Source organism: Aurantibacter sp. UH7, from assembly GCF_056839165.1.
The window spans coordinates 346,029-576,714 of the sequence record NZ_CM166388.1 but is presented as its reverse complement, the minus strand read 5'-3'; the positions used below and the strand labels follow the sequence as shown (position 1 = coordinate 576,714).

General features: G+C 34.2%; 199 protein-coding genes, 2 tRNA genes, 1 other RNA gene and 1 pseudogene (2 of these 203 only partly in view). 114 read left to right on the top strand and 89 right to left on the bottom strand.

Annotated features, from left to right (window positions below):
- Together rpoC and UH7x_RS02430 are read left to right on the top strand one after the other, a co-directional pair.
- Positions 1 to 4,031, top strand: the 3' portion of a protein-coding gene (rpoC, locus tag UH7x_RS02435; RefSeq protein ID WP_482362135.1) for a DNA-directed RNA polymerase subunit beta'. The gene continues 268 nt to the left of window position 1, outside the view; the window shows 4,031 of its 4,299 coding nt (coding positions 269-4,299); the start codon falls outside the window, past its left edge; the stop codon is at positions 4,029 to 4,031.
- 76 nt (positions 4,032 to 4,107) lie between these two features.
- Positions 4,108 to 4,422 carry a DUF3467 domain-containing protein gene (locus tag UH7x_RS02430; protein WP_348152625.1) on the top strand — a complete coding sequence of 105 codons (315 nt, stop codon included), beginning with the start codon at positions 4,108 to 4,110 and terminating at the stop codon, positions 4,420 to 4,422.
- A 140-nt stretch (positions 4,423 to 4,562) separates the two neighbouring features.
- Here UH7x_RS02430 and UH7x_RS02425 read toward each other — a convergent pair whose 3' ends face one another.
- The gene (locus UH7x_RS02425) at positions 4,563 to 6,152 is read right to left on the bottom strand and encodes a peptide chain release factor 3 (RefSeq protein ID WP_482362134.1); all 1,590 of its coding nucleotides are present in this window, start codon (positions 6,150 to 6,152) and stop codon (positions 4,563 to 4,565) included.
- A gap of 405 nt (positions 6,153 to 6,557) precedes the next feature.
- Here UH7x_RS02425 and UH7x_RS02420 point away from each other — a divergent pair, with 405 nt between their 5' ends.
- The 7 genes from UH7x_RS02420 (at position 6,558) to UH7x_RS02390 (ending at position 14,990) form a co-directional block, all read left to right on the top strand.
- Entirely contained in the window at positions 6,558 to 9,554 is a 2,997-nt protein-coding gene (locus UH7x_RS02420) for a T9SS type B sorting domain-containing protein (RefSeq protein WP_482362133.1), read from the top strand.
- 17 nt (positions 9,555 to 9,571) lie between these two features.
- On the top strand, positions 9,572 to 10,534 hold the full coding sequence (locus UH7x_RS02415) for a PorP/SprF family type IX secretion system membrane protein (RefSeq protein WP_482363569.1): 963 nt from the start codon (positions 9,572 to 9,574) through the stop codon (positions 10,532 to 10,534).
- 11 nt (positions 10,535 to 10,545) lie between these two features.
- Entirely contained in the window at positions 10,546 to 12,486 is a 1,941-nt protein-coding gene (locus tag UH7x_RS02410) for an OmpA family protein (protein ID WP_482362132.1), read from the top strand.
- 217 nt (positions 12,487 to 12,703) lie between these two features.
- A complete protein-coding gene (idi, locus tag UH7x_RS02405) occupies positions 12,704 to 13,219 on the top strand; it encodes an isopentenyl-diphosphate Delta-isomerase (protein ID WP_482362131.1) in 516 nt (171 codons plus the stop codon).
- Positions 13,220 to 13,230: 11 nt separating this feature from the next.
- Complete coding sequence (locus tag UH7x_RS02400) at positions 13,231 to 13,641, top strand: 6-pyruvoyl trahydropterin synthase family protein (protein WP_482362130.1); 411 nt, start codon at positions 13,231 to 13,233, stop codon at positions 13,639 to 13,641.
- A 66-nt stretch (positions 13,642 to 13,707) separates the two neighbouring features.
- The gene (locus UH7x_RS02395; protein WP_482362129.1) at positions 13,708 to 14,676 is read left to right on the top strand and encodes a type I phosphomannose isomerase catalytic subunit; all 969 of its coding nucleotides are present in this window, start codon (positions 13,708 to 13,710) and stop codon (positions 14,674 to 14,676) included.
- Between the two features lie 44 nt (positions 14,677 to 14,720).
- A complete protein-coding gene (locus UH7x_RS02390; RefSeq protein ID WP_482362128.1) occupies positions 14,721 to 14,990 on the top strand; it encodes a hypothetical protein in 270 nt (89 codons plus the stop codon).
- 41 nt (positions 14,991 to 15,031) lie between these two features.
- Here the strand turns inward: UH7x_RS02390 and UH7x_RS02385 are convergent, their stop codons facing one another.
- The 7 genes from UH7x_RS02385 to UH7x_RS02355 all read right to left on the bottom strand — a co-directional run bounded on the left by UH7x_RS02385 (position 15,032) and on the right by UH7x_RS02355 (position 21,788).
- Entirely contained in the window at positions 15,032 to 15,739 is a 708-nt protein-coding gene (locus UH7x_RS02385) for a DUF4369 domain-containing protein (protein WP_482362127.1), read from the bottom strand.
- Between the two features lie 66 nt (positions 15,740 to 15,805).
- Positions 15,806 to 17,083, bottom strand: a complete 1,278-nt coding sequence (locus tag UH7x_RS02380; protein WP_482362126.1) for a DUF819 family protein — start codon at positions 17,081 to 17,083, stop codon at positions 15,806 to 15,808.
- Positions 17,084 to 17,116: 33 nt separating this feature from the next.
- A complete protein-coding gene (locus tag UH7x_RS02375; RefSeq protein ID WP_482362125.1) occupies positions 17,117 to 17,917 on the bottom strand; it encodes a Cof-type HAD-IIB family hydrolase in 801 nt (266 codons plus the stop codon).
- A gap of 18 nt (positions 17,918 to 17,935) precedes the next feature.
- On the bottom strand, positions 17,936 to 18,097 hold the full coding sequence (locus UH7x_RS02370) for a type II toxin-antitoxin system antitoxin (protein WP_482362124.1): 162 nt from the start codon (positions 18,095 to 18,097) through the stop codon (positions 17,936 to 17,938).
- Positions 18,090 to 18,584, bottom strand: coding sequence for a hypothetical protein (locus UH7x_RS02365; protein WP_482362123.1), 495 nt, complete (start codon positions 18,582 to 18,584; stop codon positions 18,090 to 18,092). Before UH7x_RS02365 ends, UH7x_RS02370 begins: the two co-directional genes overlap by 8 nt.
- A gap of 3 nt (positions 18,585 to 18,587) precedes the next feature.
- The gene (locus UH7x_RS02360) at positions 18,588 to 19,442 is read right to left on the bottom strand and encodes an SPFH domain-containing protein (protein WP_482362122.1); all 855 of its coding nucleotides are present in this window, start codon (positions 19,440 to 19,442) and stop codon (positions 18,588 to 18,590) included.
- 96 nt (positions 19,443 to 19,538) lie between these two features.
- Positions 19,539 to 21,788: a penicillin-binding protein 1A gene (locus UH7x_RS02355; RefSeq protein ID WP_482362121.1), complete on the bottom strand. Its 2,250-nt coding sequence runs from the start codon at positions 21,786 to 21,788 to the stop codon at positions 19,539 to 19,541.
- A 205-nt stretch (positions 21,789 to 21,993) separates the two neighbouring features.
- Between UH7x_RS02355 and UH7x_RS02350 the strand changes: the two genes are divergently transcribed.
- Entirely contained in the window at positions 21,994 to 22,764 is a 771-nt protein-coding gene (locus UH7x_RS02350) for a S1/P1 nuclease (RefSeq protein WP_482362120.1), read from the top strand.
- Positions 22,765 to 22,929: 165 nt separating this feature from the next.
- Here UH7x_RS02350 and UH7x_RS02345 read toward each other — a convergent pair whose 3' ends face one another.
- Both UH7x_RS02345 and UH7x_RS02340 read right to left on the bottom strand, forming a co-directional pair.
- Complete coding sequence (locus UH7x_RS02345; protein ID WP_482362119.1) at positions 22,930 to 23,523, bottom strand: alpha-ketoglutarate-dependent dioxygenase AlkB family protein; 594 nt, start codon at positions 23,521 to 23,523, stop codon at positions 22,930 to 22,932.
- A gap of 3 nt (positions 23,524 to 23,526) precedes the next feature.
- Positions 23,527 to 24,399: an AraC family transcriptional regulator gene (locus UH7x_RS02340; RefSeq protein WP_482362118.1), complete on the bottom strand. Its 873-nt coding sequence runs from the start codon at positions 24,397 to 24,399 to the stop codon at positions 23,527 to 23,529.
- 233 nt (positions 24,400 to 24,632) lie between these two features.
- Between UH7x_RS02340 and UH7x_RS02335 the strand changes: the two genes are divergently transcribed.
- On the top strand, positions 24,633 to 25,214 hold the full coding sequence (locus tag UH7x_RS02335) for a hypothetical protein (RefSeq protein WP_482362117.1): 582 nt from the start codon (positions 24,633 to 24,635) through the stop codon (positions 25,212 to 25,214).
- Positions 25,215 to 25,330: 116 nt separating this feature from the next.
- Here UH7x_RS02335 and UH7x_RS02330 read toward each other — a convergent pair whose 3' ends face one another.
- The 3 genes from UH7x_RS02330 to UH7x_RS02320 all read right to left on the bottom strand — a co-directional run bounded on the left by UH7x_RS02330 (position 25,331) and on the right by UH7x_RS02320 (position 26,794).
- Entirely contained in the window at positions 25,331 to 25,690 is a 360-nt protein-coding gene (locus tag UH7x_RS02330; RefSeq protein ID WP_482362116.1) for a DoxX family protein, read from the bottom strand.
- Positions 25,691 to 25,747: 57 nt separating this feature from the next.
- Positions 25,748 to 26,380 (bottom strand): MOSC domain-containing protein, encoded by a 633-nt coding sequence (locus UH7x_RS02325; protein ID WP_482362115.1) that lies wholly within the window; start codon positions 26,378 to 26,380, stop codon positions 25,748 to 25,750.
- 63 nt (positions 26,381 to 26,443) lie between these two features.
- Entirely contained in the window at positions 26,444 to 26,794 is a 351-nt protein-coding gene (locus tag UH7x_RS02320) for a DUF6249 domain-containing protein (protein WP_482362114.1), read from the bottom strand.
- A 59-nt stretch (positions 26,795 to 26,853) separates the two neighbouring features.
- Here UH7x_RS02320 and UH7x_RS02315 point away from each other — a divergent pair, with 59 nt between their 5' ends.
- Both UH7x_RS02315 and UH7x_RS02310 read left to right on the top strand, forming a co-directional pair.
- Positions 26,854 to 27,522, top strand: coding sequence for an RNA polymerase sigma factor (locus tag UH7x_RS02315; RefSeq protein WP_482362113.1), 669 nt, complete (start codon positions 26,854 to 26,856; stop codon positions 27,520 to 27,522).
- Positions 27,503 to 27,910, top strand: coding sequence for a hypothetical protein (locus UH7x_RS02310; protein WP_482362112.1), 408 nt, complete (start codon positions 27,503 to 27,505; stop codon positions 27,908 to 27,910). Before UH7x_RS02315 ends, UH7x_RS02310 begins: the two co-directional genes overlap by 20 nt.
- Positions 27,911 to 27,912: 2 nt before the next feature.
- On the opposite strand, the gene UH7x_RS02305 is transcribed toward UH7x_RS02310, so the two are convergent.
- Together UH7x_RS02305 and UH7x_RS02300 are read right to left on the bottom strand one after the other, a co-directional pair.
- Positions 27,913 to 28,734 (bottom strand): hypothetical protein, encoded by an 822-nt coding sequence (locus UH7x_RS02305; RefSeq protein WP_482362111.1) that lies wholly within the window; start codon positions 28,732 to 28,734, stop codon positions 27,913 to 27,915.
- Positions 28,735 to 28,809: 75 nt separating this feature from the next.
- Positions 28,810 to 29,532, bottom strand: coding sequence for a hypothetical protein (locus UH7x_RS02300; RefSeq protein WP_482362110.1), 723 nt, complete (start codon positions 29,530 to 29,532; stop codon positions 28,810 to 28,812).
- 141 nt (positions 29,533 to 29,673) lie between these two features.
- On the opposite strand from UH7x_RS02300, the gene UH7x_RS02295 reads away from it, so the two are divergent.
- Positions 29,674 to 31,272 carry a solute:sodium symporter family transporter gene (locus UH7x_RS02295; RefSeq protein WP_482362109.1) on the top strand — a complete coding sequence of 533 codons (1,599 nt, stop codon included), beginning with the start codon at positions 29,674 to 29,676 and terminating at the stop codon, positions 31,270 to 31,272.
- A 24-nt stretch (positions 31,273 to 31,296) separates the two neighbouring features.
- Complete coding sequence (locus UH7x_RS02290) at positions 31,297 to 32,112, top strand: inositol oxygenase family protein (RefSeq protein ID WP_482362108.1); 816 nt, start codon at positions 31,297 to 31,299, stop codon at positions 32,110 to 32,112.
- Between the two features lie 346 nt (positions 32,113 to 32,458).
- On the opposite strand, the gene htpG is transcribed toward UH7x_RS02290, so the two are convergent.
- Positions 32,459 to 34,348: a molecular chaperone HtpG gene (htpG, locus tag UH7x_RS02285; protein ID WP_482362107.1), complete on the bottom strand. Its 1,890-nt coding sequence runs from the start codon at positions 34,346 to 34,348 to the stop codon at positions 32,459 to 32,461.
- Between the two features lie 408 nt (positions 34,349 to 34,756).
- On the opposite strand from htpG, the gene UH7x_RS02280 reads away from it, so the two are divergent.
- The 4 genes from UH7x_RS02280 (at position 34,757) to UH7x_RS02265 (ending at position 39,000) form a co-directional block, all read left to right on the top strand.
- The gene (locus tag UH7x_RS02280; RefSeq protein ID WP_482362106.1) at positions 34,757 to 35,416 is read left to right on the top strand and encodes a TetR family transcriptional regulator C-terminal domain-containing protein; all 660 of its coding nucleotides are present in this window, start codon (positions 34,757 to 34,759) and stop codon (positions 35,414 to 35,416) included.
- 18 nt (positions 35,417 to 35,434) lie between these two features.
- Positions 35,435 to 36,745: an ABC1 kinase family protein gene (locus UH7x_RS02275; protein ID WP_482362105.1), complete on the top strand. Its 1,311-nt coding sequence runs from the start codon at positions 35,435 to 35,437 to the stop codon at positions 36,743 to 36,745.
- A gap of 131 nt (positions 36,746 to 36,876) precedes the next feature.
- Positions 36,877 to 37,884 (top strand): 3-oxoacyl-ACP synthase III family protein, encoded by a 1,008-nt coding sequence (locus tag UH7x_RS02270; RefSeq protein WP_482362104.1) that lies wholly within the window; start codon positions 36,877 to 36,879, stop codon positions 37,882 to 37,884.
- A gap of 78 nt (positions 37,885 to 37,962) precedes the next feature.
- Positions 37,963 to 39,000 (top strand): sugar phosphate isomerase/epimerase family protein, encoded by a 1,038-nt coding sequence (locus UH7x_RS02265; protein WP_482362103.1) that lies wholly within the window; start codon positions 37,963 to 37,965, stop codon positions 38,998 to 39,000.
- Between the two features lie 11 nt (positions 39,001 to 39,011).
- Here the strand turns inward: UH7x_RS02265 and UH7x_RS02260 are convergent, their stop codons facing one another.
- Positions 39,012 to 41,468: a M14 family metallopeptidase gene (locus tag UH7x_RS02260; RefSeq protein WP_482362102.1), complete on the bottom strand. Its 2,457-nt coding sequence runs from the start codon at positions 41,466 to 41,468 to the stop codon at positions 39,012 to 39,014.
- A 180-nt stretch (positions 41,469 to 41,648) separates the two neighbouring features.
- On the opposite strand from UH7x_RS02260, the gene bshC reads away from it, so the two are divergent.
- Together bshC and UH7x_RS02250 are read left to right on the top strand one after the other, a co-directional pair.
- A complete protein-coding gene (gene bshC / locus UH7x_RS02255) occupies positions 41,649 to 43,253 on the top strand; it encodes a bacillithiol biosynthesis cysteine-adding enzyme BshC (RefSeq protein WP_482362101.1) in 1,605 nt (534 codons plus the stop codon).
- Between the two features lie 442 nt (positions 43,254 to 43,695).
- Positions 43,696 to 45,066 (top strand): pyridoxal phosphate-dependent decarboxylase family protein, encoded by a 1,371-nt coding sequence (locus UH7x_RS02250; protein ID WP_482363568.1) that lies wholly within the window; start codon positions 43,696 to 43,698, stop codon positions 45,064 to 45,066.
- A gap of 2 nt (positions 45,067 to 45,068) precedes the next feature.
- Here UH7x_RS02250 and UH7x_RS02245 read toward each other — a convergent pair whose 3' ends face one another.
- Complete coding sequence (locus UH7x_RS02245) at positions 45,069 to 45,614, bottom strand: pyridoxamine 5'-phosphate oxidase family protein (protein ID WP_482362100.1); 546 nt, start codon at positions 45,612 to 45,614, stop codon at positions 45,069 to 45,071.
- A 248-nt stretch (positions 45,615 to 45,862) separates the two neighbouring features.
- Here UH7x_RS02245 and guaA point away from each other — a divergent pair, with 248 nt between their 5' ends.
- The 4 genes from guaA to UH7x_RS02225 are packed head-to-tail and all read left to right on the top strand — an operon-like array spanning position 45,863 to position 50,519.
- Positions 45,863 to 47,395 carry a glutamine-hydrolyzing GMP synthase gene (gene guaA / locus UH7x_RS02240; RefSeq protein ID WP_482362099.1) on the top strand — a complete coding sequence of 511 codons (1,533 nt, stop codon included), beginning with the start codon at positions 45,863 to 45,865 and terminating at the stop codon, positions 47,393 to 47,395.
- 12 nt (positions 47,396 to 47,407) lie between these two features.
- Positions 47,408 to 49,597 carry an amino acid ABC transporter substrate-binding protein gene (locus UH7x_RS02235; protein ID WP_482362098.1) on the top strand — a complete coding sequence of 730 codons (2,190 nt, stop codon included), beginning with the start codon at positions 47,408 to 47,410 and terminating at the stop codon, positions 49,595 to 49,597.
- A complete protein-coding gene (locus UH7x_RS02230) occupies positions 49,597 to 50,001 on the top strand; it encodes an OsmC family protein (RefSeq protein ID WP_482362097.1) in 405 nt (134 codons plus the stop codon). Before UH7x_RS02235 ends, UH7x_RS02230 begins: the two co-directional genes overlap by 1 nt.
- A complete protein-coding gene (locus UH7x_RS02225) occupies positions 49,989 to 50,519 on the top strand; it encodes a DUF922 domain-containing protein (protein WP_482362096.1) in 531 nt (176 codons plus the stop codon). Before UH7x_RS02230 ends, UH7x_RS02225 begins: the two co-directional genes overlap by 13 nt.
- 33 nt (positions 50,520 to 50,552) lie before the next feature.
- On the opposite strand, the gene UH7x_RS02220 is transcribed toward UH7x_RS02225, so the two are convergent.
- The gene (locus tag UH7x_RS02220) at positions 50,553 to 50,792 is read right to left on the bottom strand and encodes a hypothetical protein (protein WP_482362095.1); all 240 of its coding nucleotides are present in this window, start codon (positions 50,790 to 50,792) and stop codon (positions 50,553 to 50,555) included.
- 167 nt (positions 50,793 to 50,959) lie between these two features.
- Entirely contained in the window at positions 50,960 to 51,829 is an 870-nt protein-coding gene (locus tag UH7x_RS02215) for a hydroxypyruvate isomerase family protein (protein ID WP_482362094.1), read from the bottom strand.
- Between the two features lie 78 nt (positions 51,830 to 51,907).
- Here UH7x_RS02215 and UH7x_RS02210 point away from each other — a divergent pair, with 78 nt between their 5' ends.
- The 3 genes from UH7x_RS02210 to yidC all read left to right on the top strand — a co-directional run bounded on the left by UH7x_RS02210 (position 51,908) and on the right by yidC (position 55,779).
- Entirely contained in the window at positions 51,908 to 52,144 is a 237-nt protein-coding gene (locus tag UH7x_RS02210; RefSeq protein WP_482362093.1) for a DUF3820 family protein, read from the top strand.
- A 54-nt stretch (positions 52,145 to 52,198) separates the two neighbouring features.
- A complete protein-coding gene (locus UH7x_RS02205; protein WP_482362092.1) occupies positions 52,199 to 53,836 on the top strand; it encodes a CTP synthase in 1,638 nt (545 codons plus the stop codon).
- Positions 53,837 to 53,913: 77 nt separating this feature from the next.
- On the top strand, positions 53,914 to 55,779 hold the full coding sequence (gene yidC / locus UH7x_RS02200) for a membrane protein insertase YidC (protein ID WP_482362091.1): 1,866 nt from the start codon (positions 53,914 to 53,916) through the stop codon (positions 55,777 to 55,779).
- Positions 55,780 to 56,067: 288 nt separating this feature from the next.
- On the opposite strand, the gene UH7x_RS02195 is transcribed toward yidC, so the two are convergent.
- Positions 56,068 to 57,597, bottom strand: coding sequence for a fasciclin domain-containing protein (locus tag UH7x_RS02195; protein WP_482362090.1), 1,530 nt, complete (start codon positions 57,595 to 57,597; stop codon positions 56,068 to 56,070).
- Positions 57,598 to 57,992: 395 nt separating this feature from the next.
- Here UH7x_RS02195 and mnmA point away from each other — a divergent pair, with 395 nt between their 5' ends.
- Together mnmA and UH7x_RS02185 are read left to right on the top strand one after the other, a co-directional pair.
- Positions 57,993 to 59,186, top strand: a complete 1,194-nt coding sequence (gene mnmA / locus UH7x_RS02190; RefSeq protein ID WP_482363567.1) for a tRNA 2-thiouridine(34) synthase MnmA — start codon at positions 57,993 to 57,995, stop codon at positions 59,184 to 59,186.
- A 61-nt stretch (positions 59,187 to 59,247) separates the two neighbouring features.
- Entirely contained in the window at positions 59,248 to 60,189 is a 942-nt protein-coding gene (locus tag UH7x_RS02185) for an NAD(P)H-dependent flavin oxidoreductase (RefSeq protein ID WP_482362089.1), read from the top strand.
- Here UH7x_RS02185 and UH7x_RS02180 read toward each other — a convergent pair.
- From UH7x_RS02180 to UH7x_RS02110, 15 genes are all read right to left on the bottom strand, one after another.
- Complete coding sequence (locus tag UH7x_RS02180; RefSeq protein ID WP_482362088.1) at positions 60,184 to 61,914, bottom strand: tetratricopeptide repeat protein; 1,731 nt, start codon at positions 61,912 to 61,914, stop codon at positions 60,184 to 60,186. The genes UH7x_RS02185 and UH7x_RS02180 overlap by 6 nt on opposite strands.
- Before the next feature lie 97 nt (positions 61,915 to 62,011).
- Positions 62,012 to 62,230, bottom strand: coding sequence for a putative signal transducing protein (locus UH7x_RS02175; RefSeq protein WP_482362087.1), 219 nt, complete (start codon positions 62,228 to 62,230; stop codon positions 62,012 to 62,014).
- Between the two features lie 125 nt (positions 62,231 to 62,355).
- Positions 62,356 to 63,006, bottom strand: coding sequence for a hypothetical protein (locus UH7x_RS02170; protein WP_482362086.1), 651 nt, complete (start codon positions 63,004 to 63,006; stop codon positions 62,356 to 62,358).
- A gap of 81 nt (positions 63,007 to 63,087) precedes the next feature.
- Positions 63,088 to 63,804, bottom strand: a complete 717-nt coding sequence (locus UH7x_RS02165; protein WP_482362085.1) for a helix-turn-helix transcriptional regulator — start codon at positions 63,802 to 63,804, stop codon at positions 63,088 to 63,090.
- A gap of 52 nt (positions 63,805 to 63,856) precedes the next feature.
- A complete protein-coding gene (locus UH7x_RS02160) occupies positions 63,857 to 64,228 on the bottom strand; it encodes a VOC family protein (protein WP_482362084.1) in 372 nt (123 codons plus the stop codon).
- A 74-nt stretch (positions 64,229 to 64,302) separates the two neighbouring features.
- Positions 64,303 to 64,599, bottom strand: coding sequence for a putative quinol monooxygenase (locus tag UH7x_RS02155; RefSeq protein ID WP_482362083.1), 297 nt, complete (start codon positions 64,597 to 64,599; stop codon positions 64,303 to 64,305).
- A complete protein-coding gene (locus UH7x_RS02150; RefSeq protein ID WP_482362082.1) occupies positions 64,600 to 65,610 on the bottom strand; it encodes a 3-keto-disaccharide hydrolase in 1,011 nt (336 codons plus the stop codon).
- Positions 65,611 to 65,858: 248 nt separating this feature from the next.
- Positions 65,859 to 66,290 carry a response regulator gene (locus tag UH7x_RS02145; RefSeq protein WP_482362081.1) on the bottom strand — a complete coding sequence of 144 codons (432 nt, stop codon included), beginning with the start codon at positions 66,288 to 66,290 and terminating at the stop codon, positions 65,859 to 65,861.
- A gap of 1 nt (position 66,291) precedes the next feature.
- A complete protein-coding gene (locus UH7x_RS02140) occupies positions 66,292 to 67,992 on the bottom strand; it encodes a sensor histidine kinase (protein ID WP_482362080.1) in 1,701 nt (566 codons plus the stop codon).
- Between the two features lie 246 nt (positions 67,993 to 68,238).
- Complete coding sequence (locus UH7x_RS02135) at positions 68,239 to 69,573, bottom strand: DUF58 domain-containing protein (protein WP_482362079.1); 1,335 nt, start codon at positions 69,571 to 69,573, stop codon at positions 68,239 to 68,241.
- Between the two features lie 53 nt (positions 69,574 to 69,626).
- On the bottom strand, positions 69,627 to 70,676 hold the full coding sequence (locus tag UH7x_RS02130) for an AAA family ATPase (protein ID WP_482362078.1): 1,050 nt from the start codon (positions 70,674 to 70,676) through the stop codon (positions 69,627 to 69,629).
- A gap of 2 nt (positions 70,677 to 70,678) precedes the next feature.
- The gene (locus tag UH7x_RS02125) at positions 70,679 to 71,890 is read right to left on the bottom strand and encodes a DUF4350 domain-containing protein (protein WP_482362077.1); all 1,212 of its coding nucleotides are present in this window, start codon (positions 71,888 to 71,890) and stop codon (positions 70,679 to 70,681) included.
- The gene (locus tag UH7x_RS02120) at positions 71,891 to 72,625 is read right to left on the bottom strand and encodes a hypothetical protein (protein ID WP_482362076.1); all 735 of its coding nucleotides are present in this window, start codon (positions 72,623 to 72,625) and stop codon (positions 71,891 to 71,893) included.
- Positions 72,622 to 73,578 (bottom strand): hypothetical protein, encoded by a 957-nt coding sequence (locus UH7x_RS02115; protein ID WP_482362075.1) that lies wholly within the window; start codon positions 73,576 to 73,578, stop codon positions 72,622 to 72,624. The genes UH7x_RS02120 and UH7x_RS02115 overlap by 4 nt, the downstream gene beginning before the upstream one ends.
- Entirely contained in the window at positions 73,559 to 74,527 is a 969-nt protein-coding gene (locus tag UH7x_RS02110) for a stage II sporulation protein M (protein ID WP_482362074.1), read from the bottom strand. The genes UH7x_RS02115 and UH7x_RS02110 overlap by 20 nt, the downstream gene beginning before the upstream one ends.
- Before the next feature lie 78 nt (positions 74,528 to 74,605).
- Between UH7x_RS02110 and UH7x_RS02105 the strand changes: the two genes are divergently transcribed.
- Together UH7x_RS02105 and UH7x_RS02100 are read left to right on the top strand one after the other, a co-directional pair.
- Entirely contained in the window at positions 74,606 to 75,331 is a 726-nt protein-coding gene (locus UH7x_RS02105; RefSeq protein WP_482362073.1) for an RDD family protein, read from the top strand.
- 88 nt (positions 75,332 to 75,419) lie between these two features.
- Positions 75,420 to 76,031: a trimeric intracellular cation channel family protein gene (locus UH7x_RS02100; protein WP_482362072.1), complete on the top strand. Its 612-nt coding sequence runs from the start codon at positions 75,420 to 75,422 to the stop codon at positions 76,029 to 76,031.
- A 34-nt stretch (positions 76,032 to 76,065) separates the two neighbouring features.
- On the opposite strand, the gene UH7x_RS02095 is transcribed toward UH7x_RS02100, so the two are convergent.
- Positions 76,066 to 76,776 (bottom strand): peptidylprolyl isomerase, encoded by a 711-nt coding sequence (locus UH7x_RS02095; RefSeq protein ID WP_482362071.1) that lies wholly within the window; start codon positions 76,774 to 76,776, stop codon positions 76,066 to 76,068.
- Between UH7x_RS02095 and UH7x_RS02090 the strand changes: the two genes are divergently transcribed.
- A complete protein-coding gene (locus tag UH7x_RS02090; RefSeq protein WP_482362070.1) occupies positions 76,775 to 77,416 on the top strand; it encodes an NUDIX hydrolase in 642 nt (213 codons plus the stop codon). The genes UH7x_RS02095 and UH7x_RS02090 overlap by 2 nt on opposite strands.
- A gap of 43 nt (positions 77,417 to 77,459) precedes the next feature.
- Positions 77,460 to 78,266 carry a lysophospholipid acyltransferase family protein gene (locus tag UH7x_RS02085; protein ID WP_482362069.1) on the top strand — a complete coding sequence of 269 codons (807 nt, stop codon included), beginning with the start codon at positions 77,460 to 77,462 and terminating at the stop codon, positions 78,264 to 78,266.
- On the opposite strand, the gene UH7x_RS02080 is transcribed toward UH7x_RS02085, so the two are convergent.
- Positions 78,263 to 78,916: a hypothetical protein gene (locus UH7x_RS02080; protein WP_482362068.1), complete on the bottom strand. Its 654-nt coding sequence runs from the start codon at positions 78,914 to 78,916 to the stop codon at positions 78,263 to 78,265. The genes UH7x_RS02085 and UH7x_RS02080 overlap by 4 nt on opposite strands.
- 4 nt (positions 78,917 to 78,920) lie before the next feature.
- Entirely contained in the window at positions 78,921 to 79,415 is a 495-nt protein-coding gene (locus tag UH7x_RS02075; RefSeq protein WP_482362067.1) for an RNA polymerase sigma factor, read from the bottom strand.
- Positions 79,416 to 79,637: 222 nt separating this feature from the next.
- On the opposite strand from UH7x_RS02075, the gene UH7x_RS02070 reads away from it, so the two are divergent.
- Positions 79,638 to 80,939, top strand: coding sequence for an NAD(P)/FAD-dependent oxidoreductase (locus UH7x_RS02070; RefSeq protein WP_482362066.1), 1,302 nt, complete (start codon positions 79,638 to 79,640; stop codon positions 80,937 to 80,939).
- Here UH7x_RS02070 and UH7x_RS02065 read toward each other — a convergent pair.
- The 3 genes from UH7x_RS02065 to xerD all read right to left on the bottom strand — a co-directional run bounded on the left by UH7x_RS02065 (position 80,917) and on the right by xerD (position 83,405).
- Positions 80,917 to 81,597 carry a lysoplasmalogenase gene (locus UH7x_RS02065; RefSeq protein ID WP_482362065.1) on the bottom strand — a complete coding sequence of 227 codons (681 nt, stop codon included), beginning with the start codon at positions 81,595 to 81,597 and terminating at the stop codon, positions 80,917 to 80,919. The two genes, UH7x_RS02070 and UH7x_RS02065, sit on opposite strands and share 23 nt — an antisense overlap.
- 170 nt (positions 81,598 to 81,767) lie before the next feature.
- Positions 81,768 to 82,466, bottom strand: a complete 699-nt coding sequence (locus UH7x_RS02060; RefSeq protein ID WP_482362064.1) for a lysoplasmalogenase — start codon at positions 82,464 to 82,466, stop codon at positions 81,768 to 81,770.
- Positions 82,467 to 82,502: 36 nt separating this feature from the next.
- Complete coding sequence (xerD, locus tag UH7x_RS02055; protein ID WP_482362063.1) at positions 82,503 to 83,405, bottom strand: site-specific tyrosine recombinase XerD; 903 nt, start codon at positions 83,403 to 83,405, stop codon at positions 82,503 to 82,505.
- Positions 83,406 to 83,547: 142 nt separating this feature from the next.
- On the opposite strand from xerD, the gene UH7x_RS02050 reads away from it, so the two are divergent.
- The 4 genes from UH7x_RS02050 to aroQ all read left to right on the top strand — a co-directional run bounded on the left by UH7x_RS02050 (position 83,548) and on the right by aroQ (position 85,988).
- Positions 83,548 to 84,135 (top strand): porin family protein, encoded by a 588-nt coding sequence (locus UH7x_RS02050; RefSeq protein WP_482362062.1) that lies wholly within the window; start codon positions 83,548 to 83,550, stop codon positions 84,133 to 84,135.
- 75 nt (positions 84,136 to 84,210) lie between these two features.
- Positions 84,211 to 84,828, top strand: a complete 618-nt coding sequence (locus tag UH7x_RS02045) for a porin family protein (protein WP_482362061.1) — start codon at positions 84,211 to 84,213, stop codon at positions 84,826 to 84,828.
- Between the two features lie 161 nt (positions 84,829 to 84,989).
- Positions 84,990 to 85,502, top strand: a complete 513-nt coding sequence (locus UH7x_RS02040) for a hypothetical protein (RefSeq protein WP_482362060.1) — start codon at positions 84,990 to 84,992, stop codon at positions 85,500 to 85,502.
- 69 nt (positions 85,503 to 85,571) lie between these two features.
- On the top strand, positions 85,572 to 85,988 hold the full coding sequence (aroQ, locus tag UH7x_RS02035; RefSeq protein WP_482362059.1) for a type II 3-dehydroquinate dehydratase: 417 nt from the start codon (positions 85,572 to 85,574) through the stop codon (positions 85,986 to 85,988).
- Here the strand turns inward: aroQ and UH7x_RS02030 are convergent.
- The 4 genes from UH7x_RS02030 to UH7x_RS02015 form a co-directional block, all read right to left on the bottom strand.
- Complete coding sequence (locus tag UH7x_RS02030; RefSeq protein ID WP_482362058.1) at positions 85,980 to 86,261, bottom strand: DUF3817 domain-containing protein; 282 nt, start codon at positions 86,259 to 86,261, stop codon at positions 85,980 to 85,982. The genes aroQ and UH7x_RS02030 overlap by 9 nt on opposite strands.
- A gap of 75 nt (positions 86,262 to 86,336) precedes the next feature.
- Positions 86,337 to 87,728: a dihydrolipoyl dehydrogenase gene (gene lpdA / locus UH7x_RS02025; protein ID WP_482362057.1), complete on the bottom strand. Its 1,392-nt coding sequence runs from the start codon at positions 87,726 to 87,728 to the stop codon at positions 86,337 to 86,339.
- A 154-nt stretch (positions 87,729 to 87,882) separates the two neighbouring features.
- Positions 87,883 to 88,383: a peptide-methionine (R)-S-oxide reductase MsrB gene (gene msrB, locus UH7x_RS02020; protein ID WP_482362056.1), complete on the bottom strand. Its 501-nt coding sequence runs from the start codon at positions 88,381 to 88,383 to the stop codon at positions 87,883 to 87,885.
- Positions 88,384 to 88,513: 130 nt separating this feature from the next.
- Entirely contained in the window at positions 88,514 to 89,092 is a 579-nt protein-coding gene (locus UH7x_RS02015) for a collagen-like protein (RefSeq protein WP_482362055.1), read from the bottom strand.
- 251 nt (positions 89,093 to 89,343) lie between these two features.
- Here UH7x_RS02015 and UH7x_RS02010 point away from each other — a divergent pair, with 251 nt between their 5' ends.
- Together UH7x_RS02010 and UH7x_RS02005 are read left to right on the top strand one after the other, a co-directional pair.
- The gene (locus UH7x_RS02010; RefSeq protein WP_482362054.1) at positions 89,344 to 90,153 is read left to right on the top strand and encodes a M48 family metallopeptidase; all 810 of its coding nucleotides are present in this window, start codon (positions 89,344 to 89,346) and stop codon (positions 90,151 to 90,153) included.
- Positions 90,154 to 90,219: 66 nt separating this feature from the next.
- Positions 90,220 to 91,560: an MFS transporter gene (locus UH7x_RS02005; RefSeq protein ID WP_482362053.1), complete on the top strand. Its 1,341-nt coding sequence runs from the start codon at positions 90,220 to 90,222 to the stop codon at positions 91,558 to 91,560.
- A 36-nt stretch (positions 91,561 to 91,596) separates the two neighbouring features.
- Here UH7x_RS02005 and UH7x_RS02000 read toward each other — a convergent pair whose 3' ends face one another.
- From UH7x_RS02000 to UH7x_RS01985, 4 genes are read right to left on the bottom strand one after another with little or no spacing between them, the layout of a single operon-like run.
- A complete protein-coding gene (locus UH7x_RS02000) occupies positions 91,597 to 92,322 on the bottom strand; it encodes a head GIN domain-containing protein (RefSeq protein WP_482362052.1) in 726 nt (241 codons plus the stop codon).
- 29 nt (positions 92,323 to 92,351) lie between these two features.
- Positions 92,352 to 93,440, bottom strand: coding sequence for a hypothetical protein (locus UH7x_RS01995; RefSeq protein ID WP_482362051.1), 1,089 nt, complete (start codon positions 93,438 to 93,440; stop codon positions 92,352 to 92,354).
- Between the two features lie 50 nt (positions 93,441 to 93,490).
- A complete protein-coding gene (locus UH7x_RS01990; RefSeq protein ID WP_482362050.1) occupies positions 93,491 to 94,057 on the bottom strand; it encodes a hypothetical protein in 567 nt (188 codons plus the stop codon).
- A gap of 2 nt (positions 94,058 to 94,059) precedes the next feature.
- On the bottom strand, positions 94,060 to 94,611 hold the full coding sequence (locus UH7x_RS01985; RefSeq protein WP_482362049.1) for an RNA polymerase sigma factor: 552 nt from the start codon (positions 94,609 to 94,611) through the stop codon (positions 94,060 to 94,062).
- A gap of 297 nt (positions 94,612 to 94,908) precedes the next feature.
- Between UH7x_RS01985 and lon the strand changes: the two genes are divergently transcribed.
- Together lon and cmk are read left to right on the top strand one after the other, a co-directional pair.
- The gene (lon, locus tag UH7x_RS01980; protein WP_482362048.1) at positions 94,909 to 97,359 is read left to right on the top strand and encodes an endopeptidase La; all 2,451 of its coding nucleotides are present in this window, start codon (positions 94,909 to 94,911) and stop codon (positions 97,357 to 97,359) included.
- Between the two features lie 63 nt (positions 97,360 to 97,422).
- A complete protein-coding gene (gene cmk, locus UH7x_RS01975; RefSeq protein WP_482362047.1) occupies positions 97,423 to 98,124 on the top strand; it encodes a (d)CMP kinase in 702 nt (233 codons plus the stop codon).
- 79 nt (positions 98,125 to 98,203) lie between these two features.
- Here the strand turns inward: cmk and UH7x_RS01970 are convergent, their stop codons facing one another.
- A complete protein-coding gene (locus UH7x_RS01970) occupies positions 98,204 to 98,584 on the bottom strand; it encodes a LysM peptidoglycan-binding domain-containing protein (RefSeq protein ID WP_348151816.1) in 381 nt (126 codons plus the stop codon).
- 264 nt (positions 98,585 to 98,848) lie between these two features.
- On the opposite strand from UH7x_RS01970, the gene rpsA reads away from it, so the two are divergent.
- From rpsA to ppk1, 9 genes are all read left to right on the top strand, one after another.
- Positions 98,849 to 100,681, top strand: a complete 1,833-nt coding sequence (gene rpsA / locus UH7x_RS01965; protein ID WP_482362046.1) for a 30S ribosomal protein S1 — start codon at positions 98,849 to 98,851, stop codon at positions 100,679 to 100,681.
- Between the two features lie 128 nt (positions 100,682 to 100,809).
- The gene (gene pyrR / locus UH7x_RS01960; protein WP_482362045.1) at positions 100,810 to 101,349 is read left to right on the top strand and encodes a bifunctional pyr operon transcriptional regulator/uracil phosphoribosyltransferase PyrR; all 540 of its coding nucleotides are present in this window, start codon (positions 100,810 to 100,812) and stop codon (positions 101,347 to 101,349) included.
- Positions 101,350 to 101,351: 2 nt separating this feature from the next.
- Positions 101,352 to 102,278 (top strand): aspartate carbamoyltransferase catalytic subunit, encoded by a 927-nt coding sequence (locus UH7x_RS01955; protein ID WP_482362044.1) that lies wholly within the window; start codon positions 101,352 to 101,354, stop codon positions 102,276 to 102,278.
- 6 nt (positions 102,279 to 102,284) lie between these two features.
- The gene (locus UH7x_RS01950; RefSeq protein WP_482362043.1) at positions 102,285 to 102,617 is read left to right on the top strand and encodes a ribonuclease Z; all 333 of its coding nucleotides are present in this window, start codon (positions 102,285 to 102,287) and stop codon (positions 102,615 to 102,617) included.
- Positions 102,614 to 103,519 (top strand): ribonuclease Z, encoded by a 906-nt coding sequence (locus tag UH7x_RS01945; protein ID WP_482362042.1) that lies wholly within the window; start codon positions 102,614 to 102,616, stop codon positions 103,517 to 103,519. The genes UH7x_RS01950 and UH7x_RS01945 overlap by 4 nt, the downstream gene beginning before the upstream one ends.
- Before the next feature lie 53 nt (positions 103,520 to 103,572).
- Positions 103,573 to 104,079 carry a hypothetical protein gene (locus UH7x_RS01940; protein ID WP_482362041.1) on the top strand — a complete coding sequence of 169 codons (507 nt, stop codon included), beginning with the start codon at positions 103,573 to 103,575 and terminating at the stop codon, positions 104,077 to 104,079.
- 117 nt (positions 104,080 to 104,196) lie between these two features.
- Positions 104,197 to 104,844 (top strand): pyridoxamine 5'-phosphate oxidase, encoded by a 648-nt coding sequence (pdxH, locus tag UH7x_RS01935; RefSeq protein WP_482362040.1) that lies wholly within the window; start codon positions 104,197 to 104,199, stop codon positions 104,842 to 104,844.
- 15 nt (positions 104,845 to 104,859) lie between these two features.
- The gene (locus UH7x_RS01930; protein WP_482362039.1) at positions 104,860 to 105,348 is read left to right on the top strand and encodes a SixA phosphatase family protein; all 489 of its coding nucleotides are present in this window, start codon (positions 104,860 to 104,862) and stop codon (positions 105,346 to 105,348) included.
- Positions 105,345 to 107,426: a polyphosphate kinase 1 gene (gene ppk1, locus UH7x_RS01925; protein WP_482362038.1), complete on the top strand. Its 2,082-nt coding sequence runs from the start codon at positions 105,345 to 105,347 to the stop codon at positions 107,424 to 107,426. Before UH7x_RS01930 ends, ppk1 begins: the two co-directional genes overlap by 4 nt.
- A gap of 4 nt (positions 107,427 to 107,430) precedes the next feature.
- On the opposite strand, the gene UH7x_RS01920 is transcribed toward ppk1, so the two are convergent.
- A complete protein-coding gene (locus UH7x_RS01920) occupies positions 107,431 to 108,012 on the bottom strand; it encodes a MiaE family protein (RefSeq protein WP_482362037.1) in 582 nt (193 codons plus the stop codon).
- 63 nt (positions 108,013 to 108,075) lie between these two features.
- On the opposite strand from UH7x_RS01920, the gene UH7x_RS01915 reads away from it, so the two are divergent.
- Positions 108,076 to 108,423 (top strand): transmembrane 220 family protein, encoded by a 348-nt coding sequence (locus tag UH7x_RS01915; RefSeq protein ID WP_482362036.1) that lies wholly within the window; start codon positions 108,076 to 108,078, stop codon positions 108,421 to 108,423.
- On the opposite strand, the pseudogene UH7x_RS01910 reads toward UH7x_RS01915, so the two are convergent.
- Positions 108,418 to 110,228: pseudogene (locus UH7x_RS01910) on the bottom strand (DNA polymerase III subunit gamma/tau). The gene UH7x_RS01915 and the pseudogene UH7x_RS01910 overlap by 6 nt on opposite strands.
- 109 nt (positions 110,229 to 110,337) lie before the next feature.
- Here UH7x_RS01910 and rnpB point away from each other — a divergent pair.
- Positions 110,338 to 110,654: RNase P RNA component class A (rnpB, locus tag UH7x_RS01905), an RNA gene on the top strand.
- Positions 110,655 to 110,676: 22 nt separating this feature from the next.
- On the opposite strand, the gene UH7x_RS01900 is transcribed toward rnpB, so the two are convergent.
- Genes UH7x_RS01900 through UH7x_RS01885 form a run of 4 tightly spaced genes read right to left on the bottom strand, consistent with a single transcriptional unit; the run spans position 110,677 to position 113,562 of the window.
- A complete protein-coding gene (locus UH7x_RS01900) occupies positions 110,677 to 111,552 on the bottom strand; it encodes an RluA family pseudouridine synthase (protein ID WP_482362035.1) in 876 nt (291 codons plus the stop codon).
- A gap of 6 nt (positions 111,553 to 111,558) precedes the next feature.
- On the bottom strand, positions 111,559 to 112,107 hold the full coding sequence (locus UH7x_RS01895) for an RsmD family RNA methyltransferase (RefSeq protein ID WP_482362034.1): 549 nt from the start codon (positions 112,105 to 112,107) through the stop codon (positions 111,559 to 111,561).
- Positions 112,107 to 112,934: a DUF3822 family protein gene (locus tag UH7x_RS01890; RefSeq protein ID WP_482362033.1), complete on the bottom strand. Its 828-nt coding sequence runs from the start codon at positions 112,932 to 112,934 to the stop codon at positions 112,107 to 112,109. Before UH7x_RS01890 ends, UH7x_RS01895 begins: the two co-directional genes overlap by 1 nt.
- Positions 112,912 to 113,562: a hypothetical protein gene (locus UH7x_RS01885; protein WP_482362032.1), complete on the bottom strand. Its 651-nt coding sequence runs from the start codon at positions 113,560 to 113,562 to the stop codon at positions 112,912 to 112,914. The genes UH7x_RS01890 and UH7x_RS01885 overlap by 23 nt, the downstream gene beginning before the upstream one ends.
- Positions 113,563 to 113,755: 193 nt before the next feature.
- Here UH7x_RS01885 and UH7x_RS01880 point away from each other — a divergent pair, with 193 nt between their 5' ends.
- The 7 genes from UH7x_RS01880 (at position 113,756) to UH7x_RS01850 (ending at position 123,731) form a co-directional block, all read left to right on the top strand.
- Entirely contained in the window at positions 113,756 to 115,195 is a 1,440-nt protein-coding gene (locus tag UH7x_RS01880; RefSeq protein WP_482363566.1) for an ATP-dependent DNA helicase, read from the top strand.
- Between the two features lie 85 nt (positions 115,196 to 115,280).
- Entirely contained in the window at positions 115,281 to 115,847 is a 567-nt protein-coding gene (locus UH7x_RS01875; RefSeq protein WP_482362031.1) for a DUF4126 domain-containing protein, read from the top strand.
- Between the two features lie 40 nt (positions 115,848 to 115,887).
- A complete protein-coding gene (gene kdsB, locus UH7x_RS01870) occupies positions 115,888 to 116,601 on the top strand; it encodes a 3-deoxy-manno-octulosonate cytidylyltransferase (RefSeq protein WP_482363565.1) in 714 nt (237 codons plus the stop codon).
- Positions 116,592 to 117,293 (top strand): HAD family hydrolase, encoded by a 702-nt coding sequence (locus UH7x_RS01865; RefSeq protein ID WP_482362030.1) that lies wholly within the window; start codon positions 116,592 to 116,594, stop codon positions 117,291 to 117,293. The genes kdsB and UH7x_RS01865 overlap by 10 nt, the downstream gene beginning before the upstream one ends.
- A 4-nt stretch (positions 117,294 to 117,297) precedes the next feature.
- Positions 117,298 to 118,425, top strand: a complete 1,128-nt coding sequence (locus tag UH7x_RS01860; protein WP_482362029.1) for an iron-containing alcohol dehydrogenase family protein — start codon at positions 117,298 to 117,300, stop codon at positions 118,423 to 118,425.
- Between the two features lie 56 nt (positions 118,426 to 118,481).
- Positions 118,482 to 119,033, top strand: a complete 552-nt coding sequence (locus UH7x_RS01855) for a 1-acyl-sn-glycerol-3-phosphate acyltransferase (RefSeq protein ID WP_482362028.1) — start codon at positions 118,482 to 118,484, stop codon at positions 119,031 to 119,033.
- 342 nt (positions 119,034 to 119,375) lie between these two features.
- Positions 119,376 to 123,731 carry an HYR domain-containing protein gene (locus tag UH7x_RS01850; RefSeq protein ID WP_482362027.1) on the top strand — a complete coding sequence of 1,452 codons (4,356 nt, stop codon included), beginning with the start codon at positions 119,376 to 119,378 and terminating at the stop codon, positions 123,729 to 123,731.
- A gap of 73 nt (positions 123,732 to 123,804) precedes the next feature.
- Here UH7x_RS01850 and UH7x_RS01845 read toward each other — a convergent pair whose 3' ends face one another.
- From UH7x_RS01845 to gcvT, 5 genes are read right to left on the bottom strand one after another with little or no spacing between them, the layout of a single operon-like run.
- Positions 123,805 to 124,515 (bottom strand): YebC/PmpR family DNA-binding transcriptional regulator, encoded by a 711-nt coding sequence (locus UH7x_RS01845; protein WP_482362026.1) that lies wholly within the window; start codon positions 124,513 to 124,515, stop codon positions 123,805 to 123,807.
- Between the two features lie 36 nt (positions 124,516 to 124,551).
- The gene (locus tag UH7x_RS01840; RefSeq protein ID WP_482362025.1) at positions 124,552 to 124,842 is read right to left on the bottom strand and encodes a 4a-hydroxytetrahydrobiopterin dehydratase; all 291 of its coding nucleotides are present in this window, start codon (positions 124,840 to 124,842) and stop codon (positions 124,552 to 124,554) included.
- Between the two features lie 24 nt (positions 124,843 to 124,866).
- Positions 124,867 to 125,691 (bottom strand): sugar nucleotide-binding protein, encoded by an 825-nt coding sequence (locus tag UH7x_RS01835; RefSeq protein ID WP_482362024.1) that lies wholly within the window; start codon positions 125,689 to 125,691, stop codon positions 124,867 to 124,869.
- The gene (locus UH7x_RS01830; RefSeq protein WP_482362023.1) at positions 125,692 to 126,606 is read right to left on the bottom strand and encodes a glutaminase; all 915 of its coding nucleotides are present in this window, start codon (positions 126,604 to 126,606) and stop codon (positions 125,692 to 125,694) included.
- Positions 126,603 to 127,691 (bottom strand): glycine cleavage system aminomethyltransferase GcvT, encoded by a 1,089-nt coding sequence (gcvT, locus tag UH7x_RS01825; RefSeq protein ID WP_482362022.1) that lies wholly within the window; start codon positions 127,689 to 127,691, stop codon positions 126,603 to 126,605. Before gcvT ends, UH7x_RS01830 begins: the two co-directional genes overlap by 4 nt.
- A 92-nt stretch (positions 127,692 to 127,783) precedes the next feature.
- On the opposite strand from gcvT, the gene UH7x_RS01820 reads away from it, so the two are divergent.
- The gene (locus tag UH7x_RS01820) at positions 127,784 to 129,448 is read left to right on the top strand and encodes an aminopeptidase P N-terminal domain-containing protein (RefSeq protein WP_482362021.1); all 1,665 of its coding nucleotides are present in this window, start codon (positions 127,784 to 127,786) and stop codon (positions 129,446 to 129,448) included.
- 88 nt (positions 129,449 to 129,536) lie between these two features.
- Here UH7x_RS01820 and thrC read toward each other — a convergent pair whose 3' ends face one another.
- The 4 genes from thrC to thrA form a co-directional block, all read right to left on the bottom strand.
- Complete coding sequence (gene thrC, locus UH7x_RS01815; RefSeq protein ID WP_482362020.1) at positions 129,537 to 130,832, bottom strand: threonine synthase; 1,296 nt, start codon at positions 130,830 to 130,832, stop codon at positions 129,537 to 129,539.
- A gap of 85 nt (positions 130,833 to 130,917) precedes the next feature.
- Positions 130,918 to 131,274 carry a four helix bundle protein gene (locus tag UH7x_RS01810; protein ID WP_482362019.1) on the bottom strand — a complete coding sequence of 119 codons (357 nt, stop codon included), beginning with the start codon at positions 131,272 to 131,274 and terminating at the stop codon, positions 130,918 to 130,920.
- A gap of 58 nt (positions 131,275 to 131,332) precedes the next feature.
- Complete coding sequence (locus UH7x_RS01805) at positions 131,333 to 132,256, bottom strand: homoserine kinase (RefSeq protein WP_482362018.1); 924 nt, start codon at positions 132,254 to 132,256, stop codon at positions 131,333 to 131,335.
- Between the two features lies 1 nt (position 132,257).
- Positions 132,258 to 134,702, bottom strand: coding sequence for a bifunctional aspartate kinase/homoserine dehydrogenase I (gene thrA / locus UH7x_RS01800; RefSeq protein ID WP_482362017.1), 2,445 nt, complete (start codon positions 134,700 to 134,702; stop codon positions 132,258 to 132,260).
- 254 nt (positions 134,703 to 134,956) lie between these two features.
- Between thrA and UH7x_RS01795 the strand changes: the two genes are divergently transcribed.
- Positions 134,957 to 136,516 carry an NAD(P)H-hydrate dehydratase gene (locus UH7x_RS01795; protein ID WP_482362016.1) on the top strand — a complete coding sequence of 520 codons (1,560 nt, stop codon included), beginning with the start codon at positions 134,957 to 134,959 and terminating at the stop codon, positions 136,514 to 136,516.
- A gap of 85 nt (positions 136,517 to 136,601) precedes the next feature.
- On the opposite strand, the gene UH7x_RS01790 is transcribed toward UH7x_RS01795, so the two are convergent.
- Together UH7x_RS01790 and UH7x_RS01785 are read right to left on the bottom strand one after the other, a co-directional pair.
- Positions 136,602 to 137,003: an STAS/SEC14 domain-containing protein gene (locus UH7x_RS01790; RefSeq protein ID WP_482362015.1), complete on the bottom strand. Its 402-nt coding sequence runs from the start codon at positions 137,001 to 137,003 to the stop codon at positions 136,602 to 136,604.
- Positions 137,004 to 137,208: 205 nt separating this feature from the next.
- Positions 137,209 to 139,764, bottom strand: a complete 2,556-nt coding sequence (locus UH7x_RS01785) for an ATP-dependent Clp protease ATP-binding subunit (protein ID WP_482362014.1) — start codon at positions 139,762 to 139,764, stop codon at positions 137,209 to 137,211.
- A gap of 261 nt (positions 139,765 to 140,025) precedes the next feature.
- Here UH7x_RS01785 and gyrA point away from each other — a divergent pair, with 261 nt between their 5' ends.
- Together gyrA and UH7x_RS01775 are read left to right on the top strand one after the other, a co-directional pair.
- Positions 140,026 to 142,563 (top strand): DNA gyrase subunit A, encoded by a 2,538-nt coding sequence (gene gyrA, locus UH7x_RS01780; protein WP_482362013.1) that lies wholly within the window; start codon positions 140,026 to 140,028, stop codon positions 142,561 to 142,563.
- Positions 142,564 to 142,597: 34 nt separating this feature from the next.
- Positions 142,598 to 143,851, top strand: a complete 1,254-nt coding sequence (locus UH7x_RS01775) for a tetratricopeptide repeat protein (protein ID WP_482362012.1) — start codon at positions 142,598 to 142,600, stop codon at positions 143,849 to 143,851.
- Between the two features lie 66 nt (positions 143,852 to 143,917).
- On the opposite strand, the gene UH7x_RS01770 is transcribed toward UH7x_RS01775, so the two are convergent.
- On the bottom strand, positions 143,918 to 144,676 hold the full coding sequence (locus UH7x_RS01770) for a C40 family peptidase (protein ID WP_482362011.1): 759 nt from the start codon (positions 144,674 to 144,676) through the stop codon (positions 143,918 to 143,920).
- A 17-nt stretch (positions 144,677 to 144,693) separates the two neighbouring features.
- Positions 144,694 to 145,869, bottom strand: a complete 1,176-nt coding sequence (locus UH7x_RS01765; protein ID WP_482362010.1) for an acetyl-CoA C-acyltransferase — start codon at positions 145,867 to 145,869, stop codon at positions 144,694 to 144,696.
- Between the two features lie 144 nt (positions 145,870 to 146,013).
- Between UH7x_RS01765 and UH7x_RS01760 the strand changes: the two genes are divergently transcribed.
- The 20 genes from UH7x_RS01760 (at position 146,014) to UH7x_RS01665 (ending at position 168,697) form a co-directional block, all read left to right on the top strand.
- On the top strand, positions 146,014 to 148,062 hold the full coding sequence (locus UH7x_RS01760) for an HD family phosphohydrolase (RefSeq protein WP_482362009.1): 2,049 nt from the start codon (positions 146,014 to 146,016) through the stop codon (positions 148,060 to 148,062).
- Between the two features lie 175 nt (positions 148,063 to 148,237).
- Positions 148,238 to 148,325 (top strand) — tRNA-Ser (locus UH7x_RS01755).
- A 96-nt stretch (positions 148,326 to 148,421) separates the two neighbouring features.
- Positions 148,422 to 148,496: transfer RNA gene (locus UH7x_RS01750), tRNA-Pro, on the top strand.
- Between the two features lie 389 nt (positions 148,497 to 148,885).
- Positions 148,886 to 149,746, top strand: coding sequence for an acyl-CoA thioesterase (locus tag UH7x_RS01745; RefSeq protein WP_482362008.1), 861 nt, complete (start codon positions 148,886 to 148,888; stop codon positions 149,744 to 149,746).
- 398 nt (positions 149,747 to 150,144) lie between these two features.
- Complete coding sequence (locus UH7x_RS01740; RefSeq protein WP_482362007.1) at positions 150,145 to 150,726, top strand: Crp/Fnr family transcriptional regulator; 582 nt, start codon at positions 150,145 to 150,147, stop codon at positions 150,724 to 150,726.
- 137 nt (positions 150,727 to 150,863) lie between these two features.
- Positions 150,864 to 152,678, top strand: a complete 1,815-nt coding sequence (locus tag UH7x_RS01735) for an acyl-CoA dehydrogenase family protein (RefSeq protein WP_482362006.1) — start codon at positions 150,864 to 150,866, stop codon at positions 152,676 to 152,678.
- Positions 152,679 to 152,816: 138 nt separating this feature from the next.
- Entirely contained in the window at positions 152,817 to 153,590 is a 774-nt protein-coding gene (locus tag UH7x_RS01730; protein ID WP_482362005.1) for a glucose 1-dehydrogenase, read from the top strand.
- A gap of 12 nt (positions 153,591 to 153,602) precedes the next feature.
- Positions 153,603 to 154,832 (top strand): acyl-CoA dehydrogenase family protein, encoded by a 1,230-nt coding sequence (locus UH7x_RS01725; protein ID WP_482362004.1) that lies wholly within the window; start codon positions 153,603 to 153,605, stop codon positions 154,830 to 154,832.
- 18 nt (positions 154,833 to 154,850) lie between these two features.
- Positions 154,851 to 155,918 carry a phosphotransferase family protein gene (locus UH7x_RS01720; protein WP_482362003.1) on the top strand — a complete coding sequence of 356 codons (1,068 nt, stop codon included), beginning with the start codon at positions 154,851 to 154,853 and terminating at the stop codon, positions 155,916 to 155,918.
- Between the two features lie 4 nt (positions 155,919 to 155,922).
- A complete protein-coding gene (locus UH7x_RS01715) occupies positions 155,923 to 156,306 on the top strand; it encodes a hypothetical protein (RefSeq protein WP_482362002.1) in 384 nt (127 codons plus the stop codon).
- 147 nt (positions 156,307 to 156,453) lie between these two features.
- Positions 156,454 to 157,209 (top strand): SDR family NAD(P)-dependent oxidoreductase, encoded by a 756-nt coding sequence (locus UH7x_RS01710; RefSeq protein ID WP_482362001.1) that lies wholly within the window; start codon positions 156,454 to 156,456, stop codon positions 157,207 to 157,209.
- A 6-nt stretch (positions 157,210 to 157,215) separates the two neighbouring features.
- A complete protein-coding gene (locus UH7x_RS01705) occupies positions 157,216 to 157,986 on the top strand; it encodes an enoyl-CoA hydratase/isomerase family protein (protein ID WP_482362000.1) in 771 nt (256 codons plus the stop codon).
- Between the two features lie 42 nt (positions 157,987 to 158,028).
- Complete coding sequence (locus tag UH7x_RS01700; protein ID WP_482361999.1) at positions 158,029 to 159,030, top strand: NADP-dependent oxidoreductase; 1,002 nt, start codon at positions 158,029 to 158,031, stop codon at positions 159,028 to 159,030.
- Between the two features lie 68 nt (positions 159,031 to 159,098).
- Positions 159,099 to 160,076 carry an NADPH:quinone oxidoreductase family protein gene (locus UH7x_RS01695; protein ID WP_482361998.1) on the top strand — a complete coding sequence of 326 codons (978 nt, stop codon included), beginning with the start codon at positions 159,099 to 159,101 and terminating at the stop codon, positions 160,074 to 160,076.
- A gap of 80 nt (positions 160,077 to 160,156) precedes the next feature.
- The gene (fabG, locus tag UH7x_RS01690) at positions 160,157 to 160,894 is read left to right on the top strand and encodes a 3-oxoacyl-ACP reductase FabG (protein WP_482361997.1); all 738 of its coding nucleotides are present in this window, start codon (positions 160,157 to 160,159) and stop codon (positions 160,892 to 160,894) included.
- A gap of 5 nt (positions 160,895 to 160,899) precedes the next feature.
- Positions 160,900 to 161,364, top strand: coding sequence for a MaoC family dehydratase (locus tag UH7x_RS01685; protein WP_482361996.1), 465 nt, complete (start codon positions 160,900 to 160,902; stop codon positions 161,362 to 161,364).
- A 76-nt stretch (positions 161,365 to 161,440) separates the two neighbouring features.
- Positions 161,441 to 163,261, top strand: coding sequence for an AMP-dependent synthetase/ligase (locus UH7x_RS01680; protein WP_482361995.1), 1,821 nt, complete (start codon positions 161,441 to 161,443; stop codon positions 163,259 to 163,261).
- 376 nt (positions 163,262 to 163,637) lie between these two features.
- Complete coding sequence (locus tag UH7x_RS01675; protein WP_482361994.1) at positions 163,638 to 165,953, top strand: chondroitinase-B domain-containing protein; 2,316 nt, start codon at positions 163,638 to 163,640, stop codon at positions 165,951 to 165,953.
- 5 nt (positions 165,954 to 165,958) lie between these two features.
- Positions 165,959 to 167,623, top strand: coding sequence for a PQQ-dependent sugar dehydrogenase (locus tag UH7x_RS01670; protein ID WP_482361993.1), 1,665 nt, complete (start codon positions 165,959 to 165,961; stop codon positions 167,621 to 167,623).
- Positions 167,624 to 167,695: 72 nt separating this feature from the next.
- Positions 167,696 to 168,697: a sugar kinase gene (locus UH7x_RS01665; protein WP_482361992.1), complete on the top strand. Its 1,002-nt coding sequence runs from the start codon at positions 167,696 to 167,698 to the stop codon at positions 168,695 to 168,697.
- A 27-nt stretch (positions 168,698 to 168,724) separates the two neighbouring features.
- Here the strand turns inward: UH7x_RS01665 and UH7x_RS01660 are convergent, their stop codons facing one another.
- The 6 genes from UH7x_RS01660 to UH7x_RS01635 all read right to left on the bottom strand — a co-directional run bounded on the left by UH7x_RS01660 (position 168,725) and on the right by UH7x_RS01635 (position 183,544).
- The gene (locus UH7x_RS01660) at positions 168,725 to 169,396 is read right to left on the bottom strand and encodes a hypothetical protein (protein WP_482361991.1); all 672 of its coding nucleotides are present in this window, start codon (positions 169,394 to 169,396) and stop codon (positions 168,725 to 168,727) included.
- Between the two features lie 3 nt (positions 169,397 to 169,399).
- Positions 169,400 to 177,793, bottom strand: a complete 8,394-nt coding sequence (locus tag UH7x_RS01655; protein ID WP_482361990.1) for a Calx-beta domain-containing protein — start codon at positions 177,791 to 177,793, stop codon at positions 169,400 to 169,402.
- A 57-nt stretch (positions 177,794 to 177,850) separates the two neighbouring features.
- Entirely contained in the window at positions 177,851 to 178,900 is a 1,050-nt protein-coding gene (locus tag UH7x_RS01650) for a hypothetical protein (RefSeq protein WP_482361989.1), read from the bottom strand.
- Positions 178,863 to 180,218 (bottom strand): DUF5723 family protein, encoded by a 1,356-nt coding sequence (locus UH7x_RS01645; protein ID WP_482361988.1) that lies wholly within the window; start codon positions 180,216 to 180,218, stop codon positions 178,863 to 178,865. Before UH7x_RS01645 ends, UH7x_RS01650 begins: the two co-directional genes overlap by 38 nt.
- Positions 180,219 to 180,612: 394 nt before the next feature.
- Positions 180,613 to 180,870 carry a hypothetical protein gene (locus UH7x_RS01640; protein WP_482361987.1) on the bottom strand — a complete coding sequence of 86 codons (258 nt, stop codon included), beginning with the start codon at positions 180,868 to 180,870 and terminating at the stop codon, positions 180,613 to 180,615.
- Positions 180,871 to 181,180: 310 nt separating this feature from the next.
- On the bottom strand, positions 181,181 to 183,544 hold the full coding sequence (locus UH7x_RS01635; protein ID WP_482361986.1) for a choice-of-anchor D domain-containing protein: 2,364 nt from the start codon (positions 183,542 to 183,544) through the stop codon (positions 181,181 to 181,183).
- Between the two features lie 381 nt (positions 183,545 to 183,925).
- Here UH7x_RS01635 and UH7x_RS01630 point away from each other — a divergent pair, with 381 nt between their 5' ends.
- The 23 genes from UH7x_RS01630 to UH7x_RS01520 all read left to right on the top strand — a co-directional run bounded on the left by UH7x_RS01630 (position 183,926) and on the right by UH7x_RS01520 (position 207,405).
- Positions 183,926 to 185,221 (top strand): hypothetical protein, encoded by a 1,296-nt coding sequence (locus tag UH7x_RS01630; RefSeq protein ID WP_482361985.1) that lies wholly within the window; start codon positions 183,926 to 183,928, stop codon positions 185,219 to 185,221.
- Between the two features lie 26 nt (positions 185,222 to 185,247).
- On the top strand, positions 185,248 to 186,357 hold the full coding sequence (locus UH7x_RS01625; RefSeq protein WP_482361984.1) for a nucleoside hydrolase: 1,110 nt from the start codon (positions 185,248 to 185,250) through the stop codon (positions 186,355 to 186,357).
- A gap of 1 nt (position 186,358) precedes the next feature.
- Positions 186,359 to 187,258 carry a ribokinase gene (rbsK, locus tag UH7x_RS01620; protein WP_482361983.1) on the top strand — a complete coding sequence of 300 codons (900 nt, stop codon included), beginning with the start codon at positions 186,359 to 186,361 and terminating at the stop codon, positions 187,256 to 187,258.
- 10 nt (positions 187,259 to 187,268) lie between these two features.
- Entirely contained in the window at positions 187,269 to 188,264 is a 996-nt protein-coding gene (locus tag UH7x_RS01615) for a GRP family sugar transporter (RefSeq protein WP_482361982.1), read from the top strand.
- A 48-nt stretch (positions 188,265 to 188,312) separates the two neighbouring features.
- Positions 188,313 to 189,452 (top strand): M20 family metallopeptidase, encoded by a 1,140-nt coding sequence (locus tag UH7x_RS01610; RefSeq protein ID WP_482361981.1) that lies wholly within the window; start codon positions 188,313 to 188,315, stop codon positions 189,450 to 189,452.
- A 2-nt stretch (positions 189,453 to 189,454) separates the two neighbouring features.
- The gene (locus UH7x_RS01605; RefSeq protein WP_482361980.1) at positions 189,455 to 190,492 is read left to right on the top strand and encodes an NAD-dependent epimerase/dehydratase family protein; all 1,038 of its coding nucleotides are present in this window, start codon (positions 189,455 to 189,457) and stop codon (positions 190,490 to 190,492) included.
- Between the two features lie 21 nt (positions 190,493 to 190,513).
- Positions 190,514 to 191,569 carry a dihydrodipicolinate synthase family protein gene (locus UH7x_RS01600; protein WP_482361979.1) on the top strand — a complete coding sequence of 352 codons (1,056 nt, stop codon included), beginning with the start codon at positions 190,514 to 190,516 and terminating at the stop codon, positions 191,567 to 191,569.
- A 38-nt stretch (positions 191,570 to 191,607) separates the two neighbouring features.
- Positions 191,608 to 192,846 (top strand): Nramp family divalent metal transporter, encoded by a 1,239-nt coding sequence (locus UH7x_RS01595; protein WP_482361978.1) that lies wholly within the window; start codon positions 191,608 to 191,610, stop codon positions 192,844 to 192,846.
- Between the two features lie 44 nt (positions 192,847 to 192,890).
- On the top strand, positions 192,891 to 193,910 hold the full coding sequence (locus UH7x_RS01590) for a Gfo/Idh/MocA family protein (protein WP_482361977.1): 1,020 nt from the start codon (positions 192,891 to 192,893) through the stop codon (positions 193,908 to 193,910).
- Positions 193,911 to 193,921: 11 nt separating this feature from the next.
- Positions 193,922 to 197,032: a DUF7133 domain-containing protein gene (locus UH7x_RS01585; RefSeq protein WP_482361976.1), complete on the top strand. Its 3,111-nt coding sequence runs from the start codon at positions 193,922 to 193,924 to the stop codon at positions 197,030 to 197,032.
- Between the two features lie 81 nt (positions 197,033 to 197,113).
- A complete protein-coding gene (locus UH7x_RS01580) occupies positions 197,114 to 197,695 on the top strand; it encodes an RNA polymerase sigma factor (protein ID WP_482361975.1) in 582 nt (193 codons plus the stop codon).
- A 53-nt stretch (positions 197,696 to 197,748) separates the two neighbouring features.
- A complete protein-coding gene (locus tag UH7x_RS01575) occupies positions 197,749 to 198,075 on the top strand; it encodes a hypothetical protein (protein WP_482361974.1) in 327 nt (108 codons plus the stop codon).
- 9 nt (positions 198,076 to 198,084) lie between these two features.
- A complete protein-coding gene (locus UH7x_RS01570) occupies positions 198,085 to 198,591 on the top strand; it encodes a Spy/CpxP family protein refolding chaperone (protein WP_482361973.1) in 507 nt (168 codons plus the stop codon).
- Between the two features lie 167 nt (positions 198,592 to 198,758).
- A complete protein-coding gene (locus tag UH7x_RS01565; protein ID WP_482361972.1) occupies positions 198,759 to 199,046 on the top strand; it encodes an EF-hand domain-containing protein in 288 nt (95 codons plus the stop codon).
- Positions 199,047 to 199,078: 32 nt separating this feature from the next.
- Complete coding sequence (locus UH7x_RS01560) at positions 199,079 to 200,557, top strand: CotH kinase family protein (RefSeq protein ID WP_482361971.1); 1,479 nt, start codon at positions 199,079 to 199,081, stop codon at positions 200,555 to 200,557.
- An 84-nt stretch (positions 200,558 to 200,641) separates the two neighbouring features.
- Complete coding sequence (locus UH7x_RS01555; protein ID WP_482361970.1) at positions 200,642 to 201,394, top strand: hypothetical protein; 753 nt, start codon at positions 200,642 to 200,644, stop codon at positions 201,392 to 201,394.
- Positions 201,395 to 201,486: 92 nt separating this feature from the next.
- Entirely contained in the window at positions 201,487 to 202,260 is a 774-nt protein-coding gene (locus UH7x_RS01550; RefSeq protein WP_482361969.1) for a YHYH protein, read from the top strand.
- Entirely contained in the window at positions 202,261 to 202,869 is a 609-nt protein-coding gene (locus tag UH7x_RS01545) for a toxin-antitoxin system YwqK family antitoxin (RefSeq protein ID WP_482361968.1), read from the top strand. It abuts the gene before it with no gap.
- Positions 202,844 to 203,539: an SCO family protein gene (locus UH7x_RS01540; RefSeq protein WP_482361967.1), complete on the top strand. Its 696-nt coding sequence runs from the start codon at positions 202,844 to 202,846 to the stop codon at positions 203,537 to 203,539. The genes UH7x_RS01545 and UH7x_RS01540 overlap by 26 nt, the downstream gene beginning before the upstream one ends.
- A gap of 171 nt (positions 203,540 to 203,710) precedes the next feature.
- Positions 203,711 to 204,718 carry a YHYH protein gene (locus tag UH7x_RS01535; protein WP_482361966.1) on the top strand — a complete coding sequence of 336 codons (1,008 nt, stop codon included), beginning with the start codon at positions 203,711 to 203,713 and terminating at the stop codon, positions 204,716 to 204,718.
- Between the two features lie 37 nt (positions 204,719 to 204,755).
- Positions 204,756 to 205,397 carry a hypothetical protein gene (locus UH7x_RS01530; RefSeq protein WP_482361965.1) on the top strand — a complete coding sequence of 214 codons (642 nt, stop codon included), beginning with the start codon at positions 204,756 to 204,758 and terminating at the stop codon, positions 205,395 to 205,397.
- 4 nt (positions 205,398 to 205,401) lie between these two features.
- Positions 205,402 to 206,577 carry a YHYH protein gene (locus tag UH7x_RS01525; protein ID WP_482361964.1) on the top strand — a complete coding sequence of 392 codons (1,176 nt, stop codon included), beginning with the start codon at positions 205,402 to 205,404 and terminating at the stop codon, positions 206,575 to 206,577.
- Positions 206,578 to 206,607: 30 nt separating this feature from the next.
- A complete protein-coding gene (locus UH7x_RS01520) occupies positions 206,608 to 207,405 on the top strand; it encodes a hypothetical protein (protein WP_482361963.1) in 798 nt (265 codons plus the stop codon).
- 51 nt (positions 207,406 to 207,456) lie between these two features.
- Here the strand turns inward: UH7x_RS01520 and UH7x_RS01515 are convergent, their stop codons facing one another.
- The 12 genes from UH7x_RS01515 to cobA form a co-directional block, all read right to left on the bottom strand.
- Entirely contained in the window at positions 207,457 to 208,896 is a 1,440-nt protein-coding gene (locus tag UH7x_RS01515; RefSeq protein WP_482361962.1) for a rubredoxin, read from the bottom strand.
- Between the two features lie 22 nt (positions 208,897 to 208,918).
- Positions 208,919 to 212,446 (bottom strand): molybdopterin-dependent oxidoreductase, encoded by a 3,528-nt coding sequence (locus tag UH7x_RS01510; protein ID WP_482361961.1) that lies wholly within the window; start codon positions 212,444 to 212,446, stop codon positions 208,919 to 208,921.
- 220 nt (positions 212,447 to 212,666) lie between these two features.
- Complete coding sequence (locus UH7x_RS01505) at positions 212,667 to 213,338, bottom strand: response regulator (RefSeq protein ID WP_482361960.1); 672 nt, start codon at positions 213,336 to 213,338, stop codon at positions 212,667 to 212,669.
- A 165-nt stretch (positions 213,339 to 213,503) separates the two neighbouring features.
- Positions 213,504 to 214,805: an alginate export family protein gene (locus tag UH7x_RS01500; RefSeq protein WP_482361959.1), complete on the bottom strand. Its 1,302-nt coding sequence runs from the start codon at positions 214,803 to 214,805 to the stop codon at positions 213,504 to 213,506.
- Positions 214,806 to 214,835: 30 nt separating this feature from the next.
- Positions 214,836 to 215,660, bottom strand: a complete 825-nt coding sequence (locus UH7x_RS01495; RefSeq protein ID WP_482361958.1) for an ABC transporter ATP-binding protein — start codon at positions 215,658 to 215,660, stop codon at positions 214,836 to 214,838.
- 17 nt (positions 215,661 to 215,677) lie between these two features.
- Positions 215,678 to 216,517 carry an ABC transporter ATP-binding protein gene (locus UH7x_RS01490; RefSeq protein ID WP_482361957.1) on the bottom strand — a complete coding sequence of 280 codons (840 nt, stop codon included), beginning with the start codon at positions 216,515 to 216,517 and terminating at the stop codon, positions 215,678 to 215,680.
- A 49-nt stretch (positions 216,518 to 216,566) separates the two neighbouring features.
- A complete protein-coding gene (locus UH7x_RS01485) occupies positions 216,567 to 217,661 on the bottom strand; it encodes an ABC transporter permease (protein ID WP_482361956.1) in 1,095 nt (364 codons plus the stop codon).
- A gap of 40 nt (positions 217,662 to 217,701) precedes the next feature.
- The gene (locus UH7x_RS01480) at positions 217,702 to 219,084 is read right to left on the bottom strand and encodes a CmpA/NrtA family ABC transporter substrate-binding protein (RefSeq protein WP_482361955.1); all 1,383 of its coding nucleotides are present in this window, start codon (positions 219,082 to 219,084) and stop codon (positions 217,702 to 217,704) included.
- A 279-nt stretch (positions 219,085 to 219,363) separates the two neighbouring features.
- Positions 219,364 to 220,119, bottom strand: a complete 756-nt coding sequence (locus UH7x_RS01475) for a Crp/Fnr family transcriptional regulator (RefSeq protein WP_482361954.1) — start codon at positions 220,117 to 220,119, stop codon at positions 219,364 to 219,366.
- An 11-nt stretch (positions 220,120 to 220,130) separates the two neighbouring features.
- Positions 220,131 to 221,549: an MFS transporter gene (locus tag UH7x_RS01470; RefSeq protein WP_482361953.1), complete on the bottom strand. Its 1,419-nt coding sequence runs from the start codon at positions 221,547 to 221,549 to the stop codon at positions 220,131 to 220,133.
- A gap of 279 nt (positions 221,550 to 221,828) precedes the next feature.
- Complete coding sequence (locus UH7x_RS01465; RefSeq protein WP_482361952.1) at positions 221,829 to 222,194, bottom strand: group I truncated hemoglobin; 366 nt, start codon at positions 222,192 to 222,194, stop codon at positions 221,829 to 221,831.
- A gap of 268 nt (positions 222,195 to 222,462) precedes the next feature.
- Positions 222,463 to 223,236 carry a uroporphyrinogen-III C-methyltransferase gene (cobA, locus tag UH7x_RS01460; RefSeq protein ID WP_482361951.1) on the bottom strand — a complete coding sequence of 258 codons (774 nt, stop codon included), beginning with the start codon at positions 223,234 to 223,236 and terminating at the stop codon, positions 222,463 to 222,465.
- A 124-nt stretch (positions 223,237 to 223,360) separates the two neighbouring features.
- On the opposite strand from cobA, the gene nirB reads away from it, so the two are divergent.
- From nirB to UH7x_RS01430, 6 genes are all read left to right on the top strand, one after another.
- The gene (gene nirB, locus UH7x_RS01455) at positions 223,361 to 225,865 is read left to right on the top strand and encodes a nitrite reductase large subunit NirB (protein WP_482361950.1); all 2,505 of its coding nucleotides are present in this window, start codon (positions 223,361 to 223,363) and stop codon (positions 225,863 to 225,865) included.
- Positions 225,866 to 225,949: 84 nt separating this feature from the next.
- Entirely contained in the window at positions 225,950 to 226,327 is a 378-nt protein-coding gene (gene nirD, locus UH7x_RS01450; protein WP_482361949.1) for a nitrite reductase small subunit NirD, read from the top strand.
- Positions 226,328 to 226,348: 21 nt separating this feature from the next.
- Positions 226,349 to 226,939 (top strand): DUF4202 domain-containing protein, encoded by a 591-nt coding sequence (locus UH7x_RS01445; RefSeq protein WP_482361948.1) that lies wholly within the window; start codon positions 226,349 to 226,351, stop codon positions 226,937 to 226,939.
- A 28-nt stretch (positions 226,940 to 226,967) separates the two neighbouring features.
- Positions 226,968 to 228,794, top strand: coding sequence for an ATP-binding protein (locus UH7x_RS01440; RefSeq protein ID WP_482361947.1), 1,827 nt, complete (start codon positions 226,968 to 226,970; stop codon positions 228,792 to 228,794).
- A gap of 1 nt (position 228,795) precedes the next feature.
- Positions 228,796 to 229,389 carry a precorrin-2 dehydrogenase/sirohydrochlorin ferrochelatase family protein gene (locus UH7x_RS01435; protein ID WP_482361946.1) on the top strand — a complete coding sequence of 198 codons (594 nt, stop codon included), beginning with the start codon at positions 228,796 to 228,798 and terminating at the stop codon, positions 229,387 to 229,389.
- Positions 229,379 to 229,744: a DUF7009 family protein gene (locus UH7x_RS01430; RefSeq protein WP_482361945.1), complete on the top strand. Its 366-nt coding sequence runs from the start codon at positions 229,379 to 229,381 to the stop codon at positions 229,742 to 229,744. The genes UH7x_RS01435 and UH7x_RS01430 overlap by 11 nt, the downstream gene beginning before the upstream one ends.
- Before the next feature lie 18 nt (positions 229,745 to 229,762).
- Here the strand turns inward: UH7x_RS01430 and UH7x_RS01425 are convergent, their stop codons facing one another.
- Positions 229,763 to 230,686, bottom strand: partial view of an OmpA family protein gene (locus tag UH7x_RS01425; RefSeq protein WP_482361944.1) — the 3' portion only. It continues 699 nt past the right edge of the window; 924 of the gene's 1,623 nt are visible here — the last part of the coding sequence; its start codon lies off the right edge, out of view; it ends in the stop codon at positions 229,763 to 229,765.

Genomic DNA, 230,686 nt, shown 5'->3' with positions numbered 1-230,686 from the left:
AAAAGAAAGTAAGAAGAGATAGAGTAGGGCATATCAATTTGGTAGTGCCTGTAGCTCATATTTGGTACTTCCGCTCGTTACCAAATAAAATTGGATATCTACTTGGATTGCCTTCCAAGAAATTAGATATGATTATCTATTATGAAAGATATGTAGTTATTCAACCAGGTATTGCAAAAGGACCTGAAGGTGAAGAAGTTCAAAAAATGGATTTCCTTACTGAAGAAGAATACCTAAATATTTTGGAAACTATTCCACCTGAAAATCAATACCTTGAAGATTCAGATCCAAATAAATTCATCGCTAAGATGGGTGCAGAATGTTTGATTGATCTTTTAGCTAGAATTGATTTAAAGGATTTATCTTATCAATTGCGTCACAAAGCAAATACTGAAACGTCTAAACAACGTAAAACAGAAGCTTTAAAAAGACTTCAGGTAGTAGAAGCTTTGCGTGAATCTCAAGATAATAGAGATAATAGACCAGAGTGGATGATAATGAAAGTGGTACCTGTTATTCCACCAGAATTACGCCCGTTAGTACCTTTAGATGGTGGTCGTTTTGCAACTTCCGATTTAAATGATTTATACAGAAGAGTAATTATCCGTAATAATCGTTTAAAAAGATTAGTTGAAATTAAAGCTCCAGAGGTAATCCTTAGAAATGAAAAAAGGATGCTTCAAGAAGCGGTTGATTCACTTTTTGATAATACTAGAAAAGCCTCTGCAGTAAAAACTGAATCTAACAGACCTTTAAAGTCACTTTCCGATTCATTGAAAGGTAAGCAAGGTCGTTTCCGTCAGAATTTATTAGGTAAGCGTGTTGATTATTCTGCACGTTCTGTAATTGTTGTTGGACCAGAATTGAAGTTGTTTGAATGTGGTCTTCCAAAAGATATGGCTGCTGAACTATACAAGCCTTTCGTTATTCGTAAGTTAATTGAAAGAGGTATTGTTAAGACTGTTAAATCTGCAAAGAAAATAATAGATAAGAAAGAGCCTGTAGTTTGGGATATTCTTGAAAATGTATTGAAAGGTCACCCAGTTCTTTTAAACAGGGCCCCTACATTACACCGTTTAGGTATTCAAGCATTCCAACCTAAATTAATTGAAGGTAAAGCAATTCGCTTGCACCCATTAGTATGTACTGCATTTAATGCCGATTTTGATGGAGATCAAATGGCAGTACACTTACCATTAGGTCCTGAGGCTATTTTAGAAGCACAATTACTAATGTTAGCTTCACATAATATTTTGAACCCTGCAAATGGTTCACCTATTACTGTACCTTCACAGGATATGGTATTGGGTCTGTATTATATGACCAAAGAACGTAAGTCTACGCCTGAAGTGCCTATTAAAGGTGAAGGCTTAACTTTCTATTCTTATGAAGAAGTTGAGATAGCTTTTAATGAAGGTATGGTAAATCTTAATGCAGGTATCAAGGTGCGTGCAAAAGATTTCAATGAAGAAGGAGCACTTGTTAATAAAATTATTCCAACTACTGTTGGTCGTGTACTTTTTAATATGGAAGTGCCAGAACAAGCAGGTTATGTAAATGATGTTTTGAACAAAAAATCTTTACGTGACATTATCGGTCAGATTTTGGCCGTTACTGATGTTCCTACTACTGCAGCTTTCCTTGATAAAATTAAGACAATGGGTTATGAGTTTGCCTTTAAAGGTGGACTTTCATTTAGTCTTGGTGATATTATTATCCCGCAAGAGAAGCATGAAATGATTGCTGAAGCTAACGGACAAGTTGATGGTATTATGGCCAATTATAACATGGGTCTTATTACGAACAACGAACGTTACAATCAGGTTATTGATGTTTGGACTTCTACTAACGCAATGCTTACCGAGTTAGCTATGAAGCGTATTCGTGAAGATCAGCAAGGGTTCAACTCGGTATATATGATGCTTGATTCTGGTGCAAGGGGTTCTAAAGAACAAATTCGTCAGTTAACTGGTATGCGTGGTTTAATGGCTAAGCCTAAAAAATCTACTGCTGGTGGTGGTGAGATTATTGAAAACCCAATTTTATCTAACTTTAAAGAGGGTCTCTCAATTCTTGAATACTTTATTTCAACGCACGGTGCCCGTAAAGGTCTTGCAGATACAGCCTTAAAAACTGCAGATGCTGGATACTTAACTAGACGATTGGTAGATGTATCACAAGATGTAATTGTAAACATTGAAGATTGTGGTACGTTAAGAGGTATTGAAGTATCAGCATTAAAGAAAAACGAAGAAGTTGTAGAGACTTTAGGAGCTCGTATATTAGGTAGAATTGCTTTACATGATGTATATAATCCATTAACTGAAGAATTGCTATTGAAAGCAGGGGAGCAGATTTTGGAAGCAGATGCGAAACGTGTTGAAGCTTCTCCAGTAGATAGTGTTGAAGTTCGTTCTGCACTTACTTGTGAAGCGCCAAAAGGTATTTGTGCTAAATGTTACGGTCGTAACCTTTCAACTAATAAGATGGTACAAAGAGGTGAGGCAGTTGGTGTTGTGGCAGCACAGTCAATTGGTGAGCCTGGTACTCAGTTAACTTTACGTACGTTCCACGTTGGTGGTATTGCAGGTAACATTTCTGAGGAAAACAAGTTAATTGCTAAATTCGAAGGTGTAGCTGAAATTGAAGATCTAAGACTTGTAAAAAGTGAAGATGCTGAAGGTAAAGCTGCTGACATTGTAATTTCAAGAACATCTGAAATTAAAATTGTTGATACAAAAACTGGTATTACATTAAGTACAAATAACATTCCTTACGGTTCTCAGATATTTGTTAAGAATGGTGCCAAGATTAAGGCTGATGATGTAATTTGTCAGTGGGATCCATATAACGGTGTTATCGTTTCTGAATTCCCTGGAAAAATTGCTTATGAGAACATTGATCAAGGTGTAACTTATCAGGTTGAGATAGATGAGCAAACAGGTTTCCAAGAAAAAGTAATTTCTGAATCTAGAAACAAAAAGTTGATTCCAACTTTATTAATTCAAGATAGTAAAGGAGAAACTTTAAGGTCTTATAACCTTCCAGTTGGTTCACACATCATGGTAGATGATGGTGAGAAAATTAAAGAAGGTAAGATTTTGGTTAAGATTCCACGTAAATCTGCTAAGGCGGGTGATATTACTGGTGGTCTTCCAAGAGTTACTGAGCTATTTGAGGCACGTAACCCTTCTAACCCTGCTGTGGTTTCAGAAATTGATGGTGTAGTTTCTTTTGGTAAAATCAAAAGAGGTAACCGTGAAATTATTATCGAATCTAAATTAGGTGAGGTTAAGAAATACTTAGTTAAACTTTCGAATCAAATATTGGTACAAGAGAACGATTATGTTCGTGCAGGAATGCCTTTATCAGATGGTTCGATTACTCCTGAAGATATCTTGGCTATAAAAGGTCCATCTGCTGTTCAACAGTATTTGGTAAATGAAGTTCAAGAGGTTTATCGTCTACAAGGTGTGAAGATTAATGACAAACACTTTGAGGTTGTTGTAAGACAAATGATGCGTAAAGTTCGAATTCAAGATTCTGGTGATACTGTATTCTTAGAAAACCAACTTGTACATAAATCTGATTTCATTACAGAGAATGATGAGATTTTTGGTAAGAAGGTTGTTGAAGAAGCTGGAGAGTCAGAAAACCTTAAAGCTGGTCAGATAATTACGGCTAGAGAACTTCGTGATGAAAATTCTATACTTAAGAGAGCTGATAAGGCACTAGTATCCGCAAGAGATGCTGTAGCTGCAACTGCTACGCCAATCTTACAAGGTATTACTAGAGCGTCGCTACAAACGAAATCGTTTATTTCGGCTGCATCGTTCCAGGAAACTACTAAAGTATTGAACGAAGCTGCTGTAAGCGGTAAGATAGATACTTTAGAAGGCTTGAAAGAAAACGTAATTGTTGGACATAAGATTCCGGCAGGTACAGGTATGCGTAATTATGATAATATCATAGTAGGTTCTAAAGAAGAATACGATGAAATTATGGCACGCAAAGAAGCTTTAAAATTCTAAATTAATTTAACCCTCGATGTAATGATCGAGGGTTATTTTTTTATAAACATTATGTTCATTTTAATAAATATCCAGAATGAGTGATAACGAGAAGAAAGGTCAAAAACAGATTAATATTGAACTCGATGAAAAAATAGCGGAAGGTACTTATTCAAACCTTGCTATAATTAATCATTCGGTTTCAGAATTTGTGGTTGATTTTATTAGTATGATGCCTGGTGCTCCTAAAGCTAAAGTGAAGAGTAGGATTGTTTTAACTCCTCAGCATGCTAAGAAATTTTTGAAAGCTCTCAATGATAATGTTAATCGTTTTGAAAAGGCTCATGGTACAATTAAAGATTATGAACAGCCTGCAATTCCACTAAACTTTGGTCCAACAGGAGAGGCTTAGATAAAAAATTATCCCTAAATATTTCTTTTATTAGGTTCAAAAAAGATTCGTACAACAAAGTGGGATTTATAATATCTTTTGTTATTCTCTCTTTAGTTACATTTTAGAAAAAGCAGAAATATACTTTTTCCAAATTTATACTATTCAAACTCAGAAGTAGAATGTAGTTTTACCGTTGGATATTTTTGTTGCGTCATTTGTAAAGAGAATTGGGAGTCTGCTAAGAATACCAATTGCCCTCTTTTATCCTTCGCTAAGAATTTTTGCTTTACACGTTTAAACTCTTTAAATTCTTCATTTTTTTTGTCAACAGGGTCAACCCAACAAGCTTTATGTACGGGGAAGTTTTCATAGGTACATTTAGCACCATATTCGTGTTCTAAACGATATTGAATTACCTCAAATTGTAACGCCCCTACGGTACCAACTACTTTACGGCCATTCATTTCTAAAGTAAAAAGTTGAGCAACACCCTCATCCATCAATTGGTCAATACCTTTGTAAAGTTGTTTGGACTTCATTGGGTCTGCATTATTGATATATCTAAAATGTTCTGGTGAGAAACTAGGTATTCCTTTATAATTAAGTTGTTCACCCTCTGTTAAAGTATCACCTATTTTAAAATTTCCAGTATCATGCAGGCCAACAATATCACCTGGGTATGAAATATCTACAATTTCTTTTTTCTCTGCAAAAAAGGCATTGGGACTAGAAAACTTTAATTTTTTATCCAGTCGAACATGTAAATATGGTTTGTTTCGTTCAAAAGTACCTGAAACCACTTTTACAAAGGCAAGTCTATCTCGGTGTTTAGGATCCATGTTGGCATGTATTTTAAAAACAAATCCGGTCATTTCTTTTTCGTTCGCCATAACCAGTCTTTCTTCGGCCTTTTTAGCGAGTGGGGCGGGTGCAATATCAACGAAACAGTCTAAAAGTTCACGTACTCCAAAATTATTTAATGCTGATCCAAAGAAAACAGGTTGTTGCTTGGCATTTAAATAATTTTCTTTGTTGAAAGGAGGGTAAACTCCATTTACTAATTCTAGGTTGTCGCGTAATTCTTCAGCTGCTTTAGTACCGATAATCTCTTCTAACTCCTCACTTTCTAAATTGTCAAAAGCAATTGTCTCTTCAATGTTCTTTTTATTGTCTCCACTAAATAGGTTAATATTTTTTTCATAAAGGTTGTATATGCCTTTAAAATCGTAGCCCATTCCAATAGGGAAACTTAATGGAGTTACACTTAGTCCAAGCTTTTGTTCAACTTCATCTAGTAAGTCGAAAGCATCCTTACCTTCTCTATCCAATTTGTTTATAAAAACAATCATCGGAATATTACGCATTCTACAAACTTCAACCAATTTTTCCGTCTGATCTTCAACACCTTTTGCGACATCAATTACTACTATAACACTGTCGACTGCAGTTAAGGTTCTAAAGGTGTCTTCTGCGAAATCTTTATGCCCAGGCGTATCAAGAATGTTTATTTTTTTGTCTCTGTATATAAAAGCTAATACTGATGTTGCTACAGATATTCCACGTTGTCTTTCAATTTCCATGAAATCACTAGTGGCTGTCTTTTTTATTTTATTGTTTTTAACAGCTCCAGCTTCTTGTATTGCACCACCAAACAACAATAGTTTCTCAGTTAATGTAGTTTTACCTGCATCTGGGTGAGATATAATGCCGAATGTTCTCCTTCTTGCTATTTCTGCTTTAAAATCCATTATAAAAATTTCCCCAAAAATAGTTTAAATAAAGCTTTTTACTTGTTTTAGAGTGGTATAACATTTTCTTTTTTTTTCTTTGTCTTTCACGCAATAAGGCGCTAATACAATCGTTTTTATCCCCAATAGATAAAAGTTCGATGAACTGCATATTATATCGATTTCAAAAATTTATATAATCTAAATGAGCAGGTTTATCGTATTTATTTTGTCTTAAATAACTGAAATGTTGTTATTTATCGAGAAAAAAGGTTTTTGGTAGATAAATAAGAATATCAAGATTGAAAAGAATTTGATGATCAATTTTTTCGCTATATCTTGCATGTTATTACAAGTCGTCCCAAACGTCTTACTTAATTATTTACCTGCATTGCCATGGGATAAGTTTAATAGAAAACTATCTTTATGGACAAGATTACTACCCCTCGTTTTAACAAAAAAGGAACTACTTTTTTCACTTTGTTGATGGCTTTTGTACTATTCGGAATAACTTCTTCAGAAGCATATACTGTAAGAGATAAGGCTTTGATGATTCAATCACCAACGGATACAGATGGAGACGGTGTGCCTGATAGCACTGATTTAGATGATGATAATGATGGAATATTAGATACAGATGAGTGTTCTACTTTGGAATTGAAAGAAGTTTTTATAACCGATTTTGGATTTCCAGAAGGAATACGTGATGGTAGTCTTTCTGCTTCAGACGTAGACTTGAGTTCTAAATGGGGACTTCCAGCAGGTAGTGTTATTATTACTGTTACAGGTGTAAGTACAAGTTCTACAGGACCTTTCTTTTCAGTTGAGGATAATCTTCCTGTTACTTTTTATATTTCTGGAACAACTCCTGTAAATGTTGTTGCAAGACACTCGCCGAATTTAGCTGCATTAAGTAAAGATGGTATCGTTGCTTTAGATGGTACTGTATATGACCAAACTACAACTTTACCAACTGGTATTATTGAAGGTAGTATGGGTAATGATTATTATGTTGAAAATGTAACAAATAGGGGTATTGATGAGCCTGAAAGAGCTACATGGGTTTCACAATCTACAGTTACTGAGATTCAATTTTATACAACTTCGGATCATATTCAAAACGGTATTCGTTTGTCATTACAGCCTAACGCATGTCCTGATACCGATGGTGATGGAACTCCTGATAATTTAGATATTGATGCCGATAACGATGGAATTCCTGATAATGTAGAGGCTCAATCTACAGACGGTTATATTCCGCCTTCAGGAATTGATGTTGATAACGATGGACTGGATGATGCTTACGAAGGTTCAGGTAATGAAGGTCTTACGCCAGTTAATACTGATGGGTCAGATACACCAGATTATATAGATTTGGATAGTGATAATGATTTGGTTCCAGATAATAATGAAGGGAATGATTTCAATTTTGATGGTATTCCGGATCAAACATATACAGGAATAGATACTGATGGAGACGGTCTTGATGATGGTTACGAAGGTAGCGATGTGAATGATGGTTACGATGTAAACGATGAAATTGATGATCCTGCAAATGATTTGCCAGATACAGATGGTACAGAAGATGTAAATTACAGAGACCTTGACGATGATGGCGACGGTATTGATACACCTGATGAGGATGCAAATAATGATGGTGACCCAACCAATGACGATACAGACGGAGATGGTACACCAGACTATTTAGACCCAGTTAATGATAATGGGCCAGATACAGATGGTGACGGAGTACCAGATGCGACAGATTTAGATGATGATAATGATGGTATCTTAGATACCGTTGAAGATTCAAATATCGATAGTGATAATGATCCTTTGACAAACCCAGATGATACAGACGGTGATGGTATTCCAAATCATTTAGACATTGATGCCGATAATGACGGAATTCCAGATAATGTGGAAGCCCAAACTACAGAAGGCTACATCGCACCTAATGAAGATGACGCTGCTACTTATGAAACTAATGATGGTTTAAATAGTGCTTATCTTCCTGATGGCTTAACACCAGTAAATCATGATAAAATTGATACACCTGATTATATCGATTTAGATAGTGATAATGATTTAGTTCCGGATAATAATGAAGGAAATGACTTTAATTTTGATGGTGTACCTGATCAAGTTTATACAGGAGTGGATACTGATGGTGACGGTCTTGATGATGGTTACGAAGGCAGTGACGTTAATGATGGTTTTGATGTTAATGATGAGATTAACGATCCAGCTAACGATTTACCGGATACGGACGGTACAGAAGATGTGAACTACAGAGATTTTGATGATGATGGTGATGGCATCGATACTCCAGATGAGGATATTGATGGAGATGGCGACCCTACTAATGACGATACAGATGGTGATGGTACTCCAGATTATTTAGATCCTACAAATGATAGTGGCCCAGATACAGATGGTGATGGTGTGCCAGATAGTACAGATTTAGATGATGATAATGATGGTATATTAGACACTGTAGAAGATTCTAATACGGATGGTGATAATGATCCAATGACAAATCCTTTAGACACCGATGGTGATGGAATTCCAAATCATTTGGATATTGATGCGGATGATGATGGTATACCTGATAATGTTGAAGGACAAACTACAGATGGTTACATAGCGCCTAATAATGATGATGCTACTACTTATGAATTAAACCAAGGTTTAAATAGCGCATATATTCCAAATGGAATTGTACCAAATAACCATGATGGTAGTGATACACCTGATTATATCGATTTTGATAGTGATAACGATTTAGTGCCTGATAATAACGAAGGAAATGATTTTGATTTTGATGGAATTCCGGATCAAACATATTTAGGAACAGATGCTGATGGTGATGGTCTTGATGATGGTTATGAAGGAAGTGACATAAATGATGGATTCGATGTAAATGATGAAATCGATAATCCTGCAAATGATTTGCCTGATACTGATGGTACTGAAGATGTAAATTATAGAGATATAGATGATGATGGTGACGGAATAGATACGCCAGATGAAGACGCTGATGGTGATGGTAACCCAACCAATGACGATTCAAATGGTGATGGAATTCCAGATTATTTAGATCCTAAGCCTGCTAATACTGATATTATAGTAATGCAAATGGTTACACCAAATGGTGATGGTAAAAATGAGTTTCTATGGATAGAGAATGTAGATCTTGCATTAGATAATCAACTTAGAATATTTAATAGATGGGGTATTGCAGTTTATGAAGGTGAGAACTACAATAATCAAAACAATGTTTTTGATGGTAGATCAAAAGGTAGGTCTACTGTGAGCTCGGGTGAATATTTACCAGCAGGGGTATATTTTTATATCTTTGAGTACAATACAGCAAATGAGAATGATATAACCAATAGTGGATATATTTATATAAGCGAATAATTTATTACTGACTTATGATAGTAAAAAAGAGTTTCCTCGCATCCTTATTTTTATTGTTGATTTTTTGGGAGACAGCTAATGCGCAACAAGATGCGCAGTACACCCAATACATGTACAATACAATGAGTGTAAACCCTGCATATGCTGGGTCTAGAGGGCAATTTAGCGCAGCAGCATTACATAGATCACAATGGGTAGGTTTAGAAGGTGGCCCAGTAACACAAACACTAAATTTACATTCGCCAATTAGAAATAGTAATTTAGGTTATGGTGTTTCTATTGTAAACGATAAAATTGGTGAAGGTGTAGTGCAAGAAACATATCTTGATGCCGTTTTGTCCTATACTATAGATGTCTCGTTAGATGGTAAACTTTCATTTGGACTAAAAGCTGGTGGAAATTTATTAAACTTAGACTTTGAAGGTCTTAGACAAAGAGACGATGAAAATTTTCGTGAAACTGTAAGTACTGATGATATTCAGAATAAGTTTTCACCGAATTTCGGTTTAGGTGTATACTATCATACCAATAAATTTTATGCAGGTCTTTCTGCACCAAATTTGTTAGAAACAGAACATTTTGATCGTTCAGGAACAGATGATAATGCCGTAGACTTTCTATCTAAAGAGCGCATGAATTTTTATCTAATTACTGGTTATGTATTTGACCTGAATAATAATTTTAAATTTAAACCGGCGCTATTAACTAAAGTAGTTAGTGGTGCACCGCTTCAGGTTGATTTATCTGCGAATTTCTTATTCAATGATAAATTTAATTTTGGTGCAGCTTATCGATGGGATGCCGCGGTAAGTGCTTTGGCTGGTTTTCAAATAACAGATCAATTTATGCTTGGTTTAGCATATGACCGAGAAACCACAGAATTAGGTGGAACACAGTTTAACGATGGGTCTTTTGAAGTGTTTCTGAGATTTGAGTTGGTCAAATCATTCCAGAAACTAGTATCACCACGATTCTTCTAAAATCGGGAACAATGAATAGAAAAATTATACTATTAGTTACGTTTTTAGTCCTTGTCACAAACTTTGCAGGGTATGGTCAAGAACGCTTAATAAATAAGGCGGATGTTGATTACGATTCATACTCTTTTAAGCCGGCGATAGATATCTATAAAAGAGTAATGGATAAAGGATATGTTTCCGCAGATCTACTTAAGAAATTAGGTAATTCATACTACTTTAATGCAGATTATGTTGATGCAGCTGAAACTTATAAGAAGTTAATTGATACATATTCAAATGATGTAGGACCAGAGCATTATTTTAGATATGCTCAGTGTTTGAAATCAATCGGTAGTTATGATGATTCAAATGCAATCATGGCCAAATTTGCAGAAGTAACTTCTGATGATAATAGGGCGGTAATGTATCAGAATGAAAAGGATTATATGGCCGAAATAAAGAGAAACTCTGGCAGATATAACGTTGGTCCTTTTGAGTATAATTCACCATACTCAGAATTTGCACCTGCCTTTTACAAAGAAGGATTAATATTCTCTTCAGATAGAGATACCGGTAATTTAGCGCGATATAGACATACATGGAATTCAAAGGATTTTTTGGATTTATATAAAGTAAATGCTGACAGTGTATCTGATAATAAGGTAACAAAACTTAGTAAAGAAGTAAATACAAGATTGCACGAATCTACATCTGTAACCACAAAGGATGGTAATACAATGTATTTCACTAGAAACAACTTTAAGGGTGGAAAATATATTAAAGATGAAAATGGTGTAATTAGGCTGAAAATATTTAAAGCAACCTTACAAGAAGGTGTTTGGCAAGATATTCAAGAACTGTCTTTTAATAGCGATTCATATTCTGTGGCACATCCTGTGTTAAGTCCTGATGAAAAGACAATGTTTTTTGCATCTGATATGTCTGGTAGTTTAGGCGAGTCAGATATTTTTAAAGTGTCGATCAATGAAGACGGTAGTTTTGGTGAGCCTATAAATCTAGGGAATAATATAAATACAGAAGCTAGAGAAACTTTTCCTTTTGTTACGAGCGAAGAGATTCTGTACTTTTCTTCAGATGGACATCCTGGTTTAGGAGGTTTGGATGTTTTTGGAACTAAAATAGCCGGCGCTAATTACGATGGTGCGATTTTAAATGTAGGTGAACCCATAAATAGTAAAATGGATGACTTCACTTTTATTATTGATGAAACATCTAAAAAAGGATATTTTGCTTCAAATAGATTAGAAGGTCGTGGTGCTGATGATATTTATAGTTTCACAGAAACTAAGCCACTAATTTTTGATTGTCAACAGGAGATAACTGGTACAGTAAGAGATAAAATTTCAAACGAAGTTCTGGTTGGTGCAACTGTTAAAGTTATTGATGAAAATAACGAAGAGATTCTTTCTACTATTACAGATTCGGAAGGTAAATATTCGTTATCATTAGATTGCAATCAAGGAAACTTTGTTAGAGCCCAAATTCAAGGTTATGTACCTTCAGAAGAGTATATTGGAAAATCTGATGGTAAACCAAAAATTATTGATTTCTATCTTGAGCGAGATACCGTTACAGCGGGCTTTGGAGACGACTTAGCTAAATTGTTACAACTAAGTACCATATATTTCGATTTCGATAAATATAACATTCGAAAAGACTCTGAAATTGAAGTTGAAAAGGTAATTGCGGCAATGGAAAAGTATCCTAGCTTAAAAATTAAAGTAAATTCACATACAGATAGTAGAGGTAAAGATTCCTATAACTTGTGGTTGTCACAAAAGAGAGCCGAAGCGACTGTTAAATATATGGTTACTCATGGTATAGATGAAGATAGACTGCAAGGTGAAGGGTTTGGCGAAACCAAATTAGTAAATGAATGTGCTAATGGTGTTAAATGTTCTGCCAAGAATCATGAGCTAAATAGAAGATCAGAGTTTATTATTATAGAATGATGTTGATATAAACTTGTAAATAAAAAAACGGCTTTATAGTCGTTTTTTTTGTTTTGTATAGTTCATTTATTAAAGATGTGAATTCGATAGTAAAAAGCAATAGTAGCGCTCTGAGGTGATAATTAATAAATATGACAACATAGTATTATAGAAGCAATCTAATTTCTAGAAAATTGGGTTGCTTTTTTTAATGGCATAAACACGCTATTTTTGCTATATGGATGAAGAAAAAGTTATTCTCGTTAATGAAAACAACGAAGAGTTGGGTACTATGCCTAAGATGGAAGCTCATGAAAAGGCTGTATTACACAGAGCTTTTTCAGTTTTTATAATGAATAAAAATGGTGAAACCATGTTGCAGCAGCGAGCAGCCGATAAATACCATTCTCCACTTTTATGGACAAATACATGTTGTAGTCATCAAAGATTGGGCGAGACTAATATTGAAGCAGGTAGACGAAGACTTCAGGAGGAAATGGGTTTTGATACAGACCTTAAAGAACTTTTCTCTTTCGTATATAAGGCACCATTTGATAATGGTTTAACCGAACATGAACTTGATCATGTTATGCTAGGTTACTATGAAGACGAACCCAAAATTAATGTTGAAGAAGTTGCTGATTGGTTATGGATGAAACCAGCTAAAATTAAAGAAGATATCGAAAAATCACCTGAAAAATATACAGCCTGGTTTAAGATAATCTTTGAACGCTTTTACGAACATATAAATTAAATTTTCGAATTATGTCTAAAGTCAAAGTTAGTAGAAAAGCTCATTTTAATGCTGCGCATAGGCTCTATCGTAAAGATTGGAGCTATGAAAAAAACACCTCTATATTTGGCAAATGTAGTAACCCGAATTATCATGGTCATAATTATGAATTAATTGTGAGCGTTACTGGCGAGATAGACGCAGTTACAGGTTTTGTAATGGATATGAAAATTCTAAAGGATTTAATAAAACTTGAAGTTGAAGAATCTTTGGACCATAAGAATTTAAATATAGAAGTTGAAGAATTCAGCAAACTGAATCCCACGGCAGAGAATATAGCTGTCTTCATATTTAATAAGTTGAGACCACATATAGCTTCGGATAAGGAGTTAGAAATAACACTTTATGAAACGCCGAGAAATTTTGTTACCTATTCCGGTTAAAAATAAATTGTAAGAAAATACGTTAGTATTTTATCTTTTCATATTCTTTCAAATCAAACTAGTATCATGAACACATATCCTTTAAAGTTTTTTCCTATTTTAAAAGAACGTCTTTGGGGCGGTAATAAATTACAAACTGTTTTAGAAAAAGACATTAATTCGGATATAACAGGTGAGAGCTGGGAAGTATCAACAGTAGAGGGTGATATATCTACAGTATCAAATGGAAGTCTTTCAGGCACTAATTTACAGGAGTTAATAGATGAGTACCCTGCAGATTTATTGGGCAAAAGCGTTTATGAGAGATTTGGAAAAGAATTTCCTATTCTTATTAAATTTATTGATGCAAAACTGGACTTGTCGATACAATTGCACCCTAATGACGAATTGGCCAAGGAACGGCATAACTCCTTCGGAAAAACCGAAATGTGGTATATAATGAATGCTGATGACGATGCTAGTCTTATTGTAGGATTTAATAAAGATGTTACAAAAGAAGAATATGCTAAAAGTTTAAAAGAGGATAAACTTTTAGATTTATTAAACTATGAAAAAGTTAAAGAAGGCGATACATTTTTTATTAATACTGGTAAGATACATGCAATAGGAGCGGGGGTAATGCTAGCAGAAATTCAACAAACCTCAGACATCACTTATCGAGTATTTGATTTTAATAGACGCGATAAAGAAGGAAACTTGAGAGAATTACATACAGAACAGGCATTAGATGCAATAGACTACCAAAAGAAAGATGATTTTAAGGTTAATTATACTTCAGAACTTAACCGCGTAAATGAAATGGTAGATTGTCCTTATTTTAATACAAAGTATCTAAACCTTACTCAAGATCTAAGGCAAGATGTTGCTCAGCGTGATTCATTTACAATATATATGTGTGTTGATGGTGTAGCAACCATAGAAAATGAAGGTGGTTCAGAATCTATTAAGAAAGGCGAAACACTTTTAATTCCAGCTAAGAGTTCTTTAATTAACATTCTTACTTCTGGAGCTAAACTTTTGGAGATAACCATCTGAGCAGTCCATTTTTTAGCTGTATTTTTGTAAAAATTTAAGTAATTATGGCAAGTGTAAGAGGTTTAAAGAAAGATATCAATAATGTATTAGGTGATATCATAGAAGCAGTTTATATAGTAGAAGCTAGTAATGGTACTACTATATCAAAAGAAGGCGAAGGTATTATCGATAATGTTTTCAGTACATTCGAGGATTTAATTACTAAAGTAAATCAAAGAAAAGTAGAAAACAAAAAAGCGCATTTAAACACAGTTAAAAATGAGCTAGAAACTAAAGCTCGTGATTTAGTTGAGCAAGTAAATAAGTTAGGATAATTTTCTTAATCGTATTAAGAGACTGTTTTTAAATCAGTCTCTTATTTTTCTTTTAAACTTCCTAAGTGCTTAGACAAAGCTCTGCCGTATTTAGATTCGGCTACTTCAGGAGTCATTGTATTTGCTATAGAATCTAAATATATTTTATTGGCATCAGCTACTTCATTTAAAGCAATATAAGGTGCTATATACGAATCAGAATTATTTAAAGCAAAATTTAGCGCGTAGAGGTAACTTCTTAATACGTTCTTTTCATTTAGTTTAATTAATGAGTCTATTTGCGTGGTATTAAGTTTCAATTCCGGATTATTAGCGTATTGAAGAATCTCTAAATCTTTTTTATTGAATTGAGACATATTCCCTTGATATTCTTCCCATTTCTTTTGAGTAGCAGAACCTTCAATCTTTGCATTAGTATCAAAAGTATTCCAATTAGAATTTATTGTTATTGCACCTGGCTCCGCAAAAAATGTAATTCTATCGTTAATGTCATTGTTATCCTTTTTGTTTAAGTATAAATAATAGAACTCTGGACTATCTAATTCGGCATTTAAAGAATAATTACCATCACCAGAAATTTCTAATGAATCTACCGTTACTAAGATTGTATCTTTTAAATGCTGTAGATATAATGTGCCTTTTTTAAGGCCTTTAATATTACCCGAAACCGTCATCGTTTCTTTTTTACTTTCTTCCTGACAAGAAATAATAACAATTGCAATACTTAATAAAACTAGAAACTTTCTCATTTGACTTTTTTAATAGGCAGCAAATATCATGAAATATTTTAGATATATAAGGCTTCTTGTTAAATTCTAGACCTGCGACGCAACTTCCATGAGCAATGCACATATGTAGGCACCTGCAGTGCCTACAACATACCCAAAAACAGCTAAAAGAATACCTACAGAAGTTAAAGATGGGTGAAATTCGGCAGCAACTACTGGAGCCGAAGCAGCTCCGCCAACATTTGCTTGACTACCAACTGCCAAAAAGAAATAAGGAGCTTTAATTAGTTTTGCAACTACAATTAGTAACCCGGCATGGATAGATATCCAAATTAACCCGATAACAATTAAACCTGGGTTTTCTAGTACTTTTCCTAAATCCATTTGCATTCCAATAGTAGCTACCAAAATATAAATAAACATTCCACCAATTTTACTAGCACCAGCACCTTCATAATTTTTAGCTTTAGTAAATGAAAGTGCTATGCCAACCGCGGTAGCAAAAACAACCATCCAAAGAAATTTAGAACTTAATGAGGAGAAAAAATTGTCTTTATCTCGAATGACTTCAAAAGTGTTTTCTAGGAAACTTGAGAAATTATTTCCTAAGAAATGAGCTAATCCCACGGCTGTAAAAGATAAGCAAAGCATAATTATATAATCGGGGAGGGTAGTTATTCGTGTAATTTTTGCTGTATGTTCAGATACCTTTATTTTTAATTTTTCAATAGATGAGGTATCCGCTTTTAACCATTTGTCTATTCTTTCAGTTTTACCAACACCTAATAAAATAATGGCCATCCATAGATTTGCGACAACAATATCAACTAATACCATCCCGCCAAATTTATCGGGATTGTACTTAAATATCTCATACATCGCTGCTTGATTTGCACCTCCGCCAATCCAACTTCCAGCTATAGTAGAAAGTCCACGCCAAATGGCATCCGGCCCACTACCACCTACAGTTTCTGGTGAAAATATGGAGACAATTAGTATTGCTATGGGGCCACCAATCATAATACCAATTGAACCTGTAAAAAACATAATTAATGCTTTGGGGCCAAGATTTATAATGCCTTTTAAGTCAATGCTTAGGGTCATTAAAACAAGAGCTGCGGGTAATAAATAGCGGCTTGCTACAAAATATAAATTCGAAGTTTCGTCAGAAATTATGCCGATGCTTGTTAGTATTCCAGGGAGTAAATAGCACATTAAAACCGTAGGGACAATGCTATAGAACTTTTTCCAAAAACCTGCTTTTATTGATGAGGTGTAAAACACAAACCCGAGACAAAGGGCCAAAAGGCCAAATACAATGGTGTCGTCAGATATTAGTGGTTGTGGTAATATTTTATCGGTCATTTAAAATTGTAATTACTTCAATCTCAAATATACTCAAATTAGGTGTTGCTTTATAAAGTGAGCGACTCCGTCTTCCGTGTTTTTTAAGGCAACATAATCCGCAATTGCTTTTACTTCTTCCCTAGCATTTGCAACTGCTACACCGAGCCCAGAATGTTGAAGCATTTCAGAATCATTATAATTATCACCAAAAGAAATTACATCTGATAATGATTCATCTTTTTTTAATAACAATTCAATAGCTGATAATTTTGAAACCGATTTTGGTGCTAGTTCTATGAGTGTATCGTTAGAACGATATATGTTCATATGTTCGCTAAATTTTTCGTTAAGAATTGGAAATATTTTATCTGCTGAGGTTTTAGTACCCATCATCATAATTTTATGGGCACTAATATTCCTAGATTTCCATTCGGCTAATGTTTCAGAAGTATTCCTGAAAATGGGTTTTGTACACGTATATTTTATTTCTTTTTCAACGCGTACAGAAGTTTCCTCTACATACCACTCTGTATTGTAATAAAGACCAAGTTTAGTGTTCTCATTCTCTGCAAGATTATATACCTTTTCAACTGTTTCAAAATTAATTGTATTCGAGAAAATTTCAGTTGTGCCATCAATAACTAATGCGCCATTGTAGCATATAATAGGTTGATTGTTAATTGATAGTCTCTTTTGAAGGTAGGTCATGGATTGCGGCATTCGCGCTGAAACTAGAATGATTTTCATCTGTTCTTTTATTCGACCTATTTCCGAAATAGTAAAATCTGAAACATCACTTTTTGTAGTAAGCAGTGTTCCATCTAAATCAGAACAAAGAATTTTATAGGTCATAAAAAATAGATTGGTTAATTAGTTTTTATCCTTAGGATTTCGTTTTGCCTCTTTTAAAGTTTTCATTAGCATCCATTCAATTTGTCCATTAGTACTGCGGAATTCATCTGCAGCCCATTTTTCAATTGCTTTGAGCATTTCTTCATTTAAACGTAGTGCGAAAGCCTTTTTTTTACTCATTCCCTTTATTAAAATATCGGTGAATTACCTGTTCTACTTTCTTTTCTTTTTGAGTGCCAATTAGTATTTTCTCTTTTGTTTTTAACACAATTTGTATGCCTTTATTGCCACGAATATTAAAGGCTTTGTTTTTGCCAGAAGTACCTCGAAATCCCCATCCGCCATATTCGCTTATAGGTTTGTACTTTCGAAGGTAACATTCTTCCATCTCCGACCACCTGATAATTTTTGCCGAATAATGAAATGGTTTGAATTGATAATGAATTCCTATTTCATCAATTGTGGTTTGTAAACGTATTAAAAGTAACAATGTAATGACAAGGATTATAGTGAAAATACCAATAATTAATCCAATACTATTTTCTTTGCTTTCTACAAATGAAGAAAAATGTTCAACACTTTTGTATAAAACTAATCCTAATATTGCAAGAATTGTTAGCCATAACCACCATTGGTTAAACCGTTGTGATTCATTAAATACTCGCATATATTAATGATTTAGAGTTCCTGCATTTACTACAGGCGCAGCATCTTTGTCTGAGCATAAAACAACCATTAAATTGCTTACCATGGCCGCTTTTCTTTCTTCATCTAAATCTACTACTCCTTTATTATTTAGCTCTTCTAAAGCCATTTCCACCATACTTACGGCACCCTCAACAATTTTATGTCTTGCAGCTACAATTGCTGTTGCCTGTTGTCTTTTCAACATTGCATTTGCAATTTCCTGCGCATATGCTAAATAACCAATTCGTGCTTCTAATACTTCTATGCCGGCCATAGATAAACGTTCTTGCAATTCTTTCTCTAAGGCTACACTAACCTCATTTAAACTTGAACGCAACGTAATATCTTCATCTAGGCCTTCGTCTGCAAAATTATCATAAGGGTACATACTAGCAAGTTTGCGTACTGCGGCATCAGTTTGTATGCGAACAAAGTTTTGGTAATCATCAACATCAAATGCTGCTTTATAGGTATCTGTAACACGCCACACAAGAATTGTACTAATCATTATGGGGTTGCCTAATTTGTCATTTACCTTTAAACGTTCGCTATCAAAATTACTCGCTCTTAAAGAAATTTTCTTTTTTGAATATAATGGATTAATCCAAAACAAACCGTTTTTCTTAATTGTGCCTACATATTTACCAAAAAGCAGTAATACTATAGAACTATTGGGATTCACCAACACAAAGCCTGGCAGCATTAGAATCGCGATCACAAATAAGGGTATGAGCGGTGGAAACCGCTGAATTCCAATAATTCCTCCAGCTAAGAGCGCAATAAAAAGGAACGCCATCGTATAACCATTTATTGGACTAATTTCTTTTTCGTTTGTCATGTTGTTTGATTTAAGTGATATTAAAATGATATCATAAATATATCAAAATAAATGACATGAAAGCAATTTTTTTTTGGTTCTCCGTAAATTGCTTAATTATGAACTTGATTTTTTGGACCTAAATTTCTTTACTTTCTTTTTATTCGGATTTTTAAAAAGTCGCTTAAAAAATCCATCGCGCTTAATAGGTTCGCAATCAAGAATACTTAAAACGGCATTTGATGATTGTGGAAATCGCGCTCGCGTTATATAATTAAATTCTTGGGCATTGTTCATTTTTTGCATCCATAGGGCAAATAGGGGAAGAGCAGCATTTGCTCCTTGACCTAAACTTGTGCTTTTAAAACCGATTTCATGATTGTCTAATCCTACCCATGTTACATGAACTATTTTTGGCGTTAACGCAACAAACCAAGCATCTTTATTATTTTGAGTAGTACCCGTTTTTCCTGCAATATCATTTTTTAATTTATAACTATTTCTAAGTCGAGTTGCTGTACCATGATTTATAGTAGATTTCATCATTTCTAGCATAATTTGACCAGTTTCTTTCGAAAATGCACTTTTTACAGCTCTTTTTGGTTCAAAATTGGTTAATACTGAATCTTCTTGATTTGTTATCTTTTCGATTAAATAGGGTAAAACAGCCTTACCATTATTTACATAACTAGCATAGGCACCAGCCATCTCATTCGCATAAATTTCACCTGTACCTAATGCCAAAGAAGGTTGTCTTGGTAACTCTGAAAACACTCCCATATTTTTAGCCTGTACCAAAACATTATCAATTCCCGTTCTTTCTAAAACCTTTACCGCGACTGTATTTACCGAATTACTCAAAGCCATTTCCATAGAATAGTTGAGGTATTTTTCGTCTTTATTACCAGAATTACTAGGTGACCATCCTTTTAGGTTATCATATTCTACTTCATCAGCAGAAAAATATGTGCATGGCGAAATGCCCATCTCTAAAGCAGCAGTGTAAACAATAGGTTTAAAAGTAGATCCAACTTGTCGTTTACTTTGAGCTACATGATCATATTTAAAATGTTTAAAATCTATACCACCAATCCACGTTTTAACTGCACCTGTTTTTGAGTCAATTGCTAAAGAACCTGTATTTAAAAATTTCATGTAATGTTGAACACTATCAATGACACTAGCACTAACAGTTTTGTCTCCACTCCAATCGGTTAATGTTGTCGGTTTTTTAATACGAAGAGAATCCATTATTTCGTCGTCTTCTAAACCAGATTTTTTTAAATTTTTATAGGTGTTTGTTCGCTTAACGAGTTTGTTAATTAGTTTTTTATCTTTTAGCCAAGGTGCATTTTTACCATAGCTTTTTTCGAATTTCTTTTGTAATGAAGACATATGTTTTACCATAGCTTCTTCAGCAAAACGTTGCATTTTGGAATCTAGCGTAGTATAAATTTTTAAACCCGATGTATAGATGTTATAATCGTTGCCTTCTTCTTTTTGTTTGCTCGTCCATTGTAATAATTTCTTTCGTACTTCCTCACGGAAATAAGGTGCTAAACCGTCTGAATAATCAAAATCTCGATAATCTAATTCTAAAGGTTTTTCAATAATACTTTCCTTTTCATCTTCTGAGATAAAATTATTATTGGCCATTGATTGTATTACCAAATTGCGCCTTACTAAACTTTTTTCGGGAAACACACGTGGATTATAGCCATAGGTAGCTTTTAACATGCCTACTAAAACCGCCGCTTGTTCTATTGAAAGTTCTTCCGCCTTTTTATTAAAGAATTTTAAAGATGCACTTTCAATACCAAATGTATTATCACCAAAAGAAACAGTATTGAGGTAATGGGTAATAATTTCATCTTTAGAAAAGAGTTCTTCGAGACGGTTAGCAATAAACATCTCCTTAATTTTGTCGACAGCTATATTTGTTTTTTTACGTTCGCGTCTCGGATATAAATTCTTTGCTAATTGTTGTGTTAGTGTACTACCACCCCCAGATGATTGGTCTTGTAGTAAAATTGTTTTTACTGCAACTCGCAATAAACTGGGGTAGTCTATACCAGTATGTTCGTAAAAGCGTTCGTCTTCAATAGCAATTAATGCTTGAATTAAATGTTTTGGTATTTTTTCAAAAGTAATGGGTTGTCTATCAAATAAATAATACTTGCCTATTAATACACTATCTGCAGTATAAACTTCAGATGCTCTTTGATATTGAAAATCCGAAAGCTCATTTTTGTCTGGTAATGCACCCCAAATTCCAATTCGTATACTCAGTACAAATACGATTGCAACGATGATTCCGGTTAAACAAATTGTAGTTAAATATTTAATTATTTTTCTTTTCTTCAACACTTATAAATGTATTAAGCCTGCAAGATCAAATTAAATTTTTAAAAGAGGTGCATTCTTAACAATTGATTTTAATTCATTAATTGGACTTTTATATATTCGATTTAAAATAATTGTAACATATGTATGTTAAATAAAACAGCTCGTTAGTAAAAGAATTAATTTAGCAAAAAGGAACAAGCATAGTAAGTGAAATTATATTTACAAAATGAGAAAGACTTTTATACTTATATTATTATCAATTCAATTTGCATTTGCAGAGGCACCCGTTTGGTCTAAAACAGGACACAGAACTATTGGAGAAGTTGCACAACAACATTTAAAAGGAAAAACTAAAAAAGCTTTACGCGATTTATTAAATGGCCAAAGTTTAGCAGCTGTTTCTAATTTTGCCGATGAAATAAAAGCAGATTCTATTTATAGAAAATTTAATGCATGGCATTATGCGAATATTGCTCAAGGAAAAGATTATGGTGATGATAAGCCCAATAAATACGGTGATTTAGTTACCGCAATAAATGATTGTAGGCGAATTATAAAAGACGAAAATAGTTCTAAAACCGACAAGGTTTTTTATTTGAAAATGCTGATTCATTTTATAGGAGATTTGCACCAGCCCATGCATATTGGTAGGTTTGAAGATAAAGGTGGTAATGATATTCAATTACAATGGTTTAATAAAGGAACCAATTTACACAAGGTTTGGGATAGCAATATGATTAATGATTATGGTATGAGTTATACTGAATTAGCAGCTAAATTGCCATTATTAAACAAGCAACAAATAAAAGAAATACAAAAGGGAGATGTTCTCGATTGGGTTGAAGAATCTCAAGAAGTTGCAGATCGTATTTATGATTCAGTTGAAATTGGTGATAAGCTATATTACAGATATAGTTATGTTTGGTGGGATACTGTTGAAACTCAATTACAAAAAGGAGGCCTTAGATTAGCACAAGTTTTAAACGATTTATTTTAATAAAAACAAATGCTCTTTTAATTCTGGCACGCCATTTGCATTGTTTAGATTGGAGTTGGGTGTGAGGAAATTAAGGTGACTTACCAGCAAATTAAAGATAGTACGCGGCTTCTTATCATAGGTTATAAAAAGACGTCCGATTGCTTTTAGCAAGCGGACGTCTTTTTATTTAATAACTCTAAATGTGAGGTTTATTCGTTCAGAAATTGATTTAGTTGTTTTAGCAATTTGATGCTGCCAATGGTGTTGGGATTCCCCTCTCATTAATAATAAACTACCATGCTGCAGTAGAATTTTACGTTTTATTTTTTTGTCTTTAATGTGTCTTAAATGAAAAAAACGTTCTTCTCCCAAAGTCACCGAAGCTATTACCGGATTTATACCTAGCTCTTTTTCATTATCGGAATGCCAGCCATTACTGTCTTTACCATCTCGATAAAGATTAAGTAGGCATGTAGTAAATTCTGTATTAGCAATTTGTTCAACTTTCCGCTTCAAAGCCAATAACTCGCTTGTAAATGCGTGTGGTTGCATAGTAATATTCGAATAAGTGTAAGGCTTGTTATTATCAGCGTATAAAGCTGTTAGTCTAGGTTGCGCATATACTTTGCCAAAAACTTTTATATCATCTTGTTGCCAAGGTACATGCGCCCTAAATTTTTCAAAATAGTGATTCGACTCATTTTGATTTAAGAAATTTTCAAAATAAATGATATCGCTATTTGGTAATTGTAACCGATAAGGTTCTGAGTTAAACAAATATTAGTTAATTACTTGTCTCAATTGTTTTCTGTACTGAGATGGATTCTGACCTGTAAATGATTTAAACGACTTGTTAAAGTGCGAGAAGTTATTAAATCCGCATTCAAAACAAACCTCTGTAATACTTAAAGGTTGTTCCGCTAATAATTTTGATGCGTGCACCAATCGATATTCGTTTACAAATTGAGTAAATGTCTTATTCGTAATTTTTTTAAAGTATCTGCAAAAAGAAGGTATTGTCATACTCACTAAATTAGAAATCTCATCTAAAGTAATTTCTTCTTTAAAATTTGACTTCACATGGTTAAAGACAATATTTATTCGGTCATTATCTTTTACATCGGCCGCCATTGAGAAACCAGTAGCATTTAGTATTCGATGTTCTTCGGTTGTGCTTAAGCAGTTTAAAACCTTTAAAATGGATAGTAGACGGTCGAAATTTGATTTTTCTTCTAATTCTTCCATCATAGCCCCAAGTCTAGTTTTAGTTTCTCCGAAGAAAACAACTCCAGACTGTGCTATTTCAAAAAGGTTTTGAATTTTTTCCATTTCAGGAATACTAAAGAATTCATTTCCTAAGAAATCCTTCTTCATTTGTATAACTGTCTCGTTTCTATTACCAGTTAATTCATCAGTAAAACCACAATGCGGTAAATTACTACCTATTAGTATAAGAGTACCATTAGTATAATAAGAAAGATTACTACCGATTTGTCGTTTACCAGCACCACCATTTACATAAACAAGTTCTATTTCTGGATGATAATGCCAAACATTGTTTTTGTTTAGTCTGTTCTTGTCAAAACGTTGATAAGTGAAAGAATTACCAAAGTTTGGTTCTATGGCCTCGTAGGTTGGCTTAAGATTTATCATAAATAACAATTTTTGTACAAAATTAAATACACCTGTTGAACTACATCTCTATAGAATTACCTCAAAGATATGCTAAATTACCTTTTTACAATTAATTAACCTATCATTATGTTAATATAACACACAAATCGGTAAAATCTGTGGTAGTGAGGGTTATAAAACGGGGGTATGTTTGCAGTGTAAATAATTCATTAACCCGCCTACGATAAAAAGTAGGTCTAAATGCAAAAATTATGAAAAAGGTAATCAGAACAGCAGCAGCAGTAGCTTTATTATTTGTTAGCACTTCAGTTTTGGCAAAGGAGCCTAAATTAGTAACTGATGAAACTTCAAAGAGCGTTGTATTCGAATGGGAAGATAACATGGCTAATACTTCTTTAAGCTTTATTGATGGCGAAGGAAATACTATATATAGTGATTATGTAACTTCAGTAGAAGATTACGCTAAAAAGTTCAATTTAGAAACTTTGGCAACAGGAGACTATTTCTTAATTGTAGATAATACAATCAGAGAAATTACATATGCTATTAAAATCACTAAAAACGATATTCTTATCGTAGGTGAAAAAGAAAAAGTAAAGCCTGTTTTTAGAAAAGAAGAAGGTGTAGTTTATATGAACTACCTAAACGTGTCTAAAGCACCAGTTGAAGTTTTTGTTTATGACACTACAGGTCGTAAGCTTTTTACAGAAACTTTTGAAAATGAAATGGCTGTTGCTAAAGTATTTAATTTCAAAAACGCTTTTGAAGGTGAGTATTCTATTGTTGTAAAGAGCGATGCAAATACTTTCTACGAAGGAGTTTCAGTAAAATAGTTGATTAAGTTAAGTTGAGTTGAAAGTGAAAACCGAAGGTATGAGCACCTTCGGTTTTATTGTGCTTAAAAGTTATATAACGTTGATGTAATGTTTTAAAAATAAATTTTACTAATCTAATATTCTATGTAACTAAAAGCCCATAGCATTAATGCGAATTGTAATGGTATTCGCCAAAATAGCACCCATTTTGGGAGGCCCATCCCAGCTTTTTTATTATATAACATGTGAAAATGTACAGGTAAAAAGAAAACCAGCATGGCTATTATTAAGTATAATGCTAATTCTTTGGTTGCGGTAAAAAATATTGCTAGGCCTAGAACTACTTCAATTATACCAGAAAGAAGCACTAAAAATTTGTGCCCAGGTAAATAACTAGGTAAAATTCGGCGATATATTTTTGGTCTTAGAAAATGCATTATCCCGGCAATAATATAGGCGGTGGCCATAAAGTATAAATGCCAGGGAAATTCCATCGTTTAGTTTATTGGTTGATTTGTAATCTCTATAAGATATGGAATTATATATAGCATTCACAAAAACTTCCTCAATCGCTCACGCTTGTATGCTGGTAATGCGAGATTATCAATAGCCAATTGCAGAATTGAAGAGTCTTTCTTCCGTGATAAAATAATCTCGAAACATTGTTTTACAGTTAAACTGTTTTTAGATTGTTCAATTAATTTCAACTCATCATTAGCTTTAACATAACCTTCTTCTATGATACGAACATAAGTGCCTGAATATCCGTGATCAACAAATTGTTTAATGATTTGTTGATTTTTAAATCGAATTCCTAATTTATAGCACGGTTCTCTAGGTTGAGATACCTGAACCAATGCTTCGCCAATTTTGTAAATATCACCAATTCTAATTTCCGATTCGTTCATATCAGAAATTGTTAAGTTTTCACCGAACATACCCCAATCCCAATTTAAATTTGGATATTTAACTTTCCAGTATTGATACTGCCCTTTAGAAAATAAATAGCATGCCTTGTGCTCGCCTGCATGGTGCTTACGGTCAATAACCGAATCTTTTTTTACATCTAATTTCCCCAAAAATAGAGCATCCGATATTGGATATTTAAAAATACCAGTTTGTTCTTCTTTTCCGTTCCACTCAAAAGTGGTTGGCTTTCCTAAATTGGTCGAAACTACCTTCATAATTGTAAAAATAGAAAAACCACTGACTTCTCAGTAGTTTTTATTTAAATTGAATGAGCGGGTTTATTCTTCTTTATCTATCTTTTTGGTTAAAAAGTAACCTACTAAAAGACCTGTTCCCGCCATTAAGAAGATTGACCCTGGCATTGCTATTTCATCTCGAACACCAATATGATTTAAAAGGCCGCCAATTATTATACCCAAACCTATACCCATTAATAAAAGTGCTAAATTTAATATTAGAACTTTCCATACAGGAGCTGTTTTGCCCTTTTTTTGCATGCCAAATATACTGGCATCGGCACCTTTTTCTATGAGTGCTAGACGTTCTTTGTTTCGTGTTGAAAAAAATAAATAAGAAATTCCGAATACCGCTAATGCGATACTACCTAACATAAATACTGCTCCTCCCATGATGATGAATTTAATTGATTAATTTTATATTGTTTATTGCTTATGACGACATATAATAAATGATGGTTACAACTTTTTCAAAATATTTTTTCAACTTACCTGTAACCAAGGTGCTTTTGCAATCGTCAAAAGCGTATATGTCAATTGAAACCGACCAATTCTATATTGATAAAATACTCAAGGGCGATACCAAAGCTTTTGCAGTAATGGTTAATCGATATCGAAATATGGTTTTTTCACTCTGCATTCAAATGCTTGAGAATAGGGAAGAGGCAGAAGAAATAGCACAAGATACTTTTGTGAAAATCTATAAAAATCTTAATAAGTTTAAAGGTGATTCGAAATTTTCTACTTGGGTATATCGCATAACATATAACGGCTGCTTAGATAAAATAAAATCGAATAAAAAATATGCGACTACGGTTAGCATAAATGAATTTAGCGAAGGTCAAGTTCATAACTTAGAAACTGCATTTGTTTTATTGGATCGAGCTGATCGAGAAAAAGCTATAAAATTTTGTTTGCAAAAATTACCTAAAGAGGATAGTGTTTTAATTACCTTATTTTATTTTGAAGAGTTGTCGTTAACTGAAATTTCTAAGGTAATTGGTATTAGTACTAATAATGTTAAAGTAAAAATGTATAGAGCTAGAAAACGATTAGCTACAATTTTAGAGATGACATTAGAACCCGAAATTCTTGAAAATTATGGACCAAAAAGTAGATAAAAAATTAGACGAGTTTACAGAAAAATTAATGCAAGAATTTTCACTTGATACTCCTGCATATGATTTTACTACACGAGTTATGTGTAAAGTTGAGAACTTATCTGATTCTCGTCTAACAACCTACGAGCCATTAATTTCTAATAAATTTTGGTCGCTTTTAAGCCTTGGAATTTTAGGCATTTGCACATATCTTGTTTTCGGGCAAACACAAATAGAAAATTCATGGTTTTCATCAATAGATATAAAGCCATTAATAAATCAATTCTCTTTTGACCTACCTAATTTTGAAGTTTCTATGGTTGGGATTTATGCAATTACTGGTTTTACGTTTTTCTTGAGTATTCAGATTTTATTGTTGAAAAATCACTTTAATAAAAGATTGACTTAGTTTTATTTTTGATAGTATGGTGTACGTTTCATTAAATAATTTAATGCGGTAACATAATTATCTCGAGTGGTAGCCAAGAAAGGAACACGTTGTACATCAACAATTTTACCGCCATTCTTATCATATATTCTAAAAAGTACTTTAGTGTCAAATTCATCTATTGTGGTACTATAATCACTCGAATACGATTTTACTTTTTTCTTTCTGGTATCAACCTTAGTTGTTGTAGAACCCGATGATGATGAATTCGTACTTCTGTAGTCTACTGTAATTTTTCCTGTTACTATTATGCCGGCACCAACGATTTTTGCAATTTCAGACATTTCAAAATCACGCATGTCGTTTGCTTCTGTAATTCCAGCAGCTCGTAATCTTTTACGAGTAAGTTCAACATCTTGATACGAAATAGTGTTTCGCTCTGGTCTGCGCATTACATTATGGTAGTAATATTCTTGAGCCTCAATTCCTTCTTCTGGTGCAGCCGAGCCATCAAAAACAAATTCAAAAGGTAAAATAGCGCCTTCATTAGATTTCATTGGTGGATATTCAAAATTGGAGTTTACTATTCCGTTTGATGTATTATCTGCAACGAAAACTTGCTCTCGACCACTTTTGAAAACAATTTTATTTATTTCAGTTTTTTCTACAATGTTCTCTAAATTCTCGCCCAAATAACTATAAGTAATGGTATTCGGTTCTACTTTTTTAACAGTTGCTGCTATTATTTCACCATTGCTAAGAAAAATTTGATCAGAAGCATTTTGTGCCTGTATGTTGAAGAGTACTCCAAAAAAAAGTACAAAGGTTATTAAAGAAAGTCTCATACCATAATTGTTTTAGTTATCTCACGAAAATATAATTTGTAAGGAAGCTATGAAATACCAGAATTCCAGTATTTTTTAGTCTTGATGAAAATATGGTGATTGCTTCATTAAGTGCGCTAAGTTTAAGTGAAAACTATCTTTTGTTGTTGCTGAAATGGGGGCTACTATTCTATTGAAAATAGCACGTCCATTTTTATCATAAATGTTAAAAACAATTTCGATATTATATGCTACATTGTTAGTATTGTTTGAAGATGCTTCATCATTTTTAACACTAACCGTTATTTTGCCTGTAATTAAAATTCCAGCGCCCACAATTTTTGCAATAAGCGGCATGTCAAAATAGTTTATGTCTTTTGCATCAAAAATTCCTGCATTGTTTAACCGTTCTCTAGTTGTCTCAATATCTTGGTAAATGATTTTATTTAGTTCTGGTTTATTCATTAAGGTATTGAAATAAAATTCCTGAATAGCAATACCTTCTTTAGAACTTGCTGAGCCATTAAATACAAATTCAAATGGTAAAACAGCTCCATGTTGTGCTTTCATTTTAGGGTATACATAATTGTCTGTATCATTAGTTGAAAATGAATTAGAATTGTTATTTGCTTGTTCATTTTTAGTTTTCACTGGTGTTTTAGTATAACTATATACTACTGTGTCGGGGCCTATTTTTTTGGCAATTACCTCGGGTTGGATAGCTCCAGCTAGCAGTTTATTATTGATATTATTTTTTTGGGCATTTGAAATAAAAAACATCCCGATAAAAAGGCTTGTAAAAATTTTAAAATGGTTCATATTGTCGATTATTAGTTTTCAATGACCAAAGTACAATTAGAGGTTTGTCAAACAAATACCTGATTTCCAGTATTTTTTAATACATAATAGCAGGTATTTTTCAAATTGCCATATCAATCAATTATCCCTATTTTTAATGCCATGGCTTTACTTACATTTTTATTATTTACAGGGTTTGTGGCTTTTTATGCTACTTATAAATTACGAAAGGATAGATTAGATACCCGCGATGGTTATTTTTTAGGTGGACGCTCCTTAACAGGAATTGTTATAGCAGGTTCGCTTTTACTGACGAACATTTCTACCGAACATTTGGTGGGTATGAATGGATCATCTTATCGCAATGGCGCTATAATAGTCGCTTGGGAAGTTACCTCTGCATTGGCTTTAGTGATTGGCGCATTATATTTTGCACCGAAATATCTAAAAATGGGATTAACAACAATTCCTGAGTTTTTAGAAAAACGATTTGACGGACTGACGAGAACATTCGTGGCGTTGCTTTTGATTATTTCTTTTGTAGCAACACTATTACCTATTGTTTTATATACTGGCGCATTAAATATAGAAGCCATTTTTGAAATATCAAATTTGCTTAATGTAACTCAAAAAGAAGGTATTCTTATTACCATTCTAATCGTTGGTACTATTGGTGCTATATATGCTATTTTCGGAGGATTGAAAATGGTAGCTTATACAGATACTATTAATGGTTTTGGATTACTTGTAGCCGGATTATTAGTGCCAATTCTTGCATTATTAAGTATTGGTGATGGTAATCTGTTTACTGGTATGGGAATGGTTTTCGATAATAGCCCGGAAAAATTTAATGTCGTAAGTCATGAATCTGGAGTAGGGGAAGGCGCACGTTCGGCCATTCTACCTTTTGAAGTTTTATTTACAGGTTTAATGGTTAATCAATTGTATTTCTGGACGATGCACCAATCTATTATTCAACGGGTTTTGGGGGCGGTAAATTTAAAAGAAGCCCAAAAAGGATTGCTTTTTACTGGCTTACTTAAAATTTTAGTGCCCTTAATAATTGTTTTACCAGGGTTAATAGGTTTCTATTATTTTGGTGAGAGCCTTTATGATAATCCGGATAGTGTTTATCCGTTATTAGTTAAAAAAGTGTTGCCGCTATGGTTAACAGGATTTTTTGTTGCAGTTATGATGGGGGCAATTTTAAGTACATTTAATAGTGCTTTAAATAGTGCCGCTACGGTTTTTAGCTTAGGCATTTTTAAACGATACATCTCAAAAGATGCTAGCGAAAATAAATTGGTTAAAATAGGTAAATGGACTTCAGCATTATTAGCAATCTTTGCCATTAGTATAGCTCCCTTTGTTGCAAATGCACCAGACGGACTTTATCAGTTGCTTCAACAATTAAATGGTATTTTTTTCATACCCATTGCTAGTGTTGTTATCGCTGGTTTTCTTTTTCCTAAAGTTAATGCGGTTGGAGCAAAAGCAGGCTTGGTATTTGGACTGTTTTTTTATGTAGTAATGTACTACATACTAGAAGTTAACCTACACTTTGTACATATTTGGGGAATTGAATTTGTACTGAATATTGCAATTATGCATCTGGTATCGATTTTAAAGCCCTCGGACGAAAAATTTGTGATGAAAGATGCTGGCGTGTTAGATTTGAAACCATGGAAATATACTAAGCCCTTTAGCCTGTTTTTGGTTCTGTTTACAGTTATTTTGTACCTTGTCTTAGGAAATGTTTAGATTATTACAATTACTTTATTAATTATGGAAGAAGAAAAGACTTTTAGAAATTATGAAGCTCCAGATGTATCTGTTGCTGTAAAAGAGCATTATCGTAAAATGCGGACAAATCAAACTTTAGAATATGTGCAAAACATGCATAAAAAGTATTTGAAGTTTGATAAGCCAATGGACTTATGGGAGGCAATGAGGCATCTAAACAAATTAATTGATGTTAGTGATCCTGATTTAGATTTACCTAACATTCAACATTTAATACAAAGTGCAGAAGGACTAAGAGCTGATAATAGACCAGATTGGATGCAATTAACAGGCCTTATACACGATCTAGGTAAAATTATGTACATGTGGGGTAAAGATGAAGATGGTACAAGTCAGGCAGAACAATGGGGCTTGGTAGGTGATGTTTTTATTGTTGGTTGTAAGTTACCAGACACTTGCGTGTATCCAGAATTTAATGCACTTAACGATGATATGTCTAACCCAGAATACAATACCACATTGGGTATATATGAAAAAGGTTGTGGTATAGATAATGTAGATTTAGCTTGGGGCCATGATGAGTACTTATATCAGGTATTAAATAACCATAAAGGCAACAAATTACCTGAAGAGGCTATGGTAATGATTCGTTATCATTCTTTTTACCCTTGGCATACCGGTGGTAGTTATACCGAATTGTTGAATGATAAAGATGCTAAATATCTAGAAATTATTAGAGACTTTAATAAGTACGATTTATATACCAAAAGTCCGAAATTGTATGATTTAGAAGATGTGCTCGATTATTATCAGCCAATTGCAGAAAAGTATTTGGGTTCTGAACCAATTTATTGGTAGTTTATTAGATTCATAATTAAATATAAGTGAGGTTTTTAATTAAAAATCTCACTTTTTTAATGCTCCTATTTTAATAATTGAAATCTTTAAAATCAATGTTTAAAGTTGTACTATAATCACAAAACCGCCCAAAGAAATACTTTGGGCGGCTACTATAGCTATAGTTAATGGAGTGTCTCCTTAAAAGGAGAAACACAAATTTAATGACAGATTAAACCCTAAACAATACCAGAAAACCAGTAGTTTTTTGAATATTTTGCGCAAAAAAACGCTCTGCATTGTAAATGCAAAGCGTTTTTTAATTTTGTAAGAATAGCTTCCCGATTTTTCGAGATACTTTTATCACTTATTTCACCATTTCATAACTGCGTTTGATGAATTCAGTTAATTCTTCTCCTTTAAGCAAACCTTTTGAAAGTCTAGCCAAATCAAGAGATTGATTGATTAAACGTTCTTTCTTTTTAGCTGTTTTAGTACTAAGAATTTCACCAACTAATTCACTATTCGTATTTACAATTAGATTGTACATTTCTGGCATATTTCCCATGCCAAACATACCGCCACCGCCGGTTTGTTGCATTTCTTTCATACGACGCATAAATTCTGGCTCTGTTATAATAAACGGCGATGCATCGCTATCCATTGCCTCTAATTGTACTGTATAACTTTTATTAGCAATTGTTTCTTCTAGAGTTGTCTTAAGGGTTTCCTTTTCCTCATCAGATAATTTAGAAATCTGAGTTTCTTCCTTTTTTATCAGATTGTCTAAATGATCAGCGTCTACACGAGCAAAAGAAATCTTATCATTCGATGTTTCTAACTTTTGCATTAAGTGACTAATAATCGGAGAATCTAAAAGAAGCACTTCGTAGCCTTTAGCTTTTGCAGCTTCAATATAACTGTGTTGCGCTACTTTATCAGATGTATAAAGAACAACTAGTTTATCATCCTTATCCGTTTGAGTAGGTGCTATTTTTTCTTTTAATTCTTCAAAAGTGAAGAACTTACCATCCACGGTTGGATAAAGTGCAAATTTCTCTGCTTTCTCAAAGAATTTGTCTTCAGAAAGCATACCATATTCGATAACAATTTTAATGTCATTCCATTTTGCCTCAAACTCTTCTCTATTGTTTTTGAAAAGTGAATTCAATTTATCTCCAACTTTTCGAGTGATATAAGAAGAAATCTTTTTTACAGCGCCATCTGCCTGTAAATAAGAACGAGATACATTTAATGGAATGTCTGGCGAATCGATTACACCACGTAACATGGTTAAAAACTCTGGCACAATACCTTCCACATTATCAGTTACGAATACCTGATTTTGATAGAGTTGAATTCTATCTTTTTGAGGATTCATATCGTTGGTCATTTTTGGGAAGTATAAAATTCCAGTCAAATTAAATGGATAATCAACATTTAAATGAATATGGAATAAAGGCTCCTCAAATTGCATCGGATACAATTCTCTATAAAAAGATTTATAATCAGCTTCCTCTAAATCTTTAGGTTGCTTTGTCCATGCAGGGTTAGGGTTGTTAATAATGTTATCAACTTCCTCAGTTGGTGCAGGATCTTCTTCTTTTGCATCTTCTGGCTTCGGAAGTGTTTCTGTACGCATTCCAAATTTAATAGGAATTGGCATAAACTTATTATACTTCTGTAATAAACCAGTAATTTTCGAGTCGTCTAAAAACTCTTTAGAATCATCTGCTATAGAAAGAATAATCTCAGTACCGCGATCTTCTTTTTTAGATTTCTTTATGGTAAAGTTTGGTGAACCATCACAAGACCAATGTACTGCTGGTTCATCTTTAAAACTTTTTGTAATAATCTCTACTTTATCTGCAACCATAAAAGCAGAATAAAAACCTAAACCAAAATGACCAATAATTCCGGCATCTTTAGCAGTATCGTCATATTTGTTTAAGAATTCTTCAGCACCAGAAAAAGCAAGTTCATTAATATACTTTTTCACTTCTTCTTCTGTCATCCCAATTCCTTGGTCAATAACATGAATTTTATTATTCTCTTTATCAACCTTAATTTCTATTAGCGGGTTTCCGTACTCAACGCCTTTAGCTTCACCAATCGCAGCAAGATGCTTAAGTTTAAGCGTCGCATCTGTTGCATTTGAAATCAACTCACGAAGAAATATCTCGTGATCACTGTATAAAAACTTTTTAATAAGAGGAAAAATGTTTTCTACTGAAACATTGATTTTACCTTTTGCCATAATATGTAATTTTTACCTTCATTTCTTCAAAGGAAGAATTCTTGTTTAACTTTTGTTCTATTGAAGCTGTAAGACTGCCTCATATTCAATTTCCATTGATGCAGATTACAAGTCAAAAAAAATACCAAATTTGAAATAGTGACAAACTGACACCTCATATAACTCCATTTTTTGGATTATAGAGGTGTGTAATTAATTTTTTGTCTAATTTATTTTGATAATTGTTAGACAAATTGTATATTTGAATAGAATTAGATATTAAAATTGTATTGAAAAAGAATTTTATTCAAACTTTTGGTTGGTTGTAATAAAAACGTGTTCTCGCTAGGGAACGCGTTTTTATAATTTAGACAAGCGTGTCAATATTATTTTGTAATCAATCTAATTTATAACCCGAAATAAATTAAAATGGCGGCAAAGGTAAAAGCAAAAAAAATATCAAAAGACCATATGATTTCTTTGTATATGGAATATGTGTTGGAACAAGAAGTTGTGCCGAAATCTGTCTACAAATTTTGTAAAGCACATGATATTGAGGAAAACATATTTTATCAATATTTTTCATCTATAGAAGGTGTTCAGAAGTCTATATGGAATTTGTTTTACACAAATACAATTCATGTTATGAAAAAGAGCAAAGACTTCAATTCTTTTTCAAATAAAGACAAAATGCTCACATTCTATTTTTCCTTTTTCGAACTGCTCACCCTTAATAGAAGTTATGTATTGTTTTCTTTGAAAAACGAAAATAACCTCATGAAAAATATGGAACAATTAAAGGGGTTAAGAAAGCACTTAAAGGAATTTGCTACAGAACTAATAGTGAATGGTAATGAGGGTAAATCCACAAAAATTACACAACATAACCCAAAGTTATTTTCGGAAGGTGCTTGGATACAATTATTGTTTCTTCTAAAATTTTGGATGGATGATGATTCACCAGGTTTTGAAAAAACTGATGTGGCTATAGAAAAGTCAGTAAATACTGTTTTTGATGTCTTTGATAATACACCGTTAGATAATATTATAGATTTTGGAAAATTTATTTTCAAAGAAAAATTAACATAGAAATACTCGAAAAGAGCTATGAAAACATTAGATAAAATCCCGACAGGGAAAATAGAACGAGCTAGTAAGCTTGTTAAAACTGGGGTTAAAATAGGAGGTAATTATGTTAAATATTATGGAAAAAAATTAGTCAATCCAGAGATTACGAAAGATGAGCTAAATGAAGATAATGCAGAGGATATATATAATGGTTTAAAAACTTTAAAAGGAAGTGCTTTAAAAGTCGCTCAAATGTTGAGTATGGAAAAGAACATGCTACCGAGTGCCTATGTAGATAAATTTTCCCTTTCACAATTTTCAGTACCACCATTGTCAGCTCCATTGGTTCGTAAAACCTTTAAAAAGTACCTTGGCAAGTATCCTGAGGAAATTTATGATACTTTCGAAAAAGATTCTGTTAATGCAGCGAGTATTGGACAAGTTCACAAGGCGACTAAAGCAGGAAAAGAATTGGCTGTTAAAATTCAGTATCCTGGTGTAGCTGAAAGTATTAGCAGTGATTTAGCTTTAGTTAAGCCCATAGCCTTAAAAATGTTTAATATAAAAGGTAAAGATTCTGATAAATATTTTAAAGAGGTTGAAAGTAAGTTATTTGAAGAAACTGACTATTTATTAGAAATAAAACAGAGTAAAGAAATTACTACGTCTTGTTCAGTGATTGAGGGTTTAGCCTTTCCGGAATATTATGAAAACTTTTCTAGTGAACGTATCATTACAATGGATTGGATGGATGGCTTGCATCTAAGTGAATTTACGAAAACGGATTTTTCACAAGATTTAGGTGATAAATTAGGCCAAACGCTATGGGATTTTTATATGTATCAAATACATTTTTTACGAAAAGTACATGCAGACCCTCATCCTGGAAATTTTTTAGTGAGTAGCCAAAATAATCTTATCGCTATTGACTTTGGTTGTATGAAATTGGTTCCTGATGAATTTTATGAGCCTTATTTTGAATTGGCCAAAAGCGAAGTGCTTGAAGATGATAGCAGTTTTACTAAGAAATTGTATGAACTGGAAATATTAACGCCAACAGACACGCATAAAGAAATTATTTTTTTTAAATCTATTTTTAAAGAAATGCTGACCATTTTTACTGCACCCTTAAATGAAGAAGAGTTTGATTTTGGAGCAAACGATTTTTGGAATAAAATTGCCTCTCTTAGTGAACGTTTTACTGAAGATACAGAATTGAGAAAAATGAATGGTAATAGAGGTTCAAAACACTTTCTTTATATGAATAGAACATTCTTTGGGCTTTTTAATTTACTTCATGATTTAAAAGCTAACGTTAAAGTTAATGCATATACCAAGTACTTGAACTAAAGACTTTTTAAACTATTTCTAAACTTTAATTTTGTTTCTTTATCTTAGAATAATAGATTTGATGGTACCACTCATAGATTATGTTCATAGTCTCATGTAGGGAATCAACCAAAAACGCAAAATTAAAAATCATGTACAATTCTAAAATAATCGGCTTGGGGCATTATGTCCCAGATAATGTGGTGACTAATGATGACCTTTCAAAAATTATGGATACCAATGACGAATGGATCCAAGAACGTACAGGTATAAAAGAACGCCGCTATGTGTCAGACCCAAAAGACACAACAACGAGTATGGGCGTAAAGGCGGCAAAAATTGCTATAGAAAGAGCAGGTATTGATAAAGATGATATCGATTTTATCGTTTTTGCAACATTAAGTCCAGATTATTATTTTCCAGGCCCGGGAGTATTGGTTCAACGCGATTTAGGAATTAAAACAGTTGGAGCACTCGATGTGCGTAACCAATGTTCTGGTTTTGTTTATGGAATATCGGTTGCCGACCAATATATAAAAACTGGTATGTACAAAAATGTACTGGTAATAGGATCTGAAATCCATTCTAAAGGTTTAGATATGACAACCCGTGGAAGGGGCGTATCAGTTATTTTCGGTGATGGTGCTGGTGCTGCCATTTTAAGTAGAGAAGAAGATACTTCTAAAGGTATACTCTCTACGCATTTACATTCAGAAGGACAGCATGCAGAAGAACTCGCTTTATTAGCACCTGGTATGGGAGGGCGATGGGTTACCGATATTGTTGCCGATGCAGATCCAAATGATGAATCGTATTTACCAGTAATGAATGGACAGTTTGTATTTAAAAATGCAGTTGTTCGTTTTAGTGAAGTTATTATGGAAGGCCTACAAGCTAATAATTTACCTCCAACAGCAATCGATATGTTAATTCCGCATCAGGCGAACTTGCGTATATCACAATTCATTCAGAAAAAGTTTGGACTTTCTAATGACCAAGTTTTTAATAATATTATGAATTATGGAAATACCACTGCTGCTTCAATTCCAATTGCTTTAACCGAAGCATGGGAACAGGGTAAAGTAAAAGAAGGCGACTTAGTGGTTCTTGCTGCATTTGGTAGTGGCTTTACTTGGGGTAGTGCTATAATAAGGTGGTAATACAATTGTTGAAACCATTATATAAACCATTCGAGAATAGCAATAAATTTTTAACATCCAACTGAAAAATACCTTATCATGACAAACTCAAAAAACTTTCAATCTAGACGTAAGTTTATTACTAAAACCGCAACTTTGGCTACTGGTGTTGTTTTGGGTGGCCCTAAACTTTTTGGAGCTCCTTCAATTATTACATCTTACAACAAACCTATTTCTAGAATTAATGGAGTTCAAATAGGTTGTATTACATATTCATTTCGCGATTTGGAAGATCAAAGTGCTGAGGCTACATTAAAGTATGTTTTAGATTCAGGTATTAGTGCAATTGAATTAATGGGAGGTCCGGCAGAATCTTTTGCTGGGATGCCTGAAAATCCTGTAGATTGGCGAAAGATGAGAAGTTTAGCTCGATTAGAAAATCCATCAAAAGACCAAAAAAAAGAGCTAACAGATTTAGAAGCTCAAACAAAATCATATACAAAACAATTGACAGCATGGAGAGCAAATGCGCCTTTTGAAAAATTCAGTGAATTCAAAAAAATGTATGCTGATAAAGGGGTTAGTATTTATGCTTTTAAACCAAATGCTTTTCGAAAGGAAAGTAGTGACATTGATATTAATTATGGTTTTAAAGCTGCTAAGGCTTTAGGAGCTAGTCATGTAACCGTAGAATTACCTGGTGATGACGCGCATACCTTAAAGCTAGGGCAAATAGCTACCAAAAATAATATGCAAATAGCCTACCACGGACATACGCAGCAAACTCCAACTTGGTGGGATACAGCATTAAAGCAATCACCGGCAAATATGATGAATATTGATATCGGACATTATGTGGCTGCAGGTAATACCGATACTTTGGATATACTTAAAAGGAAAAATGACCGCATTAGTAGTATGCATCTTAAAGACCGAAAAAATAAAATTAACGGACAAGAGAATCAAGTTTTTGGAGAAGGTGATACGCCGGTAGTTGAAATTCTGCAATTAATGCGAGACAATAAATTTACATTTCCAGCAACTGTTGAATTAGAGTATAATATTCCAGAAGGATCTACCTCAGTAAAAGAAGTAGCTAGATGTGTTGAATATTGTAAAAAAGCTTTGGAAGGATAAAACTAATTTTACTATTTCACCATAAATAAAGCGTTCGCAAAAAACAATTTTCCGTTTTCCCAGAAACCTCTAAATAGTGGGTTGTCAACCATGTAAATAACTTGACCTTCTCCATGACTTTCTACGCCGAAAACAAGACTTTTATCTATTTTATCTTTGGCCTCATGTCCAGCGAATCCTGCTACAGGTATGTTCTGTCCATTATCAAGATAAACAACGGAACCACCATCTAAATATTCATAAGATGAACTACCTAGTTTTAAGGTAAAGTAAGTGTCTTCATAGCCGTAAGCTAAAGGGTGTGTTTTGTCAACTTTTGTTTTAAAAATAGCCCCAGTAATTTCATCAGATATTCGCTCTCGCTGGGTACTTCCAAAAGCACTCATATTTGCTGTACTATCTTTTTCTGTTTCTCTATGCTTAATGTCAAAACCTTCCTTTCCAACTAGAGTATTTATTGAGCCTCCCATTGCGATTAAATTTCCACCATTTTCGACCCAGATTCTCAGTTCTGCATATTTACTATCGGTTAATAGATTTTTGTATTCTTGTCCATCAGGTAAAATCAAAACATCATAATCCGAAAGATTTATGCGTTTAAAATATTGGGCATCTAGTACCGTAATTGGGTAGTTCAATTGTTGTTCAAAGAAATGCCATATTTCACCAAATCGTAAGGTTTCTGCAGGTCCGCCAGATAATACAGCAACCTTTATATCATCAAGCATTTCTACATATCTCGAACCAAAATCCTTGCCATCATCCACAAATCCAGTTTTAGTAGCTGTTAAAGCTATATTGTGCTCCGTTGCTAATCTTTTAAGCTGGATAATAAATTCTTTGTTATGCTTATTGTCTGCTCTAGTTATTACTAAACTACCACGTTCATGTTTTGTGCCATCAGAGATATAGGGTTTATGAGCTACTCTTACACGAATATTGGCTTGATGTAGCGCAGCTAGAAAACGTGCGTCATTCATACTATTCCAATCGGTTAGATATGCATAAGCGTTTTCATTTAAACTTGTATTATTTACTTTCGTCACTTTAGGAAAAGGCGTAGAAGAGATGTTTGATGTCGTTGCAATAGCTTCTAAGCCATAAGCGTATGGTAAAGACCAGGCTGTAATATCGTAAGTAAGTGAGTCTGTTAGTTTAGCATTTGGTTCAAAAAGAACCTTAACCAAAGTTCCTTTAGCTTGATTTGTAGATACAACGAGATTATTTTCAGTAATTCGTAAATTTCCAACTTTACCGGTGCCATATTTGTACCCTTTTAAAGAACCACTATTTGTTTTGCCATAGCTGATATTGTGTTGATCCAAAAGTTTGGTGAGTGCATTTATTCTATCAGTATCTCCGTTCATTACATAACTTTTGTACTTAAAATTGCGTTTACTGTAGAATTCTTGAAATTCATTATTCAACTTTTCGGCATTCTTACTAGCAATTTCTACTGTAGAAATACCTGTGGTATAATGGTGTTCTAATCTGTCTTTTAATGTTAACGTGTCACCAATATTAGTTTTTATGGCTAAACCGGCACGGCCACTACCACCTTGCTCATAGGTCATTCCAATACTACCATTGTACATGGGGTAGGTATCTCCATAGCTCGGGTATAGCAAGTCATAGACTTCTTTTGTAAAATAATACCAACCATTTTCATCAAAGTATTTGGCATTGTTTTTACCAATAGTATTCTGAAATTCTCTTTGAAAATCTGTTATTACCTCATGATATGGCTCTGCGGCGGGAGCAAAATAATACGGACTATCCACACCTTGTTCATGAAAATCAGCATGAACATGTGGCAACCATTGATTATACATTTTTAAGCGTTGCTGGCTTTCTTTTTGTGTTAGCCAGGCCCAGTCACGATTTAAATCGAACATATAATGATTGGTTCTTCCATTTAACCATCCCTCGTGGTGTTCTTTACTATTTGGATCAGTAGTTAACAGCGAGTTTTTGTTTTTGTTGTACCAATTCACATATCGATCTCGACCATCTGGATTCAAACAAGGGTCCATTATGATTACTGTATTCTTTAAATAATCAGATTTTTTTGTTAGTAAATCGTATATCGTTTCCATTGCAGCTTCGGTGCTAACACTTTCATTACCATGTACATTGTAGCTTAACCATACAATTGCAATTTCCGATTTACCGGCGCCTAAAGTATTTTTTAAATGATCTTTTCGAATGGCTTCCAGATTTTCCATATTTTCTTTGGAAGAAAAATATGCTAATAGAAGCGGTCGTCCCTCATTTGTTTGCCCGTATTCTACAAGTTGCATTTGTTCAGGCAATTCTTGAGCTAGATATTGATAATAATCTACGACTTGATGGTGCCGTGTAAATTGAGAACCTAACTTGTATTTTAGGAATTCTGAAGGCGATTTTAAGTCTTGAGAATGGCTGATAAAACTCGTAATCAAAGCTATCGAGAGTAAAATTCTTATCATTTTCGTATTACATTTAGTGTAAAAAAGGGCAGGGTACAATCTAAGGAATTTGTCGCTTATTTCTTTTTAAAGACTTTAATTCGTAAGTTTTTTTCGATAAATGGACTATTGAGGCATTTAACGTATTTTTAGCAGCTGTTTTTAACGATAAGTATAACTTTATAGCGAATTTTACCTTCTATGGATGTTGACTGTATAAACTATGAGCAAACTGGTTTTTTTTCGAAACTGATTTGCGACTATCTCGAAGAAAAAGAAACCTTAAAAGGGTTTTATAATAATTATCCAGCAATTAAGAATTTTGAGGCACAAATAGAAGAAAAGCAGCGTAGTTTTTCCGATGCAAATAGGTCTGTTTTGTATGATAGTTTAATGTCTCAATATACTAGTACATCAATTAGTAAAAAGACACGAGAACATATAATTCAATTAAAAGAACCTATAACGTTTACTGTAGTTACAGGACATCAGTTGAACTTATTTACAGGACCGCTTTATTTTCTCTACAAGATAATTTCCACAATAAATTTAACTGTAGATCTTAAAAAAGAATATCCGCAATACAACTTTGTACCTGTATATTGGATGGCTACTGAAGACCACGATTTTGAAGAAATAAATTATTTCAATTTTAATGGAAAAAAGTTGCTATGGAACCCTAATGGAAATGGTGGTGGAGCTGTCGGTGAAATTCAAACCGAAGGTTTACAAGAATTATTCGAAGCTTATTCAAATCAGTTAGGTGGTGGAAAAAATGCAGATTTTCTTAAAAACCTATTCAAAAACGCTTATTTAGAACATGATAACTTAACAGATGCTACCCGATACCTTGCTAATGAGCTTTTTGGAGCATACGGATTGGTAATAGTTGATGGCCATGATGTGGCTTTAAAGAAATTATTGATGCCTTATGCTAAAAAAGATATTTTTGAGAATCTAGCATATAAACAGGTTTCAGAGAGTGTTAATCAATTGCAAGAAGTATCAACGGACTATAAAGTACAAGTTAACCCGAGAGAGATAAATTATTTTTATCTTAAAGAAGGTTTACGCGAACGAATAATTGCTAAGGACAACGGTTATGGTGTTGTTGATACCGAAATATCATGGACTAAAGAAGAATTATTAGGAGAATTAGACAAATTTCCGGAGCGTTTTTCACCAAATGTAATCGCAAGACCGCTATACCAAGAAGTGATTCTACCAAACCTATGTTATATTGGTGGAGGCGGAGAGCTAGCATATTGGTTAGAGTTAAAAGCTATGTTTAAGGCTATGAATGTGCCTTTTCCAGTACTATTACTGCGTAATTCTGCATTAGTAGTTTCTGAGAAATTAAAGACAAAAACTGACAATTTAGACATTGAAATTAAAGACTTATTCTTAGAACAGAATAGTTTGATAAATAAAAAAATTAGAGCAATCTCTAATATAGATATCGATTTTTCACCACAAAAAGAATTGCTTGAGAAACAATTTGTCGATTTGTACACCTTGGCTGAAGAAACAGATAAATCTTTCTTAGGTGCGGTAAAAGCTCAAGAAATTAAGCAGAAGAAAGGACTTGATAATCTTGAAAAACGATTAATGCAGGCACAAAAACGAAAATTAAAAGATCACGTGCTTCGCATTACGGAATTGCAGAATCAGTTATTTCCAAATCATTCACTTCAAGAGCGAACTTTAAACTTTTCTGAACTTTATCTAGAATGGGGTGAAGAACTAATTCCGCAATTAATTAATGCATTAAAACCTTTAGACCTGAAATTTACTATTATAAGCTAAAAAGAGTTTTAAGAATAATTGATTAGTGGGGGTTGTAAATAATTAATCAATTTACTTGAGTGGCGTATTTTTTGTGACATTAATTCCTCAATATGCCCTCGTATATTTTTTTTTGATAGTTCTTGAGCCCAATGAATTCCGATTTTTGCAATAAAAATTAAAATTATTTAGAAAAGTAGGTAGGGTAAAACACGAGTTAGTTGTTTTATAATAAATTGCTATGAAAAAGAATTTTTTTTGAACTTAATTTAGTTCATGTGTTTAGGTTGGTTTTTTGATTTTGATTAAAAACCCTGTTTACTTATCGTAAACAGGGTTTTTCAATTTTATTGGTTTTTGATAAATTAATATGGAGTACCATCAGAGATTAAATTAGTCTACAAATTAGACTGATGAAATAGTTAAATAGCAAAAGACTTACCTTTGTTTTATGAAATCTACAATGCATAATATCGATATAGATTTGGTTGAAATGACCTTAGATGTAATGAAGTACGCCATTCATAGAATTACAGCAACTTCTTTAGAATTAGGGCAGCCAAAAAAGGAAGAAGAACTTCGAGAATTAGTGGGTGAAACTATTACGTCAGAAGGGATTGGTGGTGAAAAGGCTTTCCAATTATTTAAAGATGTTTTAGTGAAAGCAACTGTACCAATTGACCATCCACGTCATTTAGCATTTGTTTCAGCGGCCCCAACTAGGGCCTCTATTATGTTCGATTTAGTTACATCTGCATCAAGTATTCATGGTGCCTATTGGATGGAAGGAGCCGGGGGAATTTTTTGTGAAAATGAAGCTATGAAATGGTTAGTTTCGCTTACAAAATTGCCTAAAGGTGCATTTGGTGTTTTTACGAGCGGAGGTACCGCTGCTAATTTGTCAGCTATGGTAGCGGCCAGAGAAAATTGGCGTAAAAACGAGCGAAATATTGGTGTTCGTGGTTTAATTATTACTTCTGTAGGAGCACATTCGTCTATTAAAGCTATGGCCAAGGTTATTGATGCCGATATTCTGCTTGTTGAGTCTGAAAATAGAATGATGCAAAGTGATTTAGAAAGTACAATAGATTCGCTGTCAAGTGAAACTCGAAAACGCCTATTTGCTGTTGTAGGAACTGGTGGTACTACTAATGCAGGAATTATTGATGATTTAGATGGAATAGCTACGGTTTGTGAAAAGGAAAAATTGTGGTTTCATGTAGATGCTGCCTATGGTGGCGGTGCACTTGCTGCTGATTCAGTCCGTCACCTCTTTAAGGGTATAGAAAAAGCTGATAGTATTACAATCGACCCTCATAAATGGCTTTTTTCACCGTACGATTGTGGTGCTGTTATTTATAAACACCCAGAAAAAGCCAAAGAAGCTCATGCTCAAGAAGGTTCGTATCTAGATATTTTTAAAGATGAAGGTGCGGTAGGTTTCAATCCATCGGATTATCAAATTCAATTAACGCGTAGAGTTAGAGGATTGCCTTTATGGTTTTCACTTGCCATGCATGGTACCGATAAATATAAAAGAGCTGTCGAGCAAGGCATCGAATTGGCTCAAATTGCCGGTAATCTCATAAAGGAAGAGCCTTATATAGAATTAGTCCGAGAACCTAGTCTCTCTTGTGTACTGTACAGAAGAATAGGGTGGGAGCCTAAAGATTATAATAATTGGACTTACAAAAACCATAGGGCTGGTTTCGCTTTAGTAACACCAACAAAATGGAATAATGGTAAAGAAAAAGAAACTGTTGCCCGCTTTTGTTTTATAAACCCAGATACTACTAAAGAAGATATTAGCGCTATTCTTAAGTCAATGAAATAAGGTTAAGGCACTAAAAACTGACTTACCCATCCATTAATACCTTGGTGAAACTCGACTTTAAAATGGCTGGTTTCTCTAAGTTTTAAGTATTCAATAGTTTTTGTCTCAACCTTAATTATACAGAAATAGTTTTTTTCCTTTAAGTAGGTAATTTCTTGGTTGTTCTTTAGAATTGTTCCGGGCGCATCTGTAGTTGTATAATCTTTAATGCCATTCGGTCTAATTTGCTGCCATGTTTTTTTAATGTATTGCTCGTCGTTTAATATGGAAGCTATTCCCTTAATTTTTATTTGAATTTTTTTCTCAGGATGATAAAAAAGTAAACTTACCTGTGGATTCTTTTCTATTTGAGAGACCTTATTAGAACGTTCATCTGTGAAAAGTGTAAATGCATAATCATCGGAAACTTCTCTAAGTCCAATAAGTCGGGCTTCGGGAGAATTATCTAAACCTATAGTTCCTAGAACGCAAAACTTTAATGGATGATTCCTTTCAGTAAGCGCAGCTGTTAATAGAGACTTAATCTCAGACATGTACTTATTAGTCATAACTTTAATAGCTTGTTGTGATTAATATTCATAAGTGTAAAGTAAAATACTTTGGTAAGTAGTTGTAGAAATATTATCTTATACTATGCTCATAAAGTGTAACTTATGTTGGTAAATAGACATTTTATTACCAACGTGAATTAAAATATTATGTTGTATTTTCCTACAAATTTTACAAGTTTTATATTTATGTTACAAATATATTTTATATAGGCTTTCTTAAATTTTTCAAATTACTATTTTTGCCCATGCAAAACAAAGTCCTAATTCTAGATTTTGGTTCTCAATACACTCAACTTATTGGTAGACGCGTTCGAGAACTGAATATTTTCTCCGAAATAAAACCTTATAACAATCCTCCGAAAGATTTAACTGAATATGATGCAGTAATTCTATCTGGATCTCCATTTTCAGTGCGAGCAGAAGATGCACCACACCCAGATTTGTCTGAAATACGAGGTAAAAAGCCTTTGTTGGGTGTTTGTTATGGAGCACAATATCTTGCTCATTTTAATGGGGGAAATGTTGAAAAGTCGAATACTAGAGAATACGGTAGAGCAAATCTTTCTCATGTAGATTCTGAAAGCCCATTCTTAGAAAATGTCAATACAGGTAGTCAAGTTTGGATGAGTCATGCAGATACGATTAAAAAATTACCAAATAATGCGAAGCTCATCGCTAGTACTACCGATGTTGAAAATGCAGCTTTTAAATTTGACGGTGAAGAAACTTATGGTATTCAATTTCATCCGGAGGTTTATCATTCAAAAGATGGTAAACAAGTCTTAGAGAATTTTTTGGTGAAAATTGCAGGAATTGCACAAACTTGGACTCCAGATGCTTTCGTTGAAACAGCGGTGGCAGAACTCAAAGAAAAGATTGGTGATGATCAAGTTATATTAGGCCTTTCTGGTGGAGTAGATTCTTCTGTGGCTGCAGTATTATTACATAAGGCAATTGGTAAAAATCTTCATTGCATTTTCGTAAATAATGGCTTGCTCCGTAAGAATGAGTTTGAAGCTGTTCTTAAGCAATATGAAGGCATGGGCCTTAATGTTAAAGGTGTTAATGCTTCGGCACGCTTTTTGGATGGATTGGCTGGAGAGAGTGATCCAGAAACAAAAAGAAAAATTATAGGTCGTGTTTTTGTTGAGGTTTTTGATGATGAATCGCATTTAGTTGAAAATGCAAAATGGTTGGCACAAGGAACAATTTATCCAGATGTAATTGAATCAGTTTCTGCTACAGGTGGTCCTTCTGCAACAATAAAAAGTCACCATAATGTTGGTGGTTTGCCAGACTATATGAAATTAAAAGTGGTAGAGCCTTTAAAAATGTTGTTTAAAGATGAAGTGCGTAGAGTAGGAGCTAGTATGGGCTTAGATAAAGAACTATTAGGGCGACATCCGTTTCCAGGACCTGGATTGGGCATTAGAATATTAGGAGATATTACACCTGAAAAAGTAACTATTTTACAAGAAGTTGATCATATTTTTATCAATGGATTGCAAGAATGGGGGCTTTATGATAAAGTTTGGCAGGCTGGAGCTATGCTTTTGCCCGTAAATAGTGTAGGGGTAATGGGTGATGAGCGTACTTATGAAAAATGTGTAGCTTTGAGAGCCGTTGAAAGTACAGATGGTATGACGGCAGACTGGGTTAATTTACCTTATGAATTCTTGCAAAAGACTTCAAATGAAATTATAAATAAAGTGCCCGGAGTAAATAGAGTTGTTTACGATATTAGTTCAAAACCCCCTGCAACAATTGAATGGGAATAACCAGAAAAGTTTATGAATCAAGTTTTAAAAAACGTACTTGTAATTTTTTTAATTGCCTTTGTAGCTTGTAAAGCTACCGCACAAAAATTTACAACACATGCAGTTAAAAAGGGCGAATCTTTAGAAGGTATTGCAAAACAATATCAAGTTTCCACACAGACTATTCTTACTTATAATAAGGAGATTAAAAAGGGACAAACTCTAAAGGTTAATACAATACTTGTTATACCTGCGATAGCAAATAGTTCTATTTCTAAACCTGTTGTAGTAGGTGATAATAATTCAAAAATAAGTGCGGAAAAGCATGAAGAACCAATCGGTTTTACTTCTCATAAAGTACGTAGAAAAGAAACGCTATTTGGCATTGCCAAACGCTATAAAGTTTCCGAGGAAGAAATAAAGCGTTACAATAAAGATTTGTATTCTTCTGCTTTGAAAAAAAATATGGTTTTAAGGATACCTAAGTTTAAAAGGTTGAAAAAACCGGATAATGAAATTAATCCTGATAATTATATTACCTATACAGTTGCTCCTAAAGAAACTAGGTGGAGTCTTGCACATAAACACAGTATTACTATTGATAGTATGATGGTGCTAAATCCAGACTTGTCTAAAACAACAGATTATTTAAGAGAAGGACAAGAATTATTACTTCCAAGAATACCAGGAAGTACTGTGGAAAATCAAGATACACAAATCTATACTTCATATACAGTACCTCCTAAAATGAATTTTTATCGACTTGAGCAAGAATTCGGTGTAAAGTCTGAAGAAGTAGTTCGATTAAACCCTGAAATAACAGAAAGAGGTGGATTAAAAGAGGGTATGGTTATTAGATTACCACAGCAGAAGTTAGATGCAGGTGAAGTAAATACTGATAACTTTAATTTCTACGAAGTAAAGCCGAAACAAACGGAATTTTCGTTAACTCGTAAATTAGGTATTACCTATAAAGAGTTATTGGCTTTAAACCCAGATTTATCTGAAGGGCTAAAAGCAGGTATGATTTTAAAACTTCCAAAAGATCAAATTGGAGATTTTGAAGTTCGCAATGCTCTAGTGTTAGATAAATTGAATCTTGTTGATAGTATAAATATTGCGAATCGTCCTAAGATAATATTTATGTTACCCTTTCGATTAAACCGAATTGATCTAAATGAGGTTGACGATATTCAAAAACAACTGGAGAAACCTAGTTTATTAAAGTACAGTTTAGGATTTTATTCTGGTGCTCTAATAGCATTAGATTCTGTAGCCAAATTGGGTGTTTCCGTAGATGTTAAAACCATAGATAATCAATATAATTTAGCAAAAACTAAAGAATTATTGTTACGCGAAAATATTGGAGATTATAATGCCATCGTAGGCCCGTTTGATCTTGCTTCTGTTCGTGAGGTTGCGGTTAGAGCGGCTGACAAAAATGTTCCGGTAATTACACCAATTAAACCAAATAAAGATGTAAGTCTAAAAAATGTTTTCTTCTCATATACAGAAGATCAACTGTTACGCGAGAAAATGATTGCTTATGTTAAAGAAATTCATACAGACCAGAATATAGTGGTTATCGCAGATTCTACCCACATTAGTGCTAGTAATGCTTTGGTTAAGAATTTTGAAGATGCAAAGGTTGCTAAAGTGGTTGAGGAGGAAAAAAATATTGGGGTTAGTATTGATTTGTTGAAATCGTTACTATCTAAAGAAAAAGAGAACTGGATTTTTGTTGAAAGTGATAATTTTAAATTGGTAACAAGTGTTACTTCAATACTGAATTCCTTGAATAATTCACTTTTAGATCCAGAAAATGATAAAGAAAAAGTGAAATTGAGAATGTTCACAACGCATAAAGATAATGCCTTTGATAGCGATGTAATTTCAAGTACTCATTTGTCTAATTTAAATTTCACCTATCCTTCGGTTTTTCGAGAGCCAGCAAGTAATAGTTTTGAAAAAGCTTATCGTAAACGTTTTGGTGGAGAGCCAGACCGCTATGCAATTAGAGGTTTTGATACAACCTTCGACTTGTTATTAAAATTGGCTTATAAAAACGATTTATTCGAAATTTCTAAGTTGGTTGGTGAAACGGAATACACAGGAAATAAGTTTTCTTATGAAAAAGATTTTGCCTCAGGTTATTTTAATCAGGCTTCTTATATAATGAGTTATAAAGATTTACGTTTAGAAGAAATAAAAACTACTAATTAATGACATCTAAAGTAACTTATAAGGGTAATTTGAGAACGACTTGTGTGCATTTGCAGTCCGGAAATTCGTTTACGACAGATGCGCCTATTGATAATAATGGTTTGGGAGAAGCTTTCTCGCCAACTGATACTGTTGCGACTGGTTTAGCAAGTTGTATACTAACTATGATGGGTATTAAGGCAAAATCTTTAGATGTAGATTTAACAAATACTACTGCTGAAGTTACTAAACATATGTCTGCCGATCCCCGTCGAATTTCAAAAATAGAGATTGATTTAAAATTACCAGCTTCTGTTGGTGATAAAGAACGAAAAATATTAATTCATACTGCCAATACATGCCCAGTGCATTATAGTTTGCATCCAGATATTGATAAGCAAATTCAATTCAATTGGATAAACTAAAAGTAATATTATTACTGTTTTTTTTTGCTATTATTCACATTAATGCGCAAGATGAAGACCGTGTTTTATTATGGTCTAAAGAACGTAAATTAACTTGGGCAGATTACCAGGGAAGTCCGTTGAAAACGGAATGGGCAGCAGCTACTACGGCCAGTGGTATAACCTATTCTTTAAGCAGTATTATTGGCAATGGCGAATCTAGTCTTGAAGTTATTGTGAGTTCACTTTTTTATCCGGATAAATCTTGGCACAAACCCGAATTGTGTAATGATGTGATTTTAAGTCATGAACAATTACATTTCGATATTACTGAACTTTTTGCTAAGAAATTTAGAGAAAGGTTGCGAACAGTAAGAAACGATACAAACATAAAGAAAAAGGTACGCGCTATTTTCGTGGAAATCAATAAAGATTTACATGCTTTTCAAAATAAGTATGATCGCGAAACCAATTTCTCTCGTGATCTAGATCAACAGAAAATTTGGAACGAAAAGATTAGTAAATCGATGAATGAATAGATTAATTAAAATAGCGTTTGAATGTTCTTTTACTTAATTATTATTGCAATTTTCACGTAAAACTGCAAATTGTTCCTTCGTTGTATCAGCCAAAAAGGAGTTGCAAGTTTTTTCAATATCGTTAATATCCGCTATTATTTCATCACAACTGCGGTTTGGATTGGCCTCATTTCTTTCGTCAAATTCTTGAACAAGTTTTACACATTGTAGCGATAAAGTAGTTTCGTCTAGTGCGTCTTTAACTTCCTTAACACAGCCATTAATAACGCTCATAGTAAGTGCTATTAAAAAAATAGATAATGATTTTTTCATAGTTTGAAAATAGATTAATTGGTATGTCTTTGGGGGAAGATTTTTATTGAAATTATTCAATAATACTTTTAAAAAAAAGCCGCTACAAATAGTAGAGGCTCTGTTAAAACGTTAATAAATTGAATTTGTTATACATCACAAATTGTGACGCCTTCCTTAAGCGCCGCAATTTTATCATCCCAAGTAGGTATGAACTCTTGAGCTACATAACCTTTATAACCCGTTTCAAGTATTGCTTTCATAATTGCAGGGTAAAAAAGTTCTTGCGTATCATTAATTTCATTTCTACCTGGATTTCCACCGGTGTGGTAATGTCCAAAGTATTGATGAAAATCTTGTATGTTTCTAATAATATCACCTTCCATTATTTGCATGTGATAAATATCGTAAAGCAGCTTAAAATTGTCCGAACCAATAGCTTTACATAATTCTACGCCCCATTCAGAATGGTCACACATATAATCAGCATGGTCTACTTTCGAATTTAAGAGCTCCATTTGAATAACAACACCATGTTTTTCAGCAACTGGCATTATTTTTTTTAAACCTTCGGCACAATTATTTAAACCTATTTGGTCATCCATGCCATTTCTATTTCCGCTAAAGCAAATTAGATTTGTATAACCAGCTTCTGCTACTAATGGAATTACTCGTAAATAATCGGCAATCAATTCTTCGTGTAGTTTTGGGTCGTTCCATCCTTCTAAAATACCTTTACCGGCCCCCCAACACATAGAAGCGTGAATATTATATTTTTTCATTAACGGCCAATCTTCTGGTCCAGTTAAATCCATTGCTTTAATTCCTAAATCATTTAGATTTTTAAGAAACTCTTCCATAGGAATTTTGCTATAACACCAGCGGCAGACACTGTGGTTTATATTGCCTTTTAATTCTGATGTTGTCATTTTTTTAGATGGCATAGCGTTTGCTGTTTTGCATGCCATTACCCCTACAGAGGCGGCAGCAGAGGTTCCTATAAAAGTTCTTCGTTTCATAATATTGTAATGTTTAAGGTTTTTAAAGATAAATTATTTAGATTTAAAAGCCAGTTTAAATTTATATAAGCGTTTCGAATGGAAGTAAATTTTGATAATAGAAAGCTAATAGAATTGGCACATTACCGTATGCCTTTTGGTAAATATAAAGGACGATTGTTGGTCGATTTACCTGAACCTTATTATGTGTGGTTTAAACAAAAAGGATTTCCGAATGGTAAACTGGGTACCTTATTAGAAAGTATGTATGAAATTAAGGTCAATGGTCTAGAACCGATAATTCGGAAGATTCAAAAAGATTTTCCTAAAGAATAACTGGGTAGTTACGGCTCATGTTGTATCTTTGAGCCCCGTAATCAATACGCTAGAATGCCAGCAACAAAATACATTTTCGTTACGGGGGGAGTAACCTCTTCATTAGGTAAAGGCATAATTGCCGCTTCACTTGCTAAATTACTACAAGCAAGGGGTTATAAGACCACAATTCAAAAACTAGATCCATATATCAACGTTGATCCAGGTACTTTAAATCCTTATGAGCATGGCGAATGTTATGTGACTGATGATGGGGCTGAGACGGATTTAGATTTGGGTCATTACGAACGTTTTTTGAATGTGAGAACCTCACAGGCAAATAATGTTACTACAGGTAGAATTTACCAAAGTGTTATCGAAAAGGAACGTAGAGGTGAGTTTTTAGGTAAGACAGTACAAGTTGTGCCACATATTACCAATGAAATTAAACAACGCGTTCAACTTTTAGGTGATAGTGGGGAGTATGATATTGTTATTACCGAAATTGGAGGTACGGTTGGTGATATAGAATCATTACCATATATAGAGGCAGTACGTCAATTACTTTGGGATTTAGGTGATAATAATGGTATTGTTATTCATCTAACATTAGTGCCTTTTTTATCGGCTGCTGGTGAGTTAAAAACTAAACCAACGCAACACTCCGTTAAAACTTTAATGGAAAGTGGTATTAAGGCTGATATTCTTGTTTGTCGTACCGAACATCATATTTCAGAGGAGATTAAAGATAAACTTGCACTTTTTTGTAATGTAAAACGCGAAGCGGTAATACAATCTATTGATGCTTCAACAATTTATGATGTTCCAAATTTAATGTTGGCCGAAGGATTAGATAAAGTAACTCTTAAAAAATTAGATTTACCGGACTCTAAAAAACCCGATTTAACTAACTGGAATCAGTTTGTACACCGTCATAAGAATCCAAAACATGAGGTGACCATTGGTCTTGTTGGTAAATATGTTGAATTACAAGATTCTTACAAGTCAATTTTGGAGTCTTTTATACATGCAGGTGCTGTAAATGAAGTAAAGGTTAATGTCAGGTCAGTACATTCAGAATATTTAACCGAAAATAATTTAAAGGATAAGTTAAGGGGATTAAATGGAATATTAGTTGCTCCTGGCTTTGGTGAACGAGGAATTGAAGGAAAAATAGAAGCTGTAAAGTATGCAAGAGAAAACAATATTCCATTTTTAGGAATTTGTTTGGGCATGCAAATGGCGGTTATTGAATTCTCACGAAATGTGCTTGGTCTTGTTGATGCTAATTCTACAGAAATGCTTGAAAGCACTTCTAATCCGGTAATAAACTTGATGGAAGAGCAAAAAAATATTGTGGATAAAGGTGGTACTATGCGATTAGGAGCTTGGGACTGTGAAATTACCCCTGGTAGTTTAGTGGCCGAAGTATATGAAAATGAAACTAATATTTCAGAAAGACACCGTCACCGTTACGAGTTTAATAGTGATTATTTAGAGCAAATAGAAGCTGCTGGATTAAAGGCAAGTGGTATAAATAAAAAAACAGGATTGGTTGAAATAGTCGAGTTAAAAGATCATCCTTGGTTTGTTGGCGTGCAATATCACCCTGAATACAAAAGTACCGTTGCTAATCCACATCCGCTATTTGTTGGGTTTGTAAAGGCTGCATTAAATCAGAAATTAAAACAAACCAATGCCACTTTGGCATAAAGTGAGCATTTGGGCATATATTTGCTCATTAAAAAAAAATCAACCAAGCCAACCAGTTTGGTGAATCAAAATTTTAGATGGAAGAAAAGAAAGTTGACATAAATTCAATCATTGGTTTTGTGCTCATTTTTGGTATACTCATTTTTATGTTTTACCAAAATAGGCCAACCCCAGAAGAATTAGAGGCCGAAAAGGCGAAACAAGAACAGGTTGAAACCCAAAAAAGTGCGGAGCAAAATGTACAATCGCCTAGTACTGTTACACCAGCGGTTAACTTACAAGATTCTACGGCCGTTGCCAATTACCAAGGTGCATTGGGTGCCTTTGGTTTTACAAAACCATCTGATGCCAAAACAACCTTAGCTAACGATGTTCTGCAATTAAAAGTTAGTAATAAAGGTGGGCAGATTGTAGAAGCTAAAATGGTGCAATTTAACACCTATGACTCTATTCCGGTTTATTTAATTAAAGATGGAAATGCTTCTTTCGGACTTACTTTTACTACTTCGGATAATAGAACGTTAAATACTAATGACCTTTACTTTGAGCCTAGTTTAACTAATAACGGCGATAATCAAGTATTGTCAATGAAGGCTAAAATAGCTTCCAATGAGTTTTTGGAATATCGTTATGAAATGAAACCAGATGACTATATGGTTGATTTTACAATACGTTCACAAGGGTTAAATGGTGTTATTAAGGGTGATAAACCAATTGCGCTTGAGTGGTTCTTAAAGGGTATACGGCATAGTAAAAGTGTAAAGTATGAAAATCGTTATACAGAAATGATGTATAACTATGAAGATGGTAAAATAGATTACCTATCTGCCAACGGGGATGATGATGATATTGAAGAGGATGTACAATGGCTTTCTTTAAAACAACACTTTTTCACTTCTATTTTAGCAACAAAGAAAAATTTTAAAACTGCAGAAATTCGCTCTACAAATCTCGTTGAAGAAGAGAGTAAAGAAGTTAAATTCACAAAAGACTTTGATGTGTCGGTACCTTTGACTTTAGAGGGAGGCGAGCTTTCTGAAAATTTAAATTGGTATTATGGTCCAACTGATATCGCTGTCTTAAAAAAGTATGATCAATATGAACTAGAGGATACTATTTATTGGGGATGGGGTATTTTCGGATGGATAAACCGTTATGTTTTTACACCATTCTACACCTTTTTAAGCAACTACTTGCCAGCGGGAATTGCCATTATATTAATGACCATTATTGTGCGTCTGGCAATGTCGCCGGTTACTTATAAGTCGTATTTATCTCAGGCAAAGATGAAAGTCTTAAAACCTGAAATAACTGAATTAGGCGAGAAGTATAAGGATAATGCGATGAAGAAGCAGCAAGAAACCATGAAGTTGTATGGTAAGGCTGGCGTAAGTCCTATGAGTGGATGTGTACCGGCATTGTTGCAAATGCCTATTTTCTATGCATTGTTCATGTTCTTCCCTACATCTTTTGCCTTAAGACAAAAATCATTCTTATGGGCAGATGACCTTTCATCATATGATGCGATTTTTGAATGGACGACTCACATACCAGTGATTTCTACATTTTACGGAAACCATATGAGTTTGTTCCCGATATTGGCTTCCATTGCTATTTTCTTTTATATGATGATGACAACCGGACAGAATATGCCACAACAACCGGGTATGCCGAATATGAAGTTCATTATGTACTTAATGCCATTTATGATGTTGATTTTCTTTAACAATTATGCAAGTGGATTAAGTTTGTATTATTTCATTTCTAACCTAATTACTATAGGTATAATGTTGGTTATCAAGAATGTAATTATCGATAATGATAAAATACATGCGCAAATTCAAGAAAATAAGAAGAAACCTAAAAAGGAAAATAAGTTTCAGAAGAAGATGCGCGAAATGATGGAACAAGCCGAAGAACAGAAAAAAACAGGAAAGAAATAGTAGCATCTATTACTTATAAATAAAAAAGCCTCGATAAAAATATCGGGGCTTTTTAGCATCAATCGGTTATGTTTGGTAAGATTTGGGACTGCAATATGAAACTAATTAAGCCCTAAATAAATTAATAGTTGTCAAGCAATCATTTTTGTATGCTAACCTATGTTAAAATGATGTTTTGATGTAGACAACTCCAAATTCAAAAATATTTTGAATCCCAAAAAAAAATAGCTCCCAAGTACTTCGGAGGAGTACGCACAAGGGAGCTATACAAACACTTTTATAAATTAATTAATGTCCTAACAGGTCCAGTACTTCTTGGGGTAATAAAACCTTGTTTATTACATGTACAACTCCATTACTTGCTGTAACATCAGCCATTGTTACGGTTGCCATTGAATCTGTGGCATCGTTTACAAAAACATCATCATGTATGGAGATAGTAACATTCGCACCTTGAACAGTTTCAATTTCTTGTCCATCAGTTAAATCAGTAGAAAGTACTTTTGCACCTGAAACCACATGATAGGTTAATATTTTGGCTAGGATATCTTTTTCAGCTTCAGTATCAAAATCGGCTAGACTATTGTATTCATCTCCTAAAACTTCAAGTAAATTATCGAAAGCTTCATTAGTTGGTGCGAAAACGGTAAAAGGACCAGCACCACTTAGTACCTCTACAAGGCCAGCATCTGCCTGAATTAAAGCATCTACTAATAAACTTAAATCATCTACCGATTGTGCAAGTTCTACAATATTAGGCTTTAAGGCATCTAACACTTCTTGTGGTAATAATACCTTGTCAATTATATGAACAACGCCATTACTTGCCATTACATCTGCAGTAACCACAGTTGCTTTCATGTCCGTAGCATCTTTAATAAAAACACCACCATCCAGATTTATTGTTACTTCTTCACCCTGTACAGTTTCTATCATTTGGCCTGCTGAAAGGTCTGTAGATAAGGCTGCAATATTTCCGACAACATGATAAGTTAATATTTTAACTAAAAGCGCTTTTTCTTCATCGGTATCAAAATCAGCTAATCCATTATAATCATCACCTAAAGATTCTAATAACGCAACAAAAGCCTCATTCGTTGGTGCAAATACAGTGAAAGGGCCAGTGCCACTCAACACGTCTACTAAACCAGCATCTGCTTGTTGTAGAGCTCCTACTAATATGCTTAAGTCGTCAGTTGCCACAGCGATTTCAACAATATTGCTAAGTTCAGCTTCGGTTTCTAAGGCATCTAAAACTGCTTGCGGTATTAAGACTTTATTAATCACATGCACAACGCCATTGCTTGTTTCGATATCAGCACTGATGACTTCTGCATTAACATTTGTAGCATCTTCTATAAATACACCTCCGTCAATATTTATAATTACGTTTTCTCCTTGAACCGTAGCAATAGATTGACCGTTACTTAAATCGGATGACATTGCTTGCGCAGCTACCACATGGTAAGTTAAAATAGAACCTAGTAGTTCTCTTTTTTCAGGTGTATCAAAATCTTCTAAAGAATCGTAACCATCTAATCCGGCTAATAAATTGGTGAAAGCTTCATTGGTGGGAGCAAAAACAGTAAATGGTCCATCACCACTTAATGTGCCAACGAGATTCGAGTTATCATTTTCATCTGCCTTAAGTAATGCGGCAACTAAATTTGATAAGATGTCCGTTGCTTGAGCGGTCTCTACAATATTCTTGGCATCTTCGGTGATAATGACATCATCGTCGTTATTTGAACAAGACGACATTAATAGTAATAAACAGGTAAATAGGTAAGCACTTTTAAAAAAAACAATCTTTTTCATAGCAATAGTTTTTAAATTAATAATATCAAAAAAAGGGCTCTTTTCTTATTATTTGCTTCTATTACAACGTCAACTTTTTAGCAATTTTTTGTGTTTAATAGTGTAGTAGCAAAATTTTAAAAAAGGAATAACCTTTTAGTGAATGTTTATGCGAATATATAAAAATAATTTATTTGTCCAACTATTTTTATTAAAACTTAGACAAAATAAAACAACTCGGTGCTATGATCAGATTTAGCCTAACGTTTTAACCTTAAATCTGTTTTAAAATCTATTGGACGGGCATAAAATTATGGTTCCCGTAAGTTCTGGTGGCTTTATATGACTAAGGAGTATCTGAAGTTCGTTTATAGTTTGTTGCCGAATTTTGTATTTTTGTATGCTATTTAATTATGATGAGAAAAAAAGTTGTTGTCGGTCTTTCTGGTGGTGTTGATTCTAGCGTTGCAGCCTTTCTTTTAAAGGAACAAGGTTATGATGTGATAGGTCTTTTTATGAAGAATTGGCATGATGACTCGGTTACGATTTCTGAGGAATGTCCGTGGTTAGAAGATAGTAATGACGCTTTAATTGTTGCAGAAAAACTTGGCATACCTTTTCAAACTGTAGATTTAAGTAAAGAATACAAGGAGCGTATTGTTGATTATATGTTTAGAGAGTACGAGATGGGGCGTACTCCAAATCCAGATGTGTTATGCAATCGTGAAATAAAGTTTGATGTTTTTATGAAGATAGCGCTTCAATTGGGTGCTGATTATGTAGCAACAGGTCATTATTGTAGAAAAGGGATTTTGAAAACTGAAGATGGTGCGGAGATTTATCAACTATTAGCTGGAAAAGACGGTAATAAAGATCAGTCGTACTTTTTATGTCAACTCTCACAAGAGCAATTAGCGAAGACATTATTTCCTATTGGTGAATTGCTAAAACCAGAGGTGCGTAAAATTGCTGCAGCTAATGAATTGATTACAGCAGATAAAAAGGACTCTCAGGGTTTGTGTTTTATTGGAAAAGTACGCTTACCAGATTTTTTACAACAGAAATTGAAACCTAAAAAAGGAGTTATTGTAGAAGTTTCTTCGGATGTTTCGCAGTACCATAAATCGATTCCTAACTTTGAAAGTAAACAAGAAGAATTGGCTTTCTATTCAGAAAAGCCAATATATCATGTTGAAGATGGTAGCATAGTAGGGGAGCACCAAGGTGCACATTATTTTACAAAAGGACAACGGAAAGGTTTGGCGGTGGGAGGTACCAAAGAACCACTTTTTGTTATAGATACCGATGTTGAAGAAAATGTTATTTATACAGGTCAGGGTAAAATGCACCCTGGATTGTATCGAAAAACATTGTTTGTAAATGAAGAAGAAATACATTGGGTAAGACCCGATTTGGCTTTAAAAGTTGATGAAAAAATGGAAGTGATGGCCAGAATTCGTTATAGACAAGCCTTAGAAAAAGCTACTATCTATAAAATTGAAAGTGGACTATACGTAGATTTTGAGAATAAACAGTCTGCAATTACCGAAGGTCAATTTGTAGCTTGGTATAAAGAAGATGAATTGTTGGGGTCAGGAGTGATAGCTTAAATAGGTATTATTCAAACGAGACTATTTTGGTTTTTAATAATGTATTTTGATAAAGTCTTTTATGCAAAATAGAATCACATCACTTTTTAATATAGCATACCCAATTATTCAAGGTGGAATGGTTTGGACCAGTGGTTGGCGATTGGCTTCCGCTGTTTCAAATGCTGGCGGATTAGGAATTATCGGAGCAGGATCAATGTATCCAGAAATTTTACGGGAACATATTCAAAAGTGTCAAAAAGCAATATCAAAACCTTTTGGAGTAAATGTGCCTATGCTATATCCTAACCTCGAGGAGATAATGAATATCATTGTTGAAACGGGTGTTAAAATTGTTTTTACCTCTGCAGGAAATCCGAAAACTTGGACCTCATATTTAAAAGAAAAGGGAATTACTGTAGTGCATGTAGTTAGTAGTGTGAAATTTGCATTGAAAGCTGAACAAGCAGGAGTAGACGCTATTGTTGCTGAAGGTTTTGAAGCAGGTGGACATAATGGTCGTGATGAAACTACTACGCAAGTTTTGATTCCCGCTGTAAAAGAAAAAATTAAGATTCCATTAATTGCGGCCGGAGGTATTGGCTCTGGTCGTGCAATGTTAGCGGCTATGGTTTTAGGGGCAGATGGAGTACAAGTTGGAAGTAGATTTGTTGCCTCTGTCGAAGCTTCTTCACATCAGCTTTTTAAACAAGAAGTAGTTAATTCTAAAGAAGGCGATACCCAACTTACTTTAAAAGAATTGGCACCTGTTCGATTGCTGAAAAATAAATTTTATAATGATGTACAAGCAGCTTATGCTAATGGAGCTTCTGTTGAACAATTGAAAGAATTGTTAGGTCGAGCTAGAGCTAAGAAAGGAATGTTCGAAGGTGACCTTGAAGAAGGTGAATTAGAAATAGGACAAGTTTCCGCTTTAATACATGATATAAAGCCTGCTGCGCAAATTGTTGCAGATTTTATGGATGAGTTTAATGCCGCTAAACTGGCTGTAGCAAAACTATAAAACCGATGTTTCTAGTTTAACATCAGCATGTTGCCATGCTTCGTCAAACTCAGCTTTTATTTTTATAGCTTCATCTATTTTGCCCTGAGCTTCTAACGCTTTTTGAAGCCCAGTTAAAGACCAACCGTTTTGTCTTAGTATTTTTAAATCTGCTCTAAATACACGCTCTGCTTGTTCAAACTTTTTTGCTTTCAAAAGAATTGCACCTAAATTCTGACGCGTTGGAATGTGCCAAGCAGCGGGTTCGGTATAGGTTAGTCCATCTTCAAAGACAACCGCATTTTTAAGATGTTTGATTGCTATTTCAGTTTCACCTTTAAGCGCTGCCAATTCCCCGGCTACAACTTCATAGGCAATATTTGCCGAATGAATTGAAGCATTATTAGCTGTTGCTACCATATCTTTTAATTCTGGATCTGCTTGTAAAGATTTTATAGCATCCAATTCTTCTTCTGCTTGCTCAATATTTCCTTTTCTAACGAAAGCGATTCCTCTTGCATAGTGTCGAATTAACTTAAGATGTTTGATATCTGAACTTGGTGCTGGAATTGTTAATATATCATTCCATTTGCCAAACCTAGTATATGCCAAAAGTGGTGTAGCGGCAAAATCTTGTAAAAAAGGTAGCGTAACCAATTCGCCTGTTGGTACTTTTTCTGCTGTCTTTTTTGCCGCGTCAATAGCGATTTTGCTATCACCCAATAAACTTGCAGAGGACCAAAGAAAGTGAATATTATGTGGATAGTAGGCTAGGGGATATAGCCCTTGTGCAAAACATTGAGAGATATAATCTTCATCTGCTAAAATTGCAGATTGGTTTACTTTCACTGCATCTAAATAACGACCAACACGAATATAAATGTGTGAAGGCATATGAACTATATGACCAGCACCGGGCATTAAAGACGCTAGTTTATCAGCACTTTTGACACCAATATCTGGATAAGGTAATTCCACCATATGAATATAGTAGTGGTGGCCACCAGGATTTTCGGGCTCTAAGTCCATTGCTTTTTCTAGCGAAGCTTTTGCCTCTTTAATATTAGGCGAAGGATTACCATCTTTGTCCCAATAGTTCCACGGTACTGTATTCATAATAGATGCTGCATACAGAATTTGGATATTCGCATCTTCAGGAAAGGCTTTAACCACTTTTGTCATGGCAAGCATATAATCCATATTTAAGGCTGCCGCATCTTTAGATAAATCGTTGCTGTATCGCGTTGCAATCGCTTCAATTAAAGCTTGCTCTTTTTTACTTGTCTTTGAAGCTAAATTATTAGCCTTAACTAGTGCTTCATTAATTTTGTTTTTACGTTCATCGTCAGGTAGTGGATCGTTAATGTTTGGACCTAACGCAAACGCCTGTCCCCAATATGCCATTGCTAATTTTGGGTCTAGTCGCGCTGCTTCCATAAAAGACCGATGTGCTTCTGCATGATTAAAGGCATATGACAATTTTAACCCTTGATTAAAAAAGGCTTGTGCTCTTTTATTTTTGGTTGAAGTTTTGAAATGTAGATTTCCTAAGTTGGTAAATAGCGGAGATATTTGCTGCGTTGTATCTACATTATTTAATAAATATTTAGCAGCTGTACATTTTATAAAGTTTAAGCCCGCTTTTTGTCTTGTATCTGTTTGATTATTCGACAAACTATCGATTGCAATATCACCTAACAAGATAAATGCAATAACTAGTAGCCCCAATCCGATTCTATTTTTCATAATCGATTTTTAACATTAAAAAATTTCAGGGAAACTATGTATGCGGAGAACTAGTAAATCGTAATAATAAGATATTAAAAATATTGATTTTAAGTAATTAAGAAATTTGATTAATCACTTTTTGTGCTTTTTCTAATTCATCTTGGTGTACATAGATGTCAATAATATCATTATTATTTATTGGATAACCACTCAATCTGGAGGATTCCGTCTCATCTTTAACAACGGGTGAAATATTTATTTCTTTAAGTTGTTCAACAATCTTTTGAGCACTAAACTGATTTCCAGAAAAAATTTTCGAATAATTAGATTTCATAATTCATTCCTTTTGTTTAAGTAAGATACAAATTTTATAAATGAATTGCTATGATTGTACTTTGTAGGTACAAAGTGAGTTAATAAACTAAAGCTTTTATTAGTAAAAAAAATGATGTTGGGTTCTTAAGATTTGACTTTAGATCTCATTTTTCGCCTCCAATAAATAATATATATAGTGCCTATTATAGAAGGTGTTACCCAGGCAACAATGTTCCACAAATGTAGGCCTGCAACTATAAACGCGGTGAAAGATGCTATTAATGCCGCAATCATAAATGTAAGATGGCTTAACAGCCAGGCAATCTTTTTTTCTTTGAAAGTTTTATATAGTTGATAATTACGGAATGTTAAGAAAAGTCCCAAGCCACCAAAAACTAAATACAAGGCATTGTCTGGGATCGTATTAAATAGTCCGTATACGCCATAAATGAGCATAAAGGTTGAGAAAAGCGCCATGGTAATAGAAAGGCCCTTATCTATAGCATCTGCTTGGAGTTTATCTCGTCGTTTAAAAGTTAATGAACGATTTCCGATAAAAACTAAATAAATAGTGAACAAAGAAATTAAAAAAAGAAATAGACTTATATGTCCCGGAATCCAAGTTATTGGTAGAATTAAGATACAGCTGATAATCATACTTATAGAGAATAACTTTCCCATCTTTTTATGGATACTACTGCCTTTCTTAACAGCCATACTTCCTACTCCTGTAATAAGACCTAATCCTCCTAAAAAAGCATGTGCGTAAATGATAATAGTGATTAATAATTCCATTAAAAAGGGTGTTATGGTGATTAGTACTCTAAAATCGGAATAAAAAAGGAATCTAGATGTAAGATTTTCGGAATTTTAAAGCTAAGTTGAATTATGATTACTTTCTCGATAAGCCTTTTCTCGGTGAGAATTAAAATGATCTTGTATGGTATACTTGCGATCCTCAAATTGATTGGGAAGAATTTTAAAATGTTGAATGCGATCGATTCTAAAAGAACGATAATCTTTTCGTAAGTGACACCAAGCAATTAACAACCATTTGTTATCCGTAGAAAAAATAAAACATGGCTCAATTTTTCGAAAAGATATATTTGGGTCATCTGCTTTGCGATAATTAATTTCGATGTAATTAAAATTAGTAATCGCCAATTGTATTTCGGAAAGAGCATTACTAGATATATTTTCTTGGCGGGCATTGAAAATATGTATTTTGTTATCGAGCCGTTCACTTTTTTCTAAAATCGAAGATTTAAAAACCGATTTAATTTTAGTTAACGCTTCTCCAAAATCTTTTACAAAAGAAGAATCATTAGACTGACTTACCAAATGCTCTGCGGTAACTAGTGCATTTGCTTGCTTCTCTGTAAATTGTACAGGAGCAACAGTATAACCATCCATTAAGGTATAGCCGCGACCTTCTAGAGTAACAATCGGCACACCCGCTGCTATCAATTTTTGTACATCGCGATATATCGTTCGCACGCTTACCGAATACTTTTTTGAGAGTTCGGGGGCTGTTAAAACTCTACGTGATTTTAATAGCGTTAATATCGATATGAGTCTTGATAGTTGCGTCATAAAAAGTAAAGGTAGCAAACCAATAAACAGCTGCTACCTTTGTTTGTAAATACTAGTTCCAAGAATGCAAAGCAACCTTGTTTCCTTCTGTATCAATAAATTGAGCCATAAACCCGTTTTCACCGATATCAGTTTTTGGCATTACAATTTTACCGCCAGCAGTTGTTATTTTTTCAAGTGGTGTGCTTAAATCATTACCACCATTTAAATAAACAGTTACACCTTCTGCAGAAGGACTATACCCTGGCATTTCAACAAGACCTCCACCAACGCCATTATTATCATCGTCGTACGGAAACATACCGTAATTACCTTCAGGCATTGGGGAATCTTTTATTTCGATTGCCAAAACGGTGTTGTAGAATTCTTTTGCTCTTTTGTAATTTGTTACTGGAATTTCGAACCAGCTGATTGCATGTGACATGTTTTTAGATTTAAAGATTAAACTTACTACAAATGTATTGTAGTCAATGTCAGATGATGTCAGGGGTTCTAAAATTATATTTTTATTGGGCTTAATTGACTGATGATAACTTCGGCTACTAAACCACTAGTAGCTTCTCTATGTGCTGCGATATGATCGCTATCATTATGGTTAAGCCAATGTTGTTTGGTCTCCCAATTTTCATAAAAGAAAAAACGATTAGCATTTTCTAAATCTTCATGCAAATCATAATTTAAACAACCTTCTTCAGCTAGGGTAGGAGGTATTAATTTTAAAAGTGCTTGCTTTACTTCTTCGCGTTTACCTGCAGTTGCTGTAATACTTGCTGTAATTGTAAGTTGATTTTTCATTTATTTTATAATAGGTGTTAATACAATATTTTTATAAGAAACGTTACCATGATCACCTTGTAAATAAATTGGACCTGGGGCTAAAACATCTGAGCTAATTGCACCACCTGTTGGACCTAAAACTGGTTTGTTGTCTATAATTTTTATTCCATTTAAGATTACAGTAACATGGCGGTCTACCAAAGTAATATCTACCGTTTGCCATTCTCCAGCAGGTTTTTCAGCGGCTTCACTAGGTGTTATTCTACTATATAAGGCACCCATGTTATGCGAATCTAATTCATTGCCATACGTATCTGCAACTTGTATCTCATATAATCCACGGAGATAAATGCCACTGTTATCGCCCTTAGGTACGTTTACGTCTAATTTTAAATTAAAATCGGAAAACTCTTCTTCGGTTCTAATATTGCCATACGAAATATGATGACCATCTTTGGGTTGAACAGGATTATTTGTTAGTAGCCCGTCTGCAACACTAAATCCATTTTTTTTATTTTCTGGATTCATTAGATACCATCCTTTCATGTTTTTACCATTGAACAATTTGATTTTCTTGCCATATTTCACTTTTGATAAATCGGGTGTATCAAACATTTTCGGCATGCGTTTACCTTTAAATGGAATTTTACGTTCGCCTGTAGCCATCCAATCGGGAGCGGTCATAATTCCTTCAATTGCATCACCTACTTTATGAATTCGCATTGTATATGTCATTATATGCGAGCGCTCTTCAGTCTTCTTTACTTCTTCTGTTCGCGTAACCACTAAAGTGTTTTCGTCGGCCAAATAAACACTAGATACTGGGACAATACTACCGCCAATCCATAAAAGTTCGGCATCTAAAAACCCTTGGTCATTATGTACATTTAACCAAGCAACTCCACCACCTTCAATATCAATACCCCACATGCCATCAAAAGCCGTAGCGGTTGAAGTTGTTAAAGGGTTTGAAAAGGTTAATGGAATGGTGAAAATTATAAGCGTAAGCGAGAGAATTATTTTTTTCATTTTAGATAAATTAATTATACATTTTTTTTAAAAATGCCGTCATGATTAATTTTTCAATTTAGGAATTAATTTAAGAAAATCGGCTATTAAAAAGGCTTCAATTTTTTGTAAATACTAGCGAGCTAATACTTTTACAATTTTATTTTTTCGAAAAGTAGACTGACATTTTAGTTCATATAAATGAAAACAGGTCTTATATTCGAGTATATAAGACCTGTTTCTATTTAGAGTTTAAAAAGCTTTATAAATTAGCTTGCTCTAAGATTATTTTGTTCAATAAAATGTTTATTTAAAAGATCTTCCAATAATTCTGATGTTAGTGGTTTTGACATAAATCCGGTAATGCCATTTATTTCAGTCGCTTTATTTTTATCATCTGGATTTAATGATGTCGTTAGCATGACTATTACTGTTTTGGCTAACTGGTTTTCGTCCAGATTTTTGTATTCTTCTAGAAACTCCCAGCCATCCATTGCTGGCATATTTATATCTAAGAATATAAGATCGGGTTGTGGATATTTTCCATCTATGGCTGTAGTTAAATATTCTAAGGCTTCTATGCCGTTTTCCTTAACAACGATATGCTCTGTGCAATTCATTTGCTTGATGACCATTTTATGAATAAAATTCGTAGCCTCATCATCATCAACTAATAATACTGTTTTTAAAAGTGGATTCATTTTAATTTTTTTTGATTGTAAAAATAAAGTTACTGCCTTGGTTTGGAATTGAAGAAACATTAATTGTTCCTTGATGTAATTCTACTATTTTCTTGCAATGTGCTAATCCTATTCCTGTGCCTTCATAATCTTTTTGGTTATGGAGTCGTTGAAAAATTGAGAATATTCTTTTTTGATGTTCTTCTGCAATTCCTATTCCATTATCCTTTATTGAGAATGAAAAATAGCCAGGCTTTTCTTCTGCTGATATTTTAATCTCTGGTTTTACTTCCGGATTTCTGAACTTAATTGCATTCGATATTAAATTTTGAAATAATAATTTAATATCAATGGCATAACCCTTAATTGTGGGTAAGTTATCAAAGTTTAGTATGGCATTAGTTTTAGCTATTGTTGAATGCAAATCTTTTTGTAAATCTTTTAAAACTTCATTTAAATCAATATCATGGATCTCTTTTTTTATTCCTATTCTAGAATGATCCAATACATCTTTTATCAATTTTCGCATTCGAATTGCAGCATTTGATATGAAATTGATATATACCACAGCATTTTCATCCATTTTACCTTCATAATCTTTTTTCAAAAGACTAGTGAAATTTATTATACTGAGCAACGGTTCTTGCAAATCATGTGAAACGATATAGGAAATCTGAGACATTTCTTTATTTTTCACCTTAAGCTCTGCTACTTTTTGATCTAATTTTTTGTTGGTTATATTAAGAATAGTTTCTGTCTTCTCTAATATAATTGCTTCATTTTTTTTAATATGCTTTAGCATACCTGCTACTAGCCATACAGCCATTATTGCAAATATTCGGTTAATAATAACAATTGATGATTTTACTTCGGTAAAGGAGTATAAAAAACCAGCTATTATTAAAACAGTTGAACATGTGGCTAATATTGTTGTAATTCCTTCTTTTTTAATAAACCACCCAAATAGTACAAATAATACATAAGGTATTCCTATAGCAACCTCAATAGGAATACTTAAATCTATAAAAAATATAACTAGAGCTAATGCACAAGCATATCCTGCGAAACCAGCATTTTTAACTAATACATTTTTTCTAATGAATTCGCTTTCTTTAATAAAGTTTAATGCAGTAATGCCACCACCCAGAAACATAAAACCTATTGATGTGTGAACAGCCATTTGGGTTAATTGGCCTCCACCATACGTAACTTCTTTGCCAATTAAATAACCAATAATTGCTATTAGTCCTAAACCAAAAACCAATGCTCCTAAGATGCAGCTTATTTGCTTTTTTCTAACATCTTTACCAAATGTTAAAATCATGGCTACTGCAGATAATACAAAACAAAGAGCAGTGTTTGGTGCCATTCTGCCGGCGTGCGTACTTGCGACTGTTATATAATGTTTCATAAATAATTCGTCAATACCAATATTACTAACCATAATATATTCTAGTATTGTTAGAAGACCTATCATAGCAAACAAGACAATTGATACTTTTGATATATTCTTCCTTTTCTTTAGAATTAGTAACATAGAAATACCGCTTAGTAAAAAGCATAAAGCCGTGTTGTACTGCATAGGTGCAAATACAGGAATAACTTGTATTAACGCAATAGTTTTAGTGTACCAACCAATTAGCACTAAAACCCCTAGTAACATGATTAGTATACTAATTCCTCCCACCAGTGATCTTTGAAAAAATGACTGTTTTAGACTCATTTCGCTAAAAAATAAATTTATAATATTTAATAGGTAGGGGAACGAAAACAAGGGAACTATGAAAATAACGCAACTTGTAGGAAAATAGTATCAAAATATTTTCAAAATTTGAGAAAAATCTTACGCCTTGTAAAAATCGTTTATTTTGTGAATTACAACTAATGTAAGTTTCTTATTTAAATAATCAGTTAATCAGTTAATCAGTTTTGATACTGAAATAGAGAAATTATTCAATTTTCCCGTTAATTAAAGTAAGCCACGCGCTTTAATTTCGAGATATTTGTTAATGGTATTGATTGTAAGGTTTTCGGGTTTTGTAAGTATTGTTTGAATACCATATTTACGAAGTTCATTTACAATTAATTTTTTCTCGTACACAAATTTTTCAGCAATAGTCTGTTCGAATATTTGATGTGTAGTAATGGCTTTTTTCTTAGTAAATTCTGTTAATTCAGTGTTTTCAAAAAAGATGACTACCAACAAATGATGCTTTGAAATTGCTTGTAAATTGGGGAGTTGCCTATGTAAAGCATCTAGTGTTTCGAAATTTGTATAAAGTAATAATAGACTTCGATGATTCAAATTACGTTTTACATCAATGTACAAACGACTAAAATCGCTTTCAACAAAATCTGTCTTAAAATTATATAATGTTTCTAAAATTAGATTCATTTGGGAGCTGCGTCGTTCTGCAACCACTCTGTTTTCAATTACTTTGCTAAAAGAAAACATACCTGCTTTGTCTTGCTTTTTTAAGGCAATATTAGAAATTACCAAAGTGGCATTTATTGCATAATCTAGTAAACTTAGACCATCAAAAGGCATTTTCATTACTCTGCCTTTGTCTATAACAGAATAAACTGGCTGTGATTTTTCATCTTGAAATTGATTTACCATCAATTGGTTTTTTTTGGCTGTGGCCTTCCAATTAATATTTCTAATGTCATCGCCCATCACATAATCCTTAATTTGCTCAAACTCCATAGTGTTGCCAATTCGTCTTATTTTTTTTAGACCATATTCAAATAAGTGATTGGTAAAGGCCATTAAATCATATTTACGCAATTGTAAAAACGATGGATAAACAGGTACCTCTTGAGCTTCGTTAAAATTAAATCGGCGGGCAATTAGTCTTAACGGCGATGTAGCATAGACATTTAAGCTGCCAAAAGAGTAGACGCCTCTTTCTGTAGGTCTAAGCTCATAATTAAAGTTCTTTTTTTCTGCTTTATTAAGTAGAGTGGTAAGGCCAAAATCGCGCTTTTGAAATTGAAATGGTATTTCATCAATAATCTTTGCCCTAACATTAAATAAATATGTATTTGTTAAGCTCAGTTTTATAGGGTTTTTATCTCCATTAGATAATTTATCGGGTACAATGCGTTCGCCTGAGATTGAGCCTTTAGAACCAAAAAGTAAAATAGCATCAATAATCATTGCCAAAAGAAATAAGTAGAATAATATTTTAAATACACCCAATAAATCTTCTAAAATATATGATAACAGAAAACCGATAATCAATGCCGTTACTAAGGCAAAGAATCTTTTTTCTAAGTATATATTTTTAAAGAGTTTTTTCATGCTTACTATTAAATCATTTTATGCTAACTTTTTTGAATACCATCAACTATTAATTATCTAGGAACCTCAATGCTCTCAACTATTTGTTGCACTACTTTCTCGGCTGTAAAACCTTCCATTTCGCGTTCTGGAGTTAAAATAATACGATGCCCCATAACTGGGCCAGCAACTTTTTTAATATCATCTGGAGTTACAAAATCACGACCGCTCATTGCTGCTAATGCTTTAGAGGAATTCATTATTGCAATTGATGCTCTTGGTGATGCGCCTAAGTATAGATTGGCATTTGTACGGGTATTATTTACTATTTCCGCGATATATTGTATGAGGTTATTCTCTATAATAACCTCTTTGATAGTATTTTGATATTCTGCAATTTGCGCTGCAGAAAGCACTGAAGACACCAATGTTTCTATATTCTTATTTTTTTGTTGATGTTTGCTCTCTAAGATTTTTACTTCGTCTTCTAAATCTGGATACCCAACATTTATTTTAAATAAGAAACGATCCAGTTGCGCTTCAGGTAGTCGATAGGTACCTTCTTGTTCAACAGGATTTTGGGTAGCAAAAACTAAAAAAGGAGGTTGCATCTCAAATTCTTTTCCATCAATAGTTATTTGACGTTCTGCCATCGCTTCAAAAAGTGCGGCTTGTGTTTTTGCTGGTGCACGATTTATCTCATCTATTAAAATAATATTAGAGAAAATAGGACCTTTTTTAAATTCAAATTCTGATGATTTTACATTAAAAATTGAAGTGCCTAATATATCACTAGGCATTAAATCTGGTGTAAATTGAATTCTACTGAAGTCAACATTCATAGTCTTTGCCAATAATTTAGCAGTGACTGTCTTAGCAACACCTGGTACGCCTTCAATCAAAGAATGCCCGTCTGCTAAAATTGAAATAATTAGTAATTCAATCATTTCTTTTTGCCCAATAATTACTTTGCTTAATTCAGTTTTTACCTGATCTACAGCTTGCCTTAATTTAGATAAATCGATACGATTACTAAATTCTAGGCTACTGTTTTCTTGACCCTGTTGTGGCACTTTAGATTCTTTTTCTGGTTGTTGCTCTTGTCCTTCTTGTTGCTCTTGCATATTTATTTTTTAAAGGATGATATTTTTTTATTTAAATCGATTAAGTTTTTTTCGGTATGTGTTTTTTGTCCTTTTAAATGAACAATAAAGTCTATAAGTTCTTTTGTTTCTGTAAGAGATTTACCGGACTTGGCAGCTAAATCTACAGCTGTTTTATGGGTAATGGTACTGGTATTTATATAAAAATTACTGCGAAGGTATTCTAGAAAATATTTCAGCTTTTTGGATATTAGATCACTAAAGTCTCTATGTTGATGATATAAGGTGCCTACTGTTCTTGCAAATTCTATAGATGAGTTTTCTAGCGGATCAATTACAGGAATAATTCGTTGTTCTCGTTTAGCTTTAAAAATCACAAATATTATTAAAGTAACAATAGCTATGTAATATGCCCATTTTAAGGCAACCTGATTCAATACAAAGCGCATGGGCGAATCGATAAAAACGCGACCGGACTTTTTATAATTATCCCAGAATAAAGGAGATTGATTATCCAAGTACGAAAAAGTATTGGCCACATACTGTTGATTGTTGTTCAACATATAGTAATTGCTGAACGCTTCTGGTGAAGTATTTAAATAGAAGTTTCCGTTGCCAAACGCAACTTTTATAAAATTGGGTTTTGTTACTATTTCTTTTCCGCTTTCCAAAAAATCTTCGCCTTCTGGGTATACTATATTTCCGAGAATTGTAGAATTCAACGAATCAATTGACGTGAAATGTTGATTACGCATAGCCTTTTTATACGTAAATTCTTTTGTTTTGAAAGCGTTGTTACTTAAAGTGGTATAAATTGAATCTTCACTAATAGTATACGCGTAAGATGTACTTAAATTTAAGGTGTCCGAAAGGTTTCTTCCAAATCTGCTCGATGCTATAAATACAGAATTGCCTCGAGCTACATAATCTAAAAGCGCATTACTTTCTTGCTCATCGAATTCTATACCATTGTTAATAAGTATATAATTTGATGAAAGTGTAGTATCACTTGAAGTCAATAAATTAAACAGGCTTTCATTTACACTTTCAATTTTAGTCTCCGGGAAAAGTGTTGGTAATTCACTAAAAAGAACATAACAACCAAATGGAATTTTATCAGTAGCCGTATACGATGGTTTCCAGTTTAAAGGTTTAGGGCGCACAATCTCCGTCACAATAATAGCGAGGAGTACAGCGGCAAAAAGCCCGAGTATTATTTTTGATCGTTTATCCATTTAATTGATAATCGAATTTTTTAATGTTGTAAATCGTGTTTCTACTAATTTGTATTTAGTTTCATTTATGTCTTGCTCGCCATACCAGATATAATCATATAAATAGGAAACATCTTTAAAGCCAGCTTGTATAGTACTGGCTTCACGTTTCTCTATTTCATTTTGATAATCGGAATTGGTTTTTTCGTAATTCCAGTCGATTATTCCTTTCTCAGATAGCGATTTTAGTAGTATTAAATACTGATATCGCACGGCCAATCGATAGTCCTTATTGTCTAGGGCAGATTTTATTAATACCTCTAAATCAACATTTTCTATATGTTCTTCAGAAAGATTGATATCTATAATTGATGTGGCTTTTTTCGTGAATAGCGACGAGAAATTTTCACCTGCAAAAAAACGAACAAAGAGATAAATAATTAGTCCACCCATTAAAATATAAATAAGATATTCTATTATCTCTAAGGTGTATGGCGGAATATTAACTCCAAAAGATTCGTCTATCCAATTAAAGAACCATTGCAGAAATCGCATAATAAGGTTTTGTGCCTCACCTTCTTGTGATGTGTAATTAAAATCATCACCGTTGTATTTGTCATTTAAGTTACCATCAAAATTACGTGTATTTAAAACCTGGTTCTCATCTATAGGTATAATTATACTATCCTTTTCCTGTTGAGAGAAGCCACAGAAAAAAGCAAATAAAAAGTATAAGATGAAACTGTTTTTAATCACTCGCCCAAGTTTCCTATTTGTTCAATTTTTGATCTTGTGTTGGTATTGTATGTTTCTTCGTGTAATGAATAGAAAAGAAAACCATTTACAAACTGCGATAAACATTGCCCGTAAACCATGACTATTAAATAAAAGGCAAGTCCTATGGTATAAACAATAGTTGACACTATAGATTCAGAAACATCGACTTCATTAGAAACTACATGAAAAGTATAAAGCCCGACAATTACGCCTGGTATAATCATTACAACCATGGATAATATGCCGTTTAACAATCCTAATATAAAATTTACACCTACCGATTTCCAAAAATTGTTACGTACTAAATGCCAACCTTCACGAAAAGAATCCATTACATCTTTGTCGTCATTTAATAGCGAAAAAAATGATACACCGAACCAGGCCAACGTACCAAACATAATTACATAATAAGCTAAAATACCTAGTAATGGAATAAACATAAGTACTATTCCTACGATATATATTACAATGAATAGCATCACCATTATTACAGCAAATAAGAATATTTTTCCGAAGCGCTTTTTAAAGAAATTCCAGACTTCTACTTTGTCGAAAGCATTGCCCTTGTTTTCCTCGTACTTAAGCATATATGAACCTGCAAGACTATAGTTCATTATAGCTACTGCCATGAAAATAAAAAAGAATAATACCCCACCGATGATAAAAGATGTGATATAAGCTTCTTCCATATTTTGTTCACCAGAATCTAAAAATTGGGAGTTGTTACTATAGGTGATTAGACCAATAAAGCCAGAGACTAAAAAATAACTTACAACCAATAAACCTATTAAAAACAGGCCATTGTAGTTTAGAAAAACATTAGTGAATTTCTTTAGATTTTGCTTTAGAAAAGTAAAGTAATCAGAAATTATGGCTCCTAGATCTCTACGCACCTTAAGCTCAATGTATTCGCTATTGGTATTGTTTTGCATATTGTTTGTTCAATAGAATTGGATAAATGATATAATAATAAAGTATTAGTGCTAATGATCCTCCTATGATTAATAAGGCGAGCCAGATGGGCATATTTGAATATCGCGTTATAAAGCCTTCGATAAAACCAGCGATTATAAAAAAAGGTATGGTGCTCACGACCACTTTAAGTCCGTCTTTGGCACCTTTCATAAAAGAAACACGCCTAGAAAATGTTTTTGGAAAAAGAATGCTATTACCCATAATTAAGCCAGCACAACCGGCTATTATAATAACTGAAATTTCTATAGTACCATGAAGCCAAATCTGTTTGTTGGCCTCAAAAAACACGCCTTTAGTATAGAAAAATGTTATAAAAGCTCCCAGCATAACGCCGTTACTAAATAGTATATAAACTGTGCCAATACTGGTAATTACACCAAAGGCAAAAGCTAAGAAAGCTACTCTTATGTTATTTATAGTTATGCCTAAGAATGTTCCAATTTCGCTACCACCCTTATAAATGGCTGTTGGGTCGCCATCAGCAATATTGTTTAATGTTTGGTTTACATAACCATCGCCTAAAATAAGTCGAACAAAAGTATCATCTTTTAAAGCAGACAGGCTACCTATAGCTGTGGCAATGGCGAAAATTAAAAATGTAATGCCTAAAGTTTGGTGGTATTGTTTAAAAAAAAGTGGAAATTCGGTCTTCCAAAAAGAAATAAGTCTGTTTTTGCTTTCTTTTTTATTCTTATAAATTTTTTGATGCGCTTGCGAAGCCAGTGAGTTTAGATACAATAAAGTCTTACTTTCTGCGTAATAGGTTTGTGCGTAAGCCAGATCATTAGTAAGATGAATATAACCATCGGCAAGTTCATCTGGATCTAAATGAGAGCTAAGAGTGATAGCTTTTTCAAATGCTATCCATTTTTCCTTATTTTGCTTTACAAAAGCAGCTTCACGCATTATTTTAGTATGGTTTTTAACGTATAAATTGAACTAAAAAATTGCATTTATACGAGTTATTTTAAAATTAGTGGTTCTATGGTCAACCTTCAAATAAATACAACGCAAAATGTTAACTTAGATTATACTATTGTAAGTATTGGTGAAAGAATTCTTGCTTTTATTATCGATGGCTTCATTTTATACCTCTATTTTATTTTAATAGGTTTGATTACTTCTGCATTGGGTTATATATTCGAAGATGCATGGACTCAATTCGGTTTGCAGAGTTTAATACTCTTGCCAGCAATGTTCTACAGTTTAATTATGCATAGTTTGTTTAATGGTAGAACGGTTGGAAAAATGCTCATGAAAATGCGTGTTGTTCGGTTTGATGGATCACCAGTACATTGGTCGAATTATTTGGTACGATGGATGTTGCGTTTAGTTGATATTTGGATTTTTGCCGGAAGTATTGGTCTGTTAACTATTTTATTTTCTGATAGAAGACAACGTTTAGGTGATGCAGCAGCCGGTACCGTAGTTATAAGTACAAAGAATAGGACTAAGGTTTCACATACTATATTGGAAGATGTTGAAGAGGCGTATGAACCAACTTTTACAAATGTTACTTTGTTAACAGATAAAGATGTACGTTTGATTAAAGAAACATATAGAATAGCAAAGCTTGGTACAGATCATAAAACTATGAAGGTTTTACGTGAAAAAGTCGAAAGTGTATTGGCCACCAACTCCGAAATGTATGATGTTCAGTATTTAGATACTATTTTAAAGGACTATAGTTTTTATACACAGAATATTTAAAAGATAGTAATTGGAAGTATAGCGAAAATCTATAACCATCAAAAGCAATTTTTTTGAATTTTTAATTATCCTAAACTTATAATCGCAAATGTTTTATTTCATAATTGATATACTTGGAACAATAGCCTTTGCTATTTCTGGAGTTTTGGTAGCTATGGAAAAAAAACTCGACTTATTTGGGGTTTTTATAATAGCTTTTGTTACCGCTGTAGGTGGCGGAACACTTAGAGATATGCTCATTGGCAGTACACCTGTGGCATGGATGCAAAACACAACTTATGTTTTTGTAATTATAGGTACAGTGGCTTTTACGATAATCTTTCGTAATTATTTAAAATATCTTACGAAATCACTTTTTTTGTTTGATACTATCGGTATTGGCTTGTATACTATGGTTGGTATAGAAAAGGGATTAGGTATCGGTTTACATCCACTTGTTTGTATTGCATTAGGAACAATGACAGCAAGTTTTGGTGGCGTAATTCGAGATATTTTATGCAATGAAATTCCTGTAGTTTTTAGAAAGGAAATTTATGCCACTGCCTGTATTTTAGGTGGTAGTTCATATTTCATACTACGTGAGTTGCCAATTGAGAATACCTATGCCTATATAGCCGCGATATTAATTGTAATTGTAATTCGAATATTAGCCGTACTATTTAAGATTGCCTTGCCTAATATTTATAAAAGTGAAGCTTAAAGTTGATCTTTAACTGGAATTGATTAAGGATCAATTATTCAATTACTTCTGCCTTTTCTATATAAACATTTACTGAAGGCCAATCTCCTTTTCCGGTATCTACCGCATTTATTTTATCGACAATATCCATACCAGAGATAACTTTTCCGAATGGCGTGTAATTTCCATCTAAATGATAAGATCCTGGTTTTGTTACCACAATAAAGAACTCGTATGGCGATGCTAATTTATGGGGATTGTCATTTTCACTACTGGGCATAGACAGTGTACCTCGGTGATGTTTATGGCCCTTTCTTGTATCTGGAGGAAGTAAATATCGGCCAATCTCTCTTCTCTTTTTTGGAGTGGCTTCATCATCGGCATTGCCACCCTGAATAATAAAGTTTTTTACAATTCTATGGAATTGAGTATTATCGAAATAACCTTTTCTGGTTAAGTATATAAAATTGGCTTTGTGGTAAGGTACGTTATCAAATAATTGAATTACAAAACTTCCCAAACTGGTGGTGATTTTTACCTTGTTTACATCTAAATTTTTCTGGTAGTCGAAGAAAAATTCGATTGCATTTTCTTCATTTAGCACAAACTCTTCTACTTCTTCTACGATTGCAGTATCTATTTTTATTACTTCTTTTTCTTGATTGTCGGTTTTTATTGTAGAATCTTTTTTATTGGATTCATCTTTACATCCAACTAAAAAAAATAGTGTTATTATTGCGGTTAATGCGATTTGTTTTAAGCTCATGGACTTCAATTTGTTTTCAAAACAGGTATCAAAAATAAAAGATCTTCCATTACCCGGTGTGGAAGCTCATTATAAAATGGTGCCCGCTTTTAGACACGATCTAATCAAACAGCATCAAATAGGTAGTAGAAAACCTAAAAGGGCAGGGGTGATGGCACTTTTTTACCCAGATAATAAAAACAATACTAATTTTTTATTGATATTGAGAAAAACTTACAAAGGTGTGCACTCTAATCAAGTGGCTTTTCCGGGTGGTAAAGTAGAAGAAGTTGATGAAAATATCATGATTACAGCCCTGCGTGAAACAGAAGAAGAAGTTGGGGTTCCAACTGCTAACATAGGTGTAATAAGAGGATTAACAGAAGTTTATATTCCTCCAAGTAATTTTATGGTTTCACCTTTTATTGGTTTGTCTACTGGTGAAATTTCTTTTAAATTACAGGAAGATGAGGTTGAAAAAATTGTTGAAGTGCCTATTTTTGATTTATTAGATGATAAAAAAATATTCTCAAAAAAAATAACTACATCATATGCAGAAGATGTAGCTGTACCTGCCTTTAAACTAAATGGTTATACCGTTTGGGGAGCAACGGCAATGATGTTAAGCGAGGTTAAAGACTTGATAAAACAAGTGATATGAGCATCTTATTTTGTAAATTCGACGGTTAAAATTAAATGTCTATATGAGCATATTCAAGGAAAATCCTTTTGGCCATATTCTTTTTATAAAGAAGTTTTTAATTCGTGTGCTAGGCTTAATAACGCATCAGCGTTATAAAAGGTTTAATACATTAGAGATTGAAGGTTCTGAAATAATCAGAAATCTACCTGAAAGAAATGTGCTTTTTGTTAGTAATCACCAGACTTATTTTGCTGATGTAGTTGCTATGTTTCATGTGTTTAATGCAAGTCTTAAAGGACGAGATGATAATATTAAGAACATTGCATACATCATGAATCCTAAATTAAATGTCTATTATATTGCTGCTGCGGAGACTATGAAAAAATCTCTTTTTACAAAAGCCTTGGCCTATGCAGGTGCAGTTAGCGTAGAACGTACATGGCGCTCTCATGGTAAAGATGTAAAAAGGCAGGTGAAAATGACAGATATTTCAAGAATTGGTATGGCACTAAATGACGGTTGGGTAATTACTTTCCCACAAGGAACTACAACACCTTGGAAACCTTTACGTAAAGGAACTGCTCATATTATTAAAAAGTACAAGCCTGTAGTTGTACCTGTTGTTATAGACGGTTTCCGAAGATCTTTTGATAAAAAGGGACTTCGTATTAAGAAAAAAGGAATTCTTCAGTCTTTAGTCATTAAAGAGCCATTAGAAATAGATTATGATAATGAGAGTAATGAAGAAATTATTGAAAAACTAGAATATGCAATTGAGCAACACCCTTCATTCCTTAAGGTTATTCCGAAAGATGAAATTGCTGAATACGAAGCATTAAACCAAAAACGAAGATTTAGAAAACACTAAACTTCCAATCTTTTTAATTCTTTGTGGTTCTTTTTAAGTTTTCTAAGCAGAAGACCGTAAAGAAGAAAATAGATTGCCCCAAATACTAAAGGCATTACTATCGCCATTGCCAAATACGCTCCTATTAACAATCTTTTTAATTTCTCCGGATTCATTTGTTTAAATTCCTCATAGTCAAAAGCTTCTGCTAATGCGGTTAAATCTGAAGTAAGGTAAATTCCCAATGCAAAGGAAACCATTGCTATGAAAATTAATGAAAGTGAGAATATTACATAGTATTTTACTGTCTTTCTGGTTTTAATGATTTTATCCATTAAGTTTTTTGCACTTTCAAGTACTGAAATTTCTTTGTAGCGCTTGTAGAATTCAAAAATAAAATAGGCCACTACAGCATATTGTATTATAGTTAATCCAATAAACCAATATCTTAACCCAATACTTTCATATACTGCCATCTGGTTTTGTGCTTGGGGGAGAAAGTATAAGATATGGGGAAGAAGAAATTCTAGGATGCTAATAATCATTATCCATTTAACAATAGAAGAAGATTTTTTCCAAAGCATGGTATGAATTTCACCATACGACAGTTTAGGAAGATTTGCTTCCTTTTTCTGCCAGTCTTTTTTTAGTAGTTCCAGTTCGTCCAACATAGTTTTATGGATTTAGTATGGTTCTAAGTTTATTTTTAATTCTATTCATTTTTACTCTTGCATTTACTTCGGTTATACCTAAAGTATCACTAATCTCACTGTAATTCTTATCCTCTAAATAGAGAAAAACAAGGGCTTTATCAATGTCTCCCAATTGTTTTACAGCCTTATACATCAACTTTAATTGTTGTTCTTCTGTTTCATCATATTCGTCGGCTTTTATTTTAAAAATTACTGATTCGTAATCTTGTGTTTGAATACTTCGTTTTGACTTGCGATATAATGTTATAGCTGTATTTAAAGCTACGCGATACATCCAGGTGCTAAATTTTGATTCTCCTCTAAATTTTGGATATGCTTTCCACAGTTGAATTGTAATTTCTTGAAACAGGTCTTTATGTGAATCACGGTCATTTGTATACAACGTACACACCTTATGAACAATATTTTGATTGCTCTCAAGGTCTGTCACAAATTGGTGTTCCAATTCTTTATTCACGTATTCGTTGGTGGGTTGTTACTTATTAGTAGTCTGATTTTAATTTTTGTTACATAAGAATTTTAATACTTATGAAATTTCTTTAATAATCAGTTATATATTTCTTTTTTGATTGCTTTGTCAACTTAAAACAGTAGCTAAAGATAGCAAAAACAATAACTTTTAGATTCCTTTACCAAGCGTATAACGTACTTTTGTAGGACTATGATAAACGAATGTGATATGAATATACCAAAGTCGGGTCTGCCAAGGGTAGTAATTATTGGTGGGGGCTTTGGAGGGGTCTCTTTGGCTAAAAAACTTCGAGATCAAGAAATACAGGTGGTTTTAATCGATAAGCATAATTATCATACATTTCAACCGCTACTTTATCAAGTATCTACTGGAGGGCTGGAGCCTGACTCTATCGCTTACCCTTTACGTAAAATATTACAGGATTCACCTAATAATTATTTTCGTCTCGCTGAGGTATTAGAAGTAAAGGCTGAAAAGAATATTATTGAAACGGATATTGGTAAAATTGAATACGACTTTTTAGTATTGGCCACAGGTTCTAAAACTAATTTTTTTGGGAATACCAATATTGAAGCAAATGCGATGGCGATGAAGACAATTCCGCAATGTCTAAACCTTCGTAGCTTAATACTAGAAAATTTTGAGGATGCTTTACTTACAGATGATTTAAACCGGCGCGAGGCATTAATGAATTTTGTTATCGTTGGTGGTGGGCCAACTGGTGTAGAATTGGCTGGTGCTTTAGCAGAAATTAAAAAAGGAATTTTACCTAAAGATTATCCGGATTTAGATACGCGTATTGCACAAATTAATTTAATTCAAGGTAGTGATCGCTTGTTGGCGACAATGAGTGAGCCGGCTTCTAAAAAGGCAGAAATATTCTTGAAAAAATTAGGTGTAAATGTTTATAAGAATATGCGAGTAACCGATTATGACGGTTATAATGTTACTACTAATCTTGATGATAGCTTTCAAGCAGCTACATTAATATGGGCTGCTGGAGTGCAAGGGGCTACTATAAAAGGTTTAAATGCTACAGATATAATTGCACGAGGTAATCGTGTTAGAGTTGATGAATTTAATAGGGTAGCTGGATTTGAAAATATTTTTGCAATTGGTGATATTGCTATCATGCAATCTGAAAATGAACCTTATGGTCACCCAATGGTGGCACAACCGGCTATGCAACAAGGAAAGCATTTAGGTGGTAATATACTTCGATTATTAGTAGGTGAGACTATGGTGCCATTTAAATATTTAGATAAAGGTTCTATGGCTACTGTTGGTAGAAATAAAGCAGTAGTCGATATGAAAAATTTTAAATTTCAAGGCGTATTTGCATGGTTTGTTTGGATGTTTGTACATCTGTTTTTTCTAATTGGTTTTAGAAATCGCGTCGTAGTTTTTGTTAATTGGGTGTACAATTATGTGCGGTTTGATCGTGAAGCTAGATTAATAATTCGTCCGTATAAAAAGCACAAAAAACCTAAGCATGTTCAGAATCTGTAATTATTGTAGCCTTCAAAATTCCTATAACCAATAATAGTTGAGCAACACCGTAGATTGCCATTACTAATGCACGGGAGTATGGAATTTCACTTTTAAATTTTGTTATTGCTAAAATGCTGTTTGAAAGCATAAACAATAGTGAGCCGGCTAATACATATATGTAGCTATTATTAGTCATAGAATCATCCCGTACATAAGCGAAAAGAATCATAATCATTAAGACAATTATGTAGACAGAAACAGGTATGGCTAGATTATACAATGAATCACTTAAATACAAAAACAATGCAAGTACATAGCCAAATAATACAAATAAAGGTGCTATAATTCCAATCTCTTTATTTCGTGACCTTGAAAATTGCAGGGCATAAAAAATATGACCTATTAAAAATGATAAAACTCCAAAAACAAAAAGGGGTTCAGAAACTCTAGCATAAATCAGAATAATGTCACCGATAATACCACAAGCTAATGCAGCTGATACTAGGGTTTTAGTTTGCTTATCAACGTTTTGAATTAAGAAAAAAACTAAAATTGAACCGACCACTAATGGTTTTGAACAAATACGATAAGACCACCATTCTGGAACAGAGATTAAAACAAGCTCAATTAATAAAATTACAGCAAAACACCAGAGAAATAGGGTAAGTTTCTTCATATTCGGTTTTTGCAAGAGCTTCTAATATTTTTCTTCTTTGAAAGCACTAAATTATAGTGCTTAACTACACACAAGTTAGCTTGTGGAAAGTTTATAAATATAGTAGTTTGTTTTATATTTTATAGAATGATTTTAAGGGGATTCAACAAATAGTTTGCCTTTTGAAATATCTAGATTGAATAATCTCCTTTTATACTTTCCATTTTCATATTTAAGGCGCCCTTTAAGATGCCTATGATTACTAGCAATTGAGCACTAGCGTAAAAAGCCATTACTAAAATTCTAGAAAATGGTATATCGCTTTTAAATCTAGTTATTGCTAAAATACTGTCAGAAAACATAAATAGAAATGTGCCCGAAAGTACATATATATAACTATTATTTGTTAAAGAGTCATTTCTTAGATAAGCAAAAAGTATCATTACTAAATGGGCTGTAATATAAATTCCTACTGGTATTGCAAAGTCATTTAATGAATCGTGTAAATACAAATAAACAGATGCTGCATAAAAGAATAAAACTAAGGTAGGGGCAATGAAACCTAATTCTTTGTTTCTACTTCTTGAGAATTGAATAGCATACATAATGTGAGTAGTAAAAAATGCCAATAGTCCTCCATAAAATAGTGATTCATAAATTTCATCATAAATTAAAAGTAAATCGCCCGCGAGAGCTAAAAATAGCGCAGTAGAAACGATTATTCTAGTTTTACGATCAACTTTCTGTAAAAGAAAGAAGATAATCATTGAAACCATAATCATAGGTTTCGTTACAATTCTATAGGGCCATAATTCGGGATTGCCAACTACAATTAACTCAATGATAACGATAATCGCATAACACCAAAGAAAGGGTCTTAAATATTTCATGGGTACTCTGTTCAATCACAAAAGCAGCAAATATATTTATTCTTTTGTTCTTGGATGAAAATTATTAAGAACATCTTCCAAATGAGTTTTATCTACATGCATATAAACTTCTGTAGTTGTAATGCTTTCATGGCCCAACATCTGCTGTATAGCTCTAAGATCTGCGCCATTTTGCAGTAAATGTGTGGCAAAGGAATGTCTAAAAGTATGCGGGCTAATATTTTTTTTGAGGCCAATTTTTTCTGCCAATTGTTTGATAATTGTAAAAACCATAGCTCGTGTTAATTGTTTACCTCTTCGGTTTAAAAACAAAATATCTTCAAACTCCCGTTGTACTTTTTGATGTACCCTAACTTCAGTGCGATAAATAGTAATGTACTTTTTATTGATTTTGCTTATTGGTACAAATCTTTGTTTATCGCCTTTGCCTGTTACTTTTATAAAATCTTCTTCAAAATACAAATCTGAAAGCCTTAAACTAATAAGTTCGGAAACTCGCAATCCACAACCGTATAGTGTTTCTAACATGGCTCTATTTCTTTCGCCTTCTGGTTTTGAAAGGTCTATGTGGTCAATTAATTCATTTATTTCTTCCTCCGATAATGTATCAGGAAGTTTGCGCCCAATTTTAGGAGATTCTATTAAGTCCATCGGGTTGTCAGTTCTATAATCTTCAAAAACCATGTAACTAAAAAAGCTCTTTAAACCAGAAATTATACGTGCTTGTGAGCGCGGATTTACGTTTTTAGCTATTTCGTAAACAAATTGTTGGACAATTTCCTTTGCTATCATATCGGGAGGCTCATTTAAATTTTGAACCTGTAAATAACCTGCTAATTTTTCAATATCTAAGACGTAATTCTTAATTGAATTATTGGCCAAACCACGTTCAATTTTAAGGTAATGTTCATAGTCTTTTGTGGCGGTACTCCATTTCATACTGTAAAGGTAGCGAATGAAATAATTATTATAAATTTATTTAAAGTATTGTTTATCATTGTGTTGTGTAAGTTGGTATGAAGATTGTACTATGGTTTGTTGACTATAAAACACTTTTAAAAATTTTAAACACTACATTATTATGAAAAAATTATTCACTTTAGCTATTATAGCTTTATTTGGTATTTATCAAGCGCAAGCACAAACCGATTTTCAATTTGGTATTACTGGCGGACTTTTAAATAACGATACCAATATTAAAGCATCGGTAATTGGTATTTCACTTTTTAATTTAGATGCAATAAATAAAACAGGATATTATGTTGGTGCATTAGCTGATTTAGGTATTACCGAAACTTTTCATATTCAGCCAGAACTTACTTATGGAAAAGCCGGCGATCTTTCATTTCTTTATCTACCAATAATGGCTAAGTTTTATGTTGCTAGAGGGCTTAATATTCAGGCTGGTCCTCAATTGAGCTTTAATTCAAATGTTGATGAAATTAAATCTATTCTAAAAGAAATTTCAAATGATGATGATCGTTTTAGCGACACCCTTAAATCTACAGCATTAGAAATGGGAGTAGGAGCTGGTTACGATATTACCCGTCACATTATGGTTCAAGCGCGATATTCTTTTGCAGTAACCGATAGGTATAATGGTCCAGGTGATGCTCTTTTAGATGTGAAAAACACTACATTAAATATTGGGGTTGTTTATAAATTTTAATCAGATCAAATTATATTATCGTAATTTTATATAGAATTAAACCCCTAATTAATAGAATTCTAAAATCTAAACCTTATGAAGAAAGTTCTCTTTTTGGTAGCAATACTTTTTGCCCTTGGAGCTCAAAAAATGAATGCCCAGGTAATCGTTCAAGACAAAACTACATCTAATAATGGAGGTATTGGTGAAGATATAAGATTCGGAGCGAAAGCAGGTTTAAATATTTCAACATTTCTTAATAATGGTTTTTTTGCTATAAAACCTAAACCAGGAGGTTATTTTGGAGGTATTGCAGAAATTCCTATTACTGAACAAATATTTGCACAACCTGAACTATTAGTCTCTTTTCAAGGAGCAGACATTGGTCTTGGAGATAGTGATCTTAATTTAATCTATTTGCATGTACCATTAATGGGTAAATATCATATCACAGAAGAATTTGCAGCAGAATTTGGCCCACAAGTGAGTTTTGTTTTAGATGATAATGCAGGAGAATTCGGATATAGTGACGGTAATTCTATAATTCCATTTAATGCTAAAACAATACAAGTAGCTATGAATCTTGGAGGTGGGTATCGATTAGATGAGCATTTATATTTTCAAGCGCGTTTCAGTCTTGGTTTAACGAAAACTCTTGAAAATTATACCCTTAAAAATGGAATAGTTCAAGTAGGGGCAGCCTACTTTTTCTAAAAATATAATTACACATAAAATCTAAGACCGGTTAGTTCCGGTCTTTTTTTATACCCTAAAAGTTCTCCTATTACTACTAATTATAAGGAATACCGTACAATTTTTGACAAATTGTTGAGTTAAGGTTTCAACTTTAAACTAGACCAAAACCTAATATTGTCATGAAAAACACTTTAATAGTAATAGTATTTGCTTTGTTTTCATTCAGCCTACAGGCTCAAAAAGGATTTAAATTGGGTATTCATGGCTCTTTGCCAATGGGTGAGAATAAAGATGTTGTTAGTTTGGGTGCCGGTATTGATGCAGGATACATGTATCCGTTAGGGGAAGTTCTAGACTTAGGTATAATGACTGGTTTTATTAATGGCTTTCCTGAAACTTTTCATGAAGAAGTGGTATTGTACGATTTGCCTAATATTCAATTTGTACCTGTTGCGTTAGGTATGAGAATATGGCCATCTAACTCTTTTTCATTTGGCGGGGAAGTTGGAAATGCATTTGGTATCAATGATGGTAATGATGGTGGTCTATATTACAAACCGCTAATTGGTCTGCTTTTTGGAGCTCAGGTTGAAGTAAACCTTTCTTATACTAATGTTGTTTTAGATGGTGAAGATTGGTCAACTGTAAACCTTGGTGTATTATATACTTTTTCACCTAAGAATCCGTATTAATAAATATGTTTACTAAAGTGCGCGGCGATTGAACTTTTTTTATCGCCTGCTATTTGATACTTTTACCTTATGAAGTTGATAATAATTAACGGCCCAAATCTAAACCTTCTTGGAAAGCGTGAACCCGAAATGTACGGAAGTAAGACGTTTGAAGATTGTTTTATAGAGTTGCAAGAGAAATTCAATGGTATTGAATTAGAATATTTTCAATCAAATATTGAAGGTGAACTAATAGGAAAAATTCAAGAAGTTGGATTTACTTATGACGGAATTATTCTCAATGCTGCGGCCTATACCCACACCTCGGTTGGTATTGGCGATGCGGTAAAAGCGATTCAAACTCCTGTTATTGAAGTGCATATTTCTAACACTCATAAACGGGAAGAATTCAGACATGTCTCTTACATTTCTTCAGGAGCAAAAGGAGTTATACTAGGTTTCGGACTCCAGAGCTATAACTTGGCAATTCAGAGTTTTTTAGACTGATTTTTGTAGATATTTCTTTTCTACATAGAAGGTAGCAAACGGTAACAACGATGCTATTAAAAGAATTACCAATCTTTTTAATGACCATTTTTTCTGATACCAGAAAAGTATTGCTAGAATAATATAGCCGATAAAAAGTACGCCGTGAGCATACCCAACGTATTTGTTAGGCATTGGCATACCTGCCATGTATTTTAATGGCATGGTCACTGCAAAAAGTGCTAGGTACGAAATACCTTCTAAAATAGCTGTAATACGAAAGGCTGCAAGCATGAAAATTAAATATTAGGAAGTGTGAATAGTTTAAGAGCAGCTAAATTTTTAGTGTTTAGCTGCTCAAAAATAATTTTATAAATGAATTACTTCATCATAAGCAGCAGCAACCGCTTCCATTACAGCTTCACTCATAGTAGGGTGAGGGTGAACGGCTTTTAAGATTTCATGTCCTGTAGTTTCTAGTTTTCTTGCTACTACAGCTTCTGCAATCATATCTGTAACGCCAACACCAATCATGTGGCAACCTAACCATTCGCCATATTTAGCATCAAAAATTACTTTTACAAATCCATCAGAAGCACCAGAAGCTTTTGCCTTTCCACTAGCCGAAAACGGAAATTTTCCTACTTTAATGTCAAGTCCCTTTTCTCTTGCTTGTTTTTCTGTTAACCCAACAGAAGCAATTTCAGGAATGCAATAAGTACAGCCGGGAATATTGCCATAATCTAAAGCCTCTACATGCATACCAGCAATATTCTCTACACAAAGAATGCCTTCTGCAGATGCAACATGCGCTAGGGCTTGCCCTGGTGTAACATCACCTATGGCATAGTATCCTTCTACATTTGTTTTGTAATTGGCATCCACTACAATTTTATCGCGATCTGTTTTTATGCCAACATTTTCTAACCCAATGTTTTCAATATTAGATTTAATTCCAACAGCTGAAAGAACAATATCTGCTGGGATTATCTCAGCACCTTTGGCAGTTTTTACATTAACTTTTACGCCATCGCCAGAAGTGTCAACATGAGTTACCTCTGAAGAGGTCATTATTTTTATTCCAGATTTTTTTAAACTGCGCTCCAATTGTTTTGAAACATCTTCGTCTTCAACCGGAACAATTGTTGGTAGGTATTCTACAACAACTACTTCTGTTCCCATTGTGTGATAGAAATATGCAAATTCTACGCCAATGGCTCCACTACCTACTACAACCATTTTCTTAGGTTGCTCTTTAAGACTCATCGCCTCGCGGTAGCCAATTATTTTCTTGCCATCTTGTGGTAAACTAGGTAACTCTCTACTACGAGCTCCTGTTGCAATTATTATATGTTTGGCACCATATTCAGTTTCTTTGCCACTTTCGTCCTTAACAGAAACTTTCTTGCCTGCTTTTAAAGTACCATACCCTTTAATAACTTCAATTTTATTTTTTTTCATCAAAAATTGAACACCTTTACTCATGCCATCGGCAACATTACGACTTCTTTTTACAACGGCATCAAAATCCTTATCAACACCCTCAGCTTTTAAACCGTAATCCGATGCATGCTTAAGATAATCAAAAACCTGTGCAGATTTTAAAAGTGCTTTGGTAGGTATACAACCCCAATTAAGACAGACGCCACCGAGACTTTCTTTTTCAATAATGGCTGTTTTTAATCCTAATTGTGACGCTCTAATAGCGGTAACATATCCTCCGGGCCCACTGCCCAAAACAATAACATCGAAGTTGCTCATTTGTGTAGTTTTTAATGCTAAATTAACAGAATGCAAAGGTACAAAAGCAAAATCATTTTTTTGCCGGTATATAAATCAAATCACAAATTGCAAATGATTAGTTGAGGACCCTATAAATGATAGGATTATAAAACAATTACGCAAAAAAGGAACTTTACTTCTTTGAAGCAACAAATTTTAATGCTGCGCCATTGATACAATGTCTCTTACCGGTAGTTTTTTTGGGACCATCGTCGAAAACATGTCCCAAATGTCCACCACAGGTCGCGCAATGTTCTTCGGTTCGTTTGTATCCTATTTTGTAATCAACATCATAAGATACATTACCTTTTATTTCTCGATCAAAACTTGGCCAGCCAGTTCCAGAAATAAATTTGTGTTGACTTTTAAAGAGCTCCGTTCCACAACCAGCACAAACATAGACGCCTTCTTCTTTATTGCCCAAAAGGTCACTAGTAAAAGACCTTTCTGTGCCAGCTTCGCGAAGTACATAATAGGCTATGTCACTGAGTTCAGAACGCCATTCACTTTCAGTTTTTACAACTTTAAATTCTTTTTCTTTGGTTGTTTTATCGGTGTCTTTATTATTTTGCGATAATCCGTTACAACCTATGAAAGCAAGAACTACTATTAGACTTATTTTTTTTACAATCATAGCTAAGTTTTCTTTTAGAATTTGACGTATTACTTTGAATTTCCTTTCATCTAAATTAATAATAAAAGGATAAAAAAAACCCGAACATCGTATGATGTTCGGGCTGTATATAGTGGGGGTATCTTTAAATTTAGTTTAAATGAATTCTAGAAATAGTGTTTTCTTCAACACTTAAAGTCTGCATAACTGTTGATATATTTGATTTGTCCATTTTAGATCCTGCAACTAGATTGGCTGGTAGAACCGCAATTCTAAAAATCTGTTCATCAGTATCTCCCGTAGGTAGTGTGTTTAGGTCAAAATCTGATTCTAAAAAGATATTTGCATCTAAGAAAGTATGGTCATAATTATATTGTAGTAAGCCCTGTTCAAGAATTCTTGTTTGAGGAAGTAATCTCCATATATCAACAGGTAAGCCTTCATTATCTTCAGTTTGATCCCAAAGTATATAAATTAAAATTACATCATTCTCAAATACTTCTAATGTAGGAGCGGTCTCATTAAAATCAACGAAAATTTGATATTCATTTTCTGCAGTGAAATCACCTACAATGTCAAATACATTTCCGATTTCACCGTCAATTCCGTCTTTTCCATCTGCTCCATCTAAACCATCGTATCCATCAAAGCCTGGAGGTCCTTCTGGTCCTGTACATGAAATGAAAAGTAATGTGATAAACGAGGCGAAAAGTAATGTAGCTTTTTTCATGATATAAAATTTTAATTTGTATTCTTATTCAAACTTATAAAGAACGTTTCAAAAAGCGTTCCATTTTTTTTATTATACTAGTTAAAGAGATGAAAATATATTTAAATTGCTGTTTTACAGCAGTTTGCAATTTAAATTAAATATGGTATACATTTTGCTCCTTAATATTCGATTAGATTTATGGTTTTGTTATAAAACGCTATAAACCGTAAATTTTTGTATATTGGAATTTTAAATTAAACACTACCCTCATGAAAAAATTAACACTGGCATTGGTCATATTTTTGAGCGTTGCCGCATGTAAAACCAATCCGTTTACCGGAAAAAAAGTTTTAAATTTTTACCCGAATAGTCAGGTTTTCCCGACAGCATTTGCGCAATACGATCAGTTTTTAACAGAAAATAATGTAGTTGAAAATTCTTCAGATGCTAAGATGATAACGAAAGTAGGACAACGAATTTCATCTGCTGCAGAACGTTGGCTTGTGGCTAATGGATATCCTGGTTATCTTAAAGATTATAAATGGGAATACAATTTAGTTCAAGATGAAACTGTTAACGCTTGGTGTATGCCGGGTGGAAAAATCGTATTCTACACAGGTATTCTACCAATTACCCAAAGTGAAACGGGTGTAGCTGTGGTAATGGGACATGAAGTTGCCCATGCACTTGCTGATCATGGGGCGCAAAGAATGAGCGCTGGTACCTTACAACAAGTAGGAGCTGTGGCTGGTAACGTAGTAATACAAGACCCAAACAAATTAAATATTTTTAACCAAGCGTATGGTGTAGGTACTAATGTTTTAGGAATGTTACCTTTTAGTAGAAGTCATGAAACTGAAGCCGATCGTATTGGTCTTCAGATTATGGCCATTGCTGGTTATAATCCAGATGAAGCTGCAGAACTTTGGAAAAGAATGAAGGCTAATAGTGGGGGAGAGGCACCGCCTGAGTTTATGAGCACACACCCTTCAAATGATACAAGAATAGCTAATCTTACAGAGTGGGCACCAGCTGCTAAACAAGAAGCTGCTAAATTTGGAGTGACTAAATTTTATTAGACTAAAGTTTAAATTGTATATTTAAAGCCGTCCGCCAATTTGCGGACGGTTTTTATTTTAAATTATATGACCAAGCCAGTTAAGGGGAGTAAAAAATTACTGAATGCTTGGGCATTTTACGATTGGGCCAACTCGGTCTATAACTTGGTAATATCTTCTGCCATTTTTCCAATTTTCTATGGTGCTTTATTTCGAGCGGCTAATGTGGAAAAAGTTACTGTTTTTGGTGGCGAAATTGCAAGGGCGCCGTTAATTAGCTATGTAACGTCTGCGGCTTTCCTTTTTATTGCACTCATAACGCCGCTTTTATCTGGAATAGCGGATTATATGGGTAATAAGAAAAGATTTATGCAGTTTTTCTGCTACTTAGGAGCCTTTTCATGCATAGGTCTTAATTGGTTTTCCTTGGAGAATATTTACTTCAGTTTAATTTGTTATTTCTTTGGATTGGTCGGTTTTTGGTTAAGTCTTGCTTTTAATAATTCATATTTGCCAGATGTCGCATATCCAGAGCAACAAGATGCTATTAGTGCAAAAGCATATTCTATTGGCTATATAGGTAGTGTTCTTTTACTACTCGTAAATCTAGCTATGGTAATGAAACCAGACTTATTCGGAATTGTTGGTGATGAAGGCGGTTTGGCAGAATTAAAAGCTATGCAATATTCATTTGTAACTGTAGGTATTTGGTGGATTGTTTTTAGCCAATATACCTTTCGATTCCTTCCTTTAGGAAATAAAACCGAATCCAAAGGCAAAAATATTATTCTTAATGGCTTCAAAGAATTAAAGGGAGTATGGCATCAATTGAGTGAACTTGTAAAACTTAAACGCTATTTGGGTGCTTTTTTCGTGTATAGTATGGCAGTACAAACTGTTATGTTGATTGCAACCTTTTTTGGTGAAGAAGAAATTGCTTGGGGGTCTGATAATGAAAGAACTATGGGCCTTATAATAAGTATAATGCTTATACAGCTTGTTGCTATTTTTGGTGCAACAATTACAGCTAAAGCATCTAGAGCATATGGGAATATTAAAACACTAGTAGTTATAAATATTATGTGGATTGCCTTGTGTATATATGCATATTTTGTAATTACTCCAACTGATTTTTATATTGCAGCCGGTTGCGTTGGCATTGTAATGGGTGGAATACAAGCGCTTTCTAGATCAACTTATTCTAAGTTTTTGCCAGAAACTACAGATACTACGTCTTTTTTTAGTTTTTTCGATGTGGCTGAAAAAATTGGAATTGTAATAGGCACTTTTTTATATGGTTACGTGGCACAGGTAACCGGCACAATGCGGAATGCCATTATATTTTTGGGTATTTTCTTTCTTATTGGAGCGCTATTGTTATTACGGGTAAATAAAAATCCCCGCCCAATATTGGTGGACGGGGAGTAACAACTCTGTTTTCTGATTTTGATTTCTTTCTTGATGTTATTTTTTGGTTATATCACCAGACCCGGAGGTTTTAGTATCTACTTTTTCAGGATTGCCTTTATAATCAATGTCTCCAGAACCTGAAACACGAGCTTTAAGCATTTTGTTCGCTGTTACTTCTATATTCGCTGAACCAGAAACTGTAGCTTCTACATTATCGGCTATTAAATCGTAAGCGCCTATATCGCCACTACCGGAAATGCTAGCATTGAAATTACTTGTTGATCCACTTAAATTAATATCACCTGAGCCAGACATGGTAGTTGAAACATTTTCTGCCTCAATTTCTAATGTAATGTCACCCGAACCTGACATGGTAGTTTTAAAATTGGAAGATTTTAATTTTGTTTTACCTACAATATCACCCGAGCCAGAAAGCGTTACGGCATCTATGCTCTCAACAGGTACGGTAATATGAAGACCATCTTTCCAACTAGAAGGACTCAAATTATATCCTTTTTCCACTTTGATATTAAGCTGACCATTTTTAACTTCAGTAATAATATGTTCTAATAAATTTGATTCACCACTTATTGATATTTCGCCTTCTTTGCCAGAAACCAAATCAACATCAAAAAAGCCTGAAACCGCGACTCTATCATAATCGTCTACCGACCTTTCAATTGTTGTTTTATTACCATTTCCTTTTACTTTTTTTCCCCATTGTGCAGTACATGAAATACTACAAAGTACAATTAAACTTAATGTTGCTAAATTTTTCATTTTTCTGATTATTTAATATTGATTGATGATTATTTTTTGTGAAATGTTATACTGCCATATTCACTACTGATGGAAATATTATTACCGCTATTTTGCTCACCATGATATCCTTTATAGTATTTTGATGTGGATTTTTCGTTACTAATATTGATTTCAAGCTCGTCATTTCCATTAAATCCTCCATATTCTAAGTCCAGTTCAAAATCGAAATTGTAAGCTGGATTATAACCCATTTTTATACCCGTATAATCGCTATCAATTACTAATTTTCCTGCATCGGCTGCCATTTCTTCTATTTTAATTTGGCCGTAATCAGCTCGTATTTCAACATTGCCATGTATAGTTCCCAGACGTACATTAAAATAGTCTCCATTACCCGATATATTATTTGCCTTATTTACTTCGAGCTTTCCATAGTCACAATTATATTTCAGATTTTTCATCTCCTTAAAGGTGGCGTTTGTGTAATCAGCATCAAGAATGATATCATTAGTTTTTTCTAATGTAAAACCAGAATAATCAGCTTCAATAGACCCGCTATTCATGTATTCAATAGTAGAATTGGAAGTGTAATCGAAATTTAGTTCGTTGTTTCTACCCCGTAATTCGCCAATTTCTAATCGACCATAATCACAATTGATTTTTGCATGACCATCTACACGGTCTAGAATAATACTTCCATAGTCATTATTTAAGTGAACGCTATTTTTAACAGGCAGTTTTATGGTGTAGTTTACTTGCATATTTACATTGTTATTACTCCAATTCCAGCCCCAGCTACTACCTTTACTGCCGAATATCGTTCTTGCAGAAACTAAGTTGCTACTGTTTTCAAAATCAACATTAATTTCTTCTAGCTTGCGTTGAACTTTATCTTCGTTATTTCCACTGGTTTTAATATGTACTTCAATAAGTACTCTATCCTCATTCCATGAGGTGATATTCAAATTTCCGTAGCTATTTTTAATTTTTAAAAGTGCATCAAAATTCACGTCAAATTCTTTTTTGATCGTTTTTTCTTTAGTGTATTTTCCTTTTAATTCATGGTCATTAGCAGAAAGCACCATTGGCAGAGCTAAAATTAGCAAGACTATGTAATTATGTAGTTCTTTTTTCATTTGTATTGTAATTTATATTTTTTGGGAATTTGTCATTTTATGCTTTTTATTTAAAGTATAAATTGACCAGTGTTTTCTTCAAAATTATTTAGTGTTTTTATTGCCTCAATTTGGTTCATGACTTCTTCTAGAAGGTCTATTCTTGTTTGAAAATTAGTAATCATAGCGCTTAGAATTAGTTTGCTATTACCGCCTTCGAGTAATTCGTTTTCTAGATTTTTATAATTTGATTCTAGCTTTTTAAGCTGAACCATGGTGTCTGAGATTATTTTTTTTGTCTCTGGCGTACTACTACTTTCGAGTTCTTTTACTTGTTCTTCTATTAAATTGGCAAAATAGAATTGTGTGTTTGCTGCTTCTGGTGAAATTTCTGCAACTTTCTCTTCTATGGTAGTAGTAGAATTGAAGTAGCCAAAACTTAACATGAAAATCACCATTATTGAGGCAGCAATCGATAGCGGCTTCCACCAATTAAACTTCTTTGTCTTGTTTTCAACTACTTTGGTGTCTCCCTTCAATTTTTCTAGAAACCGAAGCTCGTGACTAGCTGCTGGTTCTTCGGTGTCGAAGTGGCCTTGCAATTCATTGAAAATATTTTCTAATTTATTGTCTTGCATATTTATGCGCTTAAAATTTTCTTTCTTAGGCTTTCTTTTGCCCTTGATATTGTTGTTCTACAATTAGCGTAACTAATGTTCATTATTTCACTAATCTCCTCATAATCATATCCTTCTATTAAATGTAAGGTCAAAGAAATTCTGTAATTGTCTTTTAATTGTTTCATGGTCTTCATCACTTTTTGAGCCTTTTGTTCAGAAAACACATGATCCGAAACTATTCCATCATTATCTTCAACCTTGTACATTACATTATCAAATGATACTTCGTTCTTTTTTTGGTGTTTTCTGTAGTAATAAATGCTATTATTAACTACAATTCGTTTCAACCAAGCACCGAAAGCAACGTCACCCTTAAAAGTGTGCAATTTTGTAAATGCACTCAAGAATGATTCTTGCATAATATCTTCGGCTTCAGCTGTGTCTTTTACGATACGCAATGCCGCATTATACATTGCTTTGTAATAGCGATTGTATATTTCTAATTGTGCGGATTGGTTACCTTTAAGACATAACTGTAACAGTTTGTCTGTATGTTCAATACTTTGGCTCAAAAAGGTTGTTATTTGTATTAAAGATTATCGAATTTAATGATTGTTACACTTATCTAATTATTTTTTGGGAGGATGCCGAAATTAGGGGCGCATTTGTCGAATATGGCTGTTTTAATTACGGAATATGGCATTTTTTCACTTCCTTGGCTTATGGCACAACAATTGTCTTAATTTATAAAGATTCAAGTTTCAAAAACGGTAAATCTTTAGCCGCATTGAAGTTTGGCCTATATTACGAGAAAAGAACATATAATAACATCGTTGATCAAAATGACAGATTGACGCACTATATTGATTATGGCAAGAACAAAATTCATAAATATTGACAATGTGTCGTTACAGCATATTGAAAGCGAAGCAGAATTAATTCCATTATTGACGCCTGAGGATGAAGAGGAAATGAATAATGAATCATTGCCCGAAACCTTACCGATATTGCCTTTGCGTAATACAGTATTGTTTCCAGGAGTAGTGATTCCGATAACTGCTGGTCGAGATAAATCCATTAATTTAATTAAAGACGCAAATAGCGGGTCTAAAGTAATTGGAGTGGTTTCTCAAAAAGATGAAGAGACTGAGAATCCAAAAATTAAGGATATTAATACTTTAGGTACAGTAGCTCAGATTCTTAGAGTTTTAAAAATGCCTGATGGCAATACAACTGTAATTATACAGGGTAAAAAGCGATTTGAAGTTGCTGAAGTCTTAACAGAAGATCCTTATATCACTGCTACTATTCGCGAAACTACAGAAGAGCGCGAAGGGCAGGATACTCAAGAGTTTTTAGCTATTATCGATTCTATTAAAGAGCTAGCTCTTCGCATTATTAAGGATAATCCGAATATACCTAGTGAAGCTTCATTTGCAATAAAGAACATACAAAGCAATTCATTTTTAATAAACTTCGTTTCTTCAAACCTTAATTTGGCGGTTAAAGAGAAACAAGAGTTGTTAGAAATAGGTAACTTAAAAGAGCGTGCATTAGCTACATTAAAATATATGAATGTTGAAATGCAGCGATTGGAGTTACGCAACGATATTCAGTTAAAAGTTCGGAATGACCTAGATCAGCAACAACGTGAGTATTTTCTACATCAACAAATGAAAACTATTCAAGAAGAATTGGGTGGTGTTTCTAATGATGAGGAGATAGACGAAATGCGAAAATTAGCTAAGTCTAAAAAATGGACTAAAGCTGTAGGTGATCATTTTAATAAAGAACTTGCAAAAATGCAACGTATGAATCCGCAAGTTGCGGAATACTCGATACAAAGAAATTACCTCGATTTATTTATTGGCTTGCCTTGGAATGAATTCTCTAAAGATAAGTTCGATTTAAAGAGAGCACAAAAAATATTAGACCGTGATCACTATGGTTTAGAAGATGTAAAACGTAGGATTATTGAATACCTAGCTGTTTTAAAGCTTCGAAATGATATGAAATCTCCAATTTTATGTCTTTATGGTCCTCCGGGCGTTGGTAAAACATCCCTTGGTAAGTCCGTTGCCGAAGCATTAGGTAGAGAATATGTGCGCATGTCTTTAGGTGGTTTGCGTGATGAAGCTGAGATACGAGGACATCGTAAAACTTATATTGGCGCCATGCCTGGGCGTATTATTCAGAGTTTAAAGAAAGCCGGAACATCAAATCCCGTATTCATTTTAGATGAAATTGATAAACTTTCGAATAGCCATCAGGGAGATCCTTCATCGGCAATGTTAGAGGTATTAGATCCTGAGCAGAATAGTGAGTTTTATGACAATTTCTTAGAAATGGGTTATGATCTTTCAAAGATTATGTTCATAGCTACTGCAAATAACCTATCGACTATACAGCCTGCTTTACGGGACCGTATGGAAATAATTAATGTTTCGGGTTATACTATTGAGGAGAAAGTAGAAATAGCAAAGCGTCATTTACTGCCTAAGCAATTAACTGAGCATGGAATGACTGCAAAGGATTTAAAAATTGGTAAACCGCAACTAGAAAAAATAGTGGAAGGTTATACCCGTGAATCTGGTGTTCGTAACTTGGAAAAGCAAATTGCAAAAATGGTGCGATATGCAGCAAAATCTATAGCTACAGAAGAAAAGTACGATATTAAAGTTTCTAATGCTGATATTGAAAAAGTATTAGGCCCTGCGAGATTAGAAAGAGATAAATATGAGAACAATGATGTTGCTGGTGTTGTAACAGGCTTGGCTTGGACAAGTGTAGGTGGTGATATTCTTTTTATAGAGTCTATATTATCTAAAGGGAAAGGCATCCTTAATATAACCGGAAACCTTGGTAAGGTGATGAAAGAATCAGCAACCATCGCTATGGAATATATTAAGTCTAACTGTGATAGATTTGGTATCAACTCTGAGGTTTTTGATAAGTACAATGTGCACATTCATGTCCCAGAAGGTGCGACCCCAAAAGATGGGCCAAGTGCAGGTATTACAATGCTCACATCTTTAGTTTCTCTTTTCACTCAAAAAAGAATCAAAAGTAGCTTGGCGATGACAGGAGAAATTACTTTGCGTGGCAAAGTATTACCTGTTGGAGGTATTAAAGAGAAAATTCTAGCTGCAAAAAGAGCAAGGATTAAAGAGATAATCTTGTGTAAAGATAATGAGAAAGATATTTTAGAAATTAAACAAGACTATTTAAAAGGATTAAAATTTCATTATGTTACTAATATGCATGAGGTTATTGATATTGCTATTACCGACAAGAAGGTGGTAAATCCGAAGAAATTATAAATATTTTAAATTGAGTTTAGATACAAGAGTATTATTTTAATCTATTCTAACTATTTTTGAAGTATGTGTAAAATCACCATAGCAATTGACGGTTATTCGTCTACTGGAAAAAGCACTGTTGCAAAACATTTGGCCAAAGATTTGGGCTATGTATATGTGGATACAGGTGCAATGTATAGGGCAGTTACGTTGTACGCTCTGAGAAAAGGTTATTTCGGAGAATCGGTGAAAAATGTCGATGCTTTAGTAAATGACTTGCCACAAATAAATCTAAAATTCGTTTTTAATGAAAGTTTGGGTTATTCAGAAATTTATTTGAATGATGAGAACGTTGAAAAGGAAATTAGAACCTTAGCGGTTTCAGCTTATGTAAGCCCAGTTGCCGAAATTCAGGCTGTTCGAGTTAAGCTTGTTGAAATACAACAAGAAATTGGTAAGGAAAAAGGGATTGTTATGGATGGCCGCGATATTGGCACCGTAGTTTTTCCGGATGCAGAAATGAAAGTTTTTATGACAGCATCGCCACAAGCTCGTGCAACAAGACGGTATAAAGAATTATTAGATAGGGGAGAGCAGGTAACATATCAAGAAGTATTAGAAAATGTAGAATCGAGAGATTATATAGATTCGAATAGAGAATTTTCTCCGTTGCGAAAAGCAGATAATGCTATTGAGTTTGATAATAGTGATATTGGGCTACAGGATCAATTTGAACGCTTGCACGGTTATGCCTTACGATTAATTGAAGAACGCAGAAAATCGTAAATAGTAAGATTTTTGAACATTAAAGGAATAAAAAAAGGGATGCATCTGCATCCCTTTTGTATTTCAATAAACCTACTACTTATAGGTTAGGAATTACTAAAACTTGATCTGGATGAATTACATCTGGATTTTTCAATATTCCTGTGTTTGCAGCGAAAATCTCTTTATATTTCATAGCATCACCATAGTAATGCTTTGCAATTTTACTTAAAGATTCACCGCCTTTAACCGTATGTCTTGCGTATACTGAAGTATCTTCAACCGTGATATTGGCTTTAATGTCAGAAGGACTGTCTCCACCAAGTTCCTTGATTTTGTCCCACATAAGGTTTTTCTCATACTGAGTGTTGGCAACCCCCTTTATTTTTAGAACACCACCTTCTTCAGTAACAGCACCATCTTTTACTCCTAATTGCTCCCCAAGGGTTAATACCCCTTGATATTTTGCTTTTACGCTCATTTTTCTATTTTAATGGTTAATAATATACTTGTAAAAATAGTAATTATTATAATAAAAATGGGGTGTTCGGTTAAAATACCCCATATTTATTGCTACTATTAGATGTATTGTTGGTTAAAATAATAATTTAATTGTATTTTTGCACTCCTTTTTTGACGGCAGTATAAAGAGTGAAAAAGGAATATTTAAAAAATAAACGTATAACAACTTCTGTGATAGTCGTTTAGCTCTTTAATAAACACAGAATACAAATTTAATCTTCAAATGGCTGAAGAAAAAGCAACTACCCCGGTAGAAGAAACCGAAGTGGTAAAACAAGAAGAAAAAGTGGCAGCTCCTGTCCAAGATCCAAAAGAATTTTTAGAAAGTTTTGACTGGGAAAAATACGAACAAGGAATTGAGCGTGTTGAAGACTCAAAATTGCAAGAATTTGAAAAATTAGTAGCAGAGAATTTTGTTGATACTGCAGATGAAGAAGTAGTTACCGGTACAGTAGTTTATTTAACTGAACGTGAGGCTATTATTGATATTAACGCTAAATCTGAAGGTGTAATTTCATTAAACGAATTTCGTTACAATCCTGATTTAAAGGTTGGTGACAAAGTTGAAGTTCTTATAGATATACGCGAAGATAAAAGTGGACAATTAGTATTGTCGCACAGAAAAGCGCGTACCATCATGGCATGGGATCGTGTAAACAAAGCGCATGACAATGAAGAAATTGTTAGTGGTTTTGTTAAATGTCGTACTAAAGGTGGTATGATTGTCGATGTATTCGGTATTGAAGCATTCTTACCAGGTTCTCAAATCGATGTTAAACCAATACGCGATTACGATCAGTATGTTGGGAAGAATATGGAATTTAAAGTGGTTAAAATTAATCACGAATTCAAAAACGTTGTTGTTTCGCATAAAGCACTTATTGAGGCTGATATCGAAGAACAGAAGAAAGAAATCATTAGCCAATTAGAAAAAGGACAAGTACTAGAAGGTGTTGTTAAAAACATTACTTCTTATGGTGTGTTTATTGATCTTGGTGGTGTAGATGGTTTAGTTCACATTACTGACCTTTCTTGGTCTAGAATTAACCACCCGAACGAGGTTGTTGAGCTTGATCAGAAATTAAACGTTGTTATTTTAGACTTTGATGAAAACAAATCTAGAATTCAATTAGGTATGAAGCAATTAGAGAAGCATCCTTGGGAAGCTTTATCTGACGAGATTAAAATCGGAGATAAAGTTAAAGGTAAGGTTGTTGTTATTGCTGATTACGGTGCTTTCATTGAAGTAGTTGAAGGTGTTGAAGGATTAATTCACGTTTCTGAAATGTCATGGTCTACACATTTACGATCTGCACAAGATTTTGTAAAAGTAGGTGATGAAGTTGAAGCTGTAGTGTTAACTTTAGATAGAGAAGATCGTAAAATGTCTCTTGGTATCAAGCAATTGACTCCAGATCCATGGACTGATATTACTTCTAAATACCCAGTTGGCTCACGTCATAAAGGTATCGTTAGAAACTTTACCAACTTCGGTGTTTTTGTTGAAATGGAAGAAGGAATTGATGGTCTAATCTATATCTCAGATTTATCTTGGACTAAGAAAATTAAGCATCCATCAGAATTTGTGAATGTTGGTGATACTATTGATATTGAGGTGTTGGAGTTAGATGTTGAAGGCCGTAAGTTAAGCTTAGGACATAAACAAACTACTGAAAACCCTTGGGATAAATATGAAACTGAATTTGCTTTGGGTTCTGTACATAAAGCAACAATAGCTGATATTGTTGATAAAGGTGCTACTATTGAGTTTAATGAAGATATTACTGCTTTTGTACCACAACGCCATTTAGAAAAAGAAGATGGTAAGAAATTAGGTAAAGGTGAAGAAGCTGAATTTAAAATCATTGAATTCAATAAAGACTTCAAGAGAGTTGTTGCAAGTCATACCGCTATCTTTAAAGAAGAAGAAGTGCGTAATGTAAAAGCAGCACAGAAAAGAGCTAGTAAAGCTGCTGATGAGGCTAAGCCTACTTTAGGTGATGCTAATGATGCTTTACAAGCGTTGAAAGATAAAATGGAAGCAAACGATAAATAATTTGTTTACTATATTTTATATAGAAGCCCTGATAGAAATATCAGGGCTTTTTTTTGTTGTAAATTCTCCAAGGCTTTCCGTCTTAATTTCATATTTTTGTTAAGCTTAAAGCATCGGCCAATAAAGATATGAGTCAAAAAGTACTGCTCTCTTCTAAAGAAATTCAAATCATACTTCACCGTTTGGCCTGTCAGTTGCTTGAAAATCATTTAGATTTTAGTGAAACAGTTTTAATTGGTTTGCAGCCAAGAGGTATTTACTTGGCAGAACGATTGACTAAATTGCTAAAGGAAGAATATAAAGTAAAGCATATTGATCTAGGTTCTCTAGACATCACATTTTATCGCGATGATTTTAGAAGAGGTGAGAAACCTTTGGAAGCCAACAAAACAAATATCAATTTTTTAGTAGAAGATAAAAAGGTAGTACTTATAGACGACGTATTATACACAGGTAGAAGTATTAGAGCAGCATTAACTGCGATACAGTCTTTTGGTAGGCCAGCTGAAATAGAGTTATTGACACTTATTGATAGAAGATTTAGTAGACACTTGCCAATTCAACCAAATTATAGAGGTAGACAAGTAGATGCTATTAACAACGAGAAAGTAAAAGTTCTCTGGAAAGAAAACGATGGTAAAGACATCATTTATTTGATAAATAAATAAGAATGAGCGAATTAAGTGTAAAACACTTACTAGGAATTAAATATCTCAACAAAGGTGATATTCAACTCATTTTTGAAACTGCTGATCATTTTAAAGAAGTAATTAATCGTTCTATTAAGAAAGTACCTTCCTTACGAGATATAACTATTGCAAATATCTTTTTTGAAAATAGTACACGTACAAAGCTTTCTTTTGAATTAGCTGAAAAGCGTTTGTCTGCAGATGTTATTAATTTTTCTGCAGGACAATCATCAGTTAAAAAAGGAGAGACCTTAATTGATACGGTAAACAATATTCTATCGATGAAGGTAGATATGGTTGTAATGAGACATCCGAACCCTGGAGCAGGTATTTTTCTATCAAAACATGTAAATGCAGCAATCGTAAATGCAGGTGACGGTGCCCACGAACATCCAACACAAGCGTTGCTAGATTCGTATTCTATTCGGGAGCGTTTTGGACAAGTTGCTGGAAAAAACATTGTAATTGTTGGTGATATTCTGCATTCACGTGTGGCATTGTCGAACATATTTGCGTTAAAATTACAAGGTGCCAATGTAAAAGTATGCGGTCCAAAAACGCTTATGCCTAAGCATATTGAAAGCTTGGGAGTAACTGTAGAAACTGATTTAAGAAAAGCACTCGAATGGTGCGATGTGGCCAATATGTTACGTGTACAGAACGAACGTATGGATATGAGTTATTTTCCAACCACAAGAGAATATGCACAACAATTTGGTGTAAATAAGGCTTTGCTAAATAGTTTAGATAAAGAGATTACAATTATGCACCCTGGTCCAATAAATAGAGGGGTAGAAATAACCAGTGACGTTGCAGATTCAGATCAAAGTATTATCTTGAATCAAGTTGAGAACGGAGTAGCTATTCGTATGGCAGTAATTTATTTGTTAGCTTCCAAAATAAAATAAAACAATATGATATTTGATAAAAAAGGCAACACTACTACGGTGTTTCAGGAGAATATTTCATTGGCTGAGTTTTTGAAAAACTTGAAAGAGGCTTATCCAAAAATAAAAGATGACCATTTAATTATTAATCTTTTTACTTTTTCTGCTTTAACAGCAGACGATATTTTAGAATTCTTGCAAATTTCGAATGAACATCGCGCTTTAAATAAATCATTTGTGCTGGTTACTGCCAAAGTAAGTTATGATGATGCTCCTGAAGAAATTTCTTTAGTGCCAACGATACGAGAAGCACACGATTTTATAGAAATGGAAGAAATCGAAAGGGACCTCGATTTATGAATTTGACTATTCTAGGTTGTTATGCTGCAACACCGAGAACACTTACAAATCCGACTTCTCAAGTTTTAGAAATTAAAAACCACATGTTTTTAATTGATTGTGGCGAAGGAACGCAAGTTCAATTACGCAAGCATAAAATTAAGTTTTCGCGGATCAATCATATTTTTATTTCGCATTTACACGGAGATCATTTTTTTGGGTTACCCGGATTAATTTCTACTTTTCGACTATTAGGAAGAGATAAAGAAATGCATATTTATGGTCCTAAAGGAATTAAAGAAGCAATTACATTATTACTTAAATTAGGAGATTCATGGACAAATTATTTATTGATTTTCCATGAACTATCATCCAAAGAAAGTGAAGTTATTTACGAAGACGATAAAGTAACAGTTGAAACAATTCCATTAAACCATAGAGTATACACCAATGGCTTTCTGTTTAAAGAAAAAGTGGGTGAACGAAAATTAAATATTGATGTTGTTGCCCAATATAAAATTGACAAAGCTTATTATCATAATATAAAAAAAGGAAAAAATATCATCTTAGACGATGGTCGTGAAATAGATAATAAGTTGTTGACCTTTGATCCCCCAGCGGCTAAAAGCTATGCCTTCTGTAGTGATACAGCTTATAAACCGGACATAGTGGCGCAAATTAAAAATGTTGATACCTTATATCATGAATCAACATTTTTGGAGTCAGAACAACACTTAACAGATAGAACGAAACATGCTACGGCTAAAGAAGCTGCTACAATAGCCAAAGATGCCAATGTTAAGAAACTTATTTTAGGACATTATTCTACGCGATATAAATCGATTCAACTTTTTAAAGAAGAGGCAATTACAGTTTTTAAAAATGTTGAATTGGCAGATGATGGTAAGGCCTTTGAGCTTTAAGTAATTACACGCAACGAAATCATAAAAAGCACATCTAGTATAAAACGGATTTTATGTTGAAGAATATTAAATTTTTGGGTTTTATACTGACTCTATTTTTATTTTCGTGTGGAAGTGAGATTATTGAAGACGAAGAGGAATATTCAAGTACAGATATTATAGGGAAATGGAGTCGAACTGACCAAGTGCCAAGCGGCGGACTTGGAGAAGATTATAGATATTTTGATATGGTCTTTACCTATACTTTTAATTCCGATGCTTCCTATTCCAATACTATTGATTTCTATGGGTTTAAAGATGAAAATCCTGATGAGATTATTGGACAATCTGAAACTTTAGGAACTTTTGAGGTAAAAGGAGATAGTATTTTTATCAAATTAGAGTCGAATACATCATGGGAAAATAGTTTCATGCCAGAGCCGAAAACTATACAGTATGAAGAGAGTGAGGGCTACGGAACTAGATACGATATAAAAAATAAAACTTTGACGCTGTATTATCTTTCATATCCTGCCGATGCTCCTGTGCCAATACAAATGAGTTATCAGAAAATTGATTGATTTGTTAATTCTCTAATTTTAAAATAAGATAATTTATAAGACCTCAAGGTTGTAAAAACCATTGAGGTCTTGTTTTTTTTAAAGAACTTTACATATCTTGTTTATAGATTAATTATCATGGAAAAAGACCTAAGCAATTATAGAAGATCTTATGAAAAAAGTGCATTAACAGAAGATGTAATTTCTGAAAATCCTATGCAACTTTTTCAAACGTGGTTTTACGAGGTTGAGAACTCTGAGAGTAGCGAAGAGCATAATGCAATGACAGTTTCTACTATTGGACTAGATGGCTTCCCTAAAAATAGGGTAGTGCTTTTAAAAAAATATACAGAAGAAGGTTTTATTTTTTATACTAATTATGAAAGTGAAAAAGGTAAGGCCATTGAGCAAAATCCAAATGTTTGTTTATCCTTTTTCTGGTCGGTATTAGAACGTCAGATAATCGTAAAGGGTAAGGCTGAAAAAATTGGTCAAAACCTATCTGATGGGTATTTTGAATCGCGCCCAGACGGAAGTAAATTAGGTGCAATAGTTTCGGATCAAAGTAAAGTTATTCCTTCTCGAGAATATTTAGAGGATAAACTTAAGGATTTAGAGCATGAATTAAATGGGAAAGATATTCAACGACCAGATTATTGGGGTGGTTATATTGTAAAACCAATTTCCATGGAGTTTTGGCAAGGTCGACCCAATAGATTGCATGATCGTATTCGATATTCTTTGCAAGAAGATTTTAATTGGACTATTGAGCGATTAGCGCCATAGTGAATAGCATTAAATATGAAAAAGTTAATTCTTGTACGACACAGCAAATCTTCATGGGAATATTCTGTTAGTGATAAGGACCGTCCACTTTTAGAACGTGGTATAAACGATGCGATATTAGTTAGTGATAAAATTGCTGAACAAGCTATTAAAATCGATGCCGTATACTCGAGTCCAGCGAATAGGGCACTTCACACCTGTGCTATATTTTTGCGTCAGTTATATCTGCCTTTTAATAAATTGGAAGTGCTTAATGAACTTTATGATTTTTCAGGTAATGAAGTTCTAAATGTTCTAAAAAATTTGAATAACGATATTAATTCAGTACTAATTTTTGGACATAATCATGCTTTCACTCATATTGCCAATTCTTTAGGAAATAGCTATATTGACAACGTTCCAACTGCTGGACTAGTGGAATTAAATTTTAATATTGATACGTGGTCTCAAATAGCAAAAGGAACAACTGAACAAACTATTTTTCCGAAACAACTTAGAGAATGAATAAAGTAAAGAGCAAATATATAAATAGAGAAATAAGCTGGTTACGTTTTAATGAAAGAGTACTTCAAGAAAGTGCTGATAATAATGTGCCGCTTATCGAAAGACTACGCTTTTTAGGAATATTTTCTAATAATCTCGATGAGTTTTTTAAAGTACGATATGCTACGGTAAAACGAATTTTTGATGCGGGGAAGAGTGGTAAAAGTGTTTTGGGTGGTGATACAGCGAAAGATTTACTTGAAGAAATCACCAAGATAGTTATTCAGCAGCAATCTCAGAGTTTAGAAATTTTAAAAGACATTGAAGATGAATTAGAACAGCAGGATATTTTTATACTTCAAGAAAATGAATTAAGTGAAAGTCAGCAAGTTTTCGTTAAAGATTATTTTATAAAAAATGTGAGCCCTCGTTTAATGACTATCATTTTGGATGAGGTAACTCAATTTCCTATGCTAAAGGATACTGCGGCATATTTAGCAGTGAAAATGGTAATGGTTAATGCAGAGAGTGAAAGTAAACATAAAGAAATCCAATATGCCCTAATAGAAATATCTAAAGGCATAGAGCGCTTTGTGGAACTTCCACATGAAAATGGAAAAAGCTACATTATAATGCTCGATGATTTAATTAGATATTGCCTTAGACATATTTTTAATATGTTTAACTACGAATCAATATCTGCGCATATGATAAAGATTACTAGAGATGCTGAACTTGATATTGATAATGATTTAAGTAAAAGTTTTATTGAAAAGATTTCATCAAGTGTAGAACACCGCAAAATCAGTGATCCTGTTCGTTTTGTTTACGATAAAAGTATAGGAAATGACACACTTAGATTTTTGAAAGAAAAAATGGCCATTGAAGACGCCGATAGTGTAATACCCGGTGGTCGATATCATAATAAATGTGATTATATGGGCTTTCCAAGTCTCGGTAGAACAGATTTGTTATATGATAAAATAACGCCATTACCTGTTGTTGGGCTAAACTGGGAAGGTAGTTTGTTAGAGAAAATAGCGGAAAAGGATTATTTGCAATACACGCCTTACCATACTTTCGCTTACGTACTAAAGTTTTTAAGAGAAGCAGCTCTTGACCCAAAAGTGCGTACGATAAAATTGACGGTTTATCGCTTGGCAAATAATTCTCAAGTAGCTACTGCGCTTATCAATGCTGCGAAAAATGGTAAAAACGTAACTGTACAAATAGAACTTCAAGCAAGATTCGATGAACAAGCAAATATTGAATACGCTGAGCAATTACAAGCGGAAGGTGTAAAATTAATTTTTGGAGTTCCAGGCTTAAAAGTGCATAGTAAAATATGTATTATTGAGCGAGAAGAGCCACAAGGCTTAAAGCGTTATGGATTTATAAGTACGGGTAACTTTAATGAATCTACCGCAAAAATTTATACCGATTATACTTTGTTTACTGCTAATACTCCGATTTTAAAAGAGCTTAATAAGGTTTTTGATTTCTTTGAAACAACTTACAAAATAAAAAAGTTTAAACACTTAATCGTATCACCACATTACACAGAACGAAAATTTAAAAAATTAATAAATCAAGAAATCGCAAATGCTAAGGCTGGTAAGGAAGCATTCATCAAAATAAAGATGAATAGTTTTACTTCTTATAAAATGATTGATAAGTTGTATGAGGCCAGCCAGGCTGGTGTGAAAATTCAATTAATTATTAGGGGTATTTGCTGTCTAATTCCGGGTATTGAAGGATTGAGTGAAAATATTGAGGCTATTAGCATTGTAGATAAGTTTCTTGAACATCCAAGATTATTCATTTTCTGTAATGATGGCGATACGCAAATGTATATTTCATCGGCTGATTTTATGACTCGAAATATAGAAAATAGGGTAGAAGTAGGTTGTCCAATTTATGATGAGGATATTAAGAAAGAACTTTTAGATACTTTTGAAATTGCTTGGAGTGATAATGTCAAAGCTCGTGTATTTAATGAAGCTCAAGATAATGCATATCGTAAAAATGATAAGCCAAAAGTGCGTTCTCAATTTGCTACATACGAGTACTATCTAGCTAAAACAGATAGTGTTCTATAAAAGTTTATCCATGTATAGTTTCGGAAGTTCCTAAATTTTTCATAATCTCAGCCTCGTACTTTAGTAAGTCTTGCCATTTCTGATTCACTTCTTCTAGATCACCATATTGGCGTGCAAATTTTAAGAACATTGTGTAATGGCTTGCTTCACTTACCATTAGTTTATGGTAAAAATCCGCTAGCTCCTTATCTTCTAATTGCTCCGATAACAGTCGGAATCTTTCGCAGCTGCGTGCTTCTATTAATCCTGCATAGAGCAATCGATGGACTAATTGTGTGGTCCTACTTCCACCTTTTGGAAAAAATTTTATTAGTTGTATTACATACTCATCTTTACGGTCTCTTCCTAATTTTTCGCCACGTGCTAAAATACGATCATGAACCATTTTAAAATGACCCATTTCTTCTCTAGAAAGTGCTATCATTTCTTCAATTAATTCAGAGTATTCCGGGAAACTTACAATGAGTGAAATAGCTGTACTTGCCGCCTTTTGCTCACAATAGGCATGGTCTGTAAGTATTTCGGCAATGTTTTTTTCAACAATATTTACCCATCTAGGATCGGTAGGAAGTTTTAAACCAAGCATAAAATATAAATTTTATCAAAAGTACTGGTATTGAAAAATGTTTCAAAACTTTATATTTGTTAGATGAAATCATTTGCAAAGATATTCGCCTGGACATATGGAATTTTAAGTGTTGTATCTGCTGTATTGCAGTATAACGACCCGGATCCATTATTATGGATTGTAATTTATGCAATAAGTGCACTGGTTTCTTTTGGAGTGGCTTTAAACAAAGTATCATTTGTGGTGCCACTTATATGTGGCATACTGGGAGTTTTAGGAGCAATTTATGTATACCCTGAAACCTTTGAGGGGTTTGAAATTGGTAAAGGTGATATTAAAAATATTGAAGAGGGTAGAGAGGCATTTGGATTAATTATTATGTCTGTAGCAATGTTCTTTTTTGCTTGGTACCGCAAAAGAAGTTTATAGGTCTAAATCGAAAGTTTTGCGGAGAAGGTCAATAGCAGGATTCTTTTCGCGTAGCTTTTCATATTTTTCTTCAGGTGTAAATGCAAATTTTTTGGCTACAGCTTCATTGACTGTTATATTTAGTGAAATCTCGTAATTATTAAGTTTTTGTTTTAAGTACTCCATCAACTCAAATTGTTCACGTTCAATTTCAGTTTTCATGGTAGAGTTTGGCAATTCTATCCAGAGTTTATTATTATCTCTAAGTGAAGGAATATCAGAATTAAGGTTTGAGGCTAATATTTTTTGACCTTTTGCTTCAATCTTGTTTACAAAATCTGCCCAATGTTGCCGCATTTCTTCCTCTGTAAATGGATCTTTTGGAAGATCTGCGGGATTTATGCGAACTTCTTTTTTATTGAGGGCGTGTTCTTTTTTAGCTCTTAAGCTAGAAATTGAAAGTCCGGAAACCTTCTTTGCAGGCTTATTAATATTGATTTTTTTGACACTTGGTTTCGTCAAAATCTCGGTATTAATTGCAGCAGCTGGTTCCGCTATATCAGAAATTGATTCTTCTTTTTCTGGTGCAGCGGTTGTAACTATTTCCTCTGGTAATGGTGTACTAACTTTTTCCGATACAACAGTAATAGGTGTTGCTTGTCTTTCCGGTGCTTTTGCTATGGGTTTTCTAGTGTGATTAAAGAAAGAAGCTGGTACTAACTCAATAGTCTTATTTGCTAATGCTATTGATTCAGGTTTTTTTTTTCACCCATATATTCTATGGATGCTAATTTCATTAATGCTAGTTCAACTAGTAGTCTTTGATTTTTACTACTTCGATATTTGAGGTCGCAGTCGTTAGCTATATCAATTGCCTTAAGGAGAAATTGACTCGATGTTTTTTTTGATTGTTCTTTATATTGCGCTTTTGCTGTTTCACCTACTTCTAAAAGTTCAATTGTTTGTTCGTGTTGGCAAACCATTAAATCTCTAAAATGTGAAGCTAGGCCAGATATAAAATGATGTCCATCAAAACCTAATGCTAATGTTTTATTGAAAAGCACCAATAAATCAGGAATCTTAGATGCTAGTATTAAATCTGTTGCTTCAAAATAAGTATCGTAATCAAGAACGTTTAAATTTTCGGTTACCGCTTTTCTTGTTAATTGTTTACCTGAAAAACTAACTACGCGATCAAAGATAGACAGCGCATCGCGCATAGCACCATCTGCCTTTTGAGCTATTATGTGCAAGGCGTCATCTTCGGCTTCAATTCCTTGATTTTCCGCAATGTATTTTAAGTATTCAGTGGCATCTTTTACTGTAATTCGCTTAAAATCAAATATTTGACATCTAGATAAGATTGTCGGTATTATTTTATGCTTTTCAGTTGTTGCTAAAATAAAAATGGCATGTTTAGGAGGTTCTTCTAATGTCTTTAAAAAGGCATTAAAAGCAGCCTGTGAAAGCATATGAACCTCATCTATAATATAGACTTTATATTTGCCTACTTGCGGTGGAATACGAACTTGATCCGTTAAATTACGAATATCATCAACCGAGTTGTTAGAAGCGGCATCCAACTCAAAAATATTGAATGCAAAATCTTCATTTTCACTTATCTGTCCATCTTGATTTATATTCTTTGCTAATATTCTGGCACAAGAAGTTTTACCAACACCTCTTGGACCTGTAAATAACAGTGCTTGAGCTAAATGGTTGTTTTCAATGGCATTCGTAAGCGTATTGGTAATAGCCTTTTGGCCCACAACATCTTTAAATGTTTGGGGACGGTATTTTCGAGCCGATACTACAAAAGGTTCCAAATCTTGACTTTAATTGATAAGTATACAAATATAAAAATCGCGAAGCTTTTATAGATTCTATTTGTCGATATTCGATGTTTACTTATCAACAATTGCGCTACCTTTGTACGCAGCAGGCCACCTTATCGCTATTCGCCTTGTGCGAATAGAGGAAAGTCCGGACACCATAGTGCAGTATAGCGGGTAACTCCCGTCATTGCGTCTTTGACGTAAGAGGACCAGTGCAACAGAAAGCAAGTACAGTTCGGCTGTAGTGAAACCAGGTAAACTCTATACGGTGCAACGTCACGTAAATCAGTGTTTGAGGGCTGCACGCCCGAACTGAAGGGTAGGCGGATTGAGTCTTAGAGTAATTTAAGACCGAGATAAATGATAAGGACTACACCTCGGTGTAGCACAGAATCCGGCTTATGGCCTGCTTTTATTTTATTAGTATGCATTATTACTTTTAAAACAACTTCCTAAACTTATTCGGAAGTTCTTTTTCAAAATATAGCCTATCATTGGTAATTGGGTGAATAAACTCTAACGAAAAGGCATGAAGATATAGTCCTTTTCCTTTTAAGATTTTGCCTTCAATTCCGTAGTCTACATCCCCTAAAATGGGATTTCCTATAGCTGCTAAATGCTTGCGTAATTGATGACGCCTTCCTGTTTGTGGTATTAGTTTCACCAAATTTAAATACTCAAAATTTTCCGATTCAATAGTTTGTAGTACCTCATAAGTAGATATTGCATGTTTACCGTCTATGGCTGTAGTAATGGTATCTTTTTTAATATTCATTACTCCGATTGTTATCGCATAATACGACTTGCTTATTTCCTTGTATTCAAAAAGTCTATTTAAAGCTGAAATTGAACTTGCTGTTTTACCAACCAGTAAAAGTCCGGAAGTAGGAAAGTCCAAACGATGGACTGGTTTTGGTTTGACTGCATCTGTTTGCGTGCTATTAGTAAGGTTTTGTGATAAGGCATTGAAAATGGTTTTAAAAGCATTTCCGCTGACTAGAATTCCTGGTGGTTTGTGTATTAAAGCAAGATAATCGTCTTCAAAAATCACTTCTAATAAAAGTGAGAATTCTCTTTTGTTATTGTTTTCATCAATTTGATGAAGCGTGATTGATTCACCACCTGATATTAGGGTAGCCGTAGTTGCTATCTTGGTGTTCACATAAATTACCTTTTTTTTGATTGCTTTTTTAAGTGCAGATTTGGTGGGAAGTGCATCAAAAATACTAACGCCATACTCTTGTAAGCGAATCGGGTGCTCTTGAACTTTTGCAATATGTGTTTCTCTAATAGTAGCCTTATTAAATAAACACATAATTATTTAAGCTTCGATAGTGTTTTCAAAGAAACTAAATACACTACCTCCATATTTCCGTTTATTACTGTAGTTTTCTAATTTGGATAAATCAGTATGGGAGGAATGCTCGATTATTAGTTGTCCATTTTCGAGTAATAATTCATTTTTAAAAACTAGTTTCACAATTCTTTCGAAATCTTCTAAGGCTATGGCATAAGGTGGATCAGCAAAGATTATGTTGTACTTTATATTTACTCTCGTTAAGTATTTAAAAACATCACTTTTTATCGCGTCAATAGAAAAATCAAGCTCACTCGTAGTTTTTTCAATAAATTTTACGCAATGTGCGTTGGCATCTACTGCGGTAATTTCTGTGGTACCACGAGAAGCGAACTCATAACTGATGTTTCCAGTGCCAGAAAACAAATCTAATACCGAACACTCATCAAAATAGTAGTTATTGTTAAGTATGTTAAATAGACCTTCTTTGGCCATGTCAGTTGTAGGGCGAGTAGGTAGCTTTTTTGGAGCCATTATTCGCTTACTTTTATATTTGCCAGAGATTATTCGCATTATAGTGAGCTTAAAACAGTAAAATCAATAGTCTCTAATTCCGAATCGTCGAGTTCAAAATTAAAAGTTGATTCTGAAGGATTAAATAGTGAAACGTCTCTTACGTATTGGGAACATAGGTTAAATAAGTCATCATTTTCTTCAATTGCGCCAAATAATTTTAACGTAATTTTTTCGGTATCTATTTTCAATTGTTCCAAAGTAAATAACAGATAATACATGAAATCTTCCTTAGTTACGTAATCGAAACTATTATACAACAGTAATTTCTTGTTTTCCATTATTGTTAGCTCTATCTGTGTTTCGGTAATATGAGCATAGCAAGCTGCATTTTTTGTTGTAGAATAATTATTCATCAGCGATTCGACTATAACAGTTGCGCTATGCTTATAGATAAAAGAACCAAACAGCTCGAAAATGTAATTGTTGATATTTACAAAAGGCACATAAACATTGCACATTTCATAATTTTCAAGCTCATCGAAAACAACATGATCGTTAGCTAATATTTTAGCATTGAATTTCAAATAATTTGCTAATTCGTTTTCGTCAAAAAGTGATTTCGGTACAAAGCTGAAAAGATTGTTTCGGTGGATTATAATAATATCGGCAAACGTTTTATTAGCAATATCATGTTTCTCACAAATAGCCTTCAGTTCTTTTTGAACGGCGTAGGGGGTAAGCTCTTTTTGAAAGACGATGTTTTCGGATGTAAGGACACTATTTGTAATACTGTCCCATATGCAAAAAGAAAGTCCATTCAAGCTAACTTGAATGGACAGTTTATGAAATTTTTCTATTGTATTATTGATTTTTCTTAGCGTCATAAATTTGAGGCCAGTTACCACTGTTACTAACTTCATTCATTGATCCAACTTTTATTTCGCTACCGTTAATTTCCTCAACACTAATTTCAGAATTTTCTTTAGCTACTAGATCACTAGGTTGGTCATATAATACTACACTTTTAGCGACTTTAGCTTCGAAAACGGGAGCTTTGTATCCGCCTTTATCTACAATTGCAGCTTTCATTTCAAATTTTTCTCCATTCTGAGCACCTGGTACATTCATCATATTTTTGTAACGGTTGTCCGCCTTAAACAATGAATCTTTAACAGATACTCTTCCTAATGTGTCAACTATTATAGTATCAACTGGCATATCAATCTGAAAAGCCTTATTGTATCTTAAGAAAGAAGAATCTCTTTGTTGTGTTATAGTATAATTGCCAGTATCTACGAAGCTAATTAGTGATTTGAAATCTTTAGCATATTTCTTATTCACTGTTTTATAGGCCTCTTGTGCATCGCGAATATCTTTTAAACTTGATACTACTTTAGCAAAACGTTCTTGCTTTACTTTTTTGAACTGGATAGGTCCAGTAACTGAATTGTAAATCATGTAACCGAAAAAGATACAAGCAATCCAAAGTACAATCTGTATTATAGTCTTCATTTTCTATAAGTATTATTTCATTTAGTGGTTAACACAAATCTACAATTTTTTTGCAAACCGCCTAATTTTTTGGCATCGATTTTAAACTTGTTTTATTAGCCTTAAAACCTAATGTTAGTAATGCTTGGCAATATAAGGTATCGAAATTAATAAGTAATTGAAATACGTATTAAATCAGCTTATCTTTGACTTTATGCAACCTTTAACAGATAGCTCTTTACAGAAATTAATGATTAAAAGTTTTCCGCATGAGCCTACTACAATGCAATTGTTGGCTTTGCAAGAACTTGCTTCTTTCTTAATTTCAAAGGAGCGTAGACGTATTTTTCTGCTTAAAGGCTTTGCTGGTACTGGTAAAACAACAATTATCGGCACTTTAGTGAAAAATTTGTGGGCTTGTAATTTAAAGTCGGTACTAATGGCTCCAACAGGTCGTGCGGCTAAAGTAATGTCTAATTATTCGAAGACTAGAGCGTTTACCATTCATCGAAAAATTTATGTACCAAAAAAAGATAAAGGCGGAAATGTAAAGTTCGTTCTAGCGCCCAATAAGCATAGAAATACAGTCTTTTTGGTAGATGAAGCCTCTATGATTCCGGATAGATCTACCGATACTAAGTTTGGTGATAGCGCTTCTTTGTTGGATGATTTAATTCAATTTGTGCATGCTGGTGCTAATTGTAAATTAATATTAATAGGCGATACTGCGCAATTACCACCTGTAAAATTAGAGTTGAGTCCCGCTTTAGATGGAGATTTAATCTATAGAGACTACGATTTGGAAGTAGTAGGTCTTGAATTGAATGAGGTGGTCCGACAAGCAGAGAATTCTGGTATTCTATCCAATGCCACCCAAATTAGGCAACAATTACAAGATGAATTCTACGAATCGTTTAAATTTAATCTAGCAGGTTATAAAGACATTGTTAGGCTGGTTGATGGATACGAAATACAAGATGCTATAGAACAGTCTTATTATCAAAATGGTAAAGAAGAAACCGCATTTATAGTTCGCTCTAATAAGCGAGCAAACCTATATAATGGTAATATTAGAAATCAAATTTTATTTTTAGATAGTGAATTGGCCGTTGGTGATTTCATGATGGTTGTTCGGAATAATTATTATTGGTTGGAGCCCAATTCTGAAGCGGGCTTTATTGCTAATGGTGATATCTTAGAAGTCCTTGAAATATTTGCCATAAAGGAGTTATACGGCTTTAAATTTGCTGAAGTAAAAGTGCAGCTTGTTGACTATCCTAAGCAGGGTTCTTTTGAAACTGTTTTGATGCTTGATACGATACATTCAACCACTCCTTCGCTTTCCTACGAAGATGGAAATCTTTTGTACCAAGAAGTAATGAAAGACTATGCTGATGAAACCTCTAATTATAAGCGATTTTTAAAGGTTAAAAATAATAAATACTTCAATGCATTGCAGGTAAAGTTCTCTTATGCAATTACTTGTCATAAATCTCAAGGAGGACAATGGAATACAGTTTTTATTGAACAACCTTATTTGCCTGAAGGCGTTGGAAAAGAATATCTGCGATGGTTGTATACTGCAGTTACACGAGCTAAAAAGCAGTTATATCTCATTGGTTTTCAGAACGATTTTTTTGTTGAGAACGAATAGATTAAATTCGTAAAGTTTCAATTGGTGCAATTTTTTGGAATGAAGTTTGCAACCGTATAATTAGAATTTGAACACTTAAATATTTATGACACCAGAAACTATTATTAGTATTTTTCTCGGCATTGGCCTTGCTGCCTCAGTCGGATTTCGGGTATTTTTACCATTATTCGCATTAAGTTTAGCTGCTTATTTTAATATATGGGAATTAAACGATAGCTGGCAATGGGTTGGTAGTTTGGCCGCTGTTGTTACTTTAGGTGCAGCTACAATATTTGAGATATTCGCTTATTTTATTCCTTGGGTAGATAATCTTTTAGACAGTTTTGCAGTGCCATTAGCGGCAATTGCCGGTACTGCAGTTATGGTTTCTACAGTTGCTAATTTAGACCCAGTGGTTACTTGGGCATTGGCAATTATTGCAGGTGGAGGTACTGCCACAGCAATAAAAGGAGCTGGTGCGGCTACTAGGCTCACTTCTAGTGCAACAACTGGCGGACTTGGGAACCCTCTTGTATCTACTGTTGAAACGGGTGCCGCAGCAGCTGTAACAGTAGCTTCAATCTTTGCACCAGTAGTGGCTATTGTATTGGTAATCATTATATTGTTTATTATTTTCAGTATATACCGTAAATTGCGCCCGAAAAGAGGTTGAATTCATCCTATCTAAATCTAAAGTATTGAAAATTATTGCAATGATACCTGCCCGCTATGCGGCATCGAGATTTCCAGCAAAGTTAATGCAAGATCTTTCTGGAAAGCCAGTTATCCTACGAACTTACGAAGCAGCTGTACGTACAAATTTATTTGATGATGTTTTTGTAGTAACAGATAGTGAAGCCATTTTTAAAGTTATCACCGCTATTGGTGGTAAAGCAATTATGAGTGTAAAGGAACACGAATGCGGAAGCGATAGAATTGCGGAAGCAGTAGAAAATATGGATGTTGATATTATAGTCAACGTTCAAGGTGATGAGCCTTTTACAGATCGCAAGAGTCTAGAAAGTGTACTGGAGGTTTTTAAAGATGATCCAGAAATGGAAATTGATCTTGCTTCATTGATGGTTAAAATTACAGATGAAGAGGAAATAAACAATCCAAATACTGTAAAAGTTATTGTAGATAATAGAAATTTTGCCTTGTACTTTTCACGTTCGGTAATACCGCACCCGAGAGCTATTTCTAATAGTACCGTATATTATAAACACAAAGGAATCTATGCCTTTAGAAAGAATGCTTTAATGGATTTTCAGCGGTTACCAATGTTATCGTTAGAAGCAACAGAAAAAATCGAAGCTATTCGTTATCTAGAATACGGTAAGAAAATAAAAATGGTTGAAACCACTGCCAGCGGAATAGAAATTGATACTCCAGAAGATTTAAAAAAGGCAAAAGCAGCATGGAAGTAGATTTTAGTAAAATTAAAACTATTGGTTTTGATGCTGACGATACTTTATGGGTAAATGAAACCTATTTTAGAGAAGCAGAAGAGCGATTTTCTGAATTACTTTCGGCTTATGAAACCAAGAATAAAGTAGATCAAGAGCTCTTTAAAATGGAAATTCAAAATTTGGATCTCTATGGTTATGGCATTAAAGGTTTTATGTTGTCTATGGTAGAATCGGCACTCGATTTGTCCAATAACCGAATTTCACAAGCAACGATTCACGAAATATTGAATCTTGGTAAAAAAATGATTCACCAAGAAGTTGAACTTCTAGATGGAGTAGAGCAAGTGTTATCGCAACTGAAGGATAAATATCGACTTATTGTTTTGACTAAAGGCGATTTGCTAGATCAAGAACGAAAATTAGAACGTTCGAACCTATTACATTATTTTCATCACGTAGAGGTGTTAAGTGATAAAAAAGAAACTAATTATTCCAACCTCTTGGAGCACTTAGAGATAAATGTAAACGAATTTTTAATGATTGGTAATTCACTCAAATCAGATGTTTTACCACTCGTTAATATTGGAGCAAAAGCAGTTCATGTGCCTTTTCATACCACATGGCAACATGAAGAAGTTTCGATTCTAGAAAATGATTATAAATATCTGAAAATTAATAAGTTAACAGATATTTTGGAATATTTGAATTAAGTCTATGAAGGTCAAAAATGAGATTGATGAAAAGGAAAGTGCTATTGTAAATACAATTAAGCACAGAAATTTTCCGCAAGTACCTAAAGTGATATTCGGGAAAGGTAGTTTTAATCAGTTAGATGAAATTTTACTTCCAGAAAGAAAGCATATTGATGCTCCTTTTATTTTTTTAGTTGATGACGTATTTATGAATACAACATTGGCTAAAAAGGTGCCGTTACGTTTTAATGATGAGTTAATATTTGTTTCTTCTGAGGAAGAACCGAAAACCAAACAAGTTGATAAATTGGTGCAATTTATTAGCGAAAAGTATGATAGCTTACCTTCAGGAATTGTTGGTGTCGGTGGTGGTACTTTGCTAGATTTAGCTAAGGCAGTTTCATTATTACTGACTAATAAAGGAAGTGCTGCAGATTACCAAGGTTGGGATTTAATTCAGAAATCATCTATATATCATGTGGGCGTACCAACTATAAGTGGCACAGGTGCCGAAGTCTCTAGAACAACAGTTTTATTAGGACCTGACAAAAAACTGGGTATTAACTCAGATTACACTGTGTTTGATCAGGTACTATTAGATCCAGATTTAACTATTGGTGTACCTAAAAATCAATGGTTTTATACAGGTATGGATTGTTTTATACATTGCATAGAATCTTTAAATGGAACATTCTTAAACGCTTTTAGTAAAAGCTATGGTGAAATGGCCTTAGAGCTCTGTAAAGAAGTATATTTGGAAGAATTGGATCCGCAAGAATCGAGAGAAAAATTGATGATGGCTTCATGGCATGGAGGTATGAGTATTGCCTATTCTCAAGTAGGGGTAGCCCATGCAATGAGTTATGGATTGTCTTATTTATTAGGAATAAAACACGGTATCGGGAATTGTTTGGTATTTCAACATTTACAGGAATTTTATGGTGAAGGTGTTGTACTTTTTAACAAGATGAAAGAGAAACATCAGATAGATTTGCCAACAGGCATTTGTAAAGATCTTACTGAAGACGATTTCGATACACTTTGCAATGTTGCCTTGAAAATGGAACCGCTATGGGAAAATGCGTTGGGTGAAAATTGGAAGGAAATAATTACACGGGAAAAATTAAAATCAATCTACAGAAAAATATAATGCTTAATTATATTTAAATATATCAGAAGTTAATTCGATTATTTACAATTAATCTTATGCATCAATTAGCAAAGTTTATATACTACAAACTTATGGGGTGGAGCTTGGTCGGTGCATTTCCGAAAATTCATAAGTGTGTAGTTATAGTTGCGCCGCATACGAGTAACCTAGATTTTTTTATGGGTCTATTAATACGTAGAGTATTGAATGAAGAATTCAATTTTGTAGGTAAAAGCAGTCTTTTTAAATGGCCTTATGGATGGTATTTTAGATGGATGGGAGGAATGCCAGTAGATAGAACTAAGAATAATAATTTCGTTTTAGCCTGTGCCGATTTAATTAAAAAAGTAGATAAGATTCATTTAACCTTAGCACCAGAAGGTAGTAGAAGGAAAGTGAAAAAATGGAAAACTGGGTTTTATTATATTGCTAAAGCGGCAGAAGTGCCAATTGTTTTGGTAGCTTTTGATTACGGTAAAAAGCAAATTAAAATTTCAGATGCATTATACACTTCAAATGATATCACTAAAGACTTCGAAACGTATAAAATATTTTATAAAGATACTTCAGGGCTAAGGAAAGGTAGTTTTACAAATCCTTCACTATAATTATTGTTTTATAACATATTAATTTACATGTATTTACCTGTAAATTAATATGTTATAAAGTATAATTTTACCAATGTAATAAATTTCCTTCACAACAAGTCTCTCTAATTCTCACAACATTATTAGCCAGCTTCACAACAATAATTTAGAATTCTCTTCAGTTGGCTTTAGATTGATTTAGCATTTTTGTTCCCGTACTTACCAAATCAAAACAAAAATATCTCACGAAAATATTGAGTGTAAATTGCTTATTTATAAGTTTTTACACTTTTTTGAATATATCAAGAACACTATTTAAATTTCTAAAATGGATTGACAGCGTTTAACTTAAACCTAACCATAATGAAGAATTTTACTTTTTTAACAGTATGCTTTTTTCTATCCACTTTTTTTAGCTCCGCTCAAGAGCCCGATTTATTAATTACCGAGGTTATGTACAATCCTCTCACAGAATCCAAAGGGGAGTGGGTTGAAATTTATAATAAGGGTCTTCTTCCAATCGATTTAATGGGTTATGTAATCGATGATAATTCCGGTTCGGATATTAGCTCAGCAAATATTCCTGGGTATATCTTATTACCCAATACATCAGTTATTTTGTATGATATTGATTTACTTGAAGGCCAGTTTGAATTGGATTGGGGAACGCTGGATGCCATTGCTGTTGACAATTGGCCAAGTTTAAATAATTCAGGAGATTCAATTGGTATATGGAGCAGTCATGTGGACTATGTTGGTGATAATGAAAATCAGCTAAACGTAGTTTCTCAACTCATTTATGAATCTGGTAGTGGTTGGCCAAGTACTTCTAATGGTAAATCTATTTATTTAAATGATCTTCAGATAGATAGTACAGTGGGCATAAATTGGACTTTGAGTAGTGTAAATGTAGGCGAAGATGAAACACCTTTATTTAGTAGTTATGAAAGCGTACAAGGGGATATTGGTTCACCAGGCAGTAGTAATTCTGAAACCGATTCCGAGGCACCTCAAATTATTTGTCCAGATGCTGTTACAGTAACTACAGAAGAAAATAGCTGTAGTGCACTTTTTCCTATTGTTACACCCAGTGCTACTGATTTAGTTACAGCGAGTGAAGATATCATTTATCATGCAGTACGTAGTGACGGTTTAGATATTCTCGATTCTTTTAATTCGGGAGTAACAACAATCACTTGGACAGCAGAGGATTTAGCTGGAAATATTTCTGAACCTTGTGAACAAATAATTACCGTAAATGATCAAGAGCCACCAGTAATTAATTGTGTTGCTGATATTACTTTATCCTCTGCAGATTCTGTTTTTATTGAAATTGAGTTTCCCAGTGTAACAGACAATTGTTCGACTCCAATTACTTTAACTTCTGAACGTTCTGATGACAATTCCCTAACCTTAGAGGACGAATTTCCAATAGGGAGTACAACTATTACATGGACAGCTATCGATGCCAATAATAATAATAGTACCTGTACTCAATTAGTAACAATCAACTTGCCGACATCAGATGAAAACGATATATCTGCTGTAACTCTAACAGGTCAAATAGGTGATACAGAAATTAATACTGAAGAAAAAACAATTAAAATAACAATGCCCTATGGAACCGATTTAACCTTGTTGTCTCCTGAATTAACTATTTCTGATGGAGCATCGGTTTCCCCAGAAAGTGGTAGTATTCAGAATTTTTCAATTCCAATAATTTATAATGTTGTCGCTTCTGATGATTCAGAACAGGAATGGACTATTTCAATTATTGTTTTGGAAGACGAAGAACTCCCGATAATTAGTTGCCCAAAAAATATTTTGGTAACTAATGATGTAGGAGAATGTGGTGCTATAGTCGAATTTGAGGTTTCCGCGACGGATAATAGTGGGGCCGTCACGGTAACTTCAGATTATGATTCTGAATCTGTTTTTCCTGTTGGTGAAACTACAGTTACTATTACTGCAACTGATGAAGCAGGTAATGAAGCTACATGTAGTTTTAGCGTAACCGTAGAAGATAATGAAGAACCAATTCTGGTTTGTGCTGCTAGCATTGAAGAAACTGTTATTGCAGGTGAATCTATTTCACTCATAATTGAAGCTCCAGAGTATACAGATAATTGTGGTTTGCAACCCAATTTAATGGGTGTTAGAGATGATAATCTTGAAATGAATGCCCCATTCAGTATCGGTACAACAATTATAACATGGTCTATCAGTGATTTGACGGGAAATGTTGGTACTTGCTCGCAGACCGTTACATTTAATTCTGAAGTTTTAACAGATTTGTCTATTACTAGTTTCACGCTAGTTAATGCAGATACGAACGAGGACCTTTATGAGTTAACCGAAGGTATGCAAATCGATTATTCTAAATTACCAACCCTAAACCTAGATATTAGGGCGAATACTACTGAGGCGGTTGAAAGTGTATTTTTAGAAATTAATTCATCGGGTAACGTTCAAGAATTGGACAATAGTCGCACAGAAAGTTTAATGCCCTTTGCTTTTTTTCAAGACCTTCCTATTGGCGATTATACGGGCGCAACCTTTTTCGATGGATTTTTCACTATCTCAGCAATACCGTATAGTTTAGATAATAGAAAAGGAGAGGAGGGAAAAAGTTCATCCTTAACATTCGAAATTGCCGGTTATTGTCAAGAAGCAACGGATAGATCTTATGTTGATACTTTTCCTGCCGATTGTGATGGAATAGGAGGTAGAGCAGTACTTGGGACTACACTGAAGATAAGTGATGCTGATGCACCTTTTTGGGAAATTGACCCTGATCATGGTGATTATGTTAGAAGTCATGAGCCAGGAAGCTATACAGTAACTGTAGGGGAGGAACCTGGTTGTACAACTACTATAGCTTATACTATTCAGGGTTGTCCATCAGAAGCGTTATCAGTAACAAGTTTCACCCTTATTGATGCTGATAATGATGTGCCGATTTTTGATTTGACAGAGGGTCAACAAATTGATATTAATTCTTTGCCCACCACACATTTAGATATTCGTGCAAATACTTCTGCTGATGTTGAAAGTGTTCGTTTTTCTATTACGGGAGCTTTGGAGAATGAACGTACCGAGAGTTTATTGCCATATGCTTTATTTCAAGATTTACCAATCGGAGATTATATTGGAGCTGATTTTGTAGTTGGCAACTATACTCTGCATGCTAATCCTTATTCAGGTAATTCTTTAAAAGGAATTTTAGGCAAAGCGCTGACATTGAATTTTGAATTGGTTGATGGGGATCTCGCTTGTTCAAGTCTATCAGCTGTTTATACGTCTGTAGACCCTACAATTTGTGGAGGAGGTGGTAGTATTACTATTATACCTTCTGGAGGAACACCTCCTTATGAAGTAGGATGGATATCAGTTTCTTTTGTTGGCGAAACTATTACTGGACTAGGAGCAGGGAACTACTCTGCTAATGTGTACGATGCAAACGGTTGTTCAATTAGAATTGATGTCCAAGTTTTAGATCCAGAACCGTCAGAAGTTACATTAGATTCATTTTCAGATGTTTTCGTTTCTGATTCGGCTTTTGTCCTTTCAGGCGGAATGCCAGAAGGAGGAGTTTATAGTGGAGATGGGGTTACAGGCGGAATGTTTGATCCTGCAATAGGTGAAGGTACTTATGAGATTACATACACCTATGTTGATGAGGTAACCGAATGTAGTAATGCAGCAGTTCAAGAAATTACTGTTATGATGGAAACTGCCAATAAGATTATTCAATATTGGTTGGTAAATGCAGATAATGAAATGGATTTATTTCCAATTAACGAGGGTATGCAAATTGATATTTCAACTTTACCAACTCAAAATCTTGATATAAGAGCTGAAACCGGAACAGCTACCGAAAGTGTCGGATTCAATTTATCAGGTACGCAAAGTATAATGCGAGGTGAAAGTGTTCTTCCTTATGCCTTGTTTCAAGATTTACCCATAGGTGATTATATTGGACACAACTTTGAATTGGGGGCATATACTTTAGATGGAATTCCGTATGCTCAAAATAGTTTAACTGGTGATGCTGGCGAAAACTTAACCATCAATTTCGAATTTATTGATACAACATTAATGTTGGCCGTAACAGGATTCACTTTAATTGATGCTGCAGATGAAAGTGAACATTTCGATTTAATTGATGGTATGGAAATCACATTAAGTCAAATCGAATCTTTATTCCTAGATGTTCGCGCAAATACTACTGAAGATGTGGAAAGTGTACGTTTGGAATTATCAGGGGAGCAGAGTACAGCTCGTACAGAAAGTCGTATACCGTACGCCTTATTTCAAGACTTACCCATAGGTGATTATAAAGGTAATAACTTTTCTTATGGAGATTATACCTTGACCGCAACGCCATATTCGGGCGATAATTTATCAGGTGAAATGGGCACTTCACTAACAATATCTTTTAGTATCGTAGAAAATGTAGTAGCGACCAGTTTACAAATTAGTCCAAATAATGTTGCAACTTTAGCGACAGCTAGTTTTAGTACCCCAATAGAAATTGAGCAAATTCTAATTTTCGATATGTCGGGTAGAATGATAGAATCTTATAATCCGGATTATATTAAAAGTGGTGATAATTATATTATAGATGTAAACTACTATCAACAAGGAACTTACATTGTAAAGATGATAGATAACCAAGGTGTCAGTTTTCAAAAACAAATGGTGGTAAAACGCCAGTAAATAAAAATCAGTAAACCAACCAAAGCGAGAGAGGCCCGATTTATCGGGCCTCTTTTATTATTATAATTTTTTTTTATTCCTGCATGGTATGATATACGTTTTGTACATCATCATCTTCTTCAATTTTTTCGAGTAGTTTTTCTACGTCGGCTACTTCTTCTTCAGTAAGTTGTTTTGTTACTTGTGGAATTCTTTCAAAGCCAGATGATAATATTTCTAATTCACGGTTTTCCAATTCCTTCTGAATATCTCCAAAACTTCCGAAAGGAGCATAAATTAAAATTCCATCTTCATCAACGAAAACTTCTTCGGCTCCAAAATCAATTAATTCTAATTCTAGTTCTTCCGCATCAATACCTTCTGCGGGAATTCTAAAATTACAGGTATGGTCGAACATGAATTCTACAGAACCAGACGTACCTAAACTACCATCACATTTGTTAAAGTAACTTCTAACATTTGCCACTGTACGCGTATTATTATCAGTAGCAGTTTCCACTAATATGGCTATCCCGTGTGGTGCGTAGCCTTCAAAAAGTACTTCTTTATAGTCACCTTGGTTTTTATCCGTAGCTCTTTTTATGGCCCTTTCAATATTGTCCTTTGGCATGTTTACTGCCTTAGCATTCTGAATAACGGCACGTAAGCGTGAATTTGAATCCGGATCCGGACCGCCTTCTTTTACGGCCATTACAATATCTTTACCAATTCTAGTGAAAGCTTTAGACATTGCTGCCCAACGTTTCATTTTCCTTGCTTTTCTAAATTCAAAAGCTCTTCCCATTTTTATACTATTTGTTTCAAAGCAAATTTAAGAAATTCACTTGCAACCATCAACCAACTTCTCAATTGCATTGGCTAAGGCAAAATCTTTTTCAGTTACACCACCTGCATCGTGCGTATTTAGACCTATATGTACTGTTTTATAGACATTACTCCAATCTGGATGATGGTTTTGTGCTTCGCATTCAAATGCAATTCTTGTCATCATAGTAAATGCTTCTTTGAAGTTTTTAAAAATAAAAGTCTTTTCAATTAGATTATTAGAATACTTCCATCCTGGTAAATTTCCTAATCGTTCATGAATTTCGTCCGTTGTAAGTTTATCCATAGTACTCCATTTTATTATAAAACATCAACTTGTAATGTGATGATCAATTATTTCTTGACTCGTAATTTTTAAGTTTTTCGGCAACTTATTATCCTTAGGTAATACTGCTAAATAGCGATCTTCATTAGTAGTAAATACTCTTTTATAAATGGGATTAAAATTTCCAATGCGATCTACTATTTCTTTAATAAAATCTTCATGATGTACAAGATCACTCGTTCCTAAATGAAAAATGCCTCTTTTATCTCTATTGATAAGATAATGAATTTGTTGCGTTAATTTATCATCATTGGTAACGTTCATTATTAAGTTGGGAAAAACCTCAATAGGTTCGTTATCTAAAATAAACTTCTTCATTTCTCGTATACGTGGCGAACCATTGCCAAAAACCATAGGCACTCGTAAAATCGCCATTTTCTTTTTTGGTAAGCGCAAGAGCATATTTTCAATTTTTATTTTCAATCTACCGTAAACACTTTCAGAAAGAGTCTTGTCATATTCATAAGAGGGATACTTACTATAGGCATCGAAAACATTTGCTGAGGAGATAAAAAACAGCGCACAATCATTTTTTGAGATGTATTCCACTATATGTTGATGGGCCTGAATTTGAGCTGCAAAATTTCCTCGAATAGCTGATATTATTATTTGTGGTCGAACTTTTTCTAATAACTCAAATACATCATCCTCTTGTAAATCATAGCGGGAAAATTGTTTGTTTTCTTCAAATGCCTTTCTCGCAGTATAGTAGGTGCCGTACGTGTCAAAATACTTGCAGAGTTCTTTATAAATGGCATGACCGAGAAAGCCACTACCACCCAAAATAAGAATCTTTTTCGACTGCAACATTTAAAAAATTGATTGTTGTGTAGCTGTTGTTAGTTTTTCCAAAGCTTCCATTCCTAATTTGGAATTTCCTTTACGGTTCAATCCTGGAGACCAAGTTGCTACACAATATTTTCCCGGTAATAGCGCAACAATGCCTCCGCCAACTCCACTTTTACCTGGTAATCCTACTTCAAAGGCGAATTCACCTGCTTCGTCATAAAATCCGCAGGTAAGCATTAATGCATTTATACGCTTTTCTTGTGTGATTGTTAAGTGTGTATTGCCTTGTTGACATACACCTTTATTCATAAAAATATAAAAGGCCTTCGTTAATTGTACGCAGGACATTTTCAAAGAACATTGATGAAAATAGAAATCTAATACTGTTTCGACATCGTTTTTTAGATTGCCATATGACTTTAGTAAGTTAGCAGCAGCGTAGTTTCTGAATCCAGTTTTCTTTTCTGAATTTGCAACATCGAAATCATAATTTATGCTGTTGTCATTTGCGAGGGTTCTTACATAATTTAGAAAATCAGCTTTTGGGTTTTCTAAATTTGACACGAGAATATCTGCAACTACAATTGCACCTGCGTTTATTAAAGGATTTCTAGGGATTCCGTTTTCAAATTCTAATAATGATAAATGATTGAAGGGATCGCCAGAGGGTTCAACATCAACTCTTTTCCACACATCTTCCCCTATTAGACTCATAGCTTGAGCCAATGAAAGTACTTTTGAAATACTTTGTATTGAAAAAAGCTCATTAGCATCACCAGCACTAAAATTATTCATTGCATTATCTACCAAATGTATTCCGAATTTAGAGGCGTCTACTTTTGATAATTCTGGAATGTAACTGGCTATTTTGCCTTTCTCTAAAGATGAAGAACAACTTAAATTGATAGTATCTAATATCTCTTGATAATCAATCATTGATTAGAATAAAATGGAAGTTTTACAACTGTTGCTGGTATCGTCTTTTTACGGATTTGGATATGAATGCTACTACCAATTTCTGAAAATATTTGAGGAACATAACCTAGTCCAATTCCTTTGCCTAATGATGGAGACATAGTACCCGAAGTTACAATGCCAATCTTTTTTCCTTGACCATCAACGATGTCATAATCATGGCGTGGGATACCTCTTTCGTTTAATTCAAAAGCAATTAATTTACGTTCTGCACCATGTGCTTTTTCTTTTGCTAGGGCTTCAGAGTTAACAAAATCTTTTGTGAATTTGGTAATCCAACCCAAGCCTGCTTCAAAAGGAGAAGTAGTGTCATTTATATCGTTTCCGTATAAACAATAGCCCATTTCTAAACGTAAAGTATCTCGAGCTGCTAAACCAATTGGCTTAATACCAAAATCTGCACCAGCCACAAAAACTTTGTCCCATACCTGTTTCACTTCATCATTCTTACAATAGATTTCGAATCCTCCTGAACCTGTATATCCTGTTGCAGAAATTATAACATGCTCAATTCCTGCAAAATCTGCTACTACAAAATTGTAGAATTTAATAGCAGATAAATCAACTGAAGTTAACGATTGCATTGCTTCAATTGCCTTTGGCCCTTGAATTGCTAATAACGAATAGTTTTCTGAGAGGTCTCGCATTTCAGCTTTAAACGTTGTATTGTATTTAGAAATATGTGTCCAATCTTTTTTAATATTAGAAGCGTTCACAACTAGTAAATACTGTTCTTCCTTAATACGATAAACAATTAAATCATCAACAATCCCTCCAGTTTCATTGGGTAAATAACTATATTGTGCCTTACCTATTGTTAATTTAGAAGCGTCGTTCGATGTAACTTTTTGAATGAGTGGTAATGCGTTTTCACCCGATATTAAAAATTCACCCATATGTGATACGTCAAAAACACCAACACCATTTCTTATTGTCTCATGTTCGACATTTACACCTTCATAAGAAACAGGCATATTATACCCAGCAAACGGAACCATTTTAGCTCCTAGGGCTTCGTGAGTTTTGGTTAAAGCAGTATCTTTCATCGTACATCTATTATTTAGGCTTACAAAGCTATTGAAATATTTAACTATTGTATAATTGCGGGTAAATATGTTTTGCATAATAATTGTAAATTATGCCAGATAATTTTTTAATTACAAATCAACTTCCTAAAACACCACTAATGCTTAGACAATTCTTATTTATTGCAGTCTTATGTATAATTCCATTTTTGAGTAGTGCACAAGATATACCGACAGATTTTTTATCTGCAGATTTTCATAAGAGTAGAAGAGAGGCTGTTCGAAAAATGATGCCAAAAAATAGTGTAACTGTATTATTTGCAAATGCTGTAAGAAACCGTGCGAATGATGTCGATTATATCTACCATCAAGATCCTGATTTTTATTATTTAACAGGCTATAATGAGCCAAATGCTGTATTGCTTATTTTTTCAGAAGTCCAAAGTGATACGAATGGTACATCGTATAACGAAATGATTTTTGTTCAAGAACGCGATCCAAAAGCGGAACAATGGAATGGAAAGCGTCTTGGTATAGATGGTGCTAAAAATAAATTAGGCTTTGATGTAGCCTTTAATGGTAGTCAGTTTGAACAGATTGATATTGATTTTGAATCATTCAATAAAATTTTATTTTTCGATTTTAAAAATGATTTCAGAGATACACGTGATGCTGCTGATTTGTATGATATGATTATGTCTTTCAAAGAAAAAGTGAATTACCCTGTGGATTATAATGCGGAAAAACAGCAATTATATACGATGATAAAATCTACCAATATTGAAAATAGTGCCAATGTTGCACAACGTCTGGGTAGGTATTTAAAAAGGGATGAAAGTCTTAAAAAAGATATTCTTCTAAATGGTTATGCAAATGCTGTAGATGACAATCTTAGAAATGAGTTTAAAGGAAAAATTGAAATCGAACTTGAAACTAGTAATCTTAATTCAGTAATTATTTCTGAAATTATGGCTAGTCTACGAGAAACAAAAACAGAAGAAGAGATGGTGCTTTTAAAAAAGGCTGTTGAAATTTCTTGTGTTGGTCAGATAGAAGTAATGAAAGCAATGCACCCTAATATGTCTGAAACCGAAATACAAGGTGTACATGAATACGTTTATAAAAAGTACGGTGCGGAATATGAAGGGTATCCTTCTATTGTAGGTGGCGGTAATAATGGTTGTATCCTTCATTATATCGAAAACAATAAGACAAAAGTAGGAGATGATTTGGTGTTAATGGATTTAGGTGCTGAATATCATGGATATACTGCCGATGTCACACGCACAATACCAGCTAATGGTAAATTTTCAGCAGCGCAAAAACAGATTTACGACATCGTTTATAACGCGCAAGAAGCCGGTATAAAAGCAAGTGTTATTGGGGCTCCGTTTCAAGCCCCCGGTAAAGCAGCTTCTGCGGTTGTAACACAAGGTCTAATGAATCTTGGAATTATTTCTAAAGCGGAAGAAGCACGTACTTATTTTCCGCATGGAACTTCGCACTATTTAGGTTTAGATGTTCATGATAAAGGTACTTATGGACCATTTAAACCGAATACAGTAATTACCGTAGAACCAGGAATTTATATTCCGGAAGGAAGCGATTGCGATAAAAAATGGTGGGGTATTGCTGTACGAATTGAAGACGATATTTTGATTACCGAAAAAGGTCCAGTCAATTTGTCTGCTATGGCACCAAGAACTACACAAGCTATAGAAGCAATGATGAAAAAAACAAGTCCCTTAGATAAGTTTGAACTACCTAAATTAGATTAAATTTTACATAAAAATCCCCAAGGCTAAATTCTTTTAAAAATTTAGCCTTGGGGATTTTTTAATTAGATGAAAGTAGCTGTTCAAAAAATTACGCTCTCAACAAGAAATCTTTTAATTCATCATATACAGAAATAACATGCGATTTCTTTTCTTTATCCATTACACTTTTTATTTGTGAAGGGATATCTAATTGCTCATCAATTGTTTCTTCTACTACATTTAAAAATTTTACAGGATGCGCAGTTTCTAAAAAGATACCATAAGTATTGGCATTCATTCTTTGATATTTTTTTAGTCCCAAATAACCAACAGCTCCGTGAGGATCAGCAATGTATTTTGAATTTTTAAATATAGCTTTCATTGCTTCTTTTGTTTCTACATCGTTAAAAGAATAGGATGATAAATTCTTTTTTAATGTTTCAAAATTATCTTCAAACAAATGTCTTATTCGAATAAAATTACTAGGATCTCCAACATCCATGGCATTAGAAATAGTAGCCGATGAAGGTTTAGGGTCATAACTATTGGTGCGCATAAATTCTGGTACCGTATCATTTACATTTGTTGCAGCAACAAAATGTTTTACCGGCATACCTAAACGTTGGGCAACCAAGCCAGCACAGATATTGCCAAAGTTACCTGATGGCACACTAAATACAATTTCTTTTCCTTGAGATTTGGTTTGTTTGTATGCAAATAAGAAGTAAAATAATTGTGGTAACCAACGTGCTACATTTATTGAATTCGCAGAAGTCAGTTGCATATTCGAAAGTAAGGCATCATCTAAAAAGGCAGTTTTTACCATTTTCTGACAATCGTCAAAAGTGCCGTTAACTTCTAATGCAGTAATGTTTTGACCAAGAGTTGTTAACTGGCGTTCTTGAATATCACTCACTTTTCCACTAGGGTAGAGAATTACAACTTTCACGCCTTCAACCCCTAAGAAACCGTTGGCTACGGCACCACCAGTATCACCAGAAGTGGCCACCAAAACAGTGACCACATTGGTTGAGTCTTCAGAAAAATAACCCAAACAATTTGCCATAAATCGCGCACCTACATCTTTAAATGCCATAGTTGGACCATGAAAAAGTTCTAGAGTTGCTACATTATCTTCTAAGGGTACTACCGGAAAATCAAAGTCTAAAACCTTTGCAAGAATTTCTTTGAGTTTCTCGTTTGGAATATCGGCGGATACAAATTGATGAATGGCGTTAAATGCAATTTCATGGTTTGATAACTCTTCAATACGCTCAAAAAAACTATCGGGTAAAGGCTCAATACTCTCTGGAAAATACAAACCTTTATCGGGTGCTATTCCTGCAATCACTGCTTCTTTAAAAGTTACTTCTGGTGCTTGTTTATTTAGACTGTAAAATTTCATATTTAATTTTAATTGACAGATGACAGATGACAGATGACAGATGACAGATGACTAAAGTTGGTTCAATGAAAATTTGAACAATTAATTATTTTATATTCTTTCTAAAAGCACTCATCATATTCATTAGATGAAAAGCTTCATTATATAGTTCAATAAATTTAGGTTCTTTAATATATTGACGTCGTTTAGCTTTAAAAAGGCAGGTTACTACCTCTGCTAGTGAACGAATTGAATAACCAATAAATTTCCGCTGTTCTGGATTGGATTGACCAATAGCTCCTTCAGAAATATTTAATGCGATAGAATCAGATGCTCTTCGAATTTGCGAAGTCAAATTAAATTTTTCATTATCAGGGAAATCTAATGCCAATTTATTTATGATTTCTCCTAAATCCATAGCTTTTTGCCAAATCATGAGTTTTTCGAATTTGAACTTTTCCATTTTTCAATTGTTAAAATATGACTAAACATTGGTCACCTGTCATTGGTCTATGGTCACTTTATATTTCCTTAATTCCTGCTGTATTTATTTTTGAAACATGAATATCATAATCGATACCGATATTCTGATATACTTCCTTCATGCTCTGTGCCACCTTTTTAGCTGTCGCTTCTCCTTTACTAAATGCAAATATAGAAGGACCTGATCCTGAAATACCACAACCTAAAGCCCCAGATTTTAGAGCTTCCGTCTTTACTTTTTCAAAACCTGGAATTAATATTGATCGAATAGGTTCAACAATAAAGTCTTCTAACGAACGACCTATTAAATCGTAATCGCTGGTAAAAAGTCCGGCGACCAATCCGCCAACATTTCCCCATTGTTTTATGCCCTGGGCTAGTGTAATATTGGTTTTCAAAACACTACGTGAATCTGATGTTTTTACTTCTATCTGCGGATGAATAACCGTTGCGTATAATGCATCGGGACTAGGAATTGGAATTACATCCAAAGGGTCGTAACTGCGTACTAAAGTAAATCCACCAAATAGGGCAGGGGCTACATTGTCTGCATGCGCCACACCACTGGCAAGGCGTTCACCTTCCATTGCAAATTTTACTAATTCTATTGTAGTAAAAGGTTCGCCAAGCAATTTGTTCATTGCCCAAACAGCACCAGTAGAACTAGCAGCGCTACTGCCGATTCCACTACCAGCTTTAATTTTTTTATAGATTTCTATTTCAAACCCACCGTCATAGTCTCCAGCCTCCAATAAAGCCAATCCTGCAACACCAGCAACATTCTTTTCCGTTTCTAAGGGTAAATCTTGTCCTGTAAGTTTTGTTATTTTAATTCCTTTTTCAGAAGTTTTCCGAATTACCATTTCATCACCAACAGCATCTAAGGCAACCCCAAGTACATCAAATCCACAGGAAATATTAGCAATAGTTGCCGGACAAAATACTTTAATTTCGTTAGCCATTTTAAAAGTTTCCAATTCTAATAATATCTGCAAATATACCTGATGCTGTTACATCGGCTCCAGCACCGGCACCTTTAATAATCATAGGCTGATTTGGATATCGTTCTGTATAAAATAAAACAATATTATCACTGCCTTCTAGATTATAAAAATCGTGACCTTTTTCAATTTCTTGCAATCCAACACTTGCTTTACCACCTTCATATTGGGCCACATATTTTAGCTTACTATCTTTCTCACTAGCTGCTTTATATAACTTCTGAAATTCAGCTTCATATTTTACAAGTGAAGCAAAAAAGTCTTCATTGTTTTTAGTTGCTAAGCTTTCTTCAGGTAAGAACGATTTGTTTTCAATATCGTCGATTTCTAATTGATTGCCACTTTCTCGTGCTAAGATTAAAATCTTACGCATCACATCTATACCGCTCAAATCTATTTTAGGGTCAGGCTCTGTATAGCCTTCTTCTTGAGCCTCTTTAACGACATCGTGAAAAGTGGTTGTGTCATTAAAATTATTAAAGACAAAATTTAAACTACCTGATAATACCGCCTGTATTTTTAAAACTTTATCACCTGAAGCAATCAAATGCTTTAATGTATCTATAATAGGTAAACCGGCACCAACGTTGGTTTCAAACAAAAATGGCGCATTATATGTTCTTGCTAAATCCTTGAGATTTCGGTAGTTGTCGTAGCTTGATGAACATGCAATTTTATTACAGGTTACTACAGATATGCTATTCCCCAAATATGAACCATAAGTAGAAGCTACTTCGGCACTCGCCGTATTATCGACCAATATACTATTACGATAATTAAGTTTTTGAACAGTTTCGTAAAATTTGGCTTTGTCTGCTTTTTGTCCAGCCGCTAAAACAGATTCCCAATTTTTTAAGTGAATTCCTCCTTCTTCAAAAACCATTGTTCTTGAATTTGAAATTCCAATTACTCGGATATTAAGTTTTAGGTTTTCTTTTAAATATTTACGTTGTTGTTTTACTTGATCTAAGAATTTAGAACCAACATTACCAACACCCATTACAAATAGGTTAAGCTGTTTTACGTTCTCTTCAAAAAACTCTTCATGTAAGGAGTTTAGTGCTTTTTTTACATCTTCAGATTTAATAACAGCTGAAATATTGCGCTCAGATGCACCTTGAGCAATCGCTCTAATATTTACATTATTTTTGCCAAGAGTACTAAACATTTTACCACTTAAACCTTGGTGACTTTTCATTTGATCACCAATAAGTGCAATGATAGCTAAGTTAGTTTCAGCTTTTACGGGATTTATTTTTCCTTGTGCTATTTCGAATGCAAAAGCTGTATTTATTTTTTGCACCGCTTTAGCTACATCTTTTTCCGAGACACCAATACAAATAGAATGTTCAGAAGAAGCTTGAGTAATTAAAATGACATTTACTTCCGCTCTAGAAAGTTCGTCGAAAAATCGTGCCGAAATTCCTGGTATTCCAACCATACCGGGGCCTTCTAAAGATAAAAGACCAACATTTACAACGGAGCTTATTCCGCTAACAACTTTTTTATTCTCAGATTTTCCTTTGTTAATTAAAGTTCCAGGAGTTTCTGGTTCAAAAGTATTTTTTATTAGAATAGGAACGTTTCTAGATAAAACAGGTTGTATAGTAGGAGGATATAAAACTGATGCGCCAAAATGTGAAAGTTCCATTGCTTCCTCATAAGAAAGCTCTGGAATTGCTTTTGCTTGTTTTACAATACTTGGGTTGGCTGTATACATGCCGCTTACATCTGTCCAGATTTCTAAAATTTCTGCATTGGTTGCTGCAGCAATAATTGCCGCCGAAAAATCAGAACCGCCTCGTCCTAAAGTTGTTGTGTCACCATTTTCTGCCGAAGCAATAAATCCTCCGAAAACAGTTATTTGATTTTTTACTTCTTTAAAAAAGTCATAACAATTTTTATATGTTGTATCGAAGTCTACAACTGCGCCACCATATTGTTCATTTGTTTTAATGAGTTCTCTAGTGTCTTTAAAAGCAACATCTAATCCTTCCGAAGAAAAATATTGCGCAATAATGTATGAGGATAGAAGCTCTCCATGACTTACAATTTTATCAGAAAGTTTAGGTGTTAATTCCCCAATAGAAAAAGCACCTTCTAAAAGGCTTTCTAAAGTGTTTATATCTGACTTAACCTTACTAAGCACTGCACTTTGTGCGTTTATAGGTAGCAATTCTTTGATTCCGTTTAAATGACGGTTCTCAATTTCTTTAACCAAACTGGTATATGTTGAATCTTGTAGCGAAGCTTTTTCGGCTGCCTGTAATAAAAGGTCCGTTACACCACCAAATGCCGATACTACAACTGCTATTTTATCGCTTTCATTTTTTGAAACGATTTGTTTTACTTGTGCTATGTTTTTTGCGTTAGCTACTGATGAGCCTCCGAATTTGAGAACTTTCATGCTATAAAAGTTAAAATGAAAAAATGGATGAATAAATATGTATGTACGAGAAAATATTGCAGTTTACCCCAATGGGGTGATAGTAGATGTGCACGTGCCACCAGTTGTTAGTTGGAAAAAAGGAGTTCCTATGTTAGACTTGTTGCGTTCCATACTTCTGATAATGTATCAAAAGTAGTACATTTAACAACCCTAACAAACGATGGTTGCATTTTTTTACAGAATCCGCAAAAATTGATAAATACTTTTAAAGAATGAGGATTTTCTCTGCAGATCAGATATATCAAGCTGATAAATTCACAATAGAAAAACACGGAATTAAGAGCGATGACCTTATGGAAAGGGCTGCTATGCAAATTTTTAACTGGTTTCATATGCGTATGCAAGGGGCTCCAGTTAAGATTCACCTGTTTTGTGGCATAGGTAATAATGGCGGTGATGGAATTGCTCTTGCTAGGCATTTAATAGACCATGGTTACAATATTGAAGTGAATGTTGTTAATTATAGTGATAAGCGCTCTAAAGATTTCCTTATAAATCTAGAGCGTTTGAAAGAACGAAAACTTTGGCCAAATTTTCTAGATGGTAATACTCCATTCCCAAAAATTGGAGTAGATGATATAATTGTTGATGCTATTTTTGGAATTGGATTAAACCGTGAACCAGACCGTTGGGTGAAGAATTTAATTGAATATCTCAATCATTCTGAAGCTTTTATTGTTGCTGTAGATTTGCCTTCAGGTCTCTTTATGAATAAGATGGCCGAAAGTGGTGAAGGTATTATTCGTTCTAATTTTGTATTAAGTTTTCAAGCGCCTAAGCTTATTTTCTTTTTACCTGAAAATGCACCTTATATTGAAAACTGGCAGATTTTAGATATTGGTTTAGATCAAGAATTTCTTACATCTACGGAAACGGACTATGAATTAATTACCAAGCATGAGCTTTTAGCATGGTATATTCCGCGTAAAAAATATTCGCATAAAGGTTCTTATGGACATTCGTTAATAATAGGAGGGACTCATGGTAAAATTGGTGCCATGATTTTAACTTCTAAAGCTTGTTTGCAAGCAGGTACAGGTTTGTTAACTGCTATGGTGCCCAATTGTGGGTATGTGTCTATGCAGACAGCAGTGCCAGAAGCAATGGTACTAACAGATACTAACGAAAATCTTATTTCGAAAATAGATTACGATATTACACCTACGGTAATCGGTATTGGTACTGGTATGGGACAAGACCCTAAAACCAAAAAAGCTTTTACCGACTTATTAAAGAATAACAAAGTATCACTTGTTATTGATGCTGATGCTTTAAACCTGTTGTCATCGAATAAAGCATTATTGAAAAAATTACCACCTCAATCTATATTAACTCCGCATGATAAAGAATTAGAGCGACTAATTGGACCTTGGGAGGATGATTTTGACAAACTAGCTAAGGCTAAAGAGTTTTCTAAAAAATACGATTGTATTTTAGTTCTAAAAGGTGCTCATACTATTACTATATATAAGGATAAAGGTTATATAAACACCACAGGAAATCCTGGAATGGCTACTGCGGGCAGTGGTGATGTACTTACTGGAGTGATAACAGCTTTTGTAGCACAAGGTTATGCGCCTTTACGAGCAGCTGTATTTGGTGTCTTTTTGCATGGAAGTGCTGGTGATATCGCCGCTGAAGATAGAGGATACTTAGCATTAACAGCAGGAAAGATAATTGACTATTTAGGTGATGCTTTATTGGATATGTTTAAAATGCCAGAGCAGCCCCAATTGACTGATTCTGAGGAAGGTGATGAGGATGAGGGTTAAGTTTATTTATAGATGATAAATGTAAAAAGCCCTTCTGTTATTAAACAAAAGGGCTTGTCATAATTCGCCATTCACAACTTTAATATTATTTAAGCCTTACGCGTTGTTTTACCCAAGCTAAGGCATTGTCGTATTCAATGAAAAACTTCATTGGTTTTTTATAAAACATCTTTTCAATTTTGAAGTTGTGCATATCAATTTCTTTAATTGATACTATGGCGAAAGCCTTCAAATTATCAAGTTGTCTTAAATAACTGTACACGGTTGGGTCCACAGCAAACGGATTTTTTCTTAAACAGATATAACCGAAATTTCTATCTCTAAAGTGTATTTCTGAAATACCAATTATCTGATAGGCTCTTTCTAAGGTTAAAGTAGCACCTTCATCAAAGATGACTACCATGTAATTCTCAAATACTTGTACCAAGGCCGTGTCGAGACGATACTCTTGTACAATTACGGTTTTTTTAGGTCGTTCCAAATTCATTTTTTCATTTTCTATAATGTCCTGAGACGAAAGTAGACCTATGACTAAGTATTTAGAAAAATTTTAGATTAAAAGCGAAAATATCGTTTATCCTGTCTTTTATTAATGTTTTCACTCGATTCAATTCTTACGTTTTAACTTTTACCCATAAAAAAAGAGGGTTGTTTTACAACCCTCTTATAATCAATTTCTTACTTAAAGAATGCTATTTCTCAGTCTCTGAAGACTTTCTTGCCTTCTTTATCTTTATTGTAAGTTCTTCTTTTTTCTTATCAAGATCCATAAAAATGCTATCGCCTTCTTCTAATTTAGAATTAACAATCTCTTCTGCCAAGGCATCTTCAATATACTTTTGAATAGCTCTTTTAAGTGGTCTTGCACCATATTGCTTATCGAATCCTTTGTCTGCAATATAATCCTTAGCCGCATCAGTTAAGCTTAAATCATAACCGATGTCTTTAATTCTTGCAAACAACTTACGCAATTCAATATCGATAATCTTATGAATGTCTTCTCGTTCTAGTGAATTGAAAACAATTACATCATCAATTCTATTTAAGAATTCAGGAGCAAAGGCTTTTTTAAGTGCATTTTCAATAACACTTTTCTGATGCGATTCTTCTTGCGACTTTTTAGCAGCAGTACCGAAACCAACTCCTTGTCCGAAATCTTTTAATTGTCGTGCTCCAATATTAGAGGTCATGATAATTATCGAATTTCTAAAGTCGATTTTTCTACCAAGACTATCTGTAAGGAAACCATCATCTAATACTTGTAACAACATATTAAACACATCAGGGTGTGCTTTTTCTACCTCATCTAACAAGATTACTGAATAAGGTTTTCTGCGAACTTTCTCTGTAAGCTGACCGCCCTCTTCATAACCAACGTATCCCGGAGGTGCTCCAACTAATCTAGAAATAGCGAATTTTTCCATGTACTCGCTCATATCAATTCGGATAAGAGCATCTTCAGAATCAAACATTTCTTTAGCCAATACTTTAGCTAATTGTGTTTTACCAACACCTGTTTGTCCTAAGAATATAAAAGAGCCTATTGGCTTGTTCGGATCTTTAAGTCCTGCTCTATTTCGTTGTATTGCTTTAGCAACTTTAGCAACGGCCTCATCTTGCCCAATTACATTAGATTTAATAAGTTCAGGTAATTCTGCTAATTTATTGCTTTCTGTTTGTGCAATTCTATTTACTGGAATACCACTCATCATTGAAACTACATCGGCAACATTATCTTCCGAAACCGTTTCTTTATGCAGTTTGCTATCTTCTTCCCATTGCGCTTGAGCTGCGGCTAAATCTTTTTCAATTCGCTTTTCATCATCACGAAGTTTAGCAGCCTCTTCATATTTCTGCTTCTTAACTACACTATTCTTTAGCTCACGAACATCGTCTAATTGTTTTTCAAAATCTAGAATTTGTTTCGGAACATCCATATTAACTATATGCACACGAGAGCCAGCTTCATCTAAAGCATCAATAGCCTTATCTGGTAAAAATCGGTCGGTCATATATCTGTTTGTCAACTTAACGCAAGCAACAATAGCCTCGTCTGTATAGGTTACATTATGATGTTCTTCGTATTTACCTTTTATATTTTGAAGTATTTCTATAGTTTCATTTACAGAAGTAGGTTCAACAATCACCTTCTGAAAACGACGCTCTAAAGCTCCATCTTTTTCGATGTACTGTCTGTACTCATCCAAAGTTGTAGCACCAATACATTGAATTTCACCTCTAGCTAAAGCAGGCTTAAACATGTTTGATGCATCTAAACTACCAGTGGCACCACCAGCACCAACAATAGTATGAATTTCATCTATGAACAAAATAACATCGTCATTTTTTTCTAGTTCATTCATTACCGCTTTCATTCTTTCTTCAAATTGGCCACGATATTTAGTTCCAGCAACTAACGATGCTAAATCCAAGGTAACCACTCTTTTTCCATAAAGAATACGTGATACTTTTTTATTGATAATGCGCAATGCTAAACCTTCTGCGATGGCACTTTTACCAACACCAGGTTCACCAATCAACAACGGATTGTTCTTTTTTCTTCTACTTAATATCTGAGAAACACGCTCAATTTCTTTTTCACGACCTACAACTGGATCTAGCTTATTTTCTTCAGCCATTCGAGTAAGGTCTCTACCGAAGTTGTCTAGAACAGGTGTTTTCGATTTTTTATTCCCCTTCGGACTTGACGATGAACCAAAAGAACCTTCTTTGCTCTCATTGGGTTCGTCATTTTCACTAGGGAATGATTCTGAAGTTGGTGCGTCTACAATATCATCATCACTTGTAATCATAAATTTGAATTGTTCTTTTACACCATCGTAATCTACTTTCAATTTGTGTAATAATTTTGTTGTTGGATCATTTTCATTGCGAAGAATACATAATAAAAGATGAGCCGTATTTATTGAAGAGCTTTGAAATAGCTTTGCTTCTAAGAAAGTTGTTTTCAAAGCACGCTCTGCTTGCCTAGTTAAATGCAAGTTCTTCTTATCTTTTTGAGTATTACTTGGATTTGGATTTGATGGGCTCAATATTTCAACTTTTCTACGCAAGTGGTCAAGGTCAACCTCAAGAGCATCAAGAATACTAATTGCTTTTCCATTGCCATCACGCAAAAGTCCTAACATTAAATGTTCGGTTCCTATAAAATCGTGTCCTAGCCTTAAAGCCTCTTCTTTGCTATATGCTATTACATCTTTAACTCGGGGTGAGAAATTATCGTCCATACGCTATACCTTATTCATCGATAAAATTAATAAAACTATGCTTATCTAACGCAAATACTGTACCTATATTCCAAAAAGAAAGGCGAAAACATCAAAAAAGAGAGCGTTTAACAAAATTACTTGATAAAATAGTAAGTTTTTAAGCCATATTTGAGTGTTAATAAATTGTTGAATAAAGTAATCGTAAAATGCCCTGAAGGGTCTTATTTTATGTAAATTGGCATGCTATTTTTAACACTAACAAAAATATAGGAATTACGCATGGCGGAAGGTGAAAAATTAATCTCGATCAATATTGAAGATGAAATGAAATCTGCTTACATCGATTATTCGATGTCGGTCATTGTGTCACGTGCGCTGCCAGATGTGCGTGATGGTTTAAAACCTGTGCATCGCAGGGTGCTTTATGGCATGCATGAATTAGGAGTTCGTTCTAATAGTTCGCATAAGAAATCGGCACGTATTGTAGGTGAGGTTTTAGGTAAGTATCACCCGCACGGTGATACATCGGTTTACGACTCAATGGTACGTATGGCTCAAGAATGGAGTTTGCGTTATATGCTGGTTGATGGTCAAGGTAACTTTGGCTCTGTAGATGGTGATAGCCCTGCAGCAATGCGTTATACCGAAGCAAAAATGAGAAAGATTGCTGACGATATGTTAGCAGATATAGATAAAGATACTGTAGATCATCAATTAAATTTTGATGATTCGTTACAAGAACCTGTTGTATTGCCAACTAGAGTTCCTAACCTATTAGTAAACGGTGCTTCCGGTATCGCAGTAGGTATGGCAACAAATATGCCACCACATAACTTAACAGAAGTTGTTGATGGTACTGTTGCTTATATTGATAATAATGACATTGAGATAGATGAAATTATTACGCATATTAAAGCTCCAGATTTTCCAACAGGTGGAACTATCTATGGTTACGATGGGGTAAAAGAAGCATTTCATACTGGTAGAGGACGAGTGAAAATTCGTGCGAAAGCAGAAATTGAAGAGGTACAAGGACGTGAATGTATTGTAGTTACTGAAATTCCGTATCAAGTGAATAAGGCCGATATGATTAAAAAGACGGCTGATCTTGTAAACGAGAAAAAAATTGATGGTATTTCTACCATTCGCGATGAGTCCGATAGAAATGGTATGCGAATAGTATACATTTTAAAACGTGATGCGATTCCGAATATAGTTTTAAATACCCTTTATAAGTATACTGCATTACAATCTTCTTTTAGTGTAAATAATATTGCGTTGGTAAATGGCCGTCCAAGATTATTGAATGTAAAAGAAATGATACATTACTTTGTGGAGCATAGACACGAAGTAGTTGTGCGTCGTACCACATATGAATTAAAGAAAGCTGAAGACCGTGCACATATCTTAGAAGGACTAATTATTGCTTCTGATAATATTGATGAGGTTATTAAAATTATTCGTGCTTCTAATAATGCAGATGAGGCTCGAGCTAATTTGATGGAACGCTTTAAGTTAAGCGAAATTCAGGCTAAGGCCATAGTTGAAATGCGTTTGCGTCAACTTACAGGCTTAGAGCAAGATAAATTGCGCGCTGAGTATGATGACATTTTGGAGACTATAGCGGATCTTAAAGATATTTTAGCTCGTAAAGAACGCAGAATGCAAATCATTAAAGATGAATTGCTAGAGGTAAAAGACAAATATGGGGATGCAAGACGTTCAGAAATTAATTTTGCAGGAGGTGACTTAAGTATCGAAGATATGATACCTGATGAGCAAGTAGTAATAACAATTTCTCATGCAGGTTATATTAAACGTACACCAGTTTCTGAATATAAAACTCAGAATAGAGGAGGAGTAGGTCAAAAAGCTTCTTCAACAAGAAATGAAGATTTCCTAGAACATTTATTTGTTGGAACAAACCACCAGTATATGTTGTTCTTTACTCAAAAAGGGAAATGTTTCTGGATGCGGGTTTATGAAATACCTGAAGGAAGTAAAACATCGAAAGGTAGAGCTATTCAGAACTTAATAAATATTGAGCAAGATGATATGGTTAAAGCATTTATCTGTACTCAAGATTTAAAAGACGAAGAATATGTAAATAGCCACTATGTAATAATGGCTACGAAACAAGGTACGGTTAAGAAAACTTCTTTAGAGCAATATTCTAGACCGCGACAAAATGGTATTAATGCAATTGGTGTTCGTGATGGTGACGAATTATTAGAAGCTAAATTGACTACCGGTACGAGTGAGATTTTCTTAGGATTAAAATCTGGTAAAGCAATTCGCTTTGAAGAAAGTAAGACTAGACCAATGGGTAGAAATGCTTCTGGTGTTAGAGGTATTCGCTTGGCAGATGATAATGATGAGGTAATCGGAATGGTTTCTGTAAATAATTTTGATGATGAAATATTAGTTGTTTCAGAAAATGGTTATGGTAAAAGATCCAGCATAGACGATTATCGCGTAACTAATCGTGGCGGTAAAGGGGTGAAGACAATTTCTATTACTGAAAAAACTGGTGGCCTTGTTGCCATTAAGAATGTTTGTGATTCTGATGATTTAATGATTATAAATAAATCGGGAATTGCTATTCGTATGAGCGTTGAAGATTTACGTGTAATGGGAAGAGCAACACAAGGGGTTAAATTGATTAATATAAAAGGGAACGATTCAATTGCTGCAGTGGCTAAAGTGATGAAAGACGAAGATAATATCGAAGAAGTAACTGATATTATGGATATAGAAGTCAAAACTGAAGATGGCACGGCTATTGATAATACCCCAACGGATGATTCAGTAGAATAAATTTAAACACTAAATAACTATTAATATAACGATGATGAAAACAAAAATTTTAATACTTGCGGCTATGTCTTTTACAATGGTCGGTTTAGCACAAAAATCTGAGCTAAAGGCAGCTGATAAGGCTTTAAAAGGTGGTGATTCGCAAGCAGCGAAAACTGCACTAGAAAGCATTGCAGGTTCTATATCTGGAGCTGATGAAAAGTACCAAGCACAATACCAATTCTTAACAGGTAAAACATATGCCGATTTAGCTAAGAAAGGTGATGCTACTGCATTTCAAAAAGCTGTAGATGCTTTTAAAAAGGTAAAAGAAATGCCAGCAGGAAAAAAATATGTTGGAGAAACTGACCAGCATATGGCTTCTATTACTGCAGATTTGGTAAACTCAGCAGTTGAAGATAACGGTAATAAGAAGTTTAAGGAGGCAGCTGATAAGTTGTACATGAGTTATACCCTTAGCCCTAGAGATACTTCATATCTTTATTTTGCGGCAGGAAGCGCAGTAAATGGTCAAGAATTTGAGCAAGCTCTTAAATACTACAACGAGCTACAGGAAATCGGTTATGACGGTGGTGGTATTGTTTATAAGGCTACAAATATAGCTTCAGGACAAGTTGAAGAAATGGCTAAAACTCAAAGAGATTTGATGGTAAAGTCAGGTACTTATAAAGATCCTGTTGATGAAAAATTACCCTCTAAATCTGCTGAAATTGTAAAGAATACAGCTTTAATTTACACGCAACTTGGTCAAGATGAAAAAGCAATTGAGGCTTATAAAGCAGCAAGAGCTAATGACCCTAAAGATGTAAACCTTATTTTAAATGAAGCTAACCTTTATTACAAAATGGGTGATAAGGATAGATTTAAAGAACTTATGGCTGAAGCTGCTTCTGTAGCTCCTGAGAATGCTGACCTTCAATATAACATTGGTGTTATTAATATGGAGCAAGGCAATATCGAAGATGCTCGTACTGCTTATAGAAAAGCATTAGAAATTAACCCTGATTACACAAATGCTCAATTAAACTTATCTACTACTTATGTAAATGAAGGTAATGGATTAATTGACGAGATGAATACTTTAGGTAATTCTAGAAAAGATATTGCGAGATACGATGAGTTGAAAGCGCAAAAAGATAATCTTTTTGGTGAAGGAGCTAAAGTACTTGAAGATGCTCTAAAGAGTAGTCCTGACAATCAAGGCTTGTTAGAGCAATTAAAAAATATCTACGGTGCAATGGGTGACAATGAAAACTTTATGCGCATTAAAAAGTTATTAGGTGAGTAATTTCTCCTAAACTATTTTAATAAAAAACTTCCTGATATCAGGAGGTTTTTTTTTGTCCAGTAATTACTAGATTATCTTTTTTATAACCCGTAGTTTGTGGGTGTAGTTACGAAGTTCATTATCAAAAATACCTGTATGATCAATTCGGTCAACTTTTACTTTGCCGTTTACATGAATTACGTAATTGTCTCGCATGATAATTCCAACATGATTTATCTTTCCATCGGCATCATCAAAAAATGCTAAATCTCCAGGTTCACTTTCTTCAATAAAACTTAACGAGTCCCCTTGAAGTGCTTGTTGGTCAGCTGTACGTTTTAAACTAATTCCATTCATTTTATAAACAATTTGAGAGAAACCTGCATTGTCTATTCCGAATGGAGTTCTGCCACCAGAGAGCGATGGAGAATTTAAATAATAAAGCGCAGTGTTTACAAGATTATCCTTGCCTCCCTTTTCTTCAGTATTTATTATTTCTCCTTCCAGAGTATGGTCTAGTAAATTAATCTTAGGTATAGTAGATCCTAATAGAATAGGAATGAAATGATTGTTTTTTCCCTCCATATAAGAGACTAGCTGAGAAGCATGTGCCGGATTCTTATCTTTATCTAAAAGTTCATACGATTCTTTCGCTACCTCTTTAAGTTGAATATTTCGTATCCAACCTTCCATACGGTCAAAGGCTAGTCTGACTTTGCTCCAATGCTTTCGTTGTTCTAGAATTTTATAATGCTCTCCATAAATTAGTTGGGTGACCATTTCTGAGGCCTCATCGGCAACTAAACGAACAGGGATAATAGAAAGATGACAAATGCCGTATTGCATGCGTTACTATGGGTAGATTAATTTCTTTCTATTATGATAGCAGAAGCTCCACCACCGCCATTACAAATTGCAGCAGCTCCTAGTTTGGCACTTTTTTGGTCCAATACATTAATTAGAGTAACAATAATTCTTGCGCCAGAGCAACCTAAAGGATGTCCTAGAGAAACGGCACCACCGTTTACATTTACGTTAGTATCACTTAATCCTAGAATTTTCATATTTGCCAAGCCGACAACAGAAAATGCCTCGTTAAATTCAAAGTATTCAACATCTTCAATTTGTTTTCCTGCTTTAGCTAATGCTTTTGGTAATGCTTTAGCAGGAGCTGTTGTAAACCATTCAGGTTCATGAGCAGCATCAGCATAACCCTTTATACTTGCAATTGGTATTAGATTTAATTCTTTGGCTTTAGCGGCACTCATGAAAACTAAAGCAGCAGCTCCGTCATTAATTGTTGATGCATTGGCAGCAGTTACGGTACCATCTTTTGTGAAAGCTGCACGTAAATTTGGAATCTTTTCCAATTTTACATTTTTATATTCTTCATCTTCAGAAACTACAATAGGTTCTCCTCTTCGCTGTGGAACTTCAACTGGAATAATTTCATTATTAAAGTTTCCAGACTCCCAGGCTTTTGCAGACCTTGTATATGATTGAACTGCAAATGCATCTTGGTCAGCACGGCTAAATTCGTATTTTTCTGCACATGCATCTGCACATACACCCATGGCATTTTCATCATAAACATCAACAAGTCCATCTTTTTGCATACCATCAATTAAAGATGTTGGTCCAAACTTCTGACCAGTGCGTAAATGCACATAATGCGGAATTAAACTCATGTTTTCCATTCCGCCAGCGACCACGACTGAAGTATCACCTAATGCAATTGACTGCGCAGCTTGCATTACGGCCTTCATTCCTGATGCACAAACTTTATTAATTGTAGTAGCAGGTACAGTATTTGGAAGTCCAGCAAAAATCGCGGCCTGTCTTGCAGGTGCTTGTCCGGTTCCTGCTTGTACTACATTTCCCATAATTACTTCATCAACTAAATTTGCATCTAAATTAATGCGTTCTAAAGCACCTTTAATTGCAATAGCTCCTAACTTGGGAGCTGGTATAGTCGAAAGTTGCCCCATAAAGCTGCCTATTGGGGTTCGTACTGCGGATACTATAACTACTTCATTCATTTTATTACATCTAAATGAACTGCGAAAATAAGAAATAATAGACCAATCTTATCGTTTACATTCATGGAAATAGATCGTAAAACAGCTTGATTTTAGAATTGTTAAGCTATTTATTTTCTATTTTTGATAGAAGATACCTTCCTCATGCGAAATTTTTTGGACAAGATTTTTAAAAATCAATCCCATATTTATAAATCCCTATTGTATGTCGTTACGGTATGCTTTATTGTTTTCTTTTTTCCGAAGGGAGGACAGTTTAAATATGAATTTCAAAAAGGGAAAACTTGGCAGTATGAAAATCTGTATGCGCCTTTTGATTTTTCAATAAATAAAAGTCAGTCTGATGTTTTAAAAGAAAAAAATCAAATTCAAGACGAAAGACTTGACTATTATAAGTGCGATTTGCAAGTATTTGAAGATGTGAAAGCTGCCTACAATAAGCGATTTCCAATTATCTTTTCAACAGATAAATACAATGCAAGGCAGATAGTAACATTAAAAGAAGCTGCGAACGAAATACTGAATAATTTATATGAGTTCGGCGTGGTTAGGACCAAGGCCAAGGGAAGTGTTTTTAAAGATATTTACCTTGTTAAGAATCAAGAGGCGACAAGAATTGAATATAATAAGCTACGGAGTATTGGCTATTTAGATAGTTCAATTGACGCGTATTTAAAGCGTAGAGGCTTAAGTTCTTTTTCTGCAAGCTACAAAGAGCTATTCTCTGGCTTAGTAAAACCTAATGTTTCTTTTGATAAAGACTTAACACAAAAGGCATTAGAAAGTGAATTGTCGAAAATTTCGCATACTAGAGGAACAGTTTCCGAGGGTGATTTAATAATTGCCAGAGGTGAGGTAGTTGAAGCTGAAAATTTAAATGTACTGAATTCTTTAAAGCGGGAATTTGCATCTGAGCTGTGGGCAAATAATAATTTTTATTACATCATAAGTGGTTATACCGTTTTGGTCGCCTTAGTTTTAATGATGCTTTTTCTTTTTCTTAAGAAATATAGAATTGAGATTTTCGAAAACAATACTAAAGTAACTTTTATCTTTTTTAATATAGCTTTAATGGTCTTCATAACCACCTTGGTTGTGAAATACAATGAGGCTTATATTTTTGTTGTACCACTTTGTATTTTACCGCTTATAATTAAAACATTTTTCGATGCGCGCTTAGCACTTTTTGTTCATGTACTCGCCGTATTAATTTTAGGTTTTGTGGTACCCAATAGTTATGAATATATTTTCTTGCAAATTATAGCTGGCATTGTTACCATACTTACTGTTTCTCAGTTGTATAAAAGGGCTAATCTATTTATTTCGGTGGGTCAAATAACGCTGATTTATATGGTGGGTTATCTGGCGTTTCACACCATTCATGAGGGTAATCTTAAAAATATTGAATGGTTTGCCTTAGGGTTATTCTTACTAAATGGTATGATTACATTGTTCGTACAACCATTAATATACATTTATGAAAAAATCTTTGGTTTAGTTTCTGATGTTTCGCTGCTAGAACTTTCCGATACTAATTCTTCACTTTTAAAAGAATTATCTAATAAAGCGCCCGGTACTTTTCATCATTCTATGCAAGTATCTAATCTAGCAGAAGCTGCTGCCAACGAAATTGGTGCAAATGCTATGTTGGTTAGGGTAGGGGCTTTATATCATGATATTGGAAAAATGCAAAACCCTACATTCTTTACTGAAAATCAGATTACGAATGTTAATCCACATGATGAAGTATCGTCAAAAGAAAGTGCTAAAATTATTATTGATCACGTTATAAATGGTATAGAAATCGCTCGTAAAAACAATTTGCCAGACCGTGTAATCGATTTTATTCGTTCGCACCATGGTACCACAACGGTATATTACTTTTATAAAAAGCAACAAGCGATTGAAGAAAATGTAAATATTGAGGATTTTAGATATCCGGGGCCATTACCTTTTTCAAAAGAAACTGCAATATTAATGATGGCCGATTCTGTTGAAGCTGCCTCTAAAAGTCTTAAGAATCCTACTTTTTTAATTATTGATGAATTTGTAGATAAGATTATTGACGGACAGATGGCGGCGGGTCAATTTATAAATGCAGATATTACCTTTAGAGAAATTGCAAGTGTAAAAAAGGTAATGAAACAGAAACTTACCAATATTTATCACTTGCGGGTTGAATATCCGGAATAACGTCTAAATAAAGGGTTGAATTATTATTCAAATATTATGGCATTTGCTGACCCGCAGGCAATTATAAAAATGGTAAAAAAAAATACAATATTTATTGTGTTTTAGTAATTGAAAAATGTACATTTGCAACCGCATTTTCCCGATAGGGAATTGCTTAAGTTCTTTAAAAGAAATAGGAGAGGTGCCTGAGTGGCCGAAAGGAACGGTTTGCTAAATCGTCGTACCCCAAAAGGGTACCCAGGGTTCGAATCCCTGTCTCTCCGCAATTTTCTGCGAGAGTAGGCAGTTGAAAATATTGACAATGAATGTTAACACCGGTTGATTCATTGTATGCTATTAAAATAGCAAACACTCTTTATCGGGGTGTAGCGTAGCCCGGTTATCGCGCCGCGTTTGGGACGCGGAGGTCGCAGGTTCGAATCCTGCCACCCCGACAAAAGCCAGTTCAGCAATGAGCTGGCTTTTTTTATGGGATAGATGAAGCAGGTTCTCCCGAAGCATCGGGACTGCCACCCCGACAAAAGCCAGTTCAGTAATGAGCTGGCTTTTTTTATGGGAATAGATGAAGCAGGTTCTCCCGAAGCATCGGGACTGCCACCCCGACAAAAGCTAGTTTAGCAATGAGCTGGCTTTTTTTATAGGAATAGATGGAGCAGGTTCTCCCGAAGCATCGGGACTGCCACCCCGACAAAAGCCAGTTCAGCAATGAGCTGGCTTTTTTTATGGGAATAGATGGAGCGGGTTCATTAGAAGTATAAGTAATATCTTAGTTTTTGTTTCATTGCTAAAACTGTATTTTTATGTTCTAAATAAGTTTTCTTAAATGCAGACAATTAAAGAATTAATAGCGTTGATAACGCTAAATAGAATAGATGATACCATATTCGAAGGTGATAACTATCAAGCACCTTGGGGAAGGGTTTTTGGTGGGCAAGTATTAGCACAAGCTTTGCATGCTGCCTATCAAACAGTTCCAGAAGATCGTATTGCACATTCTTTACATGGGTATTTTATATTGGGTGGTGACTTAAATTATCCTATTCGATATGAAGTGGATACCATTAGAAACGGAGGTAGTTTTACAACAAGAAGAGTAGTGGCCAAACAAAATGGCAAGGCAATTTTTAACATGGCGGCTTCATTTCAGGTAAGGTCAAATGGGGTTAATCATCAGTTTCCAATGCCTAACTTAATTCCTCCAGAAAAATTAACTACTAGTCTTGAGCAATTGGAAGAGATTAAAGAATTGTATCCGAGTGCATATAAAAAACTTAAGGCTATTCAGCCTAAAGTGTTTGATTTTAAGCCCGTAGAAAAATTTACAACGCAATTAATTGAGAATGGTTCTCCTTTCTTTAATACGTGGTTTCGAACATCCGAAGAAGCTGAAATTAATTTACCAATGCAACAGCAACTGTTGGCTTATGCTTCAGATTACAACCTACTAACTACTGCAACTTTACCACATCGTGAGGAACTAAATAAAGGTGAGACTTTTTACGCTAGTTTGGACCATGCCATATGGTTTCACCGAGATTTTGACATCCAAAATTGGTTGTTGTATAGTATGGATAGTCCAAGTGCTTCTAACTCAAGAGGATTTGCTAGAGGAAGTGTATACGATAGAAAAGGAGTTTTAGTGGCTTCTGTTGCCCAAGAAGGATTAATGCGTCAAAGTAAGTAAAATGGAATTTAATTAGGTCAAGAAATATTTAGTTGATACCTCGAACTAAAGCTTATAAATATCCTAGAAAGATAGAGATGACCAATATGCTTTTCCTAAATAATACAGAAAAATTATAAAAAGTGCACAACGAAAATTTAAAAGATTTATCCCTTATATTAAATCACCCTACAGTGCTTACCATAAAAAAGTGATGTAATTAGTTTTTAAAACTATTATATAAAATCTATTTTGTAATAGTTCATTCATTACAATATTTAAGTAAGAAGGAATTTTTACATTCTTAAAATTTACGATATGAATGCTGTAATATGGTAAAGTTTTATGTTCTATTTTTCAAATTGCTTATATTTATAATTCTCCTAAATCGTTTAGGACTATTGTTAAAACAACTTAAAGTGAATTCTTTGCAAAATCTCAAAAACAAAATTCTCTCTTATACTAAAGTAGATGAAAAGGTTTTAGATTATTGGTTGACACTTTATGAGCGAATCGAAATTAAAAAAGGAGAGGCGTTGCTTTCAGCAGGGCAATTGGTCAAACACTTTTATTATTTAGATTCAGGTTGTATTTACTATTACAAAATTCAAGATGGGGAAACCAAAGTCTTAGAATTTTACACGGAAGATGTTTTTTTTACAGATTTACCAGCTTATGTGAAAGAATCACCATCGAGATATTTTTTGAGGGCAACGGAAAATTCTACGGTGTATGCAATTAAAAAATATGATACTGAAAAGTCTTTTGATGCTTCACATCAATTGGAGCGATTTGGTAGATTGTCAATGCAAGAAGCATTTATAAAATCTTATAGTCGTGTCGAACGTCTCAATAGCCGTACAAATGAGGAACGTTATGTACGACTTTTGGAAAAAAGACCAGGACTTTTACAAAGTGTTCCCCAATACCTTATTGCTTCTTATTTAGGGCTCACTCCGGTAGGCCTTTCTAAAATTCGAAAAAGACTGTTAAAGGTTTAGCCCGTTTAGTTTTGTGATGGCTTTTTTAGTTTTGATTTTGCAGTCTATTTAAAGTTCTTCAATATGGTTTTATTAAACTAGTTTAATGAGTTTGGGTGAAATTTCGGTTAACTTGAAAACTGATAAAACATAACGTTATGGCAAATCAATATGTAGATTTAGAAACGCTTAAATTTTTATTGTTTAATGTAAATAATTTGCAAGACGTTCTTGACCAAGAACGCTTTGCAGAATATGATCAGGAGTCGGTAGAAATGATGCTGAATTCAGTTAAGGATTTTTCCGATAAAGAACTTTATCCTTATTTCAGGGAGATGGATGAGCAGCCTGCACATTTCAAAGATGGTGAGATTGTAGTACACCCACAGGTGTTGCGCTATATGAAAGCTGGTGGAGAAATGGGGTTGCTGGCAGGGTCGTTTTCGTATGAACATGGTGGCATGCAAATGCCTGCAATGGCGGCACATGCTTCTGCATTTATACAAGATGCCGCCAATAATCATTTACCAGGCTATATTGGTTTAACAGTAGGTTCTGCAGAGTTGATAGCACATTTTGGTAGTCAAGATTTAAAGGATGCCTATTTGCCTAATATGTTATCAGGGAAATGGGGAGGCACAATGTGTTTGACCGAACCACAGGCTGGTAGTTCGCTTTCAGATATTACTACAGCAGCTACTCCCGATGGGGATACCTATAAAATTCACGGACAAAAAATATTTATATCGGGTGGCGATTACCAGGGTGCAGCGAATATCGTGCATTTGGTTTTAGCGCGAATCAAAGGTGCGCCCGCTGGTACAAAAGGAATTTCCTTATTTGTGGTTCCTAAAAATAAACCAACAACTGACGGAGGTTTAACATCCAATGATGTAACAGTCGTTGCCGATTTCGAAAAAATGGGACAACGCGGTTATTGTACAACACACTTATTTTTTGGCGACAAAGAAAATTGTGAGGGTTGGCTTGTAGGTGAAGCTAATAAGGGGCTTAAATATATGTTTTTAATGATGAACGGTGCCAGAATAGGCGTTGGTAGAGGAGCAGCGGCTATTGCTTCAGCAGCCTATCAGGCCTCTTTAAACTATGCAAACGAAAGACCGCAAGGGCGAAAATTAACAAGCACTGGTAAGAAAGATGCAAACCAAGAACAGACTTTAATAATCAATCATGCAGATGTACGTAGAATGTTATTACTACAAAAAGTAATTACGGAAGGTGCTCAAAGTTTGGTGCTTTTAACCGCGAAATATCAAGACCTTTCCATAGCAAGTGCAACCACAGAGGGGCGTGAGAAATACAGATTGCTATTAGAAATTATGACGCCTTTAGTGAAAACTTATCCGTCTGAAGCGGGCATTACCTCAGTTAATAATGGTGTTCAGGTTTTAGGTGGATATGGATTTTGTTCCGACTATATCTTACAACAGTATTTAAGAGATATTCGAATTTCGGCTATCTATGAGGGCACAACAGGTATACAATCTCAAGATTTATTAGGTAGAAAAATCACAATGGATAACGGGAAGGCACTACAATTGTTATCCACAGAAATTACAAACTCCATTAAAGCCAGTCAGGCCCATGAGACTTTAAATGCATATGCTAAGAAGTTAGGAGGGAAATTAGAATTGATACAACAAGTTGTACAAAGTCTAATGGGCTTTGCCATGAAAGGGGATTACCAACGTTTCTTAGCAGATGCCACTCCGTTTATGGAATTCTTTAGTACAATAGTACAGAGTTGGTTATGGTTAGATATAGGTCTTGAAGCACAAAATGCTCTAGTTACAGGAAATAAAGAACATAGTGCAGAATTCTATGAAAGTAAAATTCATGCCATGGAATTTTATTTTAAATACGAACTTCCAAAGACAACAGGACTAGCAGAAATACTAATGGACAATGAGAAAGCATTGACTATTGGTACAGATAAAGAGGTGTTTATTTAATAAATATAGTGCTAACAAAATTATCAATTTAAATCTTTTTGTTCTTTTTAATGCTGACTTTCTCTAGAAACCAGATGTGTCTGAGTTCGAGTTGCCCAATTAGAACAGACAATAAATAACATTTAATAGACGATCAATATGAGTATAAAACAAAAATTTGACCTCACCGGAAAAGTAGCTATCGTAACCGGTTCTAGCAAAGGAATAGGTCTGTCTATTGCAAGAGGTTTGGCGGAAAATGGCGCTAAATTAGTTATTAGCAGTCGAAAGCAAGATGCAGTGGATACAATTGCTGAAGAATTTAATAAAGCTGGATTAGAAGCTATAGGAATTGCGTGTCATATTGGCGACAAAGTCCAGCGAGAAGCACTGGTGGCAAAAACGATTGAAAAATATAGACGAATAGATATTCTCGTTAACAATGCTGCTATCAATCCTTTTTATGGTCCTTTGGAAACCTCAGGGGAAGAAGTTTTTGATAAAATAATGAATGTAAATGTGAAAGCCCCTTGGTTGCTTTCCAATTTAGTACAACCCTATATGAAATCAAATGGAAGTGGAAGTATAATAAATATTTCTTCGGTGGAAGGCATACACCCCGGTTTTCGATTAGGATTATATAGTATGACAAAATCAGCATTGATAATGCTTACAAAAAATCAAGCTAAGGAATGGGGTAAATACGGAATTCGTTCTAACGTAGTTTGCCCGGGACTTATTAAAACAAAGTTTAGTGAAAGCCTTTGGTCCAATGAAAAATTGGTTTCTTCCTATAATCAAACCGTTCCCTTAAAAAGAATGGCTGAACCCGATGAAATGGCTGGCGTGGTAATGCTTTTGGCATCTGATGCAGGTAGCTATATGACCGGTGGCGTATATGCTGCAGATGGCGGATATTTAATTTCGGGATAAAAGAACAGAAATATGAACTTCGAATACTCAGAAAAATCAAAAGATCTTCAGGAAAAACTAAAGCAATTTGTGGCTAAGAATTTAGTTCCTGTTGAAAAAGAAGTAGCGGCATTTCATAAAGACCCTGCTAATGCATGGATAAAGTGGCCTGGTTTAGAAGGTTTAAAACAAAAAGCAAAGGATGCAGGATTATGGAATCTTTTTCTTCCGAAAGCTTATGGAGATTTAAGTCCGGGACTTACTAATATGGAATATGCTCCATTGGCAGAAATTATGGGACGCATGTTATGGTCTTCAGAAGTATTTAATTGCAGCGCGCCAGATACTGGTAATATGGAGGTGCTGTCAAAATATGGTACTCCAGAACAGCAAGAAAAATGGCTAAAACCATTGATGAATGGTGACATTCGTTCTGCATTTTTAATGACAGAGCCAGATGTAGCCTCATCAGATGCAACTAATATTGAAACATCAATAGTAGCGCAAGGTGATGCGTATGTAATCAAAGGTCGTAAATGGTGGTCATCTGGTGCAATGGACCCCAATTGTAAGATAGCCATAGTTATGGGGAAAACTGATTTTATTGCTCCTAGACATGTACAGCAAAGTATGATTTTGGTGCCAATGGATACACCGGGTTTAAAAGTGATCAGACCGTTATCTGTTTTCGGATATAATGATTCACCAGAGGGTCATGCTGAAATTTTATTGGATAATGTTCGTGTTCCTAAAGAAAATTTACTGGTAGGTGAGGGGCAGGGCTTTGCAATAGCCCAAGGAAGATTAGGACCGGGTAGAATACATCATTGTATGCGTTTAATTGGTATGGCACAGCGTTCGTTAGAAATTATGGCACAACGTACAATACAACGTAAACCTTTTGGGAGAACTTTAGATACCTACAGTAGTGTTCGTCAAGATATTGCAAATTCAGCTTGTGAGATAGAACAAGCAAGATTACTAGTACTTTCCGCAGCCGATAAAATGGATAAGTTAGGAAATAAAGAAGCCAAAGATTTAATAGCTATGATTAAAATAGTTACGCCTAATATGACATTAAGGGTGGTAGATAGGGCAATGCAAATTTTGGGCGGATTAGGAGTGAGTAGCGATGTACCATTAGCACATTTTTTTGCTGCTGCTAGAATGCTCAGATTAGCTGATGGTCCTGATGAGGTGCATATGAGTCAATTGGGTAAGAATGTTATTAAAAAATACACGAAGGAAAGTTATAAATACTAGGAAAAGATAACAGAAAAAATGAATTTAAAACCAGTCCGAGAAGGTGAGGAATTAGACGAAATTAAACTCAAGAAATTTTTGCTTGAGCATAACCTGATTACTAATGCCAAAAGTGAATTGCAGGTTAATCAATTCTCCAATGGTTTTTCAAATCTCACATACCTTTTAAACATAGAAGATAAGGAGTATGTATTACGACGCCCTCCATTTGCAGCTCCAAAAAGAGGTCATGATATGGGAAGGGAATATACAGTAATTCATAATTTAAATAAGGTGTTTGATAAAACACCAAAAGCTTTTGCCTATACCGAAGATGTTGATATTATTGGTGCTCCATTTTATATCATGAGTAAGGTTACTGGTGAAATTTTAACGGCAAAAGAAGCGCGTAAAAGAAATGTTTCTCCATCAGAATTCAAAACTATTTCTAATACGTGGTTAGCTGCTTTTGTGGAATTTCACAATGTGGATTACAAGGCTGCAGGATTAGAAAATTTAGGCAGACCAGCAGGGTATGTTGAACGACAAGTTACCAATTGGGGTAAGCAATATTTGGCTGCTGCAACTGATGATGTTCCTACGGCTGAAAAGGTTATTACTTGGATGAAAGAAAACCAACCGAAAGAGTACGACCATACTTTAATCCATAACGATTTTAAGTATGACAATGTGGTTTTTAAAGATGATTCATGGAAAGAAATTACTGCTATTCTAGATTGGGAAATGTGTACACTGGGAGATCCGTTAATGGATTTAGGGACCTCTTTAGGGTACTGGACAACTGCTGCTGACCCTGATTTTATGAAACAAGGTTTGCAATCACCAACGGTGCTAGAAGGTAATCCGTCCAGAACAGAAATCGTACAGCAATATGCCTTAAAAAGTGGACGAAATATCGATAACCTAACCTTCTATTATGTTTACGGACTTTTTAAAATAGCAGTAATTGTACAGCAGATATATTACCGGTATAAGCATGGCCATACTAGCGATCCCAAATTTGCTCAGTTGAATAAGGTAACTGAACTATGTTGCAAGACGGCATGGCAAGCTATTCAGAAAAATCAAATCGATAACTTGTTCTAGAATTATGAAAAAACCAGCATTTATTGAAATCAATAAAGAACAATTTAAGGCTTTTGTAAAATTGCCTAAAGATACTCCGGTGACTATGGTTAACTTATTGAAATTCAAAAAATCAGTTCCAGAAACAGGCTTGTCTGGTGCTGAATCTTATAAGTTATATATGCATAAAGCTAATCCTTTTTTTACAAGGGCAGCTGCTGAAATACTATTTATGGGAAAACAAAATACCATGTTAATAGGCCCTGAAGATGAGGACCTATGGGATAAAATTTTGCTTATTAAATATAAATGCATTTCTGATTTTTTAGAAATGATACAAGCAGAAGGCTATCCTGCGCATTTAAGAAAACAAGCACTTGAGGATTCTAGGTTGATTCATTGTAGCTGAAAAACTGCAGGTACGAAGTAAAATGTTGAATAAGTATAGAACGAAAAATGGTAAAGAGTAAAAGAAACTATACGGTTACTTCAAGCTCTGTAAAAAAGCTAAAAACTATAAGCTAAGAACTATAAGCGAAAAATAAAATATTTTTTCATGAACTTAAAAGAGAAAATAGTAATTATTACAGGTGCAGGTAGTGGCATTGGCGCAGCAACTGCAAAACTTTTTGGCACCCATGGGGCAATTGTTATTGTTTCGGATATTAATTTAGAAAATGCTCAAAAAGTAGTCAATGAGATTAATGCAGAAGGTGGTACAGCATTTACTGTGAAAACTGATGTTACACAATTTAAAGAGGTCGAAAGCTTAATTACCGATACGGTTTCTGAACATGGAAGGCTAGATATAATTGTAAATAATGCGGGTATTGGTGGGTTCAATCAAAAGAAAACAGCAGAACATACCCATGATGATTGGCATAATGTAATCGCTGTTAATCAAACCGGAGTATTTTATTGTATGCAATCGGCCTTGAAGCAAATGACAAAGCAAGGATATGGTACTATTGTAAATGTTGCTTCTTTAGCAGGTCTAAAGGCATCTGGAAATAATCTTTCTTATAGTGCCAGTAAGTTTGCTGTTGTGGGTATGACTAAATCTGCCGCTTTAGAATACGGGCATAAGAACATTAGAATAAATGCAGTTTGTCCTGGGTATACAAATTCGGCGCTCTTAGATCAATTACTTTCCACAAGAGCGGATATGGAAGATATCCTTAAAAGATATATTCCGATGCGAAGGTTTGGTGAAGCAAATGAAATTGCGGAGGGAATCTGTTGGTTGGCTTCCGAGAATTCTAAATTTATTACAGGGCAAACGATAACCTTAGACGGCGGTGCATCCTTATAAAAGAATATGAAGACATTAGAAATAACTTATAAAAATGAATACGTCATAGTTCAAATGAACCGTGGCAAAGTAAATGCGATTAATGCCGACATGGTAAAGGAATTGGCTAATATTTTTCACGATCTAGAAAAAAATATTGAAGTAAAAGGGGTTATTCTCACAGGTCAGCCGCATTACTTTTCTGCTGGATTGGATTTAATTGAATTGTATCAATATGATAAAGAGCAAATCACTCATTTTTTCAAAATTTTCGGTGCACTATATCTTCAATTAGTCCAGTTTAAAAAACCATTTATTTCAGCAATTACGGGTCATTCCCCTGCAGGTGGATGTGTACTGGCAGTTGCAAGTGATAATCGTTATATGGCAGAAGGAGATAAGTATGTCATTGGATTAAATGAGGTTGCGGTGAACATTCAGATAAGTCAAAACCTAACCGAAGCATATGCTTTTTGGATAGGTACAGGATTAGCGAGCAGGTATATTCTAGAAGGAAAATTATTATCAGGAAAAGAAGCATTATCAGCTGGATTAATAGATGAATTGGTGCCGTTAGAAGATGTATTGGAACGTGCAGAGAAGCAAATGAAAATATATATGAGCGCAGACCAAGAGATTCTAATAAATACAAAATCAAAACTGCGAAAGCACCTCTGGGATAAATTAAACTTAGATGCGGAAAGTTCATTAAAGGAAGCATCTGAGCTTTGGTGGAAGCCAGAAATACGAGCTAAAATGAAAGCATACGTTGCGAGTTTTTCGAATAAAAAAAAGTAAAAAGTTTCCTGCTTGCGGAAATTTAAAATATAAAACAAACGCATGAACAAGCAATTATTATTTGTAAAAAGACCAATAGGGGAAGCTGATGCTTCTACATGGTTATTAGAAACCAATCCGATTCCTGAAATTAATGAAGGAGAAATCTTGATAAAACAACATTATGTATCCTTGGACCCAGCCATGCGTGGGTGGATGAATGATGCAAGATCATATATAGCACCAATGGAAATTGGTTCGGTAATGCGGGCAGGTTCTGTTGGGGAGGTTGTGGCCTCTAAAAATTCAAAATTTAAAGTAGGAGCGTATGTTGCCGGCACCGGCGGCGTTCAACAATATGCGGTTACTGATGGAAAAGGTTTTTACCCTGTAGACCCAAAGTTAGCTCCTTTACCCACATATATTGGGTCTTTAGGAATGCCTGGTATGACAGCTTTTTTCGGAATTATGGAAGTAGGTAAAATTAAAGAAGGAGATGTAGTAGTGGTGTCAGGCGCTGCTGGAGCAGTAGGAAGTATCGTTGGTCAAATTTCCAAGATAAAAGGATGCCATGTAGTAGGTATTGCCGGTGGTGCCAAAAAATGTAAATATGTAGTTGACGAACTTGGTTTTGATGCGTGTATCGACTATAAAAATGAGGATATTAAAAAACGTCTGAAAGACGAATGTCCAAAAGGATTAGACGTTTATTTTGATAATGTGGGAGGTGAGATTTTGGATGCTGCACTGAGTAGATTACGCCTTCATGCTAGAATTGTGATATGTGGAGCTATATCACAATACAACAATAAACAGGCAGTAAAAGGACCAAACAATTATTTGTCACTTTTGGTAAACAGAGCTAGTATGACAGGTATGGTAGTCTTTGATTGGGCAGATAGATACAAGGAAGGCGCCGAGCAATTGGGAATATGGATGGCGCAAGGAAAGCTAAAAAGCCGTGAAGATGTATACGAGGGAATAGAAAATTTTCCAGAAACCTACAACCGACTTTTCTCAGGAGATAAAATGGGGAAATTAGTGTTGAAGGTAATGGTAGATTAATTGCTAAGCGCTTCAAAGTATAAGTTGAAAATGCGTAAAACGGAGAGCGGTAAGCACAAAGCGAAAAAATGAAAGCAATACGATGTAAGAAATACGGTCCGCCTTCCTCTTTGAAACTAGAAGAAGTTGACCATCTAAAACCAAAAGCTAAGGAAGTTTTAGTAGCAGTGAAAGCGTGCGGACTAAATTTCCCTGATACCCTTATCATTCAAGGTTTGTATCAATTTAAACCAGAATTACCTTTTACACCTGGTAGTGATGTTGCAGGTATTGTAAAAAAAGTAGGAGAGGGTGTATCGCATTTGAAAGTGGGTCAGGAAGTATTCGGATTTGTAGCTCACGGAGGTTTGGCAGAAGAAGTTGTGGTACCGGCAAATGCCTGTTTTCCAAAACCACCCGAAATGGATTTTCCAACAGCAGCTTCATTTTTAATGGCATATGGAACTTCTTATCATGCATTAAAAGATAGAGGCATATTAATCAAAGGAGAAACGCTTTTAGTTTTGGGAGCATCTGGGGGCGTAGGGCTGGCAGCAGTAGAATTAGGTAAGTTAATGGGAGCAAAAGTTATTGCTGCTGCTTCAACAGATGAGAAGCTGTCCTTATGCAAAGAGTATGGTGCCGATGAAACTATAAATTATACAACACAAGATTTAAAAGCAACTATTAAGGTATTGACGGAAGGCAAAGGTGTTAATGTAGTTTATGACCCCGTAGGAGGTGCATATTCAGAAGCAGCTTTTCGTGGTATAGCTAGAAACGGTAGATATTTGGTGGTAGGTTTTGCTGCAGGCGATATTCCAAAAATACCATTAAATCTTCCGCTATTAAAAGAAGCTGCAATAGTTGGCGTTTTTTGGGGAGCTTTTGCAATGAAGAATGCTAAAGCAAATATGGAAAATACAATGACCTTAATGAAATGGCACGCCGAAGGAAAATTGAAACCACATATTCACGCCATTTATAGTTTGGAAAACACATCAAAAGCATTGGAAGAAATGACCAATAGAAAAGTAAGAGGTAAGTTGATTGTAAATGTGGGATAGTACTAGGTATAAAATAATGAGTGCTGTAATATTGAGTGTCGTTCAACATTTTTGAAAAGAACAATTAAAAACGTGTTAAAATGAGATTAAAAAATAAAGTAGCAGTAGTAACTGGTGGCTCAAGAGGAATAGGTAAAGCCATATCTGAATTGTTTGCAAAAGAAGGAGCAACAGTTATTATAATAGACCTCCTACCGCAAGGAAAAGAGGTTGCCGAAGGAATTAATTCCAATGGTGGGAAAGCAGAATTTTATTCCGTTTCCGTTACCGATAAATCAGCTATAGAAAAATTGTTTGCAGAGGTTAATGAAAAACATGGAAGTTTAGATATCTTAATTAATAACGCTGGTATTACTAGAGATAAAACACTCTTAAAAATGAGTGAGACTGAATTTGATTCAGTTCTTGAGGTGAATTTAAAAGGTGTCTTCTTATGCACACAAGCCGCTGCTATTTATATGAAAGAAAATAAATATGGTCGAATTGTGAGTGCGGCTTCTAATGTAGGTTTACGAGGTAATTTTGGGCAAACGAATTATGCGGCAACAAAAGCAGGAGTAATTGCCATGGCTAAAACATGGACACTTGAATTAGGCAAATATGGAATTACAGCAAACGCGATTGCACCAGGCTTTACCATGACCGATATGGTGGCTAAAATTCCTGAAGAACATTTTGAAACTATAAAAGAAAGTATTCCTTTAAAAACGGTAGCACAACCCATTGATATAGCCTACGGGTATTTATATCTGGCTTCGGATGAAGCACGTTTTGTATCTGGAATATGTTTAACGATTGATGGAGGAACTTCAAGATAAAGATTATGGCAAAGTTAGAACTCGAAAATTTTGATGCTTTTAGAAAGTTAGAAGGCAAACCCCTTCCTGATGGTGATTGGCTGACCGTCACTCAAGAAATGATTAACGATTTTGCAAAAGCAACAGGAGATTTTCAATGGATTCATGTTGATGTTGAAAAGGCAACTAAATATTCCCCCTTTAAAAAACCTGTGGCACATGGCTTTATGTCTGTGTCCTTACTGGCTAAACAGATAGCTGAATTAATTCAGGTTAAATCTGCTAAAATGGGGGTAAATTATGGTTTGAATAAAGTCCGTTTTCCCAGTCCGGTTTTAGTCGATAGTCGCCTTCGACTTCTTGGAAGTATTTCTCAAATTGAAGATTACGGCGAAACTGGAGTAAAAATCACTTGGAACTGTACAGTAGAAATTGAAGGTTCAGAGAAACCAGCTTGTGCAGCTGAATTTATAAGTTTAATGTTTGAGTGATGCTCATTAAAATTGGTTTCTAAAAAGAAACCTGTTGTACTTTTTAAATTTTCAACTTAATCAAAATAACAAACCAATGACCAGACTGTTCGACCTTCTTTACCATCAACTAGAAAATTTCCCTCTTGAAAAATCTTTAAATGGTCGTGATTCGACAGGTAATTGGAGAAGTTACAGTTCTAAAGAGGTGGTCGATAAAGTTGAGAATTTAGCATCTGGCCTTGTAAGTCTAGGTTTGCAACCTGGAGACAAGGTAGCAATGGTTGTTTATAAGAATAGACCAGAATGGATAATTCTGGATTTTGCAATTCAAATAGCAGGCTTAATTAGTATTCCTTTGTATCCTACAATTAGTGTTGGAGAATATGAATATATTTTAAATGAAGCCGAGGTTAAGGCAGCTTTTTGTGGTGGTGGAGACTTATATGAAAAGCTTAAAGCGACGCAGTTAAATGTTACAACACTAAAAAATATTTATACGCTTGACCGCCAAGAAAAAGTTCCATTTTGGGAGGAGATTTTTAATGATGAAAATTTTGATAAACTTGAAGAAATAAAGGGTAGGATAAAAGGAGAAGATTTAGCAACAATCATATACACCTCTGGAACTACTGGAAATCCAAAAGGAGTAATGCTTTTACACTCCAATATTATGCATATTGTAACTGAAACTTCTGATCTTTTGGAAATAAATATGGGAGAGAATGCATTAAGTTTTCTTCCGTTATGTCACATCTACGAACGAACAGTTTCATTTTCTTATTATTTCAAAGGAGTTTCAGTCTATTTTTGCGGTACAGATAATTTGAGTGGGCCGGATGGAGATTTAGCAGCTGTAAAACCTGTTTTGTTTACCACCGTACCGAGATTGCTTGAAAAAATCTATGAGGCTATCTATAATAAAGGTTTAGCACTAGAAGGTGCAAAAAGAAAATTATTTTTTTGGGCCTTAAAACTTACTGATGATTATGAAATTAATCAGAAAAGGTCTTTTGGTCAAGGATTAAAATGGAAAATAGCAGACAAGTTGATTTTTAGTAAATGGAGAGAAGCGCTTGGCGGTAATATTCGAATGATAATTACTGGTGCTGCACCTTGTCCTATAAAAGTATTACGTGTGTTTTGTGCTGCTGGAATTGGAGTCAGAGAAGCATACGGGTTGACTGAAACTTCTCCCACCTTAACAGCAAACACATTAAAGCCAAATGGCACATTATTGGGTACTGTTGGTTATGCTATCAAGGATGTAGAATTGTTTATTGATAATTCTGAAGGGGAGTATAAAGAGGACGAGGGAGAAATACTAGCCTGCGGTCCGAATGTAATGCTAGGCTACTATAAAAAACCTGAAGTAAATAAAAATGTATTTAAGGATATTGACGGTAAAAAGTGGTTTTGTACTGGTGATATAGGGAAGCTTATAACAGGACCTGGAGGAAGAGAGTTTCTGAAAATCACCGATAGAAAAAAGGAATTATTAAAGACTTCAGGGGGTAAATATGTTGCGCCAGCACCTATTGAAAATAGAATTCGTGAAGAGTTTTTAGTCGAACAAATGATGGTGATTGGTGATAAACAAAAATTTGTTTCAGCACTAATTGTTCCTGCAGAGGAAGCACTAAAAAACTATTGTGCAAAAAAGAAAATTCCTTGGTCAAGTTTAAGTGAAATTATTCAGCATGTAAAAGTAGTAAAGCGTTACCAAAAGATAATCGATAAATACAATCCTGAATTTAGCCATATCGAGCAGGTTAAAAAGTTTAAACTAATTGCGCATCCATGGCTTCCAGTACATGCAGATGGAGCTGATTCGGAATTGACTCCCACACTCAAATTAAAGCGTCGGGTTATACGTGAAAAGTTTAAGGCTGAAATAGTAGACATCTATACGGAATAAGATTGCCAATTTCTAATATTTAATTACCACTTCATATACAATAAACTTGATTAACTTGGGGGCATAAGCACTATTTTATAGGAACTGGAATATTAACGCTTCAATGAATTCTGTTCTACTTATATACTTATCAGTAAAGCTTTTTGGAATGCAAACTGTTGATAGAAATGCTTTCAATTAATTGTCTATATTCATACGTTTTATTTATAATGTTTTGGTTAACCTTTTTTAAAAATATTTAACACGAATTTTAAAATCTAATGCTTTAATAAATTTCTTAATAGTTCATGCAGACAAGATTTAAAATTGAATTACACGTTATTTTACTAAATTGCAAACTGGTTAACCAATTTATTTGATAATATTAGCTGGGCATATGAAAAATAATATACTTATTCTTGTTGCTATTTTACTATTATTTTCTTGTAGTGAAAATTCGAAATTAAAAGGAACTTTAGTTGAAAATATTGATGCATTAAACAAAGCAATTAATGAAGCAACACCTGGCGACGAGATTATTTTAAAAAACGGAGTTTGGAATGATGTTCAAATTAGATTCGTTGCTAAAGGTTCGGAAAAACAACCAATAACACTACGAGCAGAAACACCAGGTGAGGTAATTATACAAGGTCAATCAAATCTGAAATTAGGAGGTGATTATCTTATTGTAGACGGACTTTATTTTACAAATGGAGCATCTCCTTCAGAATCAGTTATTCAGTTTTTTATCAATAATGATACTATTGCAAATAATAGTAGAGTGACTAATTGTGTAATAAAAGATTTTAATAAAGCACAAAGAAATATGTCTGATCTTTGGGTTTTGTTTAAAGGACGATATAATCAACTAGATCATTGTTATATCACTGGGAAAACAAATAGAGGACCAACTATTAGAATTAATTTGGCTGGTAATCAGAGTATTAAGAATTACCATAAAATTAATAATAATCATTTTGGTCCTAGACCACCTAAAGGAGGACCTAGTGGTGAAACCATTCAATTAGGTACAAGTAGTACTTCTATGGTGCCTAGTCACACTTTAGTAAGTAATAACTTTTTTGAAAGATGTAATGGCGAGGTTGAGGTTATTTCTAGTAAAACAAATTTCAACGAATTTAGAAATAATGTTTTCTATAAAAGTGAAGGATCTCTGGTAACCAGACATGGTAATTATTGTATTGTTGATGGAAATTATTTTATAGGTGATGAAAAGTCTCCTTATGTTGGTGGGGTTAGATTAATAGGTACGGGCCATTGGATTACAAATAATTATTTCTACAATTTGCGAGGAGAAACTTTTAGAGCTCCGCTAGCAGTTATGAACGGAATTCGACGACCGGCTATAAATAGATATATTCAAGTTACCGATGTAGTTGTGGCACATAATACGTGGGTAAATTGTGTTTCACCATGGCAGTTTGGAGTAGGATCAAATGTAGACCAAAAAGATGTGCTTCCTGCTTCTGAAATACGTTCGGAGACTCCAATTCGAACTATAGTAGCTAACAATATAATTCATAATTCAGAAGGTGATGAATTGCCTATCGTCCGTCATGATTCGATTGGGGGTATCGATTTTAAAAGCAACATTATCAATAATCAAGGGATTGGATTTAGAGGCGTTGAAGGACTCATAGAAAAAGAGCTTTCTATTTCTGAATTAGAAGAAAATGTTTGGATTCCGAATACAGACCTCTCAGGTATTGAAGTTTACAAAGGATTCGAATTTGACCAGATTACAGGTGATTTATTTGGTAATTCTAGAGCCAAAAATAATTCGATTGGAGCTACAAATGGAGTAGGAGGAGCTAAACCTAATATTATGGACTTGTCGCAATATGGTCCTGATTGGTATGATTCAGCTCCTATTATAGGAGATTCAAAAACGCATGCGGTTAAAACATCCGAAGAGTTAATTACAGCAATAAATAATGCGGATAATGGTGATGTCATTGAATTATCTTCGGATAGTTATAAAATTAGTTCATCACTGAAAATCAATAAGAAACTTACAATACAGTCTGCAGATTTTTCAAATAAATCTAACATTTCTTATTTAGGAAATGTTGGAACTCCTGCGTTTGAGATGAATCCGAAAGGTGAACTTAAATTGAAATCTATAACGTTATCAGGAAATAATGAAAATTATGCTTTCGCTACCTTAAAGGAAAACATGTCTAATCATTATAAATTAGATGTTGTGGATTCTGAAATCATGAATTTTGATTTTGTTCTTAAAGCATATAAATTTTCATTTTCAGAGTTGATAAAATTTGATTCTTCAGTAATCAAAAATTGTAATAACGGATTGGAACTTTCAGGAGAAGACGATGACAAAGGTGATTACAATGCTGAAAATATCCTTATTGAAAATTGTTTGTTTGACGCAGTTAAAAAGAATGTTATTGATTACTATCGTGGCGGATATGATGAATCTACGATAGGAGGGAACCTCGTTGTTAAAGATTGTACCTTTATTAATAGTGGCGCGGCTGAAGAAAACGGTATCTTGCTTAATACCTATGGTATTATAAATGTAAACTTGTCAAATAATAATTTCAAGAATAATAAAGTAAAACAAGTCGCACGACTCTGGGGAGCAAAGAATAATACGCACAACGAAAATTTGTTAGAGAATTCTGGTGAATTGGTTGTTGAGCAAAATCTTCCGTTAAAATTAATGTACTAATCGATATGAATTCAGCACAATTTAGAAGCAAGATTTTAAGAAATATTGTTGTGCTGTGTTTGCTTTTTTTATTTGTCAGTTGTGACAATTCAGAACCTTACAGAAGACCATCTTTTGAAAAGCCACAGTTTATTATTGAATTGGCAGAAACAAAATTATTAGTAAGTGAATTGGAACGTGATTTAGTTCAACCTTGGGAGGTTACTTGGGGTGGTGATGATTATTTGTGGTTTACAGAAAAAAAAGGGAACGTGCTACGCATGGATCCAAATTCTGGTAAGGTGAAAAAAGTGCTGAATATACAGGAAGTTTATTCAGAAGGTTATACACCAGGATTACTGGGTTTGGTATTGCACCCAGATTTCAGTAGTAATCCTTATGTATACTTGCATTACACATATGTAGATTCTACGTCGACTGATGTATTTGATGATAGAGGAAATCCGAACTACGTAAAATCGAGATTAGTACGTTATAAGTATTCCAATCAAAAGGATACATTAATAGATCCAGAATCAATATTTCATGTAATACCAGGTTCTAGAGGACATAATGGATCTAGACTTACAATTAGTGATGATAATAAGCTACTATTTTCTATTGGTGATGTGGCAAATTCGCGAAATGCCCAATCAGAAACTAGCCTACCAGGTAAAGTACTTCGGATAAACCTCGATGGTAGTGCACCTGAAGACAATCCAATACCTGATAGTTATTTTTACTCTATGGGACATCGGAATCCACAAGGACTTGTTGCTGCAAATGGAAAAATATATTCTTCGGAACATGGCCCGGATAATGATGATGAAATAAATATTATTAAAGCTGGAGGAAATTATGGGTGGCCATTTGTTGAAGGTTATTGTGATAAAGAAAATGAATTGACTTTCTGTGATACGGTTGTTGTAACTGAACCTATTTATAATTGGACACCAACGATAGCACCTGCTGGGCTGGATTATTATAACAATGATGCTATTCCCGAATGGAAAAACAATTTGATGCTAACAACTTTGAAAGGTAGATCTCTTTGGTTATTAGAATTGGATGAATCAGGAGAACGTATTATTAACGAAAGAATTTATTTGCAAAAACAATTTGGGCGTTTTAGAGATTTGTGTGTATCACCTAATGGTGATGTTTACTTAATTACAAGTAATTCCGATTGGCATATCGGAAGGTATGGATGGATGTACGAAAACGTGCCTGAATATGGTAATGATCGCGTTCTGAAAATTTCAGTGATTCATGAAAGTGAGGAGGAAAATTTTAAAGATTTAAAGGTTCTAACTGAAGATAGTAAACCTATTGAAATGTTCGTGCAAGCAAAGAGTGGGAACGATGCTAATGGAATGTTCGTGTACAATAATAATTGCGTATCATGCCATATGAAACAGGGTCAGGGCATACCTGATTTTGCCCCACCATTAATAGGCACCAAAACGGTAGCCGATAAAACAAAGCTTATTGAGACCGTGCTATTTGGAATGTCGGGAGAAATAGAGGTGAAAGGAAAAAAATATAATGAGATTATGCCTGGTTTCGCTGTGGGTCTATCGAACAATGAGTTGAAAGATTTATTGAATTTTATTCGTCTTACCGCAAATGATTTAACTGATTCAGTAAGTATAAAAGAAATTGAAACAATTAGAAAAAGTCGGAAATACTAAGGAACTAAAACTGTAATTCTATATTAATTAAGTTAGAAATAATTTCTTCTTATCTAATAAATAAATTCTACTATGGCTAAAAAAGTGATAACATTTGGAGAAGTAATGATGCGATTATCGCCTCCGGGAAATTCAATGTTTTCTCAAGCAACTTCATTTGATCTTGTTTATGGAGGTGGTGCTGCTAATGTAGCGATGTCATGTGGTTATCTTGGAATGAAAGCCGCTCATGTTACTCGTTTTCCTGACAATGCTTTGGGAAAAGCAGCCACACAATTTTTGCGTAAACATTGGTTAAGTACAGAACATGTTTTTTATGGCGATGATATGCTTGGAAAATATTTTTTACAAAAAGGAGCAGTGCATAGATCTAGTGAAGTAATTTATGAAAGAGAGGGTTCTTCTTTCTCGTTAATAGAACCTTCCATGATTAATTGGGAACACATTCTTAAAGATGCAGATTGGTTTCATTGGACTGGAATTACTCCAGCTATTTCAGATGGAGCAGCAATGGCTTGTTTAGATGCTATAAAGACTTCAAATAGAATGGGTGTGAAAGTTTCTGGTGATATTAATTCTAGACAGAACATGTGGAAATATGGGAAAACCATGCAAGAAGTTATGCCCGAATTGGTTAAAAATTGCGATATAGTTATTACCAGTAGTCGAGGGATTAGAGAAATGTTTGGGATAGGAGAGAAGGGCGATAAATTTCGACAAGTTGCCAAAAAATTAATGGACAAATTCCCGAAAATTAAGAAGGTTGTTGGTAAAAATAGAAAGTCTATTAGCGCCTCTCACCAACAAATTCAAGGTAAAATGTGGAACGGTGAAAAATACATAAAAACCGAGACTTTAAATATTACTCATGTAATAGATCGTGTTGGTACTGGTGATGCTTTTGCGGCTGGCATAATTTATGGTTTTCTGCACTATGACGATAAACGAGCCTTAGATTTTGCTTCCGCAGCTTGTACACTTAAACATACTGTTCCAGGGGATGTAAATATGGTTACATTGGATAATGTAATTAGTTTAATGGATGGTGATACTTCTGGCACCATAAAGAGATAACTTGAAAATTATATTATATAATTATGTTTATTTCGCTACAAAGCTGGTTTTAGATTTTGTGGAATTGCCTAGAGCATCTTTTGTTTCTATTACAATGTAATATGTCATTGAACTAGTTACAGGTATATTGTTTTCAGAAGTCGCCGTAGTATTTTCTAAGTAAATACTCGGTGGGTTTTCTAAAGATAAGTAAACAGAATAACTGACAATATCGTTGTCCAAATCATTACTCTGCCAAGCTAAATCAATAAGACCATTTCCCTCATTAACAATCGTTATTACAGCAGGAAAAGGAGCATAATTATTAATGGGTGCTCCTTGAGAATAAAAGCTCCAAACATTACTTTCTGTTTCACTATTCTCATTTATAGCGAATACTTTCCAAGTGAACATTGTACCAAGTTCTACATCCAAATCCGCCTTAGTATCTGTTGTCTCAAATGTAAACTCCTCTGCATTACCTTCAGCTTTAATTGAAATTCGATAATTTGTTGCTCCATCCACTGCGGACCATGAAAACGGTATTTTTATTTTTCCTGCTTCAGAAATTTCACCTTCCAAACATAATTCTTCATCATTAGGAAAAATTAAATCTGCCGCAGATAAATTTGACACTGGATTATTTGGTTCGAATTTTCCTTCACATCCTGCAATAAATAACATTGCGATGAGGACCAAAAAAATGTATATGCTTTTCATACTTTATTTTTTTACAATTTTAAATTCAATTTCTTCTTCATTGGTTCTTAAATAAACGAGATATACACCTTTACTTAGCGTGCTAAAATCAACATGAATTTCTCCATTAGCTATTGGGGTAATAGCTTTAGTAGCTATTTTTCCTGTCAGGTTTGCAACAACTACAGTAGCATCCCCTTCTGCGAGTATTCCTTCAATATAAATGTTTTCAACAACAGGATTGGGGTATACAGTTAAATGACCAACAATTATTTCATCAGTGAAAATTCCTTGACAGTCGGATACGCCCGAGATATGAATATTATTCTTACCAGCTTCTAGAGGAACAGAAATAACTCTAGACTTTGTTGTATTGAATTCATGAGAATAGACTACATCGTTTATACTAACCTGGTAGGAAGTGCTTCCTTCTACCTGAAATGAGGCTGATTTTCCAGAAAGGTCTATTCCTTGAGTAGCTACTTTTATTTCTTCATAACTCAAGACATTTAAATTGTAGCATTGGTTGAAATTTGGGAACTCGGCAATGTCAACACATATTTTATAGGTTCCAATGGCCAATCCATCGAATATTGTTTTTACACCTACAGTTAAAGGCTTAGAAATAGATTCTGTTAGATTAGAACTGCTCACCGTAACTGTTCCATTATAATTTTTAAAAAGTTCAACTGAAATAATTCCGTTGGAAACATTTGGACATGTAGCATTTTGAACTTGTACATGAATATCTTCAGGTCCAATATTAATTATAGGTTGTAATGGACAACCATTATTTTCGATTGTTCCTTGCTGAGTTGGACATAAATCTTGAGTGTTAATTACACCATCTCCATCAATATCATCATCGCAAATATCACCAATGCCATCATTGTCTATATCTGACTGATCAGTATTAGGTGCGCTTGCGCAATTATCCAAATCGTTGGTAACACCATCTCCATCAGTATCATTAGCTGCTGCATCAGAATCACTTGCGGCTATGGTCGCTGTAGCGGTAGCTTGTGTAATACTAATAGAATTTATATTCGGATTACTAATCGTTGCGGAAAATTCTTCTTTTAGCTCTTCATCAGCATCATCTATTAGGGGTATGTCAATAAAGGCTCCAGAGGCACCGTTATTAACAGTTAGTTTTGTGTTAGCAGCTAGTTCAGAAAAATCTCCTGGAGAAATTGCTGTACCATTGCTCAAGACAAAATCAAAAGAAATATCACCACCAGTATTATTTAAAATTGGGTCGCCGGATCCATCTTGCAAATTCACTGTAAATCTAGCATTACCACCTTCAGACCCACTCACAGCTGATAGTAGCGCAATTCCAGATTCATTATCTAAAATAGTAACTACAAAGTCTAAGTTGCCATTTGTATCGGCATCTTTAAGAGTTACCCTTGTGTCCGATGGATTACTTATTCGAATTCGAAATTGTTCGTCACCTTCTAGTAAGGTGTCATCCAAAATACCAATGGTGTATGCTGTTAGCCCGTCATTAAAATACTCATATACCAACTTTTCATTTTGCGGTACGGCATTAAAGTCATTCCCTGCATTTGCGGTTAATTCTATTACTTGAATATCGAAGTCAACTAATAAATTATCGGTATCTGCATTTGGTATTGAAACCTTTACCTCTACATCTCGGAGGCCTTCATTGATATTAGCTGTATTTAATATGTCCGTAACAATTTCAACTTCTGCTTCATAAGAGGAAACTGAGTTGCAATTAATTTTAAATTCAACTGTAGTATCTACTTTCCATTCCCCATTGGTGACTTTTTGTTGTGCTAATCCAATATCATCTACCGTAACGCAAGTTAAATTTGTACCTGTCAAATCAACATCGATTAGAATGGTATTATTTCCGTTTTTTAAGTTTAATTCCGTTAGGCCAGAATTCATACCATTTATGAAAGTTAAACTAGGGTTGTTACTTAAATCAAGTGCAGTAATTCCAGCATTTTCAGAAATATCCACATACTCTAAGGCATTATAATTAGTCAAATCAAGGGATGATAGACTATTGCCGTATATACTAAGTTTTTGTAAAGTCGAATTCTGCGTTGTTGCGGTATTCAAAGTTATCATACTGGTTAAATTCGCATTCAACTCTATTAATGATGGGACGTCCGTAAGATCAAAAATTGTGGTATTCGTATCTGTAATATTCAAAACTTCTAAAGAAGTAAAAGCTTCTATACCTGTTAGATCATTGATGAACATTTTTTCTAAATCTAATTCCTTTACAACTGCAATCGAAGCGGTTAATACAAGATTATTATCGTCAATGTCATCTCCATAACCTAGACGCTCTAGCTCTGCTTCAAAAACATCATCAGGTACTGTAGTTTTTGTTTGAATTACTGAGCAGTCTGTACTAAAGGTTTGAGTATTGGGTACCTCCCATTCTATTCTGTTGTTAGCTAGTTCTGCATCAGAAACACTATGAACCTCAATACAAGAAAGGTTCGGATTATTCTCTGTATTAAGAATAAGAGCGAAATAGTCAAGATTAGTATTACTAAGATTTAAGCTTGTTAAGTTACCAGAATCTAAACCTGCAAGAACTAGTGACCCGTTATTTGTAGAAAGGTCTATTGCCGTTACACCCGAATTAGCTGTAATTAATAACTCTAAACCGACTAGGTCCGTAATATCAAGTATCGTTAAATTTAGGTTGCCATCAACACTGAGAGAAGTAATTTCAGTAAAATCACTCAGATTTAAACTTTGAAGATCATTGTCCCGAAAGTTAATATTTTTTAAAAGGGGATTTTCCACTGCTGATATTTCAATTGATGTAAGATTGGCGTTGTCATAGATTTGAGCATTTTTTATCTGAAAAGCCCGAAAAAGATCGACACCTGTCAACGAAGTTTGTGTCACTTCTAGTGTCTCCAATCCCGGACCTAATAAAAGTGTAGAAAGTGAGAGTTGATTTAATAAAGACAATTCAGTTAAATCAAAATTATCAGAAACATCTAAAGTTTCAAGTGAAGTAAAAGCTTCTATTCCTTCTAAACTTGCTATTGCAAGTCCCTTTAAATCTAATGTTGTTACTGCCGAAATTGAAGATGTCAGTACAAATTCATCGTTTGGATCATTATTGTCATGGCCTAAACGTACTAACTCTGCTCTAAAAATTGGGTCTGGTATGCGTGTGAATTGTAGATAGGCACTACAATCTAAATTGTAGTTGCCGTCAGCCCAATTCGGATTGTTCTCCGCGGTATTTACGTCATTTACTTGAATACAGGCTATTGTGGCACTACCATTCTCAAATCTTCCAAGTGATGTTAAACCCCTAAGATCCAAAACCTCAATAGATCCTTGACCAATAAACAAATCTTGTAGGCCTGCATTTAGCCTGAGATCTAACGAGGTAAGTGTTCCTGAAATGACCAGTTCTTCCAAATTAATATTTGAACTCAGATCGATGGCCGTAATGTTATTGCCATTTAACGTCAGAAACTTTAACTCAGTATTCGATGAAGTATTCAAGGTCGATAGCGAATTATCAAAAAGATATAGGGATTCTAAATTCGGGTTTGCCGATATATTCATGTTCGTTAGCGAGTTGTTGGCAGCCTCTAAATTTTTCAAGTTCGGATTGGAACTAAAGTCAAGTGTACTCAATTGATTGGAACCTAAGGCAACAGTCTCCAAATTCGGCGAATTCGACAAATCCAAAGTTGTGAGCTTATTTGCAACTGCATCTAGGGTAACAAGCGACGTAAATGCTTCGATTCCTGTTAAGTCCGTAATATCCAAGCCCTGAATATTCAAATTCGTAACAGCTGCAATTGAAGATGTCAGTACAAACTCATCGTTTGGATTATTATTGTCATGGCCTAAGTCCATCAACTTTGCCCTGAAAATCGGATCGGGAATTCTGGTGGTAGCTTGTACCGTAGGGCAGTTTGCCAGATAGGTTGCAGATGCGTCCTTTATCCAACCCGCCGGTGAAGTACCAACTATGCCGGCATCTACCTGAATACATGTAAGGTTAGCGTTACCGCTAAGATCCAACGAAGTTATCAAACTGTTCGATCCGTTTTTAATATTGACTTCGGTAAGCACTCCTTGGCCTCCATCTAATCTAACAAGTTTTGTATTGCTAGATAGATTCAAGCCAATAATGCCGGATTCATAGGAATCCAAACTTTCAAGGTCTTTCATCGCTGAAACATTGATTTGGGTCAATGAAGAGTTTAGTTGAACACCAAGATTGACAACATTTGGCACGCCACTAAAGTCTATTGTACTAAACCCATTGTCAGCCAATAATAATTCGGTAATCGTATTTTTCCCAGAAAGATCTATGTTGTTAAAGAGCGTACCCCTAGTGACTACCGTCAACTCTGTTAACCCATTGTTTTGACTTATGTCAATAGATGGCAGGTTAGGTACATTGATAATTTGAATTTTATTCAATTGGGCGTTACCACTAAAATCAATTGGTAGTACCGAAGATGCTTCATTACCCAATAAACTAAACTCTTGCAAGTTGGCAAAAGCCTCGAGGCCCGTAAAATTTGCAATATTCAAGCCTTGTAAAATTAAAGCCGGAACTGCTGCAATCGAAGAAGTGAGTACATAATCATCATTTGGGATATTGTCATCATGGCCCAATTGTATTAATTTCTCCCTGAATGTAGGGTCGGGGATATAGGTAGAGTTTTGTGCTGCGCCATCATTATCGTTTATCAATCCTACGGCCTGGTCATTATCAACAACAAAGCCCAATGCAAATACCTGCGTATCTGGGGAGACCGAGATTGTGGATATAAAGTTCTCCTGATTTTCTGAATCTGTATCATCGATAACCTCTATCTCAAAAGTTACCGAATTCTGGTTATTTTGGATGAATACCGTCTTGTCAGCTTCATTTTTAATACCGTCGATAAAATCAGTCCCCAACAAAGCGGCATCTGCTCCTGTGCCTGGTAAAAAGCTAATGTCGAATCCAAGATTGACTGGTGTGTCATTAGTAGCTGCAACCCCGTTCTCATCGCTAAGTTGTATAGTGAAAGTAACATCATTACCTCCTTCCAATCCCACCTGTGTTGATGAAAATGAAATTCGATCATCGTTGTCCAAAATAATTAGTCCATCAAATGGTACCCCGAGGTTCGGATCTAAATAATAGCCCTCCCCACTGGTAATTTCAAGGTCTATAAATTCGTCGTCTTCAAAAAGTTGATCATCAGTGGGGTCTACCGTCAATGTCGAAGAATCTTGACCATCATTTATCACAAAGGCATCGGCAGCAATAGCATTGGTAAAAGCAAAATCAGTACCTTCAATAGCATCACCTTTATTCGTATAGAATACTGAAATACCGCGCCCACTATTGTTCGCCACCGTGTTGTTCGCATCATCTAGAAGTGTTACCGTAAAACTACTATTGGCTCCGTTTTCATCCACAGAGGGGCCAGCGGAAATAGCAATCCTATAGTCGTCTTCCAAGATGGTATATTCGAATTTATCTGTAGCACCTACGATTAAATCACCAGATGCGGCACTGATTGCTAATTGCAATCGTTCGTTGCCCTCAAAAAGATTTTCCGAATCAATGAGAAGATTTGGTACAGGGATTGGATTGGAAGCACTATATGCCCCTGGGGCTATCGAAATGATAATGGAAGATCCACTATTAAAAGTATAATCATTGTTGACCGCAGCAATGTCGGACCCTACCAATGACCCGGTACTATCCAATATGGTGACCGTACTTGCAGTGTTTACGGTTCCGTTAACTATCAGTTGCGGTATCGGGTTCGAAACTATATTTTCCAGATCTGATAGATTTTCCACAAATTCAATCGTAACCTGTTGGGCACTACAATTGGCATTATATGTCGTACTTGCATCTTTGGCCCAACCCGCAGGAGAAGTACCTACCGTACCGGCATCAACTTCAACACATGTTAGTTGAGAATTACCAAATAAATTAAACTCGGTTAGAATTATGTTCTGACCATTTTTTACACTCAATCTTTTTAAACTTCCTGTATTTGAAGGTGAGCTTACGCTTATTAATTCCATATTTGGATTATTTGAAAAATCCAATTCCTCAATTCTTGTATCGGTAGACTCAAAAACTCTGAGTTTGCTCGGGTTGAGAGGGTCAACGCTCATTTTGGTTAAATCCAAAATATTGAGATTATCATTCCCTGTAACATTTAATTGTTCCAAATCTTCAAGCCCATCAACATTTAACGAGAGTATATCATTTCCTAATAAAGAAATTCTATCAACGCTACTCCTAATCCTCCCGTCTAAAACTTGAAGATTGATATTGTCTTCTATTTCAACATCTATTAATCGTAAATTATTTCTGAAATCAAATGAAGTCAACTGGGGGTTATTTTTAATCTTTAACGCTGTAAGGTTATTTACATGCTCATCTATAACCAATGAAGTTAAGCTCGGAAGATTATCAATGATTATTTCATCTGAGCCAGAATCCCATATATAGATATCTTCCAATTGGGTTCTATCTTTTATTTCAAGAGTGTTAGTAAAGCCTGAACTATTTGAAAATTCAAAAATCTTTAATGGAGAATTGTCTGGTGGTAAATAAAAGTTAGTCAAGACTCTATTATTGTCTAGCTTAATGGTCTCAAGCCCCGTATTGGTAGACAGTATCAAAGATTGCACACTACTACCTGTCATTTCAAAATAGTTTAGATTTGGATTATTGGCTATTTCCAATGTTACCACTCCCAAATTAGTTAAGCCTAGGAGCTCAATTCGCTCCAAACCGGTATTTATAGCTACAAATCCGGCCAAGGAACTATTCACTGACAAATCCGATAGATTTATTAATTGTGGCATATCGGTTAATGCCAAAAATTCTAACTGAGAGTTGTTGGAAACATTTATTGTATTTATTGAGTTTTGATAAACTGCAAGAAATTTTAGATTTAAGTTATTTGTCACATCGAGGTTTGTTAACTGATTACCTCTCTGAATTGTCAATTCCTCCAAAGCATCTGCACCATCAACACTAATATTAGCCAAAGGAGTCCCATCAATAAGTATAATTTTTAAGTTTTTATTTTGGCTGAAATCTAAACTGGTAAGATTTGTGCTTCCACCATTTATAAATATTTCTTCTAAATATGTAAAATTTCCGATACCGGCTAAACTTTGGATGTTTAGGTCATTTAAATTGAAAGTGGTATTTGTTGTTTTTTCAGCGTCAACAAAACTAATTGCATTGTTTGGAGTGGGGTCACTATCAATACCCTCAGCAATTAGATATGTCTCGAAAGAAGGATCTATCTGAAAGGAGTTGGCCGCATTACCATCACAAGCCGTAATAACTTGTTGTAAACTTGGATTGTAAGCATTGAAGGTGGCATCAAAATTAGAACTAGGATTGGCAATTGCCCAAGGCTGAAGCCCGCAAAAGTTGTTTAATAAGGTATTACTTTCTATTTGAATAAAATTAGTAGATAAGAGGTTAATAAAACCATTAATTTCTTGTAAAGAGTTATTTTGGTCAATTTCAATATTGTTGGCTGTAGTTAGGGCATTTAGTGCGCCTAAATCAGTTAACTGAGGATTCTGTAGTATTTGTAGTGTGTTAGTAATGGTAGCCACATTTTGAAGCCCGTTTAAGTTGATTAAACTATTATTTCCGTTGATTATTACTCTATCCGCTGTTGTAAATTGTAAACCATTTAACGTCGTCAATGATTGGTTTTCCGTTATTATAACATTACTAGGTATTTGTTGAATACCACTTAAACTACTTACATCAGTTAAAAGGGGGTTTCGTAATAGTTCTATACTTGTTGCAGAAACTAAATTTTGAAGCCCATTTAGATTGGTCAGATTATTATTATCGCTAATTCTTAGAACACCTATATCGGTAAGCTGTAAACCATTTAAATTAGTTAATAATGGGTTTTGCTCTATGTAAACAAAATCTGTCGTTTGAAGAACACCACTAAGACCACTAATGTCTGTCAAATTGTTATTTATACGGATTTGTAGTCCTAAAGTTCCTACGAAACCTCCAACTGTTGTTATATTTTGAAGTCCGTTAAGATTAGTAAGTGACGTGTTATTTTCAATAACCAAACCACCAACAGAGGTTAGAGATGACAAAGGGCTTAAATCTGTAATATCCGTACTATTATATATAATTAGATTACCTGTTATTTTATTATACCCTAGCGGCCCTCCTTGAAACCCGAAGGCGTCTACTTCAACTTGGCTGGTAAAAACCGCACTACTGTTAAAGGTATTTTGTGCACCAGCGATAAATGAACCTGTGATACATAGAACCCATAAAAAGATCCATTTGATACCAGCATTAGGTTTCTTTGAGATTCTGAAATTAGTTCTGCTTAGTTTTGATTTATGGTAGTGATAACTTCTTTTCATAATCATTTTTTTGGTTTGCTAGTTATAATACTTGGTCATTGAGGCATGTACTCTTTATTATTCAAGGGGTCTTTTATAAAACTCGGTGACTTTATTTGTGACCACATTAGTTTGCGTTGTCACTAATGCCATATTAAAAGGTTGAAAATCATCATCTAAATCAACTTCTGAAAGCTTTATAATTTGGCCTTCGCTAGGATTTAGATTCAAATTCTTGGTAATGTTTTCGTTAAGTAAAAGTTTGTTTCGATAAACTATCAAGTACAAATTGTTTTCAAGATAAACCCACTTGCCCTCAAAGCTTTCTTCGTAACGATCGTAATTTGCGTCGTTGTTTCCGTTTTCATATATATAGTGCAGGGTCTGAAGTAAAAAAGTACCATCATCCTTAATCGAAAGAGATTTATTGTTTAACGAAAAGCAAGGCTTGTCTAGACCGTCATCACAATAAACTTCTGCTATGTTTCGAGTTATAATAACACCATTTTTCAATTCCTCGTAATACTGAAGTTCCCATGCTCTAGCTATAGCCCCATCATTTCCCCATCCAATAAGATCAAAACAGATTTCTTGAGGTATGCTTATATTGCCTTCTGTATCATAGGCACGTACCTCGTAACAAATAGACCCAATCTCAACTCCGAAATTTGTGCCATCTCCAAATGCTGCTGCTAAATCGGTATCCACTTCCAATGTAGTTGATTCATTAAGAATTTTGATATCAATATATTCCTTTGAGATAGCATCGCTCCTTTTTACTCGAAGCTGAATTCCACTAATGTTCTTGTCGGACTCGAGTTTAAAATCAAAGCCTTCATCAAAGAGACCGAAACTTCTGTCTGAACTAACTTTCAATGACATGTTTCCCTTTTTTTCAGAAGGCGAACCTTCGATTTGAGAACCATTTTCAACAATTAAATTATGAACGAAGTCATCTGTTAATTCCTGGTCTGCTTTCTCTAATTCGTCATTACAACCGACACAGGCATCGCAATTTTTGCAGCATGCGTTTAATGCGAATACAAGTATTCCTAATACAAATAATTTAAATAGATTGGTTGGCATATTTTTATCTTCTTCTCTTTCTAGGGTTCTTTGCTTTATCATGAAACATAGGTACTTTAAGTCCTACATAAACATTTGCTAAATCGGGCTTTTTGGAAAAAAGTGTGGAAAAAAGTGTTCCAGAGCCTACAATTAATGGACCCATTCTTAAACCAGCCCCAAATGTTAGTCCACTTAAATTACTGTAATTAATAGGGGTGTAAAGACTAACAAATTTAGATTCAAATCGCGGTGCGATTGAAATTAAATTTAAGGTGTTGTTGTTATATAATCCGTTTTTTGGGTTTAACGATAAAGTGAAATTAATGCTAGTATAAATGTTTTTTGTAAATCTATAATCGCCATTTATGCGTAAAGAAGTTGGTAGCATGGCTGTGGCTTCACCAATGGTTGTAGTCTTTGAATAATTGTCATCTAATTTATCTTCAAAACTGTCACTTAAATTGTCGGTACTGATGCTTGAATTGAGATTGTATGTATTCAATTCAACATCTTTATATTTTATTCTCCCAAAATCAGTTAATGCTACACCGACTTTAAAAAGGTATTTATTTGCTCCTCGTTCATCTCCATTGTTTGAGGAATACCCAGACGATCTAGATCGATATTCGTATACAAACCCGATATCCATTCCGAAGCCCGGAGATAGGTTATCTGAGCTAAAATCATCGTCGGAGTCATAGTTCATTAAATAGGAAAAAGAACCATTTGTATTAAGCGTTTGTTGGTTAGCATTATATTCTCCGCTTAATGATTCTGAATTACCTTGAGCAAAGATTCCACCCATTAAATATTTTAATGTAATACCTCCTTTTAAATAATGATAGTCTTTTTCTAAAATAGTTCGGCCGTATACAAGACCATATTCAATCCATGCATGGGTGGTTCCGTCTAAATTTTCCATATTAAAGGTATAGTCCTCAGAAGGAAAACCGTCTGCAAAACTTTCAAGTAATTCACCACTTATATTGTTATAATTATTTACTGCTCGCACACGTGATAATAGGCCAATACTACTCTTTTCGTTTAAACTGAACATGAAAGAAGTGCCAATTACATCAGCATTTAATACAACCTGATTATTATTAGCAGGAAACCTTTCTATTGAATTACCTAAATCGGAATCTTCTAATAAAATTTTAATATTGTCTAATGATAGGGGAGTGTAATCAGTACCAATTAACGCATCGGCTGAGATGATGTTTACATCAATTTTGGAACGAGAATCGGCAATGTTGGCGGGGTTGAAAATAGCCCCATGAATACCGCTATAATTATCAGCTTCCATGCCCATAAAGGATTGGCCAAAAGTAATTGCTGATAACAAAAGGAAATAGGGAACAAGAATTTGTTTCTTCATTTGGTTTGGTCTGGTTTGGTCGTTCGTACAGAGCACAAATTCAATAAAGACATTCGTCTTTTAAACTGAATTCAAATAAGGAAAGTTCAATACTTGGGGAATTGTTAAAGCAAACATACAATTCAGAATAAGGCAAAGAAATACCCAATAGTGGGTATATTTAGGTGTGTAAGCTACTTTTTATTGAATAATTGTCAGATTTTTCTTTAATTAATTAATTAATTAATCAATCAGAACGGATTATGAATGGTTACAAAATGAAGTGTTTATCAATTCTCAATGATTAATAATATTAACTAAGATTTTATTAAAAAAATAAATGGATAAAAAAATGTTAAGATTTTAATTCCAGTTTAAAAGCGCTGACAGTAAACTATTTTATAATTCTGATTATTTACTCAGAAGGTGTAACATCACATGTTTCATAAATGGATTTAGCGGAATCAACATACCAAGTATCTGTGCATTTTTCTAGACAATGGTCATTCCATGCCATAACATCGCCATACCAAATGCCTTCTAATCTATTTTCGGTTTGATTCGTAATTTCAAAGTTGATATTTTGAAAACTTGCTTTTGTCTGGCCAGCAGAAGCATGAGAATTGATCGGAACTCCAAAATTGGCAAACTCATTGATAACCCCTTCTAGCATAGCCAAACATTAATTAGGTCTAATCATTGAAAATAAATAAATCTCGATGGTGGGAATGATTTATCAAAACACTGTCATATAAACCATTGCCATCGTCATCTTTCACCATAATATGCTGAAAAATATAAGGTTCGAAAATTGTGATATAGCCATACCTGCTTTATTGATAGGATTTTGACCATCATTTGAACCCTATCTGGAACCTATAGAAAACGTAAAGAAAACACGAGTGCGTAAAGAAATATTTTTTCATACTCAAGCCTTTTCGTCAAATATCAATTTTAGTACTAAACTAATTTTTTAAAAAAAATCAATTACTTGGGGTAATACCAATACCAGAAAGGGGTATCGTAATAACTGATTCATCATAATCATTGGTAATTGTCATTGAACCATTATAAGGTCTAGCCTGAGTTGGATTGAAGGTAACTTCAAAAGAACCAGAATCACGCGTGCCATCCCCTCCCCATGTTCCGGTTGCTAGCCCTGAAGTAAGTTGAAATCCCTCCGATAAATTAATTTCATACCGTACGGCACTAAAAGTGTTGTTGCTTACAAAAGTAAATCTTGGGAAACTCGAAGTGTTTATTTCTTGAGAACCAAAAACTATGGAATTCTCTGTAACGTCTATGGGTGGCCCCGTTGTATTTATATTATAGTTAATGATATTCCCTTCTATTTGATTGTCATGCAAGGAGTAATAGGAAATTTCATCGTCCCAATTAAGACCAGGAAATTCAAAATGAAAATAAACAGATCCACGATGGCGATGTACATACCTCGGATGAAGAGATATCGTGAACAATCTAGTTTCATCTGGCCTTATTATTTGGTCAGGTATATTAATAAAAGGCGTTTCAATAGACGGGTCAGCTTCCGGAATCTGTAAAAAATTAGAATGACTTAAATTCAAATCTTGTGTGGATAAATTTGTTATGGAAACACTATTTGTTTCGTTTGTTACTCCAAAAGGTATTTCTAAATTATTTAGATTTCCTTGAATCAAAACTTTATTAGCTATTGAACTACCTGTAGCTTCTATAGAACTCTTAGAAGACGATGTTATAACATTACCATCAAATATGTCCCAAGGAAATTCTAGATTGACGCTGTAAGAATCTTTAATTTCTTTTGGGTTAAAACAAATTTTAATCTTTTTAGACTCTCCCGCCGGAATCATGAAGTTAGAAGTCTCGTCTGGTCTCGAACGAAAACATTCACTAAACGCAGGCTGTTCTAATGGGTAAATATATATTCCGTTAACATATACATCATCCTCTGTATTATTTGTTAATGTCAACTCTCTTTCGTTAGTGCTCATCACTGAAACCTCGCCAAAATCCAGATCACCTTCGATGGTCAGTTCAGAACAGCTTTCGTTAACATCATCATCTTTGACCTCATAACATAAATCCATTGCGGGCTCATTCGCAATCAATTGTACAGCTGCAAAAGACACATTACCTAATGTACCTAAAACCGTAATTGCCTGGCCCCACACAAATACTTTTTCTAACCCGGCAGCAGTACGGCCCTTTAAATCTAGACAGTTTCTAAACTCAATTTTGTCGTAGGCTATTCTAAGTACGCCATAGGCCTTGAACATCATTTCCGGTACCGAATCGACATCCTCTTTGGTAGTGCTTATAGTTGTGGCTGTGTTTTTTAAAATATTCAAAAAATCTTGATAGCATTTTATTTTAGAATTCTTTGCGAATGGTATGGCTTGAAAAATATCAAAAGCAATCTTGGCAATATTATCAACTCGTGCACGTATATCTTCTGAGGTTCCGTCGAATGCAAACCCGTTTCTTACCTTTATTTCATACTCACCATCTTCTTCGATTTCATATTTTACTTCTTCGATGGCTATTTCGTCAAAAGCTGTTTTTGCCACCGCTTCCGCTGCTTCAACTACCGATGTAGCTATAAATAGAACACGATTCAGCTCAAGTGTTTTCACTTTTTTGGCTTCTTTATAAACACCAATTTCTACATCGTAGGACTTACCTGGATTAATGAAATTAATTACTTTTTTATGTCTTATTACATTTACTATATCATCATCACTTTTGCTTTGCTTATTGGCTAGGGTACTTGAAAAAACTTGCAAAAGATTGGTCATGAATTTTTCCTGATCCGTAGCCAAGGGTGAAACTCCCGAAGCGATTAATTTTTCCATTTCATCTACCGTATCGATAAATTCATGTTTGGCCAATAGCTGATTCACAAAATCAGTCTTGGCCTCATTATTCAACATAGACATAAATGGTAGACTCATCAATAAAGCTAGTGTTGATGATTTTGCATTTATATTGTAATCGGACTGACCTGGATAGTTGTAGCCCAATAAGACAACTTTATTGGCACTATCCATAACAAAAATTAGGTTGTGTTCGTTTTCCACAATTTCAATGGAATAAGTAGAATCAGTAATCGGGCTACTACCCTTGAATGATTCTACAAAAAGGTCATCGATATTTACGACACTGGCTTCAGGTAAAACAACCTTGCCAGAAATAGTATTTGTGGTTAAGGAATCTCCTTCAGAATCATCCTTAGAATCTGACCCATTATCTACTGAATCAATCATTTCATTCATTGGATTGTCACTATCTGGCACACAAGAAAATGTAAACAAAAAAACGAGTGCGTAAAGAAATAACTTTTTCATATTGGTTTGGTTGGTTAAATAACTTAGTTCTAACCAGTGACAAAAAGTAGTAATCTATATTCATAGAATTTTCGTCAAGGTAATATCTGGGGGTAAAGAATGTTAAAAGTATATCAAGTAGTATTACTAGAAAATACCCAATAGTGGGTATTTTTACTTGTAAACGAGACCATTTTACAGTATTTGTAGGTCTATTCTTAATTTAAATGGAGATTTCGGCGAAGTTTGGTTTTTCTATCGAATATATTAATTGCTACAGCAATACAATTGAAAAAAAATATATCACGTGCAATTAAATTAATATTCTAAAAAACGAAGAGTTCCAACAATTTTTAAGATATTGTAAATCAGTTTTTAAAACTTATCTAAGAAGATTGCGATTTGAAAAGGAATAAAGCAGCTAAACTTAATATTGAAAATGTCGGATTACAGTTTGAAGAAAATTCGCTGTATCCCTATCATTTTAAGGGCGGTAGCGTAACCCAACTTTGGCAGTCCATTGCTTTTTTGCAAAATGATTCTGGAGTTTCTAAAATTGGATTAGGCACTCAAAGTCCACTATGGGCGGATAAAAATATAGTGCTGTCAAATACTGAAAATGATGCTAATGCTTTAATGTACGCTATTACTAAAAGAGCATTACTGATGGTTAAAGGGGAATCATTTGAAAGTCCTATTACACTTATTGATAATATTTTTGATGAACTATTTGCATTTGGTAAACGAATTACTAACAATGCAAATTTGAATGAGTCATTTATTTTAAATGCAATGGTAAGTCTTGATAATGCAGCTTGGTTATTATTTGCTCATGAAAATGATATTACTACTTTTGATGATATGATACCTGATCAGTTTCGTGCAGGATTAACAAATGAGCAAAGTCGTGTCGCAGCGGTTCCTGCTTTTTCTGTTGGTGCTAATATTGATGAGATTAAAAAAGCTGTAGATCAAGGTTTTTATATTTTGAAGTTAAAAACAGGTTCAGCTGGTACAGAAAAGCAAATGCTTGAAAACGATATTGTTTTTTTTACAAATGTTCATAAGGCCGTTGGCAATGTAAGTAGTGAGCACTCTAAAAATAATAAAATTCAGTACTGCATTGACCCAAATGGCAGATATGAATCTAAAGAAACACTTATGCGATTCTTAGATGCAAGTCTAAAAATAGGGGCGTTTGAACAAATTGTTATTATGGAAGAGCCGTTGGATGAGTCTAATAATTCTTATGTAGGAGACCTGGGAATTACTTTTGCGGCCGATGAGTGTGTACGAACACAGTCTGATGTTCTCAAACGTTCAGAGTTAGGTTATACCGCTTTAGCAGTTAAAGTAATTGCCAAAACATTGAGTAAAACTTTAAAAATAATCCAAACTGCCCATGAGAATAATATGGCTTGTTTTTGTGCAGATTTAACCGTTAATCCTATTCTGGTTGATTGGAACAAATCTATTGCAGCTCGATTAGAAACCTTACCAGGTTTAAATGTTGGGTTTTTAGAGAACAACGGACATCAGTATTATAAAAATTGGAATACACTTAAAGAATATCATCCGAGCAAAGGTGCTAATTGGACGAATATAAATATGGGTTCATTTGATTTGGACAATACATTTTACGATGAGAGTGGGGGTATGTTTTTACCTTCAGATCATTATAGCGCTTTTTTTAAATAACACTAAATAAACAACGATACCACTATATGAAACTAAACAAGGAAATTGGAAATATGATTAATACAAAAATAGATAGAGTTAAAAGCGTTTCATTATTCTGTACAGCCTTGTATTTTATTTTATTGCTCTTCGTTAGTTGTGGTGAAAAAAAGAAATCTGCATTCGAATCTAAGGTGGATGATAAATCAGATCTCAGTATTAAAACAAAAACCAATAAAAGGATAAAAGTAATTTTTGATACTGATGCGAATAATGAGTTAGATGATCAACATGCATTAGCGTATTTGCTTTTTAACGATTCTATTTTCGAAACAGCTGGTGTTACAGTCAATGCCACAGTAAATGGAGGGGAATTAAAAAATCATTACAACGAGGCACAACGAATTCTACAGCTGTGTAATCGAGAAGATATTCCACTAATAAATGGAGCTGATAAAGATTTTGCAACTATTAAAAGTACAATAGATACTCCTAATTATGATGGACAAGAAGCGGTAGATTTTATATTAGAAGAAACTAAAAAAGATTCTATTATTGTAATTGCCGTTGGTAAATTAACCAATATAGCTTTGGCACTTAAAAAGGATCCAACTTTTGCAGAGCGAACAAAAATTGTTTGGCTGGGTTCTAATTATCCAAATCCTGGAGAATACAATCAAGAGAATGATACTATCGCTATGAACTACGTGTTGAATAGTCCAATTCCTTTTGAAATGGTTACTGTTAGATATGGCCAGCCCTCAGGAACAGACGCTGTAGGTGTTAGTGTTCATGAAATTAATAAACGCATGCCCGGTAAAGGCCCAGTTGCTAAAGAAACAGTTACTGGCAGACACGATGGAATGTTTACAAATTTTGGTGATTATTCAGTTAGCTTATTTAAAAATATTGAAGCACACGATGGTGAGAGTTACACGCGCGCATTATTTGACATGGTCGCTGTTGCGATCTTAAAAAACTCGAATTGGGGTGAAACAAGAACAATTGCAACTCCAATTTTAATTGATGGTAAATGGGAAGAACGCCCTAACAATTCACGTAAAATTTTACTGTGGGAGAATTTTAATAAGGAGGACCTACTTACAGATTTCTTTACTACTATGGAAAACGCCACACCAACTTTAAAAGAAAACTGAAATGTCTCAGATAATTGTTGTTGGTAGTTCAAATACTGATATGGTGGTAAAAACAGAACGTTTTCCAAAACCAGGTGAGACTATTATTGGGGGAGATTTTTATATGTTTTCTGGCGGTAAAGGTGCGAATCAAGCAGTAGCAGCTGCAAGACTTGGTGGTGATGTAAGTTTTATTTGTTGCGTTGGCGATGATGTTTTTGGACAAAATGCTTTGGCCCAGTATAAAGAAGAAGGGATTGATGTGAGTCATAGTTTGGTTAAAAAAAACATAGCTTCTGGAGTGGCCTTAATCACAGTAAATAATTCAGGTGAAAATGAAATAGTGGTTGCATCTGGTGCAAATGCTAAACTTGATGTCACTCATTTAAATACGAAAAGTTCTTTATTCGATTCGGCTAAAATAGTACTGACCCAGCTTGAGATTCCCATGGAAACTGTTGAAGCGCTGGCTGAAAAATGTAAAACAAATAAACTGCCTTTAATTATTAATCCTGCACCTGCCGCAAGACTATCAACCTCTATTTTAGATGGGTTATATTTAATTACCCCCAATGAAACAGAGACATTAATTTTAACTGGTATTGAAGTTACAGATGAAGAAAGTGCCCAGGTTGCAGGAAAATATTTTTTAGAACAAGGTGTTCAAAATATTATTATTACAATGGGTAGTCAAGGTGCATTTTTTATGAATGCGGACGCACATTTTTTAACGGAGCCACCTAAAGCTAAAGCAGTAGATACTACTGCCGCAGGTGATGTTTTCAACGGGGCGTTGACTACCGCCTTAGCTCAAGGAGATAATTGGAAAAATAGTATCAACCTTGCAAATAAAGCAGCGGCTTTGTCAGTAACAAAATTAGGAGCTCAAGTATCTGCGCCAACTTTAAAAGAAATCAACTAAGACTAAACCTATGTTTATAATAGATTCGTATTCCATCGCAGTATTTTTTTGTGTCATAACAATGTTGGCATGGGGTTCTTGGGCCAATACTCAAAAAATGGCCTCTTCCGATTGGCGGTTTGAATTGTTTTATTGGGATTACGTTATTGGTATCGTCATCTTTTCAGGAGTACTCGGATTAACACTAGGAAGTTTTGGAGAAGGTGGGCGACCTTTTTTAGAAGATATAGGACAAGCAGAGGGTCAATATTTACAACTTGCTTTTATAGGTGGAGTACTTTTTAATTTAGCTAATATATTATTGGTAGCCTCAATAACTATTGCAGGAATGTCCGTCGCATTTCCTGTAGGTATCGGCTTAGCATTAGTTATTGGGGTAATTGTAAATTATATAGATTCACCGGTTGGTAATTCTACATTACTATTTGGCGGCGTGGCATTAATTTTAATAGCCATGTTATTAAACGCTAAAGCGTATTCTAAACTTTCTAGTAGTAAGGGTAGTTTGCCTACAAAAGGACTTCTTTTAGCTATTGTTGCTGGTTTATTAATGGGCTTTTTCTTTAAGTATGTGGCTAATTCTATGTTCTTGAATTTTGACATTCCTGAGCCCGGTAAATTAAGTCCGTATACTGCTATATTTATTTTTGCTATCGGAATTTTAGTGAGCAATTTTGTTTTTAATACTATCTTAATGAAAAAACCTTTTGAAGGTGAACCTATCCGAATTTCACAATATTTTAAAGGGTCAACTAAAAATCATGCTATCGGAATTCTTGGTGGAATGATTTGGTGCTTAGGAATGTCTTTTAGCATTTTAGCATCAGATAAAGCTGGTCCTGCAATTTCATATGGATTAGGGCAAGGAGCTACAGTCATTGCAGCCCTCTGGGGAATTTATATTTGGAAAGAATTTAAAGGTGCTCCAAAAGGTGTGTCTTCAATGTTAAATATTATGCTTGCTCTTTATGTATTTGGATTGGCGCTAATTATAATGGCGCGCTAGAGGCCTTCTTTAAAATTTAAAAAGTATAACGAATAAATAAATTATAATTTGAGTACAGAAAAAGAACGAATTGATGTTATTACATTAACTCAAAAACTTATTAGTTTTAATACTATTAATCCACCCGGTAATGAAGGAGGCTTGGCAATCTTTATTGGTGAATTATTAATTGAAAATGGTTTTGAAGTAGATTACCCCATTTACGCAAAGGACCGTTTACAATTGATTGCTACAAAAGGTCTATGTGATGAGAAACCACCAATTATTTTCACGGGTCATTTAGATGTTGTTCCATTGGGAGCCAACGATTGGACAAAAGATCCTTTTGCTGGAGATATTATTGACAACAAACTTTATGGCAGGGGTTCTACGGATATGAAAGCTGGTGTTGCTGCAATGATTATCGCGGCCATAGAAATGTATAGAGATGATTCCCCAAAAGGTGGTATAAAACTAATTTTCACTGCAGATGAAGAATTGGGTTGCAATGGCGCACAACATTTATGCAATAGTGGTTATGATTTAGGCGAAGCTAGTGCTATTGTTGTAGGTGAGCCTACGGCCAACATGCCTTATGTTGGTCATAAAGGTGGTTTGTATTTAAATGCGTTTACAAAAGGAATAACAGCACATTCTTCCATGCCTGAGCTTGGTGATAATGCAATATATAAAGCAGCAAGGGCTATTGTTAAAATTGAAGGTTTAGAATTTGATGCTGAAAAAGATGAGCTTTTAGGATACCCTACTATTAATGTCGGAAGAATGGAGGGCGGACTTAACCTGAATTCGGTTCCTGATAAAGCAACTTTTACAATTGATATTCGAACCACAACAAAGTTTAGGATTGATAAAGTTTGGACGCAATTAAATGAGTTAATGGGTGCAGAAGTATCACTAGAAAAACTTACTGATTTAAATGCAATTTCAACTTCCGAAGATGATGATTTTATTAAAATGATTTTTAATATACTAGAACTAGACAATACTGATCAAAACCTTAAAAAATCAGCAAATTTTCTAACCGATGCAGCTGTATTTATGCCACATTTAAAAAATATTCCTACGGTAATTCTCGGTCCAGGTGAACCAGAAATGGCACATCAAACTGATGAGTTTTGCTATGTAGATAAAATTGAAAAAGCAGTAGCTATTTATAGCGAAATTATTATAAAAAATAGTACACTTTAATTATGATAGAATATCCAGAAATTATAGAAAATGAAGAGCATTTGGAAGAAATGCTTTCGCAACCAAGTGATGAACTGATTGAAATGATGCGAACCATTGAAGGTGATTTTATTTTCCTTGGTGTTGCAGGTAAAATTGGAGTTTCAATGGCACGAATGGCCAAGAAAGCTTGCGATATAGCTCAAGTGAATAAAAGGCTAGTTGGGGTAGCACGTTTTAGTGATGCTAATCAACGCGTTCTTTTAGAAGAAAGTGGTATCGAAACAATTAAAGGTGATTTGCTAGATATTGATTTTGTGAAAAGCCTTCCAGAAATTAAAAATGTTGTTTTTCTTGCCGGAATGAAATTTGGTACCGATGGTAATGAATCATTTACTTGGGCAATGAATTCTTATTTACCTGGCCTTATTGTTGAACGTTTTAAAAATTCTAGAATAGTTGCTTTTTCTACGGGATGTGTTTATCCGCTTGCAACAGTCGCTTCAGGTGGTTGTAAAGAAATAGATAGTGCAGGGCCTGTTGGAGAATATGCGCAATCTTGTTTAGGAAGAGAACGCTTGTTTGAATATGGTAGTTTAAAGAATAACACTCCGGTTGTTATCATTCGTTTAAATTATGCGGTAGAACCACGATATGGTGTGCTTGTAGATATCGCTAGAAAAATATACAACGAGGAAACAATTGATTTAACTATGGGTTATGCTAATGTTATTTGGCAAGGTGATGCCAACGACATGATTTTACGAAGTATTCAGTTTTGTGAAAGTCCAGCCAAACATTTGAATATAAGTGGGCCAGAAATAATATCCGTTGAAGAGGTGGCTAACAGATTGGGTGAATTGTTAGATAAACCAGTAAAACTTAAAGGAAAACAAGCAGACACTGCGCTGTTAATAAATGTTGCTGAGAGTCAAAAAATATTAGGTACGAGAAAAGTGTCGGTGGATCAAGTTTTAAAATGGACCGCCAAATGGATAGCAAATGATAATAGACTTTTAGGCAAACCAACTCACTTTGAAGTTAGAGATGGTAAATATTAGATATAAAAAGTACAAATAAATATGGGTGTTATACTTTCAAACGAATTAAAACAAATATTAAATACAGGTACAGTTATTCCTGCCAATCCAACGGCATTAACAAAAGACCTGAAATTAGATGAACGTCGACAACGTGCATTAATGCGTTATTATCTTGATGCGGGTTCTGGTGGACTAGCAATTGGTGTTCATACAAGTCAATTTGAGATTCGCGAAGCGGGTCTATTTCAACCGATTTTAGAATTAGGCAAAGAAGAATTAGATGCGCAATTTGCTAAGGAGAAAAAACCGATTCTTAGAATTGCCGGGGCTATGGGGCGAACCAATCAAGCAATTGCAGAAGCTACATTGGCAGCGGATTTAGATTATAATGCTGTTTTATTAAATCTCTCTGCTTTTAAAGAAGATTCTAATGCGGAGCTAATTAATCATTGTAAAGCTATTGCAGATATAATTCCGGTAATAGGTTTTTACTTGCAGCCAACAATTGGTGGTCGTTCGTATGATACCGATTTTTGGCGTCAGTTTGCGCAAATTGAAAATGTGGTTGCGATTAAAGTTGCTGCTTTTGATCGGTATGATACTATTGATGTTATAAGGGGTGTAGCAGAATCGGGTAGGGCAGATAAGGTTGCTTTATACACAGGTAATGATGATACTATAGTAAACGATTTATTAACCGAATATCAATTTCCAATTGGTGATACTGTTGTAAAAAAATCTTTTGTGGGAGGTTTGCTTGGACATTGGGCCGTTTGGAATAATAAAGCAGTTGAATTATTCAATCGTATTAAAAACGCGAAACCAGAGGAAATATCTGATCTCATTTCTTTAGGAATTAAAGTAACAGATGCAAATGCGGCATTTTTCGACTCTAGAAATAAATTCAAAGGATCCATTGCGGGGATCCATGAAGTTTTAATTCGACAAGGTTTTATGGAAGCTAATTATACTATTAGCTCACATGAAGTTTTAAGTCCAGGTCAAAAGGAAGAAATTGACCGCGTCTATAAAATTTATCCCGAACTTAATGATGATGTGTTTGTAGCTGAAAATATTGACCGTTGGATGCGTTAATTAACACAAGTCAAGATTAGAAACCTAAACAAAAATTAATGCAACTATTAGATAAAGTTAAAACAGGTCTAAAGGCCATTGGTCCCGGATTTATTATTGCAGCCGTTGCATTGGGTCCCGGAAGCATCACTGCAGCATCAAAGATTGGTGCAACCCAGGGCTATAATTTTTTATGGGCTATTTTATTAGCAGGTATTTCAATGGCGGTTTATACAGGGATGAGTACCAGGTTTGCAGTTTTAAACCAACAGTCAATTTTAAGTGTCATAGCTGATAAATATGGTAGATGGTTTTCATATGCTATTGGTATAAGTTCATTTCTTGCTTCCTTAAGTTTTCAATTTGGAAATAACTTAGGTGTTGGAATGGGAATGGAATCTATAACGGGTATTGATGTTAGAATTTGGCCCGTTATATTTACTATTTTGGCTATTGTTTTAATCTTCTTCGCACACAATCTTTACGCCACTTTAGAAAAGTTGATGATGTATATAGTTATGCTTATCATTCTTGCCTTTTTCGTGAATTTGATTTTCGTAAAGCCTGATTTATCACAAACAATTTCTGGTTTTATTCCAAGCGGATTTTCAATGGAATATATAGGTGAATTAGCAGCGATAGTAGGTACGACTTTTGTTTTAAGTAGTGCTTTGTATCAATCCTATTTAATTCAGAAAAAGAACTGGAAAGTAGAAGATATGAAAACAGCGATAAGGGCTTCAAATTCAGGTGTTTTTTTATTAGCATTGATGTCCGTATTAATAATTATGACAGCAGCCGCTAGTTTGAAGCCTATGGGAATTCAGATTAATTCTGCAGCTGATATGGCAATTCAATTGGAGTTTTTACTTGGCAATTATGCGAAATATATTTTTGCTATTGGTTTTTTAGCAGCTTCATTTTCTTCATTGCTTGTTAATGCTGTTATCGGCGGTGGATTGCTGGCAGATGGTTTAGGAATGGGGCAAACTATGGATAAGAAAATGCCAAAAGTCTTTACCGTTGTTATTCTAATTACTGGGATGGTTATCGCAACTTTTGTTGCTAGCGGATTAAGTAGTCCGGTATATTCTTTAATATTAGCACAATCGTCTTCCATGATTGCGGTTCCGTTAATCGGTGTGGGTTTATTACTGATTGTAAATAGAGAAGATGTAATGGGTAAATTTAAGAACACAATCTCCCAAAATATTATGGCGGTAATTGGCTTGTTTTTGTTATGTGTTTTAGTCTATATCATGTACGGAAAATTGATAAGCTATTTTGCTAATCTCTAACCAATATTTATATGATTTATATTTTTTAAAGTAAAAATTAACACATGCTTAATACAACAACGAATAATGATAGACGCAATTTTATTCAAAAAATAACATTAGCAAGTGCTGGAATTTCTTTGATTCCTGGTACTATCTATGCTAATATGTCCTCAAAAAAAAATATTGTAAGAGTAGGAATGATAGGTCTTGATACATCGCATAGTATTGAGTATACCAAATTATTAAACGATCCAAATGCACCAGAGGAAATAGCTGGCTTTCCAGTGGTCGCTGCATTTCCTTCGGGTAGTTCAACTATTGAATCTAGTTACACTCGAATTCCCAAATACACCAAAGAAATGGAGGAAATGGGCGTGAAGATTGTAGATTCTATAAAAGAACTTTTGGAACAAGTAGATGTTATTTTACTTGAAAGTAATGACGGTGGTGTTCGTTTGGAACAAACCATAGAGGTGCTAAAAAAGGGCATGCCGATGTTTATTGATAAACCGGTAGCCGCAACCTTTTCTGATGTTAAAAAGATTTATAATGCAGCAGAAGAACTTAAAGTGCCAATATTTTCATCTTCATCTTTGCGGTTTCTAAAAAATGCAGATGCCATTCGAAACAAAAATGAAATAGGTAAGGTAATGGGTGCTACTACATATAGTCCTTGTTACATAGAACCGAGTCATACCGATTTGTTTTGGTATGGTGTACATGGTGTAGAATTGCTGTTTACAGTTATGGGCACTGGATGTAAAAGTATCCGACGAGATTTTACTGAAGACAATGATATTGTTTATGGAACTTGGCATGATGGTCGTGTGGGGGTATACCGAGGACGACCACATTATGAAATTAGTTTTGGAGGTATAGCTTTCGGTGAAAAAGGAAACTTAACCATGGGACCACATGATGGTTACAAAACCATAATTACAGAAATCGTTAAATTCTTTAAATCACATGAAGCTCCAGTTTTGCCAAAAGAAACATTAGAAATATATGCCTTTATGGCTGCGGCAGATGAAAGCAAAAGAAAGAATGGCGAAGCAATATTGCTAGAGCAATACTTACAATAATAGTTCCCCTTATGATTAAGATTAATAAAGTTAAAAAATTGATTATTAATAATTTAGAAGCGAAAATACACAAGAAAATTGCACTAATTTTTTTTACTTTGATATCTATTGTAGCTTGTAAAGATGATACCGATAAGCCGAAAGAAATTGAGGGTGTTGCAGGTAACGAAAAGGTAGCTGAATATATGAAAAGTTTTGAAGGTGTGGGTGTACTTTCTGATGACTCAGAACCTACACCTGCAAAAGATGCCCTTAAAAACTTTAAGATTTTACCTGATTTAAAACTCGACTTAATTCTATCAGAACCACAAATTAATCAGCCTGTAGAATTGAATTTTGATCAGCGTGGTAGACTTTGGGTGGTGCAATACACACAATATCCTTATCCTAAAGGTTTAAAAGTTATGGGAATGGATAACTATTTAAGAGTTAAATACGATACCGTTCCGTTACCTCCGCCAACAGGTGTGGCTGGTGCAGATAAAATTTCTTTTTTCGAAGATACCGATGGCGATGGTATTTATGATAAAGAAACAAATGCTATTTCAGATTTGAATATTGCAACGAGCGTAACCTTCGGACGCGGTAAAATATGGGTATTAAATCCGCCATATTTATTAGCCTACCCAGATAAAGAAGGCGATGGGTTACCTGATGGTAATCCTGAGGTCGTTTTAGACGGTTTTGGACTGGAAGATACTCATGCGGTTGCCAACAGTTTACGATGGGGACCAGATGGTTGGCTATATGGCGCTACAGGTAGTACAGTTACCAACAATATTAATTCTGAAAATTCTAAAAATGTTTTTTTTCAAGGACAGGCAATTTGGCGTTATCATCCTGAGAAAAAAATATTTGAAGTTTTTGCCGAAGGAGGTGGTAATACTTGGCATGTAGAAATTGATGAAAAAGGCAGAATATTCTCTGGTCATAATGGTGTAACTCGTTTAATGTATTTTAAACAAGGTGCTTATTATGGTAAAAATTGGGGTAAACATGGTGATTTAACAAATCCATATGCATTCGGAGTATTAGATGATTTAAAGATGACCGGTGAACAAATTCGATTTACCCATGCTGAGATTAAATATGAAGGTGGGTCATTGCCCGAAAAGTATAATGCAAATCTTTTCTCTCTTAACTCACTTCAAAATTATGTGCAATTAAGCACGCTCGATGAAGATGGATCTACATTTAAAACTATAGATATTAATAAAGTTTTGGAAACTGATGATCAGTGGTTTAGACCAGTAGATATAAAAGTAGGACCTGATGGTGGAATTTATATGGCAGATTGGTATGATAGTCGACTTACACATGTAGATCCAAATGACACATGGGACAAGTCTACCGGACGTGTTTATCGCATTCAAGGTAAGAATGAAACAGGTTTACCAAGCTTTGATATTAGTACATATTCTAATGATCAATTGTTGGCACTTTTATCAAACAAAAACAAGTGGTTTCGACAACAAGCATTAAGACAAATTGGTGATCGAAAAGACGTATCACTTATTCCAAAATTAAAAACTTTAATGTCTTCAGAAAACCCACAGACCGCATTGGAAGCATTTTGGGCTATTAATTTAAGTGGAGGTTTTGATGAGAAAATGGCGAAAGCAGCGTTTTCACATAAAGATCCTTTTATTAGAATGTGGGCAATACGATTAATAGGTGATTCAAATAAAACTACAGATGAACTTGCTAATAAATTACTGCAGCTTGCTAAAACCGAATCGAATGTAGAGGTAAAAAGTCAATTGGCCACAACTGCTAAAAGACTACCTGCGCAAATAGCACTTCCTATTATTAAAGTTTTATTGAGTAATAAGTCGGACGTTACAGATCCGGATATTCCAATGCTGTTATGGTGGGCATTAGAATCGAAATTTGAAAATAATCAAAAGGAAATTATTGAGCTGTTTGAGGATTCATCCTTATGGGAAAAATCAATTGTTCAGGGTTTTATTTTAGAACGTTTAATGCAACGTTTAATTTTAGAAGGAAATGTAAAAGACCTTGATGATGCGACTCTTTTATTTGAAAGTATACCTTCTAAAAAACAAGCAAAATTCCTATGGAACGGTCTGCAAGAAGGTATGATTGGTAAAGAAATGACAGATTTACCTAAAGAATTAATTGCTGCTATACAACCTTATGTTGGCATGTTTGGTAATGCCCCACTGAGTTTTGATATAAGTCAAAAGAAAGAAAAGGCTATTACAGAAGCCCTTGAGATAATCGTAGATAAAAATGAAGATGTTGAAAATAGGTTGGCGTATATAAAACTAATTGGTGAATCTAAAATTGAAAAATCGGTCCCTGTATTTCTGGGTATCATGCGCGATAAAAATTATCGAGTTCTTATTAGAGAGGCTTGTTTAAAAGCACTTGTTAATTTTGACGACCCAGAAATTAGTAGCCAAGTTTTAGATTGGTATGCGATAGACTTAAGAAGTAAAGAGACCTTGAAAATTGCAGCATTAAATTTATTTGCTAGCCGTCCCAAATGGGCAAAAGATTTCTTATACCTCATTGAGGTAAAAAAGAAGGTTCCTGTTGAAGATGTACCAGAACAACTTGTACGACAAATGCAATTGTTAAATGATGCTGACATTTCAAAAACAATAGCCAATTTATGGCCCAATAATGGACCAGCTTCTTCTGAAGATAAAAATAAGCGAATGGCTGAGGTTCTTACTATTCTAAATGATGGAAAAGGAGATGTAACTGCAGGTAAGGCATTGTATACAAACAGATGCGGATTATGTCATAAGTTATTTGATGAAGGTGGCGATATAGGTCCAGACTTAACTGGTTATGATAGAAACAATAATAAGTATATGGTTTTTAATGTAGTAGACCCTAGCGCGGATATTAGAGAGGGTTTTGTAAACTATCAGGTATTCTTAAATGATGGACGCACTGTTACTGGTACCTTGGTTGAGAAAAGTAATAAAGCAATTACTTTAAAATCTATGAGTGGAGAGCTTTCGACTATTGCTACCAATCAAATAGATTCTATGAACCCCAATAAAATGTCTTTAATGCCCGAACGTATTTTAACGGGAATGGCCAATCAGGAAATTCGTGATTTGTTCGCTTACATCGCTAAAGATTAAATTATTTTTTAAGATGTTATGGTTCTAGGAAAAATGTTCTACTTTGTTTTTACGTAATTTGCAGGCTGAAAAATATCCCATTTGCAAGAAGCAGAATTTATAAAAGCATTACAAAAGGGATCCAACCATGCTTATGGTATGCTCTTAGACGAATACCAGCAAAAGGTATTTGGAACGTGTATTTCTTTTGTGCCAAATGCTGAGGATGCAGAAGATATAGCTCAAGATGTTTTTGTTGAAGTCTTTAATTCAATAAATAGTTTTAAGGGCGATTCGAAACTCTCTACATGGATTTATCGCATTTCAACCAATAAATGTTTAGAGTTTATTCGGAAGAAGAACACGAAGAAACGTTTTGGGTTTATGCAATCGTTATTAGGAAATGAGACCCCCATTGATCGTAGTTCTTATTTTACCGAATTCAATCACCCTGGTATACAACTAGAGAATAAAGAAAAAAGTGAAATACTTTTTGCAGCTATTAATAAGCTGCCAGAAGCGCAAAGAACGGTTTATACTTTAAATAAGATTGATGATTTGAGCTATCAAGAAGTAGCCGATATTACTGAAAAAAGTATATCTTCAATAGAGTCCCTTTTGTTTAGAGCAAAAAAGAACCTACAAGAGTTATTGCAAGATTATTATAAGAATACTGAAAGTTAACGCAAGTATTTAGAGATTTGCGCATCTAAATAGTAGATACAAAGATTAATAGAATGAAAGATAAAATTAATATTAACCAGCTTATTGACGAGACACTAGAAAGTGCTTCAAAGATAGATAGCGTAAAAACACCTCCGTTTTTTAAAGATAAAGTGCTAAATCGCATGGCACAACAACGCGAGCAACAAGAAGAAGGTGTTCGATATTTAAATTGGTTTACACCTAAATATCAGGCAGCGGCACTTATTTGTTTTGTGCTTTTAAATACTGCGGTATTGCTATCTAATACTGAAGCTACGGATAGTTATAGTGAAGAAGTTTCCGATTTTGCCGATGTTTACGGAATTACTTCGAGTACTTCCGATACCTACATTTATTAATTCTAGATTATGAAGAAAAACTTACTCTTATATATTTTATTGGGTTTCTTAGTAGTAATGAATGGCTTTTTCTTAGTCAGACATTTTGGAAGTATTGGAAATCGAGGACCCGAAAATCGAGGGCCTTCAAATTTTATTGCTAAAGAGTTGCAGTTTAATGAAGATCAAATGCAGCAATTCGAGAAGTTAAATAGCGCACATCGTAAAGAAATCAGAATTATTTTAGACGATGTTAAGGTGTCAAAAGATGCCATGTTTAATTTGATAACTGATGATTCAGTTAATAATTTCACTATAGATTCAATAATAACAGTAATTGCAAACAAAGAAAAAAAGAGAGAATTAGCAACATTTAAATTCTTTAGGTCTATAAATGAGTTATGTAATGAAGATCAAGCGGAACGATTAGCATTGATATTAAAAGACGCATTACATCAACCTGGTCCTGAAAACCACGAAGGACCACCACCAGGAGGGCGAGGACCTGAAAACAGACCGCCACCTCCAAAGCACTAAAGATTATTGGATATTTGTTCCCTACCTGTTTTTTATAAAATAGTATGATTTAATTATTTAAGACCCTCTAATTTGAGGGTCTTTTTTTTTGCTTTTTTTTAACATAGTACTGCACAAGTTTTAAAAAGCAATAACATCTAAACTATCAAATACATAAAATAATAAACATGAAGATAAACACAATTAAAACAGCAGTAATCGTTTTTGGAATCGCAATTTTTAGCTCAACAAGTGCATTTGCGCAAGGTGGTCGTGGTGGTGATAAAAAAGAACGACCAACTTTTGAGAAACTGGTTAAAGAAATGGATACTAATGAAGACGGTAAACTTGCAAAAGATGAAGTTAAGGGACCATTAGCCGAAAACTTTGATTCTATCGATGCTAATGAAGATGGCTTTATTTCTGAAGAGGAATTTGAGAAAGCTCCTAAACCAAAAAGACCATCTAAAAAATAATAATTAAAGAGAATCAATTAAAATAAAATTAAATGAAAGTAACTAGCAAGAATTTCAATTTCCTTTTTATTGTAATCCTCTTTAGCATGTCTTTATTTACTTTTTCTTCATGTAGTGATGATGATGAAATAGCAATGGTGACAGATGAAGAGGAAGTTATAGAAGATACAGACGATGATGATGACGTAATTTTAGATGATACAGATTTTGAAGCCACCGATTGGACGACTGAAACACATAGTAATGATGTATATCCAAATTTTGATGAAGTTTTTGAAGATAATGCAGTTAAGAGAATCGATATTGTAATTACTGAAGACCGCTGGCAATCTATGTTAGATGATATGACAAGTTTATATGGCCCATTTGGCGCTAGCAGTCAAGGTGGTCCTGGAGGAGGCCCTGGAGGAGGCACATCATTTTCAGATGAAGATCCAATTTTTGTACCTGCTAATGTGAATTATGAGGATAAAGAATGGTATAGAGTAGGGGTAAGGTTCAAAGGGAATTCAAGCTTGCAAAGTAGTTGGCAATCGGGTATCCTTAAATTATCTTTTAAACTAGATTTTGATGAATTTGAAGATGATTATCCGCAAATAAAAAACCAACGCTTTTACGGATTCAAAAAGTTAAGTCTTAAAAATAATTATAATGATAAATCTATGTTGCGGGAGAAAGTGGCAGCAGATGTATTTAAGAATGCAGGTTTAGCAGTATCTCATACCGCCTTTTACACCGTTTATGTTGATTATGGTGAAGGACCACAATATTTTGGTGTTTATACTATGGTGGAAGAAGTTGACGATACCGTTTTAGATGATCAATTTGGCGATGATGATGGTAATCTTTACAAACCAGATGGTGATGCCGCAAGTTTTGCTACCGGCACTTATGATGAAGATGAATTTGTAAAGAAAAATAATGAAGATGAGGCCGATTTTACAGATGTTGAAGCCTTGTTTGATATTTTAAATGATGGATCTAGAACTACAGATTCGGCTACATGGCGCACGAATTTAGAAGCTGTTTTAGATACCGATGTATTCCTAAATTATTTGGCCGTAAATACAGTGATTCAAAATTGGGATACCTATGGTAGAATGACGCATAATTATTTCTTGTACAATAATCCGGATAATAGCAAATTAACTTGGATTCCTTGGGATAATAATGAAGCATTGCAAGAGGGTAATCAAGGTGGTTCACCCGAACTTGATTTTTCAGATGTTACTGCAGCCCAATGGCCACTAATATCATATCTATATGAAGATGCAGAATACAAAGCGATTTATGATGGTTATGTTCAAGATGTTGTTGACGGTCCTTTTAGCGTAAGTACTATTCAAACATTATATAGTTCTTACTCTAGTTTGGTAGAACCATATGCAACCATTGAAGAACCGGGGTATACTTTCTTAAATAGTAGTTCAGACTTCCAAGCTGCTATTAGTGAACTTAATGCTCATGTTTCTCAAAGAGCATCAGCGGTTAATAGTTATTTGAATAATTAAGCTAAAGATTAGAGTAGAGTTGAGTAGTGTGTTTAAAAGCTTCGTGAGAGATTGCGAAGCTTTTATAATTTAAACAACAAAAAAATGAAGGTTTTTAGAAAGTTAAGAAGGCAGTTATTACTTAAAGGGAAAATAAAAAGTTACCTCGTATATGCACTTGGGGAAATACTATTGATTGTAATAGGGATATTAATTGCTTGGAAGATTAATAGCTTAAATGAAATTAGAAAAAATAGAATTGTAGAACTAAAAATATACAAAAGTTTAAGTCAGGAGTTAGATACCAACTTACTGGTTTTAGATAGTGCAATTGTAAGTTATTCAGATAGTATTGAAAAACTTGAAAATACACTCAATTATTTAGGCGAACAACCAAATGAGCTAACTGTTGAAGCTAAAGACCTTATTGTAAACTTAAATTATAATAAGGTTATCATGCGTAATGAGTCTATAAACTCAATTAATATTACGAACAAGTTTGAGTTTATTGATAGCGATTCGTTAAAAGAATTGATAGCGGTTTACCCTAACGAGTTAGATAAATTTGATGAGCAAGAAGAAAAAATTTCCGATATAATCACAAATCGATTAAAACCAGTAATTGAAAAACATGTTTCTTTAATAGACCTTCTTCCAGAAGATAGTTTTAATTATAATAGAATAAAAAGATCCAGTAAAAAATCTAATTATTCAGATTTGTTAGATAGTAAAGAATATCAGAATAGTGTAATAGATAGGTTGATACAAACCAAAATGATATTGGGTATTGCCGAAAATTTAAAGCATAAAACGCAGTCAATTGCAGTTAAATTAAATCAAGAATTAAAGGGTTCATAAATGGATCTAGAGGTTTTTTAATATAAAATTGGTTCTTAGCGCAAGTTTTTTTCAAAGACCGCATCTAAATACTAAATAACAAATTTTTCAAAATGATTAAGAGATATAATAAGTTAGCAATAATGCCTGCAATTGCCATCTTTGCTATGGCAAGTATTGTTTCTTGTAGTACAGATAATATTGATGATTCCGTTACGGATGATGATAGTTCAGATGATGATGAAATTGTAACCGAACTTCATGCGGCCTTTGCCGAATTTAATTCTGATGCAACAACTATTTATTTAGATGGTTCTAATGTAGTGATTGAAACTACAGGTTTGCCAAATCATGAGACTGTTTACTGGGGTGAGGGTAATGAACTGTATTTAGAAGAAGATAATGTGGATACGACACCAAGTATAATGTCTAGTAATAATAATGCTACAACTATTACTGTTGATGCAACTCCAGATTTAACTGGTAGTACGGTGGCAACACAGTTAAATACAATTGGTATAGCCGTAAGTGGTGCTTCCATTTTTAATGATCAAGAAGGTAATGGCGCTTTGGATCAAGCGGCAGGAAGTTTAGATTGGACAGGAGCACATATTGGACCAGGGGTATATCACTATCATCTGGAACCTAAGGCGTTTACAAATGATGATGAAAACCTAGTTGGTATTTTATTAGATGGCGTGTTTCTTTATGGAAGAAAATGTAATGCCACGGGTGATTATCCCACAGATTTAGATGGATCTGGGGGTCATACTTCAACAACTCAATTTACAGGAGAAGAGGCTGAATATCACTATCATATCATTAATGAAGTGTATTCTACAACCGGATCATATCTTGCATTTGCAGGACCATATCAAGGATACTAAATGAAATTTGTTTCTCAGCTTTTTATAACCTTAATAGCAGTTTCTTTATTAACTAACTGTAAGAAAAGTGTGGCCGAAAAAGTGGTTGATGAAACTATTTCAATCAACACTTTTGAAGTAGATAAAAAAGAGTTAACGCTTAATCAAATACAAGCGAAATGGTATTATAATGGAAAACCATTCAATGGATACTCAATAAAATATTATCCGAATGGAACTGTTGAAGAACGTCTCGGATTCTATAATGGTAAGCGAGAAGGTATTGCAAAAAGATGGTCTGAAAATGGTGTGCTTCGCGTGAAGTCTTTTTATAAGGATAACCGATTGCACGGGAGTTACAAAAGTTGGTGGGAAAATGGAACTTTAGGTTCAGAAGCAACTTATGTTAATGGTAAAATGCACGGTATTGAGAAAAAGTGGTACCCTTCGGGCATACTCGCTAAAGAGCGTCAGCTGGTAGATGGTAATGAAGATGGTTTACAAAAAGCGTGGCTTCAGAACGGTACTTTGTACGTGAATTACGAAGCTAAAAATGGACGAATATTTGGAATGAAAAGAGCCAATTCGTGTTATCAATTAAAAGATGAAGTCGTTGTTAGAAGTAAATAAAATAAAACTATTATCAATTAGTTTCATTATACTTTTTTTGAGTTGTAAAGAAGCTGTTGTTAAAAAACCAAAACAGGTAATAGAAACTAGTAGGGTTGAAAACCTGCCCTATTATTCTGATGAAAGTTTTACGCCCCAATGGATTACACCAAATAGTGAGGAAGAAAAACAGTTTCATAAAATATCTGATTTTAAACTTGTAGATCAATTGGGTGATACAATCACTCAAAACACTTTTGATGATAAAATTTATATAACCGATTTTTTCTTTACTACATGTCCTGGTATTTGTTTAAAAATGACTTGGAGTATGCAAAAAGTGCAAGAAGAATTTAAAGAGGATTCTGATATTTTATTATTGTCACATTCCGTTACGCCGTCAATAGATTCGGTCTCTGTATTAAAAGAATATGCAGAAAAAAATAATATTATCGATAGTAAATGGCATTTGGTTACTGGTGATAAAACAGAAATTTATAACCTAGGGAGAAATCAGTACTTTGTTGAGAATGATTTAGGAGTACCTAAAGATATTAATGACTTTTTACATACCGAAAACTTTCTCCTGATAGATAAGAAAAAACATATTCGTGGCATTTATAATGGTTTAAACAGAGCGTCTATAGCGCAATTGATTACGGATGTAAAGGCATTAAAAAAAGAAATTTAAAATATAGTTCCCTTCAATTATTAAATGTCAATAATTTTTGGCTTGACTTTTTATTAATTGATTTACTCGAAAACTTCGTAATTGCTTACGAAGTTTTTTTTGAAAAAAATCAAAATCTAGCGCAAGTTTATATAGGAAACTTCATCTAAACATAAAATTAAAAACAATAACATGAATTTCAATTTAAAAAGTTTAATCCTAATGTTTGCTGTAATGATTTTTACTTCAAGTGTTTTTCAGGCATGTAGTAATTCAGATGACGCCTCAGATGAAATTATTGATGATGATACTGATGATTCTGAGGCAATACAGGTCGATGCATCTCTATTCTTAACAAGTGATGGTTCCGTTACTATAACCACTGTACCTTGTACTTTATCCGATGGTACTTCTACCGATTGTTATCAAATAGTAGCAACAAGTACTCCGGCAGACCACGAAATGGGCCCATGGTGTCCGGATAATATTTCTGATGGAGCTGATAAAGGTGGCATATGGTTAGAAAATGGCGAGGTATATGATGTAGATGGTGCCTTTGTTGAAAATATGGCTACTTTTTACAATGATGATACATGGTTGATGTATGACGCAAATGGAGATATTTACACTACCGAAACCGAAGATGATTGTGCGAATGCTGCTAATCCAAACGTCGGTACAGAATATGAAAATTTTTGTGTAGAATGCCTACCTTCTTACGTAACAGATTTAACACAGACTTATTTAATACCAATTACTCCTGTAAAACAAACTTCTGCAACTAATTTTGGTGGAGCAGGAGGACCTCCGGGACAATCTACGGGACCTTCACAAAGAGGTGTCGCTTTTAATGGCGTTGTTTTTGACGCTCCGGCACCAACTGATGCTATTCTTGGAGCGTATACTTTAGCTCCATTTGACGATGCTGGCGGACATATAAACTTAAACGCAGGTTATCATTATCATGCAGCTACGGGCGTTTCCACACAAGTAGCTCAAGAAGATGAACATGCTGCTCAAATCGGTTATGCATTAGATGGCTTTGGCTTGTATGCGCAATTAGATGCTAACGGTGATGAACCTACCGATTTAGATGATTGTAGAGGGCATACCGATGACGCTAGAGGGTATCATTATCATGTGGCTGCACCTGGTACTAACAGTTTCATTAATTGTTTATATGGTGCTTACGTAAACTAGAATTTAAGTTCTTAAGCATTTTTTAAAATACTTTATTATGATTAAAAGATTTTTTTTAATAGGCTTTATGTTACTCGCTCTAACGGTGAAAGCACATCAATCTGATGTGTCTACAACAATGTTAGTTGAGAAAGAAAATGGCACGTGGATTTTACAAATAAGTGCTTCTTTAACTGCTTTTCAACACGAAATAAAAACTCATTTTGCCGATACTCCATATAAAACCCCAGAGGAGTTCCGAGAAATGGTTATTAAACATGTGAAAAAAAATATCCAATTTCAGTTTAATGATAATCAAGAAATTGGACTCAGTAAAGGATTAGTGGTTTTAGGACACGAAACTAAGGTAGTTTTCGAGGTTTATGGTATTCCTTCAGACATACATTCTGTAACTATAAAAAATGCGGTATTCTCTGATATTTATAAAAATAAAAGTGCTCTAATTCTTTTAAAAGAAGGATTTAATAAAGAACATTTTGTTTTAAACGATGCTAACAATCACACATTATCGTTGAATGTTGATGATCATAAGTTTGTTGAAGTCAATGAAGCAAAAGCAAGTTTTTTCTCTTACGAAATGCTCTTAATAGTGTTTGCATTATTTGGAGTTTTATTTTTAATTAAGAATGCATTTAAAGAAAAAGATAATACGCTAGATTCCATTAAAATCAGCCATTAAAAAAATGAAACGAATAGTATTTTGCACAATCCTAGGTTTAGCTCAGATGTTTTTTCTTGCTTGTAAAGAGGAAAAGGAAAAGCACTTGCATGATGATGAATCAAATACGCATGGTAGTGATACACATATCCATGATGCACAAAAAACTGCTGGTTTTTTTGGTGCCTATGATTTAGAAGATGAAAATTTTGGAACAAAAACAAAAGTTAGTCTTACCGAAAATAATAGAATAATAGTTACCAATGCGCTACCTAATCATAGTACTGGAGAATTTCCGAATATTGGTAATCCGAATACTATTTCTGCTCAAAATAAAACGTATAAAATTCCATTAATTCCAAAATTTACGGGTAAAGCGGAATGGGTTAGAACGCCAGGTATTGCTTTAAATGGGATAAAATTTGAACCGCAAACGGCTGAGGTTGTAGTTTGCGAATCTGGTGAGAATTATAGAGTAGAAGCAATTCAAGATTTGATTAACATGGGTCTTGATTCTAACCATGCGCATGTACAACCCACAGGTGAATATCATTATCACGGTACACCAACAGGAGTAATTCAAAGTTTTGACAACGGTGAGGATTTAGTACATATCGGTTTTGCCTTTGATGGTTATCCGATGTATTATTCTAAAAGTGGTACCTATAAACCTAGTTTTAAATTGGTTGACGGCAATCGAGTGGGTCAAGATTGTACTTATTCAAACCCAATGGAATCCATTGATGTTTCTGTAGGCGGACATCATGATGGTAGCTTTGGTTCTGATTTTGAATATGTAGAAGGTTTAGGGGATTTAGATGAATGCAACGGAATTACTATTGATGGAAAATACATGTATTTAGTTACAAACGAGTTTCCTTATGTAGGGCGTTGTTTAATGGGAGAATTTGCCAAGGAGAAACACGATGGACCTTCACCACACGGTAAAGCCGAACAAAGACCTGAAGGAAGACCACAAGGAGGTCAAGGAGGCGGACCAGAAAATGGGCGTCCTAGCGATCAACCTGACGCAGCTGAACTTATTGAGAAAATGGATGCTGATAAAGATGGAAAACTTTCTGAATCTGAAGTGAAAGGACCATTACAGGATAGCTTTTCCAAAATAGATAGTAATAAGGATAATTATATTTCTAAGGAGGAATTGTTGAACGGACAGCCTCAAAGAAAACCAAGACCATAAAACAATTTAATTATTTTAAAGTAAGCTATATTGAGACACATATTTACTACACTAACATTAGTTTTAGTACTACTTAATGGGAATGCTAAAGATATAAAACAAGGTTTGGAATCGGATACAACAAGTATATTTGAGGAAAAAGTAAACTATAAATTTAGCCATGATCAGAACACTATTTATTTAAATATAAGTACAACAGATATGAATACAATGATGTCTATGTTGCATATGGGCGTTTCTGTTTATTTTGATATTAAAGGCAAAAAGAAGCAAAATGTGTATGTAAAATATCCATTAGAGCCTTTGCGACCAATTAATAGAAGAGCAACAGAAGAATCATTAGAAGAAGTTGGAACTGTTGAAGAAATAGCTGATAAAAAAAATCTACAAATTAAAAATATAATTGATAATGAACTTCCGCAAGAAGGCGAATACACTTATTTTGATGTAGCCGAAGAATTTCATATTCTTTTGAATACAGTAGGGGTCTCATTAGGCTATTCGTATAACGAAGCGGAGGGGTTATTGGAATACAATTTAACAATACCTAAAGATAAAATTAGCGATAACCCTAAAGCAGATTTCAAGAAATTAATGATAGGTGTTAAAACGAATCAACCCGAGAAAAAATCAGACAGTGAACGTCCAAGTATGAGCATGGGTGGTAGAGGTTCCGGTCGTCAAGGAGGTGGTCCTCCAGGTGGTGGTGGAGGTGGCCGTCAAGGAGGAGGAGGTCAAAGAGGTGGACAAGGTGGCCCCCCGAAAGACGCACAAAGTGATAAACCGAAAATGGAAATACTTGATTTTTGGTTTGATGCTGCTATGTGATTTACAAAGAACCTAAACTTTAGTAGTTAGTCTTAATTGCAAAAGTTTAGATTAATGTAATTGAATTTCTATACTTTTAAATTCATTTTTAGAAGTTTCACAAACAGAGCAGTTATAACTATCCGGTAAATTTTCAAAACCTGTTCCTGCTTTAATACCCGCAGAATCGTCACCATAGGTGGAATCATAAATAGTTAAACAAGATGGGCACTGATGTACAACTTGTAGTTCATTTATGTATGTATTCTTAATTTTTTCCTCTTTGGCTTTTACCGTGCCCAATTGTTCAAAATATTTTTTACTAAGTTCCATAAGCAGACCTGGTAATTCTATTTTATCAACATCATGTGCATGGGCCTTATATTTTTGAGTATTTGGGTCAAAATTTTCAAAATGAAGTACGTTATATGTTGGTCTTACATCAAAATCCATTACTAGGGTAGGGGCACTATTTTTTTCAATAAGTATTGAAGAAAAATGTGAACGTTTACCAACATCATTACTTATACCGAAAGTTAAACCATAGGTGCTTATATCATTTTGATCAAAACTTCGAACTAAGAATTTTTTAAGCTCCAAGGCTTCATTATCATCAACCGGTAAATGCCAGTTCATTTCTAATTGTGAATGTCGCACATTAATACCTCTCTGACCTAAAAAACGTTCTAACTCTGGTCTACTTTTTTGTTTGATGCCTTTTACAATAAATGATTTCCAAGGAGTAATACATATTTTGCCGATACTATTGTCAAGGCAAAAACCACAAAATTCTTTTAAAAACGAAAGATCATATTTGTTATTACGCCAATACAGCCCCAACCAATACTGATCCAGACCCATTCGATTCATTCCCTCGTAATACGGAAAGGTTAGAAAAGGAACATCCAAGTCTTTTTCGATTGTTTTGTTATTGGTGTCAATCTTCTTATTCAAGACAAAAAACAATTCGTCAACATCTGTTATATCTTCATAAATTTCTTCAATAATTTTTGAGATACTATTAATATCCCAACTATAGATTAGTACAGGATAATATTCCGCTGATTTCCAATGTGGTAATTTTATATTTAAGTACCAATAGTCTTCACTTTCTGATGCTATAAAATTTAAATTTCCACTAAAGAGTGGAACTAAACGTTGTTTGGGATCGGTGACATTTATTTTCAATTTTGGTAAATAATCGAAGCCTTCTAAAATGTACAGATATGTTGAACCTTTCAACCAATACGTCATTTCAAAAACATCAGCAGAAACATATGAACTAATAATATTCTGATAATTTCTATCGGTAACAATATCTGTGTTGAATTTTGATAATTGTTCTAATTGAAGTTCTTCCTTAATATCTTTTAAAGGAAATAATAAGTCTTGGCGAGATCCAAAAAAGACTTCTTTTAAACCAGCCGATTCAAGCATTAGAATGATGTCCTTTAATTCACCAGGCGAAGTAACTCCTCCTTTTAATAAGATGCGGTACAAGTCGTCGTTCATATTTTTGTTTTAGTGCTAAGTATTAAGCATTTACCAATTGATTATCTAAAAGTGCTTTAATCTCTGGTTTGCAACTACCACAACCTAATCCGGCTCCAGTTTGCGCGCATAAATTTTTAAATTCGGTGCACCCGCCAGCGATTGCATCGGTAATATTTCCTTCACCAACTTGACTACAAGAACAAACTAATTCTCCTTTTAATGGTTCTGTATTTGATGCACCTCGTAATAGTTCATTTCGTTTTTCTGATAGTTCTATTTCTTCTTCTATAAGTCGCTTGAATTCAGCAAACTCATTTTTGTCACCCATCAAAATTGCTCCTTTTAGAGTATCGTCTTTAACGATACATTTTTTATAAAAACGTTGGCTAACATCCATTAAAATAATCTCTTCATAACTACTGTCATCCGAAGGAATATTTACCATGCCGATACTACATAAATCGAGATTTTCGAATTTTAAAATATTCATTAATACCGAGCCGTTGTATAGGCTACTGAAATCTCCTAAAATATAGTTTGCAGCGATGTCTGCCTGTTGTTCGGCAGCAGAGGTAATGCCAAAAAGAGAATTGTTGAATTCAGCTATTTCACCCAAACCAAAAATTGATGGGTCGCTAGATTGTAAATATGAATTTACAATAAGTCCACGGCGTGTTTTTAAATTTGCGCGTTTCGCCAATTCAATATTTGGTCGCGTACCAATGGCATAAACAATAGCGTTACATTGTAATGTTCTGCCTGTTTTTAAATTAACTAATAGCGTATGTGCATTTTCTTTTTCTTCAAAAACAGTACTTACTTCGTTGTCAAAATAAATATCTATGTCTCGTTCAGATACGTCCTCAGCAAGTAATCTGCTTGCAACATCATCTAATTGACGTTCCATTAATCTATGCGCGCGTTGAACGATACTTATATTAATGCCAATATGTTTTAGGGCTGCAGCAAGTTCAAGACCTAATAGTCCACCACCAACAATTACCACGTGTTGTTTTTCTACTGGTAATTCTGTTTTCTTTAAATAGTGCCGTAATTTATCAGCATCACCTCGTTCACGCATTGTAAACCTTCCAGGCTGATTTATTTGAACTTCGCTAGGAACAAAAGCGCTACTTCCCGTTGCCATGATTAGAAGGTCGTAGCTATGTGCTTCACCATTAGAATCTGTAACTGTTTTGTTGGTAGCATCAATATCATCAATGCCTAAACCACAATGTAGATGAACTCCTAATTTTTTAATCTCACCTTTCTTTAATTTTTCAAGTGATTCCCAAGAAAGCATTTCACTAACATATTCTGGTAATAAAACGCGATTGTAAAATGGGTCGTGTTCTTTTGAAAAAACATGCAATTCATCTTTTTTGTTTTTTTCGCGGTACGATTGTATAAAGCGATAGGCGGCTGCGCCTGCGCCAATAACAACAACCTTTTGCACTGGTTTGACATGTTTTTCAACTTGTACAGCACAATATTTAAAATCGGGTTCTTTAGAAATAGGGTCAACTATATCATTGGTGATATTATTGGCTCTTCCAAAATCGTTATTCAAAATTTTTCCCCAATGCATTGGTAGAAAAACAACACCTTCACGAATATCTAAATTCACTTTCACTTTTACTTGTACTTCACCACGTCTGCTTTTAACGATAGCGATGTCGCCATCTTTTAGCTTCTTTAAATAGGCATCAACCTTATTCATTTCGAGATAGGGTTGTGGAATATGGGTTAATAAACGTTTAACTTTTCCAGTTTTTGTACGGGTATGCCATTGATCTCTGACTCTACCAGTATTTAATATTAATGGGAAATCTATATCAGTTACTTCCGATGAATTATAAAGACTTTGTGGAGCATTAAAATGCGCTTTTTTATCTGGAGTATGGAATGATAAATCAGAAAATAAACGTGGTGTTCCTGGGTGAGTATCATAAGGTACCGGCCACTGAAAACTGCCTTCGTTTTTTAAACGCTCATATGATAAACCAGAAATATCAATGTTTGTGCCTTTAGTTAGTAGGCAGTGTTCATCATAAACTTCACTAGCATTTTTATAATCAAATCCTCTAAAGCCCATGGCTTGTGCGAAACGCCATAGAATCTCTACATCTGGTAAGGCTTCTGCTGGCGGGTCAATTACTTTGGGTAAATAACTTATGCGACGTTCAGAGTTTGTCATCGTGCCTTCCTTCTCTAACCAACCCGCGGCAGGTAAAAGTAAATCCGCAAATTTTGTCGTTTCGGAATTGTGTGAAATATCTTGAACTACAACAAATGCAGCTTTTTTTAATGCTCGTTCAACTTTATGTACATTAGGCATACTTACAGCTGGATTAGTGCAAATAATCCAAATAGCTTTTAGTTTTCCACTATCTAGTGCATCAAACATTTCGGTGGCTGTATAACCTGGTTTTTCTTGAATTTCTTTGCCGCCCCAGAAATCAGTAACTTCTTTTCGATGTACCGGATTTGCCAAATCTTTATGTGCAGCCAATAGATTTGCCATTCCGCCAACCTCGCGACCTCCCATAGCATTTGGTTGCCCAGTTAATGAAAACGGTCCGCAACCCGGTTTACCTATTTGTCCCGTTAATAACGAAAGATTTAACAGCGAAACATTCTTAGAAACACCAATTACACTTTGGTTGAGACCCATGGTCCACATGCTAAGAAATTTACTTGCTTCACCAATATATTGAGCTGCTTTCCTTATTTCAGAAGCTGAGATTCCACATTTTTCGGCAGCTTGCCGAATTGATAATGAAAAGGCTAATTCTTTTACCTCCTCAAAATTAACAGTATGTTTCTTTATAAAGCTCTTGTCAATTTTTCTTTTGTCAATTAACCAACGCGCTATAGCATTGAATAAAATTACATCGGTACCTGGTAGTATTTGTAAATGTAAATCGGCTGCTGCTGCCGTTTGAGTTTTTCGTGGGTCAACTACAATTACTTTTACTTCGGGGTTGTCTGCTTTACGTTGTTCTAATCTACGATATAAAATAGGGTGACACCATGCTGGGTTTGCACCTGCAATTAAAAAAGTATCTGCCAATTCAATATCTTCATAAGAAATAGGAACTGAATCTTCACCTACCGTTTTTTTATAACCAACTACGGCAGAACTCATACACAAACGTGAATTTGTATCAATGTTATTCGTGCCAATAAAACCTTTGGTAATTTTATTAGCTAAGTAATATTCTTCTGTTAAACATTGCCCGGAAACATAAAAACCTACACTGTTAGGGCCATGTTTGTCGATAATGCTTTTAAAAACTGCTGCGGCACGTTCAAAAGCCGTGTCCCATGTTACTTTTTGTAAAGGATGATTTCTACTCCATCGCATTTGTGGATGCAAAATACGATCACTAGTATCTTGGGCAACATAATTTAGGTTTCTACCTTTCGAGCATAACATGCCTTTATTGGCCGGGTAATCTTCATCACCTTCAACCTTAATTACACCTTTGTGATCTATATCTACCAATATACCACAGCCTACGCCACAATAGGAGCAAATAGTTTTTTCTGTTTTCTTTTTTTGCATTGCCAATTCGTTTGATAAAAAATGTCAACTACTGAGGGGCAAGTTATAAAAATACGTATTAATACGTAGTTAAAATATAATAATAGTTAGGGGATATTTTGAGAGATTGACAATTAATAAGGTTTATTAACAGTATTTATGGAATAGTATATTAAAGAATGAAGCTAAAAAGAATAGCCTAATTTTTTAATAATTAAAAGTAGAAACTTAAGAGGTAATACTACACCAAATTAAATTCTTGCGCTTTTTTAGATAAATCTATCAAATTTTTAACCTCCATTTTACGCATTAAATTAAATCGGTGGGTTTCAACAGTACGTTTACTATTTTGAAGTTTTTCGGAGATTTGTTGATTGGTAAGCCCTGATAATACGAGTTCTAATACTTGAATTTCCTTATTGGTTAAATCAAATGGAGTTTCGGTACTGGATTCATTTTTTGCAATAGTGCTTACTTTTTTGGTATTTGGATTCAATAAATTATTGACCAATACATTAGAAATATCACCGCTATAATATTTCCCGCCATCGCGAACAGTATGTATAGCTTTAATGAATTCTGTTTTTCCAGTGTCTTTTAATAAATAACCTTTGGCACCTGCAGCTACAGATTGAAGAATATATTCTTCAGAATCGTGCATCGATAGAATTATACATTTAACATCTGTATTAAGTGCACTTAATTTTTGTACAGCTTCGATACCTGTCATTTTTGGCATGCGTATATCTATTATCAATAAATCAGGTTTCTTTTCTGAAACCAATGAAATAGCTTCTGTGCCATCGGCACCTTCACCTATTACTTTTAGGTCTTCTTCACTTTCTAAGAGTGCTCTTATGCCGTCGCGAACCAATGAATGGTCGTCTACTAATATAATGGTTGTCTGATTCAAAATATGCAAAAATATAGGTAGTTATACGTACAAAGATAATAGTTTCCAAAGAACACACCATACAATTGGTTAAGTGGTCATATAATGAATGCCAACTATATGTCAAAAAAAAGCTACCACAACCAAAAGGGGTTATGATAGCCGATCGAAGCAAATTAAAAATTGTTAATTTTTTGCTGCTGTATTTAAAAATTTAGGTTTCATAGTCAACTGTACAAATGCCCAGTTTTGACTGCTTGCTGCTAATGCTTCTGAAACACCTTTTAGTTCGTACATACCATCACTAGCAAACATTTGTGAGTAGCCAATTGCTAAGCCATATCCTTTAAACTTTTTAGCAAAAACTAAATCTAACTCCGTTCCTAATGATTTTTCACCACTAGCCAATTCTTGTGCTCCACTAAAGTTCAATACTTTGACTAAAAGGCTTGAACTTTTGCCAATAGCGAATTTGGCGCTAGCATGAATGTCGGTAAGGCCAACCGAATTTGCATGGTTGCCTACGTAGAAATAATCCATAAATCCATTAAACTTGTGGTTGGTTCCATAGAGTGGAAAAAAAGCTTCGGTTTTGTCTGTAGTTGCGGTATCATTTCCACTTATTATTTCTGCACCTAGGCCTAGTGAAACTCCTTTTGAAACTTTGTAGCTAAGATCTAACCCTAACAGATAAGCGCCACCAACATCAACACTGTTTTGGCGTTCTCCAGATTGTAAATAACCATTAAAAGCTGCGCCAAAACTACCTTTTTTGTAATTTAAATGAGTTCCTAAGGTTAGTAAATTACTAACACCATCGGCAACGGCTGGGTCACCAGTAAAGTTTTGGAAACCGTTATTCATAATCAAAGCACTTGCTGAGAATGTATCCCAATTTTGTTTTAAATACAGGAATTGCATGGTTTTATATGTAAAGAATCCAGTGGTATTGTAAGCGGTTCCAACAGATTGAAATCCACCTGGGTTACCCGTAGTAGCACTAAAATCTTGATTAAAAGCAAGAGCTAAATCCATCATAAACTTTCCCTTTTTATATTTCAACAAAGCAGCATCATGGTTACGTGCCTGCATGGCCCAATCTACTCCACCTAAAATACGTTGGTCATCATACACCAACATTTGACGACCTATTTTTGTTGAGAAGCCTTCGCCTAATTTAATGTCTGCCCAAGCCTGAAAAATTCCGAATGAGTTGTTACTATCCTCAGGTTTTAATTGACGATTTTCTCCCCAAACCATTACATCTTGTAAACTCATATAAAATTTAAAAGATTCAAATTGGTATGTTGCGTTTAATCGCAAACGAGTTGCTACTGCAAAACCTGAATCGGCGGCGTCGGGAATAATACTACCATAGCCGCTTCTAAATTCAGTACGCGGTTTAAATTCTCCATCTAGCACAAATTGTGATGTAGCGACCTGAAACGATAACAGTAATAGAAATAGTAGTAGATATTTATTTTTCATAATCTTCGTATTTTAATATGTGTTTTAATTTTAATGTTCTAAAAAGTCAATAAGATGTTTTCTATAGGTGTAATAATCGTTATGTTCTAAAACCGATTTTCGAGTTCGTGGTCTTTCAAAATTTATATTTAAAATATCTCCAATTTTTGCACTAGGACCACTGGTCATCATTACAACACGATCAGCCAAGAAAATTGCCTCATCTACATCATGTGTAATCATAACCGCTGTAATTTTTTCTTTGTTCCAGATTTCAATTAAGATATCTTGTAGTTCTCCCCGTGTTAATGAATCTAACATTCCAAAAGGTTCATCTAATAATAAAACTTTTGGTTTTATAGCGAAAGCTCTTGCAATGCCCACTCTTTGTTGCATGCCTTGTGAAAGCTCAGATGCTTTTTTATCAAACGCTCCGTCTAAACCTACTTTATGTAAATAGTACTTTGCGATATCTGTACGTTGCTTTTTAGTTGCATGAGAGAATACTTGATTTACTCCTAACATTACATTTTGTAATGCGGTCATCCACGGCATTAGGCTAGGGGATTGAAATATTACTCCTCTATCTGGTCCTGGTCCCTTTACAGGATTGCCTAATACGGCTATATTACCACCAGAGATTGGATTTAAACCCGCAATCATTGACAGCATAGTTGTTTTTCCGCAACCAGAATGGCCGATAATGGTTACGAATTCCTCTTTCATTATTTGTAAATCTAAATCTTCAAGTACAACATAATCTCCTTTTGGAGTTGGATATACTTTCTTTAGTTTGGAGAGGTCTAACATCACTTTCGAAGGATATAATATTCCGTTCTCCGTCATTGATTTATCAATTGTTGTTTCGGTGCTCATCTTCTTTTATTTTGAGATTAGGCTACAAAGCTTTTAGGACTTATTTCTGGAAGGATGTATTCGGTATGAGATACTGATTTTCGTTCTTCGCCTATATCCATTAAGTATTCTATAATCGCGTTTCGCGTTTTTTTATAATTTGGATTATCATTCAAAGCTGTTTTATCCCTAGGTCTATCAATATCTATCTTAAATTCGGGACCTAGAGTTGCATTTGGACCTGGTTTTAATGGGATGATTCTGTCTGCCATATATATACCTTCATCTACATCGTTTGTGATTAATAATGCCGTACGCTTGTCTTGACTCCAAATATTCAGAATTTCATCTTGAAGATTGCCTCTAGTAAGTGCATCTAAGGCACCAAGAGGCTCGTCCATAATAATCATCTCAGGGTTCATGGCTAATGCTCTTGCCACGGCAACACGTTGTCGCATTCCACCAGATAATTCTTTGGGTCTTTTATTAATTGCGGGGGTTAAGCTTACCATTGCAACATAATCTTTAACGCGCTGCTGAAGTACACTTTTACGTTCTTTAGGAAAGGCCTCTTTTACAGCCATATATACATTCTGGCCAACAGTTAACCAAGGTAATAATGAGTAGTTTTGAAAAATTACGCCTCTTTCATGACTGGTATCAATAACTGGTTCGCCCTTAAATAAAACTTCGCCACTTGTAGGTTTTAGAAGTCCATTTATTAAGTTTACTAAGGTTGTTTTACCACTACCTGTAAAGCCAACAATAGCAACGAATTCACCTTCTTCGATTGATAAATTTATATCTGACAGTACTTCTGTGGCATTCTCGCCTTCTCCGTACGTTTTATAAATGTTATTTAGTTCTAAATATGCCATTTCTCGTGATTATGTGTTCGTATTTTAAGTGTTGTTCTTTTAGTGATGCTTAGTCATTTTTATTAAATGAAACCATGTTTTGAACCATTAGCATTAATCGATCTAATAAGAACCCGATGATGCCAATTACGAACATGGCTACAATAATTTTAGCGTTTGAATCATTGGCTCCGTTTTGAAATTCTTCCCATACGAATAATCCTAACCCTTGGCTTTGCGCTAATAATTCAATGGCAATTAGTACCATCCATGCTACAGATAATGTAATTCGTAAACCAGTAAAAATTAGAGGCAAAGAGGAGGGGAGTATTACTTTAAATACTTTTTGAAAAGTACCCAACTTTAATACTTTAGCAACATTTATATAATCCTTATCTACCGATGAAACTCCCATAGCAGTATTCACTAAGGTTGCCCACATAGCACATAAGCCAACACTAATAAATGATATTACAAATGCATTATCTGAACTATCACCAATGTATAGGGTTTTCACAATCATGAAAACCAACAAGTACCACACTACTGGAGAAACTGGTTTGAAAATTTGAATGAACCAGTTAAAAGCACTTCGTAAGGAAGGACTCAAACCAATAATAATTCCGATGGGAACAGCAATTAAAAGCGCTAAAAGAAAACCAGCAAAAACGGTTTTTATACTCGTTAGTACAATATCAACAAAAGAAGAGCGCCCTGTATAAACAATAGCATCTTTACCTTTGGCAATCAGCTTAGCATTGGTGTCAGCCATTTTGTCTGCAAAGGCAGCCTTGTCTGCTGTAATCACTTTATGATCCGCGATTAAGGTTTGTAAAGAACTCCATACTTGAGTAGGAGAAGGCAACGTATTTGGTTGACAACTACTATTACCAGAAGCAATACATGTACGTTCTGCATCGGCAGCAGCTTGACCTCGTTCTGCTAGTGCTTTTTCAATTTTAAAGTTAGCCTCCTTATTATAAAGTGCCTTAGAACCCAAGTGCCATAAGCCAAGAAATAAAGCTATGGATAATATGGTAATTCCAGATTTCTTGAGCCATGCTATTAGGTCACCTTGTTGAATTTTTGGAGTTAATTTTGCTAACAATGGTTTTAAAAAAGCTACTCCTTCTTCCTCTTTTTTTAATGTGATGTCTTGTTCCATTTTGCTATTCTTTTACTTCGATTTATTTTTCTAGTACTTCTTAGTCTTTATTACCAATTGAGAAACTATTTATATACCCGATTGGGTCTTTAGCATCATAGCTTGTACCGTCGATAAAGTCGGCTGTTGCAATCTTGTAACCATCTGTTTCGGGAACATCAGCTGCAGGAATTTGTCCTTCTGCAACTAATAAATCTGCTGCTTTTTTCCAGATATCTGGTCGGTAAATATCTTTGATAGTTTCGCCATACCATTCTGCTGATTTCGTTTCAGGAATTTGTCCCCATCTGCGCATTTGAGTTAAGAACCAAATACCATCGGAGTAAAACGGATATGTAGCATTGTACTTATAGAATACATTAAAATCTGGCATTTCACGTTTGTCACCTTTCTCAAATTCAAAAGTCCCTGTCATTGAATTCGCAAGTACTTCCTCTGGTGCGCCAACGTATTGCGACATAGATAATATTTTTACTGCCTCAGCTCTGTTTGAAGGTTCATCTAACCATTTACCTGCACGTATTAAAGCTTTAGTAACTGCTATAGCGGTATTTGGATTATCATCGACAAATTTCTTGGTCATAACAAATACTTTTTCCGGATTATTTTTCCAGATATCATAGTTTGTTGTTACAGGAACTCCAATACCTTTAAATACTGCTTGTTGATTCCATGGTTCTCCTACGCAGTAACCATAAATAGTACCTGATTCTAAAGTAGCTGGCATTTGTGGCGGAGGAGTTACAGATAATAATACTTCAGCATCAATTTGTCCCTGAACATTATCAGCCGTATACATACCTGGGTGAATTCCGGCAGCCGCTAACCAATAACGTATTTCATAGTTATGAGTAGATACTGGAAAAACCATTCCCATTTTAAAAGGCTTGCCACTGTTTTTGTATTCCGTGATAACAGGTTTTAAGGCATCTGCTTTAATTGGGTGAACTGGTTTTCCCTCACCGTCTTTAGGTACATTAGGTTTCATTTTAGACCAAACATCATTTGAAACTGTTATTCCATTTCCATTTAAATCCATTGAAAAAGGAGTAACCAATTGTGCTTGTCTTCCAAATCCAGCACCGGCTGCAATAGGTTGACCAGCTAACATATGCGAACCGTCTAATTGACCATCAATAACACGATCTAAAACGTTTTTCCAGTTAGACTGTGCCTCAACCGAAACGAAAAGTCCTTCTTCTTCAAAAAATCCTTTTTCTTTTGCTATAGCTAAGGGAGCCATATCAGTTAGTTTAATAAATCCAAAAGTCAACTGTGGTTTTTCAATATCAAGTTGTTTTGTTTTGGAGGTAATAGCTTCTTCAGTTGCAGTTGCTGCTTTTTTTGTTTCTTTTCCGCCGCATGCCATTACTACAGTCGTAAGAACTGCAAGCAAGGAATTTTTCGTAATGTTAGTTTTCATATTAGTGTTTTTATTATTTAACTACGTACTTATACTTATTCACGGCAAATATATACGTAATTATAAATTTGATACATGCGATTTCACACATTTATATATCCTTTTACAACATGTTTAAATACTACAAATAGCAGTATATAAACTGCTAAAAAGCAGGTATTTAATTTAATTAACTAAAATTCAAACAATTGTATTAATCAATAAAACCTAACAAAAAAGCGCTACGTATACGTAGCGCTTGAGTATATAAAACTTTCCAAAAAACCTGTTGAAGTAAAATTAACTTGTTAGATAAAAATTATGTTCAGATATTTCGTTTTGTAATAATGAAATATTAGGGATACTAATACGCTTACCTTTAGTGGTAATAAGCTTTTCTTTTCTAAGTGCAGATAAAACACGTATAACTTGTTCTTCTGTCGTGCCTGCATAATCAGCATATTCTCTTCGACTTAAAATAACTGCCAAAAAGCCAGATTCTTGTCCGAACTTTCGATTAACATACAATAAGGTATCAATAACTTTTTCACGTACCGTCATTTGTGAAAGGGATTTTACTTTAGCTTCACTTTTATTAAGTTCATCAGCATAAAATAGCATTAAATCGTAAGTAAATGAAGGTACTACACGTAATACCTCTTGTAGGCTTTCTTTTGAAAAGTAACAGAAGGTGCTGTCTTCTATGGCAACTGCACTAATGGTATATGATTCTTCGGTGCCAAAACCTCTATGCCCAATAATTTCACCTTTTGTAGCAAAGCGAACTATTTGTTCTTTTCCATTAAGGCCAGTTCGAAATACTTTAGCTTTTCCTCTAAGAACGAAGAAGAGCCCCGTTACCGGAGCTCCTTCTAATATAAACTGTTGACCTTTTTTACAACGAATTTGTTTTTGTTCTTCTGTAGTTTTTGATACTACATTAGATTTTAAGTTTTTTTTAATTAAACACCCCTCATTAGTACAATCAACACATGTTGTACCTGCTAAATAAAGGTTGTTTGATGATGCTTGTATTTTAGTTGAGGTTGAAATCATAATTACTTTTTTTATTTATCACCTAAAACTAATTTTGGCTGAACTTTTTTCATTTCCAAGTCAGAAGCTTTTTCATCAGCTGTTGAAAATTTTATCGCTAATGTGGTTAACGCTGTAATTACCACAAATCCACCAATAATAAAATATCCACTGGAAACTGCACCTGCAGAAGCAGCTGACTGTGCAGCTTTCATTGCTACTTCTCCTAAATCTGCATTAGCACCTAAAGCTGTTGTTTCTGCAACTGCTGATTTAGATTTTAAGAACATGGCTGCTAAAAAAGCGCCCACGTTTCCACCAGCTCCTACAATACCAGAAATAGAACCGATTGCTTTTTTATTTATAAACGGAACAACGGAAAATGTTGCACCCTCAGCCATTTGCACGGTAAGACTAAAAGCAATTAAAAATACCATACCTACTGCTAAACTTGTAGTCATGGAGAAAAATGATAGCATTAACCCCTCTGCAGCTAGAATAACCGTTAGAAAAAGTACTCTACCTCTTAAACCTTTTAGTTTTCCAAACTTATCGCCGAAAAAACCACCCAGCGTGCGTGCAAAAATATTCATTAAGGCGAATGATAATACTAAGTTACCTGCTGTTGAACGTGTAAGCCCAAACCTGTTTTGCAAATAATCATCCATGGTACCATAAACAGTAAGTTCCATTCCAAAACTTGCAGCATAAACAATAAATAGAATCCAAACCCGGTAATCTTTTAATACACTCATAAATGACTCTTCGTCTTTTTTTAAGGCTGGCATTTTACCTTCTTCTTTTAATTGAGCGAAATTACCTTCTGGAGTATCTTGGGTAAAGAAGTAATATACAACACCCATTAGCATTGCAATTACACCGGCAATTACCATTGAATAGCGCCATGCTATTTCATCTGCAACACCAAAACTTACAACTGCTGCTGCTATTAAAGGCATCCCTAAGCGGTTAGCACCTCCTCCTAAATTTCCCCATCCTGCAGAAGTAGCATTTGCTGTACCTACTATATTTGGGGCAAACATTATTGACGTGTGAAATTGTGTGATTACAAATGAAGCTCCAATAAAGCCTATAAATAATCTACAGATTAAAAATTGTGTTGGGGTCTGTACAAAACCAAGTAGAATTACAGGTATTGCGCCAAATATTAATAAATAGGTATAACATAATCTTGGACCATACTTATCGCATAACTTTCCAATTAGTAATCTAGCAAATACTGTACCTGTAACGGCTAAAATAATTGAGTTCCATTTTTGATCTGGTGTCAGTCCTAAATCTTTTACAACATCTGGCATAAAAGGTACAATACCAAACCATGCGAAAAAACAAATGAAAAATGCAATTGAAGTTATCCAAAACGTGCGAATAGGCATCGATTTGAAATCTGTAAGTTTTAAAGTAGTTGCTTTTTGAGATTGTATTTCCATAATACGCAGATTTAATGTTTAATTAAAAACAAAACTACGTATATTTCTACGTATTAATACTTATTTTTTGTAATATTTTTAGTCTGCTACGTATTTTTATTGAGATGAAATTTAGTGGCTGTGGAAAATTAATAATTCTGAAAATAGGACGTAGTTTTTGATGAAATGATAAAATCATGGTGCTACTTGTTCAACTTTTTAGAATTTCTAATCGTAATAAATTGAAGATTTGTGTCTTAGATTGGTATTTAGAAACTGTAATTTAATCTGAAGATTACATTACCTATTAAGTACGTCGTCTTTTACACTAAGTGTAATTGCTACGACTTCATCAATTAATTCTCCCGGAACATTTAGCTCCTCAAGAGAATATATTAAATGTCCTGCAACTGACTCAAAATGAGACTCATTAAGATCCATTTTCTTATGTGCTTTGCGCATAGTCTTACCAGTGTAGTTCATAGGGCAACCAAAAGCATAGGATAAAAAGGCTTTCTGCTTTCCTATTTGCTTTTTCATGTTTTTACCCTTGAAGAAGTGACTTATACTTTCGTCTGCCAATACTTTGGCATAAAAAATATCAACAGCAGAGTTTACTGCATCCATACCACCCAGTCTTTCGTACAAACTTTCTTTAGTTTCCATTTCTTTAGATTAAATTATTTTACGATTCGATTTTATTCGTAATGTTGGAGGTATTTAGTCTATACTAAAAATAGTGTAAATGACGTATAAATACGTATTTTGAAGGGGTATAAATGTCATTTTTATGAGTATGACGAAATGGCCTATCATAAATTATGAATTGAAAAAAAAGTCAAGCCAATTTTAAAGAATTTAGTTTATTGAAGAATTAGAATAATTAATTTTTAGCAATATCTTCAGGGTATACAACATATATAATAGCTAATCTTTACATATTAGAATGTAAAACGCGTTGTATTTCTTCTTCAAAAAAAGATGGATGTTCTGCTACCACATTTCCGATAACAATAATACCGGGTTTAGTGGGATTTATTGCATTGTTGTGGTCTTGTATATCATGTAAAGTAGCTACTGTACAACATTCATTTTTCATAGTGCCATTTTGAATAACAGCAATAGGCATATCAGAACCCCTGTATTTACGAACTTCACTGACAATTTCATTCAGCTTTCGAATACCCATTAATATTACCATAGTTGCTGAGGATTGAGAAGCAAATTTTAAATCTTCAGAAAATGAACCGTTTCGTTTGGTCGCAGTCATCACCCAAAAGCTACTGCTAACACCACGCTGTGTCATTGGAATTCCTTGACTCGCTGGAACTGCTAATGCGCTTGAAATACCTGGTACTATAGATACTGGAATACCAAAAGATTCTACATAATCAATTTCCTCATTTGCTCTGCCAAATACAAATGGATCACCGCCTTTTAAACGAACTACATGACCATAATTAAAAGCATTCTCCACTATTAAAGAGTTGATGTTATCTTGAGTAAATGAATGTTGACTACAACGTTTGCCTACGTATATTTTTGGAATAGTATTATTTATCTGCGATAGTAGTTCTTTGCTAACTAGAGCATCATATAATATAACGTCAGCTTCTTGTAGAACTCTTAAACCTCTAACAGTTATTAGGTCTTCACTACCTGGACCTGCACCTACTAAACTTACTTTTGGTGATTTTTGTTCGTTCATCTTATCAATTTTAAACTGTTAGATTGTCAAATTCACAACAAAACTACGTATTTATTTTCATATAATTACATTAAAACTACGTATAAATACTTAATTTTGAATCGTAGTTTAAAAATAGAAGCAAATGAAGACTATTATAGTTGTAGGAAATGGAATGGTGGGGTACAAGTTTTGTGAAAAATTTGTAGCTCATGTTGATTATAAAAATTACAAACTCGTAGTTTTCGGTGAAGAACCTCGTGTGGCATACGATCGAGTTCACTTAAGTGAGTTTTTTGAAGATGGTGATGCAGAACGTTTGAGCTTGGCTCCAAGAAATTGGTATACAGATAATGGTATTGAATTGCATACAAATGAATTGGTTAGTGAAATAAAACGTTCGGAAAAAACTATAACTACATCAAAGGGAAATACAATTGCCTATGATCAATTAGTAATTGCTACAGGTTCTGTACCTTTTGTGCCTCCAATTCGGGGTGTAGAAAAGAAAGGTGTCTTTGTTTATAGAACGATAGAAGATTTGGAAGAAACTTTGGCTTATGCTGATACCATAAAAGGAGGGAAGGCTGCTATTTTAGGTGGTGGACTATTAGGACTAGAAGCGGCTAAAGCTGTAATGGATATGGGACTTGAACCTCATGTGGTTGAGTTTGCTCCAAAATTGATGCCGCGCCAATTAGATACAAGAAGTAGTAAGGTACTTCAGGTGAAATTGGAATCTATGGGAATTAACATTCACCTTAGTAAAGCAACAAATCAAATTCTTGGTAATGGTAGTATTACTGGAATGGAATTCGGTGAAGATGATATACTTGATGTAGAAATGCTCGTAATATCTGCCGGCATACGCCCTCGTGATGAACTTGGAAAAAGTTCTGGTCTAGAAATGGGAACTCGTGGAGGAATCGTTGTGAATAATAAAATGCAAACTTCAGACCCTAGTATATTGGCTATTGGTGAAGTGGCACTTTACAATCAAATGATTTATGGCTTGGTAGCACCAGGGTACGAAATGGCTCAGGTTGCTGTAGATCAAATTATGGGTCAAGAAGATTCTTTAATGGCTGCTGAAATTGATATGTCTACGAAACTTAAACTGATTGGAGTTGATGTTGCTAGTTTCGGAACTCCTTTTATGCCAGCAGAAAAAGGACATTCAATCATATTTGAAAACAAAACAGAAAGCTTATATAAAAGGATAAACGTTAGCCACGATGGTAAAAAATTACTGGGTGGTATATTAGTTGGCGATGCTGATGACTACAATATGCTTTTGCAGATGTATCAAAATGAAATGCCATTACCAGATAATCCAGAAGCTTTAATTATTGGAGGTAGAAGCGAAGGTGGTAGCTCTTTTGGTAGTGTTATGGACCTGCCAGATACTGCTGTTGTTTGCTCGTGTGAGGCTGTAACGAAAGGTGCAATTTGCTGTTCAGTATTAGAAGATGGTAACGAAAGCGTAAAGGCTGTTGCTAAAGCGACAAAAGCTGCTACCGGTTGTGGCGGTTGTAAACCTATGGTTAGTGATTTAATAACTGAGAGCCTTAAGTCATTAGGTAAAACAGTGAAGGTGCAAATCTGTGAGCATTTTGATTATTCACGTCAAGAGCTTTTTGATATTGTAAAATTAAGAGGTGTTCAAGATTTTGATGAGCTAATAGATACTGTTGGTAAAGGTCATGGTTGTGAAACTTGTAAACCAGCTGTTGCTGCAATTTTTGCAAGTATCTATAATGAGACAGCAAACAAACAAGAGACTATTCAAGATACAAATGACCGTTATTTAGCAAATATTCAACGTAATGGAACTTATTCAGTGGTACCTAGAGTTGCTGGTGGTGAAATTACTCCGAAACAATTAATGGCAATGGGCCGTATAGCTCAAAAGTATGATTTATATACTAAAATAACTGGTGGTCAACGTATAGATATGTTTGGTGCCAAGTTGCATGAATTACCATTAATTTGGGAGGAATTGATTCAAGAAGGTTTCGAAACGGGCCAAGCTTATGGCAAATCGTTACGAACGGTTAAGAGTTGCGTTGGTTCTACTTGGTGTAGATATGGTATGGATGAAAGCGTAAGCTTTGCCATAGAAATTGAAAACCGATATAAAGGTATTCGTTCTCCTCATAAATTTAAAGGTGGTGTTTCTGGGTGTATTCGTGAATGTGCGGAGGCAAGAGGAAAAGATTTTGGTTTTATAGCAGTAGAAGGTGGTTGGAATGTTTATGTTGGTGGTAATGGCGGTGCCAATCCAAAACATGCTATTCTACTAGCAGAAAAAGTTGATAAAGAAACCGCAATTAAGCTGGTTGACCGCTTTATAATGTTCTATATTAAAACTGCACTTCCTTTACAACGAACTGCCGCATGGTTAGATAAATTAGAAGGTGGTATTACATACTTACAGAATGTAGTAATCAACGATTCTTTGGGTATTGTAGATGAATTAGATGCAGAAATGCAGGCGCTTGTTGATTCGTACAAATGCGAATGGACCGAAGCAATAGAAACACCTGAAATTCGTGAACGTTATACACATTTTGTGAATTCTGAAGAAACCGATGATAATATAGAATTTGTATCACTACGGGAACAAAAGATGCCGAAAGAATGGGCTTAAAAATGGCACATGGTTAAAATGTAGTACAAAGTAAAAGTATAATGTCTGGTTATTAGAAATCGAGACTCTTTATAACATTGAATTATGATAGTAAATTTAAATACTTACGAAACAGTAAAACCAGAGAATGTATTGGTATGGTTTAAAGCTGCACCGGTTTCTAGGTTTCCAAAGAATGGTGGTGCTTGTATAAAATATAAAGACAAACAAATCGCAATTTTCAATTTCACTCGAGAAGCTACTTGGTATGCTTGTCAGAATTTATGTCCGCATAAAATGGAAATGGTATTATCTCGTGGAATTATTGGCGAAGAAAATATGGAGCCTAAAGTGGCTTGCCCATTACATAAAAATAATTTTTCATTAAAAACGGGTCAACATTTAAACGGTGATTTAGATAGTATTGCAACTTATCCAGTAAAAATAGAGAATGACTTTGTGTATGTAGGCTTTTCTGAATAGTTTTGGTTAAAATAGAATACCATGACAAAATCGGAAAAAATGCAACAAGCGTTTCAACTTTTTGATGCCGCTAATTCACAAGATCCAAATACTGAGATTTATCAAGATAAAAGCTATCCTAAAGAATTGTTGTATGCTGTTCGAATGACAGATCAGTTAAATGCATTTAAAAATGATGCTTCCGAACCTTTGCAATTAACAGCAAGATGCCAACATATCTGTAGGTGGGAGATTCCAAGAGAATCGTATGATATGAATCGGGAAGGTTATTTGCGTTGGAGGCAAGAGTTGAAAAAATTTCATGCGAGCACAGCAGAAGGTATTCTTAAGGAAGTTGGATATTCTGAAGAAATTATAAGTAAGGTTAAATTTCTTCTAGAAAAGAAACAGTTAAAGAAGAACGAAGAAACCCAAACATTAGAAGATGTAGTGTGTTTGGTTTTTCTTGAGCATTATTTCGAGCCGTTTGCAGCGAAACATCCAGAAGAAAAAACAATTGATATACTTCAAAAAACGTGGCGTAAAATGTCTGAAGATGGTCATGAAGCTGCATTAAAATTACCGCTCTCTAAAAATGCTGTAGCTTTAGTCTCGAAGGCAATTAACACATAGTGTTGTAAATTGTTTAAAAATTAGTTAGATGCCAAATAATCCAGAGCAAAACTCTTTAGATACCGCTACATTTCAAAGAATACGAAAGTGGTATTTGTTCGCGATTGCTGGTATTGCACTAACGATTATTATTGCTCAACTATTAATTCAGTCTCATTTAAATACACAATTAAGTGATTCGCGAATAATTAATGTCGCCGGACGTCAACGTGCATTTAGTCAAAAATTAGTTAAAGAGGTTTTTCTTTTACGAGAAGCTACTTCAAGTTCAGAAAAGAGCCGAATTAAAGAAGATATTGAATATACTTTATCCGTTTGGGTTACGTCTCATAAAGCATTACAATCTGGTAGTGGTGAGTTGGAACTTCCAGTAGAAAAAGATACAGAAATGCTTTCGTTGTTTAAAACCATTGATACGCATCATTTAGCAATGGTTACGGCAGCTGAATCAATATTGGCTAAAGAAGGTGATGCAATAGATTTTAACAATGAATTGAATGTTCTTATTGCGAATGAACGTCCGTTTTTAAATTTAATGGATGACATGGTTAATCGATATGATGAGCATAGTAAGATTAAACTTCAGAAATTAAAGCAAAAGGAATTCTTGCTATTAGCATTCTCATTATTGATTTTACTGTTAGAAGTGTTATTAATATTTAGGCCCTTATCATTACAAATTAGAAGAACAATTTCTAATTTAATGAAAAGTCAATCTGAATCTGAAACGAATGCTAAAAAAATTGAAAGTCTATTATCAGAGAAAGAGAAATCGTTAAAGGAATTACAAGAGTTAAATTTTGTTATTGATAATGCTGCTCTTTTTGCTAGTGCTCGTAATGATGGAAGTATCGTTTTTATAAGCAAAAAGTTTTTGAACTTATTAGATGTTGATAAAGAAAAACTTAATAAACCCTTGTCAGAATTGTTATCTACAGATGAGGGACAACAGCGGTATTTAAAAGAAGTACTTAAGGGTAATCGAAAGAATAAAATTAGGAATGAAGAAATTGAAATTACTACCGCCAACGGAGAGCAGATTTGGTTAGATATTTCTATAATACCAATGCATCAAGCAAGTAGGCAGCAAAGTATTTTAATTTTATGTTCTGATATCACTGAAAGAAAACAAAATCAACTAAAATTAGAAGAACTGACGCAACAGAGTTTTGATGAGCGGATGAATCAGAAAAGGCTTCAAGCAAGTCAGATAGTAGAAGGCCAAGAAGAAGAACGAAAAAGAATAGCAAAAGATATACATGATGGTATCGGACAAATGTTAACCGCACTTCGTTTTAATATAGAATCTATTGATATTTCGAACAAAGAAAAGACCGTAGAAAAGATTGCTTATTTAAAGGATCTTACCGCCGATTTAATTAAAGGTGTGCGTACAGCAACTTTTAATCTTACACCACCAGAGTTAAGTGATCATGGTATTTTTCCGGCCTTGCAAAAGATGACTTTTGAGTTAGCTAAACTTACAGGTAAAAATATTTTATTCGATAATAATATTGAAGAAAATATGCGTTTTGACTCTTTGGCTGAAACGAATATTTATAGGGTAACTCAAGAGGCTGTTAACAATGCAATAAAGTATGCCGAAGCAAATTATATTTTAGTGAGTATTAAATTTAGTAATGATATTTTAAGCATTATTATAGATGATGATGGAAAAGGTTTTAATACAGCAATTCTAGGTGAAATGCCTAAGAATAATAGCGAAGGCGGAATGGGACTTTTCTTTATGAAAGAACGTATAAGTTATATTAATGGCCGTTTGTTTATTAATTCTATATTGGGTAAAGGAACTAAGGTGACCATAAATTATAAAATCGAAAAAAAGGAAGTGTAAAATGGAAAAGAATCAATTGTATCCGGTTTTTTTGAAAGTGTCACAACTGAATATTTTAATTGTTGGTGGTGGTAATGTAGCACATGAGAAATTGACATTTCTTTTAAAGTCTAGTCCTAACGCAAATGTAGAAATGGTTTCGCCAATGTATCGCGAAGCGACAATTGAATTAGCCAAAGAGTTCGATATTAAAATGAACTTAGATGACTATAATTCTAAATTTCTAGATTGTAAACATATGGTTATCGCTACTACTGATGTGGTTGCAGTTAATGAGCAAGTTTATCACGATTGTAGAGCACAGCAAATTTTAGTAAACGTTGCAGATAATCCACCTTTCTGCGATTTTTATATGGGCGGTATTGTTACTAAAGGTAATGTGAAAGTTGCAATTTCTACTAACGGAAAATCACCTACAACAGCAAAACGTTTACGTCAATTTTTTGAAGACGTTATACCCGAAAATATTGATGATTTGGTGAAAAACTTAAACGAGTATAGAAAAACTATTAAAGGTGATTTTGAGCAAAAAGTAGAAACCCTTAATGAGTTTACCAAAGGATTGGTGAATAAAAAACAAGACAATGAAAATTAGAATTAAAGGGAATTCAATACGATATAGATTAACACAATCTGATGTGAAAATATTTTGTGAAAAGGGTTATTTTGAGGAGCAGACTCAGTTTATGGAGAATACATTTGTTTACGCAATTAGGTTGTCTGAATCCATTCAAAATATTGAGGCGCATTTAAGTTCTAATAAAATAGAACTTTGCATTTCTAAAATGTTACTAGGGGAGTGGGCTACCAATGAAAAAGTTGGTTTTCAATATAACTACAAACTAAAGGGCGATGAAGTTCTCTCTATTTTAATTGAAAAGGATTTTACTTGCTTGGATAATACTATTGAAGATCAGTCTGATAACTATCCGAACCCGAAACTTCAATAGTATTTGGTATAGGGCTTTTTAGAAATTATTAGTTTCGATATCTATAGAAGCACTTTTATTTTCTGTAGTATCTTTTTTATTCAAAGGAGATAAATATATAATATTGTTCATTGATGGTAATCCAGGTTTTTGGCCAGTTTCAATTCCAATTTGATTGTTCGTATAATTTTCTTTGTAGAAAACCATAATATGCTGATTGTTACTTGGCAATTTTAAATTATAGTAACCATTCGCATCTGTCTCAAATGTAAAGTTCACTTTGTTTGAAATTGAACTTAATTGAATGTGTGTATTCGCAATTGGCTGTTTTGTATTTTCATCAAGTACATATCCTGAATATTCTTGAAAAGTCAATTCTTCTTTTATAACAAGTTGGTAAATATCACTTCCTCCATGACCACCAACTCTATTCGAAGAGAAGTATGCTTTATTCCTACCTCTTTCTGCAATATAAGAGAAATCATCCATCGCACTATTTATTGGTGTTCCCATGTTTAATGGAATGGCGTATTCTGAATTCGCATTTATTCGTGAACTAAAAATATCAAGCCCTCCCATGCCATAATGAGCATCTGAAGAAAAGAATAATTCTTGACCTTTTACAAAAGGATATTCTTCTCTACCGGCAGTGTTAATTTTAGAACCCAAATTGATAGGTGCTGAAATGACATCACCATTATTGTTTAAGATAACTTTATAAATATCACTTTCACCATAACCACCGGGCATATTAGAAGAAAAATATAAATATTTTCCATCGGCACTTATTGAAGGATGATTAAAGGAATAATTTTTATTATTGAAACTTAAAACCTTAATATCTTTTAGTGACTTGTTGCTTACCGTTGCACGCAAAATTTGCTGATTTGTTTTATTTTCTTCTGAGTTATTTCTTGTAAAATATACAGTCTTACTATCTCTTGAGAAAACTAATGCTGGTGC

Excerpts from the sequence above, each read along its gene's own strand:
- UH7x_RS01575 (WP_482361974.1), top strand. The coding sequence starts at position 197,749 with ATGAAAGATAAAATTAATATTAACCAGCTTATTGACGAGACACTAGAA.
- UH7x_RS02270 (WP_482362104.1), top strand. The coding sequence starts at position 36,877 with ATGTACAATTCTAAAATAATCGGCTTGGGGCATTATGTCCCAGATAAT.
- UH7x_RS01560 (WP_482361971.1), top strand. The coding sequence starts at position 199,079 with ATGAAAGTAACTAGCAAGAATTTCAATTTCCTTTTTATTGTAATCCTC.
- UH7x_RS02110 (WP_482362074.1), bottom strand. The coding sequence starts at position 74,527 with ATGCGTGAAGCTGCTTTTGTAAAGCAAAATAAGGAAAAATGGATAGCA.
- UH7x_RS02315 (WP_482362113.1), top strand. The coding sequence starts at position 26,854 with ATGATGGTTACAACTTTTTCAAAATATTTTTTCAACTTACCTGTAACC.
- UH7x_RS02250 (WP_482363568.1), top strand. The coding sequence starts at position 43,696 with ATGCATAATATCGATATAGATTTGGTTGAAATGACCTTAGATGTAATG.
- UH7x_RS01695 (WP_482361998.1), top strand. The coding sequence starts at position 159,099 with ATGAAAGCAATACGATGTAAGAAATACGGTCCGCCTTCCTCTTTGAAA.
- UH7x_RS01555 (WP_482361970.1), top strand. The coding sequence starts at position 200,642 with ATGAAGGTTTTTAGAAAGTTAAGAAGGCAGTTATTACTTAAAGGGAAA.
- UH7x_RS01875 (WP_482362031.1), top strand. The coding sequence starts at position 115,281 with ATGACACCAGAAACTATTATTAGTATTTTTCTCGGCATTGGCCTTGCT.
- idi (WP_482362131.1), top strand. The coding sequence starts at position 12,704 with ATGGATGAAGAAAAAGTTATTCTCGTTAATGAAAACAACGAAGAGTTG.
- UH7x_RS01600 (WP_482361979.1), top strand. The coding sequence starts at position 190,514 with ATGGGTGTTATACTTTCAAACGAATTAAAACAAATATTAAATACAGGT.
- UH7x_RS01640 (WP_482361987.1), bottom strand. The coding sequence starts at position 180,870 with ATGCTAGAAGGGGTTATCAATGAGTTTGCCAATTTTGGAGTTCCGATC.
- UH7x_RS02010 (WP_482362054.1), top strand. The coding sequence starts at position 89,344 with ATGAAAAAATTAACACTGGCATTGGTCATATTTTTGAGCGTTGCCGCA.
- UH7x_RS02220 (WP_482362095.1), bottom strand. The coding sequence starts at position 50,792 with ATGAGCGTTATTAATGGCTGTGTTAAGGAAGTTAAAGACGCACTAGAC.
- UH7x_RS02040 (WP_482362060.1), top strand. The coding sequence starts at position 84,990 with ATGAAAAACACTTTAATAGTAATAGTATTTGCTTTGTTTTCATTCAGC.
- UH7x_RS01475 (WP_482361954.1), bottom strand. The coding sequence starts at position 220,119 with ATGATTTCAACCTCAACTAAAATACAAGCATCATCAAACAACCTTTAT.
- UH7x_RS02365 (WP_482362123.1), bottom strand. The coding sequence starts at position 18,584 with ATGCGAGTATTTAATGAATCACAACGGTTTAACCAATGGTGGTTATGG.
- UH7x_RS01715 (WP_482362002.1), top strand. The coding sequence starts at position 155,923 with ATGAAAAAACCAGCATTTATTGAAATCAATAAAGAACAATTTAAGGCT.
- UH7x_RS01805 (WP_482362018.1), bottom strand. The coding sequence starts at position 132,256 with ATGGCTAACGAAATTAAAGTATTTTGTCCGGCAACTATTGCTAATATT.
- UH7x_RS02115 (WP_482362075.1), bottom strand. The coding sequence starts at position 73,578 with ATGCAAAACAATACCAATAGCGAATACATTGAGCTTAAGGTGCGTAGA.
- UH7x_RS02140 (WP_482362080.1), bottom strand. The coding sequence starts at position 67,992 with ATGAGTCTAAAACAGTCATTTTTTCAAAGATCACTGGTGGGAGGAATT.
- UH7x_RS01585 (WP_482361976.1), top strand. The coding sequence starts at position 193,922 with ATGATTAAGATTAATAAAGTTAAAAAATTGATTATTAATAATTTAGAA.
- UH7x_RS01760 (WP_482362009.1), top strand. The coding sequence starts at position 146,014 with ATGCGAAATTTTTTGGACAAGATTTTTAAAAATCAATCCCATATTTAT.
- UH7x_RS02005 (WP_482362053.1), top strand. The coding sequence starts at position 90,220 with ATGACCAAGCCAGTTAAGGGGAGTAAAAAATTACTGAATGCTTGGGCA.
- UH7x_RS02410 (WP_482362132.1), top strand. The coding sequence starts at position 10,546 with ATGAATAGAAAAATTATACTATTAGTTACGTTTTTAGTCCTTGTCACA.
- UH7x_RS02300 (WP_482362110.1), bottom strand. The coding sequence starts at position 29,532 with ATGAACCATTTTAAAATTTTTACAAGCCTTTTTATCGGGATGTTTTTT.
- UH7x_RS01765 (WP_482362010.1), bottom strand. The coding sequence starts at position 145,869 with ATGAATGAAGTAGTTATAGTATCCGCAGTACGAACCCCAATAGGCAGC.
- UH7x_RS01845 (WP_482362026.1), bottom strand. The coding sequence starts at position 124,515 with ATGGGAAGAGCTTTTGAATTTAGAAAAGCAAGGAAAATGAAACGTTGG.
- pdxH (WP_482362040.1), top strand. The coding sequence starts at position 104,197 with ATGGAAAAAGACCTAAGCAATTATAGAAGATCTTATGAAAAAAGTGCA.
- UH7x_RS02370 (WP_482362124.1), bottom strand. The coding sequence starts at position 18,097 with ATGAGTAAAAAAAAGGCTTTCGCACTACGTTTAAATGAAGAAATGCTC.
- UH7x_RS01625 (WP_482361984.1), top strand. The coding sequence starts at position 185,248 with ATGAAACTAAACAAGGAAATTGGAAATATGATTAATACAAAAATAGAT.
- ppk1 (WP_482362038.1), top strand. The coding sequence starts at position 105,345 with ATGAATAAAGTAAAGAGCAAATATATAAATAGAGAAATAAGCTGGTTA.
- nirD (WP_482361949.1), top strand. The coding sequence starts at position 225,950 with ATGATAGTAAATTTAAATACTTACGAAACAGTAAAACCAGAGAATGTA.
- UH7x_RS02425 (WP_482362134.1), bottom strand. The coding sequence starts at position 6,152 with ATGGATTTTAAAGCAGAAATAGCAAGAAGGAGAACATTCGGCATTATA.
- UH7x_RS01665 (WP_482361992.1), top strand. The coding sequence starts at position 167,696 with ATGGCTAAAAAAGTGATAACATTTGGAGAAGTAATGATGCGATTATCG.
- UH7x_RS01470 (WP_482361953.1), bottom strand. The coding sequence starts at position 221,549 with ATGGAAATACAATCTCAAAAAGCAACTACTTTAAAACTTACAGATTTC.
- UH7x_RS01445 (WP_482361948.1), top strand. The coding sequence starts at position 226,349 with ATGACAAAATCGGAAAAAATGCAACAAGCGTTTCAACTTTTTGATGCC.
- UH7x_RS02165 (WP_482362085.1), bottom strand. The coding sequence starts at position 63,804 with ATGACGCAACTATCAAGACTCATATCGATATTAACGCTATTAAAATCA.
- UH7x_RS02325 (WP_482362115.1), bottom strand. The coding sequence starts at position 26,380 with ATGAAGGTAGTTTCGACCAATTTAGGAAAGCCAACCACTTTTGAGTGG.
- fabG (WP_482361997.1), top strand. The coding sequence starts at position 160,157 with ATGAGATTAAAAAATAAAGTAGCAGTAGTAACTGGTGGCTCAAGAGGA.
- UH7x_RS01615 (WP_482361982.1), top strand. The coding sequence starts at position 187,269 with ATGTTTATAATAGATTCGTATTCCATCGCAGTATTTTTTTGTGTCATA.
- UH7x_RS02205 (WP_482362092.1), top strand. The coding sequence starts at position 52,199 with ATGCCAGCAACAAAATACATTTTCGTTACGGGGGGAGTAACCTCTTCA.
- UH7x_RS01465 (WP_482361952.1), bottom strand. The coding sequence starts at position 222,194 with ATGGAAACTAAAGAAAGTTTGTACGAAAGACTGGGTGGTATGGATGCA.
- UH7x_RS01490 (WP_482361957.1), bottom strand. The coding sequence starts at position 216,517 with ATGGCATATTTAGAACTAAATAACATTTATAAAACGTACGGAGAAGGC.
- UH7x_RS02295 (WP_482362109.1), top strand. The coding sequence starts at position 29,674 with ATGGCTTTACTTACATTTTTATTATTTACAGGGTTTGTGGCTTTTTAT.
- thrA (WP_482362017.1), bottom strand. The coding sequence starts at position 134,702 with ATGAAAGTTCTCAAATTCGGAGGCTCATCAGTAGCTAACGCAAAAAAC.
- UH7x_RS01685 (WP_482361996.1), top strand. The coding sequence starts at position 160,900 with ATGGCAAAGTTAGAACTCGAAAATTTTGATGCTTTTAGAAAGTTAGAA.
- UH7x_RS01710 (WP_482362001.1), top strand. The coding sequence starts at position 156,454 with ATGAACTTAAAAGAGAAAATAGTAATTATTACAGGTGCAGGTAGTGGC.
- UH7x_RS02275 (WP_482362105.1), top strand. The coding sequence starts at position 35,435 with ATGAAAACATTAGATAAAATCCCGACAGGGAAAATAGAACGAGCTAGT.
- UH7x_RS01810 (WP_482362019.1), bottom strand. The coding sequence starts at position 131,274 with ATGGAAAAGTTCAAATTCGAAAAACTCATGATTTGGCAAAAAGCTATG.
- UH7x_RS01835 (WP_482362024.1), bottom strand. The coding sequence starts at position 125,691 with ATGTTGCAGTCGAAAAAGATTCTTATTTTGGGTGGTAGTGGCTTTCTC.
- UH7x_RS01570 (WP_482361973.1), top strand. The coding sequence starts at position 198,085 with ATGAAGAAAAACTTACTCTTATATATTTTATTGGGTTTCTTAGTAGTA.
- UH7x_RS01955 (WP_482362044.1), top strand. The coding sequence starts at position 101,352 with ATGAGCGAATTAAGTGTAAAACACTTACTAGGAATTAAATATCTCAAC.
- UH7x_RS02095 (WP_482362071.1), bottom strand. The coding sequence starts at position 76,776 with ATGAGCTTAAAACAAATCGCATTAACCGCAATAATAACACTATTTTTT.
- nirB (WP_482361950.1), top strand. The coding sequence starts at position 223,361 with ATGAAGACTATTATAGTTGTAGGAAATGGAATGGTGGGGTACAAGTTT.
- UH7x_RS02060 (WP_482362064.1), bottom strand. The coding sequence starts at position 82,466 with ATGAAATATTTAAGACCCTTTCTTTGGTGTTATGCGATTATCGTTATC.
- lpdA (WP_482362057.1), bottom strand. The coding sequence starts at position 87,728 with ATGAGCAACTTCGATGTTATTGTTTTGGGCAGTGGGCCCGGAGGATAT.
- UH7x_RS01605 (WP_482361980.1), top strand. The coding sequence starts at position 189,455 with ATGATAGAATATCCAGAAATTATAGAAAATGAAGAGCATTTGGAAGAA.
- UH7x_RS01635 (WP_482361986.1), bottom strand. The coding sequence starts at position 183,544 with ATGAAAAAGTTATTTCTTTACGCACTCGTTTTTTTGTTTACATTTTCT.
- UH7x_RS01795 (WP_482362016.1), top strand. The coding sequence starts at position 134,957 with ATGAGGATTTTCTCTGCAGATCAGATATATCAAGCTGATAAATTCACA.
- UH7x_RS02310 (WP_482362112.1), top strand. The coding sequence starts at position 27,503 with ATGGACCAAAAAGTAGATAAAAAATTAGACGAGTTTACAGAAAAATTA.
- UH7x_RS02015 (WP_482362055.1), bottom strand. The coding sequence starts at position 89,092 with ATGAAAAAAGCTACATTACTTTTCGCCTCGTTTATCACATTACTTTTC.
- UH7x_RS01705 (WP_482362000.1), top strand. The coding sequence starts at position 157,216 with ATGAAGACATTAGAAATAACTTATAAAAATGAATACGTCATAGTTCAA.
- UH7x_RS01485 (WP_482361956.1), bottom strand. The coding sequence starts at position 217,661 with ATGGAACAAGACATCACATTAAAAAAAGAGGAAGAAGGAGTAGCTTTT.
- gcvT (WP_482362022.1), bottom strand. The coding sequence starts at position 127,691 with ATGAAAGATACTGCTTTAACCAAAACTCACGAAGCCCTAGGAGCTAAA.
- UH7x_RS01885 (WP_482362032.1), bottom strand. The coding sequence starts at position 113,562 with ATGAAGACTATAATACAGATTGTACTTTGGATTGCTTGTATCTTTTTC.
- UH7x_RS01840 (WP_482362025.1), bottom strand. The coding sequence starts at position 124,842 with ATGGATAAACTTACAACGGACGAAATTCATGAACGATTAGGAAATTTA.
- UH7x_RS01500 (WP_482361959.1), bottom strand. The coding sequence starts at position 214,805 with ATGAAAAATAAATATCTACTACTATTTCTATTACTGTTATCGTTTCAG.
- UH7x_RS02125 (WP_482362077.1), bottom strand. The coding sequence starts at position 71,890 with ATGGATAAACGATCAAAAATAATACTCGGGCTTTTTGCCGCTGTACTC.
- UH7x_RS01655 (WP_482361990.1), bottom strand. The coding sequence starts at position 177,793 with ATGAAAAGAAGTTATCACTACCATAAATCAAAACTAAGCAGAACTAAT.
- UH7x_RS01790 (WP_482362015.1), bottom strand. The coding sequence starts at position 137,003 with ATGAATTTGGAACGACCTAAAAAAACCGTAATTGTACAAGAGTATCGT.
- UH7x_RS01945 (WP_482362042.1), top strand. The coding sequence starts at position 102,614 with ATGAATTTGACTATTCTAGGTTGTTATGCTGCAACACCGAGAACACTT.
- UH7x_RS01940 (WP_482362041.1), top strand. The coding sequence starts at position 103,573 with ATGTTGAAGAATATTAAATTTTTGGGTTTTATACTGACTCTATTTTTA.
- UH7x_RS02145 (WP_482362081.1), bottom strand. The coding sequence starts at position 66,290 with ATGAATCCACTTTTAAAAACAGTATTATTAGTTGATGATGATGAGGCT.
- UH7x_RS01770 (WP_482362011.1), bottom strand. The coding sequence starts at position 144,676 with ATGCAATACGGCATTTGTCATCTTTCTATTATCCCTGTTCGTTTAGTT.
- UH7x_RS01855 (WP_482362028.1), top strand. The coding sequence starts at position 118,482 with ATGCATCAATTAGCAAAGTTTATATACTACAAACTTATGGGGTGGAGC.
- UH7x_RS02395 (WP_482362129.1), top strand. The coding sequence starts at position 13,708 with ATGAACACATATCCTTTAAAGTTTTTTCCTATTTTAAAAGAACGTCTT.
- UH7x_RS01915 (WP_482362036.1), top strand. The coding sequence starts at position 108,076 with ATGAAATCATTTGCAAAGATATTCGCCTGGACATATGGAATTTTAAGT.
- UH7x_RS01645 (WP_482361988.1), bottom strand. The coding sequence starts at position 180,218 with ATGAAGAAACAAATTCTTGTTCCCTATTTCCTTTTGTTATCAGCAATT.
- UH7x_RS02430 (WP_348152625.1), top strand. The coding sequence starts at position 4,108 with ATGAGTGATAACGAGAAGAAAGGTCAAAAACAGATTAATATTGAACTC.
- UH7x_RS01545 (WP_482361968.1), top strand. The coding sequence starts at position 202,261 with ATGAAATTTGTTTCTCAGCTTTTTATAACCTTAATAGCAGTTTCTTTA.
- UH7x_RS02170 (WP_482362086.1), bottom strand. The coding sequence starts at position 63,006 with ATGGAATTATTAATCACTATTATCATTTACGCACATGCTTTTTTAGGA.
- UH7x_RS02305 (WP_482362111.1), bottom strand. The coding sequence starts at position 28,734 with ATGAGACTTTCTTTAATAACCTTTGTACTTTTTTTTGGAGTACTCTTC.
- UH7x_RS01970 (WP_348151816.1), bottom strand. The coding sequence starts at position 98,584 with ATGAGCGTAAAAGCAAAATATCAAGGGGTATTAACCCTTGGGGAGCAA.
- UH7x_RS01820 (WP_482362021.1), top strand. The coding sequence starts at position 127,784 with ATGCCAGATAATTTTTTAATTACAAATCAACTTCCTAAAACACCACTA.
- UH7x_RS01430 (WP_482361945.1), top strand. The coding sequence starts at position 229,379 with ATGAAAATTAGAATTAAAGGGAATTCAATACGATATAGATTAACACAA.
- UH7x_RS02420 (WP_482362133.1), top strand. The coding sequence starts at position 6,558 with ATGGACAAGATTACTACCCCTCGTTTTAACAAAAAAGGAACTACTTTT.
- UH7x_RS02070 (WP_482362066.1), top strand. The coding sequence starts at position 79,638 with ATGAATATACCAAAGTCGGGTCTGCCAAGGGTAGTAATTATTGGTGGG.
- lon (WP_482362048.1), top strand. The coding sequence starts at position 94,909 with ATGGCAAGAACAAAATTCATAAATATTGACAATGTGTCGTTACAGCAT.
- cmk (WP_482362047.1), top strand. The coding sequence starts at position 97,423 with ATGTGTAAAATCACCATAGCAATTGACGGTTATTCGTCTACTGGAAAA.
- bshC (WP_482362101.1), top strand. The coding sequence starts at position 41,649 with ATGGATGTTGACTGTATAAACTATGAGCAAACTGGTTTTTTTTCGAAA.
- gyrA (WP_482362013.1), top strand. The coding sequence starts at position 140,026 with ATGGCGGAAGGTGAAAAATTAATCTCGATCAATATTGAAGATGAAATG.
- UH7x_RS01660 (WP_482361991.1), bottom strand. The coding sequence starts at position 169,396 with ATGAAAAGCATATACATTTTTTTGGTCCTCATCGCAATGTTATTTATT.
- UH7x_RS02265 (WP_482362103.1), top strand. The coding sequence starts at position 37,963 with ATGACAAACTCAAAAAACTTTCAATCTAGACGTAAGTTTATTACTAAA.
- UH7x_RS01495 (WP_482361958.1), bottom strand. The coding sequence starts at position 215,660 with ATGAGCACCGAAACAACAATTGATAAATCAATGACGGAGAACGGAATA.
- UH7x_RS02400 (WP_482362130.1), top strand. The coding sequence starts at position 13,231 with ATGTCTAAAGTCAAAGTTAGTAGAAAAGCTCATTTTAATGCTGCGCAT.
- UH7x_RS01950 (WP_482362043.1), top strand. The coding sequence starts at position 102,285 with ATGATATTTGATAAAAAAGGCAACACTACTACGGTGTTTCAGGAGAAT.
- UH7x_RS02360 (WP_482362122.1), bottom strand. The coding sequence starts at position 19,442 with ATGACAAACGAAAAAGAAATTAGTCCAATAAATGGTTATACGATGGCG.
- UH7x_RS02065 (WP_482362065.1), bottom strand. The coding sequence starts at position 81,597 with ATGAAGAAACTTACCCTATTTCTCTGGTGTTTTGCTGTAATTTTATTA.
- pyrR (WP_482362045.1), top strand. The coding sequence starts at position 100,810 with ATGAGTCAAAAAGTACTGCTCTCTTCTAAAGAAATTCAAATCATACTT.
- UH7x_RS01440 (WP_482361947.1), top strand. The coding sequence starts at position 226,968 with ATGCCAAATAATCCAGAGCAAAACTCTTTAGATACCGCTACATTTCAA.
- UH7x_RS01860 (WP_482362029.1), top strand. The coding sequence starts at position 117,298 with ATGAAGGTCAAAAATGAGATTGATGAAAAGGAAAGTGCTATTGTAAAT.
- UH7x_RS02085 (WP_482362069.1), top strand. The coding sequence starts at position 77,460 with ATGAGCATATTCAAGGAAAATCCTTTTGGCCATATTCTTTTTATAAAG.
- UH7x_RS02090 (WP_482362070.1), top strand. The coding sequence starts at position 76,775 with ATGGACTTCAATTTGTTTTCAAAACAGGTATCAAAAATAAAAGATCTT.
- UH7x_RS01930 (WP_482362039.1), top strand. The coding sequence starts at position 104,860 with ATGAAAAAGTTAATTCTTGTACGACACAGCAAATCTTCATGGGAATAT.
- UH7x_RS01670 (WP_482361993.1), top strand. The coding sequence starts at position 165,959 with ATGAATTCAGCACAATTTAGAAGCAAGATTTTAAGAAATATTGTTGTG.
- UH7x_RS02375 (WP_482362125.1), bottom strand. The coding sequence starts at position 17,917 with ATGACCTATAAAATTCTTTGTTCTGATTTAGATGGAACACTGCTTACT.
- UH7x_RS01435 (WP_482361946.1), top strand. The coding sequence starts at position 228,796 with ATGGAAAAGAATCAATTGTATCCGGTTTTTTTGAAAGTGTCACAACTG.
- UH7x_RS01890 (WP_482362033.1), bottom strand. The coding sequence starts at position 112,934 with ATGACGCTAAGAAAAATCAATAATACAATAGAAAAATTTCATAAACTG.
- UH7x_RS02175 (WP_482362087.1), bottom strand. The coding sequence starts at position 62,230 with ATGAAATCTAATTATTCGAAAATTTTTTCTGGAAATCAGTTTAGTGCT.
- UH7x_RS02100 (WP_482362072.1), top strand. The coding sequence starts at position 75,420 with ATGTTTTATTTCATAATTGATATACTTGGAACAATAGCCTTTGCTATT.
- UH7x_RS02215 (WP_482362094.1), bottom strand. The coding sequence starts at position 51,829 with ATGAAACGAAGAACTTTTATAGGAACCTCTGCTGCCGCCTCTGTAGGG.
- thrC (WP_482362020.1), bottom strand. The coding sequence starts at position 130,832 with ATGAAATTTTACAGTCTAAATAAACAAGCACCAGAAGTAACTTTTAAA.
- UH7x_RS02000 (WP_482362052.1), bottom strand. The coding sequence starts at position 92,322 with ATGAAAAATTTAGCAACATTAAGTTTAATTGTACTTTGTAGTATTTCA.
- UH7x_RS02195 (WP_482362090.1), bottom strand. The coding sequence starts at position 57,597 with ATGAAAAAGATTGTTTTTTTTAAAAGTGCTTACCTATTTACCTGTTTA.
- cobA (WP_482361951.1), bottom strand. The coding sequence starts at position 223,236 with ATGAACGAACAAAAATCACCAAAAGTAAGTTTAGTAGGTGCAGGTCCA.
- UH7x_RS02280 (WP_482362106.1), top strand. The coding sequence starts at position 34,757 with ATGGCGGCAAAGGTAAAAGCAAAAAAAATATCAAAAGACCATATGATT.
- UH7x_RS01850 (WP_482362027.1), top strand. The coding sequence starts at position 119,376 with ATGAAGAATTTTACTTTTTTAACAGTATGCTTTTTTCTATCCACTTTT.
- UH7x_RS02180 (WP_482362088.1), bottom strand. The coding sequence starts at position 61,914 with ATGAAAAATAGAATCGGATTGGGGCTACTAGTTATTGCATTTATCTTG.
- UH7x_RS01830 (WP_482362023.1), bottom strand. The coding sequence starts at position 126,606 with ATGATTGATTATCAAGAGATATTAGATACTATCAATTTAAGTTGTTCT.
- UH7x_RS01785 (WP_482362014.1), bottom strand. The coding sequence starts at position 139,764 with ATGGACGATAATTTCTCACCCCGAGTTAAAGATGTAATAGCATATAGC.
- guaA (WP_482362099.1), top strand. The coding sequence starts at position 45,863 with ATGCAAAACAAAGTCCTAATTCTAGATTTTGGTTCTCAATACACTCAA.
- kdsB (WP_482363565.1), top strand. The coding sequence starts at position 115,888 with ATGATACCTGCCCGCTATGCGGCATCGAGATTTCCAGCAAAGTTAATG.
- UH7x_RS02045 (WP_482362061.1), top strand. The coding sequence starts at position 84,211 with ATGAAGAAAGTTCTCTTTTTGGTAGCAATACTTTTTGCCCTTGGAGCT.
- UH7x_RS02105 (WP_482362073.1), top strand. The coding sequence starts at position 74,606 with ATGGTCAACCTTCAAATAAATACAACGCAAAATGTTAACTTAGATTAT.
- UH7x_RS01700 (WP_482361999.1), top strand. The coding sequence starts at position 158,029 with ATGAACAAGCAATTATTATTTGTAAAAAGACCAATAGGGGAAGCTGAT.
- UH7x_RS02335 (WP_482362117.1), top strand. The coding sequence starts at position 24,633 with ATGAAAAAGGTAATCAGAACAGCAGCAGCAGTAGCTTTATTATTTGTT.
- UH7x_RS01530 (WP_482361965.1), top strand. The coding sequence starts at position 204,756 with ATGATTAAAAGATTTTTTTTAATAGGCTTTATGTTACTCGCTCTAACG.
- UH7x_RS02385 (WP_482362127.1), bottom strand. The coding sequence starts at position 15,739 with ATGAGAAAGTTTCTAGTTTTATTAAGTATTGCAATTGTTATTATTTCT.
- UH7x_RS02340 (WP_482362118.1), bottom strand. The coding sequence starts at position 24,399 with ATGATAAATCTTAAGCCAACCTACGAGGCCATAGAACCAAACTTTGGT.
- UH7x_RS01480 (WP_482361955.1), bottom strand. The coding sequence starts at position 219,084 with ATGAAAACTAACATTACGAAAAATTCCTTGCTTGCAGTTCTTACGACT.
- UH7x_RS01920 (WP_482362037.1), bottom strand. The coding sequence starts at position 108,012 with ATGCTTGGTTTAAAACTTCCTACCGATCCTAGATGGGTAAATATTGTT.
- UH7x_RS01675 (WP_482361994.1), top strand. The coding sequence starts at position 163,638 with ATGAAAAATAATATACTTATTCTTGTTGCTATTTTACTATTATTTTCT.
- UH7x_RS02290 (WP_482362108.1), top strand. The coding sequence starts at position 31,297 with ATGGAAGAAGAAAAGACTTTTAGAAATTATGAAGCTCCAGATGTATCT.
- UH7x_RS01895 (WP_482362034.1), bottom strand. The coding sequence starts at position 112,107 with ATGCGAATAATCTCTGGCAAATATAAAAGTAAGCGAATAATGGCTCCA.
- htpG (WP_482362107.1), bottom strand. The coding sequence starts at position 34,348 with ATGGCAAAAGGTAAAATCAATGTTTCAGTAGAAAACATTTTTCCTCTT.
- UH7x_RS01990 (WP_482362050.1), bottom strand. The coding sequence starts at position 94,057 with ATGCAAGACAATAAATTAGAAAATATTTTCAATGAATTGCAAGGCCAC.
- xerD (WP_482362063.1), bottom strand. The coding sequence starts at position 83,405 with ATGAAATGGAGTACCGCCACAAAAGACTATGAACATTACCTTAAAATT.
- UH7x_RS01595 (WP_482361978.1), top strand. The coding sequence starts at position 191,608 with ATGCAACTATTAGATAAAGTTAAAACAGGTCTAAAGGCCATTGGTCCC.
- UH7x_RS01880 (WP_482363566.1), top strand. The coding sequence starts at position 113,756 with ATGCAACCTTTAACAGATAGCTCTTTACAGAAATTAATGATTAAAAGT.
- msrB (WP_482362056.1), bottom strand. The coding sequence starts at position 88,383 with ATGATTGTAAAAAAAATAAGTCTAATAGTAGTTCTTGCTTTCATAGGT.
- UH7x_RS01565 (WP_482361972.1), top strand. The coding sequence starts at position 198,759 with ATGAAGATAAACACAATTAAAACAGCAGTAATCGTTTTTGGAATCGCA.
- UH7x_RS01525 (WP_482361964.1), top strand. The coding sequence starts at position 205,402 with ATGAAACGAATAGTATTTTGCACAATCCTAGGTTTAGCTCAGATGTTT.
- UH7x_RS01745 (WP_482362008.1), top strand. The coding sequence starts at position 148,886 with ATGCAGACAATTAAAGAATTAATAGCGTTGATAACGCTAAATAGAATA.
- UH7x_RS02130 (WP_482362078.1), bottom strand. The coding sequence starts at position 70,676 with ATGCAAGAGCAACAAGAAGGACAAGAGCAACAACCAGAAAAAGAATCT.
- UH7x_RS02050 (WP_482362062.1), top strand. The coding sequence starts at position 83,548 with ATGAAAAAATTATTCACTTTAGCTATTATAGCTTTATTTGGTATTTAT.
- UH7x_RS01550 (WP_482361969.1), top strand. The coding sequence starts at position 201,487 with ATGATTAAGAGATATAATAAGTTAGCAATAATGCCTGCAATTGCCATC.
- UH7x_RS02155 (WP_482362083.1), bottom strand. The coding sequence starts at position 64,599 with ATGAAAAATCAACTTACAATTACAGCAAGTATTACAGCAACTGCAGGT.
- UH7x_RS01510 (WP_482361961.1), bottom strand. The coding sequence starts at position 212,446 with ATGCAAAAAAAGAAAACAGAAAAAACTATTTGCTCCTATTGTGGCGTA.
- rbsK (WP_482361983.1), top strand. The coding sequence starts at position 186,359 with ATGTCTCAGATAATTGTTGTTGGTAGTTCAAATACTGATATGGTGGTA.
- UH7x_RS02210 (WP_482362093.1), top strand. The coding sequence starts at position 51,908 with ATGGAAGTAAATTTTGATAATAGAAAGCTAATAGAATTGGCACATTAC.
- UH7x_RS01900 (WP_482362035.1), bottom strand. The coding sequence starts at position 111,552 with ATGTGTTTATTTAATAAGGCTACTATTAGAGAAACACATATTGCAAAA.
- UH7x_RS01995 (WP_482362051.1), bottom strand. The coding sequence starts at position 93,440 with ATGAAAAAAGAACTACATAATTACATAGTCTTGCTAATTTTAGCTCTG.
- UH7x_RS02320 (WP_482362114.1), bottom strand. The coding sequence starts at position 26,794 with ATGGGAGGAGCAGTATTTATGTTAGGTAGTATCGCATTAGCGGTATTC.
- UH7x_RS01535 (WP_482361966.1), top strand. The coding sequence starts at position 203,711 with ATGAATTTCAATTTAAAAAGTTTAATCCTAATGTTTGCTGTAATGATT.
- UH7x_RS02390 (WP_482362128.1), top strand. The coding sequence starts at position 14,721 with ATGGCAAGTGTAAGAGGTTTAAAGAAAGATATCAATAATGTATTAGGT.
- UH7x_RS01515 (WP_482361962.1), bottom strand. The coding sequence starts at position 208,896 with ATGAACGACGACTTGTACCGCATCTTATTAAAAGGAGGAGTTACTTCG.
- UH7x_RS02235 (WP_482362098.1), top strand. The coding sequence starts at position 47,408 with ATGAATCAAGTTTTAAAAAACGTACTTGTAATTTTTTTAATTGCCTTT.
- UH7x_RS02030 (WP_482362058.1), bottom strand. The coding sequence starts at position 86,261 with ATGCTTGCAGCCTTTCGTATTACAGCTATTTTAGAAGGTATTTCGTAC.
- UH7x_RS01865 (WP_482362030.1), top strand. The coding sequence starts at position 116,592 with ATGGAAGTAGATTTTAGTAAAATTAAAACTATTGGTTTTGATGCTGAC.
- yidC (WP_482362091.1), top strand. The coding sequence starts at position 53,914 with ATGGAAGAAAAGAAAGTTGACATAAATTCAATCATTGGTTTTGTGCTC.
- UH7x_RS02135 (WP_482362079.1), bottom strand. The coding sequence starts at position 69,573 with ATGAAAAAACTCTTTAAAAATATATACTTAGAAAAAAGATTCTTTGCC.
- UH7x_RS02380 (WP_482362126.1), bottom strand. The coding sequence starts at position 17,083 with ATGACCGATAAAATATTACCACAACCACTAATATCTGACGACACCATT.
- UH7x_RS02245 (WP_482362100.1), bottom strand. The coding sequence starts at position 45,614 with ATGACTAATAAGTACATGTCTGAGATTAAGTCTCTATTAACAGCTGCG.
- UH7x_RS02230 (WP_482362097.1), top strand. The coding sequence starts at position 49,597 with ATGACATCTAAAGTAACTTATAAGGGTAATTTGAGAACGACTTGTGTG.
- UH7x_RS01725 (WP_482362004.1), top strand. The coding sequence starts at position 153,603 with ATGAACTTCGAATACTCAGAAAAATCAAAAGATCTTCAGGAAAAACTA.
- rpsA (WP_482362046.1), top strand. The coding sequence starts at position 98,849 with ATGGCTGAAGAAAAAGCAACTACCCCGGTAGAAGAAACCGAAGTGGTA.
- mnmA (WP_482363567.1), top strand. The coding sequence starts at position 57,993 with ATGAGAAAAAAAGTTGTTGTCGGTCTTTCTGGTGGTGTTGATTCTAGC.
- UH7x_RS02350 (WP_482362120.1), top strand. The coding sequence starts at position 21,994 with ATGAGAAAGACTTTTATACTTATATTATTATCAATTCAATTTGCATTT.
- UH7x_RS02260 (WP_482362102.1), bottom strand. The coding sequence starts at position 41,468 with ATGATAAGAATTTTACTCTCGATAGCTTTGATTACGAGTTTTATCAGC.
- UH7x_RS01650 (WP_482361989.1), bottom strand. The coding sequence starts at position 178,900 with ATGATAAAGCAAAGAACCCTAGAAAGAGAAGAAGATAAAAATATGCCA.
- UH7x_RS02330 (WP_482362116.1), bottom strand. The coding sequence starts at position 25,690 with ATGGAATTTCCCTGGCATTTATACTTTATGGCCACCGCCTATATTATT.
- UH7x_RS01540 (WP_482361967.1), top strand. The coding sequence starts at position 202,844 with ATGAAGTCGTTGTTAGAAGTAAATAAAATAAAACTATTATCAATTAGT.
- UH7x_RS01735 (WP_482362006.1), top strand. The coding sequence starts at position 150,864 with ATGGCAAATCAATATGTAGATTTAGAAACGCTTAAATTTTTATTGTTT.
- UH7x_RS02080 (WP_482362068.1), bottom strand. The coding sequence starts at position 78,916 with ATGTTGGACGAACTGGAACTACTAAAAAAAGACTGGCAGAAAAAGGAA.
- UH7x_RS01720 (WP_482362003.1), top strand. The coding sequence starts at position 154,851 with ATGAATTTAAAACCAGTCCGAGAAGGTGAGGAATTAGACGAAATTAAA.
- UH7x_RS02150 (WP_482362082.1), bottom strand. The coding sequence starts at position 65,610 with ATGAAAAAAATAATTCTCTCGCTTACGCTTATAATTTTCACCATTCCA.
- UH7x_RS01680 (WP_482361995.1), top strand. The coding sequence starts at position 161,441 with ATGACCAGACTGTTCGACCTTCTTTACCATCAACTAGAAAATTTCCCT.
- aroQ (WP_482362059.1), top strand. The coding sequence starts at position 85,572 with ATGAAGTTGATAATAATTAACGGCCCAAATCTAAACCTTCTTGGAAAG.
- UH7x_RS02160 (WP_482362084.1), bottom strand. The coding sequence starts at position 64,228 with ATGTCACATGCAATCAGCTGGTTCGAAATTCCAGTAACAAATTACAAA.
- UH7x_RS01730 (WP_482362005.1), top strand. The coding sequence starts at position 152,817 with ATGAGTATAAAACAAAAATTTGACCTCACCGGAAAAGTAGCTATCGTA.
- UH7x_RS01590 (WP_482361977.1), top strand. The coding sequence starts at position 192,891 with ATGCTTAATACAACAACGAATAATGATAGACGCAATTTTATTCAAAAA.
- UH7x_RS02185 (WP_482362089.1), top strand. The coding sequence starts at position 59,248 with ATGCAAAATAGAATCACATCACTTTTTAATATAGCATACCCAATTATT.
- UH7x_RS01775 (WP_482362012.1), top strand. The coding sequence starts at position 142,598 with ATGAAAACAAAAATTTTAATACTTGCGGCTATGTCTTTTACAATGGTC.